This window comes from Vibrio pomeroyi (assembly GCA_041879425.1).
Classification (GTDB): Bacteria; Pseudomonadota; Gammaproteobacteria; order Enterobacterales; family Vibrionaceae; genus Vibrio; species Vibrio pomeroyi_A.
In genome coordinates this window covers 1,211,101-1,441,786 of the sequence record CP090854.1, presented here as the reverse complement: position 1 = coordinate 1,441,786, position 230,686 = coordinate 1,211,101, and the positions used below count along the sequence as shown (strand labels likewise).

205 protein-coding genes, 1 rRNA gene, 3 pseudogenes and 1 other annotated feature (2 of these 210 running past the window's edge) are annotated in these 230,686 nt (G+C 43.9%); of the genes and pseudogenes, 83 read left to right on the top strand and 126 right to left on the bottom strand.

All coding sequences use genetic code 11. The annotated features are described in order from the left end of the window. Positions 1-699: the 5' portion of a YdgA family protein gene (locus L0992_06525; GenBank protein XGB68336.1), read on the bottom strand. The gene continues 564 nt to the left of window position 1, outside the view; only the first 699 of its 1,263 coding nucleotides appear in the window; it begins with the start codon at positions 697-699; its stop codon lies beyond the left edge, outside the window. Between the two features lie 183 nt (positions 700-882). Here L0992_06525 and L0992_06520 point away from each other — a divergent pair, with 183 nt between their 5' ends. The 3 genes from L0992_06520 to L0992_06510 all read left to right on the top strand — a co-directional run bounded on the left by L0992_06520 (position 883) and on the right by L0992_06510 (position 4,155). After that, on the top strand, positions 883-2,826 hold the full coding sequence (locus L0992_06520) for an ATP-binding protein (protein ID XGB68335.1): 1,944 nt from the start codon (positions 883-885) through the stop codon (positions 2,824-2,826). Next, complete coding sequence (locus L0992_06515) at positions 2,819-3,316, top strand: response regulator (protein ID XGB68334.1); 498 nt, start codon at positions 2,819-2,821, stop codon at positions 3,314-3,316. Before L0992_06520 ends, L0992_06515 begins: the two co-directional genes overlap by 8 nt. 296 nt (positions 3,317-3,612) lie before the next feature. After that, the gene (locus L0992_06510; GenBank protein XGB68333.1) at positions 3,613-4,155 is read left to right on the top strand and encodes a hypothetical protein; all 543 of its coding nucleotides are present in this window, start codon (positions 3,613-3,615) and stop codon (positions 4,153-4,155) included. A gap of 145 nt (positions 4,156-4,300) precedes the next feature. Here the strand turns inward: L0992_06510 and L0992_06505 are convergent, their stop codons facing one another. After that, positions 4,301-4,882, bottom strand: coding sequence for a TfoX/Sxy family DNA transformation protein (locus L0992_06505; GenBank protein ID XGB68332.1), 582 nt, complete (start codon positions 4,880-4,882; stop codon positions 4,301-4,303). Positions 4,883-5,239: 357 nt separating this feature from the next. On the opposite strand from L0992_06505, the gene L0992_06500 reads away from it, so the two are divergent. From L0992_06500 to L0992_06480, 5 genes are all read left to right on the top strand, one after another. Further along, entirely contained in the window at positions 5,240-6,160 is a 921-nt protein-coding gene (locus L0992_06500) for an HDOD domain-containing protein (protein XGB68331.1), read from the top strand. Positions 6,161-6,198: 38 nt separating this feature from the next. After that, entirely contained in the window at positions 6,199-7,104 is a 906-nt protein-coding gene (locus L0992_06495; GenBank protein XGB68330.1) for a lysine exporter LysO family protein, read from the top strand. 174 nt (positions 7,105-7,278) lie between these two features. After that, positions 7,279-7,806: a hypothetical protein gene (locus L0992_06490; protein ID XGB68329.1), complete on the top strand. Its 528-nt coding sequence runs from the start codon at positions 7,279-7,281 to the stop codon at positions 7,804-7,806. A 118-nt stretch (positions 7,807-7,924) separates the two neighbouring features. Further along, positions 7,925-9,568: a putative pyridoxal-dependent aspartate 1-decarboxylase gene (panP, locus tag L0992_06485; GenBank protein XGB68328.1), complete on the top strand. Its 1,644-nt coding sequence runs from the start codon at positions 7,925-7,927 to the stop codon at positions 9,566-9,568. Positions 9,569-9,927: 359 nt separating this feature from the next. Then, on the top strand, positions 9,928-10,782 hold the full coding sequence (locus L0992_06480) for a MurR/RpiR family transcriptional regulator (protein XGB68327.1): 855 nt from the start codon (positions 9,928-9,930) through the stop codon (positions 10,780-10,782). A 131-nt stretch (positions 10,783-10,913) separates the two neighbouring features. On the opposite strand, the gene L0992_06475 is transcribed toward L0992_06480, so the two are convergent. After that, positions 10,914-12,233 (bottom strand): iron-containing alcohol dehydrogenase, encoded by a 1,320-nt coding sequence (locus L0992_06475; GenBank protein XGB68326.1) that lies wholly within the window; start codon positions 12,231-12,233, stop codon positions 10,914-10,916. Positions 12,234-12,786: 553 nt separating this feature from the next. On the opposite strand from L0992_06475, the gene L0992_06470 reads away from it, so the two are divergent. Continuing rightward, entirely contained in the window at positions 12,787-13,050 is a 264-nt protein-coding gene (locus L0992_06470; protein XGB68325.1) for a GrxA family glutaredoxin, read from the top strand. A 250-nt stretch (positions 13,051-13,300) separates the two neighbouring features. Beyond that, positions 13,301-14,983 (top strand): aspartate:alanine antiporter, encoded by a 1,683-nt coding sequence (locus L0992_06465; GenBank protein ID XGB68324.1) that lies wholly within the window; start codon positions 13,301-13,303, stop codon positions 14,981-14,983. A 283-nt stretch (positions 14,984-15,266) separates the two neighbouring features. On the opposite strand, the gene L0992_06460 is transcribed toward L0992_06465, so the two are convergent. The 4 genes from L0992_06460 to L0992_06445 all read right to left on the bottom strand — a co-directional run bounded on the left by L0992_06460 (position 15,267) and on the right by L0992_06445 (position 23,914). Continuing rightward, on the bottom strand, positions 15,267-16,469 hold the full coding sequence (locus L0992_06460) for a trans-2-enoyl-CoA reductase family protein (protein ID XGB68323.1): 1,203 nt from the start codon (positions 16,467-16,469) through the stop codon (positions 15,267-15,269). Positions 16,470-16,679: 210 nt separating this feature from the next. After that, on the bottom strand, positions 16,680-18,962 hold the full coding sequence (locus tag L0992_06455) for an acyl-CoA dehydrogenase (protein XGB68322.1): 2,283 nt from the start codon (positions 18,960-18,962) through the stop codon (positions 16,680-16,682). Positions 18,963-19,017: 55 nt separating this feature from the next. Next, complete coding sequence (locus L0992_06450; protein XGB68321.1) at positions 19,018-19,647, bottom strand: TetR family transcriptional regulator; 630 nt, start codon at positions 19,645-19,647, stop codon at positions 19,018-19,020. Between the two features lie 451 nt (positions 19,648-20,098). Next, positions 20,099-23,914, bottom strand: a complete 3,816-nt coding sequence (locus tag L0992_06445; protein ID XGB68320.1) for a VCBS domain-containing protein — start codon at positions 23,912-23,914, stop codon at positions 20,099-20,101. Positions 23,915-24,209: 295 nt separating this feature from the next. Between L0992_06445 and L0992_06440 the strand changes: the two genes are divergently transcribed. Beyond that, positions 24,210-25,517, top strand: coding sequence for a TolC family outer membrane protein (locus tag L0992_06440; protein XGB68319.1), 1,308 nt, complete (start codon positions 24,210-24,212; stop codon positions 25,515-25,517). Beyond that, positions 25,517-26,128 carry an OmpA family protein gene (locus tag L0992_06435; protein ID XGB68318.1) on the top strand — a complete coding sequence of 204 codons (612 nt, stop codon included), beginning with the start codon at positions 25,517-25,519 and terminating at the stop codon, positions 26,126-26,128. Before L0992_06440 ends, L0992_06435 begins: the two co-directional genes overlap by 1 nt. Before the next feature lie 192 nt (positions 26,129-26,320). On the opposite strand, the gene nhaA is transcribed toward L0992_06435, so the two are convergent. From nhaA to L0992_06410, 5 genes are all read right to left on the bottom strand, one after another. Then, on the bottom strand, positions 26,321-27,484 hold the full coding sequence (gene nhaA / locus L0992_06430; protein XGB68317.1) for a Na+/H+ antiporter NhaA: 1,164 nt from the start codon (positions 27,482-27,484) through the stop codon (positions 26,321-26,323). Between the two features lie 275 nt (positions 27,485-27,759). Continuing rightward, positions 27,760-28,908, bottom strand: a complete 1,149-nt coding sequence (locus L0992_06425) for a carotenoid 1,2-hydratase (protein ID XGB68316.1) — start codon at positions 28,906-28,908, stop codon at positions 27,760-27,762. Next, on the bottom strand, positions 28,898-31,351 hold the full coding sequence (locus L0992_06420) for an ABC transporter permease (GenBank protein ID XGB68315.1): 2,454 nt from the start codon (positions 31,349-31,351) through the stop codon (positions 28,898-28,900). The genes L0992_06425 and L0992_06420 overlap by 11 nt, the downstream gene beginning before the upstream one ends. Continuing rightward, on the bottom strand, positions 31,332-32,003 hold the full coding sequence (locus L0992_06415) for an ABC transporter ATP-binding protein (GenBank protein ID XGB68314.1): 672 nt from the start codon (positions 32,001-32,003) through the stop codon (positions 31,332-31,334). The genes L0992_06420 and L0992_06415 overlap by 20 nt, the downstream gene beginning before the upstream one ends. Before the next feature lie 122 nt (positions 32,004-32,125). Beyond that, positions 32,126-33,499 carry an MATE family efflux transporter gene (locus L0992_06410; protein ID XGB68313.1) on the bottom strand — a complete coding sequence of 458 codons (1,374 nt, stop codon included), beginning with the start codon at positions 33,497-33,499 and terminating at the stop codon, positions 32,126-32,128. Positions 33,500-33,595: 96 nt separating this feature from the next. On the opposite strand from L0992_06410, the gene L0992_06405 reads away from it, so the two are divergent. Next, positions 33,596-35,056 (top strand): SDR family oxidoreductase, encoded by a 1,461-nt coding sequence (locus tag L0992_06405; protein XGB68312.1) that lies wholly within the window; start codon positions 33,596-33,598, stop codon positions 35,054-35,056. Between the two features lie 175 nt (positions 35,057-35,231). Here the strand turns inward: L0992_06405 and L0992_06400 are convergent, their stop codons facing one another. The 3 genes from L0992_06400 to rsuA form a co-directional block, all read right to left on the bottom strand. Then, complete coding sequence (locus L0992_06400; GenBank protein XGB68311.1) at positions 35,232-35,891, bottom strand: DUF2913 family protein; 660 nt, start codon at positions 35,889-35,891, stop codon at positions 35,232-35,234. Next, positions 35,891-37,108, bottom strand: coding sequence for a Bcr/CflA family multidrug efflux MFS transporter (locus tag L0992_06395; protein ID XGB68310.1), 1,218 nt, complete (start codon positions 37,106-37,108; stop codon positions 35,891-35,893). The genes L0992_06400 and L0992_06395 overlap by 1 nt, the downstream gene beginning before the upstream one ends. 204 nt (positions 37,109-37,312) lie before the next feature. After that, entirely contained in the window at positions 37,313-38,008 is a 696-nt protein-coding gene (rsuA, locus tag L0992_06390; protein ID XGB68309.1) for a 16S rRNA pseudouridine(516) synthase RsuA, read from the bottom strand. Positions 38,009-38,105: 97 nt separating this feature from the next. On the opposite strand from rsuA, the gene L0992_06385 reads away from it, so the two are divergent. The 4 genes from L0992_06385 to L0992_06370 all read left to right on the top strand — a co-directional run bounded on the left by L0992_06385 (position 38,106) and on the right by L0992_06370 (position 42,613). Then, complete coding sequence (locus L0992_06385) at positions 38,106-39,848, top strand: DEAD/DEAH box helicase (GenBank protein XGB68308.1); 1,743 nt, start codon at positions 38,106-38,108, stop codon at positions 39,846-39,848. 168 nt (positions 39,849-40,016) lie between these two features. Beyond that, on the top strand, positions 40,017-40,415 hold the full coding sequence (locus L0992_06380) for a hypothetical protein (protein XGB68307.1): 399 nt from the start codon (positions 40,017-40,019) through the stop codon (positions 40,413-40,415). Positions 40,416-40,476: 61 nt separating this feature from the next. After that, entirely contained in the window at positions 40,477-41,136 is a 660-nt protein-coding gene (locus tag L0992_06375; protein XGB68306.1) for a response regulator transcription factor, read from the top strand. 127 nt (positions 41,137-41,263) lie between these two features. Further along, positions 41,264-42,613, top strand: coding sequence for an ATP-binding protein (locus L0992_06370; protein ID XGB68305.1), 1,350 nt, complete (start codon positions 41,264-41,266; stop codon positions 42,611-42,613). Positions 42,614-42,718: 105 nt separating this feature from the next. On the opposite strand, the gene L0992_06365 is transcribed toward L0992_06370, so the two are convergent. From L0992_06365 to L0992_06355, 3 genes are all read right to left on the bottom strand, one after another. Next, positions 42,719-43,099, bottom strand: a complete 381-nt coding sequence (locus L0992_06365; GenBank protein ID XGB68304.1) for a VOC family protein — start codon at positions 43,097-43,099, stop codon at positions 42,719-42,721. 219 nt (positions 43,100-43,318) lie between these two features. After that, positions 43,319-44,626, bottom strand: a complete 1,308-nt coding sequence (locus tag L0992_06360; protein XGB68303.1) for an LssY C-terminal domain-containing protein — start codon at positions 44,624-44,626, stop codon at positions 43,319-43,321. A 14-nt stretch (positions 44,627-44,640) separates the two neighbouring features. Continuing rightward, positions 44,641-45,369 (bottom strand): glycosyltransferase, encoded by a 729-nt coding sequence (locus tag L0992_06355; protein ID XGB68302.1) that lies wholly within the window; start codon positions 45,367-45,369, stop codon positions 44,641-44,643. Between the two features lie 369 nt (positions 45,370-45,738). Between L0992_06355 and rplY the strand changes: the two genes are divergently transcribed. After that, a complete protein-coding gene (rplY, locus tag L0992_06350) occupies positions 45,739-46,017 on the top strand; it encodes a 50S ribosomal protein L25 (GenBank protein ID XGB68301.1) in 279 nt (92 codons plus the stop codon). A gap of 1,181 nt (positions 46,018-47,198) precedes the next feature. On the opposite strand, the gene L0992_06345 is transcribed toward rplY, so the two are convergent. Both L0992_06345 and L0992_06340 read right to left on the bottom strand, forming a co-directional pair. Beyond that, entirely contained in the window at positions 47,199-47,525 is a 327-nt protein-coding gene (locus tag L0992_06345) for a hypothetical protein (protein ID XGB68300.1), read from the bottom strand. A 64-nt stretch (positions 47,526-47,589) separates the two neighbouring features. Continuing rightward, positions 47,590-48,132 carry a hypothetical protein gene (locus L0992_06340; protein ID XGB68299.1) on the bottom strand — a complete coding sequence of 181 codons (543 nt, stop codon included), beginning with the start codon at positions 48,130-48,132 and terminating at the stop codon, positions 47,590-47,592. 176 nt (positions 48,133-48,308) lie between these two features. On the opposite strand from L0992_06340, the gene L0992_06335 reads away from it, so the two are divergent. After that, entirely contained in the window at positions 48,309-49,271 is a 963-nt protein-coding gene (locus L0992_06335; protein ID XGB68696.1) for an IS110 family transposase, read from the top strand. A 406-nt stretch (positions 49,272-49,677) separates the two neighbouring features. Continuing rightward, on the top strand, positions 49,678-50,847 hold the full coding sequence (locus tag L0992_06330) for a hypothetical protein (protein ID XGB68298.1): 1,170 nt from the start codon (positions 49,678-49,680) through the stop codon (positions 50,845-50,847). Between the two features lie 171 nt (positions 50,848-51,018). On the opposite strand, the gene L0992_06325 is transcribed toward L0992_06330, so the two are convergent. From L0992_06325 to L0992_06300, 6 genes and pseudogenes are all read right to left on the bottom strand, one after another. Further along, positions 51,019-51,798: a DUF2971 domain-containing protein gene (locus tag L0992_06325; protein XGB68297.1), complete on the bottom strand. Its 780-nt coding sequence runs from the start codon at positions 51,796-51,798 to the stop codon at positions 51,019-51,021. 111 nt (positions 51,799-51,909) lie between these two features. Beyond that, positions 51,910-52,350 carry a hypothetical protein gene (locus L0992_06320; protein XGB68296.1) on the bottom strand — a complete coding sequence of 147 codons (441 nt, stop codon included), beginning with the start codon at positions 52,348-52,350 and terminating at the stop codon, positions 51,910-51,912. Between the two features lie 29 nt (positions 52,351-52,379). Beyond that, positions 52,380-52,935 (bottom strand): annotated as a pseudogene (locus tag L0992_06315) (AbiV family abortive infection protein). Positions 52,936-53,007: 72 nt separating this feature from the next. Continuing rightward, positions 53,008-53,100, bottom strand: a complete 93-nt coding sequence (locus L0992_06310) for a DUF3265 domain-containing protein (GenBank protein XGB68295.1) — start codon at positions 53,098-53,100, stop codon at positions 53,008-53,010. Positions 53,101-53,120: 20 nt separating this feature from the next. Beyond that, entirely contained in the window at positions 53,121-53,720 is a 600-nt protein-coding gene (locus L0992_06305; GenBank protein XGB68294.1) for a hypothetical protein, read from the bottom strand. A 168-nt stretch (positions 53,721-53,888) separates the two neighbouring features. Then, positions 53,889-55,068 (bottom strand): annotated as a pseudogene (locus L0992_06300) (IS3 family transposase). Positions 55,069-55,223: 155 nt separating this feature from the next. Here L0992_06300 and L0992_06295 point away from each other — a divergent pair. The 3 genes and pseudogenes from L0992_06295 (at position 55,224) to L0992_06285 (ending at position 58,422) form a co-directional block, all read left to right on the top strand. Beyond that, a complete protein-coding gene (locus tag L0992_06295) occupies positions 55,224-55,748 on the top strand; it encodes a hypothetical protein (protein XGB68293.1) in 525 nt (174 codons plus the stop codon). A 138-nt stretch (positions 55,749-55,886) separates the two neighbouring features. Beyond that, positions 55,887-56,911, top strand: a pseudogene (locus L0992_06290) (IS110 family transposase). 530 nt (positions 56,912-57,441) lie between these two features. Further along, positions 57,442-58,422, top strand: a complete 981-nt coding sequence (locus L0992_06285) for an IS110 family transposase (GenBank protein ID XGB68695.1) — start codon at positions 57,442-57,444, stop codon at positions 58,420-58,422. 33 nt (positions 58,423-58,455) lie between these two features. On the opposite strand, the gene L0992_06280 is transcribed toward L0992_06285, so the two are convergent. From L0992_06280 to L0992_06240, 9 genes are all read right to left on the bottom strand, one after another. Then, positions 58,456-59,247, bottom strand: a complete 792-nt coding sequence (locus L0992_06280; GenBank protein XGB68292.1) for a hypothetical protein — start codon at positions 59,245-59,247, stop codon at positions 58,456-58,458. A gap of 99 nt (positions 59,248-59,346) precedes the next feature. Further along, a complete protein-coding gene (locus tag L0992_06275; GenBank protein ID XGB68291.1) occupies positions 59,347-59,883 on the bottom strand; it encodes a hypothetical protein in 537 nt (178 codons plus the stop codon). A gap of 143 nt (positions 59,884-60,026) precedes the next feature. Then, complete coding sequence (locus L0992_06270; protein ID XGB68290.1) at positions 60,027-60,617, bottom strand: DUF4145 domain-containing protein; 591 nt, start codon at positions 60,615-60,617, stop codon at positions 60,027-60,029. Positions 60,618-60,651: 34 nt separating this feature from the next. Next, complete coding sequence (locus L0992_06265) at positions 60,652-60,744, bottom strand: DUF3265 domain-containing protein (GenBank protein XGB68289.1); 93 nt, start codon at positions 60,742-60,744, stop codon at positions 60,652-60,654. Between the two features lie 14 nt (positions 60,745-60,758). Further along, entirely contained in the window at positions 60,759-61,490 is a 732-nt protein-coding gene (locus tag L0992_06260; protein ID XGB68288.1) for a hypothetical protein, read from the bottom strand. 134 nt (positions 61,491-61,624) lie between these two features. Next, positions 61,625-62,080: a hypothetical protein gene (locus tag L0992_06255; GenBank protein XGB68287.1), complete on the bottom strand. Its 456-nt coding sequence runs from the start codon at positions 62,078-62,080 to the stop codon at positions 61,625-61,627. Between the two features lie 26 nt (positions 62,081-62,106). Next, positions 62,107-62,199, bottom strand: a complete 93-nt coding sequence (locus L0992_06250) for a DUF3265 domain-containing protein (GenBank protein XGB68694.1) — start codon at positions 62,197-62,199, stop codon at positions 62,107-62,109. A gap of 22 nt (positions 62,200-62,221) precedes the next feature. After that, a complete protein-coding gene (locus L0992_06245; protein ID XGB68286.1) occupies positions 62,222-62,404 on the bottom strand; it encodes a hypothetical protein in 183 nt (60 codons plus the stop codon). Continuing rightward, positions 62,401-63,309: a hypothetical protein gene (locus tag L0992_06240; GenBank protein ID XGB68285.1), complete on the bottom strand. Its 909-nt coding sequence runs from the start codon at positions 63,307-63,309 to the stop codon at positions 62,401-62,403. Before L0992_06240 ends, L0992_06245 begins: the two co-directional genes overlap by 4 nt. A gap of 321 nt (positions 63,310-63,630) precedes the next feature. On the opposite strand from L0992_06240, the gene L0992_06235 reads away from it, so the two are divergent. Continuing rightward, entirely contained in the window at positions 63,631-63,969 is a 339-nt protein-coding gene (locus L0992_06235) for a hypothetical protein (GenBank protein XGB68284.1), read from the top strand. A 161-nt stretch (positions 63,970-64,130) separates the two neighbouring features. Here the strand turns inward: L0992_06235 and L0992_06230 are convergent, their stop codons facing one another. From L0992_06230 to L0992_06220, 3 genes are all read right to left on the bottom strand, one after another. Continuing rightward, entirely contained in the window at positions 64,131-64,652 is a 522-nt protein-coding gene (locus L0992_06230) for a hypothetical protein (protein ID XGB68283.1), read from the bottom strand. A gap of 136 nt (positions 64,653-64,788) precedes the next feature. Then, entirely contained in the window at positions 64,789-65,217 is a 429-nt protein-coding gene (locus L0992_06225) for a hypothetical protein (protein XGB68282.1), read from the bottom strand. 66 nt (positions 65,218-65,283) lie between these two features. Beyond that, positions 65,284-65,487, bottom strand: coding sequence for a hypothetical protein (locus tag L0992_06220; protein XGB68281.1), 204 nt, complete (start codon positions 65,485-65,487; stop codon positions 65,284-65,286). Positions 65,488-66,031: 544 nt separating this feature from the next. On the opposite strand from L0992_06220, the gene rrf reads away from it, so the two are divergent. Further along, a 5S ribosomal RNA gene (gene rrf / locus L0992_06215) occupies positions 66,032-66,147 on the top strand. 128 nt (positions 66,148-66,275) lie between these two features. On the opposite strand, the gene L0992_06210 is transcribed toward rrf, so the two are convergent. Next, positions 66,276-66,980: a hypothetical protein gene (locus tag L0992_06210; protein ID XGB68280.1), complete on the bottom strand. Its 705-nt coding sequence runs from the start codon at positions 66,978-66,980 to the stop codon at positions 66,276-66,278. A 284-nt stretch (positions 66,981-67,264) separates the two neighbouring features. Here L0992_06210 and L0992_06205 point away from each other — a divergent pair, with 284 nt between their 5' ends. Together L0992_06205 and L0992_06200 are read left to right on the top strand one after the other, a co-directional pair. Next, positions 67,265-68,200 carry an integron integrase gene (locus tag L0992_06205; protein ID XGB68279.1) on the top strand — a complete coding sequence of 312 codons (936 nt, stop codon included), beginning with the start codon at positions 67,265-67,267 and terminating at the stop codon, positions 68,198-68,200. Between the two features lie 426 nt (positions 68,201-68,626). Continuing rightward, a complete protein-coding gene (locus tag L0992_06200) occupies positions 68,627-69,334 on the top strand; it encodes an NERD domain-containing protein (protein XGB68278.1) in 708 nt (235 codons plus the stop codon). Between the two features lie 348 nt (positions 69,335-69,682). On the opposite strand, the gene L0992_06195 is transcribed toward L0992_06200, so the two are convergent. The 9 genes from L0992_06195 to L0992_06155 all read right to left on the bottom strand — a co-directional run bounded on the left by L0992_06195 (position 69,683) and on the right by L0992_06155 (position 75,576). Continuing rightward, positions 69,683-70,945 carry an integrase gene (locus tag L0992_06195; protein XGB68277.1) on the bottom strand — a complete coding sequence of 421 codons (1,263 nt, stop codon included), beginning with the start codon at positions 70,943-70,945 and terminating at the stop codon, positions 69,683-69,685. Then, complete coding sequence (locus L0992_06190) at positions 70,946-71,155, bottom strand: hypothetical protein (GenBank protein XGB68276.1); 210 nt, start codon at positions 71,153-71,155, stop codon at positions 70,946-70,948. A 415-nt stretch (positions 71,156-71,570) separates the two neighbouring features. Next, complete coding sequence (locus L0992_06185; protein XGB68275.1) at positions 71,571-72,080, bottom strand: RDD family protein; 510 nt, start codon at positions 72,078-72,080, stop codon at positions 71,571-71,573. Positions 72,081-72,230: 150 nt separating this feature from the next. Beyond that, complete coding sequence (locus L0992_06180) at positions 72,231-72,986, bottom strand: nucleotidyltransferase domain-containing protein (protein XGB68693.1); 756 nt, start codon at positions 72,984-72,986, stop codon at positions 72,231-72,233. Positions 72,987-72,999: 13 nt separating this feature from the next. Then, positions 73,000-73,536, bottom strand: coding sequence for a GNAT family N-acetyltransferase (locus L0992_06175; protein ID XGB68274.1), 537 nt, complete (start codon positions 73,534-73,536; stop codon positions 73,000-73,002). A 49-nt stretch (positions 73,537-73,585) separates the two neighbouring features. Continuing rightward, a complete protein-coding gene (locus L0992_06170; GenBank protein XGB68273.1) occupies positions 73,586-73,981 on the bottom strand; it encodes a DUF3465 domain-containing protein in 396 nt (131 codons plus the stop codon). Positions 73,982-74,047: 66 nt separating this feature from the next. Continuing rightward, a complete protein-coding gene (locus tag L0992_06165; GenBank protein ID XGB68272.1) occupies positions 74,048-74,299 on the bottom strand; it encodes a TIGR03643 family protein in 252 nt (83 codons plus the stop codon). A gap of 113 nt (positions 74,300-74,412) precedes the next feature. Continuing rightward, positions 74,413-74,934 carry a GNAT family N-acetyltransferase gene (locus L0992_06160; protein ID XGB68271.1) on the bottom strand — a complete coding sequence of 174 codons (522 nt, stop codon included), beginning with the start codon at positions 74,932-74,934 and terminating at the stop codon, positions 74,413-74,415. A gap of 216 nt (positions 74,935-75,150) precedes the next feature. Continuing rightward, positions 75,151-75,576, bottom strand: a complete 426-nt coding sequence (locus L0992_06155; protein XGB68270.1) for a hypothetical protein — start codon at positions 75,574-75,576, stop codon at positions 75,151-75,153. A 517-nt stretch (positions 75,577-76,093) separates the two neighbouring features. Between L0992_06155 and L0992_06150 the strand changes: the two genes are divergently transcribed. Together L0992_06150 and L0992_06145 are read left to right on the top strand one after the other, a co-directional pair. Further along, entirely contained in the window at positions 76,094-76,285 is a 192-nt protein-coding gene (locus L0992_06150; protein ID XGB68269.1) for a hypothetical protein, read from the top strand. A gap of 317 nt (positions 76,286-76,602) precedes the next feature. Next, positions 76,603-77,022: a BLUF domain-containing protein gene (locus L0992_06145; protein XGB68268.1), complete on the top strand. Its 420-nt coding sequence runs from the start codon at positions 76,603-76,605 to the stop codon at positions 77,020-77,022. Between the two features lie 146 nt (positions 77,023-77,168). Here L0992_06145 and L0992_06140 read toward each other — a convergent pair whose 3' ends face one another. Genes L0992_06140 through L0992_06130 form a run of 3 tightly spaced genes read right to left on the bottom strand, consistent with a single transcriptional unit; the run spans position 77,169 to position 78,683 of the window. Continuing rightward, positions 77,169-77,633, bottom strand: coding sequence for a hypothetical protein (locus L0992_06140; protein ID XGB68267.1), 465 nt, complete (start codon positions 77,631-77,633; stop codon positions 77,169-77,171). Then, positions 77,624-78,025, bottom strand: a complete 402-nt coding sequence (locus L0992_06135; protein XGB68692.1) for a hypothetical protein — start codon at positions 78,023-78,025, stop codon at positions 77,624-77,626. The genes L0992_06140 and L0992_06135 overlap by 10 nt, the downstream gene beginning before the upstream one ends. Positions 78,026-78,065: 40 nt before the next feature. Further along, positions 78,066-78,683 carry a winged helix-turn-helix domain-containing protein gene (locus L0992_06130; GenBank protein ID XGB68266.1) on the bottom strand — a complete coding sequence of 206 codons (618 nt, stop codon included), beginning with the start codon at positions 78,681-78,683 and terminating at the stop codon, positions 78,066-78,068. A 254-nt stretch (positions 78,684-78,937) separates the two neighbouring features. Here L0992_06130 and L0992_06125 point away from each other — a divergent pair, with 254 nt between their 5' ends. The 9 genes from L0992_06125 to L0992_06085 are packed head-to-tail and all read left to right on the top strand — an operon-like array spanning position 78,938 to position 86,767. Then, positions 78,938-79,456 (top strand): hypothetical protein, encoded by a 519-nt coding sequence (locus L0992_06125; GenBank protein XGB68265.1) that lies wholly within the window; start codon positions 78,938-78,940, stop codon positions 79,454-79,456. Between the two features lie 17 nt (positions 79,457-79,473). Further along, a complete protein-coding gene (locus tag L0992_06120; GenBank protein XGB68264.1) occupies positions 79,474-79,992 on the top strand; it encodes a hypothetical protein in 519 nt (172 codons plus the stop codon). Then, complete coding sequence (locus L0992_06115) at positions 79,989-82,772, top strand: TcfC E-set like domain-containing protein (protein ID XGB68263.1); 2,784 nt, start codon at positions 79,989-79,991, stop codon at positions 82,770-82,772. Before L0992_06120 ends, L0992_06115 begins: the two co-directional genes overlap by 4 nt. Before the next feature lie 2 nt (positions 82,773-82,774). Then, entirely contained in the window at positions 82,775-83,473 is a 699-nt protein-coding gene (locus L0992_06110; protein ID XGB68262.1) for a hypothetical protein, read from the top strand. Further along, positions 83,473-84,513, top strand: a complete 1,041-nt coding sequence (locus tag L0992_06105; protein XGB68261.1) for a hypothetical protein — start codon at positions 83,473-83,475, stop codon at positions 84,511-84,513. Before L0992_06110 ends, L0992_06105 begins: the two co-directional genes overlap by 1 nt. Continuing rightward, entirely contained in the window at positions 84,513-85,337 is an 825-nt protein-coding gene (locus L0992_06100; protein ID XGB68260.1) for an outer membrane beta-barrel protein, read from the top strand. Before L0992_06105 ends, L0992_06100 begins: the two co-directional genes overlap by 1 nt. A 3-nt stretch (positions 85,338-85,340) precedes the next feature. Further along, complete coding sequence (locus tag L0992_06095) at positions 85,341-85,892, top strand: helix-turn-helix domain-containing protein (protein XGB68259.1); 552 nt, start codon at positions 85,341-85,343, stop codon at positions 85,890-85,892. 7 nt (positions 85,893-85,899) lie between these two features. Then, positions 85,900-86,325 (top strand): hypothetical protein, encoded by a 426-nt coding sequence (locus L0992_06090; protein XGB68258.1) that lies wholly within the window; start codon positions 85,900-85,902, stop codon positions 86,323-86,325. Beyond that, entirely contained in the window at positions 86,276-86,767 is a 492-nt protein-coding gene (locus tag L0992_06085; GenBank protein ID XGB68257.1) for a hypothetical protein, read from the top strand. The genes L0992_06090 and L0992_06085 overlap by 50 nt, the downstream gene beginning before the upstream one ends. A 74-nt stretch (positions 86,768-86,841) precedes the next feature. On the opposite strand, the gene L0992_06080 is transcribed toward L0992_06085, so the two are convergent. The 3 genes from L0992_06080 to L0992_06070 form a co-directional block, all read right to left on the bottom strand. Further along, on the bottom strand, positions 86,842-87,810 hold the full coding sequence (locus tag L0992_06080; protein ID XGB68256.1) for an OmpA family protein: 969 nt from the start codon (positions 87,808-87,810) through the stop codon (positions 86,842-86,844). 62 nt (positions 87,811-87,872) lie between these two features. After that, entirely contained in the window at positions 87,873-91,388 is a 3,516-nt protein-coding gene (locus L0992_06075; GenBank protein XGB68255.1) for a hypothetical protein, read from the bottom strand. Between the two features lie 27 nt (positions 91,389-91,415). Beyond that, positions 91,416-101,810, bottom strand: a complete 10,395-nt coding sequence (locus L0992_06070) for a DUF11 domain-containing protein (GenBank protein XGB68691.1) — start codon at positions 101,808-101,810, stop codon at positions 91,416-91,418. Positions 101,811-102,117: 307 nt separating this feature from the next. Between L0992_06070 and L0992_06065 the strand changes: the two genes are divergently transcribed. After that, positions 102,118-103,977 carry a helix-turn-helix transcriptional regulator gene (locus tag L0992_06065; GenBank protein XGB68254.1) on the top strand — a complete coding sequence of 620 codons (1,860 nt, stop codon included), beginning with the start codon at positions 102,118-102,120 and terminating at the stop codon, positions 103,975-103,977. 68 nt (positions 103,978-104,045) lie between these two features. On the opposite strand, the gene L0992_06060 is transcribed toward L0992_06065, so the two are convergent. Continuing rightward, positions 104,046-106,424 carry a hypothetical protein gene (locus L0992_06060; protein ID XGB68253.1) on the bottom strand — a complete coding sequence of 793 codons (2,379 nt, stop codon included), beginning with the start codon at positions 106,422-106,424 and terminating at the stop codon, positions 104,046-104,048. A gap of 8 nt (positions 106,425-106,432) precedes the next feature. After that, on the bottom strand, positions 106,433-108,775 hold the full coding sequence (locus L0992_06055; GenBank protein XGB68252.1) for a hypothetical protein: 2,343 nt from the start codon (positions 108,773-108,775) through the stop codon (positions 106,433-106,435). A 273-nt stretch (positions 108,776-109,048) separates the two neighbouring features. Here L0992_06055 and L0992_06050 point away from each other — a divergent pair, with 273 nt between their 5' ends. Then, a complete protein-coding gene (locus L0992_06050; protein XGB68251.1) occupies positions 109,049-109,672 on the top strand; it encodes an HD domain-containing protein in 624 nt (207 codons plus the stop codon). A gap of 198 nt (positions 109,673-109,870) precedes the next feature. Here the strand turns inward: L0992_06050 and L0992_06045 are convergent, their stop codons facing one another. The 6 genes from L0992_06045 to L0992_06020 all read right to left on the bottom strand — a co-directional run bounded on the left by L0992_06045 (position 109,871) and on the right by L0992_06020 (position 116,337). Further along, positions 109,871-110,107, bottom strand: coding sequence for a hypothetical protein (locus L0992_06045; protein XGB68250.1), 237 nt, complete (start codon positions 110,105-110,107; stop codon positions 109,871-109,873). 120 nt (positions 110,108-110,227) lie between these two features. Further along, positions 110,228-110,731, bottom strand: coding sequence for an ABC-type transport auxiliary lipoprotein family protein (locus tag L0992_06040; protein XGB68249.1), 504 nt, complete (start codon positions 110,729-110,731; stop codon positions 110,228-110,230). Then, positions 110,731-112,356 carry an intermembrane transport protein PqiB gene (pqiB, locus tag L0992_06035; GenBank protein ID XGB68248.1) on the bottom strand — a complete coding sequence of 542 codons (1,626 nt, stop codon included), beginning with the start codon at positions 112,354-112,356 and terminating at the stop codon, positions 110,731-110,733. The genes L0992_06040 and pqiB overlap by 1 nt, the downstream gene beginning before the upstream one ends. A 24-nt stretch (positions 112,357-112,380) precedes the next feature. Continuing rightward, positions 112,381-113,628 carry a paraquat-inducible protein A gene (locus tag L0992_06030; protein XGB68247.1) on the bottom strand — a complete coding sequence of 416 codons (1,248 nt, stop codon included), beginning with the start codon at positions 113,626-113,628 and terminating at the stop codon, positions 112,381-112,383. A 197-nt stretch (positions 113,629-113,825) separates the two neighbouring features. After that, positions 113,826-115,190 (bottom strand): polysaccharide lyase family 7 protein, encoded by a 1,365-nt coding sequence (locus L0992_06025; GenBank protein XGB68246.1) that lies wholly within the window; start codon positions 115,188-115,190, stop codon positions 113,826-113,828. Positions 115,191-115,464: 274 nt separating this feature from the next. Further along, positions 115,465-116,337 (bottom strand): LysR family transcriptional regulator, encoded by an 873-nt coding sequence (locus L0992_06020; GenBank protein ID XGB68245.1) that lies wholly within the window; start codon positions 116,335-116,337, stop codon positions 115,465-115,467. A 142-nt stretch (positions 116,338-116,479) separates the two neighbouring features. On the opposite strand from L0992_06020, the gene L0992_06015 reads away from it, so the two are divergent. Beyond that, positions 116,480-116,854, top strand: coding sequence for a nuclear transport factor 2 family protein (locus tag L0992_06015; protein ID XGB68244.1), 375 nt, complete (start codon positions 116,480-116,482; stop codon positions 116,852-116,854). 222 nt (positions 116,855-117,076) lie between these two features. Here the strand turns inward: L0992_06015 and proX are convergent, their stop codons facing one another. From proX to proV, 3 genes are read right to left on the bottom strand one after another with little or no spacing between them, the layout of a single operon-like run. After that, complete coding sequence (proX, locus tag L0992_06010; GenBank protein ID XGB68243.1) at positions 117,077-118,084, bottom strand: glycine betaine/L-proline ABC transporter substrate-binding protein ProX; 1,008 nt, start codon at positions 118,082-118,084, stop codon at positions 117,077-117,079. Beyond that, positions 118,077-119,171 (bottom strand): glycine betaine/L-proline ABC transporter permease ProW, encoded by a 1,095-nt coding sequence (gene proW / locus L0992_06005; GenBank protein ID XGB68242.1) that lies wholly within the window; start codon positions 119,169-119,171, stop codon positions 118,077-118,079. Before proW ends, proX begins: the two co-directional genes overlap by 8 nt. Positions 119,172-119,174: 3 nt before the next feature. After that, positions 119,175-120,362 carry a glycine betaine/L-proline ABC transporter ATP-binding protein ProV gene (gene proV / locus L0992_06000; GenBank protein ID XGB68241.1) on the bottom strand — a complete coding sequence of 396 codons (1,188 nt, stop codon included), beginning with the start codon at positions 120,360-120,362 and terminating at the stop codon, positions 119,175-119,177. Positions 120,363-121,060: 698 nt separating this feature from the next. Between proV and L0992_05995 the strand changes: the two genes are divergently transcribed. Next, positions 121,061-121,798, top strand: coding sequence for an HAD family hydrolase (locus L0992_05995; GenBank protein ID XGB68240.1), 738 nt, complete (start codon positions 121,061-121,063; stop codon positions 121,796-121,798). Between the two features lie 48 nt (positions 121,799-121,846). Here the strand turns inward: L0992_05995 and L0992_05990 are convergent, their stop codons facing one another. The 3 genes from L0992_05990 to L0992_05980 form a co-directional block, all read right to left on the bottom strand. After that, positions 121,847-122,059: a TIGR02450 family Trp-rich protein gene (locus tag L0992_05990; protein ID XGB68239.1), complete on the bottom strand. Its 213-nt coding sequence runs from the start codon at positions 122,057-122,059 to the stop codon at positions 121,847-121,849. Between the two features lie 143 nt (positions 122,060-122,202). After that, positions 122,203-124,656 (bottom strand): molybdopterin guanine dinucleotide-containing S/N-oxide reductase, encoded by a 2,454-nt coding sequence (locus L0992_05985; protein ID XGB68238.1) that lies wholly within the window; start codon positions 124,654-124,656, stop codon positions 122,203-122,205. Positions 124,657-124,672: 16 nt separating this feature from the next. Continuing rightward, a complete protein-coding gene (locus L0992_05980; protein XGB68237.1) occupies positions 124,673-125,767 on the bottom strand; it encodes a NapC/NirT family cytochrome c in 1,095 nt (364 codons plus the stop codon). 306 nt (positions 125,768-126,073) lie between these two features. Between L0992_05980 and L0992_05975 the strand changes: the two genes are divergently transcribed. Together L0992_05975 and L0992_05970 are read left to right on the top strand one after the other, a co-directional pair. Then, entirely contained in the window at positions 126,074-126,349 is a 276-nt protein-coding gene (locus L0992_05975) for a nitrogenase-stabilizing/protective protein NifW (GenBank protein XGB68236.1), read from the top strand. Between the two features lie 138 nt (positions 126,350-126,487). Beyond that, on the top strand, positions 126,488-127,612 hold the full coding sequence (locus L0992_05970) for a M14-type cytosolic carboxypeptidase (protein ID XGB68235.1): 1,125 nt from the start codon (positions 126,488-126,490) through the stop codon (positions 127,610-127,612). A gap of 141 nt (positions 127,613-127,753) precedes the next feature. On the opposite strand, the gene L0992_05965 is transcribed toward L0992_05970, so the two are convergent. Continuing rightward, a complete protein-coding gene (locus tag L0992_05965; protein ID XGB68234.1) occupies positions 127,754-128,110 on the bottom strand; it encodes a PilZ domain-containing protein in 357 nt (118 codons plus the stop codon). A gap of 249 nt (positions 128,111-128,359) precedes the next feature. Beyond that, the gene (locus tag L0992_05960) at positions 128,360-128,986 is read right to left on the bottom strand and encodes a LysE family translocator (protein XGB68233.1); all 627 of its coding nucleotides are present in this window, start codon (positions 128,984-128,986) and stop codon (positions 128,360-128,362) included. Positions 128,987-129,197: 211 nt separating this feature from the next. Between L0992_05960 and L0992_05955 the strand changes: the two genes are divergently transcribed. From L0992_05955 to L0992_05945, 3 genes are all read left to right on the top strand, one after another. After that, a complete protein-coding gene (locus tag L0992_05955; protein XGB68232.1) occupies positions 129,198-130,436 on the top strand; it encodes a DEAD/DEAH box helicase in 1,239 nt (412 codons plus the stop codon). 253 nt (positions 130,437-130,689) lie between these two features. Further along, the gene (locus L0992_05950) at positions 130,690-130,911 is read left to right on the top strand and encodes a hypothetical protein (GenBank protein ID XGB68231.1); all 222 of its coding nucleotides are present in this window, start codon (positions 130,690-130,692) and stop codon (positions 130,909-130,911) included. A 184-nt stretch (positions 130,912-131,095) separates the two neighbouring features. Further along, a complete protein-coding gene (locus L0992_05945) occupies positions 131,096-131,398 on the top strand; it encodes a thiamine-binding protein (GenBank protein ID XGB68690.1) in 303 nt (100 codons plus the stop codon). Between the two features lie 41 nt (positions 131,399-131,439). Here L0992_05945 and L0992_05940 read toward each other — a convergent pair whose 3' ends face one another. Together L0992_05940 and L0992_05935 are read right to left on the bottom strand one after the other, a co-directional pair. After that, the gene (locus tag L0992_05940) at positions 131,440-131,607 is read right to left on the bottom strand and encodes a hypothetical protein (GenBank protein XGB68230.1); all 168 of its coding nucleotides are present in this window, start codon (positions 131,605-131,607) and stop codon (positions 131,440-131,442) included. A 109-nt stretch (positions 131,608-131,716) separates the two neighbouring features. Further along, the gene (locus tag L0992_05935; protein XGB68229.1) at positions 131,717-131,977 is read right to left on the bottom strand and encodes a DUF1289 domain-containing protein; all 261 of its coding nucleotides are present in this window, start codon (positions 131,975-131,977) and stop codon (positions 131,717-131,719) included. A gap of 190 nt (positions 131,978-132,167) precedes the next feature. Here L0992_05935 and L0992_05930 point away from each other — a divergent pair, with 190 nt between their 5' ends. The 5 genes from L0992_05930 (at position 132,168) to L0992_05910 (ending at position 137,069) form a co-directional block, all read left to right on the top strand. Continuing rightward, the gene (locus tag L0992_05930) at positions 132,168-132,614 is read left to right on the top strand and encodes an META domain-containing protein (GenBank protein ID XGB68228.1); all 447 of its coding nucleotides are present in this window, start codon (positions 132,168-132,170) and stop codon (positions 132,612-132,614) included. Positions 132,615-132,970: 356 nt separating this feature from the next. Continuing rightward, positions 132,971-134,137 (top strand): ABC transporter substrate-binding protein, encoded by a 1,167-nt coding sequence (locus L0992_05925; protein ID XGB68227.1) that lies wholly within the window; start codon positions 132,971-132,973, stop codon positions 134,135-134,137. Positions 134,138-134,142: 5 nt separating this feature from the next. Beyond that, positions 134,143-135,843 carry a thiamine ABC transporter permease gene (locus L0992_05920; protein XGB68226.1) on the top strand — a complete coding sequence of 567 codons (1,701 nt, stop codon included), beginning with the start codon at positions 134,143-134,145 and terminating at the stop codon, positions 135,841-135,843. Then, positions 135,809-136,459, top strand: coding sequence for an ATP-binding cassette domain-containing protein (locus L0992_05915; GenBank protein XGB68225.1), 651 nt, complete (start codon positions 135,809-135,811; stop codon positions 136,457-136,459). The genes L0992_05920 and L0992_05915 overlap by 35 nt, the downstream gene beginning before the upstream one ends. Next, positions 136,449-137,069 (top strand): CDP-alcohol phosphatidyltransferase family protein, encoded by a 621-nt coding sequence (locus tag L0992_05910; protein ID XGB68224.1) that lies wholly within the window; start codon positions 136,449-136,451, stop codon positions 137,067-137,069. Before L0992_05915 ends, L0992_05910 begins: the two co-directional genes overlap by 11 nt. A gap of 78 nt (positions 137,070-137,147) precedes the next feature. On the opposite strand, the gene L0992_05905 is transcribed toward L0992_05910, so the two are convergent. The 4 genes from L0992_05905 to L0992_05890 form a co-directional block, all read right to left on the bottom strand. Further along, a complete protein-coding gene (locus L0992_05905; protein XGB68223.1) occupies positions 137,148-138,101 on the bottom strand; it encodes a class I SAM-dependent methyltransferase in 954 nt (317 codons plus the stop codon). Positions 138,102-138,109: 8 nt separating this feature from the next. Further along, complete coding sequence (locus L0992_05900) at positions 138,110-138,808, bottom strand: TIGR01621 family pseudouridine synthase (protein ID XGB68222.1); 699 nt, start codon at positions 138,806-138,808, stop codon at positions 138,110-138,112. A 166-nt stretch (positions 138,809-138,974) separates the two neighbouring features. Next, the gene (locus L0992_05895; protein XGB68221.1) at positions 138,975-140,591 is read right to left on the bottom strand and encodes a methyl-accepting chemotaxis protein; all 1,617 of its coding nucleotides are present in this window, start codon (positions 140,589-140,591) and stop codon (positions 138,975-138,977) included. A gap of 177 nt (positions 140,592-140,768) precedes the next feature. After that, positions 140,769-142,202 (bottom strand): sodium-dependent transporter, encoded by a 1,434-nt coding sequence (locus L0992_05890; GenBank protein XGB68220.1) that lies wholly within the window; start codon positions 142,200-142,202, stop codon positions 140,769-140,771. 366 nt (positions 142,203-142,568) lie between these two features. On the opposite strand from L0992_05890, the gene cls reads away from it, so the two are divergent. Both cls and L0992_05880 read left to right on the top strand, forming a co-directional pair. Next, positions 142,569-144,023 carry a cardiolipin synthase gene (cls, locus tag L0992_05885; protein ID XGB68219.1) on the top strand — a complete coding sequence of 485 codons (1,455 nt, stop codon included), beginning with the start codon at positions 142,569-142,571 and terminating at the stop codon, positions 144,021-144,023. A gap of 181 nt (positions 144,024-144,204) precedes the next feature. Next, positions 144,205-145,389, top strand: coding sequence for a cystathionine beta-lyase (locus L0992_05880; GenBank protein XGB68218.1), 1,185 nt, complete (start codon positions 144,205-144,207; stop codon positions 145,387-145,389). A 97-nt stretch (positions 145,390-145,486) separates the two neighbouring features. Here L0992_05880 and L0992_05875 read toward each other — a convergent pair whose 3' ends face one another. The 9 genes from L0992_05875 to pspA all read right to left on the bottom strand — a co-directional run bounded on the left by L0992_05875 (position 145,487) and on the right by pspA (position 154,321). Beyond that, complete coding sequence (locus L0992_05875) at positions 145,487-145,957, bottom strand: hypothetical protein (protein ID XGB68217.1); 471 nt, start codon at positions 145,955-145,957, stop codon at positions 145,487-145,489. Further along, positions 145,948-146,886, bottom strand: a complete 939-nt coding sequence (locus L0992_05870; GenBank protein ID XGB68216.1) for a winged helix-turn-helix domain-containing protein — start codon at positions 146,884-146,886, stop codon at positions 145,948-145,950. Before L0992_05870 ends, L0992_05875 begins: the two co-directional genes overlap by 10 nt. A 109-nt stretch (positions 146,887-146,995) precedes the next feature. After that, entirely contained in the window at positions 146,996-147,562 is a 567-nt protein-coding gene (locus tag L0992_05865; protein ID XGB68215.1) for a DNA-3-methyladenine glycosylase I, read from the bottom strand. Between the two features lie 77 nt (positions 147,563-147,639). Beyond that, positions 147,640-150,750, bottom strand: coding sequence for an efflux RND transporter permease subunit (locus L0992_05860; protein XGB68214.1), 3,111 nt, complete (start codon positions 150,748-150,750; stop codon positions 147,640-147,642). Beyond that, positions 150,743-151,828 carry an efflux RND transporter periplasmic adaptor subunit gene (locus tag L0992_05855; GenBank protein XGB68213.1) on the bottom strand — a complete coding sequence of 362 codons (1,086 nt, stop codon included), beginning with the start codon at positions 151,826-151,828 and terminating at the stop codon, positions 150,743-150,745. The genes L0992_05860 and L0992_05855 overlap by 8 nt, the downstream gene beginning before the upstream one ends. Position 151,829: 1 nt before the next feature. Continuing rightward, positions 151,830-152,864: an efflux RND transporter periplasmic adaptor subunit gene (locus L0992_05850; GenBank protein ID XGB68212.1), complete on the bottom strand. Its 1,035-nt coding sequence runs from the start codon at positions 152,862-152,864 to the stop codon at positions 151,830-151,832. Between the two features lie 158 nt (positions 152,865-153,022). Further along, positions 153,023-153,409 carry an envelope stress response membrane protein PspC gene (gene pspC / locus L0992_05845; GenBank protein XGB68211.1) on the bottom strand — a complete coding sequence of 129 codons (387 nt, stop codon included), beginning with the start codon at positions 153,407-153,409 and terminating at the stop codon, positions 153,023-153,025. Continuing rightward, a complete protein-coding gene (gene pspB / locus L0992_05840) occupies positions 153,402-153,635 on the bottom strand; it encodes an envelope stress response membrane protein PspB (GenBank protein XGB68210.1) in 234 nt (77 codons plus the stop codon). The genes pspC and pspB overlap by 8 nt, the downstream gene beginning before the upstream one ends. A 14-nt stretch (positions 153,636-153,649) precedes the next feature. Then, entirely contained in the window at positions 153,650-154,321 is a 672-nt protein-coding gene (pspA, locus tag L0992_05835) for a phage shock protein PspA (protein ID XGB68209.1), read from the bottom strand. A gap of 272 nt (positions 154,322-154,593) precedes the next feature. On the opposite strand from pspA, the gene pspF reads away from it, so the two are divergent. From pspF to L0992_05800, 7 genes are all read left to right on the top strand, one after another. Continuing rightward, positions 154,594-155,616 carry a phage shock protein operon transcriptional activator gene (gene pspF, locus L0992_05830; protein XGB68208.1) on the top strand — a complete coding sequence of 341 codons (1,023 nt, stop codon included), beginning with the start codon at positions 154,594-154,596 and terminating at the stop codon, positions 155,614-155,616. A gap of 102 nt (positions 155,617-155,718) precedes the next feature. Further along, entirely contained in the window at positions 155,719-157,341 is a 1,623-nt protein-coding gene (gene sapA, locus L0992_05825; protein XGB68207.1) for a peptide ABC transporter substrate-binding protein SapA, read from the top strand. Continuing rightward, positions 157,341-158,303, top strand: a complete 963-nt coding sequence (locus L0992_05820; GenBank protein ID XGB68206.1) for an ABC transporter permease subunit — start codon at positions 157,341-157,343, stop codon at positions 158,301-158,303. The genes sapA and L0992_05820 overlap by 1 nt, the downstream gene beginning before the upstream one ends. After that, positions 158,290-159,177, top strand: a complete 888-nt coding sequence (locus tag L0992_05815; protein XGB68205.1) for an ABC transporter permease subunit — start codon at positions 158,290-158,292, stop codon at positions 159,175-159,177. Before L0992_05820 ends, L0992_05815 begins: the two co-directional genes overlap by 14 nt. Continuing rightward, entirely contained in the window at positions 159,177-160,178 is a 1,002-nt protein-coding gene (locus tag L0992_05810; GenBank protein XGB68204.1) for an ATP-binding cassette domain-containing protein, read from the top strand. Before L0992_05815 ends, L0992_05810 begins: the two co-directional genes overlap by 1 nt. Then, positions 160,175-160,957, top strand: a complete 783-nt coding sequence (locus tag L0992_05805) for an ATP-binding cassette domain-containing protein (protein XGB68203.1) — start codon at positions 160,175-160,177, stop codon at positions 160,955-160,957. Before L0992_05810 ends, L0992_05805 begins: the two co-directional genes overlap by 4 nt. 40 nt (positions 160,958-160,997) lie before the next feature. Beyond that, positions 160,998-161,777 carry a DUF2927 domain-containing protein gene (locus L0992_05800; protein XGB68202.1) on the top strand — a complete coding sequence of 260 codons (780 nt, stop codon included), beginning with the start codon at positions 160,998-161,000 and terminating at the stop codon, positions 161,775-161,777. A gap of 128 nt (positions 161,778-161,905) precedes the next feature. On the opposite strand, the gene L0992_05795 is transcribed toward L0992_05800, so the two are convergent. Then, the gene (locus tag L0992_05795) at positions 161,906-162,295 is read right to left on the bottom strand and encodes a DUF2750 domain-containing protein (GenBank protein ID XGB68201.1); all 390 of its coding nucleotides are present in this window, start codon (positions 162,293-162,295) and stop codon (positions 161,906-161,908) included. 141 nt (positions 162,296-162,436) lie between these two features. After that, positions 162,437-163,342: a manganese-dependent inorganic pyrophosphatase gene (locus tag L0992_05790; protein ID XGB68200.1), complete on the bottom strand. Its 906-nt coding sequence runs from the start codon at positions 163,340-163,342 to the stop codon at positions 162,437-162,439. Positions 163,343-163,543: 201 nt separating this feature from the next. Here L0992_05790 and L0992_05785 point away from each other — a divergent pair, with 201 nt between their 5' ends. Further along, a complete protein-coding gene (locus L0992_05785; GenBank protein XGB68199.1) occupies positions 163,544-164,758 on the top strand; it encodes a putative manganese transporter in 1,215 nt (404 codons plus the stop codon). 347 nt (positions 164,759-165,105) lie between these two features. Here the strand turns inward: L0992_05785 and torA are convergent, their stop codons facing one another. Genes torA through torE form a run of 3 tightly spaced genes read right to left on the bottom strand, consistent with a single transcriptional unit; the run spans position 165,106 to position 169,006 of the window. Continuing rightward, entirely contained in the window at positions 165,106-167,568 is a 2,463-nt protein-coding gene (gene torA / locus L0992_05780) for a trimethylamine-N-oxide reductase TorA (protein ID XGB68198.1), read from the bottom strand. A gap of 24 nt (positions 167,569-167,592) precedes the next feature. Further along, a complete protein-coding gene (gene torC, locus L0992_05775) occupies positions 167,593-168,774 on the bottom strand; it encodes a pentaheme c-type cytochrome TorC (protein XGB68197.1) in 1,182 nt (393 codons plus the stop codon). A 49-nt stretch (positions 168,775-168,823) separates the two neighbouring features. Then, complete coding sequence (torE, locus tag L0992_05770; GenBank protein ID XGB68196.1) at positions 168,824-169,006, bottom strand: trimethylamine N-oxide reductase system protein TorE; 183 nt, start codon at positions 169,004-169,006, stop codon at positions 168,824-168,826. 437 nt (positions 169,007-169,443) lie between these two features. Here torE and L0992_05765 point away from each other — a divergent pair, with 437 nt between their 5' ends. Further along, a complete protein-coding gene (locus L0992_05765; protein XGB68195.1) occupies positions 169,444-170,238 on the top strand; it encodes an ABC transporter permease in 795 nt (264 codons plus the stop codon). Between the two features lie 354 nt (positions 170,239-170,592). Here L0992_05765 and focA read toward each other — a convergent pair whose 3' ends face one another. Both focA and L0992_05755 read right to left on the bottom strand, forming a co-directional pair. Next, complete coding sequence (focA, locus tag L0992_05760) at positions 170,593-171,435, bottom strand: formate transporter FocA (protein ID XGB68194.1); 843 nt, start codon at positions 171,433-171,435, stop codon at positions 170,593-170,595. Positions 171,436-171,797: 362 nt separating this feature from the next. After that, positions 171,798-173,102: an ATPase gene (locus tag L0992_05755; protein ID XGB68193.1), complete on the bottom strand. Its 1,305-nt coding sequence runs from the start codon at positions 173,100-173,102 to the stop codon at positions 171,798-171,800. Between the two features lie 260 nt (positions 173,103-173,362). Here L0992_05755 and L0992_05750 point away from each other — a divergent pair, with 260 nt between their 5' ends. The 3 genes from L0992_05750 to L0992_05740 all read left to right on the top strand — a co-directional run bounded on the left by L0992_05750 (position 173,363) and on the right by L0992_05740 (position 175,220). After that, positions 173,363-173,593 carry a TIGR02647 family protein gene (locus tag L0992_05750; GenBank protein XGB68192.1) on the top strand — a complete coding sequence of 77 codons (231 nt, stop codon included), beginning with the start codon at positions 173,363-173,365 and terminating at the stop codon, positions 173,591-173,593. Between the two features lie 114 nt (positions 173,594-173,707). Further along, positions 173,708-174,562, top strand: coding sequence for an NAD(P)H-binding protein (locus L0992_05745; GenBank protein ID XGB68191.1), 855 nt, complete (start codon positions 173,708-173,710; stop codon positions 174,560-174,562). After that, a complete protein-coding gene (locus L0992_05740; protein ID XGB68190.1) occupies positions 174,555-175,220 on the top strand; it encodes a YdcF family protein in 666 nt (221 codons plus the stop codon). Before L0992_05745 ends, L0992_05740 begins: the two co-directional genes overlap by 8 nt. A gap of 102 nt (positions 175,221-175,322) precedes the next feature. Here the strand turns inward: L0992_05740 and L0992_05735 are convergent, their stop codons facing one another. Beyond that, entirely contained in the window at positions 175,323-175,901 is a 579-nt protein-coding gene (locus tag L0992_05735) for a thymidine kinase (GenBank protein ID XGB68189.1), read from the bottom strand. Positions 175,902-175,998: 97 nt separating this feature from the next. Further along, complete coding sequence (cysS, locus tag L0992_05730) at positions 175,999-177,384, bottom strand: cysteine--tRNA ligase (GenBank protein ID XGB68188.1); 1,386 nt, start codon at positions 177,382-177,384, stop codon at positions 175,999-176,001. Between the two features lie 190 nt (positions 177,385-177,574). Between cysS and L0992_05725 the strand changes: the two genes are divergently transcribed. The 4 genes from L0992_05725 to L0992_05710 all read left to right on the top strand — a co-directional run bounded on the left by L0992_05725 (position 177,575) and on the right by L0992_05710 (position 180,872). After that, positions 177,575-178,069, top strand: a complete 495-nt coding sequence (locus L0992_05725; GenBank protein ID XGB68187.1) for a peptidylprolyl isomerase — start codon at positions 177,575-177,577, stop codon at positions 178,067-178,069. 84 nt (positions 178,070-178,153) lie between these two features. Beyond that, positions 178,154-178,900 (top strand): UDP-2,3-diacylglucosamine diphosphatase, encoded by a 747-nt coding sequence (gene lpxH / locus L0992_05720; protein ID XGB68186.1) that lies wholly within the window; start codon positions 178,154-178,156, stop codon positions 178,898-178,900. A gap of 111 nt (positions 178,901-179,011) precedes the next feature. Continuing rightward, the gene (locus tag L0992_05715; GenBank protein XGB68185.1) at positions 179,012-180,229 is read left to right on the top strand and encodes an EAL domain-containing protein; all 1,218 of its coding nucleotides are present in this window, start codon (positions 179,012-179,014) and stop codon (positions 180,227-180,229) included. Between the two features lie 118 nt (positions 180,230-180,347). Continuing rightward, positions 180,348-180,872 carry a YchJ family protein gene (locus tag L0992_05710; protein XGB68184.1) on the top strand — a complete coding sequence of 175 codons (525 nt, stop codon included), beginning with the start codon at positions 180,348-180,350 and terminating at the stop codon, positions 180,870-180,872. Between the two features lie 183 nt (positions 180,873-181,055). Here the strand turns inward: L0992_05710 and hisIE are convergent, their stop codons facing one another. The 9 genes from hisIE to L0992_05665 all read right to left on the bottom strand — a co-directional run bounded on the left by hisIE (position 181,056) and on the right by L0992_05665 (position 190,318). Continuing rightward, on the bottom strand, positions 181,056-181,706 hold the full coding sequence (gene hisIE / locus L0992_05705) for a bifunctional phosphoribosyl-AMP cyclohydrolase/phosphoribosyl-ATP diphosphatase HisIE (protein ID XGB68183.1): 651 nt from the start codon (positions 181,704-181,706) through the stop codon (positions 181,056-181,058). Then, a complete protein-coding gene (gene hisF / locus L0992_05700; protein XGB68182.1) occupies positions 181,703-182,476 on the bottom strand; it encodes an imidazole glycerol phosphate synthase subunit HisF in 774 nt (257 codons plus the stop codon). The genes hisIE and hisF overlap by 4 nt, the downstream gene beginning before the upstream one ends. After that, on the bottom strand, positions 182,458-183,195 hold the full coding sequence (gene hisA, locus L0992_05695) for a 1-(5-phosphoribosyl)-5-[(5-phosphoribosylamino)methylideneamino]imidazole-4-carboxamide isomerase (protein ID XGB68181.1): 738 nt from the start codon (positions 183,193-183,195) through the stop codon (positions 182,458-182,460). Before hisA ends, hisF begins: the two co-directional genes overlap by 19 nt. 43 nt (positions 183,196-183,238) lie before the next feature. Continuing rightward, entirely contained in the window at positions 183,239-183,853 is a 615-nt protein-coding gene (gene hisH / locus L0992_05690; protein ID XGB68180.1) for an imidazole glycerol phosphate synthase subunit HisH, read from the bottom strand. A 24-nt stretch (positions 183,854-183,877) separates the two neighbouring features. Next, complete coding sequence (gene hisB, locus L0992_05685) at positions 183,878-184,966, bottom strand: bifunctional histidinol-phosphatase/imidazoleglycerol-phosphate dehydratase HisB (GenBank protein XGB68179.1); 1,089 nt, start codon at positions 184,964-184,966, stop codon at positions 183,878-183,880. Between the two features lie 132 nt (positions 184,967-185,098). Then, a complete protein-coding gene (gene hisC / locus L0992_05680) occupies positions 185,099-186,139 on the bottom strand; it encodes a histidinol-phosphate transaminase (GenBank protein XGB68178.1) in 1,041 nt (346 codons plus the stop codon). A 9-nt stretch (positions 186,140-186,148) separates the two neighbouring features. Further along, positions 186,149-187,450: a histidinol dehydrogenase gene (gene hisD, locus L0992_05675; protein XGB68177.1), complete on the bottom strand. Its 1,302-nt coding sequence runs from the start codon at positions 187,448-187,450 to the stop codon at positions 186,149-186,151. Continuing rightward, the gene (hisG, locus tag L0992_05670) at positions 187,450-188,346 is read right to left on the bottom strand and encodes an ATP phosphoribosyltransferase (protein ID XGB68176.1); all 897 of its coding nucleotides are present in this window, start codon (positions 188,344-188,346) and stop codon (positions 187,450-187,452) included. The genes hisD and hisG overlap by 1 nt, the downstream gene beginning before the upstream one ends. Before the next feature lie 53 nt (positions 188,347-188,399). After that, positions 188,400-188,535, bottom strand: a sequence feature (His leader region). A gap of 190 nt (positions 188,536-188,725) precedes the next feature. Beyond that, complete coding sequence (locus L0992_05665; protein XGB68175.1) at positions 188,726-190,318, bottom strand: Na+/H+ antiporter NhaC family protein; 1,593 nt, start codon at positions 190,316-190,318, stop codon at positions 188,726-188,728. Between the two features lie 654 nt (positions 190,319-190,972). Here L0992_05665 and L0992_05660 point away from each other — a divergent pair. Beyond that, positions 190,973-191,383 carry an H-NS histone family protein gene (locus tag L0992_05660; GenBank protein XGB68174.1) on the top strand — a complete coding sequence of 137 codons (411 nt, stop codon included), beginning with the start codon at positions 190,973-190,975 and terminating at the stop codon, positions 191,381-191,383. A gap of 215 nt (positions 191,384-191,598) precedes the next feature. Here the strand turns inward: L0992_05660 and L0992_05655 are convergent, their stop codons facing one another. Continuing rightward, positions 191,599-192,903, bottom strand: a complete 1,305-nt coding sequence (locus L0992_05655; protein XGB68173.1) for an inosine/guanosine kinase — start codon at positions 192,901-192,903, stop codon at positions 191,599-191,601. Between the two features lie 102 nt (positions 192,904-193,005). Next, the gene (locus tag L0992_05650; GenBank protein XGB68172.1) at positions 193,006-193,275 is read right to left on the bottom strand and encodes a hypothetical protein; all 270 of its coding nucleotides are present in this window, start codon (positions 193,273-193,275) and stop codon (positions 193,006-193,008) included. A gap of 204 nt (positions 193,276-193,479) precedes the next feature. On the opposite strand from L0992_05650, the gene mnmA reads away from it, so the two are divergent. The 3 genes from mnmA (at position 193,480) to purB (ending at position 196,791) form a co-directional block, all read left to right on the top strand. Continuing rightward, entirely contained in the window at positions 193,480-194,616 is a 1,137-nt protein-coding gene (gene mnmA / locus L0992_05645) for a tRNA 2-thiouridine(34) synthase MnmA (GenBank protein XGB68171.1), read from the top strand. 43 nt (positions 194,617-194,659) lie between these two features. Then, positions 194,660-195,277, top strand: coding sequence for a high frequency lysogenization protein HflD (gene hflD / locus L0992_05640; GenBank protein XGB68170.1), 618 nt, complete (start codon positions 194,660-194,662; stop codon positions 195,275-195,277). Between the two features lie 143 nt (positions 195,278-195,420). After that, entirely contained in the window at positions 195,421-196,791 is a 1,371-nt protein-coding gene (gene purB / locus L0992_05635; protein ID XGB68169.1) for an adenylosuccinate lyase, read from the top strand. 284 nt (positions 196,792-197,075) lie between these two features. Here the strand turns inward: purB and htpX are convergent, their stop codons facing one another. Beyond that, the gene (gene htpX / locus L0992_05630; protein XGB68168.1) at positions 197,076-197,939 is read right to left on the bottom strand and encodes a protease HtpX; all 864 of its coding nucleotides are present in this window, start codon (positions 197,937-197,939) and stop codon (positions 197,076-197,078) included. A 275-nt stretch (positions 197,940-198,214) separates the two neighbouring features. Between htpX and L0992_05625 the strand changes: the two genes are divergently transcribed. After that, complete coding sequence (locus tag L0992_05625; protein ID XGB68167.1) at positions 198,215-198,382, top strand: hypothetical protein; 168 nt, start codon at positions 198,215-198,217, stop codon at positions 198,380-198,382. An 84-nt stretch (positions 198,383-198,466) separates the two neighbouring features. On the opposite strand, the gene bioD is transcribed toward L0992_05625, so the two are convergent. From bioD to bioB, 4 genes are read right to left on the bottom strand one after another with little or no spacing between them, the layout of a single operon-like run. Continuing rightward, a complete protein-coding gene (bioD, locus tag L0992_05620) occupies positions 198,467-199,150 on the bottom strand; it encodes a dethiobiotin synthase (protein XGB68166.1) in 684 nt (227 codons plus the stop codon). Then, positions 199,147-199,950 (bottom strand): malonyl-ACP O-methyltransferase BioC, encoded by an 804-nt coding sequence (gene bioC / locus L0992_05615; protein ID XGB68165.1) that lies wholly within the window; start codon positions 199,948-199,950, stop codon positions 199,147-199,149. Before bioC ends, bioD begins: the two co-directional genes overlap by 4 nt. Then, complete coding sequence (gene bioF, locus L0992_05610) at positions 199,951-201,162, bottom strand: 8-amino-7-oxononanoate synthase (protein XGB68164.1); 1,212 nt, start codon at positions 201,160-201,162, stop codon at positions 199,951-199,953. Continuing rightward, a complete protein-coding gene (gene bioB, locus L0992_05605; protein ID XGB68163.1) occupies positions 201,149-202,201 on the bottom strand; it encodes a biotin synthase BioB in 1,053 nt (350 codons plus the stop codon). Before bioB ends, bioF begins: the two co-directional genes overlap by 14 nt. 161 nt (positions 202,202-202,362) lie before the next feature. On the opposite strand from bioB, the gene bioA reads away from it, so the two are divergent. The 5 genes from bioA to L0992_05580 all read left to right on the top strand — a co-directional run bounded on the left by bioA (position 202,363) and on the right by L0992_05580 (position 210,251). Continuing rightward, positions 202,363-203,646: an adenosylmethionine--8-amino-7-oxononanoate transaminase gene (bioA, locus tag L0992_05600; GenBank protein ID XGB68162.1), complete on the top strand. Its 1,284-nt coding sequence runs from the start codon at positions 202,363-202,365 to the stop codon at positions 203,644-203,646. 224 nt (positions 203,647-203,870) lie between these two features. Beyond that, positions 203,871-206,888, top strand: coding sequence for a transporter substrate-binding domain-containing protein (locus tag L0992_05595; protein ID XGB68161.1), 3,018 nt, complete (start codon positions 203,871-203,873; stop codon positions 206,886-206,888). Beyond that, positions 206,876-207,454 (top strand): response regulator, encoded by a 579-nt coding sequence (locus L0992_05590; GenBank protein ID XGB68160.1) that lies wholly within the window; start codon positions 206,876-206,878, stop codon positions 207,452-207,454. Before L0992_05595 ends, L0992_05590 begins: the two co-directional genes overlap by 13 nt. After that, positions 207,451-208,602 carry an EAL domain-containing protein gene (locus L0992_05585; GenBank protein ID XGB68159.1) on the top strand — a complete coding sequence of 384 codons (1,152 nt, stop codon included), beginning with the start codon at positions 207,451-207,453 and terminating at the stop codon, positions 208,600-208,602. Before L0992_05590 ends, L0992_05585 begins: the two co-directional genes overlap by 4 nt. A 2-nt stretch (positions 208,603-208,604) precedes the next feature. Continuing rightward, positions 208,605-210,251 (top strand): response regulator, encoded by a 1,647-nt coding sequence (locus L0992_05580; protein ID XGB68158.1) that lies wholly within the window; start codon positions 208,605-208,607, stop codon positions 210,249-210,251. 130 nt (positions 210,252-210,381) lie between these two features. Here L0992_05580 and serS read toward each other — a convergent pair whose 3' ends face one another. The 5 genes from serS to lrp all read right to left on the bottom strand — a co-directional run bounded on the left by serS (position 210,382) and on the right by lrp (position 217,745). Next, complete coding sequence (serS, locus tag L0992_05575) at positions 210,382-211,689, bottom strand: serine--tRNA ligase (GenBank protein ID XGB68157.1); 1,308 nt, start codon at positions 211,687-211,689, stop codon at positions 210,382-210,384. Between the two features lie 142 nt (positions 211,690-211,831). After that, entirely contained in the window at positions 211,832-213,187 is a 1,356-nt protein-coding gene (locus L0992_05570) for a replication-associated recombination protein A (protein XGB68156.1), read from the bottom strand. Between the two features lie 63 nt (positions 213,188-213,250). Continuing rightward, entirely contained in the window at positions 213,251-213,847 is a 597-nt protein-coding gene (gene lolA, locus L0992_05565; protein ID XGB68155.1) for an outer membrane lipoprotein chaperone LolA, read from the bottom strand. An 81-nt stretch (positions 213,848-213,928) separates the two neighbouring features. Beyond that, positions 213,929-217,087: a DNA translocase FtsK 4TM domain-containing protein gene (locus L0992_05560; GenBank protein ID XGB68154.1), complete on the bottom strand. Its 3,159-nt coding sequence runs from the start codon at positions 217,085-217,087 to the stop codon at positions 213,929-213,931. A 163-nt stretch (positions 217,088-217,250) separates the two neighbouring features. Next, entirely contained in the window at positions 217,251-217,745 is a 495-nt protein-coding gene (lrp, locus tag L0992_05555) for a leucine-responsive transcriptional regulator Lrp (protein ID XGB68153.1), read from the bottom strand. 156 nt (positions 217,746-217,901) lie between these two features. On the opposite strand from lrp, the gene ald reads away from it, so the two are divergent. Next, positions 217,902-219,026: an alanine dehydrogenase gene (gene ald, locus L0992_05550; protein ID XGB68152.1), complete on the top strand. Its 1,125-nt coding sequence runs from the start codon at positions 217,902-217,904 to the stop codon at positions 219,024-219,026. A 159-nt stretch (positions 219,027-219,185) separates the two neighbouring features. On the opposite strand, the gene L0992_05545 is transcribed toward ald, so the two are convergent. Next, positions 219,186-220,388: a methyltransferase gene (locus L0992_05545; protein ID XGB68151.1), complete on the bottom strand. Its 1,203-nt coding sequence runs from the start codon at positions 220,386-220,388 to the stop codon at positions 219,186-219,188. A gap of 149 nt (positions 220,389-220,537) precedes the next feature. Then, complete coding sequence (gene cysB / locus L0992_05540; GenBank protein XGB68150.1) at positions 220,538-221,512, bottom strand: HTH-type transcriptional regulator CysB; 975 nt, start codon at positions 221,510-221,512, stop codon at positions 220,538-220,540. Between the two features lie 322 nt (positions 221,513-221,834). Between cysB and L0992_05535 the strand changes: the two genes are divergently transcribed. Further along, positions 221,835-222,599, top strand: coding sequence for a DNA repair protein (locus tag L0992_05535; protein ID XGB68149.1), 765 nt, complete (start codon positions 221,835-221,837; stop codon positions 222,597-222,599). Between the two features lie 142 nt (positions 222,600-222,741). Beyond that, the gene (locus L0992_05530) at positions 222,742-223,497 is read left to right on the top strand and encodes a tRNA isopentenyl-2-thiomethyl-A-37 hydroxylase MiaE (GenBank protein XGB68689.1); all 756 of its coding nucleotides are present in this window, start codon (positions 222,742-222,744) and stop codon (positions 223,495-223,497) included. An 89-nt stretch (positions 223,498-223,586) separates the two neighbouring features. Here L0992_05530 and pyrF read toward each other — a convergent pair whose 3' ends face one another. The 9 genes from pyrF to lpxK all read right to left on the bottom strand — a co-directional run. Beyond that, complete coding sequence (gene pyrF / locus L0992_05525) at positions 223,587-224,282, bottom strand: orotidine-5'-phosphate decarboxylase (GenBank protein ID XGB68148.1); 696 nt, start codon at positions 224,280-224,282, stop codon at positions 223,587-223,589. 130 nt (positions 224,283-224,412) lie between these two features. Next, complete coding sequence (gene lapB, locus L0992_05520) at positions 224,413-225,588, bottom strand: lipopolysaccharide assembly protein LapB (protein ID XGB68147.1); 1,176 nt, start codon at positions 225,586-225,588, stop codon at positions 224,413-224,415. Between the two features lie 12 nt (positions 225,589-225,600). Next, the gene (locus L0992_05515) at positions 225,601-225,873 is read right to left on the bottom strand and encodes a lipopolysaccharide assembly protein LapA domain-containing protein (GenBank protein XGB68146.1); all 273 of its coding nucleotides are present in this window, start codon (positions 225,871-225,873) and stop codon (positions 225,601-225,603) included. A 129-nt stretch (positions 225,874-226,002) separates the two neighbouring features. Then, positions 226,003-226,287 (bottom strand): integration host factor subunit beta, encoded by a 285-nt coding sequence (ihfB, locus tag L0992_05510; protein XGB68145.1) that lies wholly within the window; start codon positions 226,285-226,287, stop codon positions 226,003-226,005. Between the two features lie 121 nt (positions 226,288-226,408). Next, positions 226,409-228,079: a 30S ribosomal protein S1 gene (rpsA, locus tag L0992_05505; protein ID XGB68144.1), complete on the bottom strand. Its 1,671-nt coding sequence runs from the start codon at positions 228,077-228,079 to the stop codon at positions 226,409-226,411. Between the two features lie 106 nt (positions 228,080-228,185). Next, a complete protein-coding gene (gene cmk / locus L0992_05500; GenBank protein XGB68143.1) occupies positions 228,186-228,866 on the bottom strand; it encodes a (d)CMP kinase in 681 nt (226 codons plus the stop codon). Positions 228,867-229,142: 276 nt separating this feature from the next. Then, positions 229,143-229,889 (bottom strand): 3-deoxy-manno-octulosonate cytidylyltransferase, encoded by a 747-nt coding sequence (kdsB, locus tag L0992_05495; GenBank protein ID XGB68142.1) that lies wholly within the window; start codon positions 229,887-229,889, stop codon positions 229,143-229,145. Then, positions 229,889-230,068 carry a Trm112 family protein gene (locus tag L0992_05490; protein ID XGB68141.1) on the bottom strand — a complete coding sequence of 60 codons (180 nt, stop codon included), beginning with the start codon at positions 230,066-230,068 and terminating at the stop codon, positions 229,889-229,891. The genes kdsB and L0992_05490 overlap by 1 nt, the downstream gene beginning before the upstream one ends. Further along, on the bottom strand, positions 230,049-230,686 hold the 3' portion of the coding sequence (lpxK, locus tag L0992_05485) for a tetraacyldisaccharide 4'-kinase (GenBank protein XGB68140.1). 370 nt of this gene lie beyond the right edge of the window; only the last 638 of its 1,008 coding nucleotides appear in the window; the start codon falls outside the window, past its right edge — the gene reads right to left on this strand; its stop codon occupies positions 230,049-230,051. Before lpxK ends, L0992_05490 begins: the two co-directional genes overlap by 20 nt.

Genomic DNA, 230,686 nt, shown 5'->3' with positions numbered 1-230,686 from the left:
TAGATGCGATTCAAAATCGTACTTAGAATTTTCAATGGTCATGAAAGGCTGCATTGCAGAATCTGAAACCAAGAAGCTATCGATAGTAAAATTCTGAGTACCTAACCAGTAGCCTTTCGCTTGCTGCCCTGAACCCACACCTTTCAGGTTAGAAAGCGTTACCTCTTCACCGGTTTCAAAATCAATTTGAACTGAAGGGATTGAAAGCTCGTAATCAACTTGCCCTAAAACAGTCGCATGGCCAGAAAGATTCGATTTAGTGATCGATACCGAAGTGCCACTCTCATCAGAACCTTGATGATTAAACTGGCTTAACTCGAAGTTAAAGTCAGTGTTGCCGTTTAGCTCAGTGCTAGTTGTCAGAGTTAGAGGCAAAATATCGGTATTATCAAACGTCGACAATGCATTCAGGCTCACCAAACCGTGGCTAACTGCACTATTGATGACAAATTCACTCGGCAGTCCATCAATCGCAAGTTGCTCTTTCAGGTTTTCATCCGTCACAGTTAGACGAGTGGTTACGTTGGAAGACAGGTAACCTCTATCGTATTCCACGATCTCAGCTTGAATGCTTGAATTGTTAAGCTTTGCAACGCCATCAGTAATCGCGTTTTGTCCAATTTGCCCAACCGCTAGTGGCCAACAAAGTGCCAATGAGATTGCTCCGCCGATTGCGCCAATTTTTCTTAACTGTTCCATGAGTTCTCTTTCTACACGTGTCTGTTTTTTTTAGTCTAACCCATCAGTAGCAAACAAGAAACATTGAGTTAAATCAGTCTATTGCTCGATACTTCGATTGCCTCAATAAATTAACGGCTAGCTCTCATCCTTATTTGGCGGTTCTTGCTAGGCTAGAAGCGTCGCTACTATTAAGGTTGAGCTGTGAATCAATACGCTGTTATCTGTTTGGACAATAATCCGGTTAGCATTGAAAGAATACGTTCGGAGCTGGCTCCGTTGGCTTCTGTATTCGATATTTATACTGCCGAGAACATAGAAGACGCACATCACGCATTAGAAGATATCCATGATCACAACCAAACCGTTGCCTTGGTGATCAGTCATCATCATTCTGAGTTTAATGGCGTGCAGTTTCTGATTGAACTTGAACAGCTTCCTCATAGTAATACTGCTAGAACCATCTTAGTCAGCGCCTCGTCAGACATTCAATCGATCCTGATCGCGGTAAACGAAGGTAGACTCAACCACTGCTTAACCAAACCGGTTCAAGATCAGGTGCTCTTCAAGTCAGCACAAAAAGAGCTGACATCTTTTGTGATTCAATATGACTCTGAAAACCTGTTGTCTTACAGCGACGCACTCGACCAGCAGCGTTTACTCAGAGCACACATCGAACAAAAGATTCAATCGTTTCAATCTGGATTCATCCATGACTACCACCAGCTTTCTGATAATGCCCTTGCCGAGCGTGTCGTCAGTGCATTGCAGGAGGTTTTCTCTAAAGATGACAAGTCCAAAGCAATTCGTGATTACTCACCAGAACACTTATTAACGGTTGAAGGTGAAGACAATCGCTTCCTATGGTTAATCATCGAAGGCGAAGTGGCTCTCTATAAAAAGGATGAATTGGGACAACAGAGAGAGGTAGTCCGCCACTCTAAAGGGAACATTGTTGGCGGCATGTCATTTGTGACAGGTGAACCTTCGTTCTCTACTGGAATCACCTTCACCCAAACGCGAGTGATCAAGCTTGATAAAGACAGCTTTGCCCAGGTAATGCATTCCAACAATACCCTACTACCTCTATTTACTAATCTATTGCTGCGTCACTTCAATCGACGATTACAGCGAAGCATCACCAATAAAATCAAGCTGCAACAAACACTCGAGTCACTGGAATCTGCCCACCAGCAATTGATCGAAAAAGAAAAGATGGCGATGTTGGGTCAACTGGTAGCAGGCGTTGCTCACGAACTGAATAATCCGATTGCAGCTATATTGCGAAGCATTGAAACACTATCAGAACACCTAGACCAGATACTTAAGAACTCGTCACTCCCTGAATCAAACAAAGGGACAGACGTGTTAGCGCATTCAAAACTTGCGAAACCACTATCCACGGCACAAGAGAGGCAACTGGTAAAACACCTTACATCGACCATTGATGATCGTGCTCTGGCCAAAAAAGCAGTGAGGCTCAACTTAAGCCAAGACGCTGCGGTCTTAGATACCTTAAAAGACTCCCCTGTCGCAGGCAAGGAGCTACTCAACGACTTAGAGCATTACCACTATGTGGGGAACTCTATCCGCTCAATCAAAGTGTGCAGTAAACGTATTGCCGATATGGTCAAAAGCCTGAAAAGTTATGCCCGAGAAGATGAAGAAGTGCGTCACTACGCGGATATTCATGAAGGGCTCGAAGATACCTTAGTGATCTTTGAAAACAGACTGAAGCACCACCAACTCGAAAAGCATTACGACACTGACTTACCGCCCTTATTGTGCCAGTCGCTCTCACTGCAACAAGTGTGGACCAACCTTCTCTCTAATGCACTTGATGCTCTTTCGGTGCGAGGCAAAGTCTCTATCACTACATCTCAAGAAACTAAAGGTGATGACACTTTTCTGGTGGTGCAAATATCGGACACCGGCCATGGTATCGCCAAAGAGGACATCAACACTATTTTCAACCCAAACTTCACCACCAAAAAAGAAGGCAACTTTGGTTTAGGGATTGGGTTGTCCATTTCTCAACAAATCGTTTCGGCTCATCAAGGGTTTATTTTGGTGGAGTCTGAGGTAGGCAGCCATACACACATGCAAGTATGGCTTCCATTCAAACAAGAAGGAGCACCTCATGAATAAGTACCTAATTTTATGTGTCGATGATGAACCTGAAGTTCTCAACAGTGTGCTTCAAGATTTAGCAGTATTTGAAGAAAACTTTATCGTTGAAGGAGCTGAATCGGTCGATGAAGCCAATCAAGTCATTAAAGAAATGGGACAAGATGGTATCAAGCTCGCTTTGATCTTGTGTGACCACATCATGCCAGAAAAAACCGGCATCGATTTTCTTATCAAACTGAATCAGCAAGAGTCGACTAAGCCAACACGCAAGCTGTTGCTCACAGGGCAAGCTGGTTTGGAAGATACAGTCACCGCCATTAACAACGCGGCTCTCGACTTTTATATCTCCAAACCTTGGCAAGGCGATCAACTCAGAGACACCATCACTCAGCAGCTGACTGACTATGTTATTGCCAACGACAAACAACTACTTAACTGGACGGCCATTTTAGACACCGAACGCATCCTTACTTCGATGGCAGACAAGCGAACAAGCTTTGGTGAATAGCGCTAACGATGAGTAGCGTTTAAAAGGCAATGAGAAAAGCGTTATCCGATATAAGAATCGATCAGATACATATAAATTTTGGATAATTCGCTCGTCTATTTTCTTATTCGACGTAAAACATGAGATCTCCGTTACAGACTGATCCTTAATTTGCTTGTTTTTTAACTAAATGAGTAAGGATTTACATTTTAATGGATTACTTTTCCGTGAGTTAGATTAAACTGTCTAAATGTTTATGGTTTGCCTGATTTTTCTCAAACCAAAGGAATTAACACTAATAAAGGTTTACGGTCGTTATGCGCAAAATACTACTTACTACCGCTATGCTATTGGCTTCTAGTCAAGCGCTAGCTGTCGATGAACAACCACAAGTAATGAGCAACTTCAGCTACGATTACTTCGAAGCACGTATCGGTGCTAGCCCAGTTACATTTGGTGGTGCGTTCAGTAAGTCAATCCACCCGAATGCTCACGCTGTAGCGCGTATCGATTCAGAATTTGAAGGCGATTACGACTCTGCTGTAGGTCTTGGTTTCCACGCCCCAATCAACAACTGGGCTGATCTAACAGGTGAAATGCTAGCGCGCATCGTTCAGCCTGAAAACTCAAGCTCTACTGATATCGGTATGGAAATCAACGTTGGTGTTCGCCAATGGCTTGGTCCACAACTAGAAGTTGGTGGTAAAGGTGGTTACGTTTCTATCGATGATAACGATGATTGGACAGGTTCTGTTTACGCACGTTTCCACTCTACAGAGCTATTCTCTATCGGTGCTGAAGCTCGTATCAACGACTTCTACGGTGACCAACTAATGTTCACTACTCGTTTCAAGTTCTAAGACTTAACGAGACAGCTCCAATAAGCACTTAGTCTTTTCATACTTAATCTTTTGAGAAATGCGACTAAGACAGAAACAAAAAACCGAGGACATTCCTCGGTTTTTATTTATTAACAGTAATCTTAAGCATATAAGGAAGACTTCTTTAGTGGCAGCTCTTTAATAATTGCTGCTTGCGTGGCTCTTGTAATAGTTTCCAGTGAATACCATCAATTGCGCCCGCAAATTTCCAAAGTAGTTTTAGGTCAACATCATTTCCGTACGCTTTGCGAACCTTATTAAACACTTCAGGCGCGCCCAACTGCATAAACATTGATACATCATCCACACCAGCCTTCTTAACCATGCGCTCTAGTGTAAGCTGCATGTTTGGCAGATCTCTTAACCTACGGCTTGCTGATGATTTCTTGAAGCTGCGTTGCTGAATTGAATTATCGATTGAAGTACGAATAATGCTATCCAATTCAGGATGTTCGCATGTAAACAGGTCAGTAATATCGTAGTAATTTACGGTTGCTGTTGTCTGTTTTTTCACATGACGATACTTTTCACAATCAAGATCGGTCAGTTTTTTATCTAATGACTTTCCACCTCTAATGAATAAACAACCTTCACTCAATAAAGCGAACATAGCGTCATTTTGAAAGAGGCCAATACCTCCGAACATAGAACGTTTTTGATGCTCACCAAATTGATTCACGTAATTAATAAATGCTGTCTCGGTCATATCCGTTGATCCTTAATCAAATTACCCCGATTAGGTTGATCACCAGACAAGCAGCTTTTTATGCGAAAAATTTTAAATCTATTTTTTATTCTTTAGGTGAATATTATGATTGCGTTTTTCACCTTTAAATAAATGATACTTCGAAAAGAAAAATAAGTCTGGACTTAGCTCACATCAATCAATTGTGTATTCCGGTTTTTCATGATTGACATCACAGTAAAGTATCAAACTATGATTGAATTTTGACGCTTGGTGATACACCGGTTCAAATTATTAAAGCTTATGTTGTCCGATGAGTATTGCCTCGCAGCATCGCGGCTTGTAAAATGGCAGGACATACATGTTTTTACTTTTTATATGAATCATTTATCGTTTTTCTGGCTACCACAAAATAAGGCTCTTCTCTTAAAGGGTCTAGAATCAGAGTTTGCCCAACTGGTTGGACATTCTATCTCAGCGGGAAAAATAACACTTCCTCCTATCCCCAACGTTGTACTGAAAATTCAAAAGCTATGTCCCCTTGAATCCACAGGGATTGCCGAAGTTGCCGAGTGCTTACTCGAAGACCCAGGCCTAACGGCTATCGTGATTCGTGTTGCGAATTCCGTGGTCTTTAACCGACGCAACATTACGTGTGTCGATATTATGACGGCGGTATCGCGTCTTGGCATATTACGAGTACGTGATATCGTTACAGCTCAAGCGATTGAGCAACTCAAGCATTCCGTTAATCTGAGCAAAGAGTGTAATCAACTGTTGGTTCAGAGTGCTTCTGTATCCAAAGAGCTGGGCGCCACTATGGTCTTGGTGACCAACGGCTTTAAAGAGCTCTCCCCTATTGAATACCGCTACCTTGAACATGAAAAGTCATTGCTTGTAGGACTACTCGCTGACATCGGCTTGTTCTGTTTGGTTAGCGAATACCATCTCTATCTTGAAAACGGCAATTACCTAGATCACGACATTGCCCTGCAAATCTTCCAAGGCCAATGTTCTGCAACCAGTAAGCTGGTACTAGATCGCTGGGGCTTCGACAGCGACTTCATTGATGTGTGCAGTAACACCATCAACAAGCAAGAAGAGCGTGAAGTGTCTTACTTAGATATTGCACGAATCGCTAACCACCTACTGATGTTCAGAAACAAGGACGAGAACATTGATGATCACGAAGTTGAACTGAACGTGACGGGTGCAGAAGTGCTTTATAAGTTAAGCAACTTGAGTAAACATGATTTTAATGCAAAGCTAAACGACGTTATCAACGCTAGCGGCTTCTAAGTCACCGTTATATATGAAGTAAATGCAATGGGGAAAGCATGTTTACAGGGATGATCTTTATATTTGCTCCACTGGTCGTGGGGTATCTGTTTTCTATTTCAAACGCTCAAACGCTCGAATTTATCAACCGCTCAACATCGCGCTTAATCTACGTGATTCTAGCCTTAATGGGCCTAAGCTTGGCGGCGCTCGATAACCTCGGCAGTAACCTGCAGACAATACTTCTTTATACCGTCACTTTCTTTGTCTGCTTAAGCGTCTGTAACCTAATGGCGCTTCCCGCGATTGATAAGTTACTGCCACTCAAAACGGACAGCAGTAAGAAGAAGCTTCCCCTCTCTTCGATGGCGATGGAATCGGCCAAGCTGATTTTAGTCGTGGGTTCTGGTCTTGTTGCTGGTTTAGTGCTGCCTATCAGCCTTGACTGGGTAGATACAGCAAGTGAATGGATTCTGTTTGTGCTGCTGTTCTTTATTGGCATTCAACTGCGTAATAGTGGCTTAACACTTCGACAGATCTTGCTCAATAAACACGGCATGGTCATCGCGGTAACAATCATCATTACTTCAATGTTAGGCGGCGTTATCGCGGCTTACCTGCTTGATATCCCACTGTTCAAAGCTTTAGCCATGTCTTCTGGATTTGGCTGGTATTCTCTTGCCGGTATCTTAATGGGTGACGCGTTCGGCCCTGTTTATGGTGGAGCTTCATTCATGCTTGAACTGTTGAGAGAATTAGTAGCATTAGTGCTAATCCCAGTACTTATCCGCAGTTACCCATGCACCTCTATTGGCTATGCAGGCGCGACAGCAATGGACTTCACCTTACCAGTGATTCAAACAACAGGTGGCGTTCGATGTGTCCCTATCGCGATTGTCAGTGGCTTTATATTGAGTCTGCTTGTGCCTATTTTGATGTTGTTCTTTGTATCTCTTGCTAACTAGATCGCAGGAATAGCGTTTGTTTTAGATTAGAATGCATCTCGAATACCAATGCCCAAGACACCGATACAGTTACCGAAATAAAAAGACACTAAGTGTCATTGCTCAACAAATAACGATCACGGTAACCTGTAACGACAAAGTTATAAAAAGAATAAACTTACAAAAGGAACCACTATGAAACGCCTTTGCGTCGCATTACTGCTAGCTACAACTTCTACTTTCTCTTTTGCAGCAGATTCAATGTCTGAGACAAACCAGTGCCAAGCAAAAAAATATGATGCGTACATCGACGCTTCTTTAGGTTGGTATACTGACCTTGCTGCATTAACTTCTGAGCAGTACCCAGAGCTAACAGAAGTAAGTGAGTGGTTCCTAGAAGGTCGTAAGCACCACTTTGAGCTAAATCGTGCAGCCGTTCACTACTACTTAGTCAACGACTCAAGCAAAGTGGCTACAGAGCAACCAGTTGAAGGTTGGCTACAGTTGGAGCAACACGACATTAAGACGCTTTCACAGCGCGATGACGAACTAGGCAAAGTAGCAAAAACCACGTTCGACGACCGTCAGTCAAAGCCTCATGCTCAAAACTACGAGCTACGTTCAGCGTTTGCAGAACTGCTTAGCCACCCTAAGCAAATCGACACAGCGCTTCAACGCTACAACCAGTCGATTGCTAAACTTGAAGCGATTAAGTGTAAATAACCACTCATTTAATATGCTTTTTTGAGAAGTTGGATTTCATAATTAAGACGGGACATTGTTCCCGTTTTCGTTTAGATTGTCCCGCTCGCGTCAATATTAGAAAAATAACTCGCTTGCTATGGTTACGGAACAAAAAACAGCAGATGTTAGCTTCGACAGTCTTCTACGTATCTTCACGGTACCGGAAGGCCCAGATTCAACACTCACTCAAATTGAAGACAAACTTTCACGAAACCTGAATCAATTCTTACGTGAACATATTGTGGCTGAAGAAAAGCCGCTGCGTGAAATTGAGAAAGATTTTTCAAATGCTCATATCCCAGAGCAGCCTGAGTTTGTTTCTGAACATACTGAGCATCTCCTCGATTCGCTCGTGTCTCATTCGGTACATACGTCTTCGCCAAGCTTTATTGGTCACATGACGTCTGCATTGCCGTACTTCCTGATGCCGCTTTCTAAAATCATGATTGCGCTCAATCAGAACCTAGTGAAAATTGAGACCTCCAAAGCTTTCACTCCCCTAGAACGCCAAGTTCTGGGCATGCTACATCGCTTGATCTATCAAGATGACGACCAGTTCTATTCTCGTTGGATGCACAGTGCAAACCACTCTTTGGGTGCGTTTTGTTCTGGCGGTACCATTGCGAACATTACGGCGCTTTGGGTTGCACGCAACAATGCACTGAAAGCACAAGGTTCGTTCAAAGGTGTCGAAAAAGAAGGCTTATTCAAAGCCATGAAACACTACGACTATGAAGGCCTTGCCATCTTAGTTTCTGAACGTGGTCACTACTCTCTTAAGAAAGCCGCTGATGTGCTTGGCATTGGTCAAGAAGGTTTGGTATCGGTTAAAACGAATAACGACAACCGCATTTGCACTGACGACCTAAGACTCAAGATAGAACAACTAAAGCAGAACAAGATTAAGCCTTTCGCCGTGATCGGTGTGGCTGGTACAACCGAAACTGGCAATATCGACCCACTAAAAGATATTGCAGAGGTGTGTGCTGAATCAGATTGTCACTTTCATGTGGATGCGGCTTGGGGCGGTGCGACCTTGATGTCTAACAATCATCGTCACCTGCTTGATGGTATCGAATTGGCTGACTCCGTCACCATCGATGCGCATAAACAGCTTTACATCCCTATGGGCGCAGGCATGGTTCTGTTTAAGAAGCCAGATGCGATGACAGCGATTGAACATCACGCTCAATACATCCTGCGTAAAGGTTCTAAAGACTTAGGCAGCCATACATTAGAAGGCTCACGTTCAGGCATGGCGATGTTGGTTTATGCAGCTATGCACATCATCAGCCGCCCAGGTTATGAGCTGCTGATCGACCAAAGCATCAACAAGGCACGTTACTTCGCCGATTTGATTAAAGAACAAAGCGATTTTGAGTTGGTATCAGAGCCAGAGCTTTGCCTGCTGACTTACCGCTATGTTCCTGAATCAGTTAAAGCTGCGCTACTTAAAGCCGAGCCTGAACAACGCATACAGCTGAACGAGTTACTTAACGAACTGACTAAGTTTATTCAGAAGAAGCAGCGTGAAACCGGCAAGTCTTTTGTGTCACGAACACGCTTAAACCCGGAAGCTTGGGCACACCAGCCAATCATTGTTTTCCGCGTCGTGTTAGCTAATCCACTAACAGGTAATGAGATTCTTTCTTCAGTGCTTGAAGAACAACGCGAAATCTCTAAATTAGCGCCTAACTTGATGGGTAAAATCACCAAGTTGGTTACGCAAATTAACGCATAGCCATTCAATTTTAGTTGCATCAAATTGAAAATTTCTTTCTTTTTGATGTAACTAAGCTGTCAGTTCATACTCAATTTGCATTCTTTTTGCCCAAACCCTCTTCCAATTCTGTACTTTTCTAAAATTTTGTTGAGGTTTGTCATATTCTTAAGCATTCATGCCGTGTTTTTGTATTAGTAAATAGTATGTTGGGTTTATACTGACTCTATGGTGCTAGTTAGCTTGATATCTATTTGAAGCAGCAGTATTTACGATACTGAATTTAAGTTTGGTTTTGTGATTATTGATATTTGTTTCAGCCATACCCCCTGGTAAAAGATATTAACTGGCAAGTTGTTCTCTATACCCTTGTGAACACTATGAATACATTAGAAAAAATACAAAAAAACCTGGAAAATTTCAGCAAGTCTGAGCGTAAGGTAGCCGAAGTAATCATGGCTTCCCCTCAAACTGCAATCCATTCTAGCATTGCTACCTTAGCTAAGATGGCTGACGTAAGTGAGCCTACAGTTAACCGCTTCTGTCGTCGTTTAGACACAAAGGGCTTCCCTGACTTCAAACTTCACCTAGCTCAAAGCTTGGCGAACGGTACACCTTACGTGAACCGTAATGTTGAAGAAGATGATGGTCCAGATGCTTATACGCATAAGATTTTCGAATCGACTATGGCATGTCTAGACGTTGCTAAAAACAGTCTAGATGCAATGCAAGTGAACCGTGCGGTTGACTTGCTAACTCAAGCAAAACGCATTTCTTTCTTCGGACTGGGTGCCTCTTCTGCCGTAGCAAAAGACGCTCAAAACAAGTTTATTCGTTTTAATATCCCAATCACTTGTTTCGAAGACATCGTGATGCAACGAATGAGCTGCATTAACTGCAGTGATAACGACGTTATCGTTCTTATCTCTCATACTGGTCGCACTAAGAGCCAAGTTGAGATTGCAAACCTAGCGCGCGAAAACGGCGCAACGGTTATCGCTATCACAGCAAAAGACTCTCCACTAGATAAAGCAAGCTCGCTTTCTATCTCATTGGATGTACCGGAAGACACAGACGTTTATATGCCAATGGCAAGCCGCGTTGTTCAAATGACGGTTATTGATGTGCTAGCGACAGGCTTTACACTGCGTCGCGGTTCTGGTTTCAGAGAGAACCTGAAGCGTGTTAAAGAGTCTCTTCGTGATTCACGTTACGAGAAATACTCTCAGTTCTAACCTTCTAGGTACGAACAAAGTGCCTATTGGATACGAACCAAAAGTTAGCTATTAAAAAACGGAGCCTAGTGCTCCGTTTTTGTTTGTCTGTCTGTTTTAAATGCTTTATGCAGCGAACAGCTCAAAGACCGTTAAATAGTCCAGCTGTTACCCTTCTCCACCACACTGTTCTCGGACGCATAAGAATTGATAATGGTAAAGCTCGACTCCGTTGCAGGTTCTTGATTAGCTTTAGATTCTTGAATAGTTTGAGCTGGCTGTTTTCTTGAAGCGGCTTCGTGATGTTCCCCTTCACAACTGCATTTCTCACAAACCTGCTGCAAGATATGCATTAACCGCTCCTGATTCAACGGTAAAGGATTTCCTTTTATCGCAACAGATTTGAGCGCATCGGTAGACACTTCATCGAACTGAGCTTCACAGACACCAAACTCCAGTAAGCTTGGAAGCTTTAACGTATCCAACACCTCAGAGAGCCAAGTTATCGCCTCTTCTTCTTTAGCCTCAGAACTGTTTGTCACTATCTGAGCAATCCGTTGGTAGCGCACTAAGATGTCGGCTCGTTTCTGCTCTCTGGCAACGGTAATGTTTTCCAGCATCACGAACGGAGCTAAACGCGCGGTAATCACACTGTGTGGTGCTGAGATCTTGCCACCCAATGCAGAGGCTAAACCATGTGCTGCTCCAAGCTTGGCATTGGTTATCGCCATCCCGCCCAGCATAGATGCGAAAGCCAAGTCAGAACGAGCTTGAGGTTCATCATAAACGCACGCTTGAACTACAGAGCCACTCAACTTACGCAGCCCCTCTTCACAGATCATATCAGTGAGCGGGTTCGGTTCGCCGCAAACATAAGCCTCCATCAGATGAGTGAAGGCATCCATCGCACCGCGCCCTGACAAATATAGATTGGTGCCATGAGTTAAGGTCGGATCGACAATCGCAACGTCAGCCAACATATCTGGACTTCTAAGGCTGATCTTAACTTGGTCTTGCCCTGATTTAAGCACCGCATTTTTAGTCACCTCGGCACCGGTGCTGGCCGTAGTAGGAATAGCGATGAATGGAAGCGGTTTGGTTTTAAGAGGAACATTACGTCCGACGACTTCGACATAATCGTATAAATTGCCTTGGTTAGGTAAAACAGCGGCTAACGCTTTCCCCATATCGATCGCACTGCCTCCTCCCATAGAAACAACCATATCAGGCTTGAACCTTCTGGCAGATATCGCCGCTTCTTCGACCATTTTGATATTGGGTTCGCCCGAGACCGCGATGTGTTGATAGCGCATCCCCTGAGCATCTAGGTAATCAGTGACAATTGACGTGCGTTCTAATGTATTGCCAGTCACCAATAGCACGCTGTAGCCGTATTGGTTAAAGAGAGACAATGAAGCGGAAAGTGCTCCATCACCAAAGATGATCTTTGTAGATGTCATAAATTGAAACATGGTGCCTCCTGCGCCTATGACCAAACAAAACTGCGAACTCTTGGTTTTTGGAATGTGGGCTTTATAGCTCGTTTTTCTTGCCTTTTAAACTGGCAGATTTAGTAGCGAGGGTAAGAGGATGCTGAAAACGACATATGGCTAATAAAGAATACAAAACATGGTGGCGGTCCGTACATTTACGCCATGCCGCCTCTTTTCAATTTCGCTTCTTTCCCGCGCATCAGTGTTAAGATGCCTCGTTCTATGAGTACGTTTTTTGACGAGGTGCAACTTGTCGCATTAAAGATGGATTAAAGTCCTATTCTTAGGGGTAATTCACACTCTTAAATTATGGGTACTTAACCTAGATACCCGTCAGAAATCATCACGGATCCTTTTTGTGACCATTATTTGCTCTGATAGGCAAAACCTATTGTATTAAGAGGCAATTCCATCTTTATTTCCCCATGGCATTGAGGCATAGTTGGTTTTAAGAAATTTTGAGTGGCATTCATAAAAGAATAGTTAACATAAATGAGTTAACGAGCCTCATCCCGTATTTAGGAGAAATTAAATGTTTGTAGTTATTTTTGGTCGCCCTGCTTGCCCATTCTGTGTTCGTGCAAAAGAGCATGCTGAAACTCTTAAAGCTAAACGTGATGACTTCAACTACCGTTACGTTGACATTCACGCTGAAGGCATCAGCAAAGCTGACCTAGAGAAGACAGTGGGTAAGCCAGTAGACACTGTTCCACAAATCTTCATCGATCAAGACCACATTGGCGGCTGCACAGAATTTGAAGCATACGCAAAAGAAAACCTAGGTCTTTTCGACTAAGCTAAGATTTCTCTTAAGAGATCTAAGGCTATAGCCTTAAACAGCCGACCAGTTTTAGCGTTAGACTGTACGATTTATATGAAGCCCGCTCACTGTAGCGGGCTTTTTTTATGACCAGTTTTCGTACGGAATAAGAATAAGGTCAAAATCAAGTAAAATAGCAAAATATCGCTTATAATTTATTTATATTTAGATACAATTCACCTCTCAAACTTACCCTGTGTTTCACGCCAATTATTGAGCGACCACTGTGAATATCGACGTTGTTTTTCTGTTAGAACAAAACCCCATTCTCCTCATCTTTGTTGTTTTATCGATTGGATTAGCCATTGGTAAAATTCGTTTCGGTAGTCTCCAACTCGGCAATTCAATCGGTGTTCTGATTACTTCCCTCGTTATGGGACATCTTGGCTTTTCTTTTAACGCAGATGCACTCACCATTGGCTTCATGCTGTTTATCTACTGTGTTGGCATTGAAGCGGGTCCAAACTTCTTCGGTATCTTTTTCAGAGACGGTAAGCACTACCTCATTCTAAGCCTTGTGGTACTTTCTACCGCGATTGCCTTGACCTATTTCAGCAGTCATTACCTTGGCCTAGGTTTCGGCTTATCCGCCGGCATGATGGCGGGTGCGCTTACCGCAACACCTATCTTGGTAGGTGCGCAAGATGCTCTTAATTCTGGGCTTGCTGAAGTGCCAAGAAACATGGACTTGAGCCTGATTATTGAAAACCTTTCAGTCGGTTACGCGATGGCTTACTTAGTTGGCTTAATCAGCATGATCATGTTTGCCCGCCTGATTCCAAAACTACAGAAAGTAAACCTACACGACTCGGCAGAGCAGATAGCTCAAGAACGTGGTTTAGGTGCTTCTGGTCAGCGTAAGGTTTACCTTCCTATCATTCGTGCTTACCGTGTGGGACCAGAGCTTATCTCTTGGACTGACGGTAAGAACCTGCGTGAACTAGGTATCTATCGCCAAACGGGTTGTTACATCGAGCGTATTCGTCGTAATGGCATTCTTGCCCACCCAGATGGTGATGCAATTCTGCAAGAAGGTGACGAAATCGCATTGGTAGGTTTCCCTGACAGCCACGCACGTCTTGACCCGAGCTTCCGTAACGGTAAAGAGGTTTTCGACCGTAACCTTCTCGATCTACGTATCGTGGAAGAAGAGATCGTCGTTAAAAGTGACAGCATCGCAGGTAAGCGCCTATCAGACTTAAACCTGTCTGAATACGGTTGTTTCCTGAACCGCGTAGTACGTGCTCAGATTGAAATGCCGATGGACTTAAACATCGTGCTTTCAAAGGGTGATGTACTGCAGGTGAGTGGCGAAAAGAGCCGTGTCCACGGCCTAGCTGAGAAAATTGGTTTCATCTCGATCCATAGCCAAATGGCGGATTTGATGGCCTTCTGTAGCTTCTTCATTCTGGGTATTTTGTTTGGTTTGATCACCATGACATTCGGTCAGGTGTCGTTTGGACTAGGCAACGCGGTTGGCCTTCTTCTATCAGGCATCATGCTGGGCTTCTTACGAGCAAACCACCCTACTTTCGGTTACGTACCTCAGGGGGCGTTGAACATGGTCAAAGACCTCGGTTTAATGTTCTTTATGGTCGGTATCGGCTTAAGCGCCGGTGGTAAGATATTTGAGCACTTAACCCAAGTTGGGCCGCAGGTCATTGGTATTGCTCTGGTGGTGAGTGTGCTGCCAGTATTCTTTGCTTACTTGGTTGGTGCTTATGTGTTGAAGATGAACCGAGCGCTGCTGTTTGGTGCGATCATTGGTGCTCGAACCTGTGCTCCAGCAATGGACATCGTAAACGACCACGCTCGCTCAACGATTCCAGCTCTGGGTTACGCGGGTACTTATGCGATAGCCAATATATTGATGACCTTAGCAGGTACCTTCATCATCATCATTAGCTAGCGTCTGTTGCTTTAAAAGCAGCCAAACTTAAATATTTCGAATGCACTAATTCACTTTGGGTTAGTGCATTTTTTATAGCCTGTTTTTAAACAGCTCAAGCCTCTGTCCCGCCCTTGCTCTTAACTCTCTTCGTATCTCGAATCTCGTCACTCGTATCCGCTCTTAAATCTTTTCGTATCTCGCCACTCGTATCCCGTATCTGCTCTTAATCTCTTTACTCAAATAGCAGACAAAAAAATAGGCGCTCAATGAGCGCCTATTCGTTTAGATTCGATAGTTTGAATTAGATATCAGCAACATCAAATTCAACAGCTGGGTTAACGTCAGCTTCGTAATCAACACCTTCAACACCGAAACCGAATAGCTTCAAGAACTCTTCTTTGTACTCAACGTAGTCAGTCAGTTCTTTTAGGTTCTCAGTTGTGATTTGAGGCCATAGGTTACGACAGTGATCTTGGATGTCTTCGCGAAGCTCAAGATCATCTAGACGTAGACGGTTCACTTCATCTACTTCTGGAGCGCTGCCGTCTTCTTTGTATAGACGTTGGCTGAACATACGGAAAATCTGTTCCATACAACCTTCGTGAATACCTTCTTCACGCATCTTCTTGAACACCATAGCGATGTAAAGAGGCATAACAGGGATTGCAGAACTTGCTTGAGTCACAACAGACTTAAGAACAGCAACGTTTGCAGTACCACCAGTTTGGCTTAGTTTCTCGTTCAGCGCTGATGCTGCACGGTCTAGATCCATCTTAGCTTTACCTAGCGCGCCATCCCAGTAGATTGGCCACGTTAGTTCAGTACCGATGTAGCTGTAAGCAACAGTTTTACAACCGTCAGCTAGAACACCCGCTTCAGAAAGCGCGTTGATCCAAAGTTCCCAATCTTCGCCGCCCATTACTGTAACAGTGTCTTTGATTTCTTCTTCAGATGCAGGCTCAACACTTGCTTCGATGATAGTGTCTTTGTTGGTATCAACCGCTGTTGATGTGTACGTTTCGCCGATAGGTTTTAGAGCTGAACGAATCACTTCGCCAGTCTCTGGCATTTTACGCACTGGAGACGCCAGTGAGTACACAACCATATCGATTTGACCTAGATCTTCTTTGATCAGATCAATTGTTTTCTGTTTCGCTTCATTAGAGAAAGCATCGCCGTTAAGGCTTTTTGAATACAGGCCTTCTTCTTTAGCTAGCTTGTCGAACGCTGCTGAGTTGTAGAAACCAGCTGTGCCCGGCTTTTTCTCAGTACCGGCTTTCTCGAAGAAAACACCGATAGTTGAAGCGCCGCCACCAAATGCAGCCGCAATACGTGAAGACAAGCCGTAGCCACTTGAAGAGCCAACAACTAGTACACGTTTAGGTGCGTTTGCGATTGGGCCTTGAGCTTTTGTGTAAGCAATTTGTTCTTTTACATTAGCTTCACAACCGACTGGATGTGTTGTAGTACAGATGAATCCGCGAATTCGAGGTTTGATGATCATATTCAACTTCCTTAAAAAATCAGGTTAAGGATAAAAGTTTCGTACGCAAATGGCATCTAATTTCTGTAAAAATGTGGTGAAAATGCAAGTGGTTGGAGCACTCAGTGAATATTTGCTGACTAAGTCACCATTTGTTAACGCGTCTATTGCGACTTCTACGACAAAAACAAAAAAAGGCACCTTATTAGGTGCCTTTTGTCATTTCTTTATCTAAGCAACGCTATTTAGCTTAGGTTTTAACTCTTTTCGCGTCAAAGTTTCACTATAGTCATGACTGAAGTGGTCAACTTGAATCGCTGCGTAGCGAAGTTTGTCTGCTGCAATGATTTGGTCAACTTCGTCTTGAGTAAGAACGTCTGCCGCCAGTGCTTGAGCAAGTTTATCTTGCAATAGACCTTTACGAGCCACTTTACCCTCTTTCACTGCTTTGAAGATCTTACGCTCAAGAGGCTTAATGCTGTACATCGCATTGAACGCATTCTCCATCAGACCAACGCTATCCTCTTCTTCTTTGCCGATGTAGCAAAGATGAGTCAGACGTTCACGGTGTGCACCCGGAGTCATCAAGCTTTCAGCCAGTTGTACCGTTAGGTTATCACTTGGTTTTTCGAAGTGGTTACCTACCGGGAAAACGAGACCTTTAAGTCCTTTCCCAACCATCTTGTTCGGGAAGTTTCTGTACGCTTCTTGTAGCGATTTAGCCGCGTTATGGAAACAGTGTTGAACCGCGTAGTGTACGTAGTCTAGGTCAGCTTGTTGGCGACCTTCGTCTTCATACTTCTTAAGCGCTGCAGACGCCATGTACAGGTAACTTAGACCATCACCTAGACGTGCAGAGATAAGCTCTTTACGTTTCAGTTCGCCACCTAGAGTAAGCATTGCGAAATCCGCACTTACCGCAAGCGCACGGCTCAAGCGAGTCAGGTCTTGGTAGTAAGGCTTCGTTGGACCGCTCATGTCCGCTTTAATGAACTTAGAGCCTGTTAATGCCGCACCGAACGCGCCAAACGTGTTCTTAGTCGCGTGACCAATATGCTTGAACAACAAGTTATCAAAGTCCTTCGCACCTTGCTTCTCGTCTGGGTTTGCAGCCGCTTCCATTTCGCTTAGCACATATGGGTGACAACGTGTCGCACCTTGACCAAAGATCATAAGGTTACGAGTTAAGATGTTCGCACCTTCTACTGTGATAGCAACGGGAATACCTAGGTAAGGCGCTGCCAAGTAGTTCATTGGGCCATCTTGAATAGCGCGACCCGAGTGGATATCCATTGAATCATTCAGAATCGTACGCGCCATCTCTGTCATGTGGTACTTCGCGATAGCCGTTACGATACCCGGCTTCTCTTTCATATCGAGAGAAGTAGTTGTCAGTGTACGAGTTGCTTCTAATAGATACGTTAAGCCACCAATACGGCCTAGGCTCTCAGCAACACCTTCGAATTTACCAATCGACATACCGAACTGCTTACGAACGTAAGCGTATGCGCCAGTTGTTCTCGCAGTTAAGTGGCCCATTGCTGTACCTAGTGCTGGTAGTGAAATACCACGACCGGCAGAAAGACATTCCACCAGCATACGCCAGCCTTTACCTGCGTAATCCGCGCCACCGATTAGCCATTCCATAGGGATGAATACATCATGACCGCGTGTTGGACCGTTCATAAATGCAAGGCCAAGTGGATCATGACGCTCACCAATCACAACACCTTCGTGGTCTGCTGGGATTAGCGCACAAGTGATACCGATGTCTTCTTTGTCGCCAAGCAGTTTCTCTGGATCGTGCAGTTTGAAAGCCAAACCAAGTACTGTTGCCACTGGTGCTAGCGTAATGTAACGCTTATTCCAGTTAAGCTTGATGCCTAGTGTCTCTTTGCCTTCGTGCATGCCCATACACACAGTGCCGACATCAGGGATACCCCCCGCATCAGAACCCGCTTCAGGGCCTGTTAATGCGAAACAAGGGATATCTGTACCGTCAGCAAGACGAGGTAGCCAGTAGTCTTTTTGATCTTGAGTACCGTAGTGAGACAGTAGCTCACCAGGACCAAGAGAGTTTGGAACCATGACCGAAACCGCAGTACTGATACTGCGAGTCGCAATCTTAGTTACGATAGTCGAGTTTGCGTGAGCTGAAAATTCACGACCACCGTACTCTTTCGCAATAATGAGCGAGAAGAAACGTTCCTTACGTAAGAAGTTCCAAACCTCTTCAGGAAGGTCTCGATCTTCTTTTACGATTTGGTGGTCATCAAGCATAGCAAGCAGCGTTTCAAGTTCATTATCCATGAACGATTGCTCTTCTGCTGTCAGCTGAGGTTTTGGATATTGGTGCAGCTTAGTGAAATCTGGTTTACCAGAAAACAGCTCTCCGTCCCACCAAACACTACCCGCTTCCATCGCTTCTTTCTCAGTGCTAGATAGGGGTGGCAGTACTTTTTTAAAGAGTTTAAAAGCTGGGTCACTTACCCATTTTTGTCTTAGAGAGCTCATAGTTCAGATCCTTTTGTTCACTATTTTGGTTGTGAATGTTTCGCTTTTTATTGTTTTATTCTTCTGCTGACATGCCAGCGGCCAAGTATGGAATAAGAATATCGACCACTGCTTTGGCATCTATTCGCTTACCGCAATCATTCTCTGCAATTTCAACGAGAGCCTGACTGGAAGCCATGGTGAAAACACAAGTCCCAAGGGTGAAGTGCAATCGCCAAAATAACTGTTCTTGAGTGAGGTTCGGATTGGCTTTCATTACTGAGGTGGTAAACAGAGTCAGTACTTCGCTGTAGCGAGTTGTAATGAACCAACGCAAGTGACCTTGCACATCCGTATAACCTCGACCGATGAGTAACATAAATCGGCTCGTACCATTTGGCCTTACATCGTTAAGTGCTCTTAGTGGCTGTCTTAAAGACTCAAACACGTCACTCATAGAATACGTTTCGTTCAAGTTTAAGTTCACTAAAGCGTCTTGCAGTGCAGGCATAAATGCTTCTAAGTATCGATTTAATACGGCACGAACCAGAGTCTTCTTATCGCCAAAGTGGTAGTTCACTGAAGCAAGATTGACATTGGCTTTACCGGTAATAGTGCGTAAAGAGGTGTCATTAAAACCGTGCTCAGCAAATAAGCCTTCAGCCACATCTAAGATTTTGTCTTTGGTTGTACTTCTTGGTGCCATTTCAATCACTCGTATTAAACAACTGTTTGAAATATACGCTTAGTACATTTATTTAACAAGCAAGCAACATCACATTTTCACAAATTGGTCGTACCAGTTAATAAAAGTCTGCACTAACCGATTGAATCGACGTGTGTTTACAAAAACAGGAAAAATTAATGAATTTTCTGGGAACTGAAATTGAAAAGGAGGGTCATAAATTATGTAGAAAACAGAGTATTTAGAAGTTTAACAGGCCGTCAAACTTGTTTTTCTCCCTGCTTTCTTAATTACTGCATTTTCCTTATTAACTCCTATACTTGTATCCGCCCAAACCACGTTGGTTTGGGCTTTTTTTTGCCTATAACCTGCCCCCTCAGACGCAACAAAATCATGACTAAACTTAAGACACAGAAAAGCCCTCAACATTGAGGGCTGTTAGTTAAGTTAAAACACTCACTAAGCAAGCAAGTTAGGCTGCATCATTTTTAATCAGCTCTCCCAGCACAGCTAGATCATTCCCTAAATCAACCGAACCACCTAACTCAGTCGCAATCCCTTCAACCACGATAGTTTGGACATCGTCTCCTCCATTGATTGGGATGGACAGCGCAATATCTTCGCCGTCGACAGAGACCTCTATCGCATCAAGTAGCTCAGCCATTTGAATTTCGTCTTGAGGATCTTCAAGCAGGTCATTGAGATCGATCAGGTCACCAGAACCACCAGTGTAAAGTTCAAAATCCTTAATGATGTCTGTTCCGTTATCGAGCGCAGAGTCTAGCCAAGTGAAAATGTTGTCATTACCATAACCAATCAGTAAGTCATTGCCCGAACCCGCAAATAAAGGCTCGTTGCTTGCCGCGCTGATCACGTTATATTGTTGCGGTTCAGCAATATCAACCGTCACCGTTTCTACAGTACTTTCAGCCCCATTTGAGTCGACTGCGACATAATCAAACTGTGGGTCATCTGTGACAGTTTCATTACCTTTTACGTAACGCAGCTCCCAGCTCCCTCCCGTTGATGACAGCTCCATCCCAACAATCGGGTTGTCTGGTGAAGAATAACTAAAATCATACAGAATTTGGCTATTCCCCGTATCTCCTGGATCTTTTTGATATTGCTCCGTCTGAGTCGTGCCATCAGCAAAGGTATAGAGCACTTCAACATAAACATTACTATTAGTGTTAAACGAACCGCCCAAGCCATCTAAACCAAAATCGATAACATCTAATGGATTATCAGTAAAATCCAGTATCAACGTCTCCTGCTTGTTCATACCTCTACCATCAGTGTCGCCAATACCAAAACCAACATGAGGCTGTTCACCTTGATACTGCTTAAGTGGCTTATCGTTGTTGTCCTCAATACTTAGGGTAATTGTATTACCGTTGTCCAGGGTAATTAGTCTTTCGGTTGGTGAAACTTCTACACCCCAATTATAGAAACCATCAACAAGATCTGGCATATCCTCAGGATCACCACTGAAGCCCATTTCAAACGGTTCTCCAGGCCCCGCAACGAAGCTGATATTGTTTGGAACAAACAACACACCGTTATCGACATCAGACTGCATGATTTCTCTCGTGACGCCATTTTCATCGGTATACAAAAGGCTGCCGTTGGTTGGCAAACTTTCTATCCGAATATTAAGTGGAATGTCGTCATGGTCATCTTCTACATCTGAGATGTAATCTGGCATACCACCATCTTCAGAATCGAAGAGGATAGGTATGACCACATCCTCATCATTGACGACCGTAAAGCTAGTCGCTTCCGGTGCATCGTTGACACCATTGATTGTTATCTCGATAACATGCTCAACACCATCGATAGCAGTTACCACATATCGCTCAATAACCTCGTCATCATCATTCAAGTATTGAACCGCATCGTTATCAACAACATAACTCCATGCCCCCTCCGGAGTAATCGTTAACATACCCAGAGCAAGTGCATAAGTAGACCCAATCGGAGTAAACACACCATTGGGTTTAAAGGCTGGCATGTCGCTGGTATCTACATCAGTAATCGTTAAAGTACCAGACACCGAGAGCTCGTTGGTATCAGAATTGACATCAACATCTTCCGTCACCTCACCCATGTCTGAGTCACCTTCACCAACGGTAATCTCAGACGGATCATCGGCACCGTTAATAGTGATGGTCACTTCACTGGTGGTTCCGTCTATAGCAGTAACCGTGTAAACCTCGGTTACGAACTCATCGTCATCGAGATATTGCACATCATCGTTGTCTACGACATACGTCCATGCTCCATCATCGGTTATGGTCAACATACCTAACGCGGTCTCATTGGTTGAGCCTTCTGGATTAAACGTACCATTGGGTTGAAAAGCAGCGACATCGTTAACATCTACATCGGTTATTGTCAGTGTTCCCGTCGCCATCAAGTCATTACTCTCAGGATCAACATCGACATCCTCCGTCACCTCACCCATATCAGAGTCACCTTCTCCAACGGTGATCTCAGATGGATCATCTGCACCGTTAATGGTGATGGTCACTTCGCTCGTGGTTCCGTCAATGGCAGTAACAGTGTATACCTCGGTAACGAACTCATCGTCATCAAGATATTGCACATCGTCGTTGTCTACGACGTATGTCCACGCTCCATCGTCGGTTATGGTCAACATACCTAACGCGGTATCATTAGTTGATCCTTCTGGATTAAACGTTCCGTTGGGTTCAAAAGCAGCGACATCGTTAGCATCCACATCAGTAATCGTCAGTGTTCCCGTCGCCATCAAGTCATTACTCTCCGGATCAACATCGACATCTTCCGTCACCTCACCCATGTCAGAATCACCTTCACCAACGGTGATCTCAGACGGGTCATCGGCACCGTTGATAGTGATGGTCACTTCACTGGTGGTTCCATCAATCGCGGTGACTGTATACACCTCGGTGACAAACTCATCGTCATCAAGATATTGCACATCATCGTTGTTGACTACGTATGTCCATTCACCATCATCGGTAATGGTCAACATACCCAGCGCTGTCTCATTGGTTGAGCCTTCTGGATTAAACGTTCCGGTGGGCTCAAAAGCAGCGACGTCGTTGTCGTCTACATCGGTGATGGTTAACGTTCCAGAGGTTGTTAAGTTGTTGCTCTCTTGGTTAACATCTACATCCTCAGTCACTTCACCTGTGTCTGAATCACCTTCACCAACGGTTATATCAGATGGATCATCTGCACCGTTGATAGTAATGGTCACTTCGCTCGTGGTACCGTCACTTGCTGTCACGGTATAAACCTCGGTTACGAATTCATCGTCATCCAAGTACTGAACATCATCATTGTTAACTACGTAAGTCCAAGCACCATCGGGATCGATGCTCAATACGCCTAGCTGCGATTCGTTTGTTGAACCGACGAGGTTAAACTCACCGTCAGCTGAAAAGGTAGGGGTGTCGCTGTCTACATCTGTAATTACAATCTGGCCAGACGTCACTAATTGGTTAGTGATTTCATCTACATCAATGTCCTCAGTCACACTGCCTGAATCATCAGTAGCTACAGCCGCATCATCAGTACCAATAATCGTTATTGTAATGACTTGTTCCCCTCCATCAGAGGTTTGCACTGTCGTTGTATCTTGAATCTGCTCGCCGTCAGCAAGTTCATCATAAGGGCTGCTAGCGACAAATGTCCAAGTACCATCCTCATTGACGACAAAGGTACCTAGCTCATTGTCTCCAACGACCTCTTTACCAATAAAGGTAATGTCGGGATCTTCACTGGTTAGCGTGCCCCCAGTCTCAATGGGTTCATCCTGTTCAAACTCAATGACGTTAGTTTCACCAGAAATAAGCGCAAAAGCGATGATATCAAAAAGCGCAATACTTTGAGTTTCTGACAATCCTTGCGACTCAAATCCGTCTGTTTCAAAATTTGTGGCAGCTTGAGTTTCAGCCCCAGTACGTTCAATCCTACCGCTGTTGGTTAAACTCGAACCTTGCTCACCCGCTGCAGTATCAAACTCATCTCCCAATTCCGTTGGATCAAATCCATCTTCAATCGCACGCTGAACTTGAGCGATTGCATCATCAGTATCTAGTGCATTTTGTTGACCCTGGTTATCGACAAAACGTGCAGAAACACTTGGCACGCTCTCTTCACCAGTTTCAAAACTGATAATCACATCGCTAGCAGCTGGTTGTTCGCCCGGAGACAAACGTCTAACTTGGCCTTGAGCGTCGAGCACGACACTCCCACTAGCAAGGCCTAGTATATTTAGGTTGATATTTCCCATATCCATATTCCCACTTCTGCCCAGAACATGCCAAACGCGGATTCAATGCCCCTCTGCGCTGTGGCTATTTCCTACAATAAATTTAGTAGCGAGGTTATTGATAATCAACTCATTAAGAAGGTGAAAATTGGGGTGCTTTCAAATTAGTCAATAGCAATAGCGACTTACATTCAAAAAAAAACCAACAAACTTCGCATTTTTTTGCAAATGTCCTAAGCTTCGTTTAATACCCTTCTCTCAATTCAGCGATAAACGTAGGTTGGGAAACGGATGAGACATTGAAAGTAGAAGGAGAGCTACTTTGAAATTGTTTAAATTATCCATCATGTGTTGCTTAGTTGCTGCAACACCAATCGCCGCTCAAACTCTGGAACAGTCTGTGGCTATTACCTTGGCAACAAATCCAGAGATCAAAAGCATCTTCAACGAATATGTGAGCGTGAAAAAACGTAATGATGCGTCTGGAGGAGCGTACAAGCCTAGTATCGACCTTGATGCTGGTATCGGTTACGAAGGCATAAACCCTGCACCAAACAACGGCCCCGATACCGATCTAACAAGAAAGGAAGCGACGATTTCCCTCACCCAATTGCTATGGGATGGTTCTGCAACACTGTACGACATTGATCGTACTGCCGCAGAAGCAGAATCGGTTCGCTTACAACTGTTAGCGGATGCTGAAGATAAAGCGCTAGAGGTGACACAAATCTATCTCGACGCAGTGAAAGCCACTGAAGTGCTTGCACTGTCTGAAAGCAATCTTTCGATACACAAGAAAATCTATAAAGACATCAAAAAACGAGCCAATTCAGGAATAGGATCAACCGCGGACGTTTCCCAAGTAGAAGCAAGGATCGCGAAGGCGCACGGTAACTTATTGGCCGCACAAAATAATTTGATTGATACCCATACTCAGTTTAGACGTATAGTAGGTCAAGAACCGCTAGGCTTAGTTTACCCAAGAGCCGATATTTCTATGATTCCTCTGTCATTAACAGATGCCCTTGTTGAAGCCTTGGATCAACACCCTGTCATCAAAGTCGCTACTGCAGATGTTGATTCAGCACACTTCCAATACAAACAATCGAAGGGCGTGAACTACCCTACTTTCTCCATTGAGGCTTCTCAGTCATGGCGTGATGATGCAGGTGGCGATGAAGGTTCAAGCCAAGAAACCTTAGCGATGCTACGAATGCGATACAACTTGTATAACGGTGGTACTGACAGTGCCAACTCAGAAGCCGCGGCTTACCAATTAAACAAAGCAAAAGATCTGAGAGACCGAGCTTATCGCCAAGTAGAAGAAGGTCTTCGCCTCTCTTGGAGTGCGTTGGATCTTACATTACAGCAAAAGAACTTCTTATCTGATCACGTAGATTCTGCGTCAGAAACCGTTATCGCTTATGAAAAACAATACCGAATAGGCAAACGTACTCTGCTTGACTTACTGAACACAGAAAACGAACTATTTGAAGCCCGTAAAGATTACCTAGATGCGCATTATTCTGAACAATACGCTAAGTACCGTGTGATGAACGCAACGGGTTCTTTATTGAATGCTCTGCTGGTCGATATTCCAGAAGAGTGGACTACGCCAGTGGAGTATTAATGATGAAAATAACTTACTTATTACTTCCCGTATTAACAATGACTCTATTTGCTTGCTCTAATCAGCAGGAAGAGGCCTACATCGAGACACCTGAAGCAAAACAGATTGCAGACCTACAAGATGATGACAAGGACGGAGTGGTTAACGCACGTGATACTTGCCCAGGTACGCCTGAAGCATCACAAGTCGATAATGAAGGCTGCGGTGAAACCATGCGTTCAGAAGAAGTCCGACAGCTGAAAATACTTTTCGCAAATGATTCTTATGAAGTGAATCCTATCTTCTCTGATCAAATCACTACTATGGCTGAGTTCCTAGAAACCTACCAAAGCGCATCCATTGAGATTCAAGGTTACGCCAGTAAAGTTGGTTCTAATGAATACAATTTAGAGCTATCAAAGAAACGTGCCCATCAAGTTGAAGATGAATTACTATCGAATGGTGTCGACCCTAGCCGAGTAAGAATTGTGGGTTACGGTGAAGAGCGGCTCGAGAGTGACGGTGACGACGCGACCTCTCACGCACTGAATCGTAAAGTTACGGCAACTGTCGTCGGTCTAAGCGAACAAATCATCGAGGAGTGGACCATATTCACCACCCTAGAGAAATAGCAAAAATGGAACGAGACTAATTATCAGAAACTAAGATCAATAAAGCCGTGATAGGGTTGCCCATCACGGCTTTTTTGTTCTTTGTCGTCACATGAATCGAGGGGATGACTCTGTGACGTTTCTTGCTACTCGGGAACTAGCTTGTTACTCAGTGAGTAGGCTCCCTATTTAATTTAGCGAGCCTACTACCGATTATAGTTTTACTTCTTGGTGCTTAGTTTTCGGTAAAGAAATACTTAGCAGGAAGTAACCCAGGATTGCTGCTGTCGTTGATCCCATTAGGATACCTAGTCGAGCAAGCGTATCAAAATCTGCGTTCGTTGGACCAAATGCCAATGAAGAGATGAAGATAGACATTGTAAAGCCAATACCACACAGCACAGACACTGCAAAGATGTTCATGAAGTTAACACCTTCAGGAAGTTTAGCTACACCTGTTTTCACAGCACCCCAGCTGAATAGGAAGATACCCAGTGGCTTACCAACCAATAGACCCATAGCAATACCAAGCGGTAGCATGCCAGTTAGGTTTGAAATTGAGATACCTTCTAGCGAGATACCAGCGTTTGCAAATGCAAAGATAGGCAAGATTGCAAAAGCGACGTATGGGTGCAGAGCATGCTCTAGGTGTTTCAGCGGTGAATGCTCACCTTTGTTGCCTTTCAGTGGGATAGCAAAACCAATTACTACACCTGCTAGCGTTGCGTGAACACCAGACTTCAATACTGCGAACCACAGAATGGCACCAACAATGAGGTAAACACTTAGCTTGGTGACATGCTTGTTGTTTAGCATGAACAAGACACCAGTCGCGATAAAGCCAACCGTTAGTGCAAGCGTAGATAGGTCACCTGAGTAGAACAGAGCAATGATAACAACAACACCTAGGTCATCGATAATTGCTAGAGCCAGTAAGAACACTTTCAAGCTTACTGGTACACGGTTACCAAGAAGTGCCATGATACCCAATGCGAATGCGATATCTGTTGCTGCCGGGATAGCCCAACCTTGAAGCGCTTCAGGGTTACTTGAGTTAAATAGCACGTAAATTAGTGCAGGAGCTAGCATACCACCCACAGCTGCGATAGCTGGGAAGATTGCAGTCTCTTTAGACTTTAATGCGCCTTCTAAAAGCTCACGCTTAACTTCTAAGCCGATTAGAAGGAAGAAGACAGCCATTAAGCCATCGTTAATCCAGTGAGACACAGACATACCAAGAACGTAACTATGAAGTACACCTTGGTACATTTCGTTCAGTGGTGAGTTTGCTACAAACATTGCGATCGCCGCAGCGATTACTAGGATGATGCCGCCAGCAGATTCCATTTTAAAGAAGTCACGGATGACGTCGGTCATGATTTCGCCCTTATATTTATTATTTAAATAAACGAATAACAAAGAATAACCACGAGTTTATATCCAAGCTTTATCGATAGATAATCACTTCTTTGGATGTTTAACTTCGGTTTTTCCTACAAATACTAAACAATACGTCGTATATTCCATAAAGTTGTTATGCACCATGAATTAAGTATAGATGAGATCATCGAACCTGTATGCAGAATTCATTACATGCAGAGTAAAGTGAATGGCACAAAAAAAGGCTATCAAATGATAGCCTTAGGTGAAGTTTAGTAACCGGTGAGCTGCATAAAGCCGGTCGCTTCATGGCTCCCGCTCGCCTTAATCGGCCCTTCCCAATATGGTATGACAAATGGAAGCCACATATCCCTACGTATAATGCGCGTAGTCAGGTTGATATCATGCTTGGGCACGTTAATGATCCACTGAAGTGGCATTCGTCGACCATTCATCAAGGTTGTGTTTTGCAAAGGCTGAATCGAAATATCGGCTTCCGTCAGCTGGTATACCTTACCGGAACGAGTCGCTAAAGTGCCGAACACATAAGGCAACTGTTGATTATGACGATAGCGATTAATGCTCAGCGCTGTGCCATCATCGAGATTGAATACAAACCAATCCCAACCTTGTTGACCGACTCCGAGCAAGCCACTGCCCCACTCTTTATGTACCCACGCTGTGCCTTCAACTTCCTTGGCGACACCGTCGAGATTCAACGCGCCACTCAATGATAAGAACGGTGCACTAAAGTTATAAGATGCAACAGGTAGTAAATCGTGCTTTTTCTGATAGCCGTTCTCCCCATTAAGTACATATGGCCCTTTCGCCACTGTATCTAATTGAAGACCGAACGTATCCGTTTGCACTTGTAGACGACCAGGAAACGGCGTGTTACCCAGCGAACGCCAATTCCAATTATCAATCCAAATTCTAAACGGACGACTGGTCATTCCCGCTTGGCCAATGCCACCACGAGCCATACGCTGCTCTTTCCATACTTTAGATTTAGAAGAGACCACCACGTTTGAGATATAGACTTGTGGACTCTGCCATCCGGGCGTTTCACGTTCGTCTGTCGCGATACGGAAAAAGCTCCACTGAACCGAATAGTCTTTGCCATCATCCCCTTTCAAAGACGCAAAGTAGTGCCACCATTCGTGCTGAAATTCCGGGTGAAACTTGAAATCTTGTGGTAACGAAACGTTACGGTCTGGTAACACGGGTTCAAACACGTTGAAGTGTTCGCTTACTAAAACAGAATTCACCTCATTGACCCCTTTTTCGCCAGGGTCGATGAAATAGGAGTAGTAACCCCAAACACTCAAAAAGATGCCGAAGAAACTGATTAACAATAGAGAAGACAAAATTCGTTGTCTTAACTTGGTTGAGCTATTCCGTAGAAACATATTAAAGGGCATCCCTCAGTGACTTCATCGGCGTGTTCCGAATCATTCTCATCACTGGTAAAGCACCAGCTAGCATCAATGCTGCCATTGCCCAAGCAAATGTCTCTAAATAGTCCCAAGGGATCACTTGTAACTCGAGTGACCACCCAAAAGACTGCTTGATAACGATATCAACGATCAAGCTCGCTAACGCTAAGCCAAGCGGAATCGCTATTAAAGAGGAAATAAGTCCAAACACAAACAGTTGTAAACTGCCTGTCAGAATCAGCTCTTTCGCAGAAACACCCAAACAGCGCTGCAGCGAGATATGCCTTTGCCGTGATACTTCCCCTGCAACAGTCGCAAAGAAGATACCGAACACCGCAATAACCAAAGTAATGTTGCCGAGCGTGTCTGCTATCGCGAAGGTTCTATCAAACACCCGCATCGCTTGGCTGTGAATATTGTTGTTGTCAAAGATACGTTCAGATCCGAGCCTGAATACGCTTTCCAATCGGCTTCTAAGACCGATTGAATTGACATCATCTTTGAGTATCACACCAAGACCAACATTGCCCCGTCCCGCGAAACCGTATAGCCAGTTTCGATGTGACATCATCACTTGGTGGTAAGGGTTACCATAATCGTAATAAACGCCCACCACTTGCCAACCAGAGCCTAGGTTGTCATAGAGATCAATATAGTCTCCCGGGCGAATACCCAACTTCAAAGACATCGACTCGCTGATCAACACACCTTTAGAATGGTGTAAGTGATACCAATAATTAGGAATACCGAGTTTGATGGTTAGCGCTTCTAGTTCACCTTCAGAAGGCCCCGTACTCACCACTTGAATACTACCCACTGGAGAAGCAACATCTTTCTCCCAGCGCCACCAAACAGAATCAACTTCAGGCTGTTCTGATAGCCAACTACTCATGCGAGCCGCCGCATTGTTAGTTGGATAGATATAGAGGTCAGCCGCCAAACGTTGTGTTAGCCACTTGTCGGTGGTATCCCTAAAGCTGCCTACCATGGTTTCTACGCCAATGTTCGCTGTTAGCGCTAGCATAAATGCCATAGTCGCCACACCACGATAACTCATGCTTGATGCTGCATCCGCGAAGAACCAGCGAGCACGAACCCAACGTAATGAATAAGACAGGCTGTTAAACAGTTTCCACATTAAGAATGGCGTAAACAGAGCCACACTCACTAGCATCAGTGCAATAATCGCAAAGCCAGACTCTTGTGTCTGTGGGGCTTGATACACAGCAACAGCAGCAACCAAGAAACCACAGCCAATCAACGCTTGCCAAGTGAACTCGGTACCCGCAAAACGCATCAAAGACAAGCGAGAAGACAAACGAATCGGTTGAGACTTAAGTAAACGAACCAGCGGCCACGCACACGCTAAGAAAGCACCAATCAATGCCATCAATAAGCTGTAACCGCTCCAACGCCAATTCCAGTCAATCGTCAAGCCGACATTAGCGTCGTATAAATCGCCCAAGCTTGAAGATACGGCAGGTAACAGTTGGTTTGCTAACATCACGCCAAACACATTACCGCAGATCCAGCTCAATAAAACCAATAGCAATAATTCTAAACAGAGCGCTTTAGTCAGCTGCCAACCAGACACACCCGTCTGTCTTAAAATTCCGACTAATGGTTGACGTTGAATAAAAGAAAGCGACATTGCTTGATAGAAAATGAACAAGCCAACCACAAACGACAGCATACCCATCGCTTTTAGGTTTAAGTGAAACGCACTGGTCAGCGATTCAAGTTCGGCTTTAGAACTGCGCGAAATCGTTAAACCATTCGGCAGCATGTTTTTGAGACGTTCAAACTTCTCGGTAGACATCTCTGAGCAAGCAATTACAGATAAACCAGCACTTCGCTTGAGCATTCTCAGCAGCGAAATATCCGCAATCAGCCTTGTACCATTGATAATGTTGTTTTCGTCAACCATTACCGGGCCAAGTTCAGAGCCATCCAGAAGAGGAATGTAATCACCATTATTCCATTGCATGTGTTCAGCGAGATCATCGCTCACAAGAATCGGATATGGCGGCTTCATGAGGTTTAACGTATTGAGATCTTTTAACGCAACACCCGGCTGCAGTTGAAGCATAGACACTGGGTCTATACCAATCAGCATGAAGTTTGAACCGTTTTCATCAGTGATACGATGGTGATCAAAAGGAGAACACTGCTGAAATCCTTCACGGCGAAGATGGATATAAAAGCCTTGTGGGATTTTATTGGCGTTGTGTTTTGGTCGAATACGGTAAGGAAGAGGATTCGAAAAGAGTTTTTCGCCATGTGCATAGCTTTGCTTGGCGTGTTGGTTAATAGCAGTAACACCAACCAAAAGTGATACGCCGAGGGTTAAACCAAGCCATACCAAGATAATCTGAAGTGGGTAACGTCGATAATGACCGAGTAGTGCCTTAACTACGGGCCATAACATGCAGTTGCCCTCCTTGTAGACGGATCCGGCCATCCATGTGCAACGCTACTTTTTCACTGTGTGTCACCAACAACAAAGTGCATTCTAATTGGCGAGCCAAAGACGTAAGCAAACGCATTACCGCTTCGGCATTACGCTCATCTAGACTACCTGTCGGTTCATCGGCCAATAAGATTTTTGGCTCCATATACAACGCACGAGCAATCGCTGCACGTTGTTGCTGTCCACCAGACGCCTCTTCAGGGTAACGACCAAGCAAAGGCATCAGATCTAAAGCAGAAAGAATCTGTCTCCAGAGCCCCTTGTCTTCCGGTAAGCCTTTTAATTGGCGACAAAAACGAATGTTATCAGCGATGTTCAATGTCGGCAGTAAGTTGAACTGCTGAAAGATATGGCCAATGTTGTTTCTACGATAAGCGGTGCGATCACGCTCGGTAGAGTCGTGCATATTGAAGTGAGGGAAAGCGATTTCACCTGAATCGGCTAGGTCTAAACCCGCGATAAGATTCAGTAAAGTACTTTTACCTGAACCGCTTTCGCCCATTAATGCCAGCTGGTCACCTTGGTTTAATGTCAGTTCAGCACCTTGCAAAACAGGGTGGAACTCCCCCCCATCGACATAGCCTTTACATAGGTCTGACAGCTTTAACATTAAACAGCTCGCATTAGTTAGAATTTGGAAGGAGAATCTACACTAATTCCCTGTTAGGAGGAAGTATTTTGAAAGATAGATCACACACCAACGATAAAGTGATGCGATTGGTGCGCCCGACTTCAACTTCCTATCAAGTTTTTAATCCATTTTCTTGTTTTCATGCGATAGAGCGACCCACCCCACTTAATCACTTCTTCAGTGAGGAACAGCAGGTAGACCCACTCAGGTGGAAACTTAAAGTAAATAGCGGCGATGGCTGCCAGCGGGATACCAATCACCCACTGAGCAATCAGATCTTGGTATAGACAGAACTTAACGTCACCGCCCGCTCTGAGTACACCAACGATCACTGTCATTGGAATAGAGCGAATGACAATACCCACGCTGAGAATCAAAATAAACTTCTCTGAAAGCGCTCGGGTTTCTTCAGTCAAAGCACTAAAGGCATTCAATATTGGCGTTTGTATAAAGTAGAGGAAAATCGCCACCACAATACTGGTCAAGAAGCACAAAATCGTTAAGCCGAGTGCTTGATAGTAGACCGCTTCATTGTTCTTCGCACCAAGCTGGTTCCCCACCAAAACCGCGGCTGCATTCGACATACCAATTAATAAACTCAATGAGATAGATTCAACGGGCGTCATCACCGAAAGTGCTGCTAACCCTTGCACGCCCGATTGCCCCATGATGGCGTGATAAGCGAATAAGCCACCAGCCCAAGCCAAAAAGTTGAAGGTTGTCGGCAGAGACAATTTCAAGAAGCGAACGACTTTCTCCACAGTAGCCGCTGCTTTGATATCACAGAGTTTGAAAGCTAATAAATGTTGAGAGAAATAGAGGTAGCCAAACAAGGTCGCGACTTCAATTGCGCCACTCAGTACGGTCGCAATCGCCGCCCCTTTGATGCCAAGAGCCGGAAATCCTAAGTTACCGAAGATCAGAACCCAGTTTAAGAACACGTTAGACAGGATACCAATACCACTGAAGAAGGTACTCAATCCCGGTTTATGCATCGCCCTTAGGCCAACAGCCATGCTGCTGACACACGATACGGCTAACATGCTAAATGAGGTGATAACGATGTATTCAACACCCAAGCTGATGACTTCTTGAGAGTCGGTAGTCACACCCATAATTTGTGCAGGGAAAGAGACAAAGAACACGATGGTCAACAGCGCAAACAGCGTCGAAACCAGCCAGGTTAGTGCTGTGCTTTCTCTCACACCTTGTTTGTTGCCCGCTCCCCAATATTGAGCGGTAAGCAGAGCACCGCCCGTGGTCACGCCCACCAGCATGATAGTCGTCACGAACATCGCACGGCTCGCAACACCAACTGCGGCTATATCAGCTTCCCCAAGTTGCCCTAACATCAATACATCCACTAAGCCTCGGCTTGAAAACATGATGCTCTGCAAGGTGATTGGTAAAGCAATGGCAATCAACCTGCGAACAAAATCGCCGCGTGTGTGATGGATAATTGAAGAGAGCAACATAGGAATACCTGAACGGAACGTGTTGATGAATAAAGATAAATATCGCGCTATTATATCAATGTTCGGTTTTTAACCACAGATATAAATGGAGTAGTAATGAAGAAAGTACTGGTTTTAGGCGCTTCTGGATATGTTGGTTCACAGCTACTTCCTCTTCTGCTAGAGCAAGGTTATCAAGTAACCGCAGCAGCAAGGCATATCGACTACTTAAAAGCGAGAACTGAGCCTCATGAAAATTTGTCACTCGAATATCTCGATCTGGCTGACCAAGCGGCAACACAAGCTTTAGTTCCTGACTTTGACCTTATCTTCTTCCTTGTCCACGGGATGGCTGAAGGGCATGACTTCATTGATTACGAGTTAAACCTAGCCCGCAACTTTGTCTCTGCACTTGGCCCTAAAAACCAGCATGTTATCTATCTGAGTTCACTTCAACCTCAAACCGGCGACTCTGAGCACCTTCAAGCTAGAAAGAAAACGGGAGAGCTACTTCGTAAAGGATCAGTTCCCGTTACTGAGCTTCGAGCTGGCGTCATCATCGGCCCAGGCTCTGCTGCATTTGAGATAATGCGAGACTTCGTTTACAACTTACCAATCATGATTGCACCGAAATGGGTCGACTCGAAAGCTAACCCTATCGCATTGAAAAACCTAAACTACTATTTGTTAAAGCTCGCGCAAGATACTCCAAATGAAAGCCAAACCTTTGAGGTGGGTGGTCCAGATATCGTCTCTTATCGTAATCAATTCGCGCATATTGCTAAAACCGCAGACCGTCCACTCAGATTGTGGGCAACCTCCCTACTCACACCTAGAATCGCTTCTTATTGGCTTGGCGTGGTGACCTCTGTCCCTTCCAACATAGGTAGAGCCCTGCTTGCGGGTTTAAAGCATGATTTTATTGCCAACTCGACTACCATCCAAGAGAAGTATCCACAAAAACTCGTGTCGTTCGAGAGCATGGTAGAACAAGCCATTCATGCCGAAGGTAACTTCGTAAAAAGTAATGTGTGGGGCTTTGATAAAACCGCATTCAAACGCTGGCAAGCTGGATACGGTTACTACCCTAAGAAAACAGGCGCAAGTATCACGTCTAGTGCCTCGCTAGAGTCGCTTTGGCACGTAGCCCAACAGATAGGAAGCCCGAAGCAAGGTTACTTCTTCGCTAACGTTTTGTGGCGCACAAGAGAATGGTTAGATCTTCTGTTTGGCGGTGGCGTGCCTGTCCGACAAATGCCGGAAGGACCAAAACTAAAAGTGGGCGACAAAATAGATTCGTGGAAAGTGATCCGCTGTGAAGAAAACCAATTTCTGTCGCTATTGTTTGGTCTGAAAGGTCCGGGCTTAGGACGACTGGAGATCACCGTTTCTGACAACGGAGATTCTCGCGAACTGAACATATCAGCTTGGTGGCACCCGAAAGGCTTTCTAGGATTACTGTATTGGTTTGCAATGATGCCAGCTCATCTGTTTATCTTCAAAGGCATGGTGAAAGCGATAGAGAAGCAGGCACAAGAGCAAATGCGAGATTCGAGTAACAAGATGCGACAAGATTAAAAAGCAGATGCGGGATTCGAGTGACGAGATGAAAAGAGATTAAAAGCAGATCTGAGATTCGGCTGACGGGATGCGAAAAGACTTAACAGCAAATTAACGACATGCGCTGTGAGAAGCGATAAAGAGCGGATAATACCGCTCTTCGTATCTCTCATCTCGTATCCCGAATCCGCTACTAGCCGATAACACTAATTGGGATCTCAGCCAGTTGGTTGCCTTGATTAGCAGGGTAAACGATGTATTCACCGTGATACTTCACAGCGGACTTGTAGTCCGTCACTTTGTGAAGCATAAAGCCCGCTTCCATCGCCGCTTGGATAAACTCGGCGTGGTTACCACGTACAAACCAGTTCATCGGCTTAACCATCAACTCACCGTCGAAAGAGTCGTCACACTGCTTACCACACAAGGCAAAAGAGTGCTCACCATCGGTAAAGAATTGGATTTTGCCGCCAGTGGTTAGCTCGTCTTCGCTCGATACGCTCCAACCCATCTCGTACATCTTGTCCATAAACGCTTCAACATCGCTGTCTTTTAGCGCTTTAGGCTCTTCGCCTTCAGGGAAGAACTGACCGTAAAACGCAGAGATACGTTTGAAGGTAAAGGTTAAATCAGAGTTGTTACCCTTTGAACGCCCCTGCTTTTGCCAGCGAACTAAGTCCGGCACAATCACGCGATCGTAAGATTGAGCCTTAATCGCTTTGGTTACCCAACGAACAAGGTAAAGGTTGTTTGCAATAGGTGCGTCAATCGCTTTGCCTGACTTATGCAGAGCGTATAGCTCACCTAGCGCATCGTTTACTAACTTCTGAATTTCAATATAGTATTTTGACATTATGCCTTCTTTCCTAATGTCCAATATAGTAGTGCTGACAGAATTGCACATGCTGCCATCACCATAGCCATTGGCCCTGCAGTGTCACTTGGTAGCATTGCGACAATTGCTCCTACCACAGAACCAGTACCAAATCTTAATGTGCCCGCCAGCGAAGAAGCTGTACCGGCCATGTTCGGGTATCCGCTTAAAAGCAGCGCCATTGAGTTACTGCCAATGGTAGACAGTGTGCCGATAAACAGCATCACGAATGGCACGATACCCCATAGGCCGATGTCTAATGACCAACCGACCAACAAACCTAAACCCGCGAACAATTGAATGGACAAACCCAATTTTAGCATCGCGTGAGAGCCCACTTTCTTTACGATTCGGCCATTAATGCTCGTCATCAAGATCATCGCGACAATGTTCAAGCCGAACAAGTAACCAAATAGGTCAGGGCGAACACCATAGATGTCGATGTAAACGAATGAACCTGCCGTTAAGAATGCGAACATTCCCGAGAAAGAGAATGCACCTGAGAAAATCAAGCCCATTGCCGTCGGGTTTTTACACAAACGAGCATAGTTGCGAATCGTGGTTTTGAAACGCAGCGGTTGACGGTTTTCCGTTGGCAGCGTTTCTGGAATCTTCATCGATACCGCTAAGATTACGATCACCGCAAAAATAGCCAATACCCAGAAAATTGAACGCCAGCCGAACCACAATGCCAAGTAACCACCAATCATAGGAGCGACTAACGGTGCGACTGTCATCACCAAGGTAACGAAAGACATGGTTCTCGCGAAATCTTCGCGGTCAAACATGTCTCTTACCACTGCTTGAATAATAACGGCCGCTGCAGCACCTGCAAAACCTTGCGCGGTACGGATGTAAGTTAGCGCTTCAATACCATGCGTTGTTGCACTTACCATAGAAGCGATAGCAAACAGGAACACACCAATCAAGAGCACGGGCTTGCGACCATAACTGTCGGCTAATGGACCGTGCAGTAACTGCCCCAACGCGAAACCTGCGGTATAAGCTGTTAGCGTAATTTGTACTTCACCCGCCGTCACACCAAGATCTTTGGCAATGGTCGGCATCGCAGGCAAGTACATATCGATCGCGAGCGGCGTCAGTGCGCCAATTGCACCGAGAATCAAAAACAGCATTAAGCCTAATTGAGGAGTTTCAGGTTGGGAGCTTGGGCTCTGTGTGGTAGATGTCTGCATGGTTCTCCGAATGTTCAACTGATAGAGCTAGGGACCTACGTGAGCACGCAAGTCAAAAGATTGGCTGAGACTTTCCTAGTACCAGTCAACATCATCAGCCGACGCTATCCATGGTCGGCTTTACAACGAAAGGGCTATTTCCTGCTATGAGCGATGTTCTGTCATCAACAGTTTTGCTGATTTTAAACAGCTTCTAGCTAAGGGTTACTTCCAGATAGAGTCGACTTCTTCTTGAGTTAGGTAACGGTATTCACCTAATTCTAAAGATTCGTCCATCTCGATTTCGCCAATACGTTCACGGTGCAGTGCTTCTACCTTGTTACCAAGTGCAGCAAACATACGTTTTACTTGGTGGTATTTGCCTTCGTGAATCGTTAGTAGTACTTCGCGTTCTGCACGCACTTCAAGATGTGCAGGAAGTGTTAGGCCATCTTCGCTCTTAAGCTGGATGCCCTCTTTGAATTTTTCAACGTAGTCTGGTTCTACAGGATCAACCAACCACACACGGTACATTTTTTCGCATTTGTGTTTTGGTGCTGTGATACGGTGAGACCACTTGCCGTCATCAGTGATCAGAACAAGACCTGTTGTATCAACATCTAGACGACCTGCAAAGTGCAGCTTGTCCATTTTGATTTCATCAAGTAATTCAAACGCAGTGCGATTTGAGCCATCTTCATGCGAACAAACAAAGCCTTCTGGCTTATAAAGCATGATGTAACGTGGACCGTGAACATTCAGTTCATTGCCCTGCCATTCAACAACACACTCTTCAGTTACCTTAAGTGAACCGCTTTTTTGAATGACGTCATTGACTGTCACTGCTTTTGATTTTAATAAGTGTGTTGCTTCTCTTCGAGTGACGCCTAACGCATCGCACAGAAATTTATCTAAACGCATGAATACCTCAACTAATCTAAGTCGGGTATTATAGTCACCTTTGCTCAATTAGTTGAGCTATTTCACACTATTTGTTTTCCTTCTTACAAGACGCGATATGTATACACTCCGCCCGTACCAAGCTGATTCCGTAAAATCAGTGATTCATTACTTCAGAAAACACCAAACTCCGGCTGTTCTCGTGCTACCGACAGGCGCAGGAAAAAGCCTTGTGATTGCAGAGCTGGCGAGGCTTGCGAAAGGTCGAGTGTTGGTGCTTGCTCACGTAAAAGAGCTGGTTGAACAGAACCATGAAAAATATGAAGGTTATGGGTTAAAAGGCTCGATTTTCTCAGCGGGTTTAGGCCGTAAGGAGACCGACCAACAAGTGGTGTTTGCTTCAGTGCAATCTGTGGTTCGCAACCTTGATTCATTCTCTAATCAATTTTCTCTGTTGGTTATCGACGAATGCCACCGTGTGCCTGACGAGAAAACCAGTAGCTATCAGAAAGTGATCACTCACTTACGCGAGAATAATTCCGGTATCAAAGTACTTGGATTAACGGCAACACCGTACCGCCTTGGTATGGGCTGGATTTATCAATATCACACTCGTGGCCAAGTACGTTCGGATGAGCCACGCTTTTTCCGCGACTGCATCTTTGAGTTACCGATTCGTTATCTGCTCGACGAAGGCTTCTTAACACCAGCACGCATGATAGATGCGCCAGTATTAAGTTATGACTTTTCACAATTAAAGCCAGCAAGTACAGGTCGATACAAAGAAGCTGAGCTAGATATGGTGATCGAACAGTCGAAACGCGCTACACCGCAGATTGTCGACCAGATCATTCATCTCGCCCAAGACAAACTGGGCATCATGGTGTTTGCAGCCACGGTTCGACACGCTCAAGAGATCCTTGGCTTATTACCCGAAGGCGAAGCTGCGATTGTGATTGGTGATACGCCAACACTCGAACGTGACCAAATCATCAATGACTTCAAAGAACGTAAAATCAAATTCTTGGTCAACGTATCGGTATTAACCACGGGCTTTGATGCGCCGCATGTCGATTTAATTGCGATTCTTCGCCCAACAGAATCCATCAGTTTGTATCAACAGATCGTTGGTCGTGGCTTGCGTTTGTCTCCAGGTAAAAAAGAGTGTTTGGTTCTCGACTATGCGGGCAACAGCTATGACCTTTACCAGCCAGAAGTCGGCGACCCAAAACCGGATTCAGACAGTGAAATCATCACCATCCCTTGCCCGGCTTGCGGCTTCAACAACAACTTCTGGGGCAAGCTAGACAGTAACGGCTTCTTGCTCGAACACTTTGGCCGTAAATGCCAAGGCTACTTTACCGATGAAGACACGGGCGAACGTGAGCATTGTAACTATCGCTTCCGCGCCAAATATTGTGGTGAGTGCGGCGCCGACAACGACATTGCAGCACGTATTTGTCATGAGTGTGACGCTACCTTGGTTGACCCAGACAAAAAACTCAAAGAGGCACTCAATCTAAAAGATGCTTTGGTGTTTGAGTGTTTAGAAATGGACCTCAATGTACTCAAGGATGATAAAGGCAAATCGCAGCTTAAAGTCACCTATCGCGGTGAAAACCAAGCGCAAGTGCATGAATTTTGGTCATTAACTACTAAGAAGCAGAAGCAAAACTTCAAAGACCAGTTTGTTCGCCCTCACCTTGCAGATAGACACAGGCCTTTTGAGGAAGCGTCGCCATCGAAAGTGGTTGCTCACCAACATAGATTCCGCCCACCACAATTCGTGATTGCACGTAAAGTTGGTCGCTTTTGGAAAATGAGAGACAAGATATTCGAAGATGAGCTACAGCAGCGTTAAGGTTAAGTCTTACGTTCTTAACACTTGGTGGTTAGTCTTGCGTATTAAAGCATTCGCCATTTAAGCGTTAAGTTTTTCGGTATCAAATTCTCATTATTAATCAGGTTCACTTTCTGTTCAGAATTACTTTTTTATACTGAACGCTATCAACCTTCTCTAGGATTCGCTATGTTTAGTAAAGCTATGATTTCTTTGTTTTCTATAAGCTTAGGCTTATTTGTTTCTGCTGGCGCATGGGCTGACTCACATCACAATGGTCACGACCTAGTACAAGACGTCCATAAAGCAGGAACCCGTATCGAATTCGAAGAAGATCAAGACGAAGTCTATGAAGCGGTTCGAGAAGGCTATATTCGCCCTTTCTCCGAAATGTATGCCGCGGTAGAAAACGAGCTTCATGGCCGAATCATTAAAGTCGAGCTAGAAGAAGATGATGATATTTGGGTGTATGAGCTAAAAATTAATTTCCAAAACAACATCATCAAAGTTGAATACAACGCCGAAACGTTGGACATGCTAAAAATTGAAGGTCGCAACTTTAAAAACGCAATTAAACACGGCGACTAATTAAGCGCGACGAATAGTTAAGTTCGACGAACAGTCATTACAAAAATTAAGAAGAACAATTATGAAAATTTTAGTCGTTGAAGACGAACCTCGTTTGGGCCAACAAATTATTGAAACACTTGAGGGAGCCGACTGGGTTCCTGAACTTTCTCAAGATGGTATTGATGCACTCTACCGTGCTACCTCAGAAGAGTGGGACGCGATTGTTCTCGATCTAGGTCTACCTAAGCTTGATGGCCTTACCGTTTTAAAAGGCATTCGAGACGAAAACATTAACACGCCAGTGATTATCTTGAGTGCTCGTGACACGCTAACCCAGCGTGTTGAAGGCTTGAATGCAGGTGCAGATGATTACCTGACGAAACCATTCGAGATGGTTGAGTTGATTGCTCGTATTCGGGCTCAATTGCGCCGAGCTTCAGGCAGCGCAGCGCCAGTTCTTCAAATTGGTGATTTAAGCCTAGACACTCGCAGCTCTAAAGTACTGTGGCAAGGCCAAGCAGTAAGCCTAACGGCACTGGAATATAAGGTTGTTGCTTACTTCATGCATAACCAAAACAAGGTTATCTCACGCACAGAACTGGTTGAGCACATCTACAAACAAGATTTCGACCGCGACTCAAACACGGTTGAGGTATTTATTGGCCGTATTCGTAAGAAAATCGCACCAAAGATCATCAAAACGGTGCGTGGCCTTGGCTACCAACTGAATGCTGAGTAGCACCCTATCTAATTACGCTAGAAGCAATCGTCAACGAAACTCAGTGTAATAGCCAATTAAATGGACAGCCTGTTCTGATCATCGAAATGCAATCAAATAACGGTGGGCAAAGGCAGACTTGAAATGCATGAATCTAAAGAAACGAACTCTTAAAAACATCAGTCTAAAAAGCCGCTTGCTCCTCGCTGCGGCTTTTTGGCTTGGTGCGATGATATTAGCGGCAGGTGTCGGAATACCGAAACTGGTAAACGACTATCTAGTCGATGATATGAAACAGCAGCTTTCCTTAACCATGGACGAGCTCACCGCCAATATCGAAACCAACGATAACGGCAACCTTATCATGGCGGAGCGCTTGTCTGACCCGAGGTTTAACCAACCTTACAGTGGTATCTATTGGCGCGCTTCAACCCAAGATCAAATCATTCGTTCTCGCTCTCTATGGGACAAAGACCTCACCATCAAGCGTTCTCCTATTCACACCTCTATCAAAGGGCCTGAAAAAGAAAAGCTGATTTACATCGAACAAGACATCTACCTGCCTTCACTCAGCGATCCTATTACCATCACCATTGGTATAGATGAAGATCCATTAGAGTCGACACTTGCCGAGCTAACGGGTCAGGTATGGTTGATTCTGATGTTGCTGTTTGTTGGCGTGCTGATGTTGATTGGTATTCAAGTCAGCTGGTCTCTATTACCTCTTAGTAAGATGCAGCGTGAGTTGGTGATGCTGAGAAAAGGCGAACAACAAGGGCTAAGCGATAACTACCCGAAAGAAGTTTCTCCATTAGTTTCGGACCTCAATGCCCTACTCTTTCATTACCAAGAATTACTAGAACGCGCTCGTAACCACGCGGGTAACCTCTCACATGCATTGAAAACGCCGCTATCGGTGATGAAAAATGAAATCGAGATGCTGCCTGACAACGAGAAGAAACTGTTACAGCAACCGATTCAGCAGATCCAAAGCCAGATAGATTATCACCTTGGTCGTGCTCGTATGGCGGGTGCAATGAACATCCTTTCGGTGAAGTCATCACCTTGTGAACGTGTTGAAGCGATCTCGATGGCGTTTGATAAAGTTTATGCCGCCAATGAAGTCACTATGATCAATGAGCTGGACTCTAAACTGGAGGTCGCTGTCGAAAAAACCGACCTCGATGAGATGGTCGGCAACCTACTCGAAAACAGTTACAAGTGGGCGGGCAGTATTATTCGCGTTCACGCTAATGAACTGGCTGACGGCAATGTCGAATTGATCATTGAAGATGACGGGCAAGGCATTCCCGAAGAGAAACTCGAGCAAGTGACCAAGCGAGGTGTAAGGCTCGATGAAACCACTCCCGGAACAGGTCTAGGGCTAAATATTGTGAATGAGATGGCACACAGTTACCGTGGCAGCTTAACGCTCAGTAAAAGCTCAATGGGCGGCTTGAAAGCATCCCTTGTTCTAAAAGTATCTCAGGCTTCTTAAACCAAGAAACTCATACTCGCATTAGCCCTTCGATAAAAAATCAGGAGTTTGCATGTCACACGCAAACTCCTGATTTATCTTTATATGATTATAACTCAAACAGAGTTAGCTCATTGAATGCAACCCAATGACGTTACCTTCGGTATCAATAACCACACTGATGAAACCGTGCTGCCCAATCGCCATTTTAGGCACTTGCAAAACACCACCGTTTGCTGCCGCTAAACTTGCCTCTGTCGCGCAGTCCTCACAAGAGAAATACACCATAGTGCTGTTGCCTCCCGCCTGTACGTCAGGCATGGAACACAAGGCCCCTGTCGCGCCGTATTTTTCCATCTCGCAAGGGAACACCCACATTTCAATATCGATGCCCGTATCGTTATCTAACTTCTCCAACGTCACTTTAAACACAGCTTCGTAAAACGTTTTTGCTCTCGCCATGTCGTCGACATAGATTTCAAACCAACCAACCGGATTCATTTGCATCACTTCGTCCTTAGCTTTCGCCCTTGTTCACCCTTAATTAGAATAGACAAAGTTGGCGAAGTTAGAGTTGGGAGATGACTCAAAGGGGACGTTGGCTTCAGTCGGTATGAACAAATAGATAGAGATGAACAAGTAGAAACGACTGAACCCTGTTGAATTGAGCATTCAAACAGAGTTCGTATTTGACGGGTATTAGAAAGAATCCAGAAAACCTAAAGGCTAGATATCATTAACCGCAACATCTAAGATTTGTTGGTCATTACTGTATGAGCTTGCGCCAATGACCAAGATCTTTCCGTCGGTGTAGTAGTCATGTTGATCATTCATTGCTTCAGCATTGGCGAGGGGCAAATTGACGAGTTCGATGTTTGGGTAAGCCGATTTAATTTGCAGAGCCAATCTGTCACGCTCCTCATCGACATTCGGGTCAATCTTATGAAGTATGGTGACAATCCCAGAATACGGTGTCACTTTTAAACCATCATCGTAACTGATTGCGCCTAACCACTTAGGTTGATTGCTGTTGCTGTCTAGCCCAGCATTCCACCAGCGAATGTGGCTTCTTTTCATTAAGTTTCCCGGCAGTTGAAACGCCATGTCTTGTGGCTGATTACGCCAATACAGATCAGACACGGGCGGCGTCTTATCTTTAAGCAGCTCAAGGTAATGAGTCCACTCTATCTCGTTTCGAGAGAAAGTCTGGTTCTCTATCCAACCCAGTTGATTCATTAAATCACGTGGCGACTCCCCGACATACACGACATTGATGGCTTGCGCGTCATAAATAGGAGAAAGGCCAGGAAATGCTTTATAGGTCACTTGCTGTAAATCGACCGTGCTCACTTGTGCCGATGTTTGTTGAGCTTGAAAGTCATCAGCTTTCCAGAAGAAATGAGCATAGTTTGCGTAACACAACCAAGCGACTAAAAAGGCACTGGTTTTCAACGTTAACTTTCGCCATTTAAGCTTGTAGCCGACAACGATAAAAATCGACACCGCCACTAAGCCAATCAATAAGTTTTGATGTTCAGTGAGAAAAACCTTAACTGCGCCCAGTAACGGAAACTGTTCAACACCGTGTGCTAACAGCATGCCCCAAGCGATAAATTGACCGCCACCAAGCAACAAACCTATCGAAGAGAACAGCGTAAAACTGCTCCATTTAACGCGGTGAGAACCAGCAATAAAAGGCACTACCCATGCAATCGGCCCTAACAGACGCGCTGCGACAATAATATACGTCCCCTTCTTCGCGATGAGATAACGACACCGAGCGATCAGCCTTTTGGTTTTTGGCCGAAATTTGATTAGCTTCTTTTGCGCGGTGGCGCCCCACGTTGAACCGATGAAGTAACTAAGTTGGTCGCCAATGAAACCACCCAACATAACTAACACCAACGCCATCCATGCACCTGAATACAGTTGAAAGCCCGCAGCAATAAAAAAGGGCTCTCCAGGTACAAATAGGTTCGGGCCAATGAGTGCATCACCTAATGCACCCAAAAACAGCCCTAGTCCATCAAACATAACAACCTCAGCTCTTACTGTTCTTTGTAGTGACCAAACTTGTAGTTCATCTCGTTGTTACGCATTTCGCCTTTAAAGAAGCGTCTTAAGTTCGCTTTAAGATAAGTTGTGCCTGTTTTCACGACACCATCTTGGTCTAAACGACGTGGGTCAAAGCCAAACGTCATGTTCAAGAATCGGAATCGCCATGTTTTGCTCGCTCGCTTTACGTAGTCGCAGTCTTCACACAATACAATTTCTTCATCGAACCCGCCGATCTCATCATGCGCTCGCTTGGTCGAGAAAATACACGCGCCAATCGCGGTAGGAAAAAAGAACTGAGTAGCAAACAGACCTGCGTTGAATAGCCCGTAACCAAATTTATGCACCAATGGCAGCCCTTTTGAACTCATGTACACACCAGCGACTTCAAGCTTGTTCTCTTCTAGCTCGTAAAGCGCTTTAGCGAGGAAGTTACGAGGCAGGCTTACATCCGCATCCAAGAAAAGGATTCTGTTGTACTGCGCCAAGGCCGCGCCTGTATTTCTCCCAAGGCTTACGCCACGTTCTTGCATGTGATAGACGGTAAGTTTTGGTAGTGCGCTTTCATAAGCCTGCGCAACTTCTCTTGTGTTGTCTTCGCTGTTTGAATCGACAACAATCACTTCAAACTCTTGGTGGGTTTGCACGCTCAACTCTTCCATCAAGCGGCTAATGCGTTTCTCTTCATTCAATGTAATAACGACAATGCTTACTGGTTCCATGTTTTCACCTGTTCATTCTGCTGATTAATTAACACTAAGGTTACCCAACCAAGCATTAACCAAGCCTTAGGCGAACATTCATTTTCCGTTCATTAACTCAATGATTTCGCACCAATATAAATGAGCTCAAATAGCGATACAGGAACAGTAAAAAAGGGATAAACAAGGGCTAGCGAGCGTTTTATCTACAAACGAGCCAATTATCGAAGGAAATTCACTTTGTAATGGGCTTCTTACTTGCTCATATTCGAATGTGATGTTAGTATCCGCGCTCGCTTGAGCATGAACTCGTTTATGCCTAAGCATTACCACATACTCAAGGTCGCATTGAGGTGTGAAGTTAATTTTTACTAATTTGAGAGTAAAACTATGAAATTTGAAGCAGTAGTACGTACTGAACTAGGTAAAGGTGCGAGCCGCCGCCTACGTCACGCTGGTAAATTCCCAGCTGTAATCTACGGTGGTGAAGCAGCAGCTGTATCTATCGAACTTGTTCACGCTGAAGTGATCAACCAAATGGACAAGCCTGAGTTCTACGAAGCAATCACTCTAGTGATTGACGGCGCTGAAGTTAAGGTTAAGCCACAAGACGTTCAACGTCACGCGTTCAAGCCTAAAGTTGAGCACATGGACTTCATTCGTATCTAATTCCCTACCAAGGAATAAGATTGGATTAATCCAGCCTTCTGCATAGAAAAGATAATCGATCTTACCAGTCGAGAAATCTAGAAATTCGAAACCCCGATGCTACCAACATCGGGGTTTCACCGTTTTTGAGCCCTCAAAAACGTCGTAAATCTCGCACAATACACTGAAAATAAGCAACTTTCCTCTTCCCCACTTTATCCCCGTCTTGCTTGGGTGGATTAAGGGTGGACGAAAGGTGGACTTATACAGTAGTTTTTCTAACAGTAAGACTAGACCGCTTTTTCGCTAGGTTCAACACACTACTCAAACAAAAAGACAAAACCGACTAGCATCTACGATGTTACTTGTATGGTCTTGTACGCACTTCTAAACGAATATAGTCATCAATAATGGGACGACTCCTTTAGCATAACTAAAAATCGCTGAGAACCGCCTATTTACATTCCTGTGTATTGGACAAGACGTTACCACCGCGTAATACACTCTAGGCTAATCAAACAACTCTGAAAGGCGATCAAGAAAACACTTCTTACCTTACGTTCATTCTTAACACCATCTTCCAATCCAATCCTTCAACTCTCATTTAATGACATAACACTCCAGAACTAGCCATTAGCAAGTAAACCTACTCATCCAGTATTAAGAACTTTAAAGGCCTATAGGCACTCACTGATCCGCACACTCACTTTCAAAACATAACACTCGACTTCCCTGACCAAAAATCACGGATTCGGAATCCGAATAATTAATAGAACGTCTATACAAACCAAAAATATTGAAGAATTTGGGTCCAAGAATTTGAGATGGTGGGGCTCTGGTCGCATCACAAGCATAAACTCCCGCCCCCCCACCCTCATGCACTCTAGGTGACACTTTCAGTTCACCTAGAGTGCACGGATTTAAAGGGCTAACGAGAGATTTTATTGACCAAGTAATGTTGACACTTTTTTGGAAGAAATCTCAATCCAGATTCTAGTGCTATATCTTGAAAATCAACGGCGTTTTGAAGGAGAAAAAAACGAGTAACTCTAAGATTTTCGATACAACTCGTATAATAAAACTCGTATAAGTGGGGTTGCCGAAGCAGAACTGTAGCGGACATCCGAATTCGCGAATAAAAAGGAGTAATATTGAGATGGTTGCAGCTATGAAAAAGAAGCGGCCTGATTAGCCAACTTTCCTTAGACTCTTCTTTCTAGAATACTCGTAATGTCTTTTTTGAGTTCCTCTGAAAGGCGTTCAAATTGTTCTGGTACAACCAAGCCTTCCTCACACATTTGCATGAGCTGGATAAATGCACGGTTTCGAGAATGGCCATCAAAAATAAGCTTCATTTGCTTTTGAGATTCTTTGGAGTGCTGGCACATAAAGTTATACCTTTCCCCTACAGGTTCTGCTTCATCAGTAATCGTTTTGATGGCTTCATCTAGCTGCCGGGTACAAAACACTTTCGCTGCTTCACTCTTTATTTCGCAAAAGATTTTCCAATCAGACTCTTTGATATTCATACCGACCTCCATAAATGTTACTTCTTAGGGTAGAACATGGCGTCTTAGACACTTGTTATATGAATTATATCGCCAATAGTTTCCTATCGGTTACTTCAACTAACTCTCGAAAAAAACGTATGCACTTGTCTAGCTCATCGCGCTTCACTATATGAGAAGACTGTTTATCAATTTGTGCTCTATGGACCGCTTCACCACGCTTTCTAAGCCAAGAGTTTAACGCAGTTCTTGAATCTTTTGCTGTGTGAAAGTTACCCCAAACCCAACTTTCAGTAACGTCTATACCGAAAAACTCTTGGAATAGATCCTTAGTTTTCTTAGAGTCTGGATTATTGAAAACTTTAAGATGATCATGCAATCGCCCTGTTATTATGCTGCCAACCTGAGAACCCATAACCATTCCATATTTAGCATTAATTAATTCGGAAGCTATATCTTCAACATACGTCTCCCAAGCAGTCAAAGTCATGATCAAAGTTGCTCGTTTTAGCACCTCTGGTGGACGCATACCACTATCACAGTGATTCATCGAGTCATAACAGGCTATTAACTCTTCTGAATCTGAAAGTGCTAACTCAAATTCCTTTCTTGCTTGAGACATATACATATATCCTCCTTATTCATATAACGCCCTGTTAAGGTGATGATATGGTCTCCCCCTACCACTTCACATGACTGTAAGCCATGCTCGGAGTGTTCAGGTCCGAAGTAAAAGGAGAAGACCATGACTCAGCATAAAATCATCGGTATCGATTTACAAAAAATATCTTCTTTCTTTTTGAAATCAATCATAAAGGGAAGAATCTTTGCCGTAAAAAACTTCAACGAAGTAAACTACTTAGTTACATCGCCAATAAAGAACCTTGTACTATCGCCATGGAAGCTTGTTCCGGCGCACACTACTGGGCTCGTGAATTCTCTCAGTTCGGTCACGAAGTCATACTCTACGCACCCCAGCATGTGAAAACTCAAAGGCGTAAACAGAAAAACGACTATAACGATGCCGAAGCCATTGCCGAAGTCGCGCTCTACAAAAGACCTCACCCTGTGCCTCATAAATCCGTCGAGCAACAAGACATCCAATCTCTTATTCGAATGAGACGTCTGCTCGTCACTGAAAGAACTCGTATCGTTAATCAAGTGCGTGGCCTTATCTCTGAATACGGCATCATTATGCCCAAAGGAGCCGCAGCCTTCAGAAAGGCCATACCCGAAATACTCGAGAACGATGAAAACAAACTGTCTTGTATATTAAGAGAGTTGCTATCCCATCAGTACGAACGATATTTATACATCGATGAACAAGTAAAATGGTTCGACGATAAACTTAACCAAACCATCAAGCAGTTCGAAAACGCAAAGCGACTCATGTCGATTCCAGGCTTTGGGCCACTCACTAGCCAAGCCGTTGCGGTATGGCTAGGCTCTGGACAACAGTTCAAAACCGGTAGAGATGCCTCCGCCGCAATGGGGCTTGTACCAAGGCAAGATACCAGCGGCGACAAAGTCATTCTTCTAGGAATAACTAAAAGAGGCAACACGTATATCCGCTCCCTTCTCGTTCATGGAGCAAGAGCAGCGTTGAGGCGCGCCAAATTTAAATCCGATAATCTCAGTAAGTGGATGCTTGAACTCCAAGAACGACGAGGACCAAACAGAGCCGCTGTCGCTTTAGCAAACAAACTCATGCGAATAGCGTGGGCTGTTACAACTAAAAATGAAGAATACCAACCCACACAAAGCTAGTAACAATCACCAACCCTTTGCAAAGTACGTAGTAAGATGAATAACAGGACAAATCCTACACGTTGAAAACCTTATGCTCACACTGGCTTATAAAGTCGATAAGGTGATTAGGACTTCGTGTTCGACTTCCTCATCTTGGCCAAGGCAATAGCCGTTAAACAGGCCGTATATATGGAAGTTAACCTGCGCTTTTAATCATACTGCAGACTTGCAAAACTGGGGGAGACCATATATGTGAGCAACGCGGTCACTAAACTCAACCATACTACCGTAAACACTGAACTCAACGAGGGAATTAAAAATGCCATGCGTTGTTGGGAATCACTCTTAAATTGTTTGTTAGCTGCTAAATGTTTCATATGGTTCATGTATACCATATAATGCAACCAAAAATTCTGGTGGTAACATGACAAAAAAAGAACAATACCTTCGTTCGTACATTAACGAACAAAAGGAAAAATCGAAGCAGTATATAGTCGTTTCAACAGCTGTTTTACTTTTAATCGGACTAGGCAATGAATTTCTAAAAAACGAAGGTTTTATAGGTATTTATGCCTATAATGTCATGAGTTTTGTAATATTTACACTTTTCGTTTCACTTTCAGTTTACTGGTACTTAGCAATTAAACCATCGAAATTTATAGATAATAAGGTTGAACACTATTTACCGGCCTCAATGACACGGCTAGAAAAATTAACTCGAATTGATGAAATTTTTGATGCTATAAGCCTTTACGAAAAATATAGCGTTTCAGTCAACGAATCATATGACCTATCTGAAATTGAGAACTTTATTGCGAAAAGACGTGATGTTTTCCCGCAAAATCATGAGTTCGAGTTACGTTCAGACTTCAAGTTAGACTTATCGTCTGAAATAAACCGCAATTTGTTTATTACTGCAATTAAGTCTCTTAAAAAACAACTAAAGGATGAGGAGACAAAACTAGCTAAGCTTGAGTCATCAGATTCTTCAATTAAGCAAATAATTGACAATAACGATGACATAATTAGCTTAACTAAGACATTTACTAACCGCTTGAAAGGTGAAATAGAACAACTAACAAAAGCTGCAATTATTTATATCACTTTCGGTTCAGCAATCACGGTTGGCGCGGCGGTTATTTTATATTTTACAATTTCTGATCTTTCCACATATTTTTCTGCATCAACGGCTTTGCCTATGGACCCTAACATTCAACCAGAACCTCAAACCGACCTTAGTGCAGCCGATTGGTTTAGTGTCATCTCAAGATTTTCAATAGTTGTATTTGTTGAGGTTTTTGCCTTCTTTTATTTGCGTCTGTATCGTTCGAACATGGATACTGTAAAGTATTACCACAATGAAATAACAAATATTGAGATGCGCTTGATGGCTATACATAGTCTAAACACGCTTTCCAATCCGGACAGTACATCAGCAAATACATTCATTGAATCATTAGCAAAGTCCGAACGAAACTTTGTAATTAATAAAGGCCAAACAACTGTAGATTTAGAGCGACAGAAACTCGATTCATCTCAAATTACCTCGATGTTTGATGGCATTACGAAGTTTACGAAAGTAGCTAAACAATAAAAGTAGTCAAGCTGCCACCATGGTAACGATTGAGTGGCAGCTAACGCCGCATTAAGGTGTGAGCAACGCTACCACGAAACCTAACCATACCACCGTAAACACTAAACCCAACGATGGAATGAAAAATGACAAGCGTTGGGAATCATTCTAAAATGCTTTGTTAGCAATATTTTATTTGCAAGTTTCAAACTCTAGTTTGTATTCAGTTTCACCAACGTTTGCTTGAAATACAGATGCATGAGAGCAGTTTTCACGCACTAACTTATGAATGTATTTACGGTCTTCTTGGTTAACACGGCAGCCAATAATGACCTCTGCTACCTGATTTTTATTGAATGACATTAAACCAACCCCACCTGCTAGCTTTGGTCTCAAGAATCGAACTTCATTTTCGTATTCCCACTCTTTCGACTTAGTGTAAAACTGTAATGTCGCTAGCTCATCTTTCTCCCGTTCAGTCATAAGCTCAATGCCAGATGAAACCGAAGCCATCTGCAAATCTCTTTGAAGCAAGCAGATTTCTGGATATGAGTTTTGATACTCCACTGCGTATCCAATCCCGAACTCTACGTCAAATGGACGTTTGATATCCAACCCTATGCAAATACCATTATGACTATTAGCATAATGACTCCACATAAGGAGATTGTTTTTATGTGGAGTAACGCAAAATATACCTGCTGAATCAGCAGCTTTTGCATCCAGTTTTCTCCAATTATTTTTGTTATACAACAGATCTTCAAATGCTTTTGGCATTATTTTTTTAAGATTTTTACGTTTTGCTCCACGACGCAACAAATGTTTTTCAATTTCCTTGCGCGTAGGTATTTTATACCTTGGTAATCCCTCAAAAGGGTCGTTCATACCACCAACCGATGCAAAGTAAACTTCATGATCTACTAATATGCTTTTTACAGACAAGGAGTCTAACGGTAAATATTTGTACAGCATAATTTACATTTCTCCCATATTGCTAACGCCGCATTAAGGTGTGAGCGATGCTTGGCTATACTTGAGCAAAGCGAAACTGCCAAGCGTTGCGAATCACTCTTAAGCAGATTGTTATACATTTGACCAAACTTTGGGATCGGACTTGAAGTCTTCTTTCTCTAGTTTTTCCAAAAAACTAAATGTTCCCGGAGCAGATTCTTTAACCTCGGACCAAATTTCAGAGAACAAGGCTCTATTAATATTTTCTTCAATCCCACTCGCCCAGTACTTCCAACGGCGCTCACTTATACGCTTACTGTGCCTATGAGCAATTTGCTCGTTACACAAGTCGAGATAGTTAAACACGATTTCGCGTGCTTTTAACTTTTCAGGCTCAGACAGGTCTTTGCCAAGAAGCGCATCAACTGGGATTGCGTAAATCAGATCTCTATATTGTTGGTTAAATGAATCTTCAAACGTTACTTGAGCGAGCTTTTTGCTTTCGCGTATCTGCCAAGTCGCAACACCAACGCCAATTGCTGTCGCTATTGAAGCAATATTCTCTAAATCCATAGTTTCCTCGAAAATGTATAGACAGTTTGTTAGTTGTTTGTACTTGAAGGCTGAAAGTTTCTCAATACTTCATCAAGCACATAACCATTTTGCGGCACTTCACTGTTTATCATGCCAGACCAACGGTTTTCCAAACAACGTAAACGCCCCAAGCTAAGTTGGAGCATTGCTTTTGCGAGAGCAGGGTCTATTTGTTCATTTGGTTTATAAACTTGGTTCTCATATATACCTGAATACAGTCCGATATTTTTTAGATCATCATACTTTTTGACATGAGGTAACTGTTTTTTATATAAATCTAAATCTGTGTCATTAATTAGGTCTACATGATCGTTCATATAGTCAAATAGAGCTATTGATTTCAGTTTTGACTGGTGACCGTTTAACCTAGACCTGAAGTGTTTCCAATCAATATTGTCCTTGTTTTTTTAATCGTACCCTCACACCAAAGATGATAGGTAACTTAGCTATTTCTTCTGTTGCTAAGTGCGCTAAGACATATGCTCTTGGGTATCGAGAATTTGACAATAGAATCTTAGCGTCTTCGACCAATTCACAAGCATTATCATATGCTTTTTTTGACATTTCTCTGAGTTGTTTGTCTGAATACATTTACCACTTCATTCCTAAACTTGACTGTAGACAGCTAGCGCCCTGTTAAGGTGTGAGCAACGCAATACCGATGCTTCCGCACACCGCCTTAAACACTAAACGCAACGCATAGCAAAAATGCCGAGTGTTGCGAACCACTCTTAAACAGATTGTTAGAACTATAGCTGAAAAGTAACTTGACCATTTGATTGTTCAGGAATAACCACTTCCTTTGATTCAAAGTGTTTCCCTTCTTGATCTTGCCATAGAACTTTAATGCTCTGTCCCTTATAGCTAGATATTGATTCGCCAATTAACACAAAGTTGAGGAAATCTTGTACATTAGAAGAAACGTTTACAGGTGTATTCATTTCACCTTGTGGATTGTATTTCTCACTGTCGATCAAATGCAATTGGAACCAAGGACAGCCAACATTTTCTACAACTTTACATATTCGGATATTACCAAAAGAAACATTTTGGCTCTTTTGGTTCTCCGCTTTCAGTCGGATTAATACTGAGGGTAAAGTCATTTCAGTAATCACATTACCTCTATTGTCTGTAACTACTGAGCCTTCTAATTCTGGTGTTAGCTTTTTGATATTTACTGGCCATTTGTCAACACCAAAGTAGACTTTACTTATTTCTAGCGTTGCCACCTTTTTCGATTGTTCTACTGTTTCTTTCAATGCAAGCCCATCGTTCAAATATCCAACAGCTCCCATTACGCCTGCAAAAAAAGTTGCTGTCATCCCTAAAATTGCTTTCCAATGTTTCACTATCAGTTCCTTCTTCTATACTGTCTAGTTCTAACGCCGCGTTAAGTATCGAGCAACGCCACCACCCTACCTAAAACCTTGCCACCTTAAACACTAAAGCTGACCCAAACTGAAAATGCCAAGCGTTGGGAATGATCTTCACCCGATAAAATGGACACCCTATTATCTTTAACCCGTCACTACTTCATATTCATGCTGGGTTCGATATCCAAGACTTGAGTGCAGTCTATAACGGTTATAAAAATACTGGATATCACCGGCAAGCTTATCTCTAAGCTGCTTCTCACTTTTAAAACTATTTTTCCTAATTATGTCGCCTTTGAGCGTATGGAAGAACGACTCTACCTCCGCATTGTCTGTGCAATGACCTGGACGATTCATACTTGGGACCATTCCATTTTTTGATAATAAAGCTTGAACTTCATGGGCTCGATATTCAGAGCCTCTGTCGGTATGAAACAACAAGCGCTCTTGTGGCTTTCGATTTCTAATGGCCATTCTCAACGAACTCATCGTTAGCTGTGTACTCTTCTTACTACCAAGCGACCAACCGACGATTTTACGTGAGTAAAGGTCGATAACGACAGCCAAATACATCCAACGTTTACCTTGCTTTATATACGTTAGATCTCCAGACCATTGTTGATTAACTGCCGTTGGTTTGGGTGTGTCTTTTTTAATATTCTTAATCGATTGATAGAACCGATGTAGCTTGGCCATTTTCATGTAAATGCGATAACTTCGTGCTCTCAGCCCTTGCTCTCTCATGATCCGAGCTACACGCTTACGGCTAACCAAAACTCCTTGGCGCCTCAGTTCTGCATGAACTCGTGGGCTGCCGTAAGTCTCTCGACTCTGAGTAAACACTTTAATTATACGCTTCTTCAAAGCCTGCTCTTCTTGAACGTAGCGGCTTGGCTCTCTATCAAGCCATGCGTAGTAACCCGACTTAGAAACAGATAGAAAACGGCACATCAATACGATGGAATAACGCGTTTTGTAATGGGCTATGAATCGGAATTTTGTCTATTTTCTTGGGCAACGAATCGTTGCCACTTTTTTAGCAAGTCATTCTCGAGCTTAAGTTGTTCATTCTGACGTTCGAGCTCTGCGATCCGACTAGACTCAGTTTTCTGACTCCGGATCTGAGTCCTTTTCTTACGTTTATCTTCCATAGTAACCCCTTCTCTATAGTCCTTTCGCCATTTAGAAAGCATATAAGGGTGGATATCTAATGATAGTGCCACGCCTTTAACTGTAGCTCCTTCTCGAAGCGAAAGTCGGACAGCAGTTACCTTAAATTCCGTAAGATATTGTTGAGTTTTTTACCTGATTTATACGCTGGCATAAACACCTCCAATTGCTATTGAAGGTGTCCACTAGATCGGGTCAACTACAGAATCGCTCTTAAATTGCTTGTTATGTAATTTATTTCCAACACACTTGACACTGGATGAACAACCAGTACTATAGTTACACCTTACCACGTAACTTTCTAATAATATGGAACTTTTAGAACTAATAACTGATACAAAAACGTTGCTCCTATCCGGGTTTATGGCCATTCTATGGAGTGTCCTTGCCAATTTGCTCACTCCACTTATCGTCAGAAAGTACAAGGCTCATAAAGACAAACAAAGCCACCCTTTAGCGAAAGCACATGCTCAGATACAAGAGGCAACTGACTATAAAAATGAGGTCCTTGAGCTTCAAAAATCTCCATCTTTAAGAACAGAACGTAAGTTAGATGCTATTCACAAGCAGTTGACTGGAATTTTCCTTTACCTTTTGTCTTTTGTTTTTATGTGGTTGGGGAGCGTTTTCGAGCCTACGCTACTGTTGATCCCTGCATCTGTATTTATTTTCTTCTTAGGTACAAATTGTATTGATAAAGGGTCGAAGCTCTTCTTTACTACAACATTAGCTTCTAAAAGACTGGGAGAGTTAAAGCAATTAAAAGACCTCTCAGAGGTAGAGCTAAGCCTGAAGATTAAAGAAAGTAACCTCAGAGATTTTGGCGTAGAGTAACTTTGTTCGAGCCTCCTGTAAGTAATTGAACTTCATGGGGCTCTCAATGCATCACTGAAATCACATAACGAATGACATGGATTCCCCCTACCGAGGATCTGCCACACTTATGTGGTACTTAAATGCATCGGAGGCACCATGTCTGATTATTCTTATTTCTGCGGTATCGACCTAGCTAAAAACCACTTCAGTCTTCATGCCGTAGACCAAAATGGTAAGGTCATACTTCATAAGTCGGTAACTCGCTCTAAACTACTGACTACAATAGCAAATATGCCGCTCATGCGTATAGGCGTTGAAGCGTGTGGTGGTGCACATTATTGGGCAAGAACACTCAATAAACTTGGGCACGACGCCCGCATTATGGCCGTTAAATACGTAATCCCTTATCGAACTAAGGGAAAGAACGACCTTAATGATGCTGTTGCCATATGCGAAGCTGTTCAGCGTCCATCAACTCGCTTTGTACCCGTAAAATCCCCCGAGCAACAAGCCATCTTATCGGTACATAGAATGAGAGAGCATTAGGTTCGTGAGCGCACGCGCTTATGAATCGCATGCGCGCCCTACTCTCTGAGTTCGGGTTAATCATTCCTGTTGGCCGCTCTGCATTAATGAAACACGTTCCCTTAATGCTTGAAGATGCAGAAAATGAACTGCCACATCTCGCAAGAACGGTGATTGCCGATGCTTATCACCACCTTGGAGAGTTGAATCAACGTATCGCCGATACTGAACAAGTCTTCGACTCTTTTGCTAAGGCCAGCGCTAATGTTCAACGAGTGATAAAAGTTCGAGGCATTGGACCGCAAACCGCTACTGCGATACTTGCTTCGATAGGCAATGGTTCTCAATTTGATAAAAGCCGTGATTTCTCTGCTTGGCTAGGACTAGTACCAAAGCAATATTCGACGGGAGGAAAGCCTCGCTTAGGTCGGATAACCAAACACGGCGACAAATACTTACGAACACTATTAGTTCACGGGGCAAGGACAGTCATTGCCAACCTTGGCGACAAGCAAGATAAGCTAAGTCAGTGGTGTCGAGGCGTTCTAGAACGAAGAGGAATGAACCGAGCGATAGTGGCACTTGCCGCGAAGAACGCACGAATTATATGGTCGCTTTTACACAATCAAACCGAATATGAAAACTATGCTGCTTAAGTAGAAACCTAAGCAGCATAAAGAGTTAAATCCACCGGGTCATTGCAGACGCTAATGATGGAGATAGGTTAAGACCACTTGCGGAGAGCCTGTTAATGCGGCGGACACACTAGATGTCATCTAACGAATAAGGCACCGCAGTCGCGCAAGTCATCAGGGCCACGACGTATGCGAATCGTCGATAAGTAGGCCGAATGTAGAGCGGCAGTCCAAAACCCATCAACATAAGTTTAGCGGGTGTTTGACAACCGGGGGAATCCATGTGACCGCATTAAGGTGTGAGCGGCGTTTGGCTATACTTGAGCGAAGCGAAACTGCCAAGCGTTGCAAATCACTCTTAAATGCTTTGTATGGATAATAAGTTCTCCAATCGGGTAAGGTGAGACCCAGACTTTAGCTGCAACTAAAGTTCTTCTATCTGGTAGTTCGATTAAATGCTGGCTCCTCTATCGAGAGACCGATAACAAGTACGAACACCAGATAGAACTCCAAGCACAACACTCGAATAGTCTTCTGGGTCTCGAGCCCGCATTTGCAAGCAAGAGTTAGCTTATTATGAATACAACACACTTCAAAACATTAATGTCGGCGTTGATACCGGCAAATCACAATTAGACATTTACATCCGTCCTCTCGATATTTACTTCACTGTCCCCAACAATGAAAAAGGCATCAACGAAGCGGTAAAAACTATCGCTAAACACCGCCCTAGCCGCATGGTTATCGAAGCTACTGGTCGATTGGAAATACCTTTCATATTTGCCTGTGACAAAGCAAAACTTCCATACGTCATTGCTAACCCTTTGCACGTAAAAAGATTTGCTGGAGCCATTGGACGAAGAGCTAAAAATGACCGCCTAGATGCAGCTCTTATTGCTCACTTCGGGGAAGCTATCCAACCTAAATTGACCAAGCTAAAGAGCGAAAACATACGGCTAATGAGTGACTTAGTCACAAGGCGTAACCAGTTACTGTCCATGCAAACAATGGAAAAAAACCGACAACAAATTTTACCTCAGAGCTTAGCATCCTCAATCAAACCGATCTTAACTGCTCTCAAAAGTCAGATCGTCAAGGTAGAAGAAAAGATATCAAAACTCATTGATACCTGCCCTGAATACCAAGCTAAAAATGAAATACTACAAAGCATGCCAGGAATAGGAAAAATAGCATCAGCTTCTATCATCAGTAATGTTCCTGAACTCGGTTTCATTACCAATAAGCAAGCGTCTTCTCTTATCGGTGTCGCCCCAATAACAAGAGAAAGTGGACGCCTCAAAGGCAAACGGATGATAAAAGGAGGTCGGCCTCACGTTAGAACAGTCATGTACATGGCAATGATGTCGGCTATCCAATGCAACCCTGTATTTAAGGCCACTTATGCACGATTACTTGCGGCAGGAAAACCCAAAAAATTAGCGATAGTTGCCTGTATGAGAAAGATGGTTGTGATCCTTAACTCTATGCTCAGAGATGGCGCCATGTGGGATGAAAACACAGCCAAAAATTAATCATTGACGCCATAGTCGTTTGTTAGGCGAATTTTATAAGCGCTCTGTTATCAATACCAAGTCGTCAATATCCGATTTTTTAGGTATATCTAGAGTATCACCATGAACTAAACGATTTCGCTTATCTACTATTTTAACCAAAAAATCTTCATCATCAGCACTTATTAAACCCAATGTATGAAGTTCCTTTATTAAAAGTTTGCCAATAATTGGACGCCTATTGGTGGTTGTAACTAATTGCTGTAATTTTTTACGACCAACTTTTTCGAAATCTATCCACGCAGTAATAAAACAAGTAAAACCAGAAACAAACATATATTCCTCGTTACTGATATGTGGCAAATGACCAACAACAGAGAGAATCATGTCACTTCGTAAATCAAACAAATCAAATTCAAGATCTTTAGCAACCAAAACACCTGCTGTTTCCAACCCAAACTTTGACTTTAATGACAGCATTTTTTGTTGTAACTGAGGAGGTGCACCTTTGTACTTGTCGTTCAGTACAAAGTAAAAATTTTTAACAGGACATAACTCATCCCAATGCTTCAGTAAACCCTCTAGGTCAGCCTCAAGTTTATTAACTGCATCGTTAATGCTTTTCTCAATATTTGAAGGAGCATAAACTTGGTAATAAGTATTTTCACTTTGTATCCAGCCATCATTTTTACGATCACCAATGTTCCCATATGGCTTTACAGGTTGAAAATCACGGCTTTTATAGCTCATTATTTTTGAGAAAAGATCCTCAAATCTTTGACCATCTGCTTCATGAATTTGCAGATGGAACATATTTCTAGCAATAGCTAACGAAACATCATTCATGCTCAACTTACTCTATTCGTTTAACGCCCACTTAAGGGGCTGCCAACTTATAACCTACCCAAAACCGCCACGCGTTGGTAGTCCCACTTGAAGCGTTTGTTATGTGCACTTTCCTAACATTACACCTTTCCATAGTTTGTCTTTTGTTCCAGGCAACGTCGGACCTATGTCCGAAATATTATGTGAGACTTCATATCGAGAGCCGTTCGCTGAGATAACCTCTAACGATACGATCGTAAATTTGTCGACCGTACGATCTAAATCTGGTGGTAACGGGAAGTCGAGATCATACTGGATAGTGAAAACTTTAATCTGACCAGGCTTTACAATATATCGCTCCTTATCATAAATATCGATATTGAGGTAAACCGAATCGTGCCGTAACGGACCAAGAGGAGAAGCACCTAGTAACACCGAAGTATCTTTAACAAATAGTTCCTGTTGACCTGTATTACTAAATGTATATGTCAGTTCGCGAGCAAAGCCATTCTCATCTGTAGACTGACAAAAGTAATGACTACATAGCGTTAGTACACCTTTTGTGGTTCGGCGGAAATGCGAAAGATAGAGTGTGAAACAAGAGATCAGCACTGCTACGATTGATATCCCTAACGTTATAATATCTTTATCTTCCACCAAAACCTCCTATTACACATAACGCCGCCTTAAGTGGTGAGCAACGCTACCACCTTACCTAAACCATTGTACCGTAATCACTAAAGCCGAAACAAACCCAAAATGCCAAGTGTTGGGAATCCGTCTTAAACGCTTTGCTAAGTTTATTTATTATCGGACAATAGCTCGTTGAATCTGTCAATGCGGGCAGGGGCAACGTAAACATAGTCTACTATTGCTCTAAAAAACTCATCGATTGCCATTGCATGCAAAGGATGAACGTCATCTTTATCAGCATGAGCTCCTAAGTTACCGACCAGCCTTAGAATATCTGTAGCCTCTGCAAGGTTGCCTGGAATCTCACCACGTTCACTCAAAACTTTTAATTTAGAGGCTAAGTTGCCTTTTGGGACACCTCTATCATTAGTCAGTGCTTCAAGTGCTCTGCGAACCTGAACAGCAAATGAGTTCGGCGAAATATACTTAACTCTCACTGCCTCGTCATATATCTTTGACACCGAATCTGGCACTGAGCTATCCAAATGAATATTTGGATAAACTAAAGTTCGCTTGAAATCAAACAGGTTATGATAAACAAGAATTTCACTACAGGTAGTACACTTATAAACATGATAAGTCCCCTCGCAATCATCTACTTCACCATCATGAATACCCCACGCTACAGACTCGTAGCGCTGTTCACAGACTTTTTCTTGCTTTGCTCGATTACAACAATGAGGGCAAAACTCAATCATGAAGACTCCTAATCTAAATAAACTTAACGCGCTGTTAAAGTGTGAGCAACATTATACCGATGTCGCCGCAAACCACTTTAAACACTAAATTCAACGCATAATAAAAATGCCACGCGTTGCGAATCACTCTTAAACAGATTGTTATATTACAGGTTCGATCTTATTTGGATATACAAAGCCTTCAATTGTCATAATCGGAACATTAGAAGAATGACACAGAACATCATATTTACTAATGTTATTTGATACTGAATATGATGTATCGAGTGCGCAAACGACCTTTTTAACCTTTAAATCGTCTATTTCTCTACAGCTATCGGCAATAATATTAGTAATATTATAAACAAACTTATACATATCGAAGCCTAATTCGTATACTTTACCATCAAGCTTTAAACTAGGTTTGTTACAGCAGATTTCTAGTTTATCCAGTAGATCAGGTCCATAATCAAAGCACTCAAAGATCGAGTTCATTTCGTTGTCAATGAACGCTTTCCTATTTTTGTAGTTCCTGTTTGTTTCCGGAACTGTATTGTTATCAATAAATGATTTGAAACTTTTAGCTAAAGTCTCTAATGGAATAATCAAATGGTGTGCGTGACTAACAATTACGTTTTTGTCTACTGAAACGTGAAGCCTGATCTCGTCTACGTCACCCACATGGTGGAAGTAGTTTCTAATCATTCTCAACATCTTAAACTCTGGAGTCGTTTTGATATTACAATCAAATAACTCTTTGAGTTTATCCGCCGTAGAATGCAGGTTATTTAGATACGTAAAAAGAGTATTGATATCTCTATCTTCAGAGTACCTAAAATCCAATAACTCGTATTGGCTGTGAAAATAACGATCTATAAATGTAAACTTTTCCATATAAACTCAATTGTAATATAACGCCCAATTAAGTAGTGAGCAACGCTGCCACCTACCTAAACTATTTTTCCGTAATCACTAAAGCTGATTCAAACTGAAACCGCCAAGCGTAGCGAATCTGCTTAAATTGTTTGTTAAATGCACAGTTTCGATGCGCTTTCAGTGTTCTCATCGTATTCCCAAAGCTCGACGTCATTTGGGATTAAATGCTTATAAGTACGGATATAATATTGGGCTAAAGTCTCGTTTCTCTTTGCACTGAAATCACGAAGAACAAACATGATTTTTCTGAAACCAGCTGGAGCTGTATAAAAGTAATACATTGCTTCATTCCAAACCGTCAATTTCGCGCTAGGAACATTACCACCTGTTGTCCATTTATGAGCCTTACACTCAACAATGATTTGTTGGTCAATACAACCGAGGTCGAACGCATGTAGTTTCTTCAAGTTTGAAATTCCGACTTCAACTCTCAGATTGGGAATAAGTTCTAAGCCTTGGCTCAGAAAAAATTTTGATGCAGCAGATTCGAACTCACGACCTACATGAGCGTTGGATTTAGAGCCTATTCTCTGAAACAGTTTATCCATAACTTCCTCGTGCATTTAACGCCCTGTTAAAGTGTGACCAACGCAATACCGAAGCCACCACATACCACCTTAATCACTAAAACCAACGCATAGTAAAAATGCCACGCGTTGCGAATCACTCTTAAACAGTTTGTTAGCACTCTATTCTGATGCTTGCGATGTTCTCTCTAATTCACCAGCAGTGTTTGAGACCGCAACCTCAGTGTCCTTGTCTTGCGATTTTTTCAAAATACGCGCAAGCATTTTAACCGCTGCCGCTTTGGACTGGTCTTTCTCATGCTCGTACTTAAACTCGCCTGGTTTGCTCATAAGTATTAATCTCATGCTGCTTTCCCTCCAGATTCGCGGTACTGCTTCATCGAATGCAAATAAAGCTCTAGCTCTACTCTATCTGCGACTTCATCGAGTATCTTTTCACATGCTCGACACTCGTTTTCATCGTACGGTGTACACAAATGTTGTCCATAAACTGCAATAGTGAAAATATAAACATAATCTACATGGTTGATTGTTACACGAACTGGTTTACAAAAAATTGAGCCGATACCCGTTTTTTTAGAGCGACTAGACTCGAAAAACACACCTTCTTTAATGCCTTTTCTCAGGTCAGGAATGAAGAGGCTATCCCCATGTTCAAAACAATACTGAGCAGTAGATTTACCTTCCATCAAATCTTTTGCCTTGGTGTGCTGCTTTTGAGCATCACACTTAAAGTCATACCACCAACGCTTTTCTGCGGGAGCACCCTGTATAATAGTGATACCAATGTTTTTTTGGTCTAAGCCTAACCCTTCTGTCAAGAAGCGTTTGGTACCATCAAGCACATGTTCCAATTGATCTCGAGGCTGGGTTATACGCTTGAATACGTCTTCCTTTGGCTTAAGCGTTTTAGCTTGTTGGTAGAACCTATCTCTCTTTTTCTTAACTAAACCATTGAATAAAACAATCAAAGATTCAAGAAGTAATTCGTATCTTTTTGCAACACGTCCTTTGAATGTTTCAGAAATACCTTTTAGAAACAGTACAATAAATGTGAATGCTGCTAAAATTGAGAACAAGAATTCGTGGAGAGACTTATAGTCTTTAACCCAGTTCCAATCATCGCCCCAGATATCCAGTGTGCCGTAATAAAGTGCGACAATAGGTGGGACTACAACACTAAGAAATGTAGAGCTAATAAAGTCCACTACCTTGTTGTTAACAAACAACACGTACAAAAATTTCTTCAAAGTAAACTATCCGTCTCGAAACTTGATTTAGCTAGTTGAAGCACTTGATGTGAGCAACTGCGTTTTTGGCGCGCATTAGATACGATAAAGCCTACAAATGCAACTAGTTGAGCCTACGTATGGGGAGAGAGTGCTAACGCCGCGTTAAGGTGTGAACAACGCTAACACCCTACCTAAAGAATTGTGCCATAAACACTAAACTAGCTTGAAGTGAAAACGCCAAGCGTTGTGAATCACTCTTAAATTTATTGTTATGTATATTCCCTCGCCACATTCATGCATAATGGAACAACACCCCGTAAAGTTAAAAATAAGATAAGTATGAAGTATTTTGTAGTTAAACCATCGACAGCTCAGAAACACAAAGATCAAGCTGAAGATGCTATTGCTAACCATGAGATTGTCGGCTACCGAAGTCCTTTAGCTAAAGCTAAAACATGTACACACGTCATTATAATTCATAGCGATAACTCAGCATCATGCGCTCCAGTGGAAGAAGTGAAACTACATACTCCTTATCACATCGATGAACAGGGCAAAAGAAACATGGAAAGAGTGAACATCATATTTGGGGATGTTCAGAAAAATTATGACCTTAACAAACTAGAGAAATTTAATATTCGTGGGTCTAATAACGTCCGCATTGTAGGTGGTAAATAGAGATACTTAAGGGGAACTTTCGCCGAGTTCCCCGTATATACATAACGCCGCATTAAGTGGTGAGCAACGCAGACCACCTTACTTAAAGCATTGTGCCGTAAACACTTAAGCCGAAGCAAACCGAAAATGCCGAGCGTTGGGAACCCGTCTTAAATGCTTTGCTATGTTTCTTTTTCCATGAACAGTTCGTCTATAAATGAACCATATTCTAGCTGAATTTCATCAAGTACTTTTTGCTCACTATCCCCAAGTTTGATTTCAATGCCAACTTGCTGTTGCCAAGCAGTAACTAGGGCGCTGAATATCTGAGTTAGGATTCTTGTTTGTCGAATCAAGTTTCCAACAAACACCTTTGCCGCCGTTGTCCCTTCAACTGTATTGAGATCCCAATTAGGAATTGAATCAACGTTATGAACTAACATGTTCCTGTTTTCGAGGAATGACTCCAAGAGAAGGAGAAGATTAGGATGAACATCTGCACGCTCTTTTACCCTTCCGATAAAATAACCCAAAGTTTTCTTCTTCTCTCTTTTCTCTAATTTTGTTAACCCTTCGAAGTCAATAAAGTCACCATCTTGTAGAACAAACGTGGTGCAAAACTTCATCAAGGATTCTAGAGACTGTATATTAACTAGGGCTACGCCAATAAGAGAATAAATGTCTTCTACATTTGGTTTGTTCATATGAACTCCGCTGAAACATAACGCCGCATTAAGGTGTGAACAACGCAACCACGAAACCTAACCTTACCACCGTAAACACTGAACTCGACGATGGAATGAAAAATGCCAAGCGTTGAGAATCACTCTTAAATGCTTGTTATATTGCGGTTTGTACAACAAAGACCTTTTTTTCTATCTCTGATATGGCTAATTTTATAAAAGCCTCAACTACCCCAACTAACTCTTCAATCAGAGTGCTCTCTGTAATGTAGAAGTCCCAGGTATCTTCATTAACCTCTATCCCGGGAAACATGTTTTTTAATCCATCTGCACGGTCTTTTAACGACTTTTCTGTTTTTCCTTTAATACGAGAGTTTTGATGAACAATTTGATTTCTTAACTTTTGAAAATTTTTAATTCTTTCATAAGTTACTGTTTCTTTTTTCAAATCTACACCACATACCAAATCTATAAACTTTATAGGTTTGGTAAATAAATTGGGATCGTTTAAATCATCAAGAGACAGTTTACTATTAGTAAAATCTTTAAGTTCAGCACCTAGATGTGAAAGGGTACTTTCAAGCATTGTGTAGACGAGAACAACTGAAGAATGATAAAAGTAACTCTTTAGCTTAGATATTTCTCGATTAAATTAATCAACCAACATTTCTTCATCTTCAGGGTAATTATCAATATCAGAAATCATTTTCTGCTCTAGAACATCACCTTTTTCAGATATAGCTTCACTGATATCTACAATATAATTTTTCAAGTATTTTAGTTCATAACTAGTACGCTCATTAAACACTGATAAATTTATGCTTTTTTCCTGATACGAAGATTTTTTTGTTAACACTCTCAATATCCCTGACGAACAGAACACTCGATATGAAAAAAAACCCGCTGATAAGCGGGTTTTTGGCTAGATTAGATTTACTCTGGTAAAGAAAATCATAAGCAAGCCCATATGTTTGACAATCCCATGATAGTATTGAATTTATTGGAAATCAAAGCTTTTGTTCAGTATGTAAGGTATGTATAATCTCCCACGCAAAAAAACATGGCATACGCGAGTTTGATAGACATTAACTAAATGAAGGTATTCTAAAGATTAAGGATATTTTTGTTACTGGTGAATAGGGTTGGTAGCCTGAGGGCTGTTCTTTTCGCCTCGCAAGCCCATATGTTTGACGCTGTGGAACTAATCGGACTTCACGACAGAAATGACTGTTAGCTCACCGACTTAGTTGCGACTCCTACAACAAGGAGTATTTAAGTGGATAAATATATTGCCTGTATCTTGGCTACGCCAAGTGCAATCTACTTTACGATTTGTGTTATTGAGAAAATTGCTCCTATCTTCGGATAAGCAATGGGAATCTAACTAAAATCACCCTATTGATGGCGACTATAGCACTATGGCACCACCTGAACCCATGCCGAACTCAGAAGTGAAACATAGTAGCGCCGATGGTAGTGTGGGGCTCCCCCATGCGAGAGTAGGACATCGCCACTCCCCTCTGCTCCCTCCTAAAATTTGTATATTCTTAGCAATATAACGCCGCATTAGGGTGTGAGCGGCGCTTGGCTATACTCTGGCGAAGCGAAAACGCCAAGCGTTGCGAATCACTCTTAAACAGATTGTTAGTTGCCGGCTTCCAATTTATGCTGTGCCACTACTTCTACTACGGAATCGGACAACTCGCTTGTTACTAGTGCCATCAATTCAGATACTTGATTAATGTAGTTAGACGAAAGATTTACTTGACCAGTTAAGAGTGTGATACCTTCAACGTCAGCAATAACATCATTATTTTTTAACTTGCCACCATTATGAGCCCAAGCATTTCTTATAAGCCTAACTTCACCATTTAATCTTGAAACCGCCTGTATAAACTCATCCGATTCTATATCTAAACACCCAAGTCGCTTGAAGCAATTTATAATGTGTGTCAGTTGACTTACTCTCGCCCCATTTTGGTTGGGAAGCGTAGCTCTCCGCCCTAGCATTGAAGCAACATGAGAATAGTAGGCTGTAAACTCGCATTCATATAAAGCCCACATGCTAAGAAGCATTGCTTGCCTCTGATACATTGGCATTACACCTGTAAAAATCTCTCTCAGGTTGTATTCTTGTTCTGTGACATTTCCCAACCTTTCAACTGGGTACTCTATCAATTCACCGGGATCACCTGCATAGTTCTGGTGCCAACCTTCTTGCCACTCGGTCTGAATGTGCTGGTCGATGTTTGTAATAAAATCAGAGATTTGATCTTCTTGTTGCTGATGAAAAGCTTTAAGCAATTCTAATTCTTCTGATACAAACCTTGTAGGTATCTTAAAAAACACTGTTTACTCCATTGTCAAAGGCGTAGGCAACTAACAGCTATTTTAGACAGAAAAATTCTGCACTTAAATACAGAATTATTCTGTCTAGTATCTCAATGACGTAAACGATACCCCGTTTTTATAAAAACTAACAGTAACTTAAGCACTACAGCTCTCTGCCTACATCCCAAAATACAGAATTTTTCTATATAGCATGAATTGATGTGCCAAACTGAAACTCATGTATAGATAGCCAGTTACAGTTTAATGAAAAATCACCATTTCTATCGTATATACAAGAATACATGCTTGGACGGCACTATGCCCTTCGTACAACGGAGGCGTACATTTATTGGATTCACCAATACATTCTTTATCATGATAAAAAGCACCCAAAGAGCTTAACTTCCAGGCATGTAGCAGATTTCCTAACCCACCTAGTTGTTAACAAAAAGTCAGCGAGGAAAACACAAAGTCTGGCTCTCAATGCATTAGTCTTTTTATACAAAGAAATTATTCAAGAACCCATAGAGCTTGATATGCAGTTTCGGCGCTCAGATAAATCACGAAAATTGCCAACAGTCATGACTCCAGAAGAGATTGGAAGGCTATTCAATCACTGTTCAACTAACTACAAATTAGCTTATCAATTAATGTATGGATCAGGGTTGCGTTTAATGGAGTGTCTACGCTTACGCATACAAGATATCGATTATGCATATAAATCCATACGTGTATGGCAAGGGAAAGGAGGTAAAAACCGCATAGTGACAATAGCACCAGAGCTTTTCCCCGCAATCAAACAACAGCAACAGAGATCCGCGAGTTACTATCATCAAGACATGAATGACACGGTTTTCTCTGGTGTATACCTACCTGAATCTCTCGCTAGAAAATACCCAAGCGCAGAAAGGAGCCTAAATTGGCAATTCCTCTTTCCTTCCGGTCGTTTGTCGCCAGATTTACAAACAGGCGAGCTACGTAGGCACCATATTCACCCAACAGCGCTTCAAAAACACATTAAGGTAGCAGGCCAAAAAGCCAACATTGAGAAAAACATCTCGTGTCATACTTTAAGTCACTCATTCGCTACGCACCTTCTTCAAAGCGGAGCGGATATCAGAACCGTTCAAGAACAACTTGGTCACACCGATTTGAAGACAACGCAAATCTATACTCACATCATTGATAGAGGCGCCAATGGCGCTGTTAGCCCACTATCAAGAATATTCGTAAAATAACGATAAATGAAATTCGGATTCCGAATTCTGAAATGACTTCATAATCACGAAACAGGACGCTATCACCTGCTCTTAGGGCTGAGGCCTCTAGTCACTCCACAACTCAATAACAATTTATGTGTGTGTTTTTCTCTGCAGCAATGGCTGCGTATCACCTCTTATTGTTGCGCCACCATTACCTATTTACAACTTTCATGACGCTCACAACGCCCTAACACGCACAATAACAGGATGCCTAACAAACACATTATTAAACAGCGGGTTGCAGGTTTCCTACTCTCTACTTCGAGCTTTCGAAAAGAGATATTTCACAATTTTCATCAATAACAGTGTTCGAAAAAGAACATATGTCTCAAAAACATACACACCATCAATATGAACAAGACTGCATGGTAAACTGCTTTTATAAAAAAGCAGGAATAAAGAATGATTACTAAGGATAGAGATTCAAAAATCGACAACAGTCTTCAACAGAAAGCTGGCGCAAAAGTAGAGCAAGATGTCGCGTTTTACTTACGCAGAGAGTTTGGAGATGCAAATGACGTTTTCATTATTAATGACCTACGCATACAATTTAAAAATGAAACAGCTCAGATCGATCACTTAGTCCTTTATAACAAAGGATTTATCATTATTGAGTCAAAATCGATTCGTGGTGAGGTTAAGGTCAACAATCAACTCGAATGGAGTCGAACCGTAAGAGGGAAATGGACAGGAATGCCCTCGCCTATCGAGCAAGCTAAGTTGCAAACCAAACTATTGAAAGCACTGTTAAATGACAACGCTAAGTCGTTACTAGACCGAATTGCGTTTGTACAAGCGTACTTTGGTGGTCGCTGTTGGGATCAACTCTGTGCCGCTTCCAACGACGCTCTAATCGATCGAACTTCTATCCCTAAAGATATATCGAAGAAGCTCATTAAAGCCGAGTCTATTGGTAGCTGCGTTAAGAGTCTCATCAAAAAGCACCGCGTAGGTTCAATTCTAAACCCGAACCCTACGTTTAATCGTGATGAACTGTACCGCCTAGTTCACTTTCTAAACGAACAACATGTACCTACGTCCTCTCCGGCTCCCAAAGTACATCTCGCAGAATTGAGCGAAACTGAAAAGGTAGACTTGGTTCCAGCCTAAGAAACAATTGAAGAGGCCAAAGTTCCACAAATAAGGCATGGTTTTAATTGTAAGAAGTGTCAAAGCCCTCAGACCGAGCCGAGGTATGGAAAGTATGGGTATTACGTCTACTGCCCACAATGTAAGGTGAATACTGCAATGCGTATTAGTTGCCATTCTTGCCAATCTAATTCAGCTAAAGTCAGTAAGAAAAAGAACACGTACTCAATTACATGCTCTTGTGGTGAAGGGACTCAAGTCGTATTTCCTTAATCTAATAATTCGGAATCCGAATTACAACGCAATTTAAAGCGATGCGGATTCAAATTCGGATTCCGAATTCCCCCAAAACTAAACAACTAACACAAATCACTTCTGGCCACTTTTTGGCATAACCTCAACAGGTGGTACTTGATGCCAAACAATGTCACTTGTGCCTGTATAGATTTTTGTTGTTTTCGCGTTCGCATGCGCCATTCGCTCAGTAGCACTCTGCCCTTGCTGTTCAATCATTCGAGCAGCTAGTCCTCGAATTTCATGATAGGTCGGCCTTAGCGATTTCTTTAGGTGACTATAAAGCCCTAATGAGTCTCGAACCTTACTAAACTCTTTACTTATATTGTGATGATGTACTTGGTACAGATGATCGGTCTCTTTTGAAATGCCACGTTGCTGCTGTTTGGGTTTACGATGAACGATATAAGGACAAATCAATCTCGATGTTTTAGAAAGATCGACAATGTCTTTAATCGTCTGAGTGACAGGAATGGCGACGGTGGAAGCATCGGACTTTTTCACCTTTTCTCGATGAACATAAAGCATTCCATACACTGCATGCCCATCCACATACTCCACCTCTTTGTCAGGGTTCCAAAGAATCCCACAAACGCCTTCCCGTGGTTTGTATATACGATAACGAAGCCTATAGATCTCTCTCACAGCATGAGTCGTCTCAAGTGTTAAGCTCATTGCGACCTTAAGAAACAGTGGCGCTGCATCGTAGACCTTTTGGTAGTTTTCGATATCTAGGTCGTGGCGAGCTTTTGTGTAATCTTCTCTGGTCAATCGACGCTGTTTTTTATTGAGTACAAAATTACTCTCAATAGCGCTCTCATCAGCAAGGTAGGAAAATACCTTTTTAAGGTTACTGATCTTATTGTTGAGCTGACGATTACTTAACTCTGAATAGTATTTCGAAAGGAACTCATTGATGTGCTGTAACTTGATCGATTTGGTTGGCAACCGCCCCATGAACTCATCAAGGCGGTAACAGTCCCTCTCCAAATTTCGATAAACGTCTTTGGAAAGCCGTTCCTCTTTCTTCACACGAGACAACACTAATGGAAGCCACTCTTTTAAAGGCCGATTAAATTTGTCCTTACGGCCTTTGGAGACAGCTTTACGAAATGGGGTCATCTCGGAAAGGGAAAACGCGCTTCCTAGCTCAGGACGATATTGCAAGTTGTAAACATGCGCAGCTTGTATCGCTTCTTGCTCTACAGTCCCGATAGGAAATAGCTTCTTCACACCATCTACGGTCGTAAACCGAAATCGAGATTGCCCCCTATGGCTCATTTTCACCAAGAATGGAGGGTAATGAGCCGTTTCTTTGCTTCTAGCTCTACCAACCATTTATGACTCCAAGAATCTTAGAAGTTCACTCACCCTGTCTGCAGGGTTCCCTATCTCGTCGTCAACACAGACTAAATATCGGCCCGTTGGCGTTCTAGTGCCCTCGAGCTTGCCATGTTTAATCCAGTTTATGATGGTGGTATTGCATATCCCTGAATCAGGGTAAAACTCATCAATAAATTGTCTAGGTCTGATTTTACGCGTCGCCATGTCGTTCTCCTTACCTTTCTCACTACATGAAAATTAAGATTTTTCATCTACTGGTAGAAAAACTATGCACGATTTTTTCAGTGAAATTCTATTTGCGCAGCAATTAACGAAAAGGATTCCCGAAGCGTAAAACGATTCAACGAATCGATTTCAAGCCCACTTTAGGGTGGACTAATACAGTAGTACCAAGTAGCTAATCTATTGATTTTATTTAACTATTTCATTGGCCTTTTTAACCATTTTTTAGGCCAATTAGAGCTTAACCACCAGCTCTAAATACATGAAATTCATATAAATCAATATCATACAGCTAAGATTACTACCAACATCGGGGTTTCACCGTTTTTGAGCCCTCAAAAACGTCGTAGAGCCTTTTATCACCGTTGTTTTAGAGGAACATATCCAATTTAGAGAGTTAAACTTTCTTTACGACAACTGAGCCTGCGATGAAATCATGAATCGCTCTGCGTTTGTGATTAAATAGCATCGAGATGAACTCTAAAAGAACCCAACCGATCATTGCGTAGCCAACAAAAATAAAGGCTCGTCCTTGCTCTAAACTTTCCCAAGTTTGTCCGTAAAAAGACAGTTGCGCATAAGCATAGAGACTAAAGGGGATAAGCATGATTGGAACAATATCTCTCATACAAGACTGTTTGAGGGTTAGGTTTCGACTTTCAGATACATCCACCACTTTCACTCGAGTGACCATTTTACCGATTGTTTGCCCAAATTTAGCATGCATGCCAACGTAGTAAGTGATACCAATTAGTGAGTTCACGACTCCCCAAACAAAAACACCACCTGAACTTATCACGCCAGAAAGTACGTAGTCGTCTATCCACTCCAAAGGTAAAAATACGATCGAATCTATCCAGATAGCAAAGAAGCGTCTCCAAAAATTAGAATACTTATTGGCGTACATTTTGTTCCTCGGTCTCTATTGGCAATAAAGCACAGACCCTACAACACATCAGTTTTTAATACATTCAACTGGTTATGATTTATAAAATAAATGCGAAGCGGTATGCATATGCCAATGATTTACCCCACCGATTTGCAGGCTCACTAACGCTCACGACAAGTTCTTGCTTAGTCTTTCATACAACTCCAAGGCTTCAACTTTAGAGGTTAATTGCCCGAGAGCGTATTGATACGCTAGTTCAATATCGTCACTTTGTTCTGGATAATAACGCTTGGCTACAGCAGTACACTGGCTCAGGTTGGTGTACCAACTTCCGTCTTTCTCAGCGACAAAGTAGTACGCCGCCCGCACTAACTTCTTGCCAATCACCTTAACTACATCTGTATCGGTCATTGTTTTAAAAGCTGGACTCATTTGCTCCAGAAAAGTAGACAAGTCACCATTAAGTGCTTGGGCTATTTCACTACTAGGTTTGTAACGTGGAAAATCAATAGATAAGTCATTACCCCAAATACAACAGCAACAGTGCTTGAGCCAAAACTGCCAATGGAATTTCTCTTGTGGTTGCAGCACTTCCGAAAGAAAGCCAGGGTCGATATCAAGCTTACTGACTTGGGGATATACTTTGGGAATGGTGTCAGAAAGGTTCTTAAATACTCGCTTCTCTTGTTGTTCAATAGGAGTATTAAGTACGATAGAAACATCCAAATCCGAATGACCAAAAACCGCCGTCCCTCTCGGCACACTTCCGTATAGGTAGATACCATCAATTTGATTCGGAAGGTCACTTAACAACGAATCAATAACAGCATTCACGGCATCTTGGAATTCGGGAGCGATATTCCTAGGAGAGTATAGATTTTCGATGAACCCGTCTTTGTCGAGGCCTCTAGTTTGATTCAGTATGCCAATTCTCATTTCAACTTCGTTCCCACTCTGAGTGAAGCATTGCTAATACAACGGTATCCCACCACTTATTTTTGAAGAATCGGTGCTCTTTAAAGCAAGCTTCTTGTCTCATTCCAAGTGACTTACACAATTTTATCGCCGCTAGATTCTCACCAATGGTTTCCGCATAAATACGATGAACCCCTAACTCTGAAAACCCAAACTCAGCCAAAGCTTTAGCCGCTTCTATAGGTAGCCCTTTCCCCTGAATTTCTCTCGCAAAAGCGCAGCCCATTGAAGCTTGCTGGTTATCTTCAAGGCGTAAACACACGGTTCCGATAAACTTCCCTGACTCTTTACTTTCAACAGCTAATTGATAGGACTGCCGAGGATCTTCCTCAGCCTGTTCAACAAACAATTGGGTGAGTTGTTGGTACTTACTAGGCTCACAATCAGTCTCATCATAGAAGCGCTGATATTTCGCATCCTGTGACATAACGACAAACGCGCTTTGATCCTCGAGCGTCATATCTCGGAGGACCAACCTATCAGTTTCCAGTTTGAACATCAGAATTCCTTTTTATTTCATAGCCATGAAGGGAAAGGCTCAGAGGTATTTACTCGTATACGTTCCCATTGTGCTTTAACCAACCGTGAACGTGACGGTTGTTAGGGTCTCTGTGAGTCCAGTGAATGACACCACCTTTCTTGTTCCACTCGTATTCACCATAGAATTCAACTCGGTCCCCTTTTCTTATATCTTGAGTACGAGGAGCCAAGTCGATATTGTGCGCGACTAACACAGTTTGTTTACTGTCCAAACGTAAGATGAATTTCTGATGTCTAGAACCTTTATTATCATCTGGAAGTATTCGAAAAACTGTACCAGAGCCACGAACTTGTACATCGCTTTGATGATGTTCGTAAGCTTGTTCAAGACGAATATCATTGGCTTGAACATAACCAACACCAATGCAAAGTGTTACCAAAACTAAAGTAAAAAACTGTCTCATTCCTTTTCTTCCTGTCGTTTCCATATTGGGGTATTCATTGGAATTGATGGATAAATAAGCCCTTATTTAACGATGCTTGTATTGAGAAGGACAATAACCTCTCGACACTTCAGAGCTACGAAGTTTTACATGTTTTGTCGCACGACCTGCGACGCGAGCGCGCCATAATTTGAAGCTACCTGGCTTCATGTGACTTCGCATAAAACGAATCACCTGGGATTCATTTAAACCAAATTGGTGTTCTATTGCCTCAAATGGCGTTCGGTCTTCCCACGCCATTTCAATAATTCTTGATTCACTCTCTTTAGATAATTTCATTGTCTACTCATCCTTTAAAATCTGAGTAGAAGTACGCTCACTCTCACTTTTTAGATCAGGGTGTTACCACTGAATCGATAAGGAATCATCAAACAAAAAACAGATATTTATCGCTATCCTCTCTCCAGCCACTCGCTACGCAGCACCCCATACTTCAACGAGTCATAATACTCGCCTTGGTAATATCGCACCTTTCTCAGCCTCGCCTCTTGCAGGAAACCTAGCTTCAAAGCGAGAGACATCATGCGCGGATTACCTGACCAAGTAGTTAGCCCAACACGCTCTATCTGTTTATTTTCGAATTGGTAAGTAACCCAAAGCGGAAGTGCCAATGCTGCAATGCCTTTCCCCCAATATTCCGAGTTATAAATCACCACTCCAGCTTCAAGCCAACGTGTCTCTTCGCATTCCCAGTAGCAACTCACGGTTCCAACTGGCACACCATCGACCACTACCAACTGCATGTCGTCGCCATCAAGCAACCGTTGAAACGAATGTTCTTCAAACATTTCTAAGGATGGATGAGAGTATGGGAAATAAGGTCCATTAAACTTCGCCCACTCATCATTTGAGATAACCAAGGCATAAATAACTTCTAGTTCGCTCGGTTTTGCAGGTCTGATAGTTATGCGCATCGAATATCCTTATTTTGAAGCTTATCCCTATTATCGAAGATTGCTGCTCTTGTATTCATCGCCTTGAGTCACAGTTCAGATAATTCGAGTACACATCAGTTCTACAACTTATCTTGACCGAATTTCAGTATGTTTGTTTTTCAGAAAATAAAAAGCTCGCCAACGAGTGACGAGCCTGTTTATTATTGAACCTAACGTATTGCGATACCCTGTTTACTAAGAAACTTGGTCGCGTAATGCCAATTCGACATTTTTCAACACTTTGAACTCTTCTCGAGTGCAACCACGAGCCACAGAAACCCAATGATCACCGGTTTCGTCTGCCCCTTTAAACTCTGCACGTAGCTCGTATTTTCGCCATGAAATAAAAGCCAAAATGAAAGTCAGTGCGAGCATTGGCAAGCCAAACTGAGGTACAAACGCCCAAGTCGCAGCTGAGAGCACCAAAGCCAATGAAACGATATTGATTACGTTTTCTTTAAGGCCCAATTGACGAATTTCTAACTGCTTAATCTTACGCAAGCTATACACATCTTTCTTAACTCGCAGTTCACTAGAGCTTACAAGAAAATCCGTTGCCTTATAAGGCTTACGAAATCTAATTAAATTCGCTAACCCATTGCGTGTTTGGTTCTTATTCATCGCCTTTTCTCCATGTTATTTAAAGGTTAGTAAAAACTAATATAATCATGAAGTTATTGATGAATGAGGAATTTATAAATCAAACAAATGTTAAAATCAAGCTTATGCAATTAATAACACTTATGACAATACCAATCTGACATTTACAATCCCAATAGATATATACGCATGTTGGATGTTAGCTCCTCCTCAAAATCTATGTTTCTAGTGAGTTACTGCATTGACTCCAAGGAAAAAATTGACCAAAACAACAAACAACGTGGAGCCGTTTTGTAACCACTTATTTCTATCCAATTTAGGTAAAAAACAGCTTCCAATCCAGAGCTTGAAGCCTTGTCACATAACACCACCACTAACCATAATCTCTGCCATGGTTGAGCTACCCGCCTATTAGTAAGCTGAATGAACAAATCATTCACTGCATGACATCAACAGCGCCTATCAATTAAGCAATTGATCTCATAATGTGGAGTCTGTATGGTTACTTTATACACACTGTTGCCTAATGGAGATGACGATGGACGAACTACTGACATACGCTATGGAGCAGAAACAACGAACAATGGTGACGAGCCTATTCGCAAAGAATGGATTTAAGATCGCAGCAACAGATTTTGATGATGTGACTTTTGAACGTGAAACCGTGATGGTCAATGTTCGATTTGACGCATCTTCAAACGTTGAATCGATTTCGGTTTTAAACAAGTAGCGATATTAAAAGCTAGCGCTAGATTACATGCAGGTAACGGTAGTTAATCAAATGTGTGGTTACGTAAGACAACATACACGACGAAACACCATCTTAAATAACGAAAGTTGCCTGCTCATGGCTCCAACCTCAGAAACGATCAAGCTATAGACTCTCCCATTATTCTAAAACCGATTTCCACTCCTTCTTTTCTAACGAATCCTGATTGTTGCCCTTTCCCCAAAACCCATTAGTGATAATTCTACCAATAATTAGCAATTCCATGAGCTTGGCTTATATTTATTAGTACCTTTTAAACAAAATTCGAAGTGATGCCTATGCGCCTAACTCGGTTAATTTATGTCAGTACGCTTTGTGAAAGCTGCGACTCGAAGGCTTTAGATGAAATTCTCGAGATCTCACACGATCGTAATAAGCAAAGCCACTTAACTGGCCTTCTTAGTCACAACGATAAGTATTTCCTACAATGTATCGAAGGTTCACGAACTGCTGTTAACCATACCTACAATCATATTCTCAATGATAAGCGGCACGAGAAAGTTATGATCTTATATTTCAAAGAGATAGATTGTCGGGAGTTTGGCGATTGGTCAATGGGCGATATTCCGCAATCAAGCCTGACCGAATTAGTGAACTTACAGTTTTCAACATCTGATCAATTCAATCCTTATGAGATGTCTGGAGAAAGTGCGTATCAAATGCTTCTAGAGTTGAAGCAGAATTTGCCATCTCAATAATCTGTATTCCAAACCAAATCGCCAGCGAGTTGAAGGGCGAACATCACACTGTTGCTAAGCACAGATACAACAAAGGCTAGATATCAATCTAGCCTTTTCTGTTTAATACTAACGCTCAAAATAATCCAATAAATATAAACAACAACCTATAACTGTGCTGGAGTTGGTATTGATGAGATTGGCCCAAAATATCCAGCGGCCTCGATTTTGTTTTCATGCATTCCCAACCTTGGGTCCTCCTCAAGCCTTCTTACAACGTATTGCCCTTGCTCGTCTTGCTTAATCTTAAATACCAGTAGCGTTTGGTGGGAACGAAGAAACGCGTTGAGGTTGTTAGGATTGCCTTCCACGACTTTATCACTACGTACTGTCAATAAGTAAATCGTATCAAGTAAGGTGCCATAATAGCCCGTGCCGACAGCATGAGTACCATCATGATAAGCGGCTTGAGCTTTGAACCGACCATGAGATCCAATGATGGTTACATCACGATCGTCAAAATGACTGGTTATTTTGAAGTCGCTAAACATGGCATTCGCCCAAGGTACAAGAAGCGGCAATACAAGTAAGGCAATGATGGATAGAACCTTCGTTTTTCTCGTTAATCCCATACTTTTAACCGTCCTTGAATCACCACTTGGTCGAACTTCTTCTTAATATCGTCTTTCTGCAATAGCCCAATCGCTTTTCCGTTTTTTTCAGAGATGCGCACGTGGGTTAAACCTCTAAAATAGTTTTCCAAATCGCTCGCCACAACCTTGGCTGCAAATTCGGGGTCAAGGTTCGCTTGATAATCACCATCTAAGGAAAAGAAGTACAATGAATCCCCCAAAGATGCATAAATCCCTCGATGCACTCGATACACCTGCCCTTCATAACTGTGGATAGTCTTATAAAGGCCAGACTTTGCATTCAAAATAATGTCGTGTTCATCGTCTTCAAAGTGAGCATAGCCAGAAAAGTAAGTACCCAAAGACAAAAACCATGGAACCAAAAACAGCACCACAATAAAAAGCCCAATCCGTAGGCTCAGAGACTTGAGGCTAACCACCAGCACCTCCGCCGAAACACTCAAAGCACTCGAAGGCTTCGCGATAAACGAAGTAGAACATGATTAGGCCGATAAACAGTGCAATGGTGATTTCCCAAACAACGGGCTTTTTGCTCCAACGTTGAAACGCGTTAGAGGCAGAAGACGCGGTCGAATCTTGAGTCGTCATCGGCGTTTCTACATTGTCATCAACTGCCTGAGAAACGGGCTCTTGAATTGTCTCTTTATCATGACCTAATTCTTGAGACTCAATGATCGCTTCATTATTTGCTGCAGATTCATCATGAACAATTTCAATGTTCATGGCGTTGATGAACACATACCCTTCTCCGGGCAAATTATTCACTTCAAACCCAAGATCTAAACTGTCTAACTTTTTTCTCAACTTCATGATAGCAACGGCCAAAGAGTTATCACCAACCACTCTTCCTGGCCATCCTTTTTCTATCAACGCCTGCTTATCAATCACTTCTCCGTGTGATTCACAGAAAGCCAACAACAAGTTGTATTCACTTCGATTCAGTTCTAAGGGCTGATTCTCTTGCCCAGAGTCACTGTCTATCAAAGTGATGGTTCTTCTTACTGTATCTATAGAAAGTCTTTTAAACATTCTTTTCCCTGTATTACTGCCACCTACTAAAAGTAGCCTAAAAAAACATAAAACACGATTTATCAGTCAGTTAACCGTGATAAACCTAAAAAATTAAACGTTATTAACTGCGTATAAAGCACTATTAACGGGCTTTTATTTCCAATTCATACGCCATTGAAGTCAAATCAGTCACCTCGAAAGTGTGCATGTGATCTCGATGCCAATGCACCTTTTATTTTTATACATACATTTATAAACAATAGGTGACAAAGATGAAACTTAATAACTTTTTCGTGATGGGTGCAACAGCATTCGCTATGACTTCTGGTTCGGTACACGCGGCAGATGACGTTGCAACAGCAGATGCAATTTGGTCAGGTGTAATAGGAAACTCAGTGCCAAGTTCAAACCTTATCATCACGGGTTTAGGTGGTGGTGACATTCAAACTGGTGAGTTGTACGTGACCTCTGAAGGTACGTTCACTTCTTCAGAAGTTGTTTTAGAAGCGCGCGATTTTGATTCAGCGAACTCGACAACAGGTGACAGACAGCCTCTTGCAAACTGGACTTACGTAACATCACAAGTCTTGGTTGGAGGTCAAATAACTCAAGATGCTGACGTCAGTGTTTTTAATGGCGGTACAGAGCTAACAGCAGCTCAACCAAACAGCCATCAGGGTGCATACGTTGAGTTGTCAGTAGAAAATACCACACCTATTCAAGATATCTCTGTAGAAGGTACTGCACAAGTTATCGTTCAGATGGCTGCTAGCTACGACGGTTCACTTTAAGTCGTTTGGGGAAAACTGTGAATTACTTAACTCGTCCACTTCTCGCTCTGTTGACTGCAGGCGCTATGAGCCTTTATGCCAATGCAGAAACTCATACGTTCCAGTTAACGAGTGATATTGATAAGAAGCATTTTTTCTCTTATCAGATTACAGAGGTCGCGTTTTCCCCTTCTTCATTGACGCTAACGGTCGATCCAAAAAGTGGCTCTTTTCGTGATGCAACAACCCAGTTATTGGTCGAAACCGATATTCCGAGTTCAGACCAATCAACTCGGTTCCAGTTATTCATGACGGGCAATACTGCACAGTGTTTCGACATTGATAAGCAAGTATTACCAACGCCTGCTGACCTTGTCGATGTCACTGTCGCGGAGCAACCCTTAACGTTATCGAACCCAGTTCTGATGGATTTCAATACCACATCAGACGACCTAAAGGGTAGCGAATACGACGTCATCTTATCCTTTGGGGCTTTACCGACAGGCTCAAACCTGTGCCAAGGCCAATTATCTGTTTTAGCGGAGCTTTCACTGTGAAAAATAGCACGTTTATTACAACAACGATCTTAGGTTCGTTGACCTTGTCACAACTGGTTTTTGCTAATGGAAACACTTTAATTCCAGCGGGATTTGAAGATTTTTATTCGCAACAAGAGCGCGATGTCGAGATAAAAAACATTGATGGTCGTTACATGACAATTCCTATGTCGGTAACTTACGATTCAGTGCAATTCAGTAATCCTGAAGATGCAACTGCCGTTGCAAGTGAGCTGATGTCATCAGGATTAAACGAGCGCACAGCAAAACAGATAGTTGCTGGGTTTACTCGCGGCCAGTCGAATACTGTCGACTGCCAGGGTGACCTTAACTTATGTAGCCTTACACCGAAAAGCTACGACACTTTTTATGACTATCACTCAAACAAGCTGTACCTCTATGTGAATAAAGAACTGCTTGAGGAAAGTAAACCGAAAGCACTCAAGAAGCATTACGCGTCGACTTACAACGCAAACCCAGGCTTGATTAACAACGCAAGCTTGTACACATCAAGCGATTTTACTAATGACTTAAATGTGAATTTAAGTGATCAATTCATCTTGGGGCTGCCTTATGGCTCGGTTCATGTCGATACCTATCTGAGCAACCAAGAAGATGCGTCTGAACTGAATTACGGCTACTACAACCTAGAGTACCAAAACCTGCGTTTAACGGCTGGCTACCACCAAGATCGCTTGGCTCTAAATAGCACCTCTTTCTTGCTCAACAGCACGCAATATCATGACGTAAACGTGAATTTGTCTTCGAGCAAGAACCTAAGCCGTACTGCTAAAAACGAAGACCAATCGCTGTACTTCTATGCGCAAACACAAGGCGTACTCAAGATATTCCGCGATGAGCAAATCATCGTGCAACAGTCTGTACAAGAAGGCCAAGGCAGCATTAGTTACTCACAGCTACCCAACGGCGTTTATGACGTAACCGTTGAGATCTCTGTGGGTACTCAAGTGGTCTCTTCTGAATCGGTACGAATTTATAACGCGAATACAGACACATTGAATACTGGCGAATTCGATTACTCGATCGCCGCGGGCCAATTTCAAGACAACGACACTTATCAAAGTGACGAAGACCAACCATCAGGGATGTCTTCAACGAATGAATTCGAAGGCGTGGCATTCCTTCAAGGTGGGTTGGCTTATAAATGGTCGGACACACAAACGGTCGCGATTGGTAGCACTTTGACCAACGAACATGCGATGGGCCAATTGGGTTTTAAAGGCTACCTGCCATTCGATAGCCGCTATGAAATGTTCCTTTCGAACATCGATAGAGAAGCTTGGTATTTGTCTGGTTATTGGAACCTTGGCAGCTTGGGCTTTACCTATGAGCGCCTAAATAACCCAAACCAAAACCCATTTGCAGAATACTTATACGGTGCCAGTGACAAAGAACAGCTCGGTATTTCCACCAGCTACACCATTGGTGACACGGTGCGTGGGTATAGCTCTGTGAATTACATCGAACAAAGTAATTTATACAACAGCTCGCTAAGTAACTGGTCACTATCTTCTGGTTTAAGTGCACCGTTTATTGTCGATTCAACTCTCGACCTGAACATCACCTTTAACAATGAGCAACTGACATCCAGTTGGGATGATGGTGAACTCTCCATCTCTCTAAATTGGTCGGTACCTCTTTCATTGAAGCTAACTGGCAACACGGGTTTCACCGTCACAGAGAATGGATTTAGCCAATACACCAACAGCTTAGAGACACAAGATTTAGTCGAAGACCAAGATACAGATTTAAGACTTACTGCCAGTAACAGTTACTACGTTAACTCACCTAATGCGGCGGTGACGAATGTAACAGCGTATGCCGCACAACGTGATGAGCATTACCAAGCTGACGGCTTTGTCTACGCCGCGAACAATGGCGAAAAAGCGTTAAACGCGACATTACGCAGTACCCAAATTATTGGTGGTGAGAGCGTGAGTTTCACTACAGCACAAAGTGATGCTTATGTGGTGGTCGATACCCAAAACAACATCCGCTTTGATGCCGATGAACGCAAAACCAAAGGCTTGGTGGTGGTAAGAACTGATGATCAAGTGATGAATAAACAATACATCTACGACGACCGAGCTGTCATCACACTAGACGACTACCAAGCCGCAACCATAGAACTTGATGTCGAGAGCGTCGCTTTGTACAACACAGGCCAACAATCAGTGACGGGATACACACACCCTGGTTCGGTCATCGAATTGAATTCAAACGTGAGCCGTGTGATCAGCTTTGTCAGTAAATTTAAAGATATTTTCGGCAATGACATACACGACATTGAATGTGAAGGCCCAGCTTGTTTGAACGTATCAAGCATTACGTCTGGCATTCACAAAGTAGACGTACAAGAAGGCCAACAGTTCGCACTAACCAGTAATGGTCAGCAGTGCTACTTACCGTCTGTCGATGATGCGAAACAGCTGAATTTTGGTACGAACTTCTGCCAACCAAACTTGAATCCAATGGAATCAATGATGTTCGTGAGCAACGACAAAGAAATTAACGTGATGTACATCGGTGAATTCGATGACATCAACACACTGAACGAACAATTGCATGCACTGACTGACAGCGGGATGGAGTTTATTACTACTCGTCTAGGTCGTACTTCTTTTGTTTACCTGACTGTAAATAAGGATCTTCAACTCAGTCATCAACAACGTCAACACATAGAAAATGTTGCTCGCTACGCCAATTCGGAATCGCTACGAGAGCACAACTTTGTACTTAACCGACCTGAAGGTAACTGATTATGAAAAAGCTTCCTATTTTACTGACTGCTGCTCTTGCAACCTCTGTTAACGCGATGAACGTCGATACCATGTTATTGGTTGGAGACGAATACGGAAATGGTGTATTCACTTTAACTAATAGCAACAAGATCACGGAATTCATCCAATCCAACATTACTCAATTGGTGGTTGAAGATGGCGAGATCACGCGTGTTCCGTACTCAGAAAACAACTTTGAAGATTGGCACGTTACCCTAACTCATAACAAAACCATCCTAGAACCACACCGTCAAAAACAAATTGGCGTGCGCTCTTTGTGTGGTAACAAATGTGACTTCACTGAAGACCAGTACTACCTCGTCAGCTTTGAACCTTCTCCATACGACCCTGAAGGCAAGTTGGATTCAGCAGTGACGATTAACTTTGGCTACCGACCGTTGTTTGTTATCCCAGCACAAACTCAAGATATTGATTATTCAATTTCTTTAGACCAAGGCCAACTGCACATCAGCAACACAGGTAACAGCTTTGTGCGTGCTTATGTCGATCAATGCACAGATGAAGTAACAGAAGATTGTGAAGCTACGATCATGTCTCTAGCTGGCCGTGAGCGTAACTACCCTCTGCCGGAAAACATTGATCTTTCAGACCTAAAAGTCACCGTTGTTAACCACGACGAAAGTTACCGCCAAGATGTGACTCTGAGCGAGAGCAAATAATGAAACGACTCGTTTTATGGTCGCTACTGTTCGCGGCTATGCCAAATTATGCAGCCACTCTCAACATCAATATTGAGGGACAACAGATACGCTTTGAAAACGCCATCACACTCGGTGGAAATAACTACACATTGAGTGATTGGTCTATCGCGAGTGGCCTCACGACAACGAGTCAGTTTTTGCCAAGTGCGTTTGTTACAGACAAGCCAGACACCATGACATTAACCAGTAATGCGGGTCAGAGTGTGGAAGCGGCAATTGCGGTCAATGGTCTGCAATACAATACGGCATCAAACCCTTTCACGCGCGGTGACAACCTGTTCGTGACACCGGTATGCAGCCAATCTCAATTATCGGGAACCATCGTTACACTTCATGACAACGATACACAAAACTGCAGTGCGGATTTCTCATTGGATTATCCGCAATCCATCACGCCGTTTTATTTCTATCGTCCGACCTTCAACATAGACACAACCTCACTATTGAACGCACTTCAAGGTCAGGCAAAAGGTGTCTACACGGCGACGGTCCCTGCAGATATCAAATACTACTACCGCTCTGCCGGTGGCGCGCTAACCTACCGAATTTTGCCTGACGTTTTTACCGTCAATATCGATTACACACCAAACAGCTTAGAAAGCATTGATGTGGTAGGCGATGGTGTACTAAGTCCAGTGTATGACACAACAAATCATACCGTATCGGCGCAGACCACGTTCAATATCACTGCGCTAGGCCAATTCAGTACTGGTTTATCGATGACGTTACTCACCAACGAATTTGAGCTGACATCAGCATCAGGTAAGACATCGATTCCCTACTCTATCCAGTGCAATGAAGCGAACTGTGAGGATACAGATTGGGTTAAAAATGGCGTCAATCAACTCGACAATAATCAAACCAGCTATGTGATTCAGTCACCGAGCTCAGTGATCAATTTCGATCTTAATGTTAACTACCAGAATATTCCTTCGACAGACGTTGAAACCGGTACTTATTCAGGAAATTTCACCGTGATGTTTGAGGAACTGTACTAATGAAACTATCGACTTTTTCTTTCGGTGACGCTTTAGCGACGAAATACGTTATCGCCGGCGCCTTAATCTTGCCTAACCTATGCTTGGCCGACACTTCTCCGTTTTACATCGGAGCTGACGTCACGAACGCAGGCAAAACAAACTCTGAGGTATCTGACACCACATTTGGTGGTCAAATTCTATTGGGTTACGACCTTAGTAAAACATGGTCTATCGAAGCCAGCACTGGCTTTTACGGACACATTAAAACCATGAAAGAACCAGATTACCCTTATTCGGAAGTTGAGGAACAGAGATTCAACAGCACCGATATTTCGTTACTCGGTACGATCCCACTGTCACGCCATTACAACCTATACGCTGGTGCGGGTTCGTTACTGGAGGGAAATACATGGTTTCCGATCAGCCAACTTGGTTTGGAGTATGAATTCGACGAGCATCTCACCATGAAGTTCGGCTATAAGTTCATCTTCAGCGATGATCCAGAAAAAGATCTGCAAGTTCTCAGTGTTGGGATGCGCTACCACTTCCCGACACAAAATGAATCAGTCCCTGAACCGATTGTGTACGACGACATTTCGGTCTCTTCTACGTCAGAAGTGACGGTGTATGAACCTAAGGCTGTCGCTGAGGTAGAGCCTCAAACCTGCGAGACGGTTCGCTACATCGTTAAAAAAGACGATTGGCTGATTAAGATTGCTCACAATCACCACATTAGTTTTGAAGAACTGAAAAAGCGCAATCATAGCTTTACAGATCTCAAAAATATCGACTTGATTCATGCGGGCGATATCGTGTTTCTTCCTAGCGAGCACTGTAATTAAGCCATGTTGTTGTATCTAAATTCAAAACGAGACGCATTAGAACTCTATGACGGAGAACCACTCACTCTGTTGCACTCTGTATCTCTGAGCACCATCGAGTTTAATGTTCTGCATGTTCTCTATGACAACAGTTATAAGCCTTGTAGTCGTCAAGACCTGAAAAAGGCGGGTTGGCCAGATCGTGTGGTTGGCCCAAATTCGTTGAATGTCTGCATCATGCACCTGAGGAAGAAGCTTAAGGCCATCATTGACGACTCAGAAATACGCGTAGTGCCCTCACATGGCTACAAACTGTTAATTCCGACTTCCATTCAGTTGGTTGGTGAAGGCGAACTGCCCAATATCAAACGGAGTGCGAGTTCTAAACGACTCAAGGTTTCAGGTACTGATCCTGTAAGCCCTCTATCAGTGGAAAAAAGAGCGAAGAGGAAACGGATTAACCCCGGTATTTCTAGTTGCGATCGCGAGCACCAGCGGCTTCGTTGGGAAGATCTGATACTGACGGTATGTATCTGGACTTACGCTTTTACTCTGTATCACTCGATTTTCAACTGAGGTTTTCATGAAGCTCAAACGACCACTACTCATTATCTTCGCCATTTTGGCTATTCCCTATATCAATGCCACTGGCGGAGAGTTCTCAATTTACTCTGGGCAAACTAAGCGACATGCCGAAACCCACATACAATTCTTTCACGGTCTCTATTCATCGGTTCAGTTTCTGCCACACGAGGTAGTGAGAAAAGGATATGGCATTTATGCCGTGCTCAATGACACGGTATTCATGTTTGCTCTCGATCGGGATTATGAGTTTGCTAACCGCGACTTAGACGACAGTGAAGTACTTAAACTAGACGCCATCCAGCACTTATCTAAAATTAATGTCGCACAGCTAAGCTCAGATAAAAATACAATTTATATGCGAAAACGGTTGGAACATGAAAAAATCGAAAACATTCAATTTAGGGGCGATTTGGGCTTCTGGTAGAGTTTCATTATGGAAGGTATCGTTGCTACTGGCGATTTTGCTCTTGATAAGCCCTTGGATCAAACTCGTCGGGTATGAATTCACACTCGAGAGCTCATTAAGTGGTCCCGAACGCTCATTGCATGTCTATATCAACAATGGTGTGTTTACCTTTGTGAATATTCTGTCTGACGGCACAACGAGAAAGAGCTCGGGGTTAGTTGGCTTTACGCAAAACACGCTCTATTTTCTTATTTTGGAGTCAAAGTACTTACATGTAGACGACCACTTATCTCCGGAGTTAAAACGTGACTTCATCAATGCCAACAATCGGCTTTTTGACGTTCGGTTAAAGGCTCAGGGAAAAAACAAGGTCGTAATGTCATTCTATGAAGAGCTGCAGTTTAAAAAGGTACAGACTCAAATCGCTAAGATTCAAGGTAGCTACCCCAAAATTAATTGATCCTTCTGAATAAATTACAACATCAAAAAGCCCCAACGCATGGGGCTTTTTATCGTCATTTGAAAGGCTAGCTTTTAGTCATTACCAAGCTTCTGCTCGCTTTCACTACGAAGAAGCTCTTGCTCACTACCCGACAGTGTTTGCTGTTCAGCCGTAATATCCGACTCTTTAAACACGATAAATGCTCGGCGGTTTAACGCATCGGCTTTATCTGAACGTTCATTGATTGCTGGCTGCAATTTACCAAACGACTTCACTTCCCAAATGAACTGATTCGGGTCGAGCTTGGTCTTAAGGTATTTAACCACAGTTTCTGCGCGGCGCTCTGCCAACTTCTCATTGTAAGAAACCGAACCCGCTTGGTCGGTGTGTCCTGCGACCATGATGCTGCCTTGCAAACCACTTAACTGCGCTGTGAAATCATCCAACTGACTTAAGTCTTCTGGCTTAAGCACTGATTTATCAAAATCAAAGTGTGGCGTCATTGCCATGTACACCTTACGCTCTGGTTTTGGTGGTTCACAGAAAGGCATTTCGTCGTACTTTTGAGCCTCTTCAAATACGATAAATGCACGGCGGTTTTCCGCTCGGTCTTTATCAGTTTTACCAAACAACAGAGGTTGAGTCTCACCAAGGTGTTTCACTTCCCAATCGTAATTCGTTGGATCGAGGTGTGCTGTCAAATAGTCTGCGACGGATTTAGCGCGACGCTGTGAAAGACGTTGGTTATATTCCAATGAGCCTTTGTAGTCGGTGTGACCAACAATTGTGATACGCCCTTTTAGACCTCTGATCTCTTCTACAAAAGCATCTAAGTTGATCGCATCTAAGTCGCGTATTTTGTATTTATCAAACGCAAAATGCTCTGCGATAGCAACATGCACCTCACGTTCAGGCGCCAAACATTCACTGATTAAAAACTTAGACACATCTAAGCCAGCAAACTTGTCTCGGTTTTCCTGGCTCACGTAGGTGTCTGTTGCACAGCCAACAAGCAGCAAAGTACTCATCACTGCGCTTATTAGGAAAATAATTGTTTTCATCTTACTCTTAACTGTCACTTCGAATTCTCAACTCTTAACTTTCAACCCACTTTTGGGCTGGCTTAGATCTTACCGACTAAGTTAATGAATACACCGGATGCGTCGTAGTCGTCATCATTGGTTAAGTCACTATCAAACGCAGAGAAGTTATAACCAATCCCCATTTTAAAGTTCTCGCCAATGTGCTTGTTCACCGAAACTAACGCACCGTGCTCTAACTCATCATTGAGTGTGTCTGTTTTCCAGTGATACTCACCCGTCACGTCCCACTCTTTCATCACGCGATAAGAAGCGCTAAGTCCGTATAGGTCGATATCGCTTTTAACCAACTCATTCGAACCAGACGCTCGTTCAAAAGCTTGCTCTTTGTCTTTATGCGCATACTTAGTGCCGATGTCCCAGTGTTGGTCGATCGAGTAGATCGCTTCAACTTCAATGATCTGGCTGGTTTCGTCTTGATAATCCACATCGCGATCCAGTTGATCGAAGTCTGCAATATAGGTGTAGCGGCTCAGTAAGTTCAATCGATCGTTATAGATCGGACGATACGCTAGTCCACCTGTGGCTTCGGTGAATTGCGCCATGGTTTCGCCAGTGGTTTCACTCTCTGTGATTGAATAGTTGTACTTACCAAACAGCGTATACTCTTCCGTTAAGTGATGTGTGTAACGGTTAGTCGTCACGATTTGTTGCAGCTCACGCTGTGCTATCTCTGGGTCGTCTTCACTCTTGTCCACTCGATATTCGAATTTGTGGCTTAGGGTGATGTCGTCTAGGTCAATCGATGCATTGAAGCTGATGGACTCACGCTCTGTGGTGATGTTCTCATCATCCTCAATTTCACCAAGCTGATAACCGATGCCCATCTCGACATCATCCGTCACGTCGTAACCAAAGCCATAGGAATCAATACGACCGTGACCATCGTTTTCATCGACGAATTGGTTCTCTTGGTAGAAATCGACACTGCTGGTGAGGTCTGCACGCTGACCGACAATCACGTTGTTTTCACCTTCATAGTTATCATCAACGTAAGTCACGTACGTGGAGTGGTCATCAGACACATCGTAAGTCACGGTGGCTTCAGCAACTTGCCCGCGATCACCATCGGTGTATTCACCACCCAACGACAAGTCTTCCAGTACTTGGAATTCCGCACCAATCGATGCGCTATCGTTCTCGTCGTAGTCGTCCGATTGAGAGACTGTGGTTTGTCCTTTGATGTAGACGCTGTTGTCGCTGTCCCACATGTATTCCAAACGCACACCGGCTAAAGTCGCATCACTTTGCTCATCGTTTTGGTTCAACTCTTCAGTTTGTTGACCCGCCGCAGACACCTTGATGTGCTCGGTGATTTTGACTTGAGTCTCAACCTCAATGGTTTCGGTATCCGCTTCTAAGTTGCCGTCGACATCGCGCTCTTCGTTGGTCGAGAAACGAGACAGCACCGCCAAACGGTCGGTCGCTTGCAAGCGAAGCTCGGCACCGTAGGCTTCTTGTTCAAGGTCATCGCTGCTGCTCGCGTAGCTGTAGCCTGCGTCTTTATCTCGATACCAAAGCTTCAGGTCATTACCTACTGCACCAAAGATGGTTGGAGCAAGGTCATAAAGGCTGGTCACTGCGGTGATTTGTATGCTGTCACCTTCACGATCTTCTAACGTGTCACCAATCGGCGTAAAGGTTAAACCACCATCGATAGAGACAAAATTCGACTCGGTTTGAGTACCTTCACTGTGGGCAAACTCGGCCTTGATGTAGGTGCCTTCCGTCGCACGCAACGTTAAATCAGTGCCGTAAGACTCGTAGTCTTGATTGTCTTTTTCTTGAGTCGCATACGTCACACCCACACCAACGTAATCGTTAATCCAACCCTTGGCACGACCACCGTAAGACATCGCATCCAGCGAGTCTGAACCTTGTGGAACATACTCATAATCGACAACCAGAAAGTTTTCGTAATCGTCACCGTTTTCAATCACGCTGCCGAAACTGTCAGACAAAATATTGTCGAGTGGCTTGGTCAGAATGATTCGACCTTGGTACGGGTCGAAGTCATAGTCGACACCCGACTCAAGCGGGATTTCGTTTTGTACTAGGCCAGATTCATCTTTTACTTTTACGTAGACCTTGTCACTTCCCGGTACCGCTTCACCGTGGCGAAGGAAGTAAAGAGAACCGCCCGTACCTAAGAACTCATCGTGCGCATACAAGGAGTCAGCTTCTGCCGTAAAACCAACCACGTTCAAGCGATCTTCACCATATTGTGTGGTATCGCGAGTACGGTAATCGGCCTTGAAACCATAGAGGCTACGGTTGTAATCGTTGTTCTCAGTACCGGTCAACCCTGTGTTGTAGTTACCCCATAAATACTGCGATTTATCGTATTCTACGTTGAGGTAAACCTTACCCTTGGTGTTGACTACTTTTTCAATGTTTGAGCTGTCACCATAGTTACCGTAATAAAGCTCATCATCGTCTTCGAGAATATCGAACACATCCGAATCGTCTGACGCGAATGGATGTTTGAACATGTCTTTTATCTCACTTTCTCGAGTATCGAAGTGAGTGGTCACGCGAAGTTTGTCGCCAAATTTACCCTGACCAAAGTACGCCAAACGACCTTGGTTATAGATGTCATCTTGATACTGGTCATCGACGCTCAATGCATCACTGTTACCAGAAACGTTGTTCTTACCAACATAAAGATCAGCCAAACCCGTTTGTGCGTAGTAGGTATCTGGGATACGAACGTAAAGCTTGTAGCGGCGTTCATCACCGTTATCAAATACAACCTTGGTTGGAAAAATGTAAGAGTCTGTTGGTAGATATTGTTCTGCGTATAAGTTGCCATCTTCGACGTCAAATTCATCTTCACCGATGATGACTTTATCGACGCCTTTCAAACCGGTACCAATGAACTTGGCTAAGCCTGCATTGGTCGGAATGTTGTGACGCATCAACTTAGCTTGGCCGTAGCTTTTGTCTTTACTCTCTTCATCGTCGTTATCGTTGCGATCGATATCGACTTCAGAGTCAGGCTTAACCAAGTCCGTCACACCAACAGTGGTCACGTCCATGTTGCCATCTTTGTCCCACGCTTTTAGGCGAAACATCAACTGCTCACCCACTTCAAACTGGTAGTCAACATCGGTTTGACCATCCCAATTGATGTCAGAATCGTTTGCCAGTTTATCGCCATCAAGCACAGCGATTGGCTCAGACAAACCAAAATCACCGACACGGTACACCTCTAACTGGTATTTTTTGATGTAGTAACCATAGTTGGTGGTAATGGTGAATCCGACACTGTCTCGCAGTGTGCCCTGCTCAACTTCCAACTCATCGCTGACACTGACATCTAATACTGGGTCAAAGCGAGTGATGTCACGGCTTGCCCAAATAGCACCTTGCTCTAGGTATATGCGCGAGCTGTCTTGGTCTTGGTTCGGCTTAGTGATTTCAATGCCAGTCGTCTCAGAAGCGAGTTTTTCAAGCTTACCTGTGTCTTTCGCTACCGCCATCACAGGGATGGCAGCTAACACACACGTTGCTAAACGAGACTTACTAAATACTTTCATACAATTTCCAGATACGGTTCCAATGGCTTACTTCTGTTCACTTTCTTGGTCTTTGCGATGAACACTAAAGTTGAACTTGGTGAGCTTGTTCGGGGTAATTCGCAACACTTTCGGGTTTTCACTCACCACTTCCATAGAGGTGGATAGCGAATCAGTGTCCAACTTCACGAGGAAGTTCTTACCTTTCTTATTGAGTACCCATTGGTCGGGCACGTGGTAACGACCGTACTGGTCTGTGTAAATAACGATTCCCTCAACCGTCATTAACTTAACGCCCGGAATACCATCTTCGTAAATACCTTTGTTCTCGATAACGATTTCCCATAGGTAATCCTCGCCATCGCGATATAGGTTTCTGGTTACGTTGAGGTTTTCCGCGCTCAGTCCCTTCTTCTTATCGGATTCATGCTTAAACTGAATCTGACCTTGTGCATCAAACTCGATACGAGAGCCCGCATCGGTCGTGACAAAAAAATCAAAGCTCTGCTGTGTTCGAGTCTTGAATTGAATAACCACTTTGCTGGTTTCTGGCAGTGTTCGGTTTACTGAATGGCCCCAAAGGTCGCCAAGATCCAAACCTTGCTCAAGTGCAGTGGTTATTGCACCATCTTCGACAGCAACGTCTTGTCCATCACGAATGATGTGTGTCGAATCAGCGATGTAGCCTTGTGTTGCTAGGTTCGCAGTTAACTCAACATCGAACGCGGTTGCATCTGCTTGGAATCCATCTTGGTTGTGATCTTCAAAGACTTTACCGATGATCGATGAGGTATCGAACACCTTGTCCGGTTCTACGGTTACTTTGGCTGTGTCTTCATTGGAAACTGCCGAGCCATCCACTTTCGCGACTGCGGTGTTGATGTAGTCACCAAAGGTTGCACCTACCGATACTCGCAATAAGTAACGAATACGCAGCTTCTCACCCGGATCAAAGTTCAACGAAGTGAACATCAGCTTGCCGGTGTCTGATGGCTCTTGAGAAACGACCTGATCGTCTTCCGTACCAAACTCACCATCAATACCGCTCAACACGATTTCTGACGTGTCCACGATGTATTTCAAACCACCCGGGTAACGGTCTTCTACCGTCACGTTCTTAAAGTAAGATTCATTGTTGTTCTCAACGATGATCTCGTATTCAACCGCGTCGCCGACTTGCGCCGTGTCTTGTAACGCAGATTTCGTTAGCTCAAGTACCCCAGAGTTATCTGGAATTTTCTTAATATGATTAGTGACGCTGTCGCTGGTTTCGGTACCATCCGATTCCGTCGCGGTAAAGGTATTGGTGATGTCGTCATCCAAGCCTTTGCCTAGCCTACCCACAACTTCAAATGCGAAAGCATTGCGCTTTTGAGACTTAAGGTTAACGGTGGTATCTAAGTCTGTACTTGATGGGAAGCTATGACGTTGAATCACTGCACCCGTTTCATCGACTTCTACCCCTTCAATCGTCCAGTCGGTAAACACTTCGTTGCCAACACTGTTCTTCAATTCACTGATTTCATCCGTTAGGCGAACATTCGCAGCATTACCTAGGCCGTTATTGGTGACCGCTAAGTGGTAAATAACACTGTCATCATCTTCGGTGTATTCAGGTTTATCAGAACGCTTTTCAACAACCAGGTCAGCACCTACTGGAGGTAGATTCAAAGCTGAGACTTGATTACCCGTTATCTGTTTAGATGCATCAGATTCCTTGGTGTTTTTCGAACGAGTATGTGCCGTTGAACTACCTGTTAAATCGAGGTAATAGCCAAAAACATCGATGTTAGTCAGCATGTCTTCGTTAACCGTCAAGATGAAGGTGTAATCAATCTTGCCACCCGGTGCGATGTCAACGACCGTGGCCAAGTCTCTATCAACGTCAAAGGTACCCGGTTGCGTCTCTGCTCCTTCCCATGTCGCACTAAGCGTCCCTTCATCAAAGGAATTACTGTGTGAGCCATCAATATGGTCTCCCATTGATTCAGCAAACTGGGTATAGAGCGCGACATCTTTCGCGATACCACGACCAATGTTTTGCACCACTAAGTGATACTCAACCTGCTCGCCCGGTACGTAATAAGGTGCATCGGTAAAGAGCTCTGCCTGAACAACGGCCGCGACAGTATGAACTGGAGGGCTGACCACATCCCCGCCATCGACTTGCGCGGTGTTAACGATACGTCCCGTCGCTGTATCCACAACAGTACCTTTTGAACGGAAAACGACCGTACCGTGTGGAGCGATATCAACACTGTATTCTGTTGGACTGATTTGTTCGGCGGTCGTCCCCACAGTGGTTGATTCCACTACCATAGAAGTTGTGCCAGAAACAAAGGCTGGGCCTGTTGTATCGTCGTAATACTCAACTTCAATCGTACTCATGTCGTCGACAACACTGAGATCATTGATGTTGTTGTTTGAGGTATTCTGAATAGTGATCAGGAACTCTAATTCCCCACCCGGAACATATTCCGTCTGCACATTGGTTTTCGTTGCAACAAACTCAGAATCTTTCGGCGTCATTACTACCGCAGAATCTTGTTGAGTACCGTTATAAGTGATGGTCGCCGTATTACTAATATCACCAACAGCAGTTGTACGAATCAATGCTTCAACATGGAACGTCACGGTGCTTTGTGGCGCGATATCCATGTTGGCATCGATATCTTCGCTCAACTCAAAGATCTCTGGCTTCACCACTGTGCGGTCATCACTCGCTTCAAAGCTGACTTCCCACTTTAGGAATGCCGACTCTTTTGTCTCTGTCGTGGTGTCGACTTCAATACCGCTGATGATGTCTTGCAGTTGAACACCAGAGGCGAAAGCATCAGAGCTGTTGGTCACCGTGATTTCGTAGTGGCTTAACTTTGTCACTTCATATGCAGGCGTATCGACTGTTTTTTCGATCGACAGCGTTGCTAGTACAGGTGTACTCGTCGCAGTATCGTCAAAAGTTGTGCCATCGAAGGAGGCTGATGCCAAGTTCGTGATATCACCCGTTGCAAGTGCGTTAGTTGTCACCTGAATCGTGAAAACAACGCTATCTTGAGGAGCAATATCTAACGTTTCGTTAAGATCTTCGCCACTCGTTAGAACTGGCACTGGCGTATCACCCGTTGTTGAGGCAGCCGAGATTTTGATTGAAGCAGGCTCAAAGGCTTGCGACTTCTCACCACCAGCAATTGTGGTTTCAACAGACTGCAGCGCATCCTCAATAGCAACATCTTCTGCCCAGCCTAGTCCGTTGTTTGTCACGGTCACTGTATATTGCAGAGTCTCTCCTGGAAGGTACTCCGCCTTATCAACCTCTTTTGTAATTTCGACTTGCGCATCTTCAGGAATATAAGTCGCGTCTGCGGTGTATTCACCATCATCGCCTTCGACTTTAACCACATTGGTGATCTCACCTTTGGCTTTGTCGTTTACGGTATTAGTCACAACAAATGAGTAGCTGTCACCAGGGTGAATGCTGTAAGTCGCACGGTAACCTTGATCAGTATTGGACACATCTTTACGAGCGTTCAGTGCTGGGTCGCCACTTCCATCAAGTTGTTCATCACTGATGATCCAGCTGCTAGTCAGTGCTTGCTCTTGATCTGGGCTATTCGCTACTTCTGTCATGATGGTATCGATGCGATCCGTCAGGATCTGATCCACAAGATAGCCTTCCCCTGTATTCGCGATGGTGATCTTGTATGAGATAGGTTGGCCCGGTTGGTACTTAGCATCAGGTTCAGCTATCGGAGTCGCTTCTTTGGTTAGCACCAAGTTGCCCGATTTTGGAGTAATGTACCCCTCTCTTAGACGAATTATCTTTGAGTCGTCTAAACCATGTCGCAAATAGGCGGTATTGGTAAAACGACCTATCGCGTCATCACGAACCTTGCCTTCGATATGAATACGGACAAGCGTATGCTGATCACCGAAACCGGTGCCTGTGTCATCGCGCCCTGAGATCTTGAGAGATTCGGCTGGCAGATTAATATCTGGGCTGTTTTGCCCTACTAATTTATCTAGCTCTGAGAAGTCGTTCGCATTTGGATCTAGAGGAGCAGAGTTCGCAAGAACCTCATAATCAACCGTCCACTGCGTGAGGGCCGTTTGCATCGAACCATCGACAGTTTCGACTTCAAAGCCACTGATCATGTCGCGGATTGAGAACAAGCCTGTGTCTACATCATCATTGGTAATATCGATGTAGTAGTTAATCGTGCCGCCCGGTACGTACTCTGGTGTATCGGTCCACTTATCAACGAGAATGTTCGAGCGACCTGGGTTCAAGACGATGTCGTTAGTGTCATCGCCATTAACCTGTGCCGTATTGGTGATAGTGCCAGTTGCTGATGTTGATACCTTGCCTTTCACATCAAAAACAATACGCTCATCAGGACGAAGGTCGACCGTCGCATCTAACGGGACACTTCCGTTGTAATCACCCTTTACGTCATATGAACCCGCGGGTTCCTCCGCAATCGCTGTAGACCACTCAGAGAACGCATCATCACCATCTTCCGTTTTAATGGCATGAATGGCATCAATAACACTCACATCATTGGCAATACTGTCACCCGTATTATCAAGCGTTACTTGATACTCGACATCTCCACGCGGCGCGTAGTTACACCCCTTTCCGTCACTCGAAGGCACGGTACAACCAACAGATTCACCATCGGTATAAACTAAGGTTTTGAAGTAATCGAGCTCAACCGCTTGTGGCGGGATCTTTTCAGATGTAGCAGATTCACCGTCTGCCGTTACTCGATTGGCACTGATGGTGCCCAATGCGTCATCACGTATCACGCCGGTTGCTTTAAACGTGAGCACTTCACCTGCGGCGATATCTGTTTCGATATTTAGATTGTGGTTAGCGTTGTAGTCTGGAACATAAGTATCAGCGTTAGCATCAATGCCATTGCTTACGTCATGAGATATTTCGCTCGAAACAAACGCCGATTCTACGTCCCCGCCAATAACTTCGACTTGAACGTTACTCATCACATCTTTGATGTGCACATCGTTAGCCCAACCATTTTCTGGGTTAGCCACGACGAATTCATACTCGACTTGGTCTCCCGGCAGGTAAGTGTCGCCATCAGAGAAAGGTTTACCATTCACCGATACAACACGTTTAGAAACACTAATCTTGTTTTCAAGCGGCAGTAGATTCGCACTTCGAACACCACCGTCGTAACTCGCTCTGTTGAGGATTTCACCTAACGCATCCTCACGGATGACACCATGAATGATAAAAGTCAGGCTTTCCTGAGGCGCGATAACAATGTCGTTATCAATATCAACATTGTTGCCTGAAACAAAGTCAACCGCATCTGTAATAGAGTCAGCAGCTGCCGTTTTCTCTAGGTTCACTTCCCAGCCAGACAAAAATGGCTGTCCGACGGGGTCAATGCCTGTTGATGAAGCATCTTCTGCAATACGTGTCTCAATCGCCGAAATAGTATCTTCTAGGCGAGAGCCATACTCAGTGCCGTTACCTGTATTTTTAATCTGAACGCGGTAGTAAACCTCACTTTCCCCAGACGCTTGGGAGTAATACTCTTTCTTACTCGATAAGCCAGAATCGGAGAATACTTGCTTGCTGAATGCAATTTCGGGTTCTGACATTGACGCAGGCGGAGAAACGGCAATAAATTCATTTCCGTTGTCTTCGCCCATGTGAGCTCGGTTAGTAAATGAGCCGACGGCTTTCGGGCTAATCTTGGCTTTAATAACATAACGGACGAATGCGAGTGATCCTGAGCGACCAAAGTTATCCGCCGAGATATCAAAATGTGTATCAATTGGCTGGTTATCTCGAATCGAGTTATCAACATCAGGGTTTGAGATTCCAGAACCGTCTGAGAAGGTTTCAATTGTCCAGCTATCAAAGGCTGGGCCACGAGAGCCATCAAAGTACTGTGTGTTAATTTGGTCGATGTCGTCACGTAAACTCATATCATCAACGTGAGCGCTAGAGACGTTCTCGATTAAGATTTCGTACTCAACGTATCCCCCAGGCATATAACTTGTCGCCCCTGGCATTGGATTATCATCAGCATCGTAGTAAGCGAGGATGTTCTTCTCAAAATCGACTTTGCGCGCTTCTTGTTGGATATTGTGAGAAATTGTATCGCCATCGACAGTCAATACATTCACGATACCGCCATTCGCTTTGTCGTTGATGGTCGCAACCACTCGATACTCAAGCGTCGCCCCCATCGGAATATCTGCTTGAAGATTGAGATTGCTGTCCGTTGAGGTATAAACATTACCCGCGCCCGCACCAGCATCTACGTAATCAGAATCGGCACCAGAAGCAATAGAGGTAATTGTCCAGCTTGAATACGCAGGTCCAGTCGAGCCATCAACGAGATCAACGGTGATGTCTTTTAAGTTGTCGACGATTGGGATGTCGTGAGCGTTACCTTTACCATCGTTCTCAACCACTAAATGATAAGTCACCGTTTTACCTGGTTCATAAACCACTTCATCGGTTGTTTTATCAAAATCCAAGTGGTAATCATCGGGCAGTACTACGGTATCTCGGTAATGAATATCACCAGTCGCATCAGGTCTAACGACACCCGTAACGGTGTAAGTCACGTCTTCACCTGCGTCGATATCAATGGAAGTCACGATATCGGTATCGTTTTTAACATCACCGTCGTTTGTGCCATCGGTTGTTCCCGCATTTGCAGGATCGCTCTTCGCAACGGCAACCGTAAACTTATTCGTACCCGCCGCATCATCGAAGAACGGATTGCCAAACGTACCGTCTTGAAGCTCAACCGAGATACCATTAATCAGTTCATTGACGTCAACATTGTTGCGGTAACCATGGCCATCCTGAGAATTGTACTTGATGGTATAAGTCAGCTCATCGCCCGGCGAATATCGATTAATATTGGTTGAACGAACCACGCCACCACTGTTGTGAACTTGGTGGTTTTCAGCCACTGCACGTTTCGCAAACTCACAATCATCAGTACAATCAGCATTGGCGTTGTGAACCAGTATCGCCTCATTGCGGATAATTCCACCGTCTCTATCTACAACACCATTCGATACCGCATTGTCTTTCACGCGAGCTTTAATACGTACGGTAACAAATTCTTTAGCTTTAATTGAAATAGGGATTTCGACATCTGTGGTTTGCTCACCACCAAAGGTTCCAGTACCTGGGTCAACCGACCAATATTCAAACGGATTTTGGCCGATAAAATCTTCAGCTTCATCGTCTTTATCGTTCGCAAGCGTCGTTGTAATCTGAGTCAGTCGATCAATCAGAGTAAGATCGGTTTCTTCGGTATCACTATTGTTGCCAATAACGATGGTATAAGTGAGATCTTCGCCCGGTGTATAACGGACTACATCCGTCGTTTTGGCCAGTGAAACGTTGATGTCATAGGCACTGTTCGAGTTATCTATTTGCGCAGAAGAACTGTGTTCACGGTCTGTGATCGGGTCATAAACATCAACACGGTTTGATACTTGGTCTTCTTCATAATCAGACCTAACCACGCCACTTACCTCATAGTGCACCCAACCTCCAGGGGTAATATCTACATTGGTATCGATATCTGTATTGTCAGCGATGTCACCGTAGCGCGAGCCAGGTTGGTCCGTATTCGTTGTACCTACAATAGTCCAACTATCAAAGAAGTTAAGTGCAGAAATACTGTCTTTTACTGTTGCATTATTTGCGTAACCAACACCTCGGTTATAAATATAAATATCGAAGGTAGTACGCTCTCCTCCCACAAAATCAGAGTTTTGAGCAGTCTTATCGACAATAAGATTAGGTTCACTTGGGTAGGTGTGAACCGTATCGGATAGGTTGGTATCTAGGCCAGTTACCTTGGCTGTATTGCTGAACGATCCCCATAGGATTTCATTGTCATCACTTCGGTCAAGCTGTCCAACAATGGTGTAGGTGATAGAAGCGCCGGGAGGGATTTGTGCCGTTGCGTTAAGGTCATTATTATCCGAAAAGTCACCAGGGTCGGTTACGGCTAGCACCCAAGGAGAGGCTGCCTCTTTTTGAGCGCTGATCGTCCAAGATGAAAATACCGGTTTGGTTTCACCCGGCTCATGAAGAAGCTCAGCCTCTATCGTGCTGATTTCATCTTTAACGTTAATATTAGATGCAAAACCATTCCCTTCCGGGTTGCTCACCTTAATCGTATAGGTGATTTCGGTCGTCGTGTCGGTATAGGCATTTTGTTCATTATGCCCATCTACACGCTTGTCCAGAGTGAGGTAATAATCACGTGGATAAGCTCCTCTATCGGAATAAAGAACGCTGTCTACCGTCACTTCATTTCGAATCTCATCATCGGCAATTGGGTTTATGACCGCTGCAATGCTATAAACAATCTTATCGTGTGGGGCTAACTTAGCCTTCTCATCTAAGATCACTTTATTATTTTGATCACCTTCAATTTGGCCAGTAAAGCCAGGATCACTGTTTGTCGAAATAGAGCCATCAGAAGCGTAAGATTTCGCAGTAATCACCCAGCTCAAATACGCTTTAGTCGGCGTATCGTTAATAGACTGAGTCATGATAGAGACTAAATCATCATAAACCGGCACATCAATCGCGTAGCCATCACCGTTATTCTCTACCGTGATGTCATAATTTAGAGTGCCACCAGCTGAGTAGTAACGAGAATCCACCTCCTTTTGGACTTTTAATTTCGAGTTTGGCATTTGGACACCAGAACCCGACTCGCTTAGGTTATCGCCCAAACACAAGCCTGCGTCCGCACCATCATCAACAATTTGACCCACACTGGTGTCAGCCACTCTTGCGGTCAATTTGTAATGAACGGCACCTTCAGGCGCGAGGTCGAGTTTTAGATTGATGTCGTCAGTTGTCCACGCACCATAGTTAAACGAACCGTAATTCGAGCCGTCACCACTACGATCACTCACCTCTAACTTCCATTCAGAGAATGCTGAACCCAGGCTGCCATCCGTTTGCTTTGTCACAATACATGCAAATTTATCGACAACTTCAATATCGTTTGCGAAGAACTCAGAATCCTTGTTCGAAACAACAATGTCGTAAACCACTTCATTCTGACCAGATATCCCTGGCACATACGTAGTGTCAGTCGTTTTCTTATTGCGAGTAATTTGGCTCGATGAAGAGTGGATGACTTCTTTAGTGTCTAAAGGATTTGTTAGCACATCACCAGAACCTGCCGTGCCACCAGCATCCACTACCCGAGCGACAACTTCAGGAATGACACCAATGGAAACTGGGCTTACATCAACCTCCACTGAGTAAAGGATTTGCTCACCTGGATAAATTGAGACGACATCATCCAACGATTTATTAGATTCAACGCCACTATCCGCTAATTCAGAGCGGCTGTTGGAACCTAGAGTAATAACTTGGTTGGTCCAAGACTCATACGGGTTGCCAGTTGTGTCATCAGCGTTCTTGTCGATCCCGATGTCATTACCTAAGTCGGTCTTTAGATCTTCCAAAAACTGCTGAACAGAGTAGTGATAAGCAATGCCTGAGTTTTCTTGGTTGGTTACCTTCACCGTGTAAGAAAACTTGTCATCAACCAAGTAACTGTCTGATTGGTTTAAGGTATGAGTAAGAGAGACGTTTGGCGCAGCGGGCGGCGTGGTTAGCACATCAGCAGAAACCAAAGCATCACGAGTTTCAGCTGTCACATCATTATTAACAATATCGCCGACTAAATTGTCGGCAACGGTAGCTTCGATGGTGTAAGTAATAGATCCGCCGATATCTATCGAGGCATCACTCACAACTAAATTCCCTGATGAACTAAATGTCCCGGCGTCACTTTCGTCCCCTTCGACAGAAGCCGAATTCACGTTGGCAGTAAAAGCCGATTCAAGTGCACCTTCAATATTAAGCGTCTTGATATCAGCAATAGCATCTTGAACGTCAATCGCCTTAATAACAGTGTCACCGGTATTCGATACCTTGATGGTATAGGTCAGCTCATCATTCAGTTGGTAGTGCGTCTTATTAACTGACACCGTAATGTCGTGTTCATATAGGCCTCGTTGAATGGATTCTGTATTTGAGGCCATCGAATCCAATAACCCAGAACTCGCCGTCGCGAAATTATCAATCGTTCCCGCAGCCTCATCAGAAACCATTGCAGACATTGTGTAGGTCACCGTACCACCAGCGGCAACACGCACGTCAGTGGCTTCTAGGTTGCCAAAACGATTAAACGTACCCGCTGATGAAAGCACCGTCGAATGCGCTTGGATCATAGCCTGAGTAAACGCGTTAACGCTCTTGCCTTGGTCATCTGTCGTCAGAATATTGAGTAGATCATCTTTAACGTCAAAGTCACTAATGGCTTTGTCTGAGCCATTCGTTAAAACAAGCGTGTAAACCACCTCTTGTCCATTGTCATAAGATGCACTATCTACGGACAGATCCATTTTTAGCCCTGTAGTGTCAGCTTGGGCGAAGAATGGGATCAATAAAATAGATAAGAAAAAGGCAAGGTTGTATCTGAACATTAACGCGCACTTCACAGTAGATTGACAAGTCTCCAGGCTGAGTGCCATAGATTTGACGTCACTATTTTGGCATTTCGCCTTTTTAGGGACATGCGCAACATACAGGTCAATCAACCCAAACAATTAACATCCGTAAAAAACAAATTACTGAAGATGTTAAATAGAGAGTCTGATGTCTAAATTAGAATCGAGACATTGAGTTAATTATCAGAAGGTTAATGTTTTAATGAGTGAGTTTTCACAGTTGTTACGTAACTTCAGAAAGGAACTTCAATTTACGCAAACAGAGTTTGCAACCTACTTAAATCAGCTGGACGATGAGTTTAATGCGGTTGACGTCGTAACGATAAATCGTTGGGAAAACAGTAAGGTAAAGCCAAGTACATACAAAGCACTCAAGATCTTACAGTATCTTGGCGGAGATTTGTTTGAGACAATAAAGAGCTTTAAGTCCGAACAAAAAGATACACTAATCGAAACGTTTTTTAACGAATCCCATGGCTCATTTCAAAGTCGAATTTCAGCTCTAGCAGGCCTCAATAAAAAACAAGGCCAACGCAATTTTAAGTCACAGCCTTTAATGTCAGAGCCGTGTGAAACTAGCGTTATCGACAGAATCAAACTACTTTCTAAATTCACAAAAGTCGACATTTCACCACTGGACCAAATTGATTTATATCTCTATTACTGTGAGAAAAAAGCACATGGTCACAAGCTCATCAATACAGATGGCGACATTGTGAGTCACAACGTAGGCTTTTTCTTTGAAGACCATCAATTTGAGATATTAAAAACTCAAGAGCTAGATCTCAGAATGGCCTGCTCTTTAAATTCAAGCAAAAGTATAAATTATTTTAATGTAAGCTCACACTCAGAGACAAAAGATCATGTTATTGAGCATATAGTTTCAGATATAAAGTTACTTTCTCAGAACAAAAATATTAAAAAATATTCTGTTTTAGTAAAAGATCCCAACATGATGAAACTCTTGAAGGGCGTGGGGTTTGAAGTGTTTAAATTTTCAGAACCCTCTGCTAAAAAATGTAATATCACATTCAAAGATAAACATTATAGCTACTGTATCTTAACGATGGATAAAATAGACTATTTGACGAATCGGAACGTAATGTCACTAATCAAAGATGAATATTCTACCATGATGAAATTTCCGCAATTACTGCGCGAAGCGCGCAAGAAATTGAAGTTAACGCAAAAGGATTTTGCGGCATACATTAATCACTTAGATGATGAATTCAGCTCTGTAGATGTCGTAACGGTAAATCGATGGGAAAATAGCAAAGTAAAGCCAAACAATTACAAAGCTCTAAAGCTATTAGGCTGCCTTGGTCTGGACTTATATACAACGTTGAAATCCTTTGATTCCGAAGATAACGAAGACAGTGCGCTACTTGAAGACTTCCTTAGTGAGAGGTTTTTTTCGTTTCAAAGCCGAATATCGTCTATTACTAAAGGGGAGATAGAGGAAGGCTGCGACTGTAAGATCATGCCATTGATGACAGATCAGAATGACAAAGCAGTAATAGATAGAATAAAGCTGATTTCACAATATACAAAGGTGGATCCTTCAGCCCTCGATACTATCGATCTGTTTCTCTATTACAGTGAAAAAAAGGCGCATGGCAGAAAATTGGTCGATGTTAATGGCGATATTGTTAGTCATAGCCTAGGTTTTTTCTTCAACGAAGAGGTATTCGAGCAATACCAAAATAAGCATCTGCATATTAAGCAAGCATGTTCTTTAGATTCTAACCAGAGCTTAAATTACATTGTGGTTAGCGGTCACTCAGAGAAACGCGAACAATCTATTGCGAATCTAATTTCCGATATGAAGCTTCTTGCAAGAAACACTAAGATTAAAAAGTATTCCATGATCATCAAGAACCCAAGTGCATTGAAACTTATGAAGAACATCGGATTTGAAATATGGAAGTTTTCAGAACCAACAGAAGAAAAGTCGAACATCACCTTCAAAAACAAAAACTACCGCTATTGCGTACTGACTATCGACAAGATTGAATTACTTAGCAATAAACATGTTATTTCTTTTATTAATAAATATGGTTGAGTTTTTATAGACTCCATTTCTAAAGAAGCCACCATATAAATGGTGGCTTCTACAACCTAAAAATAAATTTATCTATCTTCGATAGATAAATGTGTAATATATGCAACAACACCATCTGCATTAACAGAAGAAGCTCCACCAGAAAACCCTAAGTAGTAAAACTTATTGGGATCGATTGGCGTTGATTCCAGTGTCACATCAATGGAACGCGTCCAATTTTCTAGATTTTCATCTAGTGTATAAAATATTCGAATACGTCCTTCATCATTTACAATTCTATAATGAACAATACGTTCTGAAGAAACAGGTTGCTCTCCCTCTGCAATACTGCCTTCGCTCGTTTCTACTGAAATATTATTATTATAATAACCAAATGCAATCTTCAAATAGCGATCGTCTCCAGATGGGATACCTGCAGTGCCGACACTGGCAGCACCAGCCCAACTGCATGAACCATATATTCTTTCATCACACCAAGAATTGATATCCGGAGCTATCGAACTCACTTGTTGAAGTACAACATTAACGGCCCCGCCATTAGTTTTAGTCGCCTTGGTTCTATCGACCGTAAAGTAAATGTCAAAAGAATCACCCATAAAGTTATTCTTGGAGATCGAAGTAATATACTGATCGTGATCACCTAGACTGATCATCGTACCTTCACTACTAATAACGGGCTCGTAAGATTCTAACTCTGTATCACCGAGTATCTTTGATACGTGCCAGTCATCAGGCTCAGTAGGATCGTGACTACCAATTTCTAAAGTAACCGGTACAAAGTTAACACTTTCGCTATATTGTGCCATCACGTTATCTTCGTAACCGCTTGTGAATTCGTAGACGGCGGTTGCAACACCATCACTGTTGGTTTCACTTAATGATTGGACTACATCATTACTCACTCCAAAACCGCCTACATCTTGACTCCCCCAAAACAAAATATCTTGATAAGGAGCCGGGTTACCATCAGGGTCTAATAAGGTTGCCGAAACGAGACGAGTTGTTCTTCGAGTGTCTCCGAGGTCATTACTAACAACATCTGAAACACTAAAGTCTTGTACATCATCTTTCAAATAAACACAGGTGGCGTAGCCGATACCTACAGAAGTATCATTCGTACTTGTTGAAGCATCAGACAAACTAACCAAGGACGCTTCAGCACTAGAAGTTTTATCAACAGTCCAGTAAGGCGTTGATGTTGGCCAGTTGTGATTCGGAAATGGTTGCTCAGAGATTAATGTTTCCAGTTCTCGCGTTAATGGTAAACGTCCACCACGATGCTCACAATAAGATTTAGCTTGTTCCCAGTTCATTTGTACGACCTGTACATGCTTCGGGCCTTGAGAGCCATCTTCCATATTTACACTAATGTAATCTTCATTGACATAATCAGCCATCGCTTTAGACATAGGTGCAGTGAACGTAACATCACCATTGATCACGTTATCGAAAGCGGTAATGTCTTCCCAATCTTGAATAAGGGTAAAATCGGCTTCTACTTCTATATAAACTTGCCCTACCGCATAACCGCCACGACCGTCCGTGACTGTATAAGCAACTTCATGTGGACCAGGTTCTGATGATTGAAAAGAAAATTTATGTTCAGTGACGGATGTAATTTCCGTTTCTGAATTATAAGCGCGTACAGAATCTAAAATTACACTGTCTTCTGCGTCCGACACATAATCTGTTAGGTCGATTTCAACCGACATATCTTTGGCAAGCTTGCCTTCTCGAATATAGTCATTAGCGATTGGTGGTGTATTGCCAGTATCAGAGACAGCTACGTCGATGTTTCCGAGTTTGGTTGAAGAGCCATCACTCATTGAGTACATAATGCGTGTCACACCAATATCGATCGGGGTATATAAGATCGTATTATTTAGTGAGTCGACTTCAACTGCACCTGCTCCCAATAAAGTCACCTCTTCCGACACGATATATATTGACGTATCTAGTTCACTATTTAGCTCTTCAGACAAGTCAATAGTCACTGCCGAATCAATATCGGTCGTTTCTGACAAATTCGGAAGTGTATTATTATCAGCAGTTTCAGAGACAGATACCCTTGCGAGTGATGAAGCTTGCCCAGCGTAAACATCTTGCTCAACGGGTTCTACTTTATATTCAAATTGACACTCGCCAATCTGATCCGACAAAGTTGTGAATGTCATACCATCAATCGAAGTTACCTCACAATCAACACCGTTACCGACTTGCTCGACGGAAGTTAAGCGAAAATCGATATCTGAACTAACATGAACAGTGGTATCAGATTCCATATTGACGAGTGCTTTTGATTGAACGACAGAGGCTTCAATAGGTACTTCTATTGGAGAGGATGGTTGTTGAGGTTGAGAGGTTGAACCAGAATCACCAGAGCCTCCACCACAAGCTGTCAGCGCTGAAATGCCTAGAGCTATCACACATAATTTTAATACTTTCATAGTCATTCCTAATACGCAGCCATATCTAATTCAGTTATTCGATAATTCATAGAAGGATCGGCGTTTTTACCCCCGATCGACAACCAATATGGCTCCGATAGATCGACATTACCTGATATATCAAAATAGCCTGACGCTTGTGCTGGTCTCTGACCTATGGTTGACGTGTAGACGTAAACTCTTTGGCCGCGTTTGTCGAACCAGTAGAAACGGTCTGAGTCACGCAGGTTCATGCTTTGAGAACTAGTAACCTGTCCACCTTCAAATAGGGATACCGGCATCTGGCCATACAAATTAACATTCAAACCAAATGCTGAAGGATGATTTTCTGGGTACGGAAACGTATTTCCTGTTCTCATAATTTCGTCTTCCTCCCATGAAGATTGGTTAGTACCCAATTGTTGAATTAGGACAGCAAACTCTCCTCTTGACGAATTAGCATCACTCTGTACTCGGAAGCGTATAACAAAATTGTCACCAAGGAATGGCATTTTATATACATGGAATAGCTTGCTATACCCAATATCCGGCATCAACATCAACCCATCTGCATCTGGGCTAAATACGTCTTGGGACCAATATTCCTCACTACTCCACAGAGAAGGGTCTGTCACATCAATCGCCAACGCACCGTCCACTGGATTAAATGAATAAAGTTCTTCATGCGAACTGACACGAACGGCAAGAACCTCTTCGCTGAATGAAATATCAAAATACGCTTCTTCCAATAAACCAAACTCATTCGTGCTTTCTGAAGTCATTGGCTCACGGTTCAAAAAAACACCGCGTTCATTGATGGACTCTAATTCAACGTCCGCAAAAGGTGCTGCATTACCGTCAGGGTCACGAACTTGAACTTCATACTCATAGCGGTTTGATACTCGCTCTTTCACTGATACATCGATAGAAAAATCACTCACACTCGGGTTGCTCAAATCAACACAAGTCGTGTACATACCAACAGCTTTTGATTGGTTGCCAATTGTTCCATCATTCAAGTGAACAGTTGCTGCGTTTGTTTCACTGACGTTTTCCGCGGTCCAATACTTCTTACTTGTAGGCCAATTGTGGTTGGTGAATGCACTGGTTTCGTTGGTGACAAGCGTTTCAAGTTCTCGTTGCAGAGGCAGGCGTCCGCCGCGTACTTTGCAATATTGGCGCGCTTGGCTAAGAGTTTGAGTGACGACTTCAGCGTCTTTCAATCCTTGCGTGCCATTCTCGACATAGGTGCCTGTATAAGGGGCATTGACGTAGTCGGCATACACTTTTGTCATTGGCGCGAAAAAGCGGATGTCTGAGCTGATCACAGGATCATGAGTAACAATATCTTCCCAATCTTGAATCAAAGAGAAATCTGGTTCGACTTCTATGCGTGCCAATCCGGTAGTGTAGCCACCCATGTGATCGCTTACTGTGTACGCCACGTCGTGAGGGCCAGGTTGTGTAGAAGAGAACTCAAACTTGGTGTTAGAGATATTGGCAGGATCGTAAAGTGATGTTGTTGAGTTGAAGTCCTGCACGCCGACAAGCTGTACATCATCGAGATCCACATCTTCGATATAACTGGCTACATCCACCAAAATGTTTTCACCCAATAACGCTAACTCACTAAAGGCGAAATCTTCCGCTGTGGGTGCGGTATTGTAAGTATCTTCTGAAGTCGCTATCGACAGTGAGCCTTGTTGAATCGACTCACCGTTTTGGTAGCTGTAATACACCTCGGTTTGACCTTTGGTCGTTGGCGTAAATTCAATCTGATGTGCACCAGAGACACGAGCTGTACCTGAACCTAGGCTGATAACACTATCTTGCAGGACAAAGTCATCACTCGGTAACGATGAACCTAGCTCGCTCTCTAGATCTACAACCACCACCTGTGATTCGATGGTTGACGCTGTAATACGTGGAAGAGTGGTGGACGAGTAATTCTGTCCTATAGCAACACGAGCATATGAGGTTGCCATTGAAGTGCGAGCTGAAGTCGTTACTTCATACTCGAACAAACAGTCATTAATGTCAGACGAATAGACATTGAAACTACCTTCACTAATACCTTGAACTTGGCAAGAATCACCAGATAGAGAGCGAGCATTAGTTACGACAAAATCTTGGTTATTCGATGTGTGAACATGCTCAGTCAGATCAATAGTGAAGCTTTGTTCTACCAGCGAGTTATCTTGAATATCTTGCGCACTAATCGAGGCTGATTCTGTTGGAGATGCAATAATGCCTTGCTCTCCGTCGGAGTTAGATTCACTACCACAGCCTGCTAGCAATACCGCTAAACTGACTGAGGTAAACACATTTAGTGTTGAATTCCGTTTCAACAAATCACTGTTGAATAGATACATTAAAAGCACTCTGATTAATAAGTAGAGCTGTATTGTGAACCTTGTCTCACTTCTACTCCATTAAATAGCTATGATTCATTATTAAAATTTAAACCATTGAAAAATATAACTATTAATTCAAAATTCATTACCTTTCAAACTTCTAAATTTTTCTAAACCTCGGTATGAATTTCGAGAAAGACCGTTTAATAAACATTCAATCACATTAAGTTAACTCCTCTACTCATCCTCTCCATACTGCCCGACTCATTCACATTGACACGGCAGACCGCTATGAACCAAACCAAGATTGACCGCGTGTACACACTCGCCCTACAACACAAATATTCACTCGATGCACTCAGGTTATTACAACCCATGCGTCAACATTCAATGGAAACCTACGAGCACACATTAAGGGTGTGTTTACTCTCTTATTCATTTGGCGAGTACTTAGAATTTAATGAAGAACAGTTAGAATTAATTTTCGATTCTGCTCTTGTTCACGATCTAGGAAAGCTAGGGACGCCCGGTGCTGTACTTCATAAAGCAGGTAAGTTAACGCCTGTAGAACGCCAAGTAATGAATAAGCACGTTGAAGAGTCTTACTCAATGACGTTAGAAGTTCCTGAGCTGGAACTGGCGTCTATATTAGGTTCTTTACATCATGAACGATGGGATGGAAACGGATACCCGTTGCGCCTAAGAGGTTCTGAGAATCCTTTGATTGGACAAGTTATTGCACTGGTCGACACTTGGGATGCTATGACCTCAACCAGAGCTTACCGCACAGGCATGCCCGCTGATAAAGCATTACGTATTCTGTTTGATGAAAGATTGAAAGGACAATTTAACCCACTTCTGGTCGACAAATTTATCGCCTTTATAGCCATCACTTCACTTGCAGAAGCGGCATAACGGCTCACAAAAGCTTGAGAGCTAAGAGTTGAGAGCTAGAAATTGAGAACAAATAGTTAATAGCAAAAAGTCGATTGCAAAGAACTGGGACATTTATGTGGGATATTAGGATAGGACATACACAAAAAAGTCCGCGTACAACATTTTCAGAATGTTCAACAACGCGGACTCTTCAACCAGTATGCTTAACGCTTTGGATTAATCTCGACGACCTGTTAGCTCGATCGCGTGATCTTGTGCGTCAGTTTGGAATTTTAAACCACCAGAAGATGCTTCATTGCGGCCTTGTAATACAGGTTCTGATTCAACACGCTCTACATTAGTTTGGTTCGGGGCTGTCAGGTTCATATCGATTGTACCTGTGTAATTACCATCTGCTGCAAACGCTGTATTCATTGAAAGAGCCATTAGACCTAGTGCGATTAATTTTTTCATACATCACCTCTGTATTTCATCATTCGTTTTTTCTTTCGATGGAGTTACTTTAGCCACCAACAACCAAACAAACGAGGAAAACCGAGATTTACCAAATAGAAAACAGCCTTAAAAATAACCTCAAGGCAATTGCGACTGGATATCAGACAAGACCTCATCCAGCCCTTCACCTAACGCCTCAACAAGTGCTTCATAACCTGCTTCTTTCAACGGTACCTTTGAATCGAAATCAGCACGTGCAAGCTCTTCATCTTGTTCGCTTAGCACCCAAGTTCCTTTCACTTCTGCATTGCCAGTATAAGAGCCATTGAACTGCTCAAAGGTAATCGTCAGCTCTTTATCTGCAGCGCCCGTAGAATTAGAACCGTTGACCCTTTCTTCAAGTAGCCCCTCTAGATTTTCCGCCCATACATGTTTGCGAGCAGAGACTAGTTCATTTTCAGACTTGCGATAAGCGATGCCAATCGTGTCCAAGTAATCCGGTAACTCTACCCGAGTTTTTACCTTAAAGATGGGTTTATCCAGTGTACTTTTCGGCAAGAGATAGGCGTTAGTGCCATCTGATGGAGCCGCACATCCCAAAAGCCCGACCGACATAACCAGTGATATAAATAGCTTTCTCATTATTCCACTCCCTTAACTGGAATCGGGTCTTCTTCAATATCGCTTCCAAATACCAGTGCATTCGGTTTGTCATTTAACACTTTAATTAATGGGCGAAGTTCTTTAAGTACATGTTCTAACTCTTCAGATGCACTGATCAATTGCTTGTAGGCGTCGGAATCATCGTCGTAGCTTTCCAAGGTCGCCTCAAGTTGCTTCATGGTTTCACTCAGATCTTGAGGTAACGCTTTTGCACCTTCACTATCCAGTAATTCATCCATGCTCTTCAAAGTAGTGTCTAAAGAAGAGAGCGAGCTATTTAAATTAGCAACGGTTGCATCTAAAGGAAGTTCATTAATCTTGGTTAGAAAATCAGTGATCTGCTTTTGTATCTCAGTTAATCCACCAGCCACCACGGGGAATACCGGATATCCATCAAACTCTCGTGGTTCGTAAGGATCTTCGTCTTCATAGAAATTAATATCGACAAACAGTGCGCCCGTGAGCAAGTTACCTGTTTTCAATGTCGCTCTTAACCCCTCTCCCATCTGAAGTTTGACCCGCTCTGCAAAGGTTTTGGCATTCACGGCTCTAAAGACTTCAGATACTCGCTCAATTTCAAGCTTGATTAGGATTGGAATACGATTCGATACCTTGCCATCTTTGTCCATACGAATCTGCAGTGGCACTGTATCAACCGTACCAATGCGTACACCACGATACTCTACAGGTGCGCCTTTCCTTAAACCGCGAACCGACTCTTCAAACAACAATACGTAATCAATCGAAGTAGTGTATTTGCCCTGTAATACCGCATCGTAGTTGTCATAAAGCGTATACTCATGCAGGTTTTCTTTGATTTGTGCACCCGGCTTAATGCTCTCTGCAACATCAAAGCTCACACCACCTGTCAATATGCTTTCAATCGATGCGAAATTGACGTCTAAACCATTCGCGCCAAATCTCACATCGATGCCAGAAGATAGCCAGAACTGAGTCTTTTCAAAGATCAGCCCGTCATAAGGCGCGAAGATAAACAGTTGGTATTTGCCCTCTTTCTTTTGGTAATCGAAACTCGTTTTTTCCACACGTCCTACAACAAAACCATGGTGCAAAACGGGCTCACCGACATTGAGTTGATTCGCCTTATGATGTGACACCACTACACGAATGCCTTTTGTATCTGGCCCCGCAACGGGTGGCGTGTCGAGCACATCAAACTTCAACTGAGACTCACTCGACTTACCGGGCTTTAATTCAATATAAGAGCCCGAAAGAATAGTCTCTAGGCCACTGATGCCATCGGTACCAACATGTGGCTCAACTACCCAAAATTGAGTGTCGGCATTAATCATACGAGATGCTTTCTTGTCTATCTGAGCTTTCGCTATGATGTATTCATAGTCTTCGCTCAAAGCGACATCAGTAATGGTTCCCACATGGACATTCTTAGACTTAATTGCCGTTTTCCCGGCTTCTATACCCGAGGCATCTGGCAAGATAAGGGTTATCTCTGGCCCACGATTGTTGAAATATTGAAATAACATCCAACACCCGACCAACACCGCAATAATCGGTACTATCCAGACTGGCGACAGCTCGCTTTTTTTCGATACTTTTGCATCTGAAGTATTTTGCTTTTCCATATGTCCCACACCTCTTTGGGGAGATTACTTCCATATAATTCGGGAGTCGAAAATCATCGCTGACAACATCGTAAAGATGACGACCGACGCAAACGAGAGAGCTGCAGGGCCCGGATAAATAGCCATCACGCCATCTAATTGAACCAATGCCACTAAGATGGCGACCACGAAAATATCTATCATCGACCAACGGCCAATAAATTCAGTCACGCGGTACAGCTTTAAGTAACGATTCGCCCTTTGCTCGGTGAGCCCATGCACCCTTCTGGCATTCCAGTACAAATAAGCTAGAGCGACCATCTTCGCCATTGGGATAAAAACACTCGCAATAAGAATGATAAGTGCCACAGGGTATGAACCCATATTCCAAAGTAAGATGACCCCTTCCATGATGGTTGAACCCTCGCTACTTCCAAAAGCCGAGGTATACATCATCGGGTACAAGTTAGCGGGGATATAAAACACCACCGAAGTAAACAACAGCGCCCACGCTATCTGCAGGTTTTTGATTGGTTCAAAGCGATGTAAGTGCGTGTGACAACGCGAGCAGTGATGAGTGCTCTCACTGTAGTTGTGTACTTGTCCGCAAATGTGACAGGCTAAATGCTGCTTATTCTGAAAGATGCTTCCTACCATTTGATCTTGCGAGGTTTTCATTGGTACTAAGCGATCCCATAACCAATCAAAGTCCACCAAAGATATCGTCTTCACCACCAGCATGGCGTAAATGCAAAACGCCCAGAACGACAGGCCCATGGAGACATCCGCCAAAGACGCGATCTTAATCAAGCTCACCAGCACACCAATTAAAAACACATCGACCATCAACCATGGCTTGGCCCAACTTAATGACTTCAAAGCCAAAAACGTAAAGCGATTGGATGCGTAATGAACGTGTTTATTTCGGTCAACAAGCAGATAAAACCAGAGAGACAAAACTAAAAAGTACGCAGGTAAAAGAATGACGGCTAAAAAAAGTAAGATTGCAATCAGGCTGTTATCCATTCGATTCATCATGTCGACAGCTTGATACAAGGTAATTTGTTGGCTAATTCCTTGAACACTGAACGACATGTAAGGAAAAGTGAGGCTCATTATCAACGTAATAAGACTGGCGACCGCATAAGCCATTACACCCTGCTCTTTGTGATGCCCGACACTCGACAAGGTATGAGAACATCTTGGACAAGACGCTTCGCTGCCCGCAGACAACTCGTCAAACTGACTAACCAGTCCGCATTCGTGACATGACTTAATAAAGCGTTCAGGCAAAGACGTCCCCCTTTGGTGTTAATAAGCAACTAGACACTCTAGGTAAATATAAGTAAGGGTTGGATTTTTTGCCAATATGCGCACAATGAAAGGAACGCTGTATATTAGAAATGAGAGGTGGAAAGATAAAAAGGAGATGACCGAATGGCCACCTCCACGTTAAGTATTCACAAGTTTCGTTATTGGCTAAACAAAGCCTAGTTGTGATTGTTATCTAACTGGTAGAAAGTCACTTGCGCATAATCACTGTCGGCACTTGAGTTATCTTGTAAGTAGATACCTGCTTTAAAGTACATGTAGTTATCAGCATCGTCATAACCGCTGTTACTCATATTCACTTCTTTTGCCGCTAGCTCTGAACCATTCTGGCTAATCGTCGTGATCAACTTATCGCCTTCGACAACAATGGAGTACGAAAAGGTTTCATCTAACGCAATGCCATCACTTGGGTTACTGATGTTATTCAAGTCACCGTCAGAAGTCACCATGTTACCTAACAAGTTATGCCAAGTTTCATCACCTCCAGTCGATTTAGAGGTTTCATGAGCAAAGTAGATCGCACCTTTGTCGTTACCTGGCAATTTATGATAGTACAGGCGAATCGGCTCGTTTTTCTCAGCGTGGATCTGACCGATCACGATTCGACCAACTTGCTCTGTATTTGAGGTCGTAGTCGTCACATGGTTGATGGCCAGCGTTGCATTCAACGTACCGTCGATACCACCAAAGTCAGCCTGTTCACTCGATGGAATAGACGAGAATGCCCAGTTGTTATCTTTACCAGAGGTAGAGTAAGAAGTGTCACCACGACGCAGCATTTCTCGCAGTTCAGTACGCACATACTTAGTTCCACTCGATGTGGTCACGCCTTCAACAGGTGTATAGAACACCAAGCCACCATCACTGCCTGTATAGAAAAACTGATCTTCATAACCAGCATCTAGCGCGTTCTCTTTAATAGAAGTTGCGTAACCATCTCCTTCATCAACAGGGATGCTGACATACCAATCGAGTAAGTCGAAGTTGCCTGATGGCGGTAGATTTGGATCAAGACCGTAGTCAGGGCTATCATTACCACTGATTTCGACTTCAGTAATGTTTGTCCAAACACTTTGAGCGCTGTTTTCAAATACTTTGATACGAATCCAGCGAGCTTGAACATCTGTTACATCATAGCTTTCAAAACCTGATGTGCTGCCACTGCTGTATCCATAGTAAACCTTGTCCCAGTTACTTGAGCTTTCATCTGCTAATGCTCTGATCTCGAACTTATAAGTTTGTTCTTCTCCTTTACCCCAAGCTATCGCGACGTCCTGAACATTTTGTACTGATCCTAGATCGAGCACTAGATTAACAGGGGCATTTTGAGCCGCCCAACGCGATGACCAGTCTGTGCTGCCATCAATCGCATTTGATGCCGGGTAAGAGTTATGAGCTCCACCCCAGTCTGATGCTGATTGAATATTCAATGTTTCAGCCGATACTCCACAAGAAGCCATCGCCAAAAGAATTGAGCACGACAGTGGTTTGCAAAACTTAAAGTTGCAAGGGTTAAAAATCATACAAGTCTCCATGATATATTTCACGTATATTGTTTATTCCATAGTTTGTAGGGTGTTACCGAAGTAACGGAAACCACTATAGGACAATATTTGTACGACAAGTTGAACAAATATCACGATCATGAATTATTATATTACAAATAAATAACTATGTGACATGTACCATTCTTATACCAAACACATCATCTAATAAGGCGTCTATATAACTCGAAGTTTTTACGCTTTGTTGTTAGCCCCTTTTGTTGCTCTCACACAGCACGATAACGTCACACGATCAGCTTTTGATGAACTCCTGTTTAAGCTTCTCTTCTAATGCTTGAACACAAAGTTGGATGGAGATAGGCATGTTGGAAGTGAATGGGTTCAACGCATAAACGGTGTTGGTTGGTAATTGAAAGCTAGGCATGATGTCGACAACTTCATTCGATAACTGGGAAAAGTAGAAGTCTGGGATCACACCAATGCCAACACCTGATTTGATTAAGGCAAGACAACTATGGAATGAATTAGTAGTACAGCTAGCTTGTTGTTGGTAGACAAAGTCTTGTTCATCTTGAGAACTAAAGTGATGAGTCACCTGTTTTCCTTGCCATGAGTTAGCAATATAAGGAAGCGATTCAAGTTCACGCTCTCGCAGGCTTTCTACGCCACACAACACGTCTTTAAACTCACCTAACCGTTTCTGCTTAAGGTTACTGTCACGCGAGCTGCCCACTCTTACCGCGAGATCAATATCGTGCTCCATGAAGTCCAAATGTTGATCATCACTGATCAGTTCCGGCCTTAGTTTCGGGTACAGCTTCATTAAGTCTGCAATAACAGGCGCAACCAACAAATCCATCAATGCATTGGGAGCCGTGATTCGAATCCGACCTTGTGGCTCTTCCAGTTCGGCTTTCGCCATATCCCACGCCGATTCGGCGATCACGTTAATGTCTTTACAACTTAGATAGAATCGCTCGCCCATGCTGGTTAGGGTTTGCCTTCGTGTTGTACGCTTGAGGAGTGAAGCGCCTAGCTCTTGTTCCAGAATTTTGAGGTGCTGACTGACGACAGATTTAGACAACTCTAGTTTTTCAGCCGCAGCCGATACTGAACCCTGCTCTACGATATGAGCGAAAATCGACATCTGCTTTAGCTTACTCATTTTATTGTTCTCTTTTTACATACAGTATTTTCTATTATCTCTGTTTTTCAATTTAATTTTCAAGACTAAACTGAATCCAACTTATCAAAATACCTAATCAAAGAAACAGTGTTTGAAAGAAGACTGCTATGGAGAGAAAACAATGTTAAACAACCAAGTATTAGAAGCATGTAAGCAAGGCATTAACGCATGGCAAAAAGCATTCAACAGCCAAGATGCAAAAGGTTGTGCAGACCAATACACTGAGGCTTGTGTGATGGAAGCTCGCCCATTCGGCACTTTTGAAGGCCGTGAAGCGATTCAAGCATTTTGGCAAAACATCATTGACCAAGGCTTCAAAGACGTTGATTACACAGATATTAAGTGGGAAGAGCATCCAGAGGGTGGCTACATTCTTACCGCTAGCTGGACAATGAACAAAGCGTTTGGTGTTGTGCACCGTGAACACTGGGCATTAGAAGCGGATGGCTGTGCTCGCCTAGTAAGCGATGACTTCGAAGTTCAAGGCGAACGCTAGAAGCTAGAAGCTAGAAGCTAGAAGCTAGAAGCTAGAACTGCAGCATAAAGCATAAAAACAGAAAATAAAAAGCCAGCAATCCAAATAGGACTGCTGGCTTTTTTAATCATCATTCTTGCCGTCTTTTCACTTCATTTGAAAGTAATTCAGTGACTCTACACAATCACTAAACACGCTCATGGTTTCCAGTTGAGGTGATAATCGAGCAGAACAAGTACCAATCTATAGTGCTGCTTTCTTCGCTTCTGCAATCCAAGCATCAAACGTATTTTGGTTCGCTTTAATCCAACCGTTTACGTGCGCTTCAATATCAGCCGAGCTGTTCTTACCTTTACTCATCATCATGTTCTGAGCACTTACATCGTTGATGTTAAGTTTGATGATTTCGAAAAGCTTAGCCGCTGATGGGTTGTTCTTCGCAAACTCTTTGTTCGCGATGATACGCATCGAGTTCATTTGGAAGCCGTAGTTTTTACCGTTAGATAAAGTAGTATCGACATCCGAACGCTCGCCAGGAAGTGAAGAGAATGGCACTTCTAGCCACACTACGTCTTCGTTAGGAACCAATACACCACTTACCCAGTACGGTGTCCACGTATAGTAAAGGATTGATTCACCCTTTTGGTAACGTGAAATCGTATCTGCGATGATAGCCGCATAGTTACCTTGGTTGTGAGTTACTGTATCGTCCAGTTTGAATGCTGACAGTTGATGTTCAATTACCATCTCACACCCCCAACCTGGGTTACAGCCTGTTAGGTCTGCTTTACCGTCACCATCTGCATCAAACAGTTTCGCAATTTTTGGATCAGTTAACTGACCAATGTTAGTGATGTTGTACTTTTCTGCCGTTTTCTTATCAATCAGGTAACCTTGCGCTGCACCACTTACATATTGGCCTTCACGGTAGAATTTGTCATCGCCACCCGCCATTGTGTATTTGTCTGCATGAAGCGGGAACCAACCTACCGTTAGGAATGTCGCGTCACCTTTTGCAATTGAGGTGTAGCCTACGTTGTAGTCCACTTCTTGCGTCGATTTCACATCGTAGCCAAGTTCTTCTAGAGCACGGTTAACAATCAACGTTTGGAATGTTTCTTCTGCTACAGACGATTGAACAGGCTGAACAGATACACCTTCACCCGGTAGGCTTGCTGCCCACACGTTCGTTGATACTGCCAGTGTAGAAACGATGCTCACTGCAAGTTTGCTCTTCCATGAATTATTCATTGGTGTTTTTCCTTAATTGAAGTTCTGATTTGTTACCGCGATTTAAAGCATTAAGTACAAGGGAAACAGGTCCCATGCGGTACCAGCGTAATTTTGTATTGCCTGCATTCACACCCAATACTTGGGTAATGCGATCCAACAAGATGGCGAGAATAACGATGCCTAGACCACCGACGGCAGCCAGCCCCATATCTAAGCGGCCGATACCTCTCAGTACCATTTGACCTAGACCACCTACCGCAATCATTGATGCGATAACCACCATAGATAGCGACAACATCAGTGTTTGGTTTACGCCCGCCATGATGGTTGGCAATGCTAGTGGCAATTGAATTCGATAAAGCATCTGTTTTTTGCTTGCGCCAAATGAGTGACCGGCTTCGATCAACTCTTCCGGCACTTGCTGAATACCTAAGATGGTTAAACGTACCACTGGCGGCAGTGCGAATATGATGGTTACAACAACACCCGGTACGTTACCGATACCAAACAACATTACGATGGGTACGAGATAAACGAAGGCTGGCGTAGTTTGCATGGCATCCAGAATTGGACGAACGAATTTAGCCGCCGTGTTACTGCGGGCGAGCCATATCCCCATGGGTAAACCAATCAACAGGCAGAAGAAGACCGATGTCATCACCAACGAAAGCGTGGTCATGGCTTCAGACCAAGCGCCAATCAAACCAATGAACGTCAAGGATACTGCGGTAGCAACACCAAGCTTCAGGTTTGAAAACTGCCATGCGACTAAAAACAAGATGATCAGCATGAATGGTGCTGGCGTGGAAACCAGTGCTGTTTCAAATGAACTTAGGATGAAATCGATAGGCACACGTATCGCCTGAAACAGTGGGCGTCCGTGTTCAACCAACCAATTCAGACCAGACTCAACCCAAGTATCGACTGGTAGTACAGCTTCAGCAAAAGGGTTCAGTGGGTCAAAAGGCGTCACCTCAACGGTTTCACTGCTTAACCAATCCGCAGATGGTGCAGTTTCCGTTGTTTGGCCCCAAGGATCACTTGCTGGCTGAGTAGAGGGAGCTGCTTGCGACCATGGGTCATTATTTGTTTGTTCCGACGACATGATCTATCCCTTATCTAATGTTTGTAGCAATCGTGACTTAGTCACAACGCCAAAGTAATTACCTTGCTCATCCACAACAGGAACGGAATAAGGCACACCGCCAACAAGGCCAAGCACATCATTGATTGGTAAATCTGGATTCAGAGTTAAGCCATCACTTAGCTGAGCGCTAACCAACGATTTGTTCTCTTTGTGGGCTTTACGAAGGGAATCGATAGAAACAATGCCTGAGTAGTGACTGCTCTTCTCAACAACGATGCCGTATTCACGATCGTTATCCATCAAGATTTGTAGAGCCGAGGCTGGGCCATCGTGCTCAGATTTCTTAAATACCGCAGCCGGTTTCTTACGTGCGATGTCTTTCACCGTAAGAACACTTGCGACATTCACACCACGGAAGAAGGCTTCAACGTAGTCGTTCGCAGGGCTATTCAAGATTTCATCAGGAGTACCCACTTGAACCACTTCACCATTTTGCATAATCGCAATTCGGTCACCGATACGCATCGCTTCATCCAAATCATGCGAGATGAAAACAATCGTACGCTTATCGTCATTTTGAAGTCGGATTAATTCGTCTTGCATTTCAGTACGAATCAGTGGGTCGAGAGCAGAGAACGCTTCGTCCATTAACAGAATGTCTGGGTCACATGCTAAAGCGCGAGCCAAACCAACACGCTGCTTCATACCACCAGACAGTTCATCTGGGTAAGACTCCGAATACGCGCCAAGGCCGACTCGCTCTAACGCAGCCAGTGCTGACTCTTTTCGTTTATCAACATCGACACCCGCAAGCTCAAGACCAAACGCTGCGTTTTCGATCACAGTCATGTGGGGCATCAATGCGAAATTTTGGAAAACCATGGAGATGTTGTTGCGGCGGACTTCGCGGAGTTCATCTTCTGAGATGTGGGCAATGTCTTTTCCTCGTAGAAGCACATTACCTTTGGTAGGTTCAATCAAGCTGTTAAGAAGGCGTACTAGGGTTGATTTGCCAGATCCTGACAGTCCCATTATTACGAAAATCTCGCCTTCTTGAATACTAAGAGAAACATCGTTAACGCCGATCGTTAGACCTGTTTCTTCGAAAACTTTGTCTTTGTCCGCACCTTGATTAATCATCGTAAAAGCACGGTCGGTGTCTTCACCAAACACCTTGTACAGTCCCTTAACTTCCAGTATGGGATCCATGTAATCTAATCCTTTCTTAGTTATCTAAACTTATAGTTATTCAAGCTCAAATACTGTTATTTAAACTTAAAAACGGTTCTTTAAACTTAAAAATGACTTATTTAAACTCAAAAAACGATTAGCACTCTAAGTAATTAATCAGTGTAGATCAAGGGGTCTCGCACTGTAAATCACCCACAAAGCTACCAAACCCCTAGAAAAAATAATGATTAAAAATAAAGCAAAAAACACCCAAAACACTGAAAATAAAAGACATTAAAACAACAAGGGCGCTTGCAATATTATGTATTACTTACTGATAGATTATTGAATATTTATTTTACATTTTATCAATTAATACGCTAAACAGACCAAGAATAGCACCAAATAGTTCGTGCACAAATAATTCGAATACAAACTATTTATTAAGATTTAATGACGTTTTAGATGCAAGCACTCAGCCTATTGTAAGGATCACATCCCCCACTCTTCATAGTCTAAAAACTAAAGGGAAATCTGCTAAAACCAACGAGACAAAATCGAGTTTTTCAACCCAGAATTTCAAAACATCACACCAACTGTGATACTTGCTGCAAACTGTTCAATATCGATTATCTAAGCCACAAGACAACTTGTAGAGTGCTCACTGCTGAGCCATTCTTTATAAAAGAAATAGACATTTCCCCGCGATGAATGAGAGAAAAAGACAAGGAATTCGAATGATAAAAATGCTGGTGTGTGACTTTGACGGGACGCTGGATGGAGGATCTTCTCATGGCGTTAATCAGTTATTTGACTACCTTACCGAGCAACCTGATATCCGTTTTATCATTGCGACAGGAAGAACTCTGCCGTCAATTCGAGTTGGATTGGCGTCTGATAACTACCCGAAACCACACAGCATTATCAGCGATGTTGGCACTAGAATTCATCACGATCATTCCCAAAAGCCCGATCATGTTTGGCACAACCGATTAGAAGCGTCGTGGAACAAATCCAAGGTCGAGACAGCACTCGCACCACTCGACTTTATGGGTGAACGCTTTGAAAATCATCAAGGTGATTACAAGATTACTTTTGAAGGGAAGCTGTCTGAACCTCAACATGAGTTGATCGAATCAAGCTTGGAGTCGCACGGGTTGGATGTACACCTCACCTACTCCCACGACTGGTATTTAGACATCACACCAAAGGGCGTCGATAAGGCTACTGCGATTCATCACCTGCTCAAGCAACATGATTTGAGCGTAGAAGAGGTGTGTGTTGCGGGAGATTCTGCGAACGACACATCCATGCTAACGATAGAGGGTGTAAATTCGATATTAGTCGCTAACCATTACCCAGAAGTGGCTCACCTGTCCGACAGAGACAATGTGTACACCAGCACCGCAACACACGCTGCGGGTGTGTTAGAGGGGCTCAAGTACTGGCAAAGGCGCGCGTCAAATATCCGATAAATACCTGTTCGCCATCATCAACGGCTTTGAATCAAAAGGTTTCCAGCTTTACTTCCAGCCTGGAAGCCAATTTTGATTATCTGTAAGCTCTCGCCAATTGATGTCTTCTTCTCGTTTGGTCATGACCGCCTCTATCATACAGCGCACAACCTCCCCTTCATCGAATTCGACTTCTGTGACCATGAAGTGCTTTTCTTTCTTCACAGAGCTAACGGCTGTCCATTTGCTACGAAATAACTTCTTTGGGTTTATCTGATTCATGGGCTTCTCTCTTGCTTTGATGTCGTTGATTATTATCAGTTGTCTACTCGACACACAGTAATAGTCTCTACATCGCAAAAAAGATCATAAAAAAAGCCAGCGGTTAGGCTGGCTTCGTTCAATTAGCTATTTCTCGTTAAAGATTAGCCATTTTTAGGTGGATCAAATGCCGTCAGTTCTAATACTGGGCCTGTGTATTTTTCAATTTTCACAAGCGCAGAGTTCGCTGCACAACCATTTGCCAAACGAGAGGTTGGAATATCCAACGTAAGTACGTTACAGCCGCCGTTTTTACATAGGCCTGTATCTTTATCTAAATCTGGCCAACCACCTTCATGGATACATACAGAGCCTTGTTTGATGCCATCTGTCACTAGTGCACCAACCAATACTTGGCCGCGACCATTGTGTGCACGAACCAAATCACCCGTTTCAATGCCACGCGCTTTTGCGTCTTCAGGGTGAATTGAAATCGGCTCGCGGTCTGCGATCGCATACTCTTCACGAATCTTCGCGTAGTTGAACTGACTATGTAGACGGTGCGCCGCGTGCGCTGTCATCAATTGCAGTTCGCCATCTTTAGCATTACCTGTGTACTCTGTCGGCTCTAACCAAGTAGGGTGCGCTGGACAATCGTCTAGTTGGTAACCTTCAATCGTTTTCGAGAATATTTCAATCTTACCACTTGGTGTGCCTAGTGGGTTCATGATTGGATTCTCTCGGAAGTCAGCGTAACGAACAAACTGTGCGTTCTTCTCGTTCCACTTCATTTCGATCAGTTGATTGTCTTCCCAAAACTTGCTGAAGTTAGGCATAGCAACGCGTGCAGCGCGGCCACCTTGTTGAGCAGCTTTGTAGAATTGGTACAACCATTCCATTTCTGTTTTGCCTTCGGTGTATACTTCATGACCACCTGGAGCCAACAGCTCTGCCATGTCTGCAAATACATCGAAGTCATTACGCGCTTCACCTTGTGGCTCAACCGCTTTCTTCATTGGGACTAGGTGCTGGTTACTGTAGTCGCCAGTCATCGTCAGGTCATTACGTTCAAACGATGTTGTAATAGGCAAAACAATATCTGCATGCTTCGCAGCTGCGGTCCAGTAGATTTCAGAAATAACAACCAATTCCGGTTTCTGCCACGCTTTGATTAAGCGGTTCGTGTCTTGATGGTGAGTAAAATTACCACCGCCCGCCCACCAGATCATTTTGATATCTGGGAACACACGATCATGGCCATTATGCTTGTACGCTTTGCCCGGATTTTCTAGGGCTTCTACAATACGAGCAACAGGGAATGAATTAATCACCTTACCCGTCGCTGACCAACCTCGTTCATCACTACCTGCTACAGCACCTAAAGATGCAGACATTGCAGGCAATACACCAGCATCGCGAGATGGGTTACCGCCATTAGAATAGTGGTAAGAGAAGCCGAAACCACCACCTGGCAAACCAATCTGACCAAGCATTGCAGCAAGAGTCACTAACATCCAGTGGCGTTGCTCACCAAACTGTTGACGCTGAATACCCCAACCTGCCATCAACATTGTGCGGTTGCTGCTGAAAATATCAGCCAGTAATTCAAGCTGTTTAGCTGGCACACCACACACGCTTGACGCCCACTGTGCGTCTTTCACTACGCCGTCTTCTTTACCCATCAGGTAATCTTCGAAAACATCATAGCCTGTCGTGTATTTGTCAATGAACGTTCGGTCGTGTTTACCTTTGATTACTAATGTATGAGCAATACCCATCAACATCGCAACATCAGTCATTGGATGTGGAGCAATCCACTCAGCGTTGTCGCCAAAGAACTCGATAGTTTCAGAACGCATTGGGTCGATAGCGATAACCGTTTTGCCCGACTTCTTCAACTGATGGAAGAACTCTAAGCCTGAGCAGTCTGTAGAACTCCAAGCGATCTTCAAAGTGTTCATTGGGTTTAGGCCCCAAAGCACAACTACATCACTGTGTTCTAGCACCATTGGGTGCGTTGTTTGTTGCTCATATACTTCAATCGAGCCCACCACGTGCGGCATGATGACCTGAGCAGCACCTGTTGAGTAATCACCCATGTGACCGGAGTAACCACCAGCCATCCCCATGTAACGCTGAAGTAAAGTCTGTGCCTTATGAAGCACACCACTAGAACGCCAGCCATATGAACCTGCAAAAATTGCATCTGGGGTGTTATTTGCACGAATACGCATGTGCTGTTCGTGTATTAGTTTGTACGCTTCTTCCCAAGATACGCGAACAAACTCATCGCTACCGCGCTCTGCTTTAGGTGCTAACGGGTTCTCTAAGTAGCTCTTGCGCACCATAGGGTATTTAATACGCGCTTTGGTGTGTACTTGATCTGGACCTGTTGTTTGAAGGCTGTTGAAAACGGTTTGAGGTACCGCATTCGTTGTCGACACTAACTTGCCATCTTTCACTTCACACAGCATTGGTCCCATGCGACCAGCCGTTAGAACACCTTTACCACGCGTGTTTGACGAAGCGACTGACATTGGAGAGAACGACGTAAACGCCATCGCACCAGCAGTGATACCTGTGCCTTTTAAAAATCCGCGACGTGTAATATCTGTCATTTTTTATTCCTTACTATTAGTGGCCAACAACGTCTTTCGCGTGGTTTTGGAAGTACTTAGTCAGAAGTTCAAGGTTTTGTTCTGAGATATCTGTACGAGCTCCCATACCTTTAGCTACTGGTCCCCAAGCGTTAACAGTGAAGTGCTCACCAGGAATTTTTGCGTGACAAGTCGAACAGTAGACGTTGTCTAACTCTTCTGCGTAAGACCAGATTGGGTCTAGGCTATCGACAACTGGCGCAGTAATGTCACCCGTTAACGCAACAGAACGCCACTCGTTACCATAAGCATCGGCTTCGTATTCACCAGTAGTTAGTGCTTCTTGACCTTTGTCTGTTAGTGTCGCAACGATTGCACGCTGACCTTCACCGAAGTAAAGCACTTGCTCTGCGCCTTTCATTTGGAATGCATTCAAAGTCACAGTACGGTTGTCGCCTTCCGCTTTAATCACTTCTAGTTTTGCTGTCGGGTTTAGGTTACCAAATTCACCCATCGCGATATCAGTAACTGGGTAAACCACTTTTGCATCAGATGCGGTAGTTTTAGTAAATGCAATCAAGGTATCGAAGGCTTTGCTGTCTAGTTGAGCTTCAGGGGCAAAGTGAGCGACGCCTTTATGACAGTCGATACACGTTTGGTTGTTCTCTTTCCCGTAAGCGTGCATTTTCACCGCATCACGAGATTGCTCAAACTCTTCCATTGCATCGAAATCGTGACAAGAGCGACACGTCGCTGAATCATTTTCACGGAATTGAGCCCATACTGTTTCAGCCATCTCTTCACGGTGTGCTTCATATTTTTCAGGCGTGTCGATCTTACCTGAGATGAATTCGTGGTAGATGTCTTTAGACGCTCTTACTTTGGTGATCACATAGTCAATCGGATCCGTTGGGATGTGGCAATCGGCACATTCAGCTCGAATGCCTTTTGCGTTACTGAAGTGAACTGAACCTTGATACTCTTTGTGGGGTGCTTCCATCGTGTGGCAAGAAACACAAAACTCAGTGCTCGATGTATAGTGCATAACAGCTGCAGTTCCCCCTAAGGTTAACCAGCCAATGCCTATACCAACCGCCGCTATTAGTGCGATATAACGTTTTTTTATTGTCATAATTTTTAATCATCTTCAACAATTGGTTACAATTGCGATCAGAATAGTACTTTAGGGGTAGTTCCGTTTGATTTGGATCATCAATCGCAACCTGAGGAACAAAAAATGAACCTTTCTGAGAGCTTGATGTTACTTTGAAAAATTAGCGCCCCACCAACCTAATCACCCAACAAATACAAGACTCACATTAAGTTCCAATAACTGATTAATCCAACAATAAAGACGCTAAACTCGCTCCCAAATCAAAGAAGTAAATTGTAAATCTCATACAATGTCGGTTAACTCTTTTCATAAACTCTTCACTCCATGAACCAGACAGAATTCCAGCAAAAAATAGCGAGTTTCACCTCCATCGAACAAGCGCTTGATTACTTTGAAATTGGGTTTGATAGCAAGTTCATCGAGCAAAACAGAATCGAACTCGTTAAACGATTTAATGGTTATCTGATTCTTGCGAAACCTGATGATTGGTTTTCTGGACGAAGAGCGCTAAAAAACGCTTATTGCAAGGTGCAGCGTAGCAAGTTAGATCGCCACACACGTTCTGCCTGTCGTGGGTGTACCACTTGCCAGCGTCGATAGTTGGAAAGTGGGTTGTTCAAAAATAGACAACGAAAAAGTAGATAGTTGAAATAACATCTCATTACGATTTAGTTAGTGGTTTGCTCGAAAAAAAGTGTGCTAGTCTTACGGCAACTCAACTACGAGATAAAAACTACAATGAAAATTTTCAGCAATTTCGAAAGCGGCAATATTCACGTCGTTTCAGCAGATTCACCACAAAACATTCAACTGACTATCCCAGCAGACAACCAGACTGAAATCTCTCAGTGGTTCCACTTCCGTTTAGAAAGCGATGCTCAACAAGCACACCACTTTGAAATCGGTCAACTGGCAACGTCTGCATACCCTGAAGGCTGGAAAGATTACGATGTGGTTGCATCGTACGACCGCGAAGAGTGGTTCCGTATTCCATCTCAGTTCGATGGTGACACACTGAGCTTCGACATCATTCCTGAGCACGATTCAATGTACTTCGCGTACTTCGCACCGTACTCATACGATCGTCACCAAGATCTTCTACACAGCGCGCAAACGCACCCAGCTTGTAAGCTTGAAACTCTGGGCCACACGCTAGATAACAATGACATCACTTTGCTAACCATTGGTGAGCCAAGTGAAGAGAAGAAAAACATTTGGGTTATTGGTCGCCAACACCCTGGCGAGACTATGGCTGAATGGTTGATCGAAGGCCTTCTTCAACGTCTGCTTGATGAAACGGACACAGTTGGTCGTTCTCTGCTAGACAGCGTTGTTTTCCGCGTGGTTCCTAACATGAACCCAGATGGCAGCATCCGCGGTCACCTACGTACTAACGCGATTGGCGTTAACCTGAACCGTGAATGGCAATCACCTTCTATGGAACGTAGCCCAGAAGTATTCCTTGTTCGTGAGCGCATGCTAGAAACGGGCGTTGACCTTTGTCTAGACATTCACGGTGACGAAGCGATTCCATATAACTTTGTAGCAGGTAGCGAAGGCACGCCTTCATACAACGAGCGTATCGCTAAACTAGAGAACCACTTCAAGCAAGCACTACTGACGATCACGCCAGAGTTCCAAGATGAGTTTGGTTACGATAAAGACGAACCGGGCAAAGCGAATATGACGGTTGGTACAAACTGGATTGGTGAGCAGTTCAAGTGTTTAGCTTACACAGTCGAGATGCCATTTAAAGATCACATCAGCCACGCTGACGAACTGTACGGTTGGTCTCCAGAGCGCAGCGTTGCATTTGGTCACGACATGCTAGCCGCAGTTTGGGCAACAGTAGACGAACTATAGACAGACTAAACGCCTTAGTTTGTCCATATAGCTAGTTTGCTTACATATATAACAAAGCCCAGCACTTGTGAGAGTGCTGGGCTTTTTAATATCGGCTTTGATGAGAGAATCGAACTTTAAGGTATCTAACTTAATAGCTTTCTATGCCACTCTCAGGCTTGCAAAAAATACTGGGTATCTTTGCCTAATGTGGCGTTGTTCTGACACCATATCTTTAAAGCTTGGACCTTGTGATAACTGAACGATCACTTCATCCCCTTCTTGTCGCAATACAGCACCGCTAATATTGATACTGTTGTTATCATGCAACCTTAAAGTGCCTGCCATTGAAAAGCCGCGATAAACAGGAATGATGTTACGCATCATCAGGCGGACGCCCTTTTCAGACACTTCACTCACATGAAAAAGCTCATCCTTAATTCGCATCACCGGGCGTGCCTTTTGAGGGTACTTTAAGCGGTAATATTTGCGTTTCTGGGTGAATGACTCTTCACGCATTAGTGACTCCCTGTCTCTGTTATTCTTTAAAGCGAGCTGACCATTTGCTTCAGTTATCATCAGCAATGGCCCTTCTTAATCATCAATTTGGCTTCAAATTAATATATTCACCAAATTGATATCTGATTATTATATCGACTTTATAACCTAATGCTTTAGGCATTTATGCAGAGAGACAAGGATTCCCTAAAATTCAGTGAAAAGTGAGATATGAGTCGTATCTGTTAACGCTTCTATCAAGCTTTAAACCTAGAGCTGAAACAAAGCCAGCTGAATGCTGAAACCCACAAACAACACACCACAAACCATGTTCATCATTTGCGAGGTACGCTTTTGAACCAACAAACGCTTAAACGTATCCGCCATTAAGATAACGACCAAGAACCACATCGACACCACTATCGCTTGAATCCCACCAAGCATTAGGCTGTCTGACACAATCGCGTCTGTGGTAACGAACTGAGGGAATATCGAGAGGTAAAACAGCACAATTTTAGGGTTAAGTAGATTGGTCAATAGCCCCTTTAAGAACTGATGATATAGCTTACTCCCAGATGCACTCACTACAGAAAGCACACCCTCTTGCGCACGTAATGCCGATCGAAAATGGTTGTAACCAAGCCAGATGAGATACAAAACCCCAGCCCACTTCAATCCTTCAAACGCCATTGGTGTTTTTGACAGCAACAGGCTTATACCGTTGGCTGAGATAAAAGCATGAAAAAAGAAACCACAAGACACACCTAACACATTCACAAACGCGAACAGCTTCCTTTGAGTCAATGCAGTGCTTAATACTAACAATGCGTTAGGGCCAGGAATAATGGCAATAAAAAACACAATGACAATGAACAGCCAGATACTATCCCAACTCATTTCTATCTCTTTTTACGTATCATTTTTGAGGCGGTCATTGTACGTCCATTCAATGCCATTACAATATGCTCAACGTTTAATTAACTCGTATGGCTAACAAACGAAATTAGCGAATATAATAAGAGCGTTTATGGTCTAACGTTACAAAACTGATTTTCTAACATTTGCAGCCCTGTTAGACTCCACCTCCCTTTTGATACTTGGTTCATTTATGTCATTTGATAACCTAACCCTTAACGCAAAAACCGCTGCAGCTATACCATCTCAATTCGATAAACCGACAGAGATACAACAAGCGGTAATTCCTACGATTATTGCAGGGAAAGACGTGCTGGCCTTGGCTCAAACGGGTAGCGGGAAAACATTGGCGTTTGGCTTACCTTTGCTGAACAACATCAACCATGATGTAAATGAACTGCAAGCGCTGGTTATCGTTCCAACACGTGAACTTGCGTCTCAAGTCGCTGAGTCTTTAGAGCCGATCGCAACGGCTCTTAATATCAGTACGATTACGTTAACGGGTGGTATAAATGCAGATGACCAACAGCAGCAATTATTAACGAAGCCACAGCTTGCTATCGCAACACCGGGGCGCTTGCTGGCTGTTATCAAGAGTGGCGAATTGGAGTTAACTCAATGTGTGTCATTGGTTCTTGATGAAGCAGACCGATTAATCGACATGGGCTTTTGGCCTGACATTCAAGCGATCACCGAAGCTCTGCCTGCGAAGCGCCAGTCACTGCTATTCTCAGCAACACTTCCTCCAGAATTGGTTAATCAGGCTGAAACGCTTTTATCAAACCCAGAGAAGATCACGACTCACCAAGAAAACAGCGTTGTCGAAACCATTGAAGAAACACTGTATCTCGTGAACAAGGGCAGCAAGGCTCAAGCTCTGATTGCCCTACTTAATCAAAACCAATGGCCACAGGTGTTGGTTTTTATTGGTGCGAAAGACAATGCAGACGCATTAACCAAGCGATTGAACAAAGCTAAGATCAGCGTGAGTGCGTTACATGGCAACAAGAGCCAAGACGAGCGCGCGCAGGCATTAGAGAGTTTCAAAAATGGCGAAACTCGCGTGCTAATCGCAACCGATGTGATGGCTCGTGGCATCCATATTGATCAGCTGCCTGTTGTGATCAACTTTGAATTGCCTTCTCACTCAGCAACTTATGTACATCGCGTAGGAAGAACGGCGAGAGCAGGAAGCGCAGGCTGTGCTATCTCGCTAGTTAGCCACAGTGAAAACGAGTACCTCAATGCGATTCGAACTCTGACCAATAAGCCACTTCCGTTACAATCATTGGAAGGTTTTCCTGTAACTGATAAACCGGCATCAGAATCAACAGCTCGTAAGCGTCCGCCAAAAGACAAAATGGCCAACCGACGAACAGCAAAGAAGAAGAGCATCAAACAATTTAAGAGCAAACCAAACAGCTCAAAGTAACCAGAAACAGCTCTAAGCAACCAGAAATAGAATCACTAGCTCAGTTTTTACTGGGCTTTTTTATATGCAACAAAACATAAAATCACACCTAAAAACTGCTCTAGACATGCCAACTTAAATGACACTTTTGTGAATTATGATGCCAACGTATTGATTCTTGGTTGCTCAAAAAAAATACTCTTAAATCACGTTGACGCCCCTATATCTAGCAACTAGATTTTTCTATTAGTGTCTAAAACAGGAGGTCATTGAAATGAAACGTGCTAGCTCTACATATCGATTACAACTGATTAAGGAAGTGGCAACCCGCCGAGATCGTCAACGTTGCAATGACCCAATGGCAAACTACATACAAACCCTTATAGATAACAAAGATGACTGCGATACTTCGGTTGAACGTAACCAGAGATTCAGTGGCAGCCACTTTGATGAGCACATAGGTGGTTGGGTTAGCGACCACTGGGGTAGCAAGTAGTAAAATACGCTAATAAGCTAATAAGCTAATAAGCTAATAAGCTAATAAGCTAATAAGCTAATAAGCTAATAAGCCGCCAGCTTAACCGCTGTAGAATTTATCTCCGCATTAACCTATCATCTGCAACAATTTCCTTTCATTGAGTAAGCAGAAAGTGTCTGAGTTAAAAAGAGAAAAAGAAGTGATGGTTGCCTTCCAAGTGATCCCTCGCGTTAAAGAAGGCAACAATTTCGAAGTTGTTGATAAAGCCATTGAAGTGGTAAAAGCGGCCGATGTTCCATTCCAAGTCGGCGCAATGGAAACCACGATGAAAGGTGAACTCAACCAATTACTCGATATCGTCAAAAAGGCCGAACAAGCTTGTTACGACGCAGGGGCTGTTGAAGTCATCACAAACATTAAGATTCATAGTAAGACCACCGAAGCCGATGATACATTTTGTACATACCATCGAGGTGTAACGAAAGCGAATCATATGTTTGTTTAAGAAAGTGCTGCTGTTGAAAAGACTCTGATGAACCAGTGATGTTATTGAAAAGGCATGTCTGAAAGGTGAGAAAGGATTTCCATTCGTTCTTCTTCTGACATCGAATGCCAATCACGCGCGCTCTCTTCAGGGTCATCTTTCGCCCCAATCGGTTTCCTATCCAGTGCTTTGACTGGCTTTTTTTTGATTCTTACGTCCTTTTTATTCATACCGACACCACTCCTTCTGGTACAAAGGTACCTATCTTAATATTACACCCCAACCATTATGTAAAGTAATAGTTACTTCGGAGTTAAATAAAATCTTAATACTTCCTCTTTAGCCGAAAAGATCTCTCTGGGGACTTGTGTTTCCCTCTTCGTCTACCGGCTGACCAACCAAGCTGTTTTGCTTCATTATTTTTCGTCTATAGCGCTGACGACACAGTTTTATCACGTGCAATTGTTCAGCGGGCGCCATCGACATCCAATTAAAACGCTCTTCTCTTTTGCGCATACAGCCATTGCAATAGCCTTTTTCATCGCTTGAGCACACCCCAACGCAAGGGCTTGGAACTTGGAAAAACTCTAACTGCTCCACCACATCTCCTTACACATCCAAATCAAGCTTACTAATTCAAAAATAAGCGATTAATTTGTCGCCTAGCTCATGAAATCCATACTAAACTATGACCTTATACTGACACATATAGTGTTTTGTAAACTATACTTTGAACCCATCAAGTTACACTTATTCAGTAACTTCGTTCTTTCCTTTGGAGCCTTATAATATGAAGTTTAGTTCAAAAAAATTACTAGCAGTAGCCGCTTTACCTATGATGCTAGCAGCATGCACAACAACAGGTGATAACGCTATGCAAGTAACACCAACCGATCTACAGCACCATAATTGGGAACTTGCGCAAATTGATGGCAAGGACATTGAGAAAAGCGAACATCAAGCAACACCTCGTCTAGAGATCGGCGAAAAGATGACTGCAAACGGCATGGCTGGTTGTAACAACTTCTTTGGTCAGGGCGAACTAAAAGACGGTCAATTCCGTATCAAACAAATGGGCATGACAATGAAAATGTGTCAGGGCTCAGCGATGGAAATCGAACAATCGGTTTCAGCTACTCTAAGCGAGTGGAGCGACGTAACGCTAACTAACGATACACTAGTACTGAAAAACGATGTACACACACTAACGTACACAATTCGTGACTGGGTAAACTAATCCGTCATCGACATCAGATATTGATTTAGGAGCCTTCACGGCTCCTTTTTTATTGCCTGCTCAAAACCTAATCATTAAAAACGCTACTTCTCGCCTTCTTTTCGTACCAACCTCCAATAAATATCAAAAAAACCTCATTTAGGTGCAATTAATTCACCGCTTTAACGGTCTGTTGGTAGGATGGCAAAAGCCCCTAGTAATTGATTGAATTTACTATTGAATTAGAAATTATTTCAGAAACAGATAGAATAACTATTAAGCCATGTTGATCTTTCGTTAGCCACGAAAGGTCAACACGCCCTAGGGAGTTCGAAAATACAATGCTCTTGCCCGTTCACTACCAAATGGAAAAGTTTATGAACAAGATAGTAAGTACGTTAGGAATCATGGCAACCGTTGCATACAGCGCAACCATTTATGCTGATGAAGCAACATCAACCGATAGCTGGAACCAAATTGAACAGCAGGCAGAGGGAGAAACTGTCTACTTTCACGCTTGGGGCGGAAGCCAAGAGATCAATCATTACCTACAATGGGCAGGCAAGAAGTTACAGAGTGACTATGGTGTTACCTTAAAGCATGTAAAAGTAACTGATATTGCAGAAACCACGACTCGCTTACTCGCAGAAAAAGCGGCAGGTAAGAACAGTGAAGGCAGTGTTGATATCGTTTGGATTAATGGCGAAAACTTCCGTTCGATGAAAGACAACGCTTTGTTGTTTGGCCCGTTCACAGAATCGCTTCCAAACTGGCAGTTCGTCGATAAGTCTTTACCGATTGATGTCGACTTCTCTGAACCAACAGAAGGCCTTGAAGCACCTTGGGGCGTTGGACAACTTGTGTTCATTCACGACCAAGAGACACTACACAATCCGCCACAATCATTTTCAGAGATGTTGAGCTACGCTCAAGCTTTCCCAAACCGTTTGAGCTACCCTCGCCCACCTGAATTTCACGGCACCAGCTTCATCAAATCTCTATTGATTGAGCTAACAAACAATAACCCAGCACTGGCTCAGCCTGTTTCGGAAGACAACTTCCAAGCAGTAACAGCACCACTTTGGGCTTACTTAGATAAATTCCATAAAGTGGCTTGGCGTGGCGGCAAACAATTCCCTGCTGGCACATCTGAAAGCATCCAGCTTCTGGATGATGGACAACTCGACCTTGCCATAACCTTCAATCCAAACTCTGTGTATTCAGCACAAGCAAGTGGCCGTTTAGCGGAAACTACCAAGGCTTATGCGTTAGAAAGCGGTGCTCTATCTAATATTCACTTCCTTGCGATTCCTTGGAATGCCAATGCAACGGCAGGCGCTCAAGTGACCATCAACTTCCTATTGAGCCCAGAAGCGCAATCTCGCAAGGGTGACCTTAATGTTTGGGGCGATCCTTCAGTGTTAAGCAGTAAATACCTGACTGGAAGTGCTAAAAATACTCAGCAATTTAAGTCGGTTGATGAACCACACCCAAGCTGGCAAAACGCGCTCGAGAAAGAGTGGCTTAAGCGATACGGTAACTAAGCTTGATGCTACGCGCTCTATATTTTGTTGTTATAGCTGTGTGCATTATCCCTACGATTCCTGGGGTAGCGGGAGTGGTGGCCTCGTCACTGAGTTTTATCCCGCCCCTGGGTTTAGAGGAGCCCTCTCTCAACGGTTTTAGCCAAGTCTTCCAATGGGAAGGTGCTTGGCACTCTATCGGTTTAAGCCTAAGCTCTGCGATCGCGAGCAGCTACATCGCCTGCTTTCTTACTTTTTGTATTCTTCAAGCCTCTTGGGGAAACAAGTTTTGGAGAAAGATTGAGCTGACGTTATCGCCAATGCTGGCTATTCCACATGTGGCTTTCGCCATTGGCTTTGCTTTTCTATTTAGCCCAACAGGCCTTGGAGCGAGAGCCGTGCATCACCTACTCGGTGAATCGGCGACGAGTTCTGAATTGGCTTTGTTGGTCAAAGATCCATATGCTTTCGGTCTCATCATTATGCTGGCACTCAAAGAAGTCCCTTTCTTGTTGCTTATGAGCATATCGATACTTCAACAAATAGATGTCGAACGTATCACTAAGGTGAGTGCTTCACTGGGCTACAGCCGCTCTCAGATTTGGTGGAAGTGTATTTTCCCACAATGGTTTACTAAGCTTCGTTTCCCAATGCTCGCCGTACTCGCTTACAGCGTATCGGTTGTCGATATTGCTTTGATCATTGGTCCGACTAATCCGCCGACCTTTGCAGTACTAGTATGGCAATGGTTTAACGACCCAGACCTTAACCTACTGCCACGAGCAGCAGCCGGAGCCATTGTTCTATTTGGCTTAGCGTCGTTGATCATCGCCTTAGCACGTTTGGTTGAATGGGCAATTCTGAAATACTTCCGAACTTGGCAATATTCAGGCAGAACAGGCGCGAACCTTCCGGGGAAAACCGTGTTTACTGTGCTTGCTGCGTCGTCACTGCTCATTATTCCATTGATGGTGATTTGGAGTGTTGCCCAACGTTGGCGCTTTCCTGATTTACTTCCAAGTCGCTATAGCATGCGTTTTTGGGAGTTTGAGTGGGATGGCATTGTTAGCACCGTCGGGCAAAGCTTATGGATTGGTCTTATTGCCGCTTCGGTTGCTTTGATACTTGCACTGGTTGCTCACGAATATCGAATTAAATACAAGTGGCAAGTGCCCGGTTTTATTATCGCGATCCCGATGTTGATCCCTCAGCTCTCTGTGTTGTTCGGTATGCAAGTCACCACGCTTTATATCGGCAGCAGCGCTTATGAGTTCTGGGTGATTTGGGCACACGTATTCTTCGCCTTTCCATTTGTGTACTTGTCTTTAGACGGGCCTTGGAAAAGCTTCAATGATGGCCTGATAAAAGCGTCACTCAGCTTGGGCAAGTCGCCATTTCAAAGTTGGTACTCCATCAAGCTGCCTATCTTGTTACCTGCCATTGCCTTTGCATGGGCGGTCGGGATCAGCGTGAGTTTGGCTCAATACTTACCAACATTGATGCTAGGTGCAGGTCGTATTAGTACCATCACCACTGAAGCTGTCGCCCTTACTAGCGGTTTCGACCGTAGAGTGACCGCAATTTATGCCATTTGGCAGGCCTTATTGCCTCTTTTCTTTTTCTCTTTAGCGATATTAGTCAGCCGACTTCAACTCAGATATCGCCGTCTTACTTTTAAGGGTTTCTTAAGTAATGAGTCTGTACCTCAACGACCTCGCCATCCATAAGAACGATGGTGAATCGCTGTTTTCAGCGCTAAACGTAACATTAGAATCTGGCCAAGTATTGGCTTTGATGGGGCCGAGCGGCTGCGGAAAATCGACTTTGTTGGACGCTGTTGCTGGGCACCTGAATGAAGAGTTTTCATACACTGGCAGCGTGGTTTTGAACGATATTCAGCTCGATGAACTTCCATCACATCAACGTCAGGTCGGTATTTTGTTTCAAGATGACTTGCTATTCCCTCATCTAAAAGTGTGGGAAAACTTGGCATTCTCATTACCTAACTCTGTTAAAGGCTCAGCTCGCCAGCAACAAGCAATGGCGGCGTTAAAAGATATTGAATTAACTCATTTAACTGAGTCGTTCCCCGATCAAATCTCCGGCGGCCAACGGGCGAGAATAAGCTTAACTCGCATGTTGTTAGCGAAGCCTAAACTGGCTTTACTTGATGAACCGTTCAGTAAGTTAGACCAAGAGCTCAGAGCACAGTTTCGCGATTGGGTGTTTGAACAACTGACAAAAGCCAACATCCCTACGCTGATGGTGACGCACGACGACGCAGATGTGCCTCAAGGGGCGCAAGTACTGTCTTGGCCATGGAGAAGTCATCATGCTGGATAAGTACTCTATCAAGGTCATCAAGTGGCCGTTAAATCAATCAGCAAAGGTACTGAATCAAATCGGTATCACTGCAAATCAAACCACCCTGTTCGGATTTTTAGTCGGTTGTTTAGCGTTTCCTGCGTTAGCATTTCAACAATATGAGTGGGCGTTGGGCTTCATTGTATTCAACAGAGTGTGTGATGGGCTTGATGGCGCTTTGGCTCGAATCCAAGGTATCAGTGATGCGGGCGGCTTCCTCGATATCAGCCTAGATTTCCTTTTCTATTCGCTGATTCCTTTTGGCTTCGTGATTGCCAACCCTGAGCACAACGCTATTGCCGGTGCATTTTTGATCTTCTCTTTTATCGGCACAGGCAGCAGCTTTTTGGCGTTTGCGGTGATGGCAGGCAAACGAGGAATCGAGAACCCCGTTTATAAGCACAAGTCGCTTTACTACATGTCAGGTCTAACCGAAGGCACAGAGACCATCGCCTGTTTTATTGCCTTTTGTATTTGGCCGCAACACTTTGCAGTTATTGCCTATACCTTTGGGGCGGCATGTTGGCTGACTACGTTTATGCGAATTTATTTTGGGTTCCAGACCCTCAAGACTCAGCAAGAGAGTTAGCAATCTAACGACAAAAACAAGATACAAAAACGCCGCTCAATATGAGCGGCGTTTTTTCTAACTGAAGTTTAAAAACAATTAAGCGTCAGCAGAAGCGCTTATCTTAAACCTCAGCACCTTCAAGCTTGAATCAAGATCGACATCGACAAACTCAGGCGGGTTGTCTAGGCGCTCAATAAACTCAACGTTTGGCGCTTCTTCTGCCATCGTCTCGATAAGGAAGTTCGGAGAAACCGCTGGCGAGTTAACACACGCAATCACTTCACCACCTTCTGTCAGAAGCTCAGGTAATCGACGTAAGATCTTTTTGTAATCTTTGGTTAGAGCGAAGCTACCTTTTTGGAACGAAGGCGGATCGATAATAACTAGCTCGTAAGGACCACCTTTCTTGATTTTGCCCCACGACTTAAAAATATCGTAACCAAGGAAGTTAACCGAGCGCATGTCGTGGTCATTCAAACGGTGATTATCGCGACCTTTGTTTAGCGAGCCTCGCGACATGTCCACGTTCATGCATTGACGAGCACCACCAGCGATAGCTGCGACAGAGAAGCCACAAGTGTATGCGAACAAGTTAAGAACATTCTTACCATTGGCATTATCTTGTACCCACTGGCGACCATTACGCATGTCTAGGAACAAACCGAAGTTCTGATTACGGCCAATGTCGAGCAGATATTTAAGACCGTGCTCAACCACGACTGGAGAGTCGTTTAGCTCGCCCCACAGCACTTCTGAAGGCGCACCATCAGCATAACGGTGTTGCAGAACAATACTTGTGCCCTGCTTTGCTTGCCAGATGTCTTTATTGGTCAAGTCAACCAATCCGGCTTTAAGAGATGACAAGAACTCATCATCTACTTCTTTGAATACGTTAACCAGTAGTTGCCCATCAACCCAATCACATGTCAGTTGCTCTAGACCTGGCCAAAACTTACCACGTCCGTGAAAGATACGACGCAGTTCATTCGGTACTTCATTAAGTTGCTGTTCAATATGACTAAAAAACAGAGGTAAAGCTGATGCTTCCATTATTTCACTCACTTAGTGTTTAGCTTTGGCCAAGTTAATGACCAAGGTTCAAGCCAACTGTCCAAACCGTTAGAGACGGTTTCTTGATGCCACTTCTCTCCTAAAGAGTCTAAGCTCCTTGGGTCGCAGACATATTCGTAGGCTTGTGATTGATAGGTAAATCGAATCGCGAAGGCATGCAGATAACCTCTGTCTGCCTCACTCGATGGATTGTAAATAGGGTCACCAACAATAGCGGAACCGATCGACTTCATCGCGACACGGATCTGGTGAGTTCGCCCCGTATAGGGTTTACATAACAGTAGGCGCTCACCGGGTTCAGCCGTTGCTGATAAAAATTGGGTAATCGCTGGGTTTTCTTTACTAGTCAGTAGCTTCCAGCTAGAGCGTCGTGAACGCTCCATATCTCCAGAAATCAAACCCTGCTTTTTCTTCGGCTTCTTAGAGCCAATCGCAAGGTAGTACTTCTCCACCTCACGCTTTGCGAAAAGCTGTGAAAGCTCACTCGCCGCTGAAGAGTTCTTTGCTAGCAGCAGAATGCCTGAGGTCATTTTATCAAGGCGATGAACGAGATACAGCTTAGGTTCATTGATTGCCTTAGCCACTTCTTGAAGCAGCATAGTATCGCCATCGTCTTTATGGACGCTGACACCAGGGTGCTTATTGATAAGTAAAAAATCAGAGTGGTTCAGAAGAATGTCGAACATGTAAAGGCTAGCTCCATTGTAGAACGTGGAGTATACCGTGTCTGAACCCAGATTCCAGCTACGAAAAAGCCCAACTAACTCAATTAACATTGAATCATTGGGCTTCTCTTTTATTTGTCCGCTTTCAGTAATCAGTTTTTAGTTCCGATTGAATACGGACTAAGCACTAAGCAAGTTTGAACTTACCAACCAGTGCTTCTAACTCAGCAACCTTAGCATTCAAACCTGAAGTATTTTCAGAGCTGCGTGTCGCCAGTTGCAAAGACTGCTCAGAGATATCACTGATCGCCGTAATGTCTGCCGCAATCTCTTTAGTCACAGCTGTCTGTTCTTCTGCTGCTGTTGCGATAGAGTTAACCATGCTTTGTACATTACCCGCACCGCTTACAATCGCTTCTAGGGCAGAAACAGCACCTGAGCTTTGCTCTACACCAATCTCCACCAAACGGCAGTTATCTTGAGTGTAAGTCACCGCTTCTTGCGTGCCAGATTGAATAGATTGAATGATGCCAGATACTTCTTGTGTCGCTTTGGTCGTTCTTTCCGCTAACGCGCGTACTTCATCAGCAACCACAGCAAAACCGCGTCCGAATTCACCTGCACGAGCCGCTTCAATTGCAGCGTTAAGAGCTAGCAGGTTAGTTTGCTCAGCAATGTCTTCGATTACCTTGATAACGCTACCAATCTGCTCACCGTGAGAACCCAGAGTATTCATTTGCAACGACATATCGCTCATTTGAGTCGACACTTGTTGAATACTCGCTACCATCTCAACAATCACGTTGCGGCCATCTTCTGCCGATGTTTCAGAGCGGCGTGCTTCTTCATAAGTCGAAGTACCTTGTTGAGCCACTTCAGAAATGGTCAAACTTAGCTCTTCAGCAGCCGTTGCTATCAGGTTTGCTTTGTCAGCCTGAGCTGATGCACCCGTCACGATGTCTTGGCTGATTGACGATAGCTCGCCAGTCACCGATTGAACTTGGTGAGTCACTGAAGAGATAGAACCCAGTAGGTCGACCAATGATTTCTGCATCTGGTTAATCGACTTAGCCAGTTCAGCCAGTTCATCACCAGAATCATCAATAATATCGCCTGCCGTTAGGTCACCATTTGCTACACGTCGTGCGACTTGTTCAACACGAGTTAGGCGGTTGGTAATAGAGCTAGACAACACATACGCAATTACACAACCAAATACGATCGCAATCGCAGACAACACCATGATGGTGCGCTCGATGGTAGTAAACGTATCAGTTAGCGTAAGCAGTGATTGCTCTGTATCGGCACGCTCACTTGCTGATGCTTGATCAAGCAAGTTTTCAATTGGGATCAAGTTACTCTCGTACAGAGAACGCAGCTGTTGAATGTTGGCAAGTAGCTCTGATTCATCATTGATCTTAGGCACGAGTGTCGCTTCAAATTCTTGAGTGAAGCGCCCCATGAGATCTTCAATTCGCTCAATACGGCGATGATCTTCTGAACCTCTGCTTTCTATACGTTTTGCTTGCGCGATAGCTTGAGCAAATTCGTTCTTATTCGAGCGGTAGTCATTAAGTGCATTATCGACCTGAATGATCGCACCTAGCGCATCTCGGTAGACATCCCCAGCTTCATCGATCAGAACAAGGTAGGTAACGGTACCCGGTACATCATCCATTCTGATTTCATCAGCGCTCTTGTGAGCCCCAATGACTTCTATCCATACAATACCGACTAACGTGACAAGCACCGCCAATATAGACCCAAAACCGGCATACAGTTTCTTTCTCACTGACAATTTCACACAACACCTACCTAATTAAAATACGGACTAAGCAGCCCTAACCAATAATATATCGGCTATCAGACGGATAACTTTAGTGAATGTAAGGTTTTTATTTTTCGATAATAATTAAGTATTTAAACCAAAAAAAACGGGAGCCATTGGCTCCCGTTTTTTCGTTATTTGCTTAGCTTGCGATTATAGCTTCTTAGAGATAAGCGCAGAGCCAGCAATAATACCAATACCTAGTAGCATGATTGCACCTTTACCGCTGTCGAAGCCAGAAGAGATACCCATGAACGCTACGATAGCGATAGCTACTGGGATGATGTACTTAACTAGTGTGTACCATAGACCGAATAATGGGAAAGATACTTCACCGTCGTTAGTGATTTCTTTCTCTAGGTCAGCACGGTTTAGTCTCCAACCAGCGAAGATACATACCAACATACCGCCAACTGCTAGGAAGATCTTATCAGTTAGTAGGTCGAAGATATCGAACGCACCAGTACCGAACAGTGTTGGACCGAAGCCACCAAGTGATAGAGAAGCGAAGATACATAGAATCGCCATTACTACACTTGCAGACAGTACAGCTGTTACACGCTTCATGCCTTTCTCATCGATTAGGTAAGAAACCACAACTTCAAGTAGAGATACTGAAGAAGTCAGTGCCGCAACACTTAGACCAACGAAGAACATAAGAGCAAATAGAAGACCAACTACGCCGCCCATTTCAGCGAATAGCTGAGGAACAACAACGAATACTAGACCAGGACCAGCTGCAGGCTCCATTCCGAATGCGAACATTGCAGGGAACATTGCAACACCAGCTAGGATAGCAACACCAGTATCCATTGCAGTAACCATAGCTGTCGTTTGAACTAGGTTCTCTTTCTTCTTAAGGTAAGAACCGTAAGTCAACATACAACCCATACCAAGAGATAGTGAGAAGAATGCTTGACCTAGTGCAGCTAGGATTACACCGCTGTCTACTTTAGAGAAGTCAGGGCTGAATAGGAATTCAAGACCAGCCATCGCACCCGGAAGCATGATGCCTTTGATAGATACCACGATAAGGATGATGAAAAGAAGTGGCATCAGGATCTTACCCGCTTTCTCAATACCGCCAGAAATACCTTTCATAACAATAACAATGTTAAGTAGTAGGTATAGGCCCATCCACATAAGTGGTTGAACTGGGTTTGAGATAAAGCCACCGAAGCTGTCACCAATTGCTTCAGGTGCGTCTAGTAGACCACCAGCAATTTTACCGATGTATGCGATAGACCAGCCACCTACTACAGGATAGAAACCCATGATAAGTAGACCACTCACTACGCCGATAACACCAGCGAACGTCCAACGACGGTCAGTTGTTTTAAATGCACCTACTGCTGATTTTTGCGTATGACGGCCAATAGCAAATTCAGTCAGCATGACACTGAAACCAATGAAGATTACGAAAAACAGGTAAATTGCAACGAATGCACCACCGCCACTCTCGCCTGCTGTGTATGGGAATTTCCAAATGTTACCTAAGCCAACAGCAGAACCTGCTGCAGCCATTACGAATCCTAACTTCGAACCCCAGGTATCGCGGGGTGTTGTGGTTGTATTACTAGTAGCCACGTGTACTCCAAACTTTTGTGTTATGTGATGTTGTGTTTTGCTTTGGGTGGCGTCTTTAAAAGATAAGATGTATAAAAAAATTTACACATCTAAAAGATTTGATTGACGCTCGTATATAGCAAGTAAACCAGTTTAAGAATAAAATTGGAAGTCCGAACCGTACATATTTCGTTACCAATGTAAATTTTTATGGTTAAATGCCGCGTTTTCATACAAAACAATCGTTTTCGTCTTAAGTTAACCAAAACTTAACAACTATAACCTGTTTACAGCTTTAGCTCTAATTTGTAAATAGTTGATTCCTTAAATTCCCATATCCGTAAAATAGCATTACTATCTAAGTGTCTCTTTTTTCGAGTATTCAATGTGGAAAAGCTCTACCATTTTTTAACTTTGGCATCTGTCGCGTTGTACTGGGTTCTCGTAGCCGGTGTAACACTGCGTGTTGTACTAAAACGACGCTCTGTGAGTGTTTCTCTCGCGTGGTTGATGGTTATCTACATTATCCCAATTGTTGGTGTCGCTTGTTACTTCCTTTTCGGTGAGCTAAACCTTGGCAGAAAAAGGGCTGAGCGCGCACATCGCATGTTTACTCCGTTTGGCGATTGGTTCAGAAAACTCGATGATTGCCAGCTCCACCTGCCAGGAAAGGTCGGCTCTCCTATCCACAAGATCGATGAGCTTTGTAATAATCGAATGGGCATTCCTGCACTCAGCGGAAACACCCTATCGCTGCAATCTTCACCAAATGAGATCCTACATGCAATTATCGAAGATATAGAAAACGCTCAGACCAGCATTAAGATGGTTTTCTATATTTGGCACCCTGGTGGCCTCACTGATTCGGTTGCCTCTGCTCTCATTCGAGCTGCAAAACGTGGTGTCGATGTTAAAGTTTTGCTCGATTCTGCGGGCAGCCCGCGCTTTTTTAAAAGCCACTGGCTCTCCATGATGAAAGACGCGGGCGTTCACGTTGTGCAAGCACTGGAAGTGAGCCCTTGGCGTATTTTCCTACGACGCTTAGATTTAAGACAGCATCGCAAGATCATCGTGATTGATGAAACCATTGCCTATACCGGTTCAATGAACATGGTAGACCCAGCTCACTTCAAACAGAGTTCAGGTGTAGGTCAGTGGATTGATGTGATGGTTCGAGTGACAGGCCCGACCGTTAACGTGTTATCCGCCATTCACGGTTGGGATTGGGAAGTGGAAACCGGTGAACGAATCCTTCCTGATTTACCAGAATGTCCAGTTGAAGAGGTCATGACGCATCACCCTGTTCAAGTCGTGCCATCTGGTCCTGGCATGCCGGAATATTTGATCCTACAAGTGCTCACCATTGCGATCAATCAGGCGAATCACTCTGTACGTATCACGACGCCCTATTTCGTCCCAAGCGCCGACTTGTTAGAGACACTGAAGATGACAGCGCAACGCGGTGTTAACGTAGAGCTCATCATTCCACATAACAACGATTCACTGATGGTTAAGTGGGCTTCTCGTGCTTTCTATACTGAGTTACTTGAAGCTGGCGTGAAGATCTACGAGTTTTACGGTGGCCTTCTTCATACTAAGTCGGTTGTTATCGATGAAGAGTTTTGTTTAATCGGAACGGTCAATATCGACATGCGCAGCCTATGGCTCAACTTCGAAGTGACTCTAGCCGTAGATGACGTGCACTTCACTCAACAGCTCTCTGAGCTACAACAATCGTACATTGAATCATCTCACCCAGTAGTACTGGAACAGTGGGAACAGAGAAACTTGCGAAATCGCTTCTTTGAAAGATTGTTCTATTTGTTCAATCCTCTGCTGTAATACCTATGATGAGTCAATTGCGGCTCATCACTTCCTCCCGTAAATTTTTAACCTTTCACCGTTAATTAAGTGAAAGGTTAAAAAGCGAAAGAAAAGCGTAAAAACTCCCGCTCCCCTCTTGCTTTAAAGGCTATTGGCATGTTTTAAATAGGACATAACCGATTGATAAGGAATTCACAGCATGTCCGAGAACAAAACCACTAAGCTGATCACCGCAGGTCGTGATAAGAAGTGGACCAATGGTGTCGTTAACCCACCAGTACAGCGCGCTTCAACTGTCGTATTCAACTCAGTGGAAGAGAAGCGTAAAGCTACGATTAACCGCGCTAACAAAACACTTTTTTACGGACGTCGTGGTACCAACACTCATTTCGCCTTCCAAGATGCCATGGTGGAAGTGGAAGGAGGCACAGGCTGTGCACTCTACCCTTGTGGTACAGCAGCTATCTCTAACGCCATTCTCTCTTTTGTAGAAACAGGCGACCATATTCTGATGGTCGACACCTGTTACGAACCGACGCGTGATTTCTGTGACACCATCATGAAGAAGATGGGTGTAGAGACAACTTACTACGAACCAACGATTGGTGAAGGCATCCAAGATCTCATCAAGCCAAATACTAAGGTGCTATTTACCGAGTCTCCGGGTTCAGTCACCATGGAAGTCCAGGACATTCCAACGCTCGCGCGTATTGCCCACGAACACGACATCATCGTGATGCTAGATAACACATGGGCAGCAGGCGTTAACTTCTCACCGTTCGATTTTGGTGTTGATATCTCTATCCAAGCGGCGACCAAGTACATAGTGGGTCACTCAGATGTCATGCTAGGCACTGCGGTAGCCAACGAGAAATGTTGGGATCAACTGCGTGAACAGAGCTACTTGATGGGACAATGCGTTTCACCAGATGATGCTTACCTTGGTCTTCGTGGTATCCGTACTCTTGATGTTCGCCTACGCCAACACGCAGAGAGCAGCTTGAAAGTCGCTAAATGGCTAGAAACTCGCCCTGAGGTTGACCATGTTCGTCACCCTGCTCTTGAGTCTTGCCCGGGTCATGAGTTCTTCAAACGAGATTTTACCGGCGGCAATGGCCTGTTCTCGTTTGTTCTAAAGAACTCAAACACAAAAGCAACGACAGCACTGCTTGATGGCATGACACACTTCAGCATGGGTTACTCATGGGGTGGTTTCGAGAGCTTGATTCTAGCGAACGAGCCAAGCAGTTTTGATAGCTTAAGAACGGTAGCGAATCCAAACTTCGAAGGTACTCTGATTCGAGTTCATATCGGTTTAGAAGATGTCGATGATTTGATTGCAGACCTAGAGGCTGGATTGGAACGTTACAACGCTCTGGTTTAATCTGACACGTTAGGTTCAATAAGCAAAAAGGCAGGATATTCCTGCCTTTTTCAGTTCTGCCTATCAGTTGTCTACAGTCCCATTACTGACGCGCTCATTATTGAACCTTAAAGCACGTCCAGTTGAAGATTTCTGAGCGGTGTTCATTAAACAGATACAGGGACTGATCTTTCTCCAAGATCAAGTAGTCGATAGTCACCCCTTTGTACTCACTGTATTCCTGATTAATGATCGGATCATGAAACGGAGTGGCAGTTCTCACATCAATAATACTCATCGACAAATGATTCCCATCAAGACCGTAGTAACCGGAATAAAGATTTTCCATTGTGCCTTCGTTGCCGCCTTTCTCAGTGATCGTCACAAACTCTCTCATACTAAAAGTTTGGTCAGACTGAAAAGTAATACTCATTCGCTCATAAAGCGATTGATACGGTTGGAATGCCTGAGATAAGAAATCCGTTTTTAGCGTTTTACAGTGCCAGCGAGTGCCCGCTAATGCGTTCTGTTCTAACAAAAAGCTTGCTGCAGCAATTGCCAATAGAATGAGTAAGCCAATTAATCGCAAAAGTAGCTCCTCTTTTCCATATGAGCTGAAAATGAGTCAAAAGACGTCTCGACATTGAAAATCGTCGCCCCGTAATTGAGGGCCTCGCCATCCTTCCTTTGAACCAACATATACAAAGCATCATTTTCAGGCTGATCAACAGATGGGTAAATACGAACAAAGACGTCAACGTTGCAGTGACTCGGCAACACATCCGTAAGCTTTTGGGTAATCGCTGGCAATGAATAGGCTTCATCGTGAACAATGTGGAAAAAGTATTGATTGGTATTGTCTGTGTAACTATCTCGATATTCCGTCTTATCAACAAAATAAGGCATTGGCGCATAATAGGTTTGGAAAAGGTTGAACGCCGTTACGACTACACAAATCAACGCGACTAGATAACCTGCTTTAACGAGGTGCGCTTTGCTTTTCGAATTTGAAGGCTCTAGCTCAGCTAAGCTCTGTTCTTGCTTCGATGAAATATTGAGTTCTGAAACCTCTGCCGTTGTCTTCTTATCATCGGCAGAGGTTTCAGTTGCTACCAACGTTTCTTGAGCGACAGACGAAGAGTTTGATTCACGCGCCTCTGTCGTCACTGGAGAAGATACAACTTCAGTTTTGCTAGGCTTTACCGACTCATTGATTTCAAGCGAATAACCCGTTTTACTCACGGTACGAATCGTCGCACAACCACAAGTGACTCGAGAAAGGGTTTTGCGAATCTTGGAGATTACATTGGTGAGAGCTTGTTCTGAGACAATCACATTGCCCCAACACCTATCAAATATCAGGCCTCGTTCAATGCATTCACCCGCATTCTCTAGCAAGAACAGGAACACCTTACCTTCTAACGGCGCGATAGTTTCTACGTGGCCATCTTCACGCACAAACTGCCTTAGCAAGGGATCATAACTAGCATCACAAATTTGGTAGCTTTGTTGTTTCACTATCGTCTTCTAGGTTTTAATTCGGTCGCATATGATATTGAATAGTTTATAAATGACCAGTGAATTTTCCCATTTTCACGCAATTATTTCGCGACAATAAATAACATTTTTATTTGTAAGGACAACCAACTAAATGGTCATTAACCATACCTGTTGCTTGCATAAACGCGTAACAGATTGTTTCTCCTACAAACTTGAATCCTCTTTTCTTCAAAAACTTGCTCATCGCTTTGGATTGCTCTGTCGAAGCCGGGACTTGAGACATCTCTGTCCATTGATTTACGATCACCTTATTATCAACAAACTGCCATAAAGCATTAGATAGAGACCCAAACTCTTTCTGAAGTTCAAGCGTTGCACGCGCATTGTTGTAAACCGAGGCAATCTTACCTTTATGTTTAACCACATCGAAGTTTTCAATGATGTTTGGCACATTGTCTTCATTAAGTGCAGCTAGCTTATTGAGTTCGTAGTTTTCAAATGCAGCACGATAGCCTTCGCGTTTTTTGAGTATCGTAATCCAACTCAGGCCAGCTTGAGCACCTTCTAACGTAATGAACTCAAATAACACTTGGTCATCATAAACAGGCACGCCCCACTCTGCATCGTGATACTCCCTTTCAAGCTCATGTTTCAGTGCCCACGCACATGTTCTGTCCACTGTATTTGCTTCCATCTCGATGGCCTCTTTTTAGTAATCGTACATAAAAATAATGCCCCAATTAGGGGCATTATTTCAAAGGTTAGTTGGCGTTAAGCCACTTCAATTTTATGGAATAGACGATACAGCACAGGTACTACGATTAGCGTGAGTACAGTCGCAAAGCCCAAACCAAACATAATGGTTACTGCCATTGGTTTGAAGAAAATATCTGGTAGCAGAGGGATCATACCAAGAATAGTAGTGATCGCCGCCATACATACCGGACGAACACGACTCAGTGCCGCATCAACAACCGCTAGATATGGATCTTTACCTGACTTCATCTCAATCTCAATTTGATCAAGCAGTACGATACCGTTCTTCAGAAGCATCCCAGATAGACTCAAGAAGCCCAACAGCGCCATAAAGCCGAATGGTGTATTCAAGGCTAACAAGCCTGTCGTCACCCCTATCAAGGCGAGTGGCACCGTTAACCAAACAATCAGAGGCTCTTTCACCGAGTTAAACAAGAACACCGTGATTAAGAACATGAACAAGTAACCCAGAGGCATGGTTGTAAACAGTGACGCCTGTGCATCTGCCGACGACTCATATTCACCCCCCCATTCCAATGAGTAACCCGGTGGCATCTCAATCGCTTCAATTTGTGGTTGTAAGCGTTTCTGTAGAGTCGAAGCCGTTTCTTCACCCAGTAGATCTGGATCCGCCATGACCGTCAGCATACGCTTACGGTTCTTACGGATGATCAGCGGGTCTTCCCATTCCAGTTCGTAACCTAGCGTTACTTGTTGCAGTGGAATGTACTCACTTAGTGCTGGGCTCCAAATTTTCATGCCTTCGATGTTACGGATATCAACACGCTCATCTTCAGGCAAACGAGCCACGATAGGCATCAGCGTAGTACCATCACGGTACACACCAATCGATTTACCAGAGAAAGACATCGCTAGGAAATCATCTACGTCAGACTTAGTGATACCGTAACGACGTGCTTGGCTTTCGTTGAACTGAGGTTCTAACACCTTAGTTCTTTCACGCCAGTCGTGACGAACGTTAAATGCACCATCATCAGCACGCATGATTTCCATCACTTGAGATGCAATTGAACGTAATACCGTTGGATCAGAACCTACGATTCGCGCTTCAATTTTCGCACCGCCACCAGGGCCTAATTCGATTTGTTTCAGCTTGTAGTCGATCTCAGGGAACTGACCATTTACATGTTCACGGAAACGTAGCATCAGCCCTTCAAGCACTTCATAGCTCTTCACACGAACCGTTATTTCGCCGTATGCGCTATAACTTTTCTCTGGTGAGTAAGTCAGCATGAAACGTTGTAGACCTTTACCTGCTGTCGTCGTGATGTGCTCAACTTCTTCCTGCTCTGCTAACCAACCTTCAAGCACTTTAAGCTTGGTGTTGGTCGCACGAATATCGGTCCCTTCCGGCATCCAAACATCCACTTGGAACATTGGCGTAGTAGAAGATGGGAAGAAGGCTTGTTTTACAAAACCAAAACCGTAAACACTCGCACCCAAACCAATAATCAGAACGAACATGGTGAGCCACGCACGCTTCATACAGAACTCAAGGAAGTTTTTATAGATAACAAAAACCATCCCGTTGTATGGGTCTTTGCCTTCGTTATCAGGGTCAACCTTCTGACCTTTGAAGAACATGTCAGCAAAGAATGGTGTAATTGAGATTGCTGTAAACCAACTCAGCATGAGTGAGATAAGTAGAACCGTAAACAAGGTGCCACAGTATTCGCCGGTTGAGTCTTCAGACAAGCCGATCGGCGCAAAAGCGGTCACCGCAATAACGGTTGCACCCAACAGCGGCCATTTGGTTTGGGTTACGATATCGGTGGCGGCCTGCATCCGGGTTCGCCCCTTCTGCGTGCCGATCAATATCCCTTCCACCACCACAATGGCATTATCCACCAGCATCCCCAAGGCGATAACCAATGCGCCTAATGAAATACGTTGGAGGTCAATCTTGAAGTACTGCATGAAAATGAAGGTACCGAAAACGGTCAACAGCAGTATCAAACCTATCAACAGGCCGGAACGTAGCCCCATGAAGAACAGGAGAACCACGATTACGATCGCAACCGCCTGACCTAAGCTCACTACAAATCCACTTACCGATTTATCTACCTCTTTCGGTTGGTTGTAAACCTCAGAGATATCGATGCCGACAGGTTGTTGGTACTTAAGCTCAGCAAGTCTTCGATCAAAGGCTTCACCCACCGCAACCACGTTTACACCTTGCGCAAAAGAGACACCAAGGTTGAGTGCAAGCTTACCGTTGTAGCCAATGATATTACTTGGTACTTCAACATAGCCACGAGTGACGTCTGCTACGTCTTTCAAATAGATGAGACCTTGAGCCCCACCTTCAGTCAGAATCAAATCGCCAAGCTGTTCAACATTCTGGAACTCACCCGTTGGATGGATCCGAATGTATTCGTCGCCAATTCTTACCGCACCCGCACTTGATACAATGTTTTGAGTCGATAAAAGATTAAATACCGTGCTTGGAGACAGACCCAATGAGCTTATCCGCTTCATTGATATCTCAATGAATACTTGCTCTTGTTGTTGGCCAGAAACAGAGACCTTACTGACCCCATCAACCAACTCCAGCTCTCGCCTTAGGTAATCAATGTAATCCAGCAGCTCTTTATAACTGTAGCCATCGCCCGTTACCGCGAGCAAAATACCGTAAACGTCACCGAAGTCATCGATAACTTGAGGGTCATTCACACCCGGCGGCAGTTCGACCTTCAAATCATTCACTTTTCGACGAAGTTCATCCCATATTTGCGGAAGATCATCGGGGCCGTAGTTATTCTTCATCGTTACCGTTACCTGAGACAGGCCACGGCTTGAGATAGAGTTCACTTCATCCACATAAGTAAGCTGTTGGATTGCTTTCTCTAGTGGATAAGTCACTTCCTCTTCCACTTGCTGAGGGGTAGCCCCAGGGTAAGAGGTCACAACCATTGCATCTTTGATAGTGAAGGCAGGATCTTCTAGACGACCCAAACCAAAGAATGCAGAAACACCACCAATAAGAAAGATCAGGGATAGCATCCAGCTAATGACTTTGTTACGTATAAAGTAAGAAGCAACACCTGTGATCTGATCATCACCCTGTTGATCGTCATTTTGAGGCTTGTTATTTACTTCACTCATTGTTCGTCTCCTGAGACAATACTTCCACTGTCATCCCATCTCGCAATCGCGATACGCCTGCAACAACGACATGCTGCCCCATTTCTAATCCTTTCATTATCTGCAATGTTTTCTGGTTTGCTTTTCCTAACACGACTTGTTGTTTCGAGACTGTCTTGTCGTCGTTAAGAACCCACACATAAGAGTTTTTACGGTCCAGTTCATCACCGTCTGCATTGAATACCGCTTCGATCGGGATAAGTACACCAGCTTTTAGTTCCAAACCGATATCTCTTCCGTTTGAAGTCACATCAACGGCCATACCATCAAGAATCAAATCGTCTTCTGGCATCGGCAAAGCTAGTGTCACCGTGAACGTACCCGTGCTTGGATCCGGCTCAGTGGTGAACTCCTTGATACCAGCGGTGTATTCATTGCCGCTTGGCACTCTCACCACAGCTTCAACATTCGAAAGTAGCGTCTCATTCGGTTGATTCACATAGATTTGGTCAGGGAGCTGAATCACAACTTCAACATCCTCGACACTGTGAATGTTCACAATCTGTTGGCCTACCTGAATATTTTCATATTGATCGACACTCACACGAGAAATAATCCCGTCAACTGGGGCGCGAAGATTAGTGAAAGACAAACGCAGTTTCGCAAGCTCTAACTCGGCATAAGCTATCTGACGTTGCGCGGCGATTTCATCGAACTGCGATTTAGCCAATAGCCCTTTCTTCACCAACGGACTTGAACGTCTGTATTGGCTGTTGATTACCGTGTAACGTGCCTGAGCGTTGTCCACATCCAATTGATAATCGGTCGGGTCAAGCTCTGCAATGATGTCACCAGCTGAAACTCGTTCGCCTTCTTTAACGTCAAGCTTGTAGATTTCACCCGCCACTCGAAAACTAAGATGAGCTTTCTCAGCCGCATTTGCGACCGCTGGGAAATAGAGTTTGTCGCTAAAATCGATGACTGAAATCTCGACAGCTTTAACCAAGGGTGTGTTATCCACTTCTACCACTTGTTTATCTTCACAAGCTGTAAGTAAGGCTAAACACGACAGCCCTGCGGCCACTTTAAGTGTTTTCATGTTATAGCCCCCTTTCCTTGATCCACTCTCGGACTTTCACGCCCGGCTCAAGTCCATTAACGCCTGAAGTGACAATGCGGTCTCCATCATTCAATCCAGAGACGATGTGGCGTTTTTCATCAATAACGATTGCTACGTTCTCAACAATTCCGTCGTTGTTTACGCGCCATACAGACACATCATCGCCATCAGTTATCATTGCCGACGTAGGGATTTTGGTCGCAGCAGCTTGCGCAGAAACAAGTCTTACCGTGCCAGACATTCCCGGTAAAATACCGATATCGGTTGGTCTTTCCATTACCATGGTTACCTTGTATGAACCCGTTTTTGGATCCGCTTCGGTATCAACTTCTTGGAAAGTCAAAACGTAAGGGTTCTCAGGAAACGCATCAAATACCATGGTTGCATCGGTTTCAAACCCTGAAGAAAAGCGCGTGATAAGTTGGTCGGGTAATAAGAAAACGACTTTAAGAATCTGATTAGTTTGAATATTCATCACACCTTGTTTCGCGGCGATGTATTCATGGTTCTCAGCAGGAATGATGGAAATCGTTCCATCGTAAGGCGCAACCAGAGTGGTGTAACGCAGGTTAGCTTTAGCTTGGTTCAAGACAGCTTTAGCCGAGTTGTGGTTAGCTTTCGCTTGATCGAAATCTTGCTCTGAAACCACTCGGTCTTTACGCAGCTTAATCGAACGTTGGTATTGAACATCGGCAAGTTTAAAGTTGGCTCTTGCTTGCTTTTCTAACAGCTGATATTCATCAGGGTTAAGCGTTGCAAGTTTGTCACCTTTGGTAACCTGTTGACCCGATGTGACATCGATAGTCTGAAGTAACCCAGGAACACGGAACGCAAGAACGGCTTTATCACCAGCTTCTGTGGTGGCAGGGAAACTACGTTCAAAGGCATTATTGCCAACGGAGACAGTGAAGAGTTTGGCGGGTCTAGATTCAGGCTCAGGTACGGGAGGAAGCTCCTTACCACACCCAGACAACCCAGCTAAGGCCGTCAATAGGACAAGGGAGGCTCTATACATTGGTGATCATCCATATCTATAAATATTTTTATAACATAGATTAATCGCATGTAACTTACCAGTCGGCGTAAGATTTATTTAGAGAAAATTATTAAAAAAAATAACGGCTTGGAATAAATTTTCCTAAACCGTTATCTAATCTTTTTTAGGTTTTAGCGCTACATGTTCTTAAATTCACGATTCACTTTAAACGTGTCTGAGGTGACATAAGCTTCCATGTTGCGGACACTGGTCTCTAACTTCTGGAAATCACCCTCTAAAGTGCCCAGTAAAGACTCCGCAGTTTGCCCCTTTTCCCAAGGCTTTTGCTTCAGCGTATGCTCTTGTTTGGCTTTCATCTCATCCACATACTGAGGTGGTTGTTTTTCAAGCATAAATGTCAAAGCTAAATACGCTAACAAGACCAGAAAACTACCACCGAGCAGTGCTGCAGAGATAACTAAGATTCGAACCAGCCAAACTTCAAGACCAAAGTAGTTCGCTAAGCCCGCACACACGCCAGACAATTTTCCGTTGATTGGGTCGCGATACAGTTCTCTACTCATAGTTTCGTCTCCAGTTAGGCGACTCCGCATCCAGTATTTTTTCTAGTGTTTTCACACGATCTTGCATCGATTCTGCTTGCGCTGAAAGCTTGTGCAGGCGCTGAAGATCCGTTTCTGAAAGACCGTTACTGGATTTCTTCTTGCTGCGGTAATGTAAGAATAACCATAGCGGTGCCACGAAGATCAAGAAGACAATCAGTGGACCTGCAATTAGAAATGTTGACATAGAAAACTCCTAAATTATTTATCGCGGTTTTCAACTTGTTGCTTCAGTTTCGCTAGCTCTTTTTCAATTTCGTCTTGAGCTTGTAGCTCGGCAAACTCTTGGTCTAACGATTTTGCGTTGCCTGTTTTTGCGTAAACGTCAGCTTCAGCTTCTAATTCATCCACTTTACGCGAGAATTGCTCAAACTTCGCCATTGCTTCGTTGGTTTTGCTTGAATGCAGATGTTTTTGAACATCACGACGATTGCTCGCTGCATTATTACGAATCATCAATGCTTGCTGCTTTGCACGAGTTTCTGCAATTTTAGTTTCTAGCTTACCAATCTCACTGGTTAGCTTTTCGATGGTTTCATGAACCAAAGTTTGCTCTGTGTGAAGGCTCTTGATGATGTCTTCAAGTTTCTGCTTTTCAATCAAAGCAGCTCTCGCCAGATCTTCGCGTTGTTTAGTTAGCGCTAGTGTCGCTTTATTTTGCCAATCTAGAATCTGAGTTTCGATAGCTTCAACTTTGCGTGCTAGCTCTTTCTTGTCTGCGATGGCTTTTGCTGAGTTAGTGCGGACCTCAACCAGCGTGTCTTCCATTTCTTGGATAATCAGGCGAATCATCTTTTCAGGATCTTCAGCCTTATCTAATAGTGCACTGATGTTTGAATTTACAATGTCTGCAAAGCGAGAAAAAATACCCATGAGGAACTCCTTAATTACAATGATGGCAAATGCGTTTTAAATCGTCATTCGATTCTCAATCCACTTGCTCACAAATTTACGTTTGTTGTTAAACCTACCATAACTAATCCAAGTAGCGTGCCAACTTTTAAGCCATTTATTATCAGTCACTTACAATAAAATGGTGATTAACTCGATACATGCTATGATGAATTTAACCAAGTATTGGTATTTTTCACCACTACAGCCCTTAAATTACTTCCACCAGCACTCAGCTCACACAAGGACCCGCTATGCAGCAGAATCTTATTGGTGAATCACCTAGCTTTCTCTCTGTTTTAGATAAAGTTTCTCAACTCGCACCAATTGAAAGGCCCATTCTGATCATTGGTGAGCGTGGTACAGGTAAAGAGTTGATCGCGCAAAGACTGCATTACCTTTCAAGACGCTGGGATCAGCCTTTGATCTCGCTGAACTGTTCAACACTCAGTGAAGGTTTGATTGATTCTGAGTTGTTTGGTCATGAATCGGGTTCCTTTACTGGTTCGAAAGGTCGTCATCAAGGACGTTTTGAAAGAGCTGAAGGCGGAACACTGTTTCTTGATGAACTTGCTACCACTCCCCTTGCCGTTCAAGAGAAGCTATTACGCGTTATCGAATACGGACAATATGAACGTGTTGGTGGCCAAAAAGCTTTGAGTGCCAATGTAAGGCTGGTGTGTGCAACCAACGCCGATTTACCGGAGATGGCTTTAAAAGGCGAATTCAGAGCCGATTTACTCGATAGATTGGCGTTTGATGTAATTACTATCCCGCCGCTTCGTGAACGCAAAGAGGACATCACGTTATTGGCAGAATACTATGCCATTAAGATGTGTCGTGAATTGGAATTGGAGTTGTTTGTCGGCTTTGCTCCATCAGCCGTTGAATCGCTATTGGAGTACTCTTGGCCAGGGAATGTGCGAGAGCTGAAAAACGTCATTGAGCGCGCGATCTACCAGCATGGTAAGAATCCATATCCTATTGAATCTTTGGTGTTTAACCCATTCAAACCAGCATGGAAAACAGATCAAGATTCGACCCCAGAAACTGGCAATGCTCAGTCCAACAGCCATACTTCATTTGATAGCGCTTTTTCTTTGCCGTTGGATTACAAAGCATGGCAGGAGCAGCAAGACATCAAGCTACTCAATCAAGCCTTAAAACAGAGCAAGTACAATCAGAAGCAAGCTGCTGAATTACTCGGGTTAACCTACAACCAATTACGAGGAATGGTGAGGAAGTACGCGATTGTCGGACAAGCTAACGATAAATAGCTGCCCACACTAGATTATTATTTGGAGCCGAATAAATAAAATGTTAAATTGTCCGGATCTTGAGGCTCCTCTAACGCCTCGTTTCGAAAAGTATTTCTTTTTATGAAAGCACTAATAAGACTATCACTGAGCATCTGCACGCTGAGCTTTTTAGCCGGATGTGGTGAGAGTGTGGATCACGAACAGATCCGTGAAAAAGGCTTCATTTATTGCGGCCAAGGTAACCCTAGTACCTTCAACCCACAATTGGTTGATAGTGGCATTACCGCAGAATCGCTGAGCCCCCAAATCTTCGATACCTTGCTAACGCTTGATCCTATGACTTATCGACCACAACAGAACTTGGCAACAAGCTGGTCTGTCGATGAATCAGGTACTGAGTACACTTTCACATTGCGCCCTAATGTTGAGTTTCAAACCACAGATTGGTTTACTCCAACTCGTAGCATGAATGCGCAAGATGTTGTCTTTAGTTTCGAACGCATCATTGATAGCTCGAACCCATTTCACTATGTGGGTGGCGGCTTATATCCATGGTTTGCGGGTATTGATTTCAAAAACCTAATTGTCGATATCACGGCAGTCGATGACCTGACGGTTAAGTTCCAATTGAGTCGCCCTGACAATTCATTCCTCAATAACATCGCCACCAGCTACGCGGTCATTCATTCCAAAGAATACGCTAATAAGCTCGTTGCGGCGGATGAAAAAAACCAGATCGATTCTAAGCCAGTAGGCACAGGTCCTTTCTACTTAGATGAATACCAGATCAACGATCTAGTGCGCTTAAAAAAGAACAAGCATTACTGGAAAGGTGATGTTCAAATGGACCAAGTTGTGTTCGACACCTCACAACGCGGAACAGGTACGCTTGCCAAACTCCTTCGCAACGAATGTGACGTACTAAACTCACCGATTTCGAGTCAGATCCCGATTATCCAAGCTCATGAAGAGTTGCAGATCTCCGCAACGCCTGCGGTTAATGTTTCTTTTATTGCACTTAATACTGAGCATCCAGCCCTGCGTGATTCACGAGTCCGTAAAGCACTGAACTTGGCGATCAACCGCCAGAACATTCTCGATTCTGTTTATTACGGTACCGGCACCAAAGCTTATACCTTACTGCCTCCAACTTCTTGGGCTCACCAAAAAGACAGCGTTCAAGTGCGTTACGACCGAAACTATGCTGTGGCACTGCTGAAAGAAGCAGGTGTTGAACCGGGGTTAGAACTTTCAATGTGGGTTCCTTTAGAGCCTCGCGCCTACAACCCAAGCCCACGAAAAACAGCAGAATTGATTCAAGCAAACTTGGCCGATATTGGTATCGAACTGAAACTCTATACCGACGACCGATTCGACCGCACACAGCTTTCATCCATTGCCTCAACAGACTTGCTCCTGACGGGCTGGATTGGCAACACGGGTGATCCTGACAACTTCTTACGTCCCCTGCTCTCTTGCAGTTCTGAACGCGCAGGGTTAAACGTCTCTATGTGGTGTAATTCAGACTTTGATTTCCTTCTGGATTTAGCTTTAGAGATCAATCAACAAAGGCACCGTGTGAACTTGTATCGACAAGCGCAAAACATTCTCAATGAAGAAGTTCCTGTGATTCCTCTGGCGCATGGCGTGCAATTCCGTGTACACGATCGTTCGCTAACAGGCTTTAAACAGAGCCCATTCAATGCCCAACCTTTTGATCAAGTCAGAAGGGAGGTGCGCTGATGTTTTGGTATACATTAAGACGTATAAACTTATTCGTTATTACCCTAGCGATTCTGACTCTGGTTGGTTTTTCATTGCTTCGATTAGACCAAACCTCACCTTGGGCAATTCAAGATTTCTGGCCCGGTTGGATTAGCTATATTGCTGAATTATCGACGCTCAACTTCGGTTTGAGTAAACACGGTGTGCCCATCATTGATGAGTTAGTCGTTGTATTCCCTGCGACTCTAGAACTGTGTTTCTTCGCCTTTGTGTTAGCGCTCTTTATTGGTATTCCTTTTGGAACTATCGCGGGCATGAGACAAGGTAAGTTTGTCGATACGACTATCTCGTTCACTTCAATGGCAGGTTACTCGGCACCTATATTCTGGGTCGCACTGTTGATGATCATGGTGTTCTCACTGCACTTTGAAATGTTCCCTGTCGGCGGTCGATACGACCTACTTTATGAGATTGAGCACGTGACTGGCTTTGCGATGATTGATGCTTTTTTTGCTGAAGGACGCTACCGAGCACATGCACTACAAAGTGTTATCGAACACATGGCGCTGCCTTGTCTTGTTTTAGCACTCGCACCAACCACTCAAGTTATCCGACTCATGCGAGCATCGGTTGCAGAGGTGATGACTCAAAACTATATCCGCGCAGCCCGAATAAAAGGTCTTTCAACACGAGAGATCATCACTCAGCACGTGTTAAGAAATGCGATTCCACCAATTATTCCTAAGGTCGGTGTTCAGCTATCGAGTATGTTAACGCTCGCGATCATTACTGAATCGATTTTTAACTGGCCGGGCATTGGTCGCTGGCTCTTAGATGCTCTGTCTAATCAAGATTATGTGTCAATTCAAGCGGGCGTAATTGTAGTGGCAACACTGGTTTTGACGGCGAACATTCTGTCCGACCTATTGGGCGCGATGGTCAATCCACTGGTAAGGAAGGAATGGTATGCTAACAAATAACGTCTACCAAGAAGAACAGATTCCAACCCAGTTCGAGCGTTTCTGGCGAAGCTTCCGTGCCAACAACCTCGCGATGTTTGGCCTGTGGTGTTTGGTGCTTATCATTCTAGTTACGGTTACTTCACCATGGCTTGCTCCGCACGACTCTCAAGAGCAAACGGGGCATCTACTAACGCCGCCTTCTTGGGATCCTGCTGGAACGGTTGAATACTTCCTCGGTACCGATGACTTAGGTCGAGACATTCTTTCTCGTCTGATTATTGGCTCTCAGCTGACTTTCGGTGCTGCAGTTGTTATCACCTTTATCGCGGCCGTGATTGGCTGCCTGATTGGCGTACTTGCCGGTATGACGCGAGGGCTATTATCAAGCACGCTCAACCACCTGCTTGATACGGTTATGTCGATTCCATCGTTGCTACTGGCGATTATCTTCGTTGCCTTTCTTGGCTTTGGTGAATTTAATATCCTACTTGCCATCTGTTTAGCACTGATCCCGAGGTTTATACGCTCGGTCTACATCGCCGTGCATGCTGAAGTTGAAAAAGACTACATTCTTGCTTCTCGCCTTGATGGTGCGAACGACTTTTACCTGTTATGGAACTCGATTGTTCCCAATATTCTTACCGTGGTTGCACTAGAAGTGACATTGGCATTATCAGTGGCGATTCTGGATATCACAGCCTTAGGCTTCCTTGGTCTTGGCGCTCAAGCACCGAGTACAGAATGGGGCTCAATCTTGGGTGACTCAGTAGAACTGATTTACCTAGCACCATGGACAGTAACCCTACCCGGCTTAGCTATTATGTTTACAGTGATCGTGATTAACCTTGTCGGTGAAGGTGTTCGCCAAGCGCTAAATGCAGGAATCGAATAATGCCGTTACTTGATATTCGACATCTAACCATCGAGATTGAGACTCCTCAAGGGATGGTTAAAGCGGTAGATCGAATGAGTATTACCCTTAATGAAGGGGAAATTCGTGGCCTAGTAGGCGAATCAGGCTCTGGTAAGAGTTTGGTTGCGAAAGCGATCGTTGGTGTTTGTAAGGAGAACTGGAAGGTCTCTGCTGACCGAATGAGACTGGGAAACGTTGACTTACTCCAACTGACTCCTAAAGAGCGCCGACGTGTTATTGCTCGTGATATCGCAATGATATTCCAAGAACCATCGACGTGTCTTGATCCTTCCGAAAAGGTGGGACATCAGCTGATTGAAGCGATTCCTTCACACGCCTTTGAAGGACGTTGGTGGCAACGATTTAAGTGGCGTAAGAAACAAGCGATAGCGTTACTACACAAAGTCGGTATCAAAGATCACTCTCGTCTAATGGACAGCTACTCATATGAGCTGACCGATGGTGAGTGTCAAAAGGTGATGATTGCCATGGCGATCGCAGCCAAGCCAAAAGTCTTGATTGCCGATGAACCAACCAACGATTTAGACCCAATTACACAGTCTCAAATACTGCGACTATTGAGTCGAATGAATCAGCTCAATAATACGACTATTGTTCTGATCGGTCATGACTTAACCACCATTACCCAATGGGCGACTCGCATTACCGTAATGTACTGTGGTCAGTCTGTTGAATCGGCTGACACGCAAAAGCTTTTGGATGCGCCTAAACACCCTTACACAGTTGCGCTATTGAAAGCGATGCCAGACTTTAACGACTGGATCCCTCACAAAGAGAAGCTTCAGTCGCTACCGGGGTCGATTCCTCCGCTACAGCACCTTCCTATTGGTTGTCGATTAGGGCCACGTTGCCCATACGCGCAAAGACAGTGTGTCGAGATCCCACACACCAAGCGTATCAAAAACCATAAGTTTAACTGTCACTTCCCTCTGAATATGGAGAAGAAAAAGAAATCATGAGTGCATTATTAGAAGTCAGTGATCTATCTAAAGACTTTACGACTCGCTCTGGTCTTTTCCGTAAGAAGATTCATCAAGCCGTAAAGCCGGTGAGCTTTAGCCTTGAAGCCGGACAGACGATTGGTTTTATCGGCCAGAATGGTTCCGGGAAATCGACATTAGCGAGAATGCTAGCAGGTATGGTAGAGCCAACTGCGGGTGAGATTCGTGTGAATGGTGAAAAACTAGAACATAAAGACTACTCGACTCGTTGTAAGCTGATTCGCATGATCTTCCAAGATCCGAACACATCGCTTAACCCACGTATTCAGATTGGTCGCATTCTTGAAGGCCCATTGAAGCGAAACACCAACATGCCACCAGAAGCCCGTATGCGTCGTGTGAAAGACACATTATTACGTGTGGGTCTTCTTCCGGAACATGCTTACTTCTACCCTCAGATGCTTGCTGCGGGCCAGAAACAGAGAGTTTGTTTAGCTCGTGCCTTGATACTTCAACCATCGATCATCGTTGCTGATGAAGCGTTGAATGGTTTGGACATGGCAATGCGCTCGCAAATCATCAATTTGTTCTTAGAGCTGCAAGAAGAGATGGGCGTGTCGTTCGTTTACGTATCTCAACACCTTGGTATTGTTAAGCATATCACCGACAAGATCATCGTGATGCACGAAGGTAATGTGGTTGAAAGTGGTGAAACAGATCAAGTGCTGACCAACCCTACTCACCAAATCACCCAAAGACTGGTTGAGAGCCATTTCTCCAAAGCGCCAAACCACTAGACTGGTTTCGCTTTTTCACTCGCCACTAGAGGGGTAATGCATGCTAACAAAAGCTTCAATGCTTCCCCTCTTGCTTGCGGTTGTCTCTTTTCATGCCGTAAGCACACCTCTCACTTGGTTAGATAAGTCGTTCGTAGAAACGGCCTTCTACAACGTGGCGCTGCAACACGAATATTCCCAAGGCAATAAACCACTCGCTAAATGGAAACAACCGATCAAGATATGGGTTGATCACCGCGTTGGCGACAAAGAACTCCATCAAGAGCTCACAGAACTTCATATCCAGCACTTATCCGAAGTGACGCAACACCCCATAAAAATCGTCAGCAAAGAGTCCGAAGCCAATGTTAAATGGTTATACACAAGGCAGAGTAAGTGGATAGCGGAATCTAAAAGCATACTCAAGCTTAAATCGACCCAGCACCTAAACAGCGCTATTTGTACTGCCGGTTATCGAACGAACTCCAAAGGTGAGATTATTTATGCCGGGATTGTTATCCCCGTTGATCAAGCAAGGTCGCGAGGCAAGCTTGTCGCCTGTATCGTAGAGGAGATAACGCAAGTGCTAGGGCTACCGAACGACTCAGACAAGGCCTACCCTTCTATCTTCAATGATCACACGCCAGAGGACTTATTATCGCCATTAGATGTGGTGCTACTACAGCTGTTGTATGAACCAGAATTGAAAGCGGGAATGACCAAAGCAGAAGCTAAGCCTGTGGTAAGAAAGATTCTCAAGAAATACAGCGAGACAGGCGTACTTCAACGAGCAGCAAAAGACGCACAACAAGCACCTTTGTATCAACTGATTGGATACTGATTAGAACGTGAGATAGTGATTTTGTTGTTTGGGGGAGAGCTGAAACGATAAACATAGCTGAAAAGATAAAACAGAACTAAAGCGCTGCCTAGCAAGAGGCAACGCTGACTTATGATGTAACGAGAAGATTAGCGCTTAGCGGCTTGCTTCTTCAGCTCGAAGTCGAACTCATCAGGGAACAGGATAACGCCTTCTTCTTGCTCGTTCGGGAATACAACCACAGCAAGTTCATCGTCTTCTAGACCGTTAGTCCAGCGACTGTGCCATTTGTTTAATGAGATAGACTCAGCTTTACACTCAGACCAATCGCCCGTTGCCCACGACTCTGCGAACTCTTGGTTTGGCCATACTGGAACACAGTCTTCGTCTTCTGTGTTTAGCATTACACAACCGTGTTCATCGGTTAAGATCCATACTTCACGGTTTGCTACGATTTCTTTCACACAGTATTTAAGGCGTTGCTCACCCGTATACTTATTAATTTCAGCGATTTTTTTATCGTCTAGCTGTGTAGTCATCTTAATTTCCTACGTTAGTCAGTAACTTTGTTCATTTTATGCTGAGTAGTATTAACTTCAAATATTTCTATTGAGAAGAAAGGCTACTTCAAAGAAAAACGCCTGCTAAATAAGCAGGCGTTTATTATTTAAGTGACTTGATTAAACAAGCTCACCTTGTAGCCAAGGCCAACCTTGCTTCTTACGGCTTAGTGTATTTTCCATCATCAATACGCCGTCTTTCTCGTGCTTAACCAATTTCTCAGCCCACTCACCTTTGTAAAGAAGGCGAGTTTGCGCAGTAGTGATGTCAGTTAGCATTACCGCAGCAAATGCTAGACCGTCTTTCTCACAACGCTCTTCAAGATCAGTTTCTAGAGCTTCGATCATACCGTCTACTTGCTCAAGAGTTGCCAGCTCAACTTGACCAACAACAACATCGCGACCGTTGAATGGGTAGCCTTTAAGGTCTTTTTCTACTAGCTGTGCAGCAGATAGGCCTTCGATGTTTGTTTTAGCGATTAGAAGTGCTTTGATGAATACATCAACGTCTTCTACACCTGCGATTTCAGCAAGTTCAGCAACCGCGTCTTTGTCTTTTTGAGTACATGTTGGAGATGCGAAACCAACTGTGTCTGAAAGAATTGCAGACATCATTAGCTTAGCGATTTGTTGAGAGATAGCGTGACCTTCAATCTTGAACATGTTGAAAAGTACAGTGTTTGTACAACCAACAGGCCAGATCCAAGCTTCCATTGGGTTTACTGTCATCACGTCGCCTAGACGGTGGTGATCGACAATACCTATGATCTCTGCATCAGCAACATCGTCTGGTGCTTGTGCTAGATCTGAGTAGTCAACTAGCCAGATTTTCTCACCAGCAACAGAAGTACGAAGCTCTGGCTTTTCAGCGCCAGCGACTTCTAGAATGTGTTGAGTTTCGCGGTTGATCTCGCCTTGGCGAATTGGTGTCGCTTCCTCGCCACGAGCTTTAAGAAGCTCTGTTGCAACTAACGCACTACAAATACTGTCACTATCAGGGTTTTTGTGACCAACAACTAAAATCATGTTTCTTCCTATTACACTAACAATTATGACTCTACCTTTAGAGCCTCTCTTTATTAGCCATACTTTACCTCATTTTTTTAGATTGGTCATGTTTCCTAGGTTTAGCCAATAGTAACAATAGATAAAAAAACAACAAATGCAATTGATAATTATTATCATTCGTATATATTTATCTTATGCCACTAATTTTGAGTAACACCTATGGATCGTCTAATCTCTTTTTTGCCAAGCAGTCGTGCTTCGAAAACAACTCAATTTTCACTGTCATTTAAGCGACTGCTATTACCTATCTCACTTGCCGCTCTTGTGGCAGCTCCCGCTACACGTGAATTGACGGTGACCACTCTGTCAGACGCGTTCTGGGCTGTATCATGTTATGTTGCTTTAACCTTGGCGATTTACCACTGGTTAAGCCTTTACATCAACAAAGACAACGTCTTCAACAAGCTTGTGCATCAGTCTCGGTCAAACCAAGTGGTGTTTGCTGCACTCATGGGCGCTTTACCCGGCTGTGGCGGTGCGATTGTGGTTACCACGCAATTTATATCCGGCAAACTCGGGTTTGGTGCGGTTGTTGCCGTGTTGGTGTCCACCATGGGCGATGCCGCCTTCTTGTTGATAGCAAGTGAGCCTAAAACAGGTTTAGCTATGATGGCGATGGGTGTGATTGTGGGTACGGCGTCAGGTCGAATCATTAACCTATTCCATGCCGATGACTTCTTACGTCCAAAACAAGCAGAGCAGAATGAAGCCGTTCGCAGTTGCTCATCTCAATCCCAAGACAAAGAATCCGTATCTAAAAAGGCGATCAACCTGCAAGGCTACCTATGGTCTGTGCTGATTATTCCCGGCGCTGCAGTGGCTCTACTTGGATCTTTCCAGGTAGATGTAAACGAATTACTCGCGTTGCCTGAAATGTCGATGGAATGGGCGGGAACAATTTTGCTGATTAGCTCAATGTTTCTATGGGGTCTTACTCGAGAAATTGAAGATTACAAATCAGCCGTAAGTGAAGATGAGAAATGTTTAGGCTCTCATCCACTGCAAAAAACCGCTCAAGACACCAACTTTGTGACAGCGTGGGTTGTGGTTGCCTTTCTTTTCTTCGAATTTGGTTCTGTGCTAGCAAATGTGGATTTTGCGACGTTATTCTCAAGTTGGGGGATCATGCTCCCCCTGGCGGGCGTGTTGATGGGTTTGCTACCTGGTTGTGGTCCACAATTATTGGTCACTAGCTTGTACCTGTCGGGTGCGCTTCCACTTTCGGCTCAGGTTGGTAATGCGATTTCAAATGATGGTGATGCGTTATTCCCTGCAATTGCCATGGCACCTAAAGCAGCGCTTGTCGCCACCTTATATTCGAGTGTACCTGCTTTGATCTGTGCGTACGGTTATTGGTTCATGTTCGAACTGTAAGCTTAAGCTTCTGTTCAAGGCTCAAGTTTTTATTCAAGATTTAGGCTTCACTCCATAGGTTTCTAATCGGCCGGTACTTTGTATCGGCCTTTTTGCTTTCGACGACCTCGCTCTTAAGAGAGCCCCTTCAAAACACCCTGTTCCTTTGCTCCATAGCGGTTACCACGTTACTTGTGCAATTTATCTCAATCCATATGTTATAGCTCCCCCGTAGAAAGCCTTCATAAACGCGAATACAAGACTTAACTAGAAATCTCTGTACAGGTATCAGAAATACAAAAAGCCCCTGTAAGAACGCTTACAGGGGCTTTAATTCAAGCTTTAATCTTAGCTTTTAAGCGAGATGCTTAAGAAACTTCGATTGGACCACCGAATGAAGTTACTGGAGGCAGTTTGCCTTGGAACTTCTCGAAATCAACCAAACATGTATTTGCTGAAGTCGCTTGAGCTAGCTCAGATGAACCAATGTCTTGAGTTAGTGTGTTTGGATCGCCGTATGTATCTAGCGCGCCCACTTTCTCATTGATCGGACCATACCAAGCACCTTCTTCGATACGTACAACACCAGGAGCGTAGCTATCCATCAGAACAGCACCTGCTAGTAGTTGACCACGATCGTTGAACACGCGTACTACGTCACCGTCTTTGATGCCTTTCTTCTTAGCATCTGTTGGGTTGATGTAGATTGGCTCACGGCCTTGTACCGCGTAAGTCGCACGCCACTCTTCAGATTCACACATCTGAGAGTGAAGACGCTTGTCTGGGTGACAAGATTGTAGCCAGTACGGGTGTTTGTCAGAACCTGGACCACCGTGTGAACGTTCAGATTTCTCGAACCACATTGGGTGTTCTTGACAGTGCTCGTAACCCATGTTGCCAACAGTACGGCTTGTGATTTCGATGAAACCAGAAGGTGTACCTAGTGCGTTGATCTCTGGATCTTCACGGAATGAAGCGTGACGAGTCCATGGCTTACCTTTACCGAAGTCTAGGAAACCTTTTTCCCAGAACTCAGCGAACTCAGGCATTTCAAAGCTGCCTTCGTTTGAAGCGCGACATTCGTCGTACAGAGATTTAACCCACTGCATTTCGTCCATACCACGCGTGTAATCGTCGTAACGACCCCAACGCTTAGTCAGGCTAGACATGATCTCGAAGTCAGTCTTAGACTGGAACAGAGGATCCACTAGCTTGTGCATTGCGATCAAACCACGGCCAGAGTACGCGCCGTAACCATCAATATCGTTACGTTCCCACTGAGTACATGCAGGAAGCACGATGTCAGAGTGACGACAAGTTGCAGTCCAAGCGAAATCAACAGCTACTACAGTTTGTAGGCTCTTGAATGCTTTACGCATCTTGTTGCGATCTTGGTGGTGGTGCCACGGGTTGTTACCACTGAATACCATCATCTTGATGTCAGGCAGTGTTACTGTAGCGCCGTTTGCTTTGATCTTCTTACCTGGCTCTAGCAGGCTATCTACCCAGCGAGCAACAGGGATTACGCGGCTGTAACCGTTGTAATCAGTGTTAGTGTGCTTAGGCGATTGACCTTGGTCGATGTTCAACGGGAATGAACCCGGAGCAGCGAAGCCAGTTGAAGATACACCGATACCAGAGTAGTGGTGACCGTAAGAGATACCACCGCCTGGAAGACCGATTTGGCCAACCATTGCTGCGATAACTGCACACATCCAGTAAGGCTGCTCACCGTGCTCTTGACGCTGGATACTCCAACCAACAAGAATCTGTGTACGACCGTTAACCAGCATCTTAGCGAATTCACGGATTGAATCAGCGCTTGCACCACAGATTTCTGCAGCCCATTCTGGTGTTTTCTCAACTTTATCTTTCGTTTCACCTTGAACGTACTTGATGAAGTCTTCAAAACCTAGACAGTAAGTTTCAATGAACTTCTTGTCGTATAGGTCTTCATTGTAAAGAACGTGAGCAACACCCAGCATGAACGCCACATCAGTTTGTGGGTTGATGTACATTTGCTCGTTTTCTAGGTAACGACCTGTTTTGTTCTTAACAGGGTCAACAGAAACAACGTTGATCTCTTTCTTCGCAACTTTTTCTTTCAGCTGTTCTAGGTATGCGAACGACTCGTGAGTCTCACATGTCCAACCTACTTGAAGGTTTTTCACTGGATCGTTACCCCAAAGAACAATGTTGTCACTGTTTTCTAGGATAAGTTCCCAAGATGTACCTTGTGCGTAAACTTCAGTAGAACCTAGCACGTAAGGCATGATCGTTTGACCAGCACCTGTTGAGTAGTCACCGATTTTCTTCACAGAGTAACCGTGAAGTGCCATTGCACGTTGCATGTGGTTAGTACAGCTGTGGAACTGACCTGTTTGTCTCCAACCAGTTTGACCTGTGTGAAGCGCCCATGGACCGTAATCTTTCTGTACGCGCTCTAGTTCGCGGTAAACAAGATCTAGTGCCTCGTCCCAAGTCACACGAATGAAGCGGTTGTTACCACGCGTGTCTGCGCTGTATTTGTGCTTCTTCAACCAATCTAGGCGAACCATTGGGTAACGCACACGTGATGGGCTGTAGATAATACCTTTGATACCTTTCAGCATTTCTGTTGGGTGCTGATCGATTTCTAGAGCTTTAATTTCTTGTACTTTACCCGCGTAAACACGAGCTCGGAATGCACCCCAGTGAGAACCTGATACTTTCCAAGTTCCCTCTGTTTCTGCTGCTGAAGCCGACGCTGACGCCAATAAGCTTGGGCCAATAACAGATGCCGCACTTGTGGTAGCGACACCTTTCAGAAAACTTCTTCTTGTAATTGCCATTGTGTTACTCCAATTGACGTCTTATTAGTGATGGCCTTCAGAAAAATCTGATGAGTGCTTCTGTAGATACTTAAGAACAAGAGCTTCTGTATCTGTGTCGAAGTTAACGAATGCGATCATACCATCTAGCATGCCTACCCAACCGTTCGCGCTGAAGTGAGCTTCATCTGGCTGTGAGTGACACGTTGAACAGTTAGATTGGTAAGCTTGACCAGCCGCATCCCAAATCGGTGCGTAGTCGCCAATCATAGACTCTTTCTTCATCCAAAGTGTTAGGTCAACTTCTTCCCAAGGAAGGCCTGTTAACTCATCTTCTTTCTTCTCACCAATAGTAATGCCGTTGCTTTGAGACACTTCTTTAGTCAGGATTGCAGTAGAGATGTTCATACCAAAGTCTTCTTGGATTACACGTCCGAAGCCTTTCGCTTTACGCCAACCGTCGATCTTAACTTCGATCATGTCGCCTTTCTCGCCAACGATCGCAACTTTACTTGCAGGGCTTAGTAGGCCAGCTTCAACTTCTGCAGTTTCGTCTGTGTATAGAGGAAGGTGACGAATAGAAATCACATCACTACCTTCAGAGTAAGACGTGCTACTCGCAACGTTTTCTAGCTCACCAACGATACCACTTGCCGAGTCCATATCTAATGGAAGGTTGTGTGCGATACCTTTGTGACAGTCAACACAGCTTTGGTCACGCTCTGCCGCGTTCTTCATTTGGATACGCGCTGTTGGGCGCATGTTTTCGAAATCCATTGAATCGTAGTTGTGGCAGTTTTTACATTCTAGAGATTTGTTCGAAGAGAAACGATCCCATTCGTGTTTAGCCAGTTCGATACGACGAGCTTCGAATTTCTCAGGTGTATCTAGGTCACCAAATACCTGAGCGAATACTTCTTTAGACGCTTGCATCTTACGAGCAATTTTTGCTGTCCATTCATGTGGAACGTGACAGTCTGGACAAGTAGCACGTACACCAGATGTGTTTTTCCAGTGAACCGTTTCTTGCAGTTCTACGTACACATTGTCACGCATGGTGTGACAGCTTACACAGAACTCTTCTGTATTTGTGTGCTCTAGAGCGGTGTTGAAACCACCCCAGAAAATAACACCGGCGATAAAGCCACCCATAGTTAGTACACCAAGACTGATGTGTACCGCAGGGCGAGTCATTGTGCGCCATAATTTAACTAAAAATGATTTCATGTTTAGCTCTCTTAAATATTGATTTTAAAAATGTTGTTACTAGAGGGCATTACATGCCGCCGTGAGCACCAGGAGGTCCGAATACGAATACTTGTAGTGCCCAAACTATGAAGCCGTAACCGCCTACAAAAGCCACACTTAATATTGGAAAGAGAACCACCGCAATGAAGAGGAATGACTTCCACTCCAACGAGCGTTTTTCGCCAGTTTCAATTTTTTTAACATCACTCATACATTTTGCCTATTTTGTATTTAGTAATTTCGAGTAACCCATTCTATGGGGCTAAAGTTCTTGAGTATCTAACAACAAATTTTAGACCATACTCAAAGTAGGGTTCAATCAAATCTCCCGTTATAACCCTTGCTAATCAATACTTTTTTGAGCTCATCCAAAGTTGTTTTTAGTTAAACAAAGTTATTAAAAAGTATTAACAAATGTGAAGAATTAAGTATATTTCACAAATGTTAAATTCCAACATTAGCATAACTTTATTGTAACCAATTTTAACGTTTTACCTACTAAGTAGTAGCTAAAAATGCCTCAAACAACCAATATTTTGTACTTTGGTTGTTAAATAATTGAGCACTTTTTGAATCGACGGGTTTGAAGCTGAAATGCATCATTTGGCACTTTCAGATATGATGGGGACCTACTTAAAAGGAAGCTCTATGCAAGACGTTATTGATATATCTTGGTGGCAGTTGTTGCTCTTCAGTTCACTTCTCTTTCTGCCCATTGCCATCAACCAAAAGCTGAAACTCGGCCTTGGAAAAGAAGCCTCTATTAGCATCATTCGCATGGTTATTCAGCTGTTTCTTGTGGGTCTTTACCTAGAGTATTTGTTTACTTTGAATAGTTTGTGGGTCAATTTGTTGTGGCTGTTTGCCATGATAATTGTCGGTGCGAGCTCGATTGTTGAGAAGTCTAGGCTACCAAGGAACCTATTATTAGCGCCTGTTGCCGTTAGCCTTGCCGTAACCTGTGTACCTATCGTCTTGTTTATCTGCTTTTTCATCATTAAACCAACACCGGTTTTCAATGCGCAGTACCTTATCCCTATTGCAGGTATGTTATTGGGTAATAGCTTAAGCAGTAATATAGTGGCATTGCAGAACCTGTTTGGTGCTTTTGAAACGCAGAAATCAGAATATGAAGCGGCAATCGCGCTAGGTGCGTCTCCAACCTACGCTGCTACACCTTTTGTGCGTAACGCGATACAGAAAGCGATGTCTCCGATAATGGCCTCTATGGCGACCACAGGCTTAGTGACACTGCCAGGAATGATGACTGGTCAGATTCTAGGAGGCGCTTCACCGATGATCGCCATTAAATATCAACTGATGATCATGTTGGCTATTTTCGTGATGATGAGTTGCTCTTTGGCGCTGGCTCTGCACCTCTCATTGAAGACTTCTCTGACAAAAGAAGGTCGAGTTCTCGCTCAAATAAAACCGGCAAAATAGCCCCTCTACTCCCCTTAGATCTGGTTACTCACTGAATTTGAGACAGGTTATCCACAGAAACTGTGGATAACCAAATCAATATAGATCCTTTTTTGTCCATTTCGACCATTCGAAAGATCATTACTATTGATCCTTGGGTGATTTCAAAGACATATGCACACATGTTGATCAACGCTGTTGTCTCTTCAGATGACAAATAGATCAACAAAAGGAATGGTTTTCCACAAATAAAAAACGGCCTGCAATGCAGACCGTCTTGTAGGTGTCATATGTCAATTCGATTGTTTCGCAGAGCTTTAACTACTCTCCTCGACTGAACTTGTCACGCAATCTCTGTTGATCGCGTACTCTTTATTAGTCACGTAGGTAGATTAACCAGTACCACATACCAACAAAGATACCGCCACCAATGATGTTACCTATAGTAACGGGCAGCAAGTTATTCATCAGAAAGTCCATCATGTTCAGGTCGACGTAATCCGCAGGGTTAGCGCCCGTCATTGTCCAGAACTCAGCAGGAGCAAATGTCTTGATGCCAATTGCTAATGGTACTTGGAACATATTCGCAATACAGTGCTCAAAACCTGCTGATACAAACATCGCAACAGGTAGGATCATCACCGCGATTTTGTCGGTCAATGTGCGTCCACTGAATGTCATCCATACTGCGATACAAACCAATACATTACACATGATGCCTAATGCGATGGCTTGGATAAAATCATGGTGCATCTTATGTTGGGAAATCGCCATCGCGTTTAAGCCCACTTGGCCGTGGTCAAACATGTATTGTTTGGTCAGAAGCATACAGGCCACCAGCAACAAAGCACCGATCAAGTTGCCCACATAAACTGTCGCCCAGTTCTTAACGAGTGTACGCCAAGTGATCTTGCCACTTGCGCGCGCCACCAGAGTTAACACCGAACTTGTAAACAGCTCACCGCCAGTCACAACAACGAGGATCAAGCCTAAGCTAAATGCCAAGCCACCTAATAAACGTGTAATGCCCCATGGCAAATCACCAGCACCGGTAGTAACGATGGTGTAGAACACAAACGCAATACCGATATGGATACCAGCTGAAATCGCTAGGAGAAAAGATTTGATTGGATCTTTGGTTGCTTTACCTACGCCAATATCTGCAGCGCGCTCAGCCATTTGTGGCGGTAATAATGAGTCAAATTGGTTTAGATTCATGATGATTTACATTTTGAAACATGTCGTCGGGAGCGCGATAATCCTCTCTTTCATTTCTTAATTCAAGAGCTATTTTATGCTCGAATTTCCTTCAACAACCAAGAAAGCGCCAAACCTCCAATGATATTGAAATTTCTTACGACTTTAGTAGTAAAAAGAAAAGTTTGATGAATGAAAACTTACCAACGATAAAAACAACACATCTATAAATATCAACAAGTTACGTTAAAACCAAAAGAATGGCGTACACTATAGACGTGTTTTGAGGGCTTTTATTTTCAGATTTTGACATAGATCAACAGAACGTAAAAAAGCGCCCTGAGGCGCTTTTAAGTCAGTCACAAATAAAGACATTGGTTATGCTAAACCGAAGGTTCAATCACTTCTTCTGATGATTGATCTAAAGCGGCATCTTCGAGGTTAGATTCAACGTTAGTTGGCGTAAGGTCGGAATCGCTTTCATTCACTACCTTACCACCTAAGCTTTTCAAGCTATCCACCAACTCTTCCAAGCTTTTTATATGAGCATCACTCTTAGTCACCTGCTCATCCAATAGCTGATTGTGTTTGGTCGCTTCAGACAATTGCTGTGCTTGTTGCTGGTTTTCACTTTCAAGCTTAGCTAATTGCTCAGTCAACGTTTCGATCTCTGACTTTAATAAAGAGGTCATGTCTGAGCTTTTTAACGCTTTGACACTCTCTACAATCTTTTGAGACTGAATACGCAGCACAACGTCACGGTAGTCTTCATCATTCACCACTTGTGAAATGCTCAGCAACTGGTTCTCAGCGTTCAATACCGACTGCTCGAACTTGTCCCCTTTCACGCTCGCCAACACTTTCACTTCATGAGCGACACTGCGCACGTGGTTCAATTCAAACTCGGCCGCTTGAACCGCATCTTGAATGATCGACTTTTCACGTGGGCTCGCTTTCACTTGGTTTTCTGCCAACGTGATTTGAGCAGCGGCCTTAGAAAACGTTAATGGAACAACGTCATCAAAGTCTTCATCTTCTAAGAACTCTAATTCATCCTTCAAAGGCTCAATGTATTTCTTATGTGCCACTTTTACTTCTAGCAAGCGAGCATTATTGAGGAATTCAACTTGAGCTTCTTGTGCATCTTCAAGCTCGTCGACTAGAACGTACTCGAACAGCTCGCTGTATTCTGAATACAACCTTTTATAGCTCGACGTAAACATGGTGTCTGCACCAAGAAACTTAAGGTAATCCATTTGCACAATCGAATCGGCTAATACTCGGTCAGCCTTTTTCTTAAGCGCTAAGATCGAATCATAGTTCGATTTGATCAAAGCGATTTTTTCATCAAAAGCTTCAGCGTAAGTTAGGCTGGAAAAAATCGAGTAGCTCTTCGTCAGGCGAGAATCGTCTTTCAGTAAGTCCGCATAAATGCTTTCAGCATCATCCCATGCGTCTAACAGTTCATTGTAATTCTCTGGTGCATAGAGAGACAATTGAGCATGGTCTTCAAGCTTAACTTCCCATTCGGAGTAAACGCTTTGGACAGACTGGAAAGAACGGACCTCTACGGTTGATTCATTGTTGTTCGTGGTTTGGTTCGCGTCTGTCTGCTCTGAGGGTGTGCTTTGACAACCTGAGATAGCAAATAGCATACTAATAACTAATGCTACTTTGTTCGCTCTCACTGATGCATTTCCTTTTTTATTCAATATTAGCTGAATGCAATATATTTCTAGTCTAACAATATATTACAACCATTTAGCAATAAACATCATTCGCCATCTAAGTGGGCGCAAATCACTCAATCCAACTAAAATAAGTTCACCATGCGACGATTAATCATTCAATTTGGTATCAGTTATCAAATCTATTTATTTGCTATTGCCTGAGTTGTGAATGCGCACTAAGGTGAAGGTAGAGAACGTTATGAATATATAGGTTAATTATGAAGTACAACGCTGAACATATTGCTGATTTAAACCTCCTTCTTCAATTTGATGTAAGTAGCGCTGCTACGGGCATTAAAGTTCATCAAGAGGCTGCTCAAGAAACTCAAGACGCTGTTAAGCGCCTATTCGAAAAGAACCTTTGTACTCAGCCAGACGGCGGTTACCTAACAGATGAAGGTATCGAGATGGCAGAGCGCGCAGACAAACTCCTTCGCGTACTTAAATAAAGCTTCATTGTTCTAGTAAAAACTCCACTCGCTTCGGCCGTGGAGTTTTTTCATTTTTGGGCAAAGGTTTGTTAGGCTTATTCTAAATCCATAGCTTGTCGTTGTGAGGTACAGATGGCTTCTATATTTATTGTCGGTGCAGGATGGGTAGGCGCTCCTTTATCTGAGCATCTAGAGAGACATGGTAACCGAGTGGTCGTCACCAAGACGACCCAAGCGGGTGCAGACACAATCGGTAATGAGCGTATTCCCTGTGAAGTATTCAGCTTTAACGCATCACAGGCTGACCAAACTATCGGACGACTCTATTCGCTGTTACTCGAAAACAATGCCGAGATTGTAATAGGCAGTTTCCCACCAGGTTTTCGAAAAGGTGCAAGTCAAGAGTATGCCGATTACTGGCAGCAGCTAACCAGTGCTTGTCAGAAGGCGAACGTTAAGAAGCTCATTATGGTTAGCTCAACCACGGTTTACCCAACCAAACCCGGTGTATTAAATGAGCAAGATGCCTCACTACTCCTCTCCACCTCGGATAAAGAACACGCATCTTCATTTTCCGATAACGCGCGTGTCATGCTGCAAGCTGAACAGTTGGTGATAGATTCAGGTATCGATTACACCATTCTTCGCTTTAGTGGTTTAATTGGCCCAAGCCGCCACCCATCAAGGTTTGCAAGTAAATTGAAGCAAGTGAGCACTCAAGCTCCGGCTAACATGCTTCATCTTGATGATGCTATTGGCGCCGTCGACTTCGCTATTAACCAGCTACACAATGAAGTGGTTAATGTGACCACCCCAAACACTGTGAGCAAAGCGGAGTTTTATGCCGCGGCACTGAAAAGCGCTAATAGCAGCGAGCCTCTGCCACCAGTTGTTGATACACCAGACAAGCTGATCTCGTCGAAAAAGATTCTCGACTTAGGTTATTCGTTTAAATTCGAATCCACATTGGACGCACTGCATGACTGAACAATCTATAGCTAACAAAGAGCCCAATATTAAGCTGCACCGCGCGATCGACACCCTTTGGAACTTCATGTCTATGGGTCACAAGGTTGAACCCTCAGACTGTATTTTTGTGTTGTGCAGCAACGATACTCGTGTTGCTGAATACGCAGCCGAGCTCTATCACCAAAAGATTGCGCCATACATCGTTTTTTCTGGTGGTGTCGGACGCTTTACCGAAGGCAGCTTTGAACGCTCAGAAGCGGAAACCTTCGCCGTTATTGCACGCGACTGTGGAGTGCCAGATTCAGACATTATCATTGAGAAACACGCGACTAATACTGGAGAGAATGTCCGCTTCACTCATGAGTTACTGATTGAGCGGGGGTTATCTCCCAAAAGGCTAACCCTAGTGCAGAAGCCTTTTATGGAGAAACGTACTTACGCGACCTTCAGTAAACAGTGGCCTGAAGCGGCGACAGAAATCACCGTGACATCAAAGTGGCAAGATTGGGTCGATTACTTTAATGAAGAGTTGCCATTGGACATGGTTCTAGGCGCGTTGGTTGCCGATTTTGAGCGTATCAAGACTTACCCTGCTCAAGGCTTCCAGATCGAAATGCCGATTTCCGAGGAAGTTGATCACGCCTATTTAACGATTAAGAAGCTCGGCTTTGAATAAATAGCGATGACCTATCAGAAAACAAAAACGGTGGCACTTGGCCACCGTTTTTTATTTTACTGCTTCGCTTTGTCATCTATTGCCAAGGCAATTAAGAAACGTTTATTTACCTAACGCTTCTTTATAGTGAAGACGACAAACAGACACATATTTGTCGTTACCACCAATGGCAACTTGGTCACCTTCAGCAATCGCAACACCGTGCTCGTCAGTACGAATTACCATGTTCGCTTTACGACCGCAGTGACAAATCGTTTTCAGCTCAACTAGCTTATCAGCCCAAGACAACAAGTAACGGCTGCCTTCAAACAATTCACCCAAGAAGTCAGTACGTAAACCGTAACACAGTACAGGAATGTGCAGCTTATCCACTACTTCTGTTAGTTGGTATACCTGCTCTTTCGATAAGAACTGACACTCATCAATCAAAACACAATGACGCTTCTCTTCGTCGTTTAGCTTTTTGATCGCATCAAACATATTGGTATCATTTTTAAAAAGTTGCGCTTCAGATTGCAGACCAATTCGAGAGCTTACTTTACCGATACCATAGCGATCATCCAATGCAGCCGTGAAGATCACTGGCGTCATACCGCGTTCTTGGTAGTTGAATGACGATTGAAGAAGCGTTGTTGATTTACCCGCATTCATTGCCGAGTAGTAAAAATACATCTGAGCCACAGAAATATTCCTGTTAAATAAAATTGAATATGAAAAGGTGAAATTAGAGAATTTTTGCTAGAAAAAAGGGCTGAAAATCAGCCCTTTTTTATAAGATTTACTTACGACGCCAAGTCGTGCCTTCAGGACCATCTTCTAGAACGATGCCCAACTCGTTGAGCTTGTCACGTGCAAGGTCGGCATTTGCCCAATCCTTAGAAGCACGAGAGTCGTTACGCAGTTTGATCAACGCTTCGATTTCAGCCACTTCGTCATCGTTACCAGCCGCATCACCTTGTAGGAAGGCTTCTGGTTCTTGGTGAAGAATACCGATGATGTCTGCTAGTTCACGCATCAATGCACCAAGTCCGCTTGCTTTTTCAATGCTCTCAGGCTTGATACGGTTGATTTCACGCGCCATTTCAAACAGCACGGAGTAAGCTTCAGGCGTATTGAAGTCGTCATTCATCGCAGTAGAGAAGCGAGTTACGTACTCTTCGCCACCAGCAGGAGCCGCTGTAAGGTCTAGGCCACGAAGTGACGTGTATAGACGCTCTAGCGATGCGCGAGCTTGGTTTAGGTTGTCTTCACTGTAGTTCAGTTGGCTACGGTAGTGACCAGACATTAGGAAGTAACGCACTGTTTCAGCATCGTAGTGTGCTAGCACATCACGGATAGTGAAGAAGTTACCTAGTGACTTAGACATTTTTTCTCTGTCTACCATCACCATGCCACTGTGCATCCATGTGTTTACATAGTCAGTGCCATGTGCACAGCAAGATTGCGCGATTTCGTTCTCATGGTGTGGGAATTGTAGATCTGAGCCGCCACCGTGGATATCGAAGTGGTTACCCAGAATAGACGAGTTCATTGCTGAACATTCAATGTGCCAGCCTGGACGACCAGGACCCCACGGTGATTCCCATGTTGGTTCACCTGGCTTAGACATCTTCCAAACAACGAAATCTAGCGGGCTACGTTTTGCAGACTCTACGTCAACACGAGCGCCAGCTTGAAGCTGGTCAAGGTCTTGCTTAGAAAGCTTACCGTACTCTTCGAACTTCTTAACTTCGAACATTACGTCGCCGTTGCTTGCAACATATGCGTAGCCGCGTTCAATCAGCTTTTCAACAAGTTCGATGATTTCAGTGATGAATTCCGTTGCACGAGGTTCAACGTCTGGACGCTTCATGTTCAATGCATCGAAATCAGCGTGCATTTCGCCAATTAGACGCTCAGTCAGAGAGTCACAAGACTCACCGTTTTCGTTAGCACGCTTGATGATTTTGTCATCGATATCTGTGATGTTACGAACGAAGTTCAAATCGTAACCAAGGTAACGAAGGTAGCGAGTTACTACGTCGAAAGAAACGAACGTACGACCATGACCGATGTGACAGAGATCGTATATGGTTACCCCACAGACATACATGCCGACTTTGCCAGCTGTAATTGGTTTGAATTCCTCTTTCTGTCTTGTGAGCGTGTTATATATCTTCAGCATGATCTCTATCTATTTTATGGATTAATCAAAAATAAGCTCGCAGTATAACAAGTCATACCTTAATAGGTAATACCTTTCACCACCAAATCGGCTAAACTCCTTGTTATCTATTGACGATTTCGTATTTTGAAACTCAATCAAACTAGGCTAGAATCGCCTTTCATATTAAAAAGACAGTAAGGTAACAATCATGATCATCCTTCACACAAATTTTGGTGACATCAAAGTTCAACTAAACGAAGAAAAAGCACCAGAAACAAGCGCAAACTTCCTACAGTATTGCCGTGACGGTTTCTACGACAACACACTATTCCACCGTGTTATCGATGGTTTCATGATTCAAGGCGGCGGCATGACTTCTGGCCTTAAAGAAAAGGCAACTCGTGCTACTATCAAGAACGAAGCAAACAACGGTCTAGCGAACAAAGTTGGTACGCTAGCAATGGCTCGTACTATGGAACCGCATTCAGCGAGCTCTCAGTTCTTCATCAACGTTAACGACAACTCTTTCCTAAACTTCCGTAGTGAAAGCCTAGACGGTTGGGGCTACTGTGTATTCGCAGAAGTTGTTGAAGGCATGGACATCGTAAACAAGATCAAAGGTGTTAGCACTGGTTCTATGGGTATGCACCAAGATGTACCTCTAGAAGAAGTGATCATCACTGGTACTACAATCGAAGCTTAATTACTTGCTTTCGATTAGTATTAATAATTGATGAGCCGATAAAATCAGGATATAGGGAGCGAATCGCTCCCTTTTTTTAGACCTATGAAAACATATTTTATATCAGATCTTCACCTTGCTCCGTCACGACAAGACATCACCGACTGCTTCCTAACCTTCATGAAGCACGAAGCGGTAGAGGCGGATGCACTCTACGTATTGGGTGACCTTTTCGAATTCTGGATTGGTGATGACGACAAAAGTGAGTTCGCGACTTCTATCCGCCAAGCGTTTATTGATTTGGTGAAAACAGGCGTACCTTGCTACTTCACTCAAGGTAACCGTGATTTCCTTGTCGGCAAAAAATTTGCTAAGCAAACCGGCGTGAAACTGCTAGACGAAGTATCGACAATCGATATCTACGGCCAAAAAGCGGTTGTGTTGCATGGTGATACCCTATGCACCGAAGATGTAAAATACCTCGCTTTCCGCGAAAAAGTGCATCAACCGTGGCTGCAATGGGTCTTCAACAGAATTCCATTTTTCATCAAGAAGAAGATCGTCTCGAAGGTTCAATCTGATATCAAAGATGACAAGCAAACTAAGTCTCTCGACATCATGGATGTGACACAACAAGAAGTCGAAGATGTGATGGAACGAAACAACGTTGATCTAATGATCCACGGCCATACTCATCGCCCTGACATCCACACCTTCAATGCTCATAATTGCACTAAAACCCGTATCGTACTTGGCGATTGGTATACGCAAGGCTCAGTGCTGGTGTTCACTCCGCAAAGTTTTGAACTACAGAATCGAGAGTTTAGCAATAGCTTTCAACATCAGTCTTAAACTTTCACTTTGATTATTATTGTCGGTCAGACTTTCTTAGATTGTGTATGGTAATTTCCACTGAATTAGCTATTATCTCTCTATCAGAAATAAACCGAACACAGTACCAAGTTGAAATATTCATACGTAGCGCGTCAACCAATACTCGATACAGATAAGAAAACCATAGGTTACGAGTTGCTATTCAGGGATGGTCCTAAGAACACTTTCCCTGAAGTAGAGCCGGAGCTCGCTACTAGCCGTTTGCTTTCCGACCACTTTTTATCAACCCACTATAATACGCTGGGTGATAAGCTAGGGTTCGTGAACTTTCCTTATGCAAGCCTGATTAACTTGGTCCCAACCCTATTTCCAAAAGAGAGCCTCGTAGTCGAGGTTCTTGAAGACTGCGAACCAACAGACGAGCTACTTGAAGCCATTAAAGCTATCTACGATGCGGGTTATACCATCGCATTGGATGACTTTGTGCCAAGCAAAGCGTGGAAGCGTTTCTTACCTTACGTCTCTATTATCAAGTTTGATATCCGTTTGATCTCCATAGCGAAAGCTTCGATGTTCATGAACTCTCTCAAAGGGCTAAATATCAAGTTCCTTGCAGAAAAGGTAGAGACTTACGACGAGTACCAAGAAGCAAACCAAGCTGGGTTCTCCTACTTCCAAGGCTACTTCTTTAGTAAGCCGGAAATGATTCAAACTCGTGCGCTCAACCCTGCGTTTTTGACCATTGTTCAACTGTTGAAAGAGATCGCTAACGATCCTATCGACTTTGGTGAAGTAGAGCGTCTGATCACTCTAGATGTGACCTTGTCTTATAAGCTACTCGCTTACGTGAACTCGGCTGGCGGGTCAGCAACGACCATTCGTTCATTCCGCCAAGCGCTTATTTACCTAGGCGAGCAAAAGCTGCGTAAGTTCGTTTCACTTGTGGCGATCGCATCGGCGAAAGAAGATAAGCCAGATTCACTCTACGGTTTAGCGGTATTACGCGCGCGTCAATGTGAGCTCTTAGTCGAGAAAATGAATGTGAAGGTTGAGCCCGGACAAGCCTTTCTAACTGGTATGTTCTCGTTACTGGATTCACTGTTTGACCAACCGTTGAAGCAAGTATTGGACTCAGTGCCAATCGACGACGAGATTAAACAGGCCCTTATCCAACGCAAGGGCGTGTTAGGTGCCATTTTGGCTATGGTTATTGCTTATGAGCAAGCTCGATGGGATGAAGCAACGCGCATCCGTAAACTTCTCAAGCTCAGCGAGGCTCAACTAGGCCAAGCTTACGATGAAGCAACGACTTGGGCACAAGAGCTACTGTCACCAGCATTGAGATAATTCACTTCTCATAACCGCTTCAATAGAAACTAAGCTTTGGTGAGCTATCGTTTCTTGGTAAACTCCAACGCATTCATTTATGGCCTCTTAATAGAGGCCATTTTTACAGGATTTGACTATGCCTTTATGCCCGTGCGGTAGCAAAAATACTTACCAACAATGCTGCGAGTCAGCGCACCTGAATCACAGTTCAGTAGAAACACCTGAGCAATTGATGCGCTCACGTTATTCAGCGCACGTGTTGGGGTTAGTTGATTATGTTGTTGCGACTTACCACCCTAGCTGTAATGCAGAAGCTCAAAGAGAAGGTATTTCAGAATCTATCGATAGTGATTGGGCAGGCTTAGAGGTTATTGATACCGCCTCTGGCTCACACGAGAGCGAAGGTTTTGTCGAGTTTAAAGCCTACTTCAATGAAGATGGCGCACAATACTGCATGCAAGAGCGCTCGCGTTTCGTTCGTGAAGATGGCCTTTGGTTCTATATCGATGGTGAGTTCCCAGAGCAAGAAAACGAACATGAAGAGCTAACAGAGCCAGAGATTGACCCTCGCCTAAACCAAACCGTAGAGAGCTTCAAGATTGGCCGCAATGACCCGTGTATTTGTGGTAGCGGTAAGAAGTATAAAAAATGCTGCGGCTAATGCTGAGACTTAAGAGAGCTGAGTGCTAAAGAGGTTCCTGATGTCGCTTAGGCTCCTCGGAATGACAAGGTTCAGTGCTTTTTAAGTAGATTAATATCTTAGATAATTTAAAAGCCCCGTAAACATGGTTGCTTACGGGGCTTTTATCTATCTTTTACGAGGTTCGATGAATCCAAAGAGAGCTTATTTGTGGCGCTCTTTTAGTTTATTTACCACGTCGTTCATCGATAGGCCTTGGTCTTGAAGAAGAACCATTAGGTGGTAAATCAAATCTGCTGATTCACACACTAACTCCGCCTTATCGCCCGACGTCGCCGCAAGCGCGACTTCAACGCCTTCTTCGCCCACTTTTTGCGAAATACGCTTGGTGCCGCGGGCATATAAACTGGCAGTATAAGAAGACTCAGGATCTGCGTCCTTGCGGGCAGCCAGTAGCTGCTCAAGTTGATGAAGCCACACCATCTGGGTCTCTTCTTGCGGGTCGACATCCCAACATGTGGTGTTACCCAAGTGGCACGTTGGACCAATTGGGTTCACTTTTACCAACAAGGTATCGTTGTCACAATCAAGCGACATGTTCACCAGTTGCAGAACATTGCCTGAGGTCTCACCTTTAGTCCACAAACGCTCTTTAGTGCGTGAGAAAAAAGTCACTTGACCCGTTTCACCGGTTTTCTCAAGTGCTGCTGGGTTCATGTATCCCATCATCAACACTTGGCTCGATTGGTAATCTTGAACAATAGCAGGCACTAAACCATCTACTTTTTCCCAGTTAATACGCTCTGATAATGCGCCTACTGCTGCTTTTGATAAGCTTGCGGTTTCAAAACTCATAGTCGCACCTCTACATCTTGTTGTTTTAAATACTGTTTAAGTTCACCAATATTGATGACTTGTTTGTGGAATACCGAAGCCGCTAATGCTCCGTCCACGTTGGTCTTTTTGTAGGCTTCAGCAAAGTGCTCCATCGCGCCAGCACCACCAGAAGCAATCAGTGGCACGTTACACACTTCGCGTACCATGTTGAGCTGCTCGATGTCGTAACCGTTACGAACGCCATCTTGGTTCATCATGTTCAACACGATCTCACCAGCACCACGCTTCTGTACTTCCTGCACCCAATCTTTGGTTTCCCATTTGGTCGCTTTGGTACGCGCTTCATCGCCAGTAAATTGATACACCTGATATTTACCGGTTTCTTTGTCGAAGTATGAATCGATACCAACAACGATACACTGCACGCCGAATTTATCAGCAAGGTCAGTGATCAGTTGAGGGTTAGCCAATGCAGGCGAGTTGATCGATACTTTATCCGCACCAAACTCAAGAATGCGCGCTGCATCTTCTGCTGATTTAATACCACCAGCCACACAGAAAGGAATATCAATCACTTCTGCGACACGCTTGACCCAGCTCTTGTCGACGACACGGCCATCGCTCGATGCCGTGATATCGTAAAATACCAATTCATCAGCACCCTCTTCCGCGTAGCGCTGTGCTAACGGAACGATGTCGCCAATGATTTCGTGGTTACGGAACTGAACGCCCTTAACCACTTGTCCGTCACGGACATCCAAACAAGGAATTATTCGCTTTGCCAACATGCAAATGCCTCCTCTGCGGTAAACTTGCCATCAAGTAACGCGCGACCCACAATCACACCAGCAACACCGCTGCCTTTTAGAGCTTCGATATCTGCTAGGCTGCCGATGCCGCCCGATGATTGGAATTGAACCTGTGGATACTGTTTACAAAGGTCAACGTAAAGCTCTACGTTTGATCCTTCTAGCGTGCCATCACGTGAAATGTCGGTACACAGAACGTGTTTAAGGCCAACCGTGAGGTAGTCTTCAATCAGCGCTTCAATCGTCACGCCTGAATCTTCTTGCCAACCTGAAATCGCCACTTTACGTGTGCCGCTTTCGTCGATGTTGATATCCAGAGCCAGTACAATTTTTTCAGCGCCGTATTTTTCCATCCAACCTTTAACAAGCTCAGGTTGCTTAACCGCTGTTGAACCTACAACTACGCGCTGCGCGCCAGCTTCAAGTAGGTCGACCACGTCTTGCTCATTACGCACACCACCACCAATTTGGATATTGGCAGGCGTGCTAGCAAGTAGCTTTGCGATTAAGTCAAGTTGACGAGCGGTTGTGTCTTTTGCGCCCGTTAAGTCAACAAGGTGAAGCCAACCTGCGCCAGCTTGGTGATACAGGTTAAACTGCTCTGCAGGATCGACTTTGTATTCTGTTACTTGCCCGTAATCACCTTGGAATAAGCGAACTACTTGGCCTTCAATTAAATCTAATGCGGGAATAATCATTTACATTCCTTATATGGCAACGTTGGCCGCTGCCTAATCCTTATTACAATTCCAAGAAGTTCTTAATCAGCTTAGAGCCTGCTTTTGAAGAACGCTCTGGGTGGAACTGAACACCATAATAGTTGCCACTTTGCACCGCCGCTGTGAACGGGTTACCGTAATCACATTGTGCGATTGTGTAGTCACCCACTGGCATTGCGAAGCTGTGAACAAAGTAGAAATACTCGCCCTCTTCAATGTCTTTAAACAAAGGGTGGTTAGGTGTCGAAGTTACGGTGTTCCAACCCATGTGTGGTAGTGGTAAATCGCCCGTTTCAAGTAAACGTACTTCACCATCACACAAGCCTAGACATTCAACTAGCTCATCAGCCTTTTGGCCTTTCTCTTGAGACAGTTTGCCTAACAGCTGCATACCTAAACAAATACCCAGCAGAGGCTTCTCTACTTTCTTCACAAGAGAGACAAGGTCGCGCTCTTGTAGGTTCTTCATTGCCTCACTTGCTGTACCTACACCTGGCAGGAAAAGCTTGTCGGCGGCAAGGACGACTTCTGGTTCTTTTGAAATCTCAACTGCGTAACCCAAACGTTCAATGGCAAATTTCACCGAAGAAACGTTGGCACACCCAGTATCAATAATGACGACTTTTTGATCTTTCATTGTTTTTCCCTGCTAACGTTAGCCTTACAAGACGCCTTTGCTGCTTGGTAACTCATTACCTTCAACTTTGATTGCTTGGCGAAGAGTACGGCCAAACGCTTTAAACAGGCTCTCAATGATGTGGTGATCATTATTGCCATCAGAAGAAAGGTGTAGCGTACAAGCCAGTGTGTCGGTTAGAGAGCGGAAGAAGTGAACCACCATCTCGGTTGAAAGATCACCCACTTGCTCACGGCTGAATTTAGCATCGAACTTCAGGTATGGGCGACCAGAAAGGTCTAACGCACACTGAGCTAAACACTCATCCATTGGCAGGCTAAAACCAAAACGGCCAATACCGCGTTTGTCGCCTAGCGAATCTTTCAGAGCTTGGCCTAACGCAAGTGCTGTGTCTTCTACTGTGTGGTGATCATCAATGTGCAGGTCGCCTTTCACAGTTAGGTTCATTTGGAAACCACCGTGTGTCGCGATTTGATCAAGCATGTGGTCGAAGAAACCCATCCCTGTATCAATCTTATTACCGCCGGTTTCATCAAGGTTTACGGCTACCTTAATGTCGGTTTCTTTGGTGGTACGAACCACTTCTGCAACGCGAGCGTTAACCGTTAAGTCTTTTACAATTTGCGGCCAGTTAAGCGTGCCTTCCGTTTCTGCATCCGGGCCATATTGAATACCGCGGATAGCCATGTTTTCAGCCAGTTGAAGATCCGTCATTCGATCGCCAATCACAACAGAGTGTTGGAAGTCGACTTTACCGCCTTGTAGATACTCTTTAACCATGCCTAGTTTAGGCTTACGGCAAGAACAGTTGTCTTCGTCAAAGTGAGGACAAATAAGCACGTCATCAAACTTAACGCCTTGAGATTCGAAGAACTCCATCATCATATTGTGTGGCGCATCAAAATCTTCTTGTGGGTAGCTGTCGGTACCTAGGCCGTCTTGGTTAGTTACCATTACTAGACGGTAGCCAGCATCTTGCAGTGCAAGTAAGCTAGGAATCACTAGCGGTTCAAATTTTAGCTTGTCTAAACGGTCTACTTGAAAGTCGACTGGCGGCTCAACAATTAAGGTGCCATCGCGGTCTATAAAAAGTATTTTCTGTTGTTTACTCACTTGAACTTCCTTTTAATTTTAAATCTGGTGGCCTAGCTAAAATCAAACGCTAACCCAAAATATTGGTTTCATTTGTCAGCCTACGATTAATCAACTCAAGACTGACAAATGTTATTACTGGTAAGCCTTTCGTTACTGAAAAAAGTTACGAATGAATCCAAGTGTCTTTTCGCACTCTTCGCGGTTACCAATACTAATGCGAACACAGTCTTCGATTGGCGAGTTACGTAAAATAATGCCACTGTCCCATGCCGCTTTAAATAACTCGTCACCGTTAGGGAATTTAACCAATAGGTAGTTACCCCAACCATCAAAAACCGTCACTTGAGGCAAGCCCAATAAACCGGCTTGTAGATAAGCACGGTTAGCACTTAAATCCAGAACCTGAAACTTAGCTCTCGCAAGGCCTTGTTCTGAAAGTGCTTGAACGGCGATATCAGCCACAGGGATTGGCACTGGATATGGTGCAATCACTTTCAACAATACATCGATAAGCTCTTGGTTCGCCAGCGTAAAGCCACAGCGTAAACCGGCTAATGCAAAAGCTTTGGACAAGGTGCGAAGAATCGCTAGATTCGGGTACTGTTCAAGCAGATCAACGGTTGATGCTTCAGGGCAGAAGTCGATGTACGCTTCATCCATCACCACAATCGCTTTGTCTTGAGTCATCTCAAGCAACTTGATGATGTCTTTATGATTAACCAAATTACCAGTTGGGTTATTTGGGCTACAAACAAACACCACTTTCACGTTTTCTAGTTGCGCTTCAATCGCAGGAAGATCCAGTTGCCATTCAGAAGTTAGAGGCACAACTTTACGCTCAACACCGATCGTCTCTGCACTGATAGCGTACATACCGTAAGTAGGTGGGCAGTAAAGAATAGCGTCTTCGTTCGGCTCACAGAAAGCACGAATCAATAACTCGATACCTTCATCAGCACCACGAGTCGTCAGTGTTTGCTCTGGTTTCACACCTGCATATTGTGCGTAAGCGTCAATCAACTCTTTAGGCTGACATTCGCTGTAGCGATTAAGACGAGACAGGTTTAGGTTGTACTCGTTATCAAACGGAGACTCGTTGGCATTTAGCCATACATCACCCGTGCCGCCAATGCGTCTTGCAGACAAGTAAGGTGTTAGAGCCTGAACTTGTTTTCTTGCTAACTTTTCCATGCCCTACCCTTATTTCGCTTTATTTAACTTTTCAACTCGGATAGTCACAGCGCGTTTGTGTGCATCCAAGCCTTCGGCTTCCGCCATTGTGACTACAGTTGGCGCTAGGCCTTTCAAACCATCGGCTGTTAGCTCTTGTACCGTCATACGCTTAGAGAAATCAGCCAAACCTAGGCTTGAGTATGTCTTCGTGTAACCGTAAGTCGGTAATACGTGGTTTGTACCAGACGCATAATCACCCGCAGATTCTGGAGACCAGTCACCAAGGAAGATTGAGCCTGCATTGTCTAACAATGGCAGCAGTTCGCGTGGATTCTTGGTTTGAACAATCAAGTGCTCAGGGCCATAGAAGTTCGAAATCGCAATCGCTTGAGTGATGGATTCAGCAATGATAATTAAGCTTGAAGCCAATGCTTGCTGAGCGATGTTCACACGAGACAACTCTTTCAGTTGTTTCTGAACCGCTTCTGTTACTTGGTCAGCAATCACTGGAGATGGTGTTACCAATACCACTTGAGAGTCAGGGCCGTGTTCAGCTTGGCTCAATAAATCCGCTGCGATAAAGTCAGCATCAGCCGTTTCATCAGCAATCACCAACACTTCAGATGGGCCAGCAGGCATATCGATCGCCGCACCGCGGAAGTCATTGCTCACTTGGCGCTTCGCTTCCGTTACGTAGGCATTACCTGGGCCGAAGATCTTATCGACTTTAGCAACACTCTCGGTACCGTAAGCCATTGCTGCAACCGCTTGACCACCACCAACGTTGTAAACTTCATCGATTTTACAAAGCTTAGCGACATACAAGATTTCATCAGCGATTGGCGGAGGTGAACAAAGCACCACCTTACGACAACCTGCAATTTGAGCTGGTACACCTAACATAAGAACCGTTGACGGAAGTGGCGCGCTGCCACCTGGAATATAAAGGCCAACTGTATTAATCGCGCGAGTCACTTGCTCACACACAACGCCCGGTTGTGTCTCAACCTTGATAGGTTGAGGCTTTTGAGCTTCGTGGAACTTAGCAATGTTGCTATAAGCTTGCTCAAGCGCTTGCTTCATTTCTGGTGTTAGACGAGCACACGCCTCTTCGATTTCATTCGAACTGACTCGAATCGATTCAGGAGTCACACAATCAAACTTTTCAGTCAGTTCTTTAAGCGCGGCATCGCCTTCATTTCGTACTTTTGCAATAACATCAGAAACAGTCGCTGTGATGTTTGCACCTTCAGTAATAGCTGGACGCTCTAATACCGAGTCTTGCTGTGATTCACTTAAAGATTGCCAAACAACGGTTCTCATCGTCACTACCCCATCATTTTTTCGATTGGTAATACTAGAATCGAGCTCGCACCCAACTCTTTCAGCTGTTCCATTGTTTCCCAGAACAAGTTCTCTGTACTTACTAGGTGCACAGCAACTTTGTCTTTGTCTGTCGATAGTGGAAGAACCGTTGGATCTTCAGCACCAGGCAGTAGTGCTTTGATTTGCTCTAGTTGAGAGGTTGGCGCGTGAAGCATGATGTACTTCGACTCTTTCGCTTGTTGAACACCCTGCATACGAGTCAGTAGTTTTTCAATCAGTGCGGTTTTGTCTGCGTCGAAATCACCAACACGTTGAATCAGTGTCGCTTTCGATTGGAAGATAGCTTCTGCTTCTTTTAGGCCATTCGCTTCTAGCGTTGCACCTGTAGAAACTAAATCAGCGATAGCATCTGCAAGGCCAGCGCGAGGCGCTACTTCAACTGAGCCTGTTAGCATACAAGTGCTGAATTCAACACCCTGCTCGTCCATGTAGGCTTTAAGTAGTTGTGGGTAGGTTGTCGCAATACGTTTGCCCGCTAAGTCTTGTGGGCCGTTGTATTCTTCGTCTTTGTTGATAGCGATAGAAAGGCGGCAACCACCGAAGTCTAAACGACGTAGTGTACGGAACTCTGAAGGCTCTTTAAGAGCAACACGGTCTAGACGAACTTCTTCTAGCTCATTTTCACCGATGAAACCAAGGTCAACTACACCGTCCATGATAAGACCTGGGATGTCGTCATCACGAACGAGTAACAAGTCGATTGGCATATTTAGTGAGTGAACCACTAGGCGCTCACCCATGATGTTAAATTTAACACCACATTTTTTAAGTAGGTCTTGGCACTCTTTACTTAAGCGACCTTTCTTTTGAATTGCGATTCTTAGGCGTTGTGTCTGCATTGCTGTATCCCTGTGCAAATATTTGAATTTATTGATTATTTAAAAGCGCTAAAACTAAAAAACCCTCGGAGACTTTGTCATCCCGAGGGTTTAAATCTAAATTCTTTTGACTTAACCTCCGGGAGTAATCTTGCTCCCGGGTATACGTAAATCTCCCCGAAAGACTAGATAGGGTGATGATGGTGATGAATGTTCATTACTAATTTACGCATACTTATCAGCTCTTAGGTTGTTTGCTGTCTTGTCTCCACACTAACTAAGCTGACATCCTTTTTCAACCATTTATTCGAACTTTTTTCACGAAACTTAAAATTAAATTAACAGGCACAAAAAAGGGAGGCAAACGCCTCCCTGATAGTTTACTGATTAACTTTCAGTTTTAGCTTTTGCACGTCGCCATTTTGCAGCGAGAGAAGTAAGCCAATGCAAAACATACAGCAACAAACGTTAGAGACGCTGCGCCAAATGCGATGCCAATTGAAGATGTCATACCTAGAGTGATGAAACCAATGCACGATACGAAGGCTACAGACAACGCGTATGGAAGCTGAGTCGATACGTGGTCGATGTGGTTACAACGAGCACCAGTAGAAGACAGAATCGTCGTATCTGAGATAGGAGAACAGTGGTCACCAAATACTGCACCCGCTAGAACCGCACTTAGCATAGGAAGAATCAGTGCGATATCCGATGCTGCAGCCATATCACCGGCGATTGGTAGCATGATGCCGAATGTACCCCAAGATGTACCTGTAGAGAACGCCATAACGCCCGCTAGAAGGAACAACATAACCGGTAGCCAGTGGTAATCAATGCTGCCTGTTACTAGAGATGATAGGTAAGAACCCGTTTTCATGTCGCCGATTACAGAACCGATAGTCCATGCGAACACAAGAATCAGAATCGCGCCAAACATAGAGCTAGCACCGATCCACATTGTTCTTGCGATATCAGCCATAGATAGCTTTTGCTTGAATACTGTCGCTAATGCTACTAGTAAGCCGATAACACCACCGTAAACAAGAGACTTACCTACATCGGTGTTTTCGAATGCGCCTAGAAGGTTGAATGCTTGGCCATCAGCAGCTAGCGCTTGGCCACCCGTGTAAAGCATTGCAGCCACTGTCGCTACAATTAGCGATACGATTGGCATAACAAGATCAGAAACTGAACCGTTTTCGCTCTCTTCGATATCTAGCTCTTCGTTTAGATCGTGCGCTTGCTTTTGATCGTTGTCACCTTCAAAGCCACGGCCTTGAGATGCTTCGATTTCATGCTCACGCATCTTACCAACATCTAGACCGAACCATGCCACTGCGAACACCATTAGTAGTGCAAACACAGCGTAGAAGTTCATTGGAATAAGACGAACGTAAGCACCCAGTGCTGAATATTCAGTTACACCATGTGTTACTAAAATGCCACCAATAATAGTAATGATGTAAGCACCCCAGCTAGAAGCCGGCATGATCACACACATTGGAGCAGCAGTAGAATCTAGAATATAAGCAAGCTTAGCGCGAGATACGTAGAAACGGTCTGTTACAGGGCGAGAGATAGCACCTACCGCTAAGCTGTTGAAGTAGTCATCAACAAAGATGAATACACCTAGGAAAGCGGCAAGTAGTTTTGAACCACGTTTGCTCTTAACGCGAGACTGAGCCCACTCAGCGAATGCACGAGTACCGCCAGACAGTGTTAATAGTGCAGTTGTCATTCCAAGAATAATTAGGAATGCGATGATGCTCATGTTCCAAGTGTTGATGCCACCATCTTCGATGAAAACACCAGATGCTTTAGTAAACACGTAGCTCGCTGCATTACCTACTGAATAGTCAGCAAGTAAGATAGCACCCATGATGATACCGACACCCAAAGAAACCAATACACGGCGGGTAACAATAGCAAGACTTAAAGCCACAAGGGGCGGAAGCAAAGATAAAGGCGATGTTGCAAAATCTATTAAATTCATGATCTTCAAAAACCAGTTTTTTATTTGGCTAGAGATCTACTGCAGACAAACTTGATACGGCTGTTCAAGTTCATGTTGAACTAAGCGAAAGGGAAGTGAACACTTCACCCAACCCTACAGTAGCGCTCCATAGTTTAAAATTAAGACTATGGCAGTGTTGTACCTATTGAGCACAACCCCAGCAAATTGCTTAGATATACAATTTACTTCGGCAATTACACCTTTCATTCCCGCTCATTGGCATCACCCCAACGGAAGTTACTTTTTATAATTGCACCTCTACGTGCGATAACATTATTAACCGTGTAAACCAGAGTTTAACAACAAATTAACCAAAGCATCGCATCAGGTAGCCGCAATTGTACTCATCAAGAGCAACAATGCAACATATCATTCCGAGAAAAATAGCTTTTTGTTAATGAACTAATCAATAGAAGAATAGTCTACACAAGTTAATTACTCCACCAGTCACATATCAGTTTTTTAGATAATCTTAATAATTATTATAAATTCGATAGAAATGTGCCTTTGAAATTTCAACTATTCATCTCACTTTTATATTTAAATATGTAATAGAAGAAATACTATTTGTTTTATTCCTAAGCTCTGTTTATTATTAGGATGATTATTTAGTTTACCTTGATGGAAAATATCATGTCTGAATTAACAAAAACTCTATTAAATATCCGTAGCCTTCGCGCATTCTCACGTGAATTAACTCTTGAGCAACTAGAAGAAGCGCTAGACAAGCTAACTATTGTTGTACAAGAGCGTCAAGAGTCTGAAGCTGAAGAACGTGCAGCTAAAGCAGAACAAGAAGCTAAGCTTTCTGCTATCGCTGAACAAATTGCAAAAGACGGAATTGATGTTGCAGATCTTATTGCAGCTCTTTCTGGCGAAGCAAAATCTAAAACAACTAAAGCTAAACGCGCTCCTCGCCCAGCGAAATACAAATATGTAGACGCAAACGGCGACGAAAAAACTTGGACAGGTCAAGGCCGTACGCCTTCAGCTATCCAAGAACAGCTAGATGCTGGTAAATCTCTAGAAGAGTTTGCTATCTAAGTTAAGCGTTCAGTTTACTGAGTGGGTAATCAATTACACACTTAGCAATAGAATTAATATTTAAGTCGACCAAAGTATTATTTACGGCTTCAATATATTCAGAAACAAAAAAGGCTCCTTTCGGAGCCTTTTTTATATTTTGTTACCCTTTAATGTTCTTTATAAACATAGGTGCGCATTTGATAAACTCATACGCATCGGATAAACAAAGTGTCTTATCTTTCCCAGTACGCTTCTTCTAGGCTATCTTCTCTTTCAGGAAGACCACGAGATAAACGTGGAGAGTGTTGAACTAACACTTCATAGCTAGCACGGTTTGAATATTTACAAACTTGTGAGAATGAAGAATAGGTCAAAAATGAATGTTGGTGCTTACTTGAGTTTGGCACGTTTTCTTTGTGGTACTTATTCGCAGCCATATCATGTAATAAAGCCGATAAAGCAGCATCACCTGCACCATTCGTATTTTTGATTTTTTCTGGACCACCCATGTATGGCGCAATATGCGAATACACTTTAGTAGGGTTTTCACATAACTCTTTATGTGCAGGACGGCTAAATTCGAAACGGTTAAATTCAGCAATTGAACCTGGAAGTAGAGGCAGTGATGTTTCACGCTTCGCTGCGTCTTCCGTGTAACCCGCCATGAATAGGCCAACAGGGCCAGCAGTACATAGAACAAGGTCTACCCACTCTAGCGCTTTATCTGATGCAGCCAGCGGATCGCTTTCACCGGTTAGGGCTTCCGCTTCGTCTTCGTTCATTGCAACAACCGTTACGTGCTGCTCTAAGAAGTCTTTCCAGAACTCTGGATCGTCTTGAATAACGAACTTAGTACCTAGTGTTAAAACAACTGGCACATCATATTTCTTCGCGTATTCGATCGCTTTCATTGTTGCTTCAGGCATAGGATCGCCTGGCTTACAACGAACTAAATAAGCGGTTAATACTAAAGCAGAAGCACTTTTGAAGATCTTTTCAGGAATGCTTTCTGGTTTTAGTTGGTTCATTTGTCCTTCGCTAATTGCGAAAGTACGTTCACCATCTTCTGTAATTAATGCAAAGCAGCGACCAATTGCGCCATCTACCCCTTGTAAATGGTTCAGATCCATTCTGCTTGATGTATTACATAAATAGCGGTAACCATAGCTACCAATCTTAATATCTTGGCTCATTACACCCAATAGTGTTGAACGGTCGTCCGCCAATACTGAATAGTTGTGTAGTGTATTACCAATTGTGCCACCAGCGTATTCATTGGTAATCAGGCACTGTTCTTTTAATTCTTGATATAAAGATTCAGCGGCTTCATCACCAATAACCAGAGAATGTCCCTTACTTAAACCGTACTTCTCAATAAGTTCAGAACTCACTTTCGCTTCAATATCCACCAAAGTTTGGTCAATACCGATAATATGAGTGCGTGACATTCTTTTACTGCTTTGAGCTTGGCTCACTAGAGGATCACGTGCGTGAACCGGAAAGTAGTGCTTTGATTTACGTTGTCCAGGGAATTTCATAGGGCTAGTCTAAGTCAAGGGGAAATAGGTGGCGGATTCTACCGCGCTATATTTAACGCGGCAATCTTTCAAACTATAGCAAACGTTTGCTAGGGTATTTTTTTATTCGCCTTCCATAAAGCTTAAATCAGGCAGCATGCCCAAATGCTCGGCGTAACGCTTTTGATTAAACTCAGCGCCGTTTTTCATAACATCAAATACTTCAATAGCCAATGCACATGCCATTGCAGCAATCGCCTCTTCACGAGGAGTGCCTGTCATCATTAAACGCATTAGCGTCTCTTTTACTTTTACAGGTTCGCCATCTTCAAGCTGATTTTCAATAATCTCAATCAGCTCTTCTTCTTGCATAAATTCATTTTGTTCAGACATTTTTTTATCTCAGGTCTTGGATTTCGAGCGACTATGCCACATATACTTCTGACATCCTAGCGACTCACCTCGCTCTCATGCGATTCTCTAACAAAGTCAGCGCACTATTTGTGCAAATGAAACTGTGATTCCGGTCTCGGATCTGTCACGGCGTTTCTCTTTCTGTTAGAATCTGCGACCAAGTAATAGTAACGGTGTTTAGACATGTCAGATATCAGCTCTGGAAACAGCGAAAAGAAAGTAATTGTCGGTATGTCCGGCGGTGTAGATTCGTCAGTATCGGCGTATCTTCTTCAGCAACAAGGCTATCAGGTAGAAGGCCTTTTCATGAAAAACTGGGAAGAAGACGATAATGAAGAATACTGCACGGCAGCTGAAGATCTTGCTGATGCTCAAGCGGTATGTGACAAACTAGGTATCCACCTTCACACCATTAACTTTGCTGCAGAATACTGGGACAACGTCTTTGAATACTTCCTTGAAGAATACAAAGCAGGCCGTACGCCTAACCCAGATATCCTTTGTAACAAAGAAATCAAATTCAAAGCATTCTTAGAGTTTGCGGATGAAGTACTAGACGCAGACTACATCGCAATGGGTCACTACGTTCGTCGTACTTTCCCAACTCAAGAAGAGCTAGATGCTGGCGTTAAACCAGAAATGCTACGTGGTCTAGACAGCAACAAAGACCAGAGCTATTTCCTATACACGTTAAGCTCAGATCAAGTAGCACGCAGCCTGTTCCCTGTTGGTGAACTAGAGAAGCCTGAAGTGCGACGTATTGCTGAAGAGCAAGACTTGATCACCGCGAAGAAAAAAGACTCTACAGGTATCTGCTTTATCGGTGAGCGAAAATTCACTGAATTCCTAGGCAAATACCTACCAGCACAACCAGGTAACATCGAAACGCCAGAAGGCCAAGTAATTGGTCAACACCAAGGCTTGATGTACCACACACTAGGTCAACGTAAAGGCCTACATATCGGCGGCACCAAAGGCGGCGGCGGTAATGAAGAACCATGGTTTGTTGGTGAAAAAGACCTTAAGCGTAATGTACTTATCGCAGTACAAGGTAAAGACCACCCTCTTCTGAAATCAGAAGGTTTGATCGCATCTCAACTTCATTGGGTAAATCGCACACCAATTACTGAAGTTATGACATGCACGGTAAAAACACGTTACCGTCAAACAGATATTCCTTGTACAATCATCCCAATTGATGATGAGAACATTAAGGTTATTTTTGATGAGCCACAAATTGCCGTGACCCCAGGTCAATCTGCAGTGTTCTACCAAGGCGAAGTATGTCTTGGTGGTGGTATCATCGAAAAGCGCATCTAATCAATCAAACGACAAACGATAGAAGACAACTAGGAGTTACTACGTGGCTAATACACTTTATGACCGTACTATTGCTTTCGCCGGAATTTGCCAAGCTGTGGCTTTGGTTCAACAAGTAGCGAAAGACGGCCATTGTGATAAAGATGCCTTCGAAGCTTCACTCAGTGCCATTTTAAATACCAACCCTGCGAATACCGTGGGCGTATTTGGACGTGAAGCGAACCTAAAGCTTGGCCTTGAGTGCTTAGTAAAAGGTATCGATAGTACTCCAGCAGGTAGCGATATCACGCGTTACATCATCAGCTTGATGGCGCTTGAGCGTAAGCTGTCTTCTCGCAACGACTCTATGTCTCAGCTTGGTGATCGCATTCAAACTGCAGAGCGCCAAACTGAACACTTTGATCTGTTTGACGAGCAAATGATCAGCAACCTTGCGAGTATCTACCTTGATGTTGTCAGCCCTATCGGCCCACGCATTCAGGTTTCTGGCACTCCGTCTGTACTTCAACAGACATCGAGCCAACATAAGGTTCGCGCACTGCTTCTATCAGGGATTCGAAGCGCTGTGTTATGGCGTCAAGTTGGCGGCAAGCGTCGCCACCTTATCTTCGGTCGTAAGAAGATGATCGAGCAGGCTCAAATCCTACTAGCTCGAATGTAATTTATTAGCTCGCGCCTCGTCGCGAGCTTGTTTTTTGTATCAACACAACTCTCACGCAAACGTTTGCGCAATATGCGTGACAATTGAGATTGTTACTGGTATAAACCTCTCAAAATTTAGAAAACTCAATTCAGGAGAACACCATGGAACTGTCAGCATTGACTGCTGTTTCACCAGTAGACGGCCGTTACGGAAGTAAGACTATTGCATTACGCAGCATCTTTAGTGAGTTTGGTCTACTAAAGTACCGCTCTATCGTTGAAATTCGTTGGTTACAAAAGCTTGCAGCTACTGATGCAATCAAAGAAGTACCAGCGTTCAGTGCAGAAGCTAACCAGTTTCTTGATGAACTAGCCGCTAACTTCAGCGAAGAAGATGCTCTACGTATCAAAGAGATCGAGCGCACTACAAACCACGACGTAAAAGCGGTTGAATACTTCTTAAAAGAGAAAGTTGCTGGCGTTCCTGAGCTTCACGCTGTAAACGAATTCATTCACTTTGCATGTACTTCTGAAGACATCAACAACACGTCTCACGCGCTTATGCTTAAAGAAGCTCGTGACGAAGTTGTTCTTCCAGAGATCCGCAACGTAATCGACGCAATCAAAGCACTAGCGAACGAATACCGCGACATCCCTCTTCTTTCTCGTACACACGGTCAGCCTGCTTCTCCTTCTACTATGGGTAAAGAAATGGCTAACGTTGCGTACCGTATGGAACGTCAATACAAGCAAATCGAAAACGTTGAGATCCTAGCGAAAATCAACGGCGCTGTTGGTAACTACAACGCACACCTTTCTGCATACCCAGAGGTAGATTGGCACCAGTTCTCTGAAGAGTTCATCACTGAATCTCTTGGTGTAACTTGGAACCCGTACACAACTCAAATTGAACCTCACGATTACATCGCTGAGCTATTCGACGCGATTGCTCGTTTCAACACAATCCTTCTAGACTTCGACCGTGACGTTTGGGGCTACATTGCTCTTGGTCACTTCAAGCAGAAGACGATTGCTGGTGAAATCGGCTCATCTACAATGCCGCACAAAGTTAACCCAATTGACTTCGAAAACTCAGAAGGCAACCTTGGTCTAGCTAACGCTGTATTCGGCCACCTAGCGCAAAAACTTCCAGTTTCTCGCTGGCAACGTGACTTAACTGACTCTACGGTTCTTCGTAACCTAGGTGTTGGTGTTGGCTACGCAATCATTGCATACACTTCAACTCTGAAAGGTATTAGCAAGCTAGAAGTTAACCGTGAAGCGCTACTTGCTGAACTAGACAAGAACTGGGAAGTACTAGCAGAACCAGTACAAACAGTAATGCGTCGTTACGGCATCGAGAAGCCATACGAGAAGCTTAAAGAGCTAACTCGTGGTAAGCGTGTAGACGGCGAAGGCATGCGTGCATTCATCGACGGTCTAGAGATTCCTGAAGACGAGAAAGTTCGTCTGAAAGAGATGACTCCAGCGAACTACATCGGTCAAGCAATCGAGCTAACTGACAAGCTGTAATATTCGAATTTCGAATCGCAGAATAGATTAAGGCTTCCCATGTGGAAGCCTTTTTATTGCGCGGAACTAAACCTATCGCCAAAAGAATCGTCAACAGCCTCCCCTCCTCAAATAGATCTACTCATCCCCTACTCATTCAATTTATTCGCCTAGCGACATCAACCTCGTATCTCATGTCTCATGTCTCAACACTTGTTATCTTAAACGCCAAGATCAAAAAAGGCCTCCCGAAGGAAGCCTTTAGATTTATCTTATCGACTAGCGATAGCTAATCGTATTAGACATTACATGTTACGTAGAGACGCAATACGCTTATCTAGCGGTGGGTGGCTCATTAGTAGCTCAGTTAGAGACTTCTTACCGTTGATACCAAACGCCATCATAGAACCTTCTAGCTGTGGCTCGTGGCTCACTTTTAGACGCTCTAGCGCTGCAATCATCTTCTCTTTACCTACCAAGTGCGCAGCACCTGCATCGGCATGGAATTCACGATGACGGCTGTACCACATAGTAATGAAGCTTGCCAAGAAACCAAATACCAATTCCAGCACCATAGACACACCGAAGTACACCATCATGTTGCTGCCACCCTCTTCTTCGTTGTCATTCGACGCAACAATGTTCGCGATGAAACGAGAAAGGAAGATAACGAACGTGTTCACGACACCTTGCATTAGCGTCATTGTCACCATGTCGCCGTTCGCGATGTGGCTAACTTCATGCGCTAATACCGCTTCAGCTTCGTCACGTGTCATGTTGTGCAGAAGGCCTGTTGATACCGCTACCAATGAATCGTCACGCTTAGCGCCTGTTGCGAATGCGTTGATGTCTGGCGAATCGTAGATCGCCACTGTTGGCATACCAATACCAACTTGTTGAGCTTGACGGCTTACCGTCTCCATCAACCAATGTTCTGTTTCATTACGAGGGCTCTCAATGACCATGCCGCCAACTGAGCGTAGCGCCATTTTCTTTGACATCATTAATGAAATGAATGAGCCGCCAAAACCAAATACCGCAGCCATTAACAGCAAGCCTGAAAGGCTTCCTGGTTGCATACCTGTAACTGCGTATACAATATTAAGAACAACACTTAGTACCAATACAACCGCAAGGTTGGTTGCAAGGAACAACATTACTCGCTTCATTACTTATCTCCGCATGAAAGCTGTTTTTATAAAACTTATTGTTATAGACAAGGCAGACAGCAATTTATTCCAACCTTGAGACTTATACTTACTTATACATATAGTCTTAGATTAAGAAAACAAGGTTAAGCATTAAATTGCAACATTTGATTACGGGAGTGGTTCATTTCTCAATCGTCCATTAGACCTAAGTAGTATGGTTAACCACCAACGATCCGTTTAGAGTGTCAGTCAATTACTGTATTGGCTAGTTCATGGAACAAAAGGAAAGGATCATGGTTGAAGGTACTAACACTCAAATGGCTATCGATTTACTGTGCTGTCACCTAGGGGTTACTGAAGAAGAAGCAAAGAAACAGATCGGTATTCTTACGCCACAAGCAGCGCAAACCAATATAACAGAGACACAACAAGCTCTAATGGGACTTACAAAAGAACACTAATCCCAAGCTTAACTCTACACAGGCTTAAAATAGCAAAAGGGCTACAATCGCAGCCCTTTTCTTGTTTCACGTATAGCTTGAGAATTAAAGCTCAAGCAATGGCTGTACATTAATGTACTTGCCAATATTCTTAGACTTCGCTTTTGGTACGTAAGGGATCTCACCTAACTTTGGCGCACCTAGCTTATCTTCGAGCATCGCAATAATATCAGCATAGTGCTCAGTGCCCGGATTAATGCGGTTTGCTACCCAACCAACTAAGTTTAGTCCGTCAGCACGAATCGCTTCTGCGGTTAACAGAGCATGGCTCAAACAACCCAGCTTAATACCAACGGTCAATACAACTGGAAGCTGCTCTTTTTTAACCCAGCTAGACAAGTATTCGTCATCTGAAACCGGTACACGCCAGCCACCCGCACCTTCAACGAGAACGATGTCAGAGTTTTGCTTATGCTGGTCTAGTTTCGCCGATAATACCGCTTCATCAATCACGACACCGTCATGCTTAGCTGCGATGTGAGGTGATGACGGTAGTAGCAACGCGTACGGGTTCACGTCTTCGTAAGCAATGTCTTGTGTCGCCGCATCTTGAAGATGTAATGCATCACTGTTACGTAACCCTTCTGGGTATTGTTCACACCCTGCAGCAACTGGCTTGTAACCAATTGTTGATAAATCTTGTGCGGTCAAAGCTTGAAGAATCGCTTTTGAAACCACAGTTTTTCCCACTTCGGTATCCGTACCTGCAATGAATAATGCATCAATCATAATTGAATAACCCCTAAACAAACTTGATATGTTGCTGGTAAGAAACCTTGATGGTTTTTAAACTCTCGATATTCCCGTTCAACAAGCTGCAACATACGGCGGCTTGTTAAACCTTGTGAGCGACCACTTACGTGATTAGCGCCGATGCCTTTAAGGTCGCGCATCAGTTCAAACGCAGTGTCGTACCAAACGGTGATGGTGGGCAAGTCTAGTTGATGAGCAGTACAGCTAGATTGCGCTAACGCAATTTTTACCTGATTGATTGTAATAAAATGGTTAACGTGTTGATGTGCGTCAATTTTGGACCATGACTTTTCCAGTTCAAACAGTGACCCATCAAGCAAAGTTGAGAAAATCACACGTCCACCAGCCGCTGTAACGCGCTTCATCTCTTTCAAAGGCGACGATAAATCATCACACCATTGCAATGCTAAGCTCGAAAAAACGATGTCGAAACATCCATCCTCAAACGGCAATTGCTCTGCGTCAGCTTGTTGATATAAAGAGACTGATGAGCCGCAGCGTTGTTCTGCCGCTTTTAACATTCCAACAGACAGGTCAGCACACACTACCTCAGCACCACGCTTCACTATCTGCTCGGAGAAATATCCCGTACCACAACCTAAATCGAGTACCTTTAAACCGGAGAGGTCGCTAGGTAACTTATCCAGTAATCGGTGGCCGACATCGCGCTGAAACTCAGCGTGTTTATCATAGGTTACTGCTGCTTTGCCGAAGGCTTCGGCAATCGCATTCTTATCTTGGCCTACGTAATTATGCACGACTGCTTCTTGTGACATTTACTGAGCCTCATTATTTATTTCGATGTGAGTGTCGCTATTGGATTCAAAACTTGATTCAAGATTTGTTTCCACTGCTTGACGTAAAGAACCAGTTAATTGAAGGATCTGCTTTTGAGTGTGATTGGCGGTTAATGTAATACGCAGACGAGCCGTCCCGGTCGGAACCGTGGGTGGCCTAATTGCAGTGACCCAAACTTGGTTGCGCTTTAATTCTTCTGCAACGGAAAACGCAGCCTGAGCTTCACCGATCACAAACGGCTTAATCGGAGTCTGAGTATCAATAAAACCGTGCAAACCGTTCATCTGCTCTGCGTAGAGAGTCCCTAACTCAGTTAGCTTCTCGCGACGCCACTCTTGCGTTTGAATCATCTGACACGCATGAGACAAAGCCACCGCTTGTGAAGGTGGCATTGCCGTTGAATACACATGATGACGAGCGAATTGAGTTAAGTAATCACCCACCTCTGACGAACACAAAATCGCGGCACCAGAGAGGCCGAATGCTTTACCAAAGGTCACCACCAAGATATCAGGCGTTATTTGAGCTTCATTGCAGCTCCCTGCCCCTTTATCACCTAATACGCCAATCCCGTGGGCATCATCAACCGCAAGCCAACTGTCGTATTGATTGGTCAGGTTAGATATTTGATTAAGGGGAGCCTGGTCGCCATCCATGCTGAACACGCCTTCCGTCACAACCAAGGATTGTGGAGAACGGCGCAGCAGCGACTCTAGATGTTGCGCGTCGTTATGCTTAAAGCGTTTCATTGTTGCAGGAGAAAGCATCCCCGCTTCCATCAAAGAGGAGTGGTTAAGTTTGTCTTGCAGCAATGAATCGTCTTTCTCAAGCAGAGAAAACAACAAGGCTTGATTAGCACTGAAACCAGAGCTAAAGAGAATGGCACGTTCGAAGCCAAGCCATTCACACAGCTGAGCCTCTAAATTTCGATGAGCAGGACTAAAGCCTGTAACCAATGGCGATGCCGCACTTCCAGTACCATATTGGGAAAGCCCTGTTTGCCATGCATCGACCAGTTCAGGATCGTTCGCCAGACCTAAATAATCATTACTCGAAAAATTGATGAAACTAGAACCTTCGCTATTCAGCAAAGGTCCATTGCTGTTTTCGAGCACCTTGAGTTGACGAGTCAACCCTTGCTCATGGCGATGAACAAGGGCTTCTTTAATGCGAGCTTTAAACCGTGGCATCGTAGAACATGTCATCTTTAGTTGGACGAGCCGCAACGCGCTCCACCACTTGATCTAACAGTTCGTTTTCTTGAATTTCGTCTGGCTTTTGAGCCACTTCTTGACTATTGATACCCAGCTTCTTAAACAGCTGCATATCCGTGTCTTCATCAGGGTTTGGCGTCGTCAGTAGCTTACAACCGTAGAAGATAGAGTTCGCACCCGCCATGAAACACATCGCTTGCATCTGTTCGTTCATGTTCTCACGGCCTGCAGATAAGCGAACTGCAGACATAGGCATCATAATACGAGCAATCGCAATCAGCTTGATGAAGTCGAAAGACTCAACATCATCGACGTTTTCCATCGGTGTGCCTTTCACTTTTACTAGCATGTTGATTGGCACACTTTCTGGGTGTACTGGAAGGTTCGCAAGCTCTACAAGAAGGCCTGCGCGGTCATTGGTGCTTTCGCCCATACCGATGATGCCACCAGAACAAATCTTCATTCCGGCATCACGCACGTGAGACAACGTGTCTAAACGATCTTGGTAAGTACGAGTGGTAATAATACTGCCGTAGAACTCTGGAGACGTATCAAGGTTATGGTTGTAGTAGTCCAAACCTGCGTCGGCTAATTCACCCGCTTGATCCGGCGTTAACATACCCAGTGTCATACAGGTTTCTAGACCCATGCCTTTCACACCTTTGATCATGTCAGTTAGGTGAGGCATATCGCGTTCTTTCGGGTTTTTCCATGCAGCGCCCATACAGAAGCGAGTTGAGCCCGCATTCTTGGCTTTTTGCGCCGCATCCAAAACACGCTCAACTTCCATTAAGCGTTCTTTATCGACATCCGTTCGGTAGTGAGCACTTTGAGGGCAGTACTTACAATCTTCAGGGCAAGCACCTGTCTTTATCGATAAAAGCGTACTCACCTGCACGTGGTTGTGCTCTTGGTACTGTCTATGAACGACTTGAGCTTCAAACATTAAATCCATAAACGGTTTTTCAAGCAGCGCTGTTACTTCAGCAACTGTCCAGTCATGACGAACTTCCACGTGTCGATCCTTTTTTTATTTTTTTGATGTTACAACTCTGTGTCTAGAGTTTGCATTTATGCTTGGCTAGTCTACCGACAAGCTTTAGACTGTCAACACATTGATAATATCAAAAGTTTACATCTGGTTATTTTTTGATCACAGCAAGAATGGAAGTTACTATGGATCTCGCCTTTGATCGCCAGCATATCTGGCATCCCTACACATCAACGTTAACACCTCTGACCTGCTACCCAGTCACCAATGCAGACGGTGTTTACTTAGAATTAGAAGGCGGAAAACGAATTATTGATGGCATGTCGTCTTGGTGGTCAACCATTCACGGCTACAATCATCCAGATCTGAATGCCGCTGCTCATAGCCAAATAGATAAGGTTTCACACGTTATGTTTGGTGGTATCACCCACCAGCCTGCCATCGATTTATGTAAGAAGCTTCTCAACCTAGCACCAAGTAGTCTTGAACATGTATTCTTGGCCGATTCAGGCTCAGTTGCCGTAGAAGTGAGTCTTAAAATGGCGCTTCAATACTGGCATGCCAAAGGACAACCTCGTTCGAAGTTCCTCACACTCAGAGATGGCTATCACGGTGATACCTTTGCAGCGATGTCAGTGACCGACCCTGACAACTCGATGCACAGCCTCTACAAAGGCTTTTTGCCTGAACACATTTTTGCCGATTCACCGAAAACAGGTTTTTGGGAACAATGGGACGCTAACGACATAAACAGCTTCCGTGAAAAGCTAGCAACACATCATCAAGAAGTCGCAGCCGTGATCCTAGAGCCAATCGTTCAAGGCGCTGGCGGTATGCGTATCTACCACCCTGAATTTCTGAAACAAGTGCGCTTGCTGTGCGATGAATTCAACGTATTGTTGATTTTGGATGAGATTGCGACCGGGTTTGGCCGCACTGGGAAACTGTTCGCGTGTGAGCATGCCGATATTCAACCGGACATTCTATGCTTGGGTAAAGCGCTGACTGGTGGCTACATGACCCTTTCAGCAACACTAGCGAGTAAAGAAGTCGCAGACACGGTATGTGGTGGTGAAGCAGGCTGCTTTATGCACGGACCAACTTTTATGGGTAACCCATTGGCTTGCGCCGTCGGCGCGGCAAGTTTATCCATCATAGAGCAAGGCCATTGGCAAAATCAGACTCAGCAGATAGAACAGCTTTTCTCTGAATTGCTGCCACCTTTGCGAGAGCATGCATTGGTTAAAGACGTTCGCTGGTTGGGCGCGATTGGTGTAGTTGAAACCCATTCACCTGTCGATATGGAAACCATTCAAGCTCACTTTGTTGAACAAGGCGTTTGGATACGCCCATTTGGCAAGTTGATCTATATGATGCCTCCTTTCATTAGCAAACCTGAACATATTGAGCAGCTCATTTCAGCCATTGATAAGGCACTTAGTCGTCCTGATTGTTTCAAAGAGACCTAATTGTTTTAAATAGATCATAATGTATTCAATATAAAAATCACTGATTCAGCCTGTAAAAAACAGGCTGAACTATTAAAATTAAGCCTCTGTTTAAGAAGGGATTTATTAAAAAGATAATCACAATTCTTATTTACCCTCTCGACAAAAATAAATTCAAAAATTGTATTAGCGGCTGAATAAAATGTCGTCATAGAATGCGGGACTTTTCATCGCTCGCTAACTTTATGAAGACCCTGTTTCTCTTATTAATCGCTCTAACTTCACTCTCTTTTTCCAGTACCGCTGAAGAAACCACATTAAGTGCAGCCCAGCATAGCTATATCCAAAATAAACAGAAGCTAGTGATTGCGAAACCTATGTACCTGTTTAATCAAGTTTGGGAAGACTTTGTCGTCAATCGCAATCAAGACACGTGCGATAGCGTCCAAGGTATGCTTAGGGATTACTTAAATGTCGAAGTCGAAGTAAAAGAGTACTTCTCTTCCAGAGCCTTATTATCTGCGATTGCTAGCGGTGAAGCTGACTTAACCATTGGCTTTGCGGAAACACGCAGAAGAGCTGAACAATTTGAGTTTTCAGACAGCTTATATGACATTCAAAATGTGTATTGGTACAGAGATGACGTCGCCAAGAATACGCCGCACGACCAATTAAAATGGGTATGCATTAAAAGTTCACTATTCTGCCAACTGCTCAATCTGCAGGGGGTGTCTGACCCTATGGTTGTGAACAGCACTTCTGAACTTTTACCTGCGATAGCAAATGGCTTTGCCGATGCGACGATCTTAGATCTGACATCAGTACAAAGTTACTACTCCGTCATGACCCCGGGAGAATGGCAAGGTGCACTCTCGTTCAGCCAAGATCTGCCAAAATTTCCCGTTCAGATCATGATGAACCAGAATGACAGCATGATGCACAGCATCATCGAAAAATTCATTCTCGACAAAGAAAATGACATTGCCAATTTGTCTTCAGAACAGTTCTATCATTTTTACGATGATCTCGTGAACCAGATAATCCAAAGCCAATATGGCAAGCGCCCTATTCGCTTTACGGTAACGGAAGGGATCTACCCGTATTCATATTTTGATCCTACTACCCAAGAAGCAGTGGGGTTTATTCATGATGCAATAAAGCTGATTTCGAGAAAACTCGGATTGAAGTTTGAATATGTGCCGCCAGAAGGCAGAAACATTATCGATATGCTCAAGAATGGTGAGGTTGAGTTTTTGCCAGGCTTCGATGTAGAGAACGTAGATTCTACTCAGTTTATCGCTAGCAAACCTTTCATGACATTCGAATGGGCGCTGATTGAAACTAACCGCGAGTTTGAAAATAAAAAGACCGCGATTTTGGATCGAACGGGCTACTTCATTCCAAAGTCGAGTTTAGAAGATCACTTAGCTGATGCTCTGATTTACAAAGACATGGACTCAATCATTACCGCGATGAGCAAGGGTCAGATTACACATGCCTATATCCCAAAAAGTATCGCTAACCTATACATTTTTAATGGTTACGATGCGCTGTTTAACATCGTTCCACAAACAGCCGAAGTTTCACTACAACGTAAGATGGGGGTCATTTTAAATCCGAGTTCGTCGTTCTTACAAAGCGTAATCGACTCAGCTATTTCAGTCACGACACAAAATGAAATTGATCTTCTAACACTGAAGCATCACAACATCGTCGCTCAATACGGATTCAGTGAGGAGCGAATCGTGGCGTATACCTTAGCAATATCAGGAGTGATATTCGCTTTGATTACGTTTGGCTTAATGAAGACTCGTCGACTGTCTCTATCGCTGTCCCGTGCTCAACAGTCTGAACAGCGCAGTTATGATCAGATCCAATGGCTAACGACCTTGCTAGATAACTTACCTAGCTTGATTGCGATTCACGATAAAAGCGGCCAGTTAGTGCTTTCCAACAATGCTTTTGATAAACAAATGGCCCACTGCTTTACACAGCAACACGATGAAAACCCAGAGTTTTGTTGGCTTAGAGATAACGATGAAAAAACAGGGAACAAATTAGGCGTTTGGAGCACCATCAAGTGTGACTGCAGTGGCGGCGAACAGCACTTTCGTGTGATTCGTCAGTGTTTGGCCAACGCATCAGAGAAAGACCCTTACGTAATCACGGTACTTGATGACCTCACAAGATGGGAAAAACAACAACGTGAACTTGAGATCTCTAACAAGAAAGCGCAAGAAGCGATCAAAGCTCGAGATCTATTCTTAGCCATCGTCAGCCATGAATTGCGCACGCCTATCGCGGCCATGATTGGCCTGATGGAGCTGCTCAGTACCAAGATAGAAAACAAAGATGACATGGAGCTTCTTAGTAATGCTCAGTTGTCAGCAGAACGTTTGAAACTGCTGGTCAGTGACATTCTCGACATCTCCAAAATGGAGGCCAATCAGCTTCACTTAGAGTCGAAGACAAGCAATATCTACGACGAGTTGTGCCCGATATTTAGGACATTTGAGAGCAATGCTCGACTCAACAATCTTAACTTCAAATTAGATTGGAAAGTCGACTCGATATCCAGAGCAAGCTTAGATTGGCTGAGAGTCACTCAGATCCTTAATAACCTACTGAACAATGCGATTAAGTTCACCGAGAACGGCTTTGTGTTAGTTACGGTAAAAACATCGAGCGAACAGCTACAGCTTTCTATTACAGATACAGGCTGCGGTATGTCTGACCAACAGATAGCGCGTGCGTTTCAACCTTTCGCACAAGGCGGCCGCAGTATTAGTCGACGCTACGGCGGCACAGGACTGGGAATTACGGTGGTTCAACGACTAGTTAACATGATGGACGGTGACCTCAAGATTGAAAGCAAGTTAGGGCTAGGCACTAAGGTTTCGGTGAACTTACCAATTAAAGGAACAGCGAGCCCAGTTAAAGTGGTTACGCCGATGCACTCTGAAGACAGAGAGATCTTAGCGTGGTTTAAAGCTTGGAAAGTCGATAATCACATGAATGATTACAGTCAGGCTATTGAGCGCTCTACACAGTGGCAGAACCTATATCCAGACCTATTGCTGAGCGATATCACAGCTCAAGGCAAAAGCGTGACTCACGCTCCGGCGTCAGTGTACCACTTTACCGGAACCGTGCTTATCGCCGATGACGACCCAATCAACCGCTTGTTGTTTGCAAAGCAGCTTAAGCGCTTTGGTTTAAAGACGGTCATCGTAAAGACGGCCAAGAAGCGATGGAAGAGTTAGAAAACAGCGAAGCACTCGTCGATATCATCATTACCGATTGCCATATGCCGAACATGGATGGCTATCAATTGACGGAGAAGATTCGTTCACTCGACAAGCTGAAACACTTGCCAATTATTGGCTGTACAGCCGAAGACTCCAAGCTGGTTATTGAGAAGGCTGAACGTGTGGGTATGGATCAAGTGATCTATAAGCCTTACTCGTTTGAAGAGCTCGCATGTGCGATTGAAGAATTACTGCCCCAACAAGCGGTAGAAACAATCCAAACAGACCAATCTTGGGCACAGAATTATAGCCCAGAAGAGCAGCTTCAAATGGCGACTGTTATTTTGGATTCATTCAGCTCAGACAAAGCGATGTTGCTAGAGCCTGATCCAAACATTAAAGCGATAGCACACAGAACCAAAGGGTCGGCGAGCCTACTCAGCTTAGATTCTCTCAATCATGCAGCAAAGGATTGTGAGAAAAATGCAGAAGACCCTATGTATTGTCACAAGTTAATTGAAGAGCTGGACTTAGCGATTGCCTCAGCTCAAGCGGTTATAAACAGGTTAGATTCACTATGAAAATTCTCATCGTTGAGGATTCATTGTTACAAGCAACGCAAATTCAGATCCTACTTAAACGCTACAGCGTGGATGAGGTGTATACCGCTTACAACGGCGAAGATGCGATAGAGCTATGCAAACAACATCGCTTTGATATTGCGTTCTGTGACCTTCAATTGCCACAGATTGATGGTGTGTCGTTACTGGCATCTTCGGAAGCTCAAGGTTCAATACAAACTGTCGTAATCCTGAGTGCGATGGCTGATGCTGCGTTGGATTCAACCAAAAGCATGTGCAAACTCATTGGCTATAACGAAGTCGAAGCGATACCGAAGCCGGTCGATGAAGCGCATATCCAGCGTTTATTGTCATCGTATAAACGAATCCAAACCGCTAAGTCTATTCTGCCGACCGAAGTTAAGTTGGATGAACAACAGACCATTGATGCCTTTGAGAATGAATGGTTCACCAATGCTTATCAGACACAACATAACGTTGAACAATCGACATTGGTTGGTGTTGAGGTGCTTGCTCGCATCATGCATCCAGAATTAGGGTTGCTCACGCCTTTCCATTTCATGGACACATTACGTCAACTTGGGCTAATGGATCGACTTTTCTTCACCGTGCTTGAACTGGCTCTGAAAGATATCTCGTCGATGCGTAAGCCGATCCACTTTGCGATAAATATTGAGCAATCAACGTTGAAGCTTGAGATTGCCGATCAAGTCGCCAACTTATGTGACAAGTACAAAATTGATCCGTCACTGCTGACACTAGAAATTACAGAACACGAGACGATCCTACTGGATGCGCATTGCTATAAGAACATCGCAAAACTCAGCATGTTGGGCGTTGGATTGTCAGTTGATGATTTCGGGACGGGTTATGCGTCTTTGTCTCAGTTGTCGAGCTTGCCGTTTACTGAGCTAAAAGTAGACCGTAGTTTTGTAAATAACATTAGCGAAAACAAAAAGAATCAGATTCTAACGAAAGCTTGCATCAATTTAGCAGAAAACCTTGGCCTTTCTTGTATTGTCGAAGGTGTAGAACAGCAGCAAGACCTTGAATACTTAAAAACAATTGGCATGACCAAATATCAAGGTTTTATTACTTCAAAGCCTGCGAGCTTTTCGGAATTCACGTCAGTAAATAATTTAAAATAAACATGAAATTAACTCAATTAAATGCACTTATCGTTGATGACTCCGCGATAGTGCTATCAACTATTCGCAATATGTTGGTTCATATTGGCTTCTCAGAGCGTTTGATTTCAATTGCTAAGTCTCCTCGTATAGCAATGGCTCTCACAAGCGACACAACCTTTGATGTGATCATTTGCGATTATAATTTTGGCAACACCATCAACGGCAAACAGCTATTTGAAGAATTGAAGCAATCAAAAAGATTAAAAGATGACGGGATATTTATCCTAGTAACAGGCGAGAATTCGGCTTTGTCGATCCGACCTATCTTAGAGCTTCGACCAGATAACTACCTATTAAAGCCGTTCAACCGAGAAACGTTGAAGCAACGTATTACCAGTTCTCTGAAAAAGAAGCTGGTGTTGCAGAATATCTACAAGGCTGAAAGAGAGAACAACTACCAAGCGGGCTTAGAATTTTGCGAAGAGTTAGTCGCATTCCATCCAGAATATTTCGCGACGATTCAACAGTTCCGTGGAAGCTTTCTATCAAAGCTTGAACTCTACGACGAAGCTAAACGTGTTTATGAAAAAGCGCTTGATGAAGGCAGTTTCGATTGGGCTCAAGCTGGGCTAGCGAACAGCCTTGCGAACTTAGGCCAGCTTAATGAAGCACAACGCATGATCGAAAGCTTGATTGATTCAGCGCCCACCAGCACTTTGTATCGAGACCAAGCCGCTCAGGTTAATCTGATCAGCAACAAGATTCCAGCGGCGATTGCACACTTTAAGTTGGCGAGCGAACTCACCCCTGGAAACTCAGAGCGAGAGTTGGCAATCGCAAATCTATGCTTGTCGGTAAATGATTCGAGAACTGCGCTATTGCACTATCAAAACTACGTGCAGATAAACAGAGATACATTCCGCGACAACTTGTACATGAAGTTGAATCATATTCGATTCTTGCTCTATTGCGCGTCTGATTGCATCGATAAGCAAGCGAATTTGGATCAGGTCAATTACCTGATTTCTAAGATCCCGACCGAGGCAAGATCAGGGCTTCAAACCGACTTGGCGCTTATCGCGGCTCACATTGCGATGGAGTCCAAGCAGTATCAAAAGGCGGTGACAATTTTGACCGCACTGCACGACAAGAATGACTTCAACGCATTTCCTGTGATTTATCACCATGCATGGTTGTTGGACAGAATGAGTTGTGAGAACGAATTTAAAGTCGCTGAGAATCGCTGCGGCATGTTGATCATCAAGACAGCAAACGAAACCGTTGTGTCGAGTCAGATGACGATGTGTGCTGAGATGAAAAATCGCAACACAGAAAAAATGACATGGCTTAAAGAGAAAAACATCAGCATTAAACAAGGCCAATCAGATTATAAACTGGTACTCGTAGCTTACTTAGATATTCATAAGCGTTGCCCGATGATCAAAAACGTCTGTATGACCATCGTTAAACTGCTTTCTGTAATTTGGCCAGATTCAATGGGCGCTAAGCAAGTGCTTACTATCATCAAGCAATGTGATGAAGTGATCACCCAGCTTTATACCATTGATGAGCTGACAAAAAACAACTATCAAAACTACTACCGAAAGGCGCTTCTAGCATGTAAGCAAGCAGATGCTGCTGCCAACGCCAGCTTCTCGTTTATGTAGCGATTCTTTGAATTAGCTTCCCTATCGGGCTACCGCATACAAAAAATAACTGCCACATATAAAAAAGGCTTTGCCATTACAGCAAAGCCTTTTAAATAATCAATTTCGCGCGAGGCGCTAAATAATTTGATTAACCGATGTGCGTTACGCCACCCATGTATGGCTGAAGTACTGCTGGGATAGCAATACGGCCATCAGCTTCTTGGTTGTTCTCAAGAATAGCAACCATAGTACGACCTACAGCAAGACCAGAACCGTTTAGTGTGTGTACAAGTTCAGGTTTTTTCTCGCCTTTACGACGGAAACGAGCTTGCATACGACGCGCTTGGAAATCCCACATGTTTGAACAAGAAGAGATTTCACGGTAAGTCTCTTGTGCTGGAACCCATACTTCTAAGTCGTAAGTTTTCGCAGAACCGAAGCCCATGTCACCCGTACATAGAATCACTTTACGGTAAGGAAGCTCTAGAAGTTGAAGCACTTTCTCAGCGTGACCTGTCAGCTCTTCAAGAGCTGCCATAGAGTCTTCTGGTTTAGTGATTTGTACTAGTTCAACTTTGTCGAATTGGTGCATACGGATAAGACCACGAGTGTCACGACCGTAAGAACCTGCTTCAGAACGGAAACATGGTGTGTGAGCTGTCATCTTAAGTGGCAGTTCAGCTTCATCAGTAATCGTGTCACGAACCATGTTCGTTACCGGTACTTCTGCAGTTGGGATAAGCGATAGAGTCTTAAGAGGTACGTCACTTACTTGCTCAGTTAGCGGGCTTGTGTGGAACAAGTCTTCGCCGAACTTAGGAAGTTGACCAGTACCGTAAAGGCTATCGTGGTTCACTAGGTACGGTACGTACATTTCTGTGTAGCCGTGCTCATCAGTGTGAAGATCCAACATGAACTGAGCAATAGCACGGTGTAGACGTGCAAATTTGCCTTTCATCACGATGAAACGAGAGCCAGAGATTTTAACTGCGCTAGCAAAATCAAGACCGCCAGACATTTCGCCTAGATCAACGTGATCTTTAACTTCGAAGTCGTAAGTCTTAGGTTGGCCCCAACGAGAAACTTCTACGTTATCGTCTTCGTCTTTACCATCTGGCACTTCTGCGTCAGGAAGGTTAGGAATAGACATTGTGATCGTTTCTAGCTCAGATTGAAGGTCAGCCAATGCTACTTTAGCTTGGTCTAGCTCTGCGCCTAAGTTGCCTACTTCTGCAAGGATACGCTCAGCTTCTTCATGGTCGCCTTTTGCTTTCGCTTGACCAATGGACTTCGATCGAGAGTTACGTAACGCTTGCAGCTCTTCAGTTTTCATCTGAAGGGACTTACGTTTTTCTTCAAGTTCACGAATTGTCTCTACATCAAGGGTGAAGCCTCGACGTGCTAATTTTGCCGCTGTTTCATCCAGCTCAGCTCGAAGTAATTTAGAATCCAGCATTGCTAATCCTATGCTTTAGTTATTTGAATATTCAGTAGTTTGCTACTGAATCACTGCTAAACCCCTAAAACTGGTGCTATTTCGACCAACTTTTAACGATTTAATATAAATTTTATGACTAGGTAACGATATCCAAAAAAGACTACTTTTCATAGCGTTTTTGTGGGCTTTTTGCGTCCAAATCCGCCAGATAATCTAGCTTCTCGCCAATTTTGGTCTCTAAGCCTCGTTTTGTTGGGAAATAGTATTGTTTCTCTCCCATTTCAGGAGGCAAATACTTTTCTCCAGCCGCGTAGGCACCCGGTTCGTCATGAGCATAACGGTATTCTTGTCCGTAGCCCATGTCCTTCATCAAAGTTGTCGGTGCATTTCGTAAATGATGAGGCACTTCATACTCAGGAAGATTATGCGCATCGGTTAACGCTTGCTTCCAAGCGGTATAAACGGCATTACTCTTTGGTGCACAAGCTAAATAGACAACCGCTTGAGCAATCGCGCGTTCTCCTTCAGCAGGCCCAATACGTGTGAAGCAATCCCAAGCCGACATCGCGACCTGCATCGCCCTTGGGTCAGCATTACCAATATCTTCAGAAGCGATCGCCAATAAACGCCTTACGATATACAGAGGGTCGCAGCCCGCAGCAATCATTCGCGCCGACCAATACAGTGCCGCATCTGGGTTCGAACCACGAATCGACTTATGAACCGCAGAGATTAGGTCGTACCAAATATCGCCCTTGTTATCAAAGCGGGCGACTTTCTCACCAGCTACCTCAGCGAGTAACTGCAACGTTATCGCTTTCTCACCCTTATCGTTGTCTTCTGCCATGTCGTACAGCAGCTCAAGATAATTGAGCGACATACGCGCATCACCGTTCACCAGTTCAGCGAGGCGATCTAAGACGTTATCTGCGAAGTCGGCACGCACATCACCTAGTCCACGTTGTTTATCTTCAATCGCTTGGCGAATAACAAGGGAGATATCGTCAGTATTGAGAGAAGTCAGTTTGTAGACACGCGCACGTGACAACAAAGCGTTGTTCAATTCAAAAGAAGGGTTTTCTGTAGTCGCGCCGATAAACGTAACCGTGCCATCTTCAATATGAGGAAGAAAGGCATCTTGCTGGCTCTTATTGAAGCGATGGACTTCGTCCACAAACAGAATCGTTCTGCGTCCTGCTTGCTTGTTTTCTCGTGCTTTCTCAATAGCAATGCGAATGTCTTTCACACCCGATGTTACCGCTGATACACGCTCCACTTCTGCATTGGCGTAATTTGCAGCCACTTCCGCCAACGTGGTTTTACCGGTACCCGGAGGCCCCCATAAAATCATGGAGTGAATATGGCCCGCTTCCAACGCTCTGCGAAGTGGTTTACCTGGACCCAATATATGCTGCTGACCGATATACTGTTCAACAGTTTCAGGTCTCATACGAGCAGCAAGGGGACGAAAATCTTCGTCCCCTGCAAAATCTAAGCTGTAATTACTCAATTGCAATCTCTTGATTCGTTGATGGCATAATGCCTATCGACTTACGACCAAACGATCTGCCTGTTTGGATCAATTTCTTTGGTCGTCGACCTCGACACCTTCCGGTGCCACAAAAGTAAAGCGGTCTGCTGATGGCTTACCTAAATCAACGTTACTGAAAGTAAACTCACCTTTCTGGCCATCTTGTTCAATCACGTTAAAGCCCTGAACAATGCCCTTTTCGGTGATGTTAATTTGGAAATCACCTTGGTTAGAGTCCACTGCCGTTGGCGTTAGCGTAAATTGGTTACCCGTTTGCACGACGTTGTAGTTATCCCAATCGCTTTCTTGGTTACGAGTCAGCAGTACGAAAGGCGTTTGCGATGTCGCTTGTTCTTGCCAGTAAATGCTCACTTGCTCAATGAACGGGCTGTAGTACCACAAGCTTTGGCCATCAGATACCAATAGGTTTTCATCAGGGAAAGTGGTTTCCCAACGGAATAAGCTAGGGCGTGCAATCTCTACAGTACCCTCGCCTTCCATTACTACATCACCATCAGGGCTGGTCACGACTTGTTTAAAATCAGCACTAAAACCTGCGTTCAATGCCAAACGGCTACTTAGCTCTTCTTTCGGAGAAGCAAATACTGAGAAGCTCATAAATAAAAGTGCGAATACTTTTTTCATCAATAATCCTGTTAAAACATAAGTCGGTCATATTCTCGATTTGACCGACTTAATGGGCATAAGTTCATAGGGCGTGTAGACCTAATCTTTTGGTGGCGCTGGCGCTAAGACTTCTCGGTTACCGTTATGGCCCGGAGCACTTACGATACCTTGCGCTTCAAGTTGCTCAACAATACGTGCTGCGCGGTTATAACCGATCTTGAATCGACGCTGTACGCCCGAAACCGAACCACGACGTGAGTGAACAACGTGTTCTACTACTTGATCAAACAGAGGATCAACCTCTTCATCGCCTTCCATCTTTTCACCCGGAAGCAAGGTTTCAGGGGTTTGTTCACCGTTGGTGATTTCATCAATGTAGTTCGGCTTACCGCGCGCTTTCCAGTTGTTCACCACCGCGTGTACGTCATCATCTGATGCAAATGCACCGTGAACACGAATGGTATGGCTAGATCCCGGTGGTAGATAAAGCATATCACCCATACCAAGTAGCGATTCAGCACCACCTTGGTCAAGAATGGTTCGAGAGTCGGTTTTAGTTGATACGGTAAAGGCAACACGTGTTGGGATGTTAGCTTTAATCAAACCAGTAATAACATCTACCGATGGACGTTGAGTCGCAAGAATCAAGTGAACACCCGCTGCACGTGCTTTTTGTGCCAAACGTGCAATCAACTCTTCAACCTTCTTACCTACTACCATGATTAGGTCGGCAAATTCATCGACGATAACCACAATGTAAGGCAGCTTCTCTAGCAATGGTGCTTCTGGGTCCATGCTATCGCCCGGTTTCCATAATGGATCATGGATTGGGTGACCCGCATCAGCGGCCATCTTAAGCTTATCGTTGTAGCCTTTAATGTTACGAACACCTAATGCCGACATTAGCTTATAACGACGTTCCATTTCGCCTACACACCAGCGAAGCGCATTCGACGCATCTTTCATGTCAGTAACGACTTCAGATAGCAGATGAGGGATACCCTCATAAACTGATAGCTCGAGCATTTTCGGGTCAATCATGATGAAGCGAACATCTTCTGGAGATGCTTTATATAGCATACTCAAGATCATCACGTTCACACCTACCGATTTACCTGAACCAGTCGTACCGGCAACAAGAACGTGAGGCATTTTCGACAGGTCAGCAATCACAGCTTCACCCGCGATGTCTTGTCCTAAAACCACTGTCGTTGGTGACTTCGCTTCTTGGAACTGAGTGCTACCCACAACATCTGAGAAGAATACCGTTTGACGACTCATGTTCGGCAGTTCTAAGCCCACATAAGGTTTACCTGGAATAACTTCAACCACACGTACTGCTAAAGCAGACAATGAACGCGCCAAGTCCATAGAAAGGCCAGAGATACGGCTTACTTTAACACCCGGAGCCAAATCTAACTCAAATCGAGTGATCACAGGACCAGGGAAAATGTCGACAACGTCTGCTTTGATCTTGTAATCCGCAAGTTTCGACTCAACCAAACGAGCAATAGCTTCTAGTGCATCACGGTCAATGAAGGTTTCACGCTTTTCAGGGTGGAACAACAACTCAAGCGTTGGCAGAGGCTCTGCAGGCTTCGGCAAGTTAACATCTTGTTGAACCAAGAACGGATTCTGCGCCGCTGCCATATTCGCCTGTGCTTCAGAAACAATGCTTTGGAATGCTTCTACGTCTTTATCTTGGTTCAGAGGCTCGTCTTCTGTCACCTCTTCCCAAGGAAGATCAATCGCAGGCTCTAGACTTTGTTCTGTTGGCTGTAATGGCTCTGAATCTTCTTCTTGGTAAGAGAAAGGTTCAAATTGCTCAGCAGATAATTCTTCATCAGCTTGCTCGATTTCAGTCTGTGGAACTGAAGGAGCGAAAACCTGTTCGTCACTCTGTTCTTCAACAGCATCAAACGGTGAAGCTTGTGCTGAGAAGTCTTCTTGTAGCGTATCTTCTGGCTCACCCATTGGCGAAGCGTATAGAGATTCAGGCTGAACCTCTTCAGCATCGTATTCACTCGTTACTTCTGGCGAACTCTTGATTTCTGGTTCTGCACTTTCAAGAGCCTTATCTGTAGGAGTAACGTCTTGCTGTTCATTCTGCATGTATTGCTGATAGGCGATTTGAGATTCATGCGCGTCAACCTGATCTTGCTCAGCAAGGTCATCTTCATACATAGCGGCGTTTTCTAGCTGCTCGATAGTCGCATTGAGCTGCTTAGAACGCTCAACACCTTCTTCTAAAGGCTCTTCTGACGCTTGGTAAATCGGCGCTACAGAGATCGGCTCAGGTTCAACTTGAGGTTGACGCTGAATCTGAGGTTCTTCTTGAGCTGAAGCTTCTTGTTTCGCAGGTGCCTCAACGGGCATGTGAATATTGTAATGGCGCTTCGGTGTCGCAGCACTCTCTAGCGCACTTGCAGCCGCATATGACGAATCATTAGTCGCAGAGAAGCTCAGTGCAGGATCAAGCGGATCTTGCTCTGTTGAGTGTTTGTTGTCTTCTATAGCAGGAACGTCGTGGTAAGTAGGCTCTTGGTGACGTTCTTCGATTAAGTCGCGGTCTGCTGATTCTCTTAACTGAGGCTCAAGCAATTCTTGGTCTTGGCCGCGCGCCTTGTTTACAAAAGACGTGAACAGCTTGATCGCACGTTCACCCAACCATTCAACAATGCTTAACCAAGAAATACCCGTTAGCAGAGTAAAACCAGCGCCCCATAAGAAAAGAAGAACTAACGTACTACCAAGAACATTCAAAGTTGGAAGAGCAAGGCTAGTCAATACATCACCCACCACACCACCTGATGAGAAGTACCAGATGTCGTCAAAGTTGATATCCGCTAAACCACAGCTAGTAAGAATAAGGACAGTAAGGCCAAGTAAGCGAGTGCCCCAAAGCATAAAGTCGATCTGTTCATCTTCATTACGCTTGCGGAACAATACCCACGCAGCAACCGTGACTAGGATAGGCAGAGGGTAAGCCAAAGAACCAAATACAAAGAACAGCGTATCCGCTAACCATGCACCTAGGTAACCACCGGCATTCTGAATGTCGCCACCCCACGCCGTTTGCGACCATGAAGGGTCTGCAGGGCTAAAGGTTAATAACGCAACGGCAAGTAGAATAGAGAAGAGAACACCCAAAATCAGGCTGCACTCTTTGAGACGTTGAGAACCATTCAAACGAGGAGACTGAGGCTCTTCACTCGTTTTAATGATTGTTTCTACTTTATTACTGCTCTGCTTGAACATAAACCAACTTAATAATTAAACAGGATAAAAACATAGCGAGCGGCACACGCCGCTCGTTTCAATGAAACTACTGTTGATTTAACCATATCAAACCGAAAAACCCAATTCCAGAAAGCAAGAAAGCGGAACAAAAGTCCGCTTTCTTTCATTTCACCAATTGTGATTAACGAGTTTTAATCACAAGTTGATTAGTTTGTTTCACTTCTTCCATTACAACATAGGTACGAGTGTCGTTTACGCCTGGTAGACGCAGTAACGTATCACCCAGTAACTTACGGTAAGCACCCATATCCGATACACGTGTTTTTAGAAGATAGTCAAAATCACCCGACACTAAATGACACTCTTGGATGTCATCAAGTTTCTGAACAGCGGTGTTGAATTGTTCGAACACATCTGGCGCACCACGGTTCAAAGTAATTTCAACAAACACTAAAAGTGAAGCATCAAGGTACTGTGGGTTCAGCAATGCTGTGTACCCAGTAATGTAACCTTGACGTTCTAAACGACGAACACGCTCAAGACATGGAGTCGGAGAAAGTCCTACTCGTTTTGAGAGTTCAACGTTCGAGATACGACCGTCTTTTTGCAACTCATTAAGAATGTTGCGGTCAATACGATCTAGTTCCTTGGACGGCTTCTTATAATTGTCTGCCATTTTTTATTCCACCTTATTACTTCCTTGCAAAAAAATATACTACAACTTTTTAATATTCAGTATCAAATTTTATCTGAACATATCTATACTAGATATTAATTCGACAGAATTACCCTACACATAGATAAAACAACCAAAATAAAATGAGGAGTCAGGATGATCATTGGCGTACCTAAGGAAATCAAAAACCACGAATACCGCGTTGGTATGACCCCAGCTAGCGTGAGAGAACTAATCTCACACGGCCACCAAGTTTTTGTAGAAACCAATGCCGGTACTGGTATCGGTTTTTCAGACGATGATTACATCGCTGTAGGCGCATCCATTCTTCCTACTGCTGCTGACGTTTTCGCGAAAGCAGAGATGATTGTAAAGGTTAAAGAACCTCAAGCTGTCGAGCGAGCTATGCTTCGCGAAGGGCAAATATTATTTACCTATTTACACCTTGCACCAGATTTTCCACAAACTGAAGAGCTGATCAAGAGCAAAGCTGTCTGCGTAGCCTATGAGACTGTAACAGATAATATGGGTCGCTTGCCACTATTAGCACCAATGTCTGAAGTCGCTGGTCGCATGTCTATTCAAGCAGGTGCACAAACATTAGAGAAATCTAACGGTGGTTGTGGTCTTCTTCTTGGTGGCGTTCCTGGCGTTGAACCAGCAAAAGTTGTTGTTGTTGGCGGCGGTGTTGTAGGTGCTAACGCAGCACGTATGGCTGTTGGTCTTCGCGCAGATGTTACAATTCTTGACCGTAACGTAGATACACTTCGTCGCCTTGATGAAGAATTCCAAGGTCGCGCAAAAGTAGTTTATTCTACTGAAGACGCTATCGAGAAGCATGTTCTAGAAGCAGACCTAGTGATTGGTGCAGTACTAATCCCAGGTGCAGCGGCTCCTAAACTTGTTACAAAAGATCACATCGCTAAGATGAAGCCAGGTTCTGCCGTTGTTGACGTTGCAATCGACCAAGGTGGTTGTTTCGAAACTTCACACGCTACAACGCACGCAGACCCAACTTACATCGTTGACGATGTAGTTCACTACTGTGTTGCTAACATGCCAGGTGCCGTTGCTCGTACTTCAACTTACGCACTAAACAATGCAACACTTCCTTACATTGTTAAGCTAGCGAACAAAGGCTACCGCGAAGCACTTCTATCTGATAAAGGCTTCCTAGAAGGTCTAAACGTAATCCACGGTAAAGTGACTTGTAAAGAAGTTGCAGAGAGCTTTGACCTAGAATATGTAGACCCAGCAGAAGCTATTGCAATGTTTAACTAATGATGTAGTGACTAACTGAGCGTAAATTTTCTCGTTGAAGCGTTCAGTTACAACACACATTAAAAAAGCCAGTCCGACATTTGTCGAACTGGCTTTTTTGTATCTATAGCACTATCGCTCATGAACTATGATCAACGGCCTGCCTTATACTCTTGAGACCTATCGGTCGCTCTTAACACCATGAATCAACAAATTTCGAGGCGTGACACTGCGTTCACAAAACTCTTCGATGCTTGCCTCATAGCCTTGCTCTTGCAAGTAAAGAGCACGATCCAAAGCTAACCATATCTCTAGTGGTCGCCTGAAAACTTGCTGAACCAAACTCAGTTTCTCCATTTCCCAGAAAAGTTTCTCGCCTTGAGCAAAATAGGATTCAAAATCGATATCCGAACCAAGTGTTATCTCTTTCACTTCGGAAGCCCACTGACAAAACGATTCAAAGCCTTCAGATAATTCTGATTTTTTGATGCTCGGTACTGGGATGTATTTATCGATGTTTAGTTCAGACTTAAGCAGTTGGCTAAAACCCAAACGATAGCTCATCTCTAACTGACGATGTCGCTTTACTCTTTCACCACCAGTAACCGTTTCTTGAAGTGGGATTCGTAAATCACTCTTACTCAATGTTAAAGCCGAGGCCTTTGCCACTGATGACATCGGTTGGTAGTTTTCTTCACGAATAAGGTGATAACAACAAGGAGAGATGGTGACTGCTGGTAGCCCATGTGACACAGATTTTTTAACTAACTCAACATGAAGGTCGCCACAGGCATGCAGTGCGACAGCATGTTGATTTGGATTAAATACCTCATCTGCACTTTCGGAAAACGCATCACCTTGAACAAACGTCATTTCTAGACGTTGTGTATCCGCAATCTTTTGGCCGCTTTCGCACAGCGATTGCTGCCACTCGAAACTAGTCACTTTTTGCTTAGATTGTTGAGATAAGATTCGACCAAGGAAGCCCCTTCCAGAACACCACTCCAGCCACTCTTTGCCATGATGATGTTCAAGCGAAGCCTCGCCCATCGAAACAATCTGTTGTAGCTTTCTTCCCGGAATACCGTCTTCGGTACCTCGTGGAAGTGTTAACCCTTTAAGTGCTGTGGTAGTGAACTGAATGCTTTGATTCGCTTCCTCTAACTCGGGAAGAAAACCAATAAGTTCCTTTACCAACACATGAGGTTGCTCTTTCAGAATCTGAATATTCTCGATACTCAAGTTATCCAACCAATCAACAAGCGGGCGATTCACATCAAACCAAGGTTGTTGTTGGGTTTGGCATAGGTGAAAAGGCTCTGAACGCCAGTAAACCTGGTGCTCAAGCAGAAATGAGTCGAGTGTTTTAAATCGTGAATGCATGCTTCCCCCTATGGTGCGAGGATTGTAGGGGTAACAAACGGAAATGGAAAGGCTCGATATAAAAGAGAGCAGTAAAGAGGGTTCGGAATCAGATAGAAAAACGGCCTGTAGATACAGGCCGAATAACAATATAGGTTTGCACGATGAGATTAACGAACAGGTAGCTCGATATCTTTAAACATCTCTTCAATCTCTTCATTCGATTTCAAAGAAATAGCTTGCTCGACAACAGGGCGAGTTAAGTGCGGTGCAAAACGCTCCATGAAATCAAACATGTAAGAACGCAGGAAGGTGCCCTTTCTAAAGCCGATACTTGTCGTACTCGCACCAAATAGGTGGCTTGCATCAATGGCAACCAAATCGGTATCTTGTTCATGGTCAATCGCCATACTCGCGATAACACCAACACCAATACCCATACGAACATAAGTTTTAATTACGTCCGCATCTGTCGCGGTAAACACAACGCGCGGTGTCAGGCCAACTTTGTTAAACGCGGTATCAAGCTCAGAACGGCCAGTAAAACCAAATACATAGGTCACCAGAGAATAAGCGGCTAGATCTTCAATCGTAATATTTTGTTTTTGAGCGAGAGGGTGATCTTTGGTTACTACGATTGAGCGATTCCAGTGGTAGCAAGGCAGCATAATCGCGTCTTGGTAAAGGTGAAGAGCTTCAGTCGCAATCGCAAAGTTTGCTGTCCCTTTCGCAACGGCCTCAGACATTTGGCTCGGTGTACCTTGGTGCATGTGAAGCGAAACTTTAGGGTAACGTGCTGTGAAGCCTTTAATCACATCAGGAAGAGCGTAACGTGCTTGGGTATGAGTCGTTGAAATGTTCAATGTACCCATCTCTGGATGAGTATGCTCACCCGCTACCGCCTTAATACTTTCAACACGAGCTAGAATCTCTTGAGAGATACGAATGATATCCTCGCCAGCTTGAGTCACCTGCGTTAAGTGCTTGCCGCTACGTTCAAAGATCTGAATACCCAGCTCATCCTCAAGCAATCTAACCTGTTTACTGATGCCTGGCTGAGATGTGTATAAACTCTCTGCGGTCGCAGAAACATTTAGGTTATGGTTTACAACCTCAACAATGTACTTCAGTTGCTGTAACTTCATATCTAACCTCGTAATCCTTTACTCATTTCTGTGCTAACTTATTTGCAAAGAGAGCGTTATAGTCTCGTGTAATATAATTAATAGTTATAACGCTTCAAGCACAAAAATGACAGAAAAATTGAGCTTTTATAGCTTAACAAACAAAAACATCACTAACGCTTTGCAACCCACTCCTCATTCTCATACATTAGTTGGTAAATTTTGATTGCCGATTGCGCTCAACAAGAGATAATCAGAAATTGCAATTTACGAGTGCCGATACATAATGGAATCGTGTATCCTCTCCAGTTAGCTATAGAAAACAACAAGCAGACACAAATATATGAATATTGGTTTAATAATCGCCTTAGTAGCCGTTCTTTTGGTGTTGGTTTTAGGCTACAACATCATGCTTCAATACAAAGTTAAGGTAGAAACAGCGAAGAAACAGGAAGCTTCTCGTTATCTAACCATTATTGACGGAACTGAAGAGCTGATTGGCAATGCTCACCACATGCCGTTTAGCCAAGATCTTCTTGTATGCTTAAATAATCGAATTCTTGATGCATTAGAAAACATGTATCAGCTCGACCCTAAAAATAAGCAACTCGCCCAGCGTATCGAAAGCGTAAAGCAGCAAATTACTCAGCTTAAAGAGAACTACCAAGGTGGCGAAAGTACAGCTTTCCGCGTGCCAAGCAGTGATAAGCAAGCGATCATGATGCTTAAGCTAGTCAAACGTCTTCGCGATACGGTTCGTAATGAACACAACAAAGGTCGTTTTGAAACTCAAGCTTATGTAGTTGAGAACGCACGTCTCGAGACAATTCAAATTCGCATTAACATCGAGAACGTTATTAAGCGTGCAAATGACTCAATATCTCGCGGCCAACCAGGTACAGCAATTCAGTTACTGCGTAAAGGCATTGATGCGTTAGCTACCAAAAACGACTCATACTCTAATCAAGCAAAAGAGAAGCTTCAGCAGATGCTTAACGACCTTGATCAGAAGCGCCAAGATAAAAACGCGCAAGATTTGCAACAGATGGAATCTAAAGAGCGTGACGACGATATGGATGCCCTATTCGGTCAGAAGAAGAAATGGTAATCGTCTAGCCAAAACAAGAAAAGGCCGCCTTATTTACTTAAATAGGCGGCCTTTTTTGTACCTAGTTAATTTCCTTTCTCCGTATAGGGAGATCTAGTGAGCTGTGATAAAATCCCGCATTATCAACAAACTTGCCCCGACCATGTATCAAGAACTATTAGCTCCAATTCACTCCTTTCTTAAAGCCGAAACGCCAGATTCATGGATCGATGAAGCCAAAAAGCCAGAAAACCTTCACATCATTTTGCGTGATCACATGCTTTGTGAGCTAAAAGCAGCTCAAAGCGCTCTGTTTCTTATCCGTAAGTACGCAGTTGATAAAGACAGTGCCAAGCAACTGAATGAGTGGATCTTGCCATACGAGCAGTTTGCTTACCGCCGTATTGGAGATCTAGAGTCACTTCGTGGTAAGAGCAACGTATCAAAGCGAATCACAGCGAAAGAAGGCTGTAATTACGGTGCTGACCTTATCGACAAAATGGTTCTACTGATTAAAGAAGAATTGCACCATTTCTATCAAGTGATGGAATTGATGGAAAAGAAAGGCGTGACTTACCAACCGATTGAAGCGGGTCGTTACGCTAAAGGGCTAATCAAGCAAGTAAAGACATACGAACCAGATGCTCTAGTCGACAAACTAATCATCGGTGCCTTTATTGAAGCACGTTCTTGTGAGCGTTTTGCTAAATTAGCGCCTTTCTTAGAAGAAGACATGGAGAAGTTTTACGTATCTCTACTTCGTTCAGAGGCTCGTCACTACCAAGATTACCTTGAGTTGGCCGAGCAAATCGCTGGCAAAGATATCTCAGAGCGTATTGCTCATTTCGCTCAAGTGGAAGCAGACCTGATCACTTCAGACGACAGCGACTTTAAATTCCATAGTGGTGCACCGGTATAATTCGCTAAGAAAACACACTCCAATCCAAACAAAAAGGCCAGCAATCTGCTGGCCTTCTTTATTTGTATCGCGCTAGCTATAAGAGAAACTTAAGCTAGAGTACCGTTAATCTCAGCAAGAACCGCTGCAGGGTCTATAGCTTGAGTAATTGGACGACCGATAACTAGGTAGTCAGAACCTGATTCAATCGCTTTAGAAGGCGTCATAATACGCTTCTGGTCACCAACATCAGCACCCACAGGGCGAATACCCGGAGTCACTAGTTTGAACTCCTGACCAAGTGCACCTTTCAACAATGAAGCCTCTTGTGCTGAACATACCACACCATCTAAACCAGAGTTTTTAGTAAGAGAAGCCAAGCGCATTACTTGCTGTTGTGGCTCTAGGTCTAAACCGATACCCGCTAGATCAGACTGTTCCATACTGGTTAGTACAGTCACACCAATAAGCAGCGGACGATCTTTACCATACGGTTCTAAGATTTCGCGAGAAGCCGTCATCATGCGCTCACCGCCACTTGCGTGTACGTTCACCATCCATATGCCAAGTTCAGCAGCAGCGCGCACTGCTTTTGAACATGTGTTAGGAATGTCGTGGAATTTAAGGTCTAAGAATACTGAGAAACCACGCTTATGTAATTCACGAACAAACTCAGGACCAAACAAGGTAAACATCTCTTTGCCGACTTTTAAGCGACAAGATGCTGGGTCAATACGATCAACAAAGGCTAACGCATCCGCTTGGTTGTCATAATCCAAGGCTACAATGATTTTTTGGTCGTTCATTTCATCTCCTAACGCAGTTAACTTTCTACAAAATATTTACTCACCTACACATAGCGGGTGATAAATAACAGTCATAAAAATGCAGCCCGAAAGCTGCAATTAAAAATTTGGTCTTAAAACGACCACAAATCTATTCACCATCAAGCCCACGAATAGGCTTGATCGTCCCCCACCCTTTACATGAAGGGCAGTGCCAATACATTGAGTGTGTTGAGAAACCACACTGGCGGCAACGGTAATGAGGCTTAACTTTAAGCTGCTCACCAACCATGGATTGAAGCGTGGTTAAGCTATCTTTAGCTCGACCTTCTTCTGCTTCTGCTAGGTGGTAATCGATTAATCGATAGAAGCCTTTCATGGTTGGGTTTTTAACAAGTTGCTTGGTCAGTAGTTCTTGAGCAGAGCCAACATCTTCATGGTGAGCAACTAATTGAGCAAGCATCAGTTCCGCAGATACACCAGCTTTCTTCTGGATACACGCTTTAAGGAATTCGACTAATTGAGCTTCTTGTCCAAGCTTGTGGTAACACTCAGCAAGTGTGGGCAACACCTCACTAATGAAGTCGATATCTTGCTCAAGTACCGATTCAAGACAATCAATGGTCTTTTGGTAATCTTCGTTCGCTAAATGGAACTTACCTAAAGCAATGCTAGCACGAACACATTTAGGGTCCTCAGACAGAGCCTTCTTGAAGTGTTGAAGCGCCTTAGAGCGGTTACCGTCGGCTTGTTCTTGCATCGCAAGCTCACACCAGAAATGCGCGACTGTGGCACGCATCTTCATTTTCTTCTTACCGAGTTTAACTAAGATATTTCCGTAATGGATGGCTTTGTTCCACTCACGTGTTTGCTGATAAATAGCAACCAACTGTTGCAGAGCGCCTTCTTTATGGTCGGGTTCTTCTACAAGCTGTTCAAAGATTTTTTCGGCGCGGTCGAGAAAGCCAGAGACCATATAGTCTTTCGCTAATTGTTGCAGTGCGAGGTTTTTCTGGTCGAGCGTTAATCCCGAACGAGAGATAAGATTTTGGTGAATGCGAATAGCACGGTCGACTTCGCCTCTTGAACGGAACAAGTTGCCCAGAGCCAAGTGAGTATCGATGGTTTCATTGTCTACTTGAAGTAGCTCGATGAAGTGATCGACCGCTTTGTCAGATTGGTCTGACAGTAATAGGTTCAAACCCGTCACGTATTGACGGGAGATCTGGTGTGATTGTTTTTGTTTTTCTTGCTGAGCGTTACGATTACCCATATACCAACCATAAGCGGCTGCGATAGGCAAAAGTAAGAACAGTAACTCTAACATCAAATATAGCCTTTAAGCTTTAGTATCAGCAGCGACCTGCTTTGATTTCTTATTGAGTTGCTTCTTCAAGCGATGAATTTTTAGCTGAGACCGCATGTGCATGTTACCAAAGACTAACCAAGCTAGGCCAAAGCCTGAAACGAATACAACACCTAATAAACTTGATAGATGGAAGTCACCTTGTGCAAGCAGATAGTTGAAATTCACAGTTGTTTGGTTTTGAGAGCCTAAAGCCAGTGCAATTAGGAAAAGTGCGATAACGGCGACTATTTTTATAATTTTCATAGTTCATCACTCATTGGTTGGTTAGCTGTACGATTATGCAGGAAAATTACTAATCAGACCACCATATTATGGTCATAAAAAAGCGGCATACATTATAGTATGCCGCTTTTCTTAATTCCGATAAGTAGGCTACATTCCTGAGTTTACTCGTTCGCGCAGCTCTTTACCTGGTTTGAAGTGAGGAACGTATTTACCTTCTAACTCTACTTTGTCACCAGTCTTTGGGTTACGTCCAACACGAGGCTCACGATAATGCAGAGAAAAGCTGCCAAAACCGCGAATTTCGATTCGATCACCACTTTCTAGTGTTGAAGCCATATGCTCTAAAATGTCTTTTACAGCGTCTTCAATTTCTTTTGCAGAAAGATGCGTTTGCTCAGCGCACAGTCTTTCAATCAATTCAGACTTAGTCATAGTTACCCTCGTTGGTTTTCTTTTTAGAAATTATAGACCTATCGGAAAAATAAGCAAAAAAAAAGGAGCCTTACGGCTCCTTTCTTGGCTAGATAGCTATAATTCTCTTAATGAGAAGCTATTATTCGCCTTTAGCAGCTTTGAATGCGTCTGCCATTGCGTTACCGAACGCGCCTTCTTCAGACTTGTTCAGTGAAGCCATTGCTTCTTGCTCATCAGCTTCATCTTTAGCTTTGATAGATAGGTTGATTACGCGGTTCTTACGGTCTACACCAGTGAACTTCGCTTCAACGCTGTCGCCAACGCTTAGGATTAGAGATGCATCTTCGATACGGTCGCGAGAAACTTCAGAAGCGCGGATGTAACCTTCAACGCCTTCGATTAGCTCGATAGTAGCGCCTTTCGCGTCAACTGCAGTAACAGTACCGTTTACAAGAACACCTTTCTTGTTGTCAGCAACGTATGCGTTGAACGGGTCGTTTTCCATTTGCTTAACGCCAAGAGAAATACGCTCACGCTCTGCATCTACTGCTAGAACAACTGCTGAGATTTCGTCGCCTTTCTTGTACTCACGTACAGCGTCTTCGCCAGCAACATTCCAAGAAATGTCAGATAGGTGTACTAGACCGTCGATACCGCCTTCTAGACCGATGAAGATACCAAAGTCAGTGATAGACTTGATCTTACCAGTAACTTTGTCGCCCTTAGCTTGCATTTCTGCAAATGACTGCCATGGGTTAGCTTTACACTGTTTCAGACCTAGAGAGATACGACGACGTTCTTCGTCGATATCAAGAACCATAACCTCAACTTCGTCGCCAACATTAACAACTTTAGAAGGGTGGATGTTCTTGTTAGTCCAATCCATTTCAGAAACGTGTACTAGACCTTCAACGCCTTCTTCGATTTCAACGAAGCAGCCGTAGTCAGTTAGGTTAGTAACACGACCAGAAAGCTTGTGACCTTCTGGGTAACGCTTAGCGATTGCTACCCATGGATCTTCGCCTAGTTGCTTAAGACCTAGTGAAACACGAGTGCGCTCACGATCGAACTTAAGAACTTTAACTAGGATTTCGTCACCAACGTTAACGATCTCTGATGGGTGCTTAACGCGCTTCCAAGCCATATCTGTGATATGTAGAAGACCGTCAACACCGCCAAGGTCAACGAATGCACCGTAGTCAGTAAGGTTCTTAACGATACCTTTAACTTCAGTACCTTCTTGTAGAGTTTCAAGAAGTTCGTCACGCTCAACACTGTTTTCAGATTCGATAACAGCACGACGAGAAACAACAACGTTGTTACGCTTCTGGTCTAGCTTGATTACTTTGAACTCTAGCTCTTTGTTTTCTAGGTGAGCAGTGTCACGGATAGGACGTACGTCTACTAGAGAACCTGGAAGGAAAGCACGGATACCGTTAAGTTCAACAGTGAAACCGCCTTTAACTTTACCGTTGATGATACCAACAACAGTTTCAGCTTCTTCGCAAGCTTTCTCAAGTACGATCCAAGCTTCGTGGCGCTTAGCTTTCTCACGAGAAAGTTGAGTCTCACCGAAACCATCTTCAACAGCGTCTAGAGCTACGTCTACTTCAGCACCAACTTCAACTTCAAGTTCGCCAGCAGCGTTCTTGAATTGTTCAGCAGGGATAGCAGATTCAGACTTAAGACCAGCGTCTACAAGAACGAAACCGTTCTCGATAGCTACTACAGTACCTTTAACGATGCTGCCTTGTTGGAATTCTGTTTCGTTTAGAAACTCTTCAAAGAGTTGAGCAAAAGATTCAGTCATTATTTAATCTTCAATAATTAAACGTCCATGGGTATCCTACCGCATGGGGTTGATAAATTCGCCGGTCATCATCCTTGCGACCAACGTTCTTGCCAGCCGGGTAGAATTACCCAGCTAGTTTCGATTCAATATAGTGTAGTGCTTTTTCTACTACCTGCTCAATATTCATTGAGGTGGAATCAAGCACTAGAGCATCCTCTGCAGGGCGAAGTGGCGCCACTGGGCGATTACGATCTCGGTCGTCTCGCTCTTGGATCTCGCTCAAAAGGTCGTCAAATTTAACATCTAACCCCTTCTGTTGCAACTGTTTAAGGCGGCGACTCGCACGCTCTTCAGCACTTGCATCTAAAAATATTTTTGCTTCAGCTTCAGGGAACACAACCGTTCCCATGTCACGGCCATCAGCCACTAGGCCAGGCGCTGCGCTGAATGCACGTTGACGACGAAGCAGAGCTTCACGAACGCGAGGTAGAGCAGCTACTTTAGAAGCCGCCATGCCGGTCTCTTCTTTACGAAGTTCACCCGACACATCTTCACCTTCTAAGATAACCTTAACTAGGTCGCCTTCAGCAATAAACTGTACGTCTAAGTGAGTGGCAAGAGGTACTAAAGCGTCTTCTGATTCAGTATCTACACCGTGATGAATTGCCGCTAACGCCAGTACGCGATAGATCGCACCTGAGTCTAGAAGATGAAAGCCTAGCTTATCTGCTAGCAACATACACAGGGTACCTTTACCTGCACCACTTGGTCCATCAACCGTAATCACTGGGCTTTGAGAAGGCATCTTTTACTCCACGTTTTGTCGTAAGTTTTATTCTGTACTAGCGATTCGCCACTACTTTATAGGCGGCATATTATAGAGAAAAATTGGAAGTCGAGCGAGGTAAATCTCAGATAATTCAGAGTTGATGATGCATTGACGAATGCAACCGACTCAATATCCACCAGCTTAGGTCAATAAGACACGTACACATTTTCTATAAGCATAAAAAAGCCTCGCAATAAGCAAGGCTCATGATTTTGCACTTCGTAGCGCAAAGAAGTGTTCGCTCAAAGAGGCTTAACCAATGATGGCGCGAACCGCTTCTAGGTCTTCAGGGGTATCGACACCCGCTGAAGGCGCTTCAACCGCAACGTCTACGTGGATCTTCTCTCCGTACCAAAGTACGCGAAGTTGCTCTAGGCACTCAATGCGTTCCAAAGTACTTGGTTCCCAATTGATATACGTATTGATGAAACCCGCTCGGTAAGCGTAGATACCAATATGACGAAGCAAAGGAGATTCCGCAGCGGTACCGTTGTTCGCGTAAGCATCACGATCCCAAGGAATCGTCGCACGGCTAAAATACAATGCGTAACCGTCTTTATCCGTCACGACTTTTACAGCGTTAGGATTAAACACTTCATCAGCGTGCGTAATTTCTACGCCTAACGTTGCCATTGGTGCCGTGCTGTTTGCGAGGTTATTCGCCACCTGATTAATAATGGCAGGTGGGATAAGTGGCTCATCACCTTGAACATTCACGATGATATGGTCATCAGGAATCTTCATTACCTCAATCACTTCAGCTAAGCGCTCAGTACCTGATTCATGATTCGGTGATGTCATACAAACGGTCGCGCCAAATGCTTTCGCCGCTTTTTCAACTCGAGCGTCATCGGTAGCGATAATAACGTTATCAGCACCTGCCTTCATTGACTGTTCGTATACCCATTGAATCATCGGCTTGCCGCCAATGTCAGCTAAAGGCTTACCTGGCAAACGGCTCGATTGGTATCTTGCCGGTATAACAACCGTGTAAGACATTACTTGCCCTCGTCCATTGAAAGAGTGCGAGCTTCAGGTTCAAGAAGAACAGGAATACCCTCTTTGATTGGGTAAGCTAAGCGATCGATTTTACAAACAAGCTCTTGCTTATCCTTGTCATAAGTTAGTTTACCTTTACATACAGGGCAAGCAACGATCTCAAGCAGACGGTGATCCATAGTATTCCATAACCTCATTTATTCTTTTTAAAATTTGCTGTTGCGAATCTTCATCGAACTGCGCAGAAACTGGAAGATACCACCAGTTATCTTGAGCATATTCACCGCATTTAACAGCGTCTTTTTCTGTCATAATCATATTCATACCTTTCTTTGCTAAGGTATGAAGTTCATCTTTATCAAAATCCTGATGGTCGGCGAAGCCTTGTGTGAAAACCACATCACCGTCAAGATCGTTTAATGTTTTAAAAAAGCGTGGCGGGTGACCTATTCCTGCAAAAGCCACCAGCTTTGGTAATTCAGCGACCGATGCTTTCTGACCCGTTTTTAGGTTCACAGCTTGGCTTGGTTGCAAAGACATTGAGAGCTCTCGCCCTTGCGCCTTTCCGCCATTGTTTATCAAGAAATCAACATCATCTAAACGTGATACTGGCTCTCGTAATGGCCCGAGCGGAATCAGGCTCTCATTACCAAAACGTCTTGCACCATCGATGACTGAAAATTCAATGTCGCGCTCAAGTGCATAATGCTGCAGGCCATCATCAGTGATAATGACATTAACACCTTCACTCAACAAAGCCTTCACTGCATTTGCACGTACAGGGTCAACCGCAACAG

Coding starts and splice junctions, on each gene's coding strand:
- bioD (XGB68166.1), bottom strand. CDS start 199,150: ATGATTGATGCATTATTCATTGCAGGTACGGATACCGAAGTGGGAAAA.
- L0992_06235 (XGB68284.1), top strand. CDS start 63,631: ATGAAGTATTTTGTAGTTAAACCATCGACAGCTCAGAAACACAAAGAT.
- L0992_05930 (XGB68228.1), top strand. CDS start 132,168: ATGAAGTTTAGTTCAAAAAAATTACTAGCAGTAGCCGCTTTACCTATG.
- lapB (XGB68147.1), bottom strand. CDS start 225,588: ATGTTAGAGTTACTGTTCTTACTTTTGCCTATCGCAGCCGCTTATGGT.
- pspB (XGB68210.1), bottom strand. CDS start 153,635: ATGTCAACATTTCTAATTGCAGGTCCACTGATTGTCTTCTTGATCTTC.
- L0992_05815 (XGB68205.1), top strand. CDS start 158,290: ATGCTAACAAATAACGTCTACCAAGAAGAACAGATTCCAACCCAGTTC.
- L0992_06345 (XGB68300.1), bottom strand. CDS start 47,525: ATGAATATCAAAGAGTCTGATTGGAAAATCTTTTGCGAAATAAAGAGT.
- L0992_06330 (XGB68298.1), top strand. CDS start 49,678: ATGACAAAAAAAGAACAATACCTTCGTTCGTACATTAACGAACAAAAG.
- L0992_06170 (XGB68273.1), bottom strand. CDS start 73,981: ATGAGACAGTTTTTTACTTTAGTTTTGGTAACACTTTGCATTGGTGTT.
- L0992_06270 (XGB68290.1), bottom strand. CDS start 60,617: ATGATTGAGTTTTGCCCTCATTGTTGTAATCGAGCAAAGCAAGAAAAA.
- bioC (XGB68165.1), bottom strand. CDS start 199,950: ATGTCACAAGAAGCAGTCGTGCATAATTACGTAGGCCAAGATAAGAAT.
- bioA (XGB68162.1), top strand. CDS start 202,363: ATGGATCTCGCCTTTGATCGCCAGCATATCTGGCATCCCTACACATCA.
- L0992_06420 (XGB68315.1), bottom strand. CDS start 31,351: ATGTTATGGCCCGTAGTTAAGGCACTACTCGGTCATTATCGACGTTAC.
- L0992_06245 (XGB68286.1), bottom strand. CDS start 62,404: ATGAGATTAATACTTATGAGCAAACCAGGCGAGTTTAAGTACGAGCAT.
- L0992_05995 (XGB68240.1), top strand. CDS start 121,061: ATGATAAAAATGCTGGTGTGTGACTTTGACGGGACGCTGGATGGAGGA.
- L0992_06355 (XGB68302.1), bottom strand. CDS start 45,369: ATGGAACCAGTAAGCATTGTCGTTATTACATTGAATGAAGAGAAACGC.
- L0992_05975 (XGB68236.1), top strand. CDS start 126,074: ATGAACCAGACAGAATTCCAGCAAAAAATAGCGAGTTTCACCTCCATC.
- rpsA (XGB68144.1), bottom strand. CDS start 228,079: ATGACTGAATCTTTTGCTCAACTCTTTGAAGAGTTTCTAAACGAAACA.
- focA (XGB68194.1), bottom strand. CDS start 171,435: ATGAATCTAAACCAATTTGACTCATTATTACCGCCACAAATGGCTGAG.
- hisF (XGB68182.1), bottom strand. CDS start 182,476: ATGTTGGCAAAGCGAATAATTCCTTGTTTGGATGTCCGTGACGGACAA.
- L0992_05970 (XGB68235.1), top strand. CDS start 126,488: ATGAAAATTTTCAGCAATTTCGAAAGCGGCAATATTCACGTCGTTTCA.
- L0992_05590 (XGB68160.1), top strand. CDS start 206,876: ATGGAAGAGTTAGAAAACAGCGAAGCACTCGTCGATATCATCATTACC.
- hisG (XGB68176.1), bottom strand. CDS start 188,346: ATGCAGACACAACGCCTAAGAATCGCAATTCAAAAGAAAGGTCGCTTA.
- L0992_05980 (XGB68237.1), bottom strand. CDS start 125,767: ATGACAATAAAAAAACGTTATATCGCACTAATAGCGGCGGTTGGTATA.
- L0992_06480 (XGB68327.1), top strand. CDS start 9,928: ATGAATACATTAGAAAAAATACAAAAAAACCTGGAAAATTTCAGCAAG.
- pyrF (XGB68148.1), bottom strand. CDS start 224,282: ATGAACGACCAAAAAATCATTGTAGCCTTGGATTATGACAACCAAGCG.
- L0992_05545 (XGB68151.1), bottom strand. CDS start 220,388: ATGCATTCACGATTTAAAACACTCGACTCATTTCTGCTTGAGCACCAG.
- L0992_06445 (XGB68320.1), bottom strand. CDS start 23,914: ATGGATATGGGAAATATCAACCTAAATATACTAGGCCTTGCTAGTGGG.
- L0992_06405 (XGB68312.1), top strand. CDS start 33,596: ATGAAGAAAGTACTGGTTTTAGGCGCTTCTGGATATGTTGGTTCACAG.
- panP (XGB68328.1), top strand. CDS start 7,925: ATGGTTACGGAACAAAAAACAGCAGATGTTAGCTTCGACAGTCTTCTA.
- L0992_06100 (XGB68260.1), top strand. CDS start 84,513: ATGAAACTATCGACTTTTTCTTTCGGTGACGCTTTAGCGACGAAATAC.
- cysB (XGB68150.1), bottom strand. CDS start 221,512: ATGAAGTTACAGCAACTGAAGTACATTGTTGAGGTTGTAAACCATAAC.
- purB (XGB68169.1), top strand. CDS start 195,421: ATGGAACTGTCAGCATTGACTGCTGTTTCACCAGTAGACGGCCGTTAC.
- L0992_06380 (XGB68307.1), top strand. CDS start 40,017: ATGTTTAGTAAAGCTATGATTTCTTTGTTTTCTATAAGCTTAGGCTTA.
- L0992_05880 (XGB68218.1), top strand. CDS start 144,205: ATGTCCGAGAACAAAACCACTAAGCTGATCACCGCAGGTCGTGATAAG.
- L0992_06500 (XGB68331.1), top strand. CDS start 5,240: ATGAATCATTTATCGTTTTTCTGGCTACCACAAAATAAGGCTCTTCTC.
- L0992_05960 (XGB68233.1), bottom strand. CDS start 128,986: ATGAGTTGGGATAGTATCTGGCTGTTCATTGTCATTGTGTTTTTTATT.
- L0992_06295 (XGB68293.1), top strand. CDS start 55,224: ATGGAACTTTTAGAACTAATAACTGATACAAAAACGTTGCTCCTATCC.
- L0992_05945 (XGB68690.1), top strand. CDS start 131,096: ATGGTTGCCTTCCAAGTGATCCCTCGCGTTAAAGAAGGCAACAATTTC.
- L0992_05795 (XGB68201.1), bottom strand. CDS start 162,295: ATGACTACACAGCTAGACGATAAAAAAATCGCTGAAATTAATAAGTAT.
- L0992_06090 (XGB68258.1), top strand. CDS start 85,900: ATGAAGCTCAAACGACCACTACTCATTATCTTCGCCATTTTGGCTATT.
- pspA (XGB68209.1), bottom strand. CDS start 154,321: ATGGGTATTTTTTCTCGCTTTGCAGACATTGTAAATTCAAACATCAGT.
- L0992_05800 (XGB68202.1), top strand. CDS start 160,998: ATGCTAACAAAAGCTTCAATGCTTCCCCTCTTGCTTGCGGTTGTCTCT.
- L0992_06415 (XGB68314.1), bottom strand. CDS start 32,003: ATGTTAAAGCTGTCAGACCTATGTAAAGGCTATGTCGATGGGGGGGAG.
- lolA (XGB68155.1), bottom strand. CDS start 213,847: ATGAAAAAAGTATTCGCACTTTTATTTATGAGCTTCTCAGTATTTGCT.
- L0992_06095 (XGB68259.1), top strand. CDS start 85,341: ATGTTGTTGTATCTAAATTCAAAACGAGACGCATTAGAACTCTATGAC.
- rplY (XGB68301.1), top strand. CDS start 45,739: ATGAAATTTGAAGCAGTAGTACGTACTGAACTAGGTAAAGGTGCGAGC.
- L0992_06185 (XGB68275.1), bottom strand. CDS start 72,080: ATGTACGCCAATAAGTATTCTAATTTTTGGAGACGCTTCTTTGCTATC.
- L0992_06070 (XGB68691.1), bottom strand. CDS start 101,810: ATGGATCTGTCCGTAGATAGTGCATCTTATGACAATGGACAAGAGGTG.
- L0992_06280 (XGB68292.1), bottom strand. CDS start 59,247: ATGAATGATGTTTCGTTAGCTATTGCTAGAAATATGTTCCATCTGCAA.
- bioF (XGB68164.1), bottom strand. CDS start 201,162: ATGCCACGGTTTAAAGCTCGCATTAAAGAAGCCCTTGTTCATCGCCAT.
- L0992_05515 (XGB68146.1), bottom strand. CDS start 225,873: ATGAAAATTATAAAAATAGTCGCCGTTATCGCACTTTTCCTAATTGCA.
- L0992_06400 (XGB68311.1), bottom strand. CDS start 35,891: ATGTCAAAATACTATATTGAAATTCAGAAGTTAGTAAACGATGCGCTA.
- L0992_06050 (XGB68251.1), top strand. CDS start 109,049: ATGAACCAAACCAAGATTGACCGCGTGTACACACTCGCCCTACAACAC.
- hisH (XGB68180.1), bottom strand. CDS start 183,853: ATGAAAGATCAAAAAGTCGTCATTATTGATACTGGGTGTGCCAACGTT.
- hisIE (XGB68183.1), bottom strand. CDS start 181,706: ATGAGTTTTGAAACCGCAAGCTTATCAAAAGCAGCAGTAGGCGCATTA.
- L0992_06230 (XGB68283.1), bottom strand. CDS start 64,652: ATGAACAAACCAAATGTAGAAGACATTTATTCTCTTATTGGCGTAGCC.
- L0992_06470 (XGB68325.1), top strand. CDS start 12,787: ATGTTTGTAGTTATTTTTGGTCGCCCTGCTTGCCCATTCTGTGTTCGT.
- L0992_05955 (XGB68232.1), top strand. CDS start 129,198: ATGTCATTTGATAACCTAACCCTTAACGCAAAAACCGCTGCAGCTATA.
- proW (XGB68242.1), bottom strand. CDS start 119,171: ATGTCGTCGGAACAAACAAATAATGACCCATGGTCGCAAGCAGCTCCC.
- mnmA (XGB68171.1), top strand. CDS start 193,480: ATGTCAGATATCAGCTCTGGAAACAGCGAAAAGAAAGTAATTGTCGGT.
- L0992_05660 (XGB68174.1), top strand. CDS start 190,973: ATGTCTGAATTAACAAAAACTCTATTAAATATCCGTAGCCTTCGCGCA.
- L0992_06515 (XGB68334.1), top strand. CDS start 2,819: ATGAATAAGTACCTAATTTTATGTGTCGATGATGAACCTGAAGTTCTC.
- L0992_05740 (XGB68190.1), top strand. CDS start 174,555: ATGACTGAACAATCTATAGCTAACAAAGAGCCCAATATTAAGCTGCAC.
- L0992_06200 (XGB68278.1), top strand. CDS start 68,627: ATGATTACTAAGGATAGAGATTCAAAAATCGACAACAGTCTTCAACAG.
- L0992_06435 (XGB68318.1), top strand. CDS start 25,517: ATGATGAAAATAACTTACTTATTACTTCCCGTATTAACAATGACTCTA.
- L0992_05940 (XGB68230.1), bottom strand. CDS start 131,607: ATGAATAAAAAGGACGTAAGAATCAAAAAAAAGCCAGTCAAAGCACTG.
- L0992_06510 (XGB68333.1), top strand. CDS start 3,613: ATGCGCAAAATACTACTTACTACCGCTATGCTATTGGCTTCTAGTCAA.
- L0992_06075 (XGB68255.1), bottom strand. CDS start 91,388: ATGAAAGTATTTAGTAAGTCTCGTTTAGCAACGTGTGTGTTAGCTGCC.
- L0992_05535 (XGB68149.1), top strand. CDS start 221,835: ATGAATATTGGTTTAATAATCGCCTTAGTAGCCGTTCTTTTGGTGTTG.
- L0992_06125 (XGB68265.1), top strand. CDS start 78,938: ATGAAACTTAATAACTTTTTCGTGATGGGTGCAACAGCATTCGCTATG.
- L0992_06045 (XGB68250.1), bottom strand. CDS start 110,107: ATGAAAAAATTAATCGCACTAGGTCTAATGGCTCTTTCAATGAATACA.
- cysS (XGB68188.1), bottom strand. CDS start 177,384: ATGCTGAAGATATATAACACGCTCACAAGACAGAAAGAGGAATTCAAA.
- pqiB (XGB68248.1), bottom strand. CDS start 112,356: ATGGAAAAGCAAAATACTTCAGATGCAAAAGTATCGAAAAAAAGCGAG.
- cmk (XGB68143.1), bottom strand. CDS start 228,866: ATGCCTTCTCAAAGCCCAGTGATTACGGTTGATGGACCAAGTGGTGCA.
- L0992_05530 (XGB68689.1), top strand. CDS start 222,742: ATGTATCAAGAACTATTAGCTCCAATTCACTCCTTTCTTAAAGCCGAA.
- L0992_06140 (XGB68267.1), bottom strand. CDS start 77,633: ATGGGATTAACGAGAAAAACGAAGGTTCTATCCATCATTGCCTTACTT.
- L0992_05915 (XGB68225.1), top strand. CDS start 135,809: ATGAGTCTGTACCTCAACGACCTCGCCATCCATAAGAACGATGGTGAA.
- L0992_05595 (XGB68161.1), top strand. CDS start 203,871: ATGAAGACCCTGTTTCTCTTATTAATCGCTCTAACTTCACTCTCTTTT.
- L0992_05850 (XGB68212.1), bottom strand. CDS start 152,864: ATGTATAGAGCCTCCCTTGTCCTATTGACGGCCTTAGCTGGGTTGTCT.
- L0992_06155 (XGB68270.1), bottom strand. CDS start 75,576: ATGAATAAGAACCAAACACGCAATGGGTTAGCGAATTTAATTAGATTT.
- L0992_06385 (XGB68308.1), top strand. CDS start 38,106: ATGTATACACTCCGCCCGTACCAAGCTGATTCCGTAAAATCAGTGATT.
- hisC (XGB68178.1), bottom strand. CDS start 186,139: ATGGAAAAGTTAGCAAGAAAACAAGTTCAGGCTCTAACACCTTACTTG.
- L0992_05790 (XGB68200.1), bottom strand. CDS start 163,342: ATGATTTTAGTTGTTGGTCACAAAAACCCTGATAGTGACAGTATTTGT.
- L0992_05990 (XGB68239.1), bottom strand. CDS start 122,059: ATGAATCAGATAAACCCAAAGAAGTTATTTCGTAGCAAATGGACAGCC.
- L0992_06360 (XGB68303.1), bottom strand. CDS start 44,626: ATGTTTGATGGACTAGGGCTGTTTTTGGGTGCATTAGGTGATGCACTC.
- L0992_05560 (XGB68154.1), bottom strand. CDS start 217,087: ATGTTCAAGCAGAGCAGTAATAAAGTAGAAACAATCATTAAAACGAGT.
- hisA (XGB68181.1), bottom strand. CDS start 183,195: ATGATTATTCCCGCATTAGATTTAATTGAAGGCCAAGTAGTTCGCTTA.
- torE (XGB68196.1), bottom strand. CDS start 169,006: ATGAGTGATGTTAAAAAAATTGAAACTGGCGAAAAACGCTCGTTGGAG.
- sapA (XGB68207.1), top strand. CDS start 155,719: ATGAAAGCACTAATAAGACTATCACTGAGCATCTGCACGCTGAGCTTT.
- L0992_05925 (XGB68227.1), top strand. CDS start 132,971: ATGAACAAGATAGTAAGTACGTTAGGAATCATGGCAACCGTTGCATAC.
- L0992_06020 (XGB68245.1), bottom strand. CDS start 116,337: ATGAGTAAGCTAAAGCAGATGTCGATTTTCGCTCATATCGTAGAGCAG.
- L0992_06475 (XGB68326.1), bottom strand. CDS start 12,233: ATGTTTCAATTTATGACATCTACAAAGATCATCTTTGGTGATGGAGCA.
- L0992_06160 (XGB68271.1), bottom strand. CDS start 74,934: ATGCGCATAACTATCAGACCTGCAAAACCGAGCGAACTAGAAGTTATT.
- L0992_05650 (XGB68172.1), bottom strand. CDS start 193,275: ATGTCTGAACAAAATGAATTTATGCAAGAAGAAGAGCTGATTGAGATT.
- pspC (XGB68211.1), bottom strand. CDS start 153,409: ATGAGTAGAGAACTGTATCGCGACCCAATCAACGGAAAATTGTCTGGC.
- L0992_06460 (XGB68323.1), bottom strand. CDS start 16,469: ATGATCATCAAACCTCGAATTCGCGGATTCATCTGTACTACAACACAT.
- L0992_06165 (XGB68272.1), bottom strand. CDS start 74,299: ATGAAATTATCTAAAGAGAGTGAATCAAGAATTATTGAAATGGCGTGG.
- L0992_05810 (XGB68204.1), top strand. CDS start 159,177: ATGCCGTTACTTGATATTCGACATCTAACCATCGAGATTGAGACTCCT.
- L0992_06015 (XGB68244.1), top strand. CDS start 116,480: ATGTTAAACAACCAAGTATTAGAAGCATGTAAGCAAGGCATTAACGCA.
- htpX (XGB68168.1), bottom strand. CDS start 197,939: ATGAAGCGAGTAATGTTGTTCCTTGCAACCAACCTTGCGGTTGTATTG.
- L0992_06085 (XGB68257.1), top strand. CDS start 86,276: ATGAAAAAATCGAAAACATTCAATTTAGGGGCGATTTGGGCTTCTGGT.
- L0992_06395 (XGB68310.1), bottom strand. CDS start 37,108: ATGCAGACATCTACCACACAGAGCCCAAGCTCCCAACCTGAAACTCCT.
- L0992_05665 (XGB68175.1), bottom strand. CDS start 190,318: ATGAATTTAATAGATTTTGCAACATCGCCTTTATCTTTGCTTCCGCCC.
- L0992_05785 (XGB68199.1), top strand. CDS start 163,544: ATGGATCGTCTAATCTCTTTTTTGCCAAGCAGTCGTGCTTCGAAAACA.
- L0992_05910 (XGB68224.1), top strand. CDS start 136,449: ATGCTGGATAAGTACTCTATCAAGGTCATCAAGTGGCCGTTAAATCAA.
- rsuA (XGB68309.1), bottom strand. CDS start 38,008: ATGCGTTTAGATAAATTTCTGTGCGATGCGTTAGGCGTCACTCGAAGA.
- L0992_06325 (XGB68297.1), bottom strand. CDS start 51,798: ATGCTGTACAAATATTTACCGTTAGACTCCTTGTCTGTAAAAAGCATA.
- L0992_06110 (XGB68262.1), top strand. CDS start 82,775: ATGAAAAAGCTTCCTATTTTACTGACTGCTGCTCTTGCAACCTCTGTT.
- L0992_05820 (XGB68206.1), top strand. CDS start 157,341: ATGTTTTGGTATACATTAAGACGTATAAACTTATTCGTTATTACCCTA.
- L0992_05585 (XGB68159.1), top strand. CDS start 207,451: ATGAAAATTCTCATCGTTGAGGATTCATTGTTACAAGCAACGCAAATT.
- lpxH (XGB68186.1), top strand. CDS start 178,154: ATGAAAACATATTTTATATCAGATCTTCACCTTGCTCCGTCACGACAA.
- nhaA (XGB68317.1), bottom strand. CDS start 27,484: ATGACCGACGTCATCCGTGACTTCTTTAAAATGGAATCTGCTGGCGGC.
- L0992_05805 (XGB68203.1), top strand. CDS start 160,175: ATGAGTGCATTATTAGAAGTCAGTGATCTATCTAAAGACTTTACGACT.
- L0992_06130 (XGB68266.1), bottom strand. CDS start 78,683: ATGTTTAAAAGACTTTCTATAGATACAGTAAGAAGAACCATCACTTTG.
- proV (XGB68241.1), bottom strand. CDS start 120,362: ATGGATCCCATACTGGAAGTTAAGGGACTGTACAAGGTGTTTGGTGAA.
- L0992_05900 (XGB68222.1), bottom strand. CDS start 138,808: ATGTTCGACATTCTTCTGAACCACTCTGATTTTTTACTTATCAATAAG.
- pspF (XGB68208.1), top strand. CDS start 154,594: ATGCAGCAGAATCTTATTGGTGAATCACCTAGCTTTCTCTCTGTTTTA.
- L0992_06145 (XGB68268.1), top strand. CDS start 76,603: ATGCGCCTAACTCGGTTAATTTATGTCAGTACGCTTTGTGAAAGCTGC.
- L0992_06320 (XGB68296.1), bottom strand. CDS start 52,350: ATGGATTTAGAGAATATTGCTTCAATAGCGACAGCAATTGGCGTTGGT.
- L0992_05985 (XGB68238.1), bottom strand. CDS start 124,656: ATGACAGATATTACACGTCGCGGATTTTTAAAAGGCACAGGTATCACT.
- L0992_05920 (XGB68226.1), top strand. CDS start 134,143: ATGCTACGCGCTCTATATTTTGTTGTTATAGCTGTGTGCATTATCCCT.
- L0992_05745 (XGB68191.1), top strand. CDS start 173,708: ATGGCTTCTATATTTATTGTCGGTGCAGGATGGGTAGGCGCTCCTTTA.
- L0992_06025 (XGB68246.1), bottom strand. CDS start 115,190: ATGATTTTTAACCCTTGCAACTTTAAGTTTTGCAAACCACTGTCGTGC.
- L0992_06225 (XGB68282.1), bottom strand. CDS start 65,217: ATGCTTGAAAGTACCCTTTCACATCTAGGTGCTGAACTTAAAGATTTT.
- L0992_06040 (XGB68249.1), bottom strand. CDS start 110,731: ATGAGAAAGCTATTTATATCACTGGTTATGTCGGTCGGGCTTTTGGGA.
- torC (XGB68197.1), bottom strand. CDS start 168,774: ATGAAATCATTTTTAGTTAAATTATGGCGCACAATGACTCGCCCTGCG.
- L0992_05865 (XGB68215.1), bottom strand. CDS start 147,562: ATGGAAGCAAATACAGTGGACAGAACATGTGCGTGGGCACTGAAACAT.
- L0992_05580 (XGB68158.1), top strand. CDS start 208,605: ATGAAATTAACTCAATTAAATGCACTTATCGTTGATGACTCCGCGATA.
- L0992_06425 (XGB68316.1), bottom strand. CDS start 28,908: ATGCCCTTTAATATGTTTCTACGGAATAGCTCAACCAAGTTAAGACAA.
- L0992_06455 (XGB68322.1), bottom strand. CDS start 18,962: ATGAGCTCTCTAAGACAAAAATGGGTAAGTGACCCAGCTTTTAAACTC.
- L0992_06205 (XGB68279.1), top strand. CDS start 67,265: ATGCTTGGACGGCACTATGCCCTTCGTACAACGGAGGCGTACATTTAT.
- L0992_06055 (XGB68252.1), bottom strand. CDS start 108,775: ATGTATCTATTCAACAGTGATTTGTTGAAACGGAATTCAACACTAAAT.
- L0992_05750 (XGB68192.1), top strand. CDS start 173,363: ATGAAGTACAACGCTGAACATATTGCTGATTTAAACCTCCTTCTTCAA.
- ihfB (XGB68145.1), bottom strand. CDS start 226,287: ATGACTAAGTCTGAATTGATTGAAAGACTGTGCGCTGAGCAAACGCAT.
- L0992_06190 (XGB68276.1), bottom strand. CDS start 71,155: ATGGCGACGCGTAAAATCAGACCTAGACAATTTATTGATGAGTTTTAC.
- L0992_06340 (XGB68299.1), bottom strand. CDS start 48,132: ATGTATATGTCTCAAGCAAGAAAGGAATTTGAGTTAGCACTTTCAGAT.
- L0992_06260 (XGB68288.1), bottom strand. CDS start 61,490: ATGGAAAAGTTTACATTTATAGATCGTTATTTTCACAGCCAATACGAG.
- L0992_06375 (XGB68306.1), top strand. CDS start 40,477: ATGAAAATTTTAGTCGTTGAAGACGAACCTCGTTTGGGCCAACAAATT.
- L0992_06065 (XGB68254.1), top strand. CDS start 102,118: ATGAGTGAGTTTTCACAGTTGTTACGTAACTTCAGAAAGGAACTTCAA.
- L0992_05725 (XGB68187.1), top strand. CDS start 177,575: ATGATCATCCTTCACACAAATTTTGGTGACATCAAAGTTCAACTAAAC.
- L0992_06410 (XGB68313.1), bottom strand. CDS start 33,499: ATGTTGCTCTCTTCAATTATCCATCACACACGCGGCGATTTTGTTCGC.
- L0992_06175 (XGB68274.1), bottom strand. CDS start 73,536: ATGTTCAAACTGGAAACTGATAGGTTGGTCCTCCGAGATATGACGCTC.
- kdsB (XGB68142.1), bottom strand. CDS start 229,889: ATGTCTTACACGGTTGTTATACCGGCAAGATACCAATCGAGCCGTTTG.
- L0992_06105 (XGB68261.1), top strand. CDS start 83,473: ATGAAACGACTCGTTTTATGGTCGCTACTGTTCGCGGCTATGCCAAAT.
- L0992_06195 (XGB68277.1), bottom strand. CDS start 70,945: ATGGTTGGTAGAGCTAGAAGCAAAGAAACGGCTCATTACCCTCCATTC.
- lrp (XGB68153.1), bottom strand. CDS start 217,745: ATGGCAGACAATTATAAGAAGCCGTCCAAGGAACTAGATCGTATTGAC.
- L0992_05860 (XGB68214.1), bottom strand. CDS start 150,750: ATGAGTGAAGTAAATAACAAGCCTCAAAATGACGATCAACAGGGTGAT.
- L0992_05965 (XGB68234.1), bottom strand. CDS start 128,110: ATGCGTGAAGAGTCATTCACCCAGAAACGCAAATATTACCGCTTAAAG.
- L0992_06490 (XGB68329.1), top strand. CDS start 7,279: ATGAAACGCCTTTGCGTCGCATTACTGCTAGCTACAACTTCTACTTTC.
- L0992_06450 (XGB68321.1), bottom strand. CDS start 19,647: ATGGCACCAAGAAGTACAACCAAAGACAAAATCTTAGATGTGGCTGAA.
- L0992_05905 (XGB68223.1), bottom strand. CDS start 138,101: ATGGAAGCATCAGCTTTACCTCTGTTTTTTAGTCATATTGAACAGCAA.
- L0992_05855 (XGB68213.1), bottom strand. CDS start 151,828: ATGAAAACACTTAAAGTGGCCGCAGGGCTGTCGTGTTTAGCCTTACTT.
- torA (XGB68198.1), bottom strand. CDS start 167,568: ATGGCAATTACAAGAAGAAGTTTTCTGAAAGGTGTCGCTACCACAAGT.
- L0992_06080 (XGB68256.1), bottom strand. CDS start 87,810: ATGAAAACAATTATTTTCCTAATAAGCGCAGTGATGAGTACTTTGCTG.
- L0992_05625 (XGB68167.1), top strand. CDS start 198,215: ATGGTTGAAGGTACTAACACTCAAATGGCTATCGATTTACTGTGCTGT.
- L0992_05950 (XGB68231.1), top strand. CDS start 130,690: ATGAAACGTGCTAGCTCTACATATCGATTACAACTGATTAAGGAAGTG.
- L0992_05490 (XGB68141.1), bottom strand. CDS start 230,068: ATGGATCACCGTCTGCTTGAGATCGTTGCTTGCCCTGTATGTAAAGGT.
- proX (XGB68243.1), bottom strand. CDS start 118,084: ATGAATAATTCATGGAAGAGCAAACTTGCAGTGAGCATCGTTTCTACA.
- L0992_06505 (XGB68332.1), bottom strand. CDS start 4,882: ATGACCGAGACAGCATTTATTAATTACGTGAATCAATTTGGTGAGCAT.
- L0992_06060 (XGB68253.1), bottom strand. CDS start 106,424: ATGAAAGTATTAAAATTATGTGTGATAGCTCTAGGCATTTCAGCGCTG.
- L0992_06255 (XGB68287.1), bottom strand. CDS start 62,080: ATGGATAAACTGTTTCAGAGAATAGGCTCTAAATCCAACGCTCATGTA.
- serS (XGB68157.1), bottom strand. CDS start 211,689: ATGCTGGATTCTAAATTACTTCGAGCTGAGCTGGATGAAACAGCGGCA.
- L0992_05710 (XGB68184.1), top strand. CDS start 180,348: ATGCCTTTATGCCCGTGCGGTAGCAAAAATACTTACCAACAATGCTGC.
- L0992_06370 (XGB68305.1), top strand. CDS start 41,264: ATGAATCTAAAGAAACGAACTCTTAAAAACATCAGTCTAAAAAGCCGC.
- L0992_06150 (XGB68269.1), top strand. CDS start 76,094: ATGGACGAACTACTGACATACGCTATGGAGCAGAAACAACGAACAATG.
- L0992_06365 (XGB68304.1), bottom strand. CDS start 43,099: ATGCAAATGAATCCGGTTGGTTGGTTTGAAATCTATGTCGACGACATG.
- ald (XGB68152.1), top strand. CDS start 217,902: ATGATCATTGGCGTACCTAAGGAAATCAAAAACCACGAATACCGCGTT.
- L0992_05765 (XGB68195.1), top strand. CDS start 169,444: ATGCAAGACGTTATTGATATATCTTGGTGGCAGTTGTTGCTCTTCAGT.
- L0992_06495 (XGB68330.1), top strand. CDS start 6,199: ATGTTTACAGGGATGATCTTTATATTTGCTCCACTGGTCGTGGGGTAT.
- L0992_05655 (XGB68173.1), bottom strand. CDS start 192,903: ATGAAATTCCCTGGACAACGTAAATCAAAGCACTACTTTCCGGTTCAC.